Here is a 192975-nt window from a genome sequence, read left to right as displayed (position 1 = left end):
TGTAGCCGCCACCGCCGCCACCTTTGTAGCCGCCGCCGCCGCCACTACCGCCGCGGAAGCCACCGCCTCCACCGCCGCCGAAGCTACGCTTTTTGAAGCCACCGTCGTCTTTCTTAGGCTGAGCTTCGTTCACTACAATTTTGCGTCCCTGAACATCAGTGTCGTTCAGTTGGCTGATTGCAGCCTGGGCTTCTTCTGCATTCTCCATTTCTACAAATGCAAAACCCTTGCTACGGCCAGAGAATTTGTCGGTTAAAATTTTGGCAGAGGTTACAGCGCCAAATTGCTCAAACAGAGCAGCGAGGTCTTCGTTCGTCATGGACCAGGCCAGGTTTCCTACGTAAATGTTCACAAGAAAAAAATTAAAAAACAAAAATCATGAACCAGGATTAGCAACTGAAACCGGGGAAACTGATCGAAGGAAAAGCACCTGGAAGCTCAGAAAGCATGGACTGAATTCACATTAACTCTATAAAGATAGGGGAATTATTGAGAAAAGCGAATGGGCCAAAACAAAAACTTAACGCACCTCCTGCATGTCAACCAGCCTGCGGTAAAACCCGTTTAAGTCCACTAATTGATCGTGTGTACCCCGTTCCACAATTTCTCCTTTCTGCAAAACCAGTATTTCATCGGCATGCCGAACGGTCGATAGCCGGTGAGCGATCACCAGACTGGTGCGGTCCTGCATCAAATGATTAATAGCATCCTGCACCAGGCGTTCACTTTCTGTATCAAGTGAAGAAGTAGCTTCATCTAAAATAAGGATCGGTGGATTTTTTAGTACTGCACGTGCAATGGTTACACGTTGGCGTTCACCGCCACTGAGTTTACTTCCACGATCTCCAATGTTTTCATCATAACCATTTTCTTTTTTGGCAATGAAGTCGTGTGCATTTGCAATTTTTGCAGCAGCTTCAATTTCTTCTTTGCTTGCTTCTGCTTTACTCAACGCAATATTGTTTGCAATGCTGTCATTAAACAAAATAGGTTCCTGTGTTACAATACCCATGAGTTGACGCAGACTGTTGAGTGAATAGTTTTTAATGTTCACACCATCAACTAAAATTTCACCACTTGTTACATCATGAAATCTCGGAACAAGATCAGCCAATGTTGATTTACCCGAACCACTTGAACCGACCAATGCAATTGTTTTTCCTTTTTCTAATTTGAGATTGATGTTGGTAAGAACAGTTGCATCGTTATATGCAAATGAAACATTTTTAAACTCAATACTTTTTTCAAACGAAGAAATTGTAACAGGGTTTGTTACTTCTTCAACTACAACAGGTGCATTGATCACTTCTTCAATACGCTCAATGGCAGCACTGCCTCGTTTGGTATTATAGTAAGCTGCAGAAAGTGATTTTGATGGATTGATGATCTGTGTAAAGAACAGTATATAAGTAATGAAACCCTCTGATGTAAGTCCACCTGCATCACCACCTAATACTAACCGGCCACCGAACCATAACACGGCACTTAATACAAGCACACCCAATACTTCACTTAAAGGTGATGCCATATCTTTCCTGAAATGAATCTTGTTCCGGAGGTGATTGAACTCTTCATTTACTTTATGAAAACGGTTACCCAATAATTTCTCTGCGGTAAATGCTTTGATAACACGAATGCCTCCAAGTGTTTCATCAAGAATTGAAATGACCAAGCCATTTTTTTCACCTGCTTCAGTTGATTGTTTTTTTAAGGAACGACTTACACGTCCAATGATCAATGCCATCACGGGTAAAAAAACTAAAAGAAATAATGATAACTGCGGACTGAGTATTACCATTCCAATTAAATAGAAAAGTATATTCAGTGGTTCTTTGATCAATACTTCTAATGCCATCATAACACTCCATTCAACTTCATTCGCATCGTTACTCATACGTGAGATAAGATCGCCTTTGCGTTGCTCAGTAAAATAGCCAATGGGTAGTTGCAATACTTTATCGTAGAGATCGCCACGCAAGCGGGTGAGTACGCCATTACGCATTGGAGCAAGTATGCGATAGGATAGGTAGAGAAATATATTCTTCAACAGAATAGATGAAATAATGATCAGGCAAATAAAAGCAAGTGCAGCTTCTGTTCCATTTTCCAGTATCAGTTTGCTGATCTGGTACATGAGAAAATCGAGCAGATCAGATGCCGAAAGAATTGACTCGGGTCGTGTTGTTATGAGATCTTCCTGGTTAAACAGGAGTTTCAGAAATGGCGCCAGCATGGCCAGCGATACCATTGAAAATACAATAGAGAGCAGGATACATAAAAAATAAAGGACAATCTTTCCTTTATAATCCCGCAGGTATTTGAAAATGCGTTGAAACTGTTTCATGCGTTAAACGCCGCAAAGTAACTACTTTTACAGCGTTTAAACGTTGTAGATATGTTAGAAGGAAAAAGACAGAAACAGATAGCCGGGGTTATTCATGAGGAAATGTCAGTGATCTTCCAGAAACTGGGTTTATCAATGGTTGATGGCGGGTTGGTTTCCATCTCATCAGTGAAAGTAACACCTGATCTGCTGGAAGCCCGCATTTACCTGAGTGTGTTCCAGGCAAAGGATAATGAGGCGGTGCTGAAAAAAGTAGAAGAAAAAGCTCATGAAATAAAGCGAGAACTGGCGGCGAAAGTAAAACACCAACTGCGCCGTATACCCGAGATCAAATACTTCCTGGATGATACGCTTGACCAGGTATTTAAAATGGAAGAACTCTTTAAAAAGATAGAAGAGGAGAAAAAGAATGAGTGATGAATGATCAGTGATCAGTAAGGCTCCCCCATAATAGTGAGCTGCTGTTCATTATTCACCACTCATTATTCATCATTATTATTTATTTCATTTGAATTTTCTTTTCGCCTGGCGCTATTTCAGATCAAAGAAATCAACGAATGCCATCAACATCATTGCATGGGTAACGGTTACGGCTATGGCTGTTGGTACGGCTGCGTTGGTGGTGGTGCTGAGCATCTTCAATGGATTTGAAGGTTTGGTGAAAACATTATACTCCTCGTTTTATCCTGACGTACGTATTACGGCCGAACAACAAAAGATCATGTTGCTTGATGATGCAACACTTGCAAAAATTCGTGTGTTGACGAACGTTACTGCAGTGAGTATGGTGGTGGAAGAAAATGTGCATCTGCAAAATGGCGATTACCGCACCAATGCTGTCATCAAAGGGGTTGATGAAAATTACAACAAAGCAAGTGGTGTGGCAAACATGATCAGCAATGGTGCATTCGAAACCGGTAGTGTTGAAACACCGGCTTTGGTTCTGGGTGTGGGTATTGAAAATGCATTGAACCTGATGAGCGATCGTGCAATAAATCCTGTTACGGCTTACTTGCCAAAGCGTGGCGTAACTTCTTCCAATCCGTTAGAAGCCATCAGTACAGTGAACTTACAACCAACGGGTTCTTTTTCTATTCAGCAGGATTTTGATAACAAGTATGTCATTACAAACATTGATATACTGAAAGAAATGCTTGGCCTGAAACCAAATGAATACAGCTCAGCAGAAATTAAATTAGCAAACGTAAAGGATGAAGAAGCAACCATTGCAGCATTACAAAAATTGCTGGGAAAGGGTTATTTAGTTGAGAACAGGTATCAGCAAAATCGTTCACTCTTTGCCGTTATGCAACTGGAAAAATGGGCGATCTATGGAATTCTTTCATTGATATTAGTGATCGCAGCTTTTAATATGATCGGTGCATTAACGATGCTGGTGCTGGAGAAAGAACAAGACATACAGATACTGCAGGCAATGGGTGGCGGAAGAAAGTTCATCCAGAAAATATTCCTGACCGAAGGTGTATTGCTTGCATTAACCGGCAGCTTCATTGGAATAATACTCGCACTGATCTTCTCTTACCTGCAGGTTACATTTAAACTTATTCCATTAACAGGTTCTTTCGTGATCGACTACTACCCGGTAAAAATTTTATTCACCGATATTTTACTGGTCATTACCACTGTAATTGTGATTGGCTTGCTGGCTTCCTGGGTCCCTTCGATGAAAGCAGCACGCCAAAAGATTTCGCTGCGGGCACAATAATCAGAGGCATAAAAAAAGCAGATGATTTTCACCATCTGCTTCTATCAATAGAATTTCTGTAAGATTAATAATCGCCTAAGCTTGTTTCACCTAGTTGTGTGAGAGCTTTCGCTAATTGGTCATCGTTGGGAGCAATACCATGCCACTCGTGGCTTCCTTCCATAAAGTCGATGCCTTTACCCATTTCTGTTTTCATCAAATTCACGATGGGCTTGCCTTTGCCAACAAACGTTTTTGCTTTTTCCAAACCGGCAACCATCTGGTCCATATCGTTACCATCTTCGATGATCAGTGTTTCCCAACCAAATGCTTCAAATTTTCCTTTCAGATCGCCAAGGCTCAATACTTTTTTAGTTGGTCCGTCAATTTGCTGACCGTTCCAATCAACAGTAGCAATCAGGTTGTCCATTTTATTATGAGCAGCAAACATGATCGCTTCCCAGTTCTGACCTTCCTGCAATTCACCATCGCCATGCAGGGAATAAACAACAGTATTTTCTTTGTTCATTTTTTTCGTGTAAGCCGCACCGATAGCCACACTTAAACCCTGTCCGAGTGAGCCGGATGCTATACGCACACCAGGCAAGTGCTCATGTGTAGTTGGGTGACCTTGCAAACGACTGTTCAACTTCCGGAAAGTTGCCAGTTCTGCAGCCGGGAAATAACCACTACGTGCCAGCGTCGCATAAAAGATCGGCGATATGTGACCGTTAGAAAGGAAAAACAGGTCCTCACCCGGAGCATCCATGCTAAAGGCGGGCTTGTGTTTCATCACTTTAAAGTAGAGTGCTGTCATGTATTCGGTACAACCTAAAGAGCCACCCGGGTGACCGCTTTGGCAAGCATGTACCATTCTAACAATGTCTCTGCGGAGCTGCGTCGCAATTTCTTTCAGTTCTGGCATAGTTTTTTTGAATTGCGGGCAAAGCTAATAGAAAAATGTTTGCGACCGACTAAACTTTTCAGGCAACTTACGGTCTATAGCAGTTCTGTGGACAAAAGACGGAAAACTACGATGGCATTTAAAATTACCGTTATCGCTTCCTCTTTCGGCTCAGAAAGTATAGATTTGCAACACACTTGAATTAGTCAACTGCATGGATCACCTTCTTATAGGATCGGTTATTTCCTTTTTAATTACTTATTCGGCTATTCCCATCATTATCAGGGTGGCAGAGGCGAAGCATCTCTTCGATGTGCCCGATGACGACCGTAAAGTGCATGTAACCCCGGTTCCTTCGCTTGGCGGTATTGGTATTTTCGCCGGCTTTATTCTTGGTTTTTTAATTGCTGTGCCTGCCGGTTTGGTAGAAGTACAGTATTTCGGGGCAGCTTTCCTGGTGATCTTTTTCCTTGGGTTGAAGGACGATATTGTGGTGCTGACGCCGCTCAAAAAGTTCCTGGGGCAATTATTGGCAGCCTTCATCATTGTGTACAAAGGCAATATTCTCATCGATGGGATGTTTGGTTTTATGGGCTTTGAAAAAATGCCTTTTATCCTGAGTCTTGCATTTACATATCTCACCATCATTGTAATTACCAACTCATTTAATTTGATTGATGGGGTAGATGGCCTTGCAGGATCACTGGGTATGTTCACATCCATCTGTTTTGGTATTTATTTCGTTTTGGCCGATCAGCCATTTTATGCAATGATGGCTTTTGCCATGGCGGGAAGTTTGGGTGCGTTTCTGATCTTCAATATTTCACCAGCTAAAATATTCATGGGCGATACAGGTTCTCTTTTGTTAGGGATCGTAAACTCCATTTTGGTAATCAAATTCATACAGGTAGCCACGTTGCCTACGGCAAAAGTTTATTTGCCTGCAGCACCGGCAATTGGCTTCGCTATCTTGTTTGTTCCATTGTTCGATACACTGCGCATTTTTGCCTATCGTATCTTATCCCGTCGCTCTCCTTTCAGCCCGGACAGAAACCATGTTCATCATCTCTTATTGGCAAAAGGGTTCAGTCATAAAATGGTGACTTTTCTTGCTGTTTCATTTAACCTTGTAATTGCCGGGGCAACCGTTTTGGCAAGAGAGTTGAACATTACATTCTTGTTATTGGGATTGATCAGTGTAGGATTCTCTGTTATCAGCCTGCTTATTTATTCAAACCGCAATAACCGCCGGAAGCTGTTTACAAATGATGCTGCCACAGCACCAAAAGAAACAATGAACGGAGAAACAAAAGTTATTCCTCTGGCAGCGGGTACAGCAGTTGTACCTGAAAAAACAGAAGTAGCCAAACACAAACAGTCTTAATTTCTGCCGCTTCAGTAAATAACAATTCAGTAGGTTTGCAGCTCAATAATTTTTAATTGTATGTCAGAAGAGCTTTCGTTAATCATGGACGATGCTGAAGAGCACATGAATAAAGCCATTCAGCACCTTGAAGTAGAATTGGTAAAGATCCGTGCAGGCAGGGCAAATCCAAATATGCTTGATGGGATTGTAGTTGATTATTACGGTACACCCACACCCATCAACCAGATAGGGAATTTAAGTGTAACCGATGCCCGTACACTTACCATTCAGCCTTGGGAAAAAAATATGTTGCAGCCCATTGAGCGTGCAATCATCAACTCAAATATTGGTCTGGCACCACAGAATGATGGTGTAATCATCCGTTTATTTTTACCACCATTAACCGAAGAACGTCGCAAAGAATTGGTAAAGCGGGTGAATGCCGAAGGCGAACATACAAAAGTAGCTGTGCGTAATATCCGTCGTGATGCTATTGAACAGATCAAGAAACTGCAAAAAGAGGGTTTAAGTGAAGATGCAGCGAAAGATGCAGAGAAAGATGTGCAGGTGTTGACAGATAAATACAGTTTACAGATCGATAAACATCTGGAAGCAAAAGATAAAGAGATCATGTCGGTTTAACCGAACGAAGAATTTAAGTAAAGGGGTGCAAGTGCATCCCTTTTTTATTACCGGTTGGTAAGATAAACACCCGAAAGAATGATCAGCAATCCAACGATCTCCAGTTGACCAATCGTTTCGCCTGCCAGTAATCCCCAGCCAATTGCCACGAACGGAATACCATAAGTAACCATGGTGGAAAATAATGGTCCGGCTCTTTTCATGAGCATATAAAAAAGGATCGATGCAATGGCTGTTCCGAAAACTCCCAACACTACCGAAGCGCCCACTGCTCTTATTACTGCAACATCTGTAAAGTCATGTTTGGCAAAACCGGCCAGCAACAAAACCGTTGTTGCCGGAATAATCAATGAAACAAATGCAATAGCGGCAATATCAAGCGAGCCTACATGTTTTAAATATCGGTTGATAAGATTTACATTCAAGCCATACGAAAGTGTTGCTACGACGATGAGTGAGGCAAGAAACACATCACTGTTGGCGCTGTCTGCTTTCTGTGCCAAAAAAAGCAATAACATTCCACCAAAGCCGATTAACACACCCAGAAGTTTTTTCCAGGGAACCGCTGATTTAAACAGTAACGCACCAATAGTGATCACAAACAAAGGGGTTAATGCATTCAACATGCCAGCCAGCGCACTATCGATCTTTGTTTCTGCCACACAAAAAAGAATGGCCGGTATAAAACTTCCCAGCAAACCCGATACGATCAATAACCCAAGATCTTTTCTTTGCATGCGTTTAAAACTGTTAATAGCAAAAGGAAGTAATACAACACCGCCACTGAACATACGCATGGCTGCTACTTCATAAGCAGATAATTGTTTCAATCCTTCTTTCATGAGGATAAATGAACTGCCCCAAACAAGGCACAGAATAAGAAACAGAAACCAGTTGAAAAGTTTTGGATGCATATAGAAGATGCAAAGGTTCGGAAAAAGAATCATTCGGCCAATTAGGTTTGATGAATGGAGTAGTTGCCAGGGTTGCCAACCTTCTAAAGGTTGGCAACCCTATTCAGTAACAAGTTTTATATTCGTAAAAACGAATCTTATGGCTAAAGTGAAACTCGCCTCCATCAGCACCAAAGCTCCACGCAGTATTGATAAAGAAAAAACGAAGGCCAAAACCGAAAAGATATTGGTAGAGCTCGATGAATTGCAGAACCTCTTAATTGCTGAAGCAAAAAATGCATTGCTTGTAGTAATACAAGGTTTGGATGCAAGTGGAAAAGATGGTGCAATCCGTGATGTGTTTGGCTCATTGAATCCAATGGGTGTTTCGGTAAAATCATTCAAAGCACCAACGGCAGAAGAGTTGAGTCATGATTTTTTATGGCGTGTGCATGAAGCAGCACCAGCCAAGGGGATGATCAGGATTTTTAACCGCAGTCATTACGAAGATGTATTGATCACACGTGTGCATGGCTGGTGCGATGATGCTACTGCACAAAAGCGGATGAAAGCCATTAATGATATGGAAGAGTTACTTGTACAACATAACAATACGCAGATACTGAAATTTTACCTGCATATTTCACCTAAAGAACAACAGGAGCGTTTGCAGGAACGTACACACGACCCACGCAAAATGTGGAAGTACAACGAAAATGATTTTGCAGAAGCCAAACTCTGGAAAAAATACATGGGTTATTATGAAGAGTGTTTCAATACCTGTAACAAAGTGCCGTGGCATATTATTCCAAGTGATCAGAACTGGTATAAGGAATATCTCATTGCATCAAAAGTGTACGATACACTTAAGAAATTGAAGATGCAATATCCGGGTATGAAAAAATAAAGTTTGAGAAAGCAAATATTTTTTTACAGATTTGTAATACCCTCATCAGTAGTCTTCAATTATTTCATCACACAAAAATCAATATTATGGGAATGCTCAAAGAATTTAAAGATTTTGCAATGAAAGGCAATGTTGTGGATCTTGCTGTCGGCGTTATCATTGGTGGCGCATTTGGTGCTATTGTTGGCGCTGTAGTAGATCACATACTTATGCCAATTGTAGGTATTATAACCGGCGGCGTTAATTTCGACACATTGTCCATCAAAGTGGGTGAAGCAGAGTTAAAGTATGGAATGGCGATCTCAGCTGCTGTGAAATTCCTCATTATTGCGTTCTTTCTTTTCCTTGTAATTAAGGCGATCAATAAAATGAAAAAAGCAGAACCACCTGCAGCACCGGCTCCAACACCGGAAGATATTGTTTTACTCCGTGAAATAAGAGATGCATTAAAAAAGTAAGTTGATATAAACGTAACTGCAGCAGAAGTTTTTTTCTGCTGCAGTTTTTTTTAAGGGATGGCTTCATCTTTGCTGATGAAAAAATCAAAACAGAACACTTATGATGAAACTGATATTTTTTTCTGTGGCCATTTTGTATTCGATAACAACAGTTGCTCAGGATGCACAGGTTAAACGCCTGAAAGACGAATCGAACAAAACTATTAAGAAAGAACCTGAACAAAAAGAAGGTTGGACAAAAGGTGGCGTCTTCAATCTGAATCTCAGCCAGGGCGCCAGCCGTAACTGGGCAGCAGGTGCAGAGAAATTTTCTTTCTCCATCAATGCACTGGCCAACACCTTTGCTTATTACAAGCGATACAGGAATGTGTGGGATAACACGTTGAATGTGCAATATGGTATTGTGAATGCAACAAGTATTGGCACAAGAAAAAACGATGACCGTTTCGATCTGCTTTCACGTTATGGTTATCAATTGGGCGATACAGCAAAAAGCAAATGGTACTTATCTGCCTTGGTAAACCTGCGTACACAAATGACGACGGGCTACAATTATACGGTTGATCCCAAACAAAAGAACTCAGCGTTGTTTGCGCCAGCCTACCTGCTCGTTTCGCCGGGTATCCTGTACAAGCCCAATGCAACGTTCGATGTATTTCTGTCGCCGGTTACCTCACGCTGGGTAATTGTGAACGAAGCCAATAAAGACATCCGCCGCCTGTTCAATTTTACCGATACAACTAAGATGGCCATTAACGAGATCGGTGCATTTTTAACAGCCAATCTAAAAAAAGACCTGGCGAAGAATATCAGCCTCGCAAGCCGTCTCGATCTGTTCAGCAACTACAGGAATAATCCTCAGAATATCGACGTGTTCTGGACCAACACATTGGGTTTCAAGGTGAATAAATATATTGGTGTGAGCTATAATTTCGACCTTATTTACGACCACGATACAAAAAATGTAGAAACCGGCGGGTTGATGGGCACACAGCTCAAATCCCTCATGGGTATTGGGTTTACAGCCAATTTTTAATAAGGTTTAGTTCCCTACATTTGCAAGTCCTGTACAAATCGTACGGGACTTGTTCGTTAAAAAAAGAAATACTTTGCAAACAGAATCATACCAGATAAAACTGCCGCAGTTCGAAGGCCCTTTTGATCTCCTGTTGTTTTTTATTGAACGTGATGAGCTGGATATTTATAACATCCCCATTACACGTATCATTAAAGACTTCATGGATTTTATTCATCAAACTGAAAAGCTGAATATAGAACTGAGCAGTGAATTTATTTTGTTCATTTCCACGTTGATGCGCATTAAAGCAAAAATGCTGTTGCCACGCAAAGAAGTGGATGATCAGGGAAATGAAATTGACCCCCGCCAGGAACTGGTTGATAAAATTCTTGAATACAAACGTTTCAAAGAAGCAAGTGTTGAAATGGCGGAAATGGAAGCTATGCGCATGCTCATGGTGAAGCGTGGTAACATTGCAAAAGAACTTTCAAGCATTGGTGAAGAAACAGGTGAAGGCACAGAGATACAAACCATCACCATGTTTAAACTGATGAAAACGTTTGAACGTGTGATGAAGAAACACCACGAACGTTTCAATAAACCGGTGCATACTGTTGTGCAATACAATTACACCATGGAAGGCAGTCGTGAGTACATGCTGGATATGGTGAAGAAAGAAAAGAATATGCCGTTTGAAAAATTGTTTGATGTGGTGGAGAACCGTATTCACGCCATTTTCTTATTTCTTTCGTTGCTTGAACTTTCACAGCAACGTTACATGACATTGTTAGTAGGTGAAGGGAAAAACAATTTTATTGTTGAGTGGAATGAGAACAGGGAAGAAGATGCAGAAGATTCATTTGTGTATCCTACAAATCCTGAAGAAGAGAAATAATTCGTTCAGAATAAGTGAAAGCCTCATCAATTATGGTGAGGCTTTTTTATTTCTAATTTGAAGTATCTTGTTGACAAGATTTCATACAAAACTACATGACAATAAATAGAGACGTTTTTACAACGATGATTGGTTTGTTAGTAATGATATTTTCTTTCGTTGGGTGTAACAATCAACAAACTGAAAGAAATGAAAATGTAATGACTGATAGTACAGTGGACAGCCAAAAAAATATTCGTAGCAAATTAATTAAATCGTCGGGAGAGGTTTCAAAAGTAGACTTCTTTAGTTTGTGTTCTGAAATGGAGTCTTGGATTGGATCAATTCAAGGTGCCGTTAACAAAGACAAGCGATTGCTTGGCTTTAAAAGTTGTAATACAGATAGCCTTTCTTTTGATATTTTAATGCAGTTAAAGAACAGTTCTGGGTATAATGAGCTTTCCATGAAGTTTGAGGAAGCTGAAAGCAATGGCTACAAGGAGTTCAATGTATTTGCATTCTTAATTCCAATGGAGAATAAAGAGAAGTTTGAAAAGGATAATCCACACGGCGATCCAAATATTTATCCTTCAGTTGTAACTGTTTATATTCTTGATGGGAGTAAATGGTATCTAATTTCAAAGAAAACCGTGAATAACCTTAATGAATATGGTCAGTTGCAGTATGAAATTTTGAATTATTCTATTCCAGAAGATGAGAAAGTTAAAGTCAAATAGCTTAAGGCTTGATCTTTATGGGATGTCTCCTGTCGTCGACATGACGATTCGGTTGGTTTGAGTAAATGCAGAGAAACAAAATTATCGGGGTCTCGTCATTTCGACGAAAGGAGAAATCTCTACACTATCATTATGATAAAAATCGGAATAGTGATCAACAAAAAAATCCCATCGCCTAGCAATGGGATTTTTTTTATACAAACGAATTAATTAAGCTTTCACAGTCACCCTCACATCCATCATCTCTCTAACTGTTTTCGCAATACCATTGGCATCAATACCAATTTCTTCATACAACTGTTTTGGCGTACCATGTTCAACCAGTGCATCAGGAATACCCATGATCTTCACTTCAGCAGTGTAATTATGTGCAGCCATAAATTCAAGTACTGCACTGCCAAAACCACCAACTACAGTTCCATCTTCAATGGTTACAACTTTATTGAACTTTGCAAACACTTGGTGCAGCATTTCTTCATCGATCGGTTTTGCAAAACGCATATCATAATGAGCAGGATTAATACCATCGTTCTTTAATTCACGAATAGCACTTGCTGCAAAGTTGCCGGGATGGCCAAATGAAAGGATTGCAATGCCTTCGCCATCTTTTAACTTACGTCCTTTACCAATTTCAATTTCTTTCATTTCATTTCTCCACTCAGGCATTACACCTTCACCTCTTGGATAACGGATAGAAATAGGCAATGTATGTGTATCAAGTTGTGCCGTGTACATCATATTCCGCAGTTCTGCTTCGTTCATAGGAGCTGCCACAATCATGTTAGGTACACAACGCATGTAAGCAATATCATAACAACCGTGATGTGTCGGTCCATCTTCACCAACCAAACCTGCACGATCTAAACAAAATACAACAGGTAGTTTTTGAATAGCTACATCATGAACCACCATATCATATGCACGTTGCATAAATGATGAGTAGATGTTGCAAAACACTTTCATGCCCTGCGTTGCCATACCTGCGCTGAGTGTAACGGCATGCTGTTCGCATATACCTACATCAAATGCACGGTGCGGCATTTTGTCCATCATGAATTTAAGTGAAGAACCGCTTGGCATGGCTGGCGTAATACCAACAATTTTTGCATTCTGTTCTGCCAATTCAACCATAGTATGTCCAAACACATCCTGGTATTTGGGAGGTTGAGGCGTATCGAATTTCTTCTTATGAATTTCGCCGGTTACTTTATCAAACAAACCAGGTGCATGCCATTTGGTTTGATCTTTTTCAGCGAGTTCATATCCTTTTCCTTTCACCGTTACAATGTGTAACAATTTCGGTCCCGGAATATTTTTAAGATCTTTTAATGTGTCAACAAGCTTCGTGATGTTATGTCCATCGATAGGACCAAAATAACGAAGCTGTAATGCTTCAAATAAGTTACTGCTCTTACTTACAAACCCCTTGATGCTATGCTCCAGTTTGCTCGCCATTTCACGGGTAAAGGTTTTACCAACAGGTAATTTGCCCAACGCCTTCCACACATCATCTTTAATACGATTGTAAGTGGGTGAAGTGGTGATATCTGTTAAGTATTCTTTCAACGCACCAACATTCGGGTCGATGCTCATACAGTTATCATTCAAAATGATCAGCACATCACTATCAGCAACACCTGCATGGTTCATAGCTTCAAAAGCTAAACCGGCTGTCATGGCTCCATCACCAATCACTGCAATTGATTTGCGGTTTTCGCCTTTCATTTTTGCAGCCATCGCCATGCCTAATGCGGCCGAAATAGAAGTGGAAGAGTGACCAACGCCAAACGTGTCGTATTCGCTTTCGCTGCGTTTGGGGAAACCGCTAAGCCCATGATATTTCCTGTTGGTATGAAAGTTATCTCTGCGACCGGTCAGGATTTTATGACCATAAGCCTGGTGACCCACATCCCACACCAACTGATCGTAAGGTGTGTTGTAAACATAGTGAAGAGCAGTTGACAATTCCACCACGCCTAAGCTGGCACCAAAATGACCACCATGCACACTCACTACATCAATAATATACTGGCGCAACTCATCACAAACCTGTGGTAACTGATCCATGGGCAGTTTTTTCAAATCGGCCGGAGAATCAATTTTACTGAGCAGGGAACCGGGTTTTATTTCCATACTTTCCTTAAATAATTTGGTAAAGGTAAAAAACTTACAGTCAATCGTACAAGATTGGTTTGTTTAACAACTGTTCCTGTAAAAAGTTGAAAATGCATACAAAACGTTATTCATTATTTCAACCATTTACCCAAATAATACGCCCTTTGTACCTTTAAGGGGGTGAAACCCATATCTTAACGGTTAGATTTGTAAGTACTATGCGCATAGGAATCAGTAAAATGGGAGCTTATTGGTGGTGCCAGGTGGCAGGCTGGGGCGGTAACATGCTCATGAATTTCTTTTTCGCCTGGACCTATAACCGGGAAATCAATGCGTCATTTGTATTGAGGTCGCTCATCATTGCAGCGTTAGGGTTGATCATTACCCATTTTATGCGTTGGGTGATTATACAAACCAACCTGTTGCATAAAACATTTGAGCGACAGGTGGTGTATTTCCTGGTACTTACTCTGGCCTTCTCCATGCTGTACCCGTTCATTTCACTTTCTCTTTTCAACATACTAGGCTTATTTACGCCTGAGCAAAGGGTGTACAGTTTTACAAGATTGCTGGTGGGTTCGGCCATTAATGCGTTCGTAACCTTGTTGGTATGGAACCTGATCTACTTCATCTATCATTACGTTGAAAGTTTCCGTAAACAACAGCTTGATGCATTGAAAATGCAAAGCGTGGTGAAGGAACTGGAGTTGAAAACAATTAAGGCGCACATCAATCCGCATTTCATTTTTAACTCGTTGAACGGTATACGGGCATTGGTTGATGAAAACCCTGCACGTGCAAGAACAGCTATCACGGAGCTGAGTAATATACTTCGAAGCAGTATGCAGGCGGAGAAAATGGAAACGGTGCCGTTTGAAAAAGAATTGGGTATTGTAAAGGATTACCTCGCACTGGAGCAGATGCGGTTTGAAGAACGATTGAAAGTGAATTTTGATATCGATGAAGATACACTGGAACAGCCGGTGCCGCCAATGATGTTGCAAACACTGGTGGAGAATGCGATCAAGCATGGCATCAGCAAAAACATTACAGGTGGTGTTATCAAGATCAGTTCAAAATTTGTGAACGATCATCATGAGTTGGTAATCAGGAATACCGGTAAACTCAATGGTGATTTTAACCCCGATGGTTTTGGTATATCCAGTACACAAAGCCGGTTGAAGCTGATGTTTGGTGAAGATGCTGCTTTTTCCATCAGCGATGTAAACGGAAATGAAGTAGAAGCAAGGGTAAGCATGCCCGCGGGTTTGTAATTAACAACAATAGACTAAATTGTACCTAATAAAATAACGAGCCATGAACAAAAGAGCTATCATTATTGATGATGAACGTTTGGCCAGGAATGAATTGAAGAAATTATTGACCGAGTTTCCGGATATTGAGGTGATCGATGAAGCATCGAATGTAGATGAAGGTTTACAGAAGATAGAAGCTTTGAATCCTGATCTTATTTTTCTCGATATCCAGATGCCGGGTAAAACAGGTTTTGATCTGTTGAGCGAACTTGACCGTACACCCGAAGTGATCTTTACCACTGCTTATGATGAATATGCGTTGCGTGCTTTTGAAGTGAATGCATTGGATTATTTGTTGAAGCCAATTGAACCTAAGCGTTTGGCTGATGCATTACATAAGCTGGATGAAGATGATAAAGAAACAACTGTTGATGGTGAGCCGATTTCGGTTAACCGCAGCATGCTGAGTGAGAACGACCAGGTTTTTGTAAAAGATGGTGAGCGTTGCTGGTTTGTAAAGCTGAGTGATATCCGTTTGTTTGAAAGTGTAGGCAACTATGCGAAAGTGTATTTTGGCCCAAACAAACCACTGATCTTAAAATCACTGAATGCATTGGAGGAGCGTTTGGATGAAAAAATATTCTTCCGTGCAAACCGCAAGCATATTGTGAACCTGCGCATGATCGAAAAAGTTGAACCTTATTTCAATGGAGGGTTGTTACTGGAAATTCATGGTGGCGATAAGATTGAAGTGAGTCGCAGACAGGCCGTGAAGTTTAAAGAAATGATGAGTTTATAAATCGTAAATTTTTTACTGTAATACCTTATCGAATGAAGAAAATTTTTGCAACGTGGTTATTGCTTACAGTAACCACGTTTTTATTTGCACAAACCAAAGTAGATAACATCATCAATGCAAAAGAAGTAGAACGCATTGAACGTGTGCTCGCATCAGATGAAATGAAAGGCCGTCGTGTGTTTTCGCCTGAGATCGATAAAGCTGCTGATTTTATTGCTGCAGAATTTAAAGCTGCCGGTTTGGAAACATGGAACAACAGCGGCACTTATCGCCAGGAGTTTACAATCCTTACTCCACGTTTTAAAGGATTGACCAGCACGTTCGATCAGCAAGCAGTAGACGCAAAGAATGTTATTGTTATAACAACCAGTGCCAGTTTAACCATTAATGAAAAGTCAGGGTATGAAAAAGTAAAACTTGCTGCAGGAGTAAACCTGTTTACAGAAGCACAAAAATATATCCGTTCAGGAAAAAATTATGTTGTTTTAGTTGATACCTCTTACAGCAAGAACTTTGGACGATTGACCGGATTTAAGCGTGGCATGTTTCCCATGAAGAACAATGTTGTATTTATTTTAACCACTGTTGATCCATCAACTTACAGCATTGAAGCGCAGCATGAAATTACTGAACAGAAGTTGTCGAATGTAGTTGGGATTATTCCTGGTAAAAGCAAAAAAGATGAGTATGTGATCTTCTCCGGACACTACGATCATATTGGCATTGGTAAACCGGTTGATGGTGATTCTATTTTTAATGGAGCCAATGATGATGCTGCAGGAACTACCGCCGTTATTATGTTGGCAAAGTATTACAAAGCATTAAACAATAATGAACGCACCATCATCTTTGCTGCATTTACTGCAGAAGAATCGGGTGGTTATGGCGCACAATATTTTTCCAAACAATTTGACCCGTTGAAAGTTGCGGCTATGTTCAACATTGAAATGATCGGTACCGAAAGTAAGTGGGGTAAAAACTCTGCCTACATTACCGGTTATGAAAAAACGGATATGGGAACCATCATGCAGAAGAATCTTGAAGGAACAGGATTTACATTTCATCCCGATCCATACACCGATCAGAATTTATTTTATCGTTCCGATAATGCAACGCTTGCACGTTTAGGTGTTCCTGCGCATACAATCTCCACTTCAAAAATGGATAATGAACCAAACTATCATAAAGTATCTGATGAAGTAGAAACATTGGATATGGATAATATGGCCATGATCATTAAATCCATTGCATTAAGTGCAAGAAGTATTGTGAGCGGAAAAGATTCGCCAACAAGAGTGAAAGTGGAAGAGTTGAGGTAAGGTAATACTAGATTATAAAAAGAAAGTCCGTTGGTAACCAACGGACTTTCTTTTTATAATATTCGTTTAAAAATAATTATGCTTTTACGACAGGAACACTGTGAATTGCAGCAGCCATTTCTTTAATAAGATTTGCATCTTTCTCAAAAGCATTACCAATTACAATCACATCAGCACCAGCTTTACAGTTGCGGTATGCTTTTTCAGGATCAGTTATACCACCACCAATAATGAGAGGAGCTTCAATTTGTTGAGCTACGGCTTGTATCATGCTTTCGCTGATGGGGCGCTTGGCGCCACTGCCTGCATCCATGTACACCACTTTCATACCCAGCATTTCGCCGGCCATTGCAGTGCACATCGCAATTTCATTTTTATCGGAAGGGAGAGGAGCAGCATTGCTGATATAAGAAACCGTTGTGGGCGCACCACCATCAACCACCATATAAGCAGTTGAAATAATTTCAAGTCCGCTTTGTTTCACAAATGGTGCAGAGATCACATGCTGACCGATCAGTAATTCAGGATTACGTCCTGAGATCAATGAAAGATATAACAAACCATCAGCATACTTACTTACCTGTGATGGGCTGCCGGGGAAAAGTATCACCGGAATATCGCAGGCTGCTTTTATCTGCTGTACTACTTCATCGAGTTGATTGGAAATAACCAGACTTCCACCTACAAGAAAATAATCAACACCTGCATCCACAGATAACTTCACCAGCTGCTCAATGGCGGGTGGATTAACTTTATCCGGATCAATTAAAACAGCAAATGATTTTTGTCCTTTCTGTTTTCGCTCCAGTAATTCTTTATAGATGTGTTGCTTCATTCAGTGAAATCCTATTCATGCAAAAATGCAAAAAAATGTCCATCTTTTCCATATTCAGTTCTTTTTATCTGAATGCACAGATATTAGGCTTAAATATGATGTGTGAACTGGTGCATTTTTCTGCGTTTAGATGCCAGCGTTAGTTTCATTTTCGGTTATTCATGCCCTCAAATGCAATGGCAGCAGGCCAAAGGGAAATATTTGGAAACAGCCAAGTTTTTTTTGCTCATTTTTTAAAAGAGGCGGTTGAAAACTCGGTATCCACAGGCAAACACACGTCAGCATTGCGTTTGCAACTGATTTCCACAGTCTGTGCATATCTATGACTTTGGATGTATCGTTTGAAAAAATATTTTCGTATTCTTTCGATTAACGATTTCTTAACCTTACTAACCCAAAACTTACAGATCAAAATGGCCAGCAAAAAGAAACAAGAGCAGGGGCTGAAGTTCAGCCGCCGGTTCACAAAAGAAGGTGTTACACCCTTCGACCTGTTTGAGTACGATTACCGTACTTCTGTGATTCGCAATCCATCTGGAGAAGTTGTGTTTGAGATGAATAATGTGGAGGTGCCGAATCATTGGAGTCAGATCGCAACAGATATTTTGGCGCAAAAGTATTTTCGTAAGGCTGGTGTACCGCAACCTGATGGTTCATTGGGTCGTGAAACATCTTCTAAGCAGGTGGCACATCGTATGGCCAATTGCTGGCGGGTTTGGGGTGAACGTTACGGCTATTTTGCAAGTGAACAGGATGCGCAGATCTTTTACGAAGAGCTGGTGTATAGTATTTTAAACCAGGTGTGCGTACCTAACAGTCCGCAATGGTTTAATTCGGGTTTGTATGAAAGTTATGGCATCAAGGGTAAGCCACAAGGCCACTACTATGTTGATGCGAACGATGGTGAATTAAAGAAATCAACTTCTGCATATGAGCGTCCTCAACCACATGCCTGTTTCATCCTCAGTGTGAGTGATGACCTGGTGAATGAAGGTGGTTTGATGGATCTGTGGGTTCGTGAAGCAAGGATCTTCAAATATGGTTCCGGTGTTGGTACAAACTTTTCTACCATTCGTGGCGAAGGTGAAAAACTCAGCGGTGGTGGTACATCAAGTGGTTTGATGAGCTTCCTGAAAATCGGCGACCGTGCTGCAGGTGCTATTAAAAGCGGAGGTACAACACGCCGTGCTGCTAAAATGGTTTGTCTCGATTTAGATCATCCTGAGATCATGGACTTCATCAATTGGAAAGTTGAAGAAGAAAAGAAAGTAGGTGCATTGATCAATGCAGGTTATGCTTCTGATTACGAAGGGGAAGCTTACCGCACTGTGAGTGGACAAAACTCAAACAACTCTGTACGTATACCAAACGAATTCTTTGAGAAATTAGAGAAAGGTGAAGATTGGGAATTGAAAGCACGTACTGATGGTCGCACCATGAAAAAGATTCCTTCACAGGAAGTATGGAACCAGATCGCTTATGCTGCATGGCGTTGTGCTGATCCGGGTACACAGTACGATACCACAATTAATGAATGGCATACTTCACCAAAAGGCGGACGCATCAATGCATCGAACCCTTGCAGTGAATATATGTTCTTAGATAATACTGCCTGTAACCTTGCATCAGTAAACCTTCGTCGTTTGTTTGATGAAGAAACACAAACCTTCGATGTACAGGGCTTTGAATATGTATGTCGTTTGTGGACAGCAGTATTGGAAATTTCTGTGTTAATGGCACAGTTCCCATCAAAAGATGTTGCACAACTTTCTTACGATTACCGTACACTTGGTTTGGGTTATGCCAACCTTGGTTCTATGCTGATGGTAATGGGTATTCCTTATGACAGTGAAGAAGCACGTGGTATTGCCGGTGCATTAACAGCTATTATGACGGGTATCTCTTACAAAACATCTGCAGAGATGGCTTCATTCCTCGGCGCCTTCCCACGTTACGAAGAGAATGCTGAAGATATGTTGCGTGTAATGCGTAACCACCGTGCAGCTGCTTACGATGCTGAAGAAGCATACGTAGGATTAAGCATTAAGCCATTAGGTATTAAAGCACAATACTGTCCTGATTATTTATTGACAAGTGCCTGCAAAAGCTGGGACGATGCAGTAGAAATGGGAGAGAAATATGGTTACCGTAATGCACAAACAACTGTAATTGCTCCAACAGGAACAATTGGTTTGGTCATGGATTGCGATACAACAGGTGTTGAACCTGATTTCGCTTTGGTGAAATTTAAAAAGCTCAGTGGTGGTGGTTATTTCAAGATCATCAATCAATCTGTACCTGCGGCTTTGAAAAAACTCGGCTATACAGAAAGAGAAAGCGAAGCCATTGTAAAATATGCAGTGGGCTCAGCTTCTTTGAATGGTGCCCCGCATGTAAATCCTCAAAGCCTCAGCGAAAAAGGATTTATTGCTGAAGAGATCAAAAAGATCGAGGCGTCACTTGCAAGTGCATTTGAAATTGGATTTGTGTTCAACAAGTATGCATTGGGCGAAGAGTGTTTGCAACGTCTTGGTTTTACTCCTGATCAATACAATGATTTTGAATGGAGTTTATTGGAAGCATTAGGATTTACTGACGAACAGATTGCTGAAGCAAACGATTATATCTGTGGTACCATGACGGTTGAAGGTGCTCCTTTCTTAAAACTGGAACACTATCCTGTATTTGATTGCGCAAACAGATGCGGTAAAAAAGGTCAACGTTATATTCATCATAGCGGTCACATTAAAATGATGGGTGCTGCACAACCATTCCTGAGTGGTGCTATTTCAAAAACCATCAACCTTCCAAACGAAGCAACAGTTGAAGAAATTGCTGATGCTTATTACGAAAGCTGGAAGCTTGGATTGAAAGCATGTGCATTATACCGTGATGGTTCTAAACTTTCGCAACCGTTAAGTACAAAAGGAAGCGACAAGAAGAAAAAAGATTCAACTGAAACTGCAGCAGAAGAAACAGCTGCAATAGCCGAAAGCAATATTGTTGATATGGCTAAGCTTACAGTAGAAGAACTGCTGGAAGAATTGAACAAACGTGTACAGGCTTCACCAGATACAAAACTGAAACGTCAGCTTGCACGCATTGTTGAACGCAGAACATTACCTGCTAAACGTAGAGGCTTTACACAAAAAGCAAAAATTAACGGGCAGGCACTCTTTTTACGCACAGGTGAATACAACGATGGTACACTAGGAGAGATCTTTGTTGATCTGGCAAAAGAAGGAAGTACATTAAAAGGATTGATGAACAGTTTCGCCATTGCTATTTCTGTTGGTTTACAATATGGTGTTCCGTTAGAAGAGTATGCAGAGAAATTTGTGTTCACCAAGTTTGAACCAAGCGGTATGGTAGATCATCCGAATATTAAATCAACCACTTCAATTGTTGACTTTGTATTCCGTTGCCTGGCTTATGAATATTTAGGACGTACTGATCTCGTTCATGTATTAGATAAACCTGAGATCAACAATACGGGTATGGATGATTGGGATGATGTGCCGACAGGCTTGGAATACGAAAAAAAAACTCCGGAACTAAGTGATGTAAGAGTGGTAGGTTCAGTACCCACCACGCCACAGGTGCAGAAGGCACAACGTGTTGCTGCAAATCCTGTGAAGATGGATAACGGTCTTGATGCAGTGAACATGGCAGCGAAGAGTATGCAAAGCGATGCGCCGGCCTGTAATACTTGCGGACACATCACCATCAGGAGTGGTACCTGTTACAAATGTTTGAATTGTGGTAACAGTATGGGTTGCAGTTAATGCAATCGCTCAACAACAAATCTCAACAGAGGTTCCTATAACAAACGCTCCGGTTCTCCGGAGCGTTTTTATTTTACCGGGGATAGTCAGAAAACTGCGTAATTACCGAAACGGCATTCGTAACAACACAAAGTAAATGTGCTCTTTTGAAACTTTTTTTAAGGGATACTCTTAGTTTGTAAAATTCAATGGCCCGATTTTCGTTATCATATTACCGAAAGGACTATTTTTAAAACGTATTAAATCCGTACCAATGAAAAGAGCAATCGTTTATACTCTATTGCTGTTAAGTGTTTTTTATCTGAGTAGCTGCAGCAGGTCTCTGACGCCTTATGAAGCTGCACATGGATCATTCCGTAAATGTATGCGTGTCAGATAACTCATTATACCCCCCCAAACCGGGGGGATTTTTTTGTCCTTTCCATTCCCCATCTATTGAAAATTAATGGGCATATAACAGGAATCAGCCCGCTGCACAGGCTTGGCATGTAAACTTTATTTACATTGCAGCTCCCGGAAACGGGGTTACTTATACTTACAATTATGAGAAGTTTATTTTGCAGGGCACTGCTCCCTGTGTTTCTTTTTCTTTCAATTACTGCAAAGGCACAATTGGTAAGTGGTCCCATGTTGGGTCCTGTTGAACTACGCACAGCTAAATTGTGGATCGAAGTAAAGCCCGGTAGTGATGTTGTATTATTATACTGGAAAAAGGGAAACATCAACTCTTATAAATCTTTGCAGAGAAAAACGGATCGTAATGAATGGTTTTCGCCACTTGTATTTGATCTTGTTGGGCTGGAGTTGAATTCAACGTACGAATATCAATTCTTCATTAATCAAAAAATGATTGCAAAACCAACAAAAGCAACTGGATCATTCACCACAAAGGAATTATGGCAATGGCGTAAACCTGCGCCCGATTTTTCTTTTTTAACCGGTTCCTGCGCTTACATTAATGAACCTGCTGTTGATCGCCCGGGAAAACCTTATGGCGGCGATTCATCCATCTTTGAAAGTATGGCAAAAGAAAAAGTGGCTTTTATGCTTTGGATGGGCGATAACTGGTACACACGTGAAGTAGACTATTACGACCAATGGGGTTTATGGAACAGAGCCAGTCACGACCGTTCCGTTCCTGTGTTGCAAAACTTTCTGAGATCAACTTCACATTATGCGATGTGGGATGATCATGATTATGGGCCGAACGATATTGGTTCAAACTATATTCTTAAGAAAACTTCACGTGATGTATTCAGCAATTATTGGTTAAATACAAGCTATGGAATGAATGGTGAAGGAATTTACTCAATGATCAGTTATGGCGATGTAGATATTTTTATGATGGATGACCGCTGGTGGAGAAGTGCCGATAACATGAAAGATTCAATTGATGGCAAACCAAATCCTGATAAATTGATGTGGGGTAAACAGCAATTGCAATGGCTGAAGAATTCATTGCTGTTCAGTCGTGCACCATTCAAGATCATTGCAAATGGCAGCCAGGTGTTGAATCCTGTTTCACCATTTGATAAATTACTTGACTGCCCGGTTGAGTATGAAGAGTTGATGAGTTTTTTACAAGTAAATAAAATTCCGGGAGTGTTGTTTATGAGTGGTGATCGTCATCATACAGAAGTGATCAAAGTAAACAGGCAAGGGGCTTATCCTTTGTATGATATAACAGTATCGCCTTTAACAGCTGGCACACACAAGTTTGGTGCAGCTGAAGCCAATAACCCTTACCGTGTTTTTGGAATCGATGAAAAACAGAACTATGGTAAATTTAATTTCAGTGGGGCAAGAGGCCAACGCAAACTCACTGTTGAATTCTTTGGTGTGAAAGCTGATAAGTTGGGTGAATGGAGTGTAACTGAAAATGAATTAAAATATCCACGATAAACATTAATTGAACGAATAAACAGAAGCAAGTATGAATATTTCTTTCCGGTACGATCGAAAAAAAGTGATCCAGGCATTACGTTATCATTTTATTTCTAAAAAAGAAATACGTATACTTATTATATTAGTGAATGTGTTTGCATTGTTTGCAGCAGGCATGTTCTTCTGGAAAAAAATAGCACCCGTTGCATTTCTGCTTAGTTCGTTTTTATGGTTTTCTCTCATGGCTTCATTTTGGTTCATTCTGCCATTTACCGTTTACAGCCGTGCAAAAACATTCAGGGATTCATTTAACCTTACTTTCCTCGATACCTATATGCATATCGAAAACCCAAACGGTAGTAAGGACTGGAGTTATAAGGCGTTCAAGTACTTTATTGAAACACCCAACTTCTTTCATCTTTATATCGATGAACGTTCCTTCTTCCTGATTCCCAAAGATGCTTTTACTGCTGAAGATGGCACCCACAATGCAAGAACATTACTTAGAGAAAAGATAGGGCAGAAAAAATAACCTGTTTGTTCTTCTCCTTGTTTTATGTGACAACTGTAAAATAAAACCCTCTATACTCAGATTGTAGATTCTACTACATAGCAACTAAAGGCTACTACTTAATTTTACAGCGTATTCATTACCTGAGTAAAACCTTTAAAATGAAATCCATATCCCGGTATTTCAAAGGGCTGATATTGCCCTTTATTTTTTTGCTTCATACCTATGTAAGTCATGCTCAATCTCCCGGATTAATTGTTCGTCCTGCAGGTGCTGCAGGTCCGGTTGTTCTCAATCCCAATCAGGATTTTTTTAGTTCTGCAACATCTGGAGGCTTTACTACAAGCGATATTACTCAAAGTGAAATATTGTATAAGATTATTAAACCGGTAATGATTGAACCAACAGGCGACCTTGCTACAGGACCTGATGGTGGTTATTCTGATATTGTAAAAACCGTTGATAACAGCGGCTGTTATATCTACAATGATGGAACAAATCTCTTGTTCCGTTTACGAATTGGCAGTATTGTTAGTGGTGCAAAGGCGTATAATATTTTAATTGATACTGATCTGAAGCTTGGCGCATCGGGTTCTGCTGCTGATCCCAATTATGTGGCTCCAACAAACAGTGGAAATGGTAACCCCGGTTTTGAACTGGAAGTGGCGCTCGAAACAGGTACAAATGGGCGTGTGGCTATTTATAATGTGGATGGTATTGTAAACCCAACTGCAAGCAACACTTATTCTCTTGCAACCAATCAATTGATCTCTGTTGCACTGAGTCGAGAATCAGGTAATGCAGATTATTTCTATGATTTTTTTGTACCCATGTCAGCATTAGGTATCACAGCATCAACACCAATCCGTCTAGTTATTTCAACAAATACAAATCCAGGGTCGGCATTCCAGGGAACACGTTCTGATATTTATGGTTTGAATGATGATAATTTTACAAATACAACAGATGCCTGGGAATTTTTAGGCGAGAATACGCCAAGCTTTACATTGACCGATATCACCTCAGGTGGCTCTGGCCCTTCTGATGCATGTACTCCAGCGCCAGCTGTAAATACAGGTATTGCTTCGGGATCAAACGTGAATATTACCGGCACGTGGACAAGACTTGATGCAACTAAACCTTCAACCGCTACTATCTCAGTTTATAAAAATGCTGTATTGGCCGGCACAACAACTGCAACAAGCGGAAGCCCGTGGACTTATATCATTGCAAGCGTTGCAAGTGGAGATATTATTACTGCAAAAGCACAATCAACCGGCGAGAGTATGTGTTTAACAAGTAACAGTGTAGCGGTAACAAGTTGCTCTCCATCAAATGTTTCAACTAACACAACAACCGTCATTACTTGTATTACGAATAAAGGGATACAAGGAACAAAGCCGGCTAACGCACGAATCAAATTATATACAATTGCAGCGGGTGGCAACCTTGTTTTATTGGCGGATGATGCAACAACAACATTAAAAATTACTTATAACCAAACAACTGATCCTTCAGGTACTATTTGGGAATATAACAGTACAAACAATGGCGGACCAAACGCTGCGTGTACCGGTGGTGCGAATGATATGACATCGTCCAGTTATGCATTCTCGGTAATTGAATCAGGTAAATGCGAATCCGCACCTGCCTTCAGTTGTTTAACACTCACACAAACCGCAGCGCCAACAATTACGCAAACAGTTCTCTATCCGGGCTCAACTATTAGTGGAACAGCAGTAACGGGTGCTACTGTACGTTTATTTGTAAATGGATTTATTGTTGCATCAACAACAGCTTCAGGAAGTGCGTATAGTTTTTCCAGTCAAACATTTCAAACTGGTGATGTAATTACTGTTCGTCAACAGGCAAGCGGACAGTGCATTAGTACAGCAGCAACGTTAACGGCTACCTGTTTTACATCTGCACCAGTTATTACAACAGATATTCAAGGTAATTTAACCGGAGCTGTAACAACAGTTACAGGAACTTCATCCGAACCTGCAGGCACAACTATTCGTGTGTATAATGCATCGAATGTTTTACAAGGTACAACAACCGTTCAGGCGAATGGTACATGGTCTGTAACTGTTGCTGCGTTGGTAAACGGAACAAGCTATTATGCAACGGCACAAAACGGAAGCTGTTCTGTTAGTGCCAACTCTTCGTCTGCAACAGCAAGAGCTGCGACCACTGTTTGCCCCACGATCACCGGATCATACACCGAAGGCCATACATCCGTATCAGGAACCATCACCGGTCCGTTTACGGGTACAGTTTATTTGTACCAGGATGGAGGATTGATTGGCTCGGTGGCACTCTCTGCTCAATCAGCATGGACAGTAACCGTGTCAGCATCTAACCCATTGTATGCAGGCGGAGTATTAACTGTAGGTGCGCAGGCAACAAGCAGCACATTAAACACCACATGTGGTTCTACCACAACTGTTTCCTGTTCTGCTCCAACAACACCGTTGATCAGTCCAACAACATCATCGATCTCCGTTGGGCAAACGGTTACCTATACTGTATCAAATACGCAGTCAGGTGTGTTATATATTGTTGAAGATGCAGGCAGCGGATTAAGTTATGCAACATCAGAATTTGGAAATGGTGGTGCAGAAACAATCACTACACAAACATTCACATCACCAGGTACATACAATATTGAAGTTGTTGCCGATAAGTTATCCGGCTCCGGTTGTTTATCTGTAGCAACGGCGTCAATTACTGTTTCAGGTACGTTGCCTGTTCAGTTGCTGTCGTTCAATGGACGTTTATTGAACGGACAATCACAGTTGAACTGGAGAACAGCTACTGAGATCAACGCAAGTCACTACCTAATTGAAAGAAGTGGCGATGGGATTAATTTCCTTTCCATTGGTTCGGTAAAAGCAACCGGAAATTCAGTTACTGAAACTGCTTATCAATTTGTAGATGCATCTCCACTTGCAGCTTTTAATTACTATCGCTTGAAGATGGTGGATGAAGATGGTAAATCAAGCTACAGTGCAATTATCAAATTGTATAGTAATGCATCAACCAAAGTGATCGCATCACCTAATCCTTTCGACCAGGTAATAAATATACAGGCAACACTTGAAGTAAGCGGAGATGCGTATATCCGTTTATTCGGTCAACATGGAAGGATTGTTTACACTACCATCAGATCGCTGTTTAAAGGGACGAATGCAATTCAGTTAAATAATCTTCCTCAGTTGCCAGCAGGCAATTATATTTTAGAGGTAAGAGCAGGTCAACTTAAAAGCTCCCAACTTCTCCTGAAAAACAAATAAGCAAACGAAGTAATGAAAAATGCCCCCAGATCCCGGGGGCATTTTTGTTGCAATTACTTCCAAAAAAATCTGGATCGAATATTTGGTTTATAAAATAAACTAGTCTATGTTTGTGATCTATTTATAAGAAATGAAAGCATTAACCTTATTCATCAGCCTCATCATCACTCAGCTTGTAGTTGGGCAAACCAGCATCAGTGGTACCGTTATGGACAATAAAAAGAAACCGGTTCCCGGTGCTTCAATTGCCATTAAAGATTCTTACGACGGTGCCACTGCTGACTCGGCCGGTCGTTTTCGCTTTAAAACCACCGATAAAGGAAACCAGATCATCATTATTACAGCCATTGGATTTAAAACGGTAGAGTTGCCGGTTGAACTAAAAGGCGGTGATCTTCAATTGCCGGTTCAGTTAAAAGAAGAAGTAACGGAAATGAGTGCCGTAGTGATCACGGCCGGTGCGTTTGAAGCAAGTGACCGAAAGCGTGTGGCAGCTGTGTTATCATCCATTGATATTGTAACAACAGCCAGTGGTAATGGCGATATTACCGGTGCTTTGAAAACATTACCCGGCGCACAACAGGTGGGAGAGAGTGAAGGTTTGTTTGTTCGGGGTGGTACTGCTGCCGAAACAAAAACATTTATTGATGGAACACTGGTGAACAATTTTTTCTTTAGCAGTGTGCCCGGCATTGCACAACGTGGCCGTTTCTCACCATTTATTTTTAAGGGAACAGTTTTCAGCACAGGTGGTTACAGCGCATTGTATGGCCAGGCATTATCATCGGCATTAATTTTAGAATCAATTGATCTTCCTGAGCAATCATCTGCAACGTTGAATCTTTCTGTTTTGGGTATCGGCGCAGGATTTCAAAAACTCAATAAAGAAAAAACTGCATCATGGGGTGTGAATTATAACTACTCGAATCTTACAGCTGCATTTGCAGTGATCAAACAGCAGCAGGATTATTCAAAAGCGCCCAACTCACATAATATTGATGCAAACTTCCGCATTAAAACATCAAAGAATGGAATGCTGAAGTATTATGGTTTTTATCTCACGAATAGTTTAGGCTTTACACAAAACAGTCTTGATTCAGTTGGTTATAAAGATCGCTTTGGCTTGAGCAATGGTAATATGTATCACAACTTATCGTGGAAAGAAAGTTTAAAGAATAAGTGGAAGTTGCAGGCGGGAGTATCTGTATCAACTAATAAAGATGATATCCGCTTTGGTATGCAGGATGAAGATAAAAATGATGTATTGCTGAGTGGTCTTGAGTTCAAACAATTTGATATAAACAGCAAAGGCTTTTATGCCAATGGGCGTTTGGTATTGGAAAAGAAATTCAGGGCATTGAATGCATTACGTTTTGGAGCTGAGTATAATCATAGTGATGATAAAAGTTTGTTTACAGCTTTTAATGGTTCAAAATTCAGAACACGTTTGATCGAGAATGTTTATTCCTTATTTGCAGAGCAGGATGTTTACTTAACAAATAAACTGGCTGCAAAGTTTGGCGCAAGAGCTGAGTATTCTGCTTTACTTGATAAAACAAATCTTGCCCCTCGTGTATCATTGGCTTACAAACTGGGCAAAGAAAGCCAGGCATCATTAGCGTATGGCATTTTTTATCAGAACCCCGAGTTGCGTTACCAGCCAACGATTGCACCACTTACATTCATGAAGGCAACGCATTATATTGCTCAATACCAGAAAACAACAAATCTTACCACATTCCGTGTGGAAGCATTTTACAAACAGTATGACAACCTGATTAAGACATCAAATATCAATGGTCGTGAACTTGGCAGCAGCAACAATGGTTTTGGTGATGCAAGTGGATTTGAATTATTCTGGAGAGATAAGAAAACTGTAAAGAATCTCGATTACTGGATATCTTATTCATTCCTTGATACCAAACGTGATTTCTTAAACTTCCCAACAGCCATTACGCCAAACTTTGCTGCAAAGCATACAGGATCGTTGGTGCTGAAGAAGTTTGTAACCAAGCTTAAATCGAACCTCAACTTTTCTTACAATTATGCAAGTGGCCGTCCTTATTATAACATTCAATACGATCAAAACACAAGCAAACCTTTCTTTGCTGATAAAGGACGTATCCCTGATTACCACAACGTAAGTTTTTCAGTGAACTACCTGCCTTCGATCGGTAAGAAAGATGCAAAAGCATTCGCCGTATATGTGTTGAGTGTAAGTAATGTTTTTAATATTAAGCAAGTGTATGGTTATAACTATTCGTACAATGGTCAACGGAAAACAGAATTAGTGCCGCCATCACGTATGTTCATTTTCATTGGTGCTTTCATCAGCTTTGGTGTTGACCGTACTGATGATGCTATCAACAATAATTTATAAATCATCATTCATCATTCAACTTTATCAAACATGAGCAATTTTCAACGAATCCCTGATTCAAACGAAGAAAAAGACAAACAACTGTGGGAGATCGCACAAAAACGTGCATCATTCAAACAACATCTGATCACTTATTTGCTGATCAATGCTTTCTTCTGGATCTTATGGGCAATTAATGGAGCAAAGCATTATGGTGGCGGTGTTCCCTGGCCGGTATGGCCAATGCTTGGTTGGGGTATTGGTATTGCATCACATTACTTTGGTGCATACGTTTATCCGAAAAGCAACAGTGTTGAGCGTGAATATGAAAAACTAAAAAACAAACAATAAAATTTTATCATCATTCTAATTATTAGTTATGAAACAAGTACTTCTTGCTGTTCTCTTCGCTCATCTTTTTACTGCTGCCATTGCACAGAGCGAACGTTATACCGGTGCCATGCAAAAAAATATGCAGGCTATGGGCGAAGCAAAAACACCCGATGCGATGCTGGATGTAGTAAATGCATTTGAACGTATTGGCAATGCAGAGAAAAATCAATGGCTTCCGTTTTACTATGCAGCAGTTGCACAGGTGTGGCATGCATTTATGACAAACGATCCAAAACAATTCGATCCATTGGCAGATAAAGCAACTATATTCATCAACAAAGCAGAAGAGTTTGAAAAAAATAATTCGGAGATCGCTTTGGTGAAGGCAATGATTGCAACAGTAAAAATGAGTGCTGATCCCATGACCAGGTATATGCAATACGGTGCCATCATACAGGAGAACACGGCATTGTCGAAGAAGCTTGATCCAACTAATCCACGCCCTTATATGTGGGAAGCGCAAGGTATCAGCCGGACGCCAGAACAATTTGGTGGCGGATGTGCAAAAGCAAAACCAGTGTTTGAAGAAGCAGTAAAACTCTTTGAAACATTCAAGCCTGCATCAGCATTGCATCCAAATTGGGGTAAAGAACAAAACGCACAGGCACACGCAGCGTGTAAATAATGTGTATTAGTCCCGGAGTAAACACTTCGGGACTCCCTTATTTTTGACGTTTAAACAATTATACATGGAGCAACAGGATTTCTCAGCTAAAGACAGCTTGCAGCTCATTGAATCAATGATCAGCAAAGCACAAAACCGTTTTAATGAAAACGGTCATCTGTATTTATTATGGGGATGGGTTGTTCTTGTATGCAGTATTATCAGTTTTATTTCGGTTTATTTCTTTGGCAATTTTAAGAACCTCATGTATGTATGGATGCTCACCATTCCTACTGTTATTTACCAGATGATCTATCTGTCGAGAGTAAAGAAAAGTACAACAGTACGAACTTATACAGATGACATCAATAACTATGTATGGTTGGTATTTGTGATCATGGGTTTTTTGGTGGGTATAATAATTGGACGCAGCGGACAGCCGCAGTTGTTTAACCCGCTTATTCTGATGTTATATGGTATGCCAACATTTTTATCAGGTATTATTTTAAAATTTGTTCCATTGCGTATCGGCGCTATCAGCTGCTGGGTGTTGGCATTGGTCTCTGTTTTTATTCCCTATGAATTTTCATTTCTGTTATTGGCATTGGCAGTAATTACCACCTGGATCGTTCCGGGTTATCTTCTTCGTTCACGCTTTCAAAAACAACATTGATCATGCAGGAAAAACCATTAACGGAACAGGAAAGTTTAATGATCATTCAGCAAATGATCAACCGGGCAAAAAGTGATTTTGTTGATACAGGTATTGGTCCGATACTGTGGGGAGCTGTTATCACTTTCTGTAGTCTCGTCCAATTCTGCATCATTCATTTCAGATGGACGATGCCGTTTGACATTTGGTTATTGGCATTACTGGCTATTATTCCACAGATATTTATTTCGATTCGTGAACGTCGTGAACGTAAAGCAAAAGGTTGGGATGATGATGTGATGGGATATGTTTGGCTTTGTTTTGGTATTGGTGTATTTGTGATCAACTTTATAAATAACGTAGCAGCCGATGCATTTAATCCAATCGTATCTGATTACCGTGAGATCACCGGCAAAGCAGATATTCCTAACTTCTGGACTTACGGCTCTGCCTACCTGCTGTTTGTTTTTGGTTACCCAACGATTGTAACAGGGGCTGCACGAAAGTTCAGACTGATGACCATTGGTGGTATTGTTTGTTGGCTTAGTGCCATCATCAGTGCATTCACCATTACCAAATTTGATTTTTTATTAATGGCTGTATCCGCAGCATTGGCCTGGCTGGTACCCGGTATTATTCTCCGTAAGAAATACCTGCAGGGAAAACAACAACATGTTTAAGGAACTCGATCCCATATTACACTCGCAATTACGGCTCGCCGTTATGAGCCTGCTCATTGGCGTTAAGGAAGCTGAGTTTACCTTCATCAGAGAAAAGACAGGCTCTACTGCGGGCAACCTGAGTGTGCAGATCAGTAAACTGAAAGAAGCCGGATATGTTGATGTGATCAAGCAGTTCAAAGACAATTATCCGCAAACCATCTGCAAAATTACTCCGGTTGGAATAGCTGCTTTTGAGACCTATGTGAAAGCATTGCAAACTTATCTCCCCAAATAATTTTTCCGGTAAATCCAACCTTATCTTTACTTGCGTGTTACTACAGCAGTAAAATTTATGGAATCAGTCATTAAGGTTTCTCATCTCAGTAAGGTTTTCAGCGAAATAACAGCGGTAAGCGATCTTTCTTTTACTGTACAGAAAGGTGATGTGTATGGTTTTCTTGGCCAGAATGGTGCAGGTAAATCAACCACTATCCGTATGTTGCTTACACTCATTACACCTACGAGTGGTTCCATTGAAATTTTTGGTTATGATCTGTACAAACATCGCAAAGAAATTCTGCGTAATACAGGGGCGGTAATTGAACGTCCTGATCTCTACAAATATTTAACGGCATACGAAACATTGCAACTGTTTGCAAAAATGAGCGGCGTAAAACTTACGAAAGCAAACTTTATGGATCAACTCGAACTTGTTGGTCTTGCACAACGTGCCAACAGTAAAGTGCGCACGTTTTCACAAGGTATGAAGCAGCGTTTAGGTATTGCTGTTGCATTGGTGCATGATCCGCAGTTGATCATGTTAGATGAACCAACGAATGGATTAGATCCGCAGGGGATTGCTGATATGCGGAATCTTATTCTGATGCTGCGGGAAAAAATGAACAAGACCATTCTTGTATCATCGCACTTGTTAAGTGAAGTGGAGCAGATCGCTAACCGCATGCTCATTATTGATAAGGGAAAGAAATTGGTGGAAGGGACAGTGGCTGAGTTATTCCATCCCGATGATACGGTGGTATATATTGAAACAAATGATCAGACAGGTTGTGAGCAATTGCTCACACAAACAACTTATGCAGATAAGCTGATGGGTGTTGATATGGGTGGTATAGAATTGAAGCTGCGAAAAGAAGAAGTGCCTGCATTGACAAAATTGTTGGTTGAAAATAACATCAGTGTTTTGGGTATTACAGCAAGGCATTCATTGGAAGATTATTTTTTAAAGATCACAACAGCGAATCAACATGTGGAGCCTTTTAAAAATTGAATTGTTCAAAGTATTCAAACGTCCACGCACTTACATTGCGTTTATTGCGGTGTGGGCCATTGTGTCGCTGATACAGCTGGCCATTTATGTTGATGGTGCCAAGTACATGGATTTTGTGTTAAAAGATGTGAAAGATAATTTTGATGTGATCGGCAATCCGCTCAATGGATATTTTGTTTGCTTTGTCATTTTACAAACATTGCTTATACACGTACCACTGCTTGTGGCATTGGTTAGTGCAGATATGATTGCAGGTGAAGCAAACATGGGCACCCTTAGGTTACTGATCACAAAACCGGTGAGCCGTACAAAACTGTTGATGAGCAAATTCATGGCATCGGCTATTTATGCCATTATTCTTCTTATCTGGATCGCTATACTCGGTTTGTTTTTATCAATGGCCATATTCGGTACCGATGGTTTGATGAATGCAAAAAGTTACGAGATCATTATCCTGAATGGCAATGATATTTTCTGGCGCTATCTATGTGCATTTGGTTATGCAGCAATAGCGCTCATCACAGTTTCATCACTTGGATTTTTCTTTTCCATTTTTGCAGAGAATTCGCTTGGACCAATTGTGGCGACAATGAGTGTGATCATTGTATTTACCATCCTCACCACCTTGGATATCCCGATGTTTCAAAATGTTAAAGATTTTTTCTTTACCTCGCATATGATCGGTTGGAAAGGATTTTTTGAGATGAAAGTAGATGCAGATGGTATGTCTATTCCTGGTACCATTCGAAATTTGCCGGCAGTTTTACGAAGTGCAGGCATCCTTTTGTTACATATTTTCATCTTCACAGGGTCGGCCATCTTTATTTTTAACAGGAAAGATGTGTTGAGTTGATAACATGCAGTGAATGCTTTAACGTTTAATGTAGTAATGAATATGAAGAATCAATTTTATTCGGCCTTGTTGTTCAGTAAGATCGTTCTTACTTCCTGCCTGTTGCTTCCAGTCTTATCAATAACGGCACAAACGCCTGATGAACTTCTCAGGAACGTAAAAGCCAAGATGGACAAAGTGAACGATTATATTGCAACAGGTAAAATGAAGACGGATGTAGTATTTATTAAAGCACCTGTTGCCAATATCAAATCTTATTTCAAGAAACCAAACAAGTTCGCCATTAAGAGAGATGGAGGTGTTTCGTTATTGCCGAAAGGTGGTGTGAGTGTAAACGTAAGTTCGTTATTACTTACCGATAGTTATACAGCCATTGATGCCGGTCAGGGAACTGTTGCCGGTACAGCCGTACGCATCATTAAATTGCTGCCGCTTAGTGAAACAAGCGATGTGGTATTAACTACAATGTATATCGACGAAAAAAATCTCCTCATTCGTAAATCAAGTACTACTACCAAAGAGAATGGCACATATGATATGGAAATGCAGTTCGGTAAATATGCAGAATGGGGTTTACCTGATAAAGTAATCTTCTCGTTTAACACGAAAGATTACAAACTTCCAAAAGGTATTACCCTGGAGTATGATGATGGATCAAAAAAGCCTGAGCTACCAAAAAACAAAAAAGGGAAAGTGGAGATCAGCTATAGTTCTTATGTTATCAACAAGGGTGTAACTGATGCAATGCTGAAATAAAAAAGGCAACGCTTAATGCATTGCCTCTCATACTTTGAATCTTGTATTTTGGTTTTTGAACCTTGTGCCTTTTAAATTTATTCTTCTTCAATCTTCTCATCAACAGCTCTTGCCAGCATAGCCGCACTCATTTTACGCAAAGGGTTTTTGCGTGCATCAGCATAACCGTGTCGGCTTCTGAAAATATCAATAGCCATAAACAATGCTGCTCTTATTGATGACTCATCAGCTTTACCTTTTCCTGCAATGTCAAATGCAGTTCCATGATCGGGACTTGTGCGGATGCCCTGCATCCCTGCTGTATAATTTACTCCTTCACCAATAGCAAGTGATTTAAAAGGGATCAATCCCTGGTCGTGATACATGGCAAGAACTGCATCAAATTTTTCATGCTGTCCACGTGCAAAAAATGCATCTGAACTGTAAGGCCCAAAACAAAATACATCGCTTTGTTTCGCTTCTTTAATGGCTGGTTTAATAATTTCCTCTTCTTCTTTGCCAATCAAACCTTCATCGCCGGCGTGTGGATTTAACCCCAGCACTGCGATCTTTGGTTTATCAATGCCAAAATCTTTTTTCAGCGATTGGTTCATCAACTTCAGTTTACTTACAATTGCTTCTCTTGTTATATGCTGCGCAACTTCAGCCACAGGAATATGTTCGGTTACCAATGCCACTTTAATATTTTCGGCTACCATAAACATCACCACATCATTTGCTTCAAACGCTGCTTTCAAATAAGGTGTGTGACCGGTGTATGGGAAAGCTTCTGACTGTACATTCTTTTTATGAATTGGAGCAGTAACCAATGCATCGATGTTTTTTTCCTTCAAAGCCTTCACAGCTTCGGTCAAAGAAAGGATGGCATAACTTCCACCAACATCTGTTAATTGCCCCGGGGTTATGCTCACTTCATCTTCCCAGCAACTATACACATTCACAGTTTTGGGGCTAAGACGCTGGAAATCCCTTACCGCCTGGTAATTGAAATTGCCATCGCTTACCGATTTTTTATAAAAGTTAATGCTCTTGTTCGATGCAAAAACTACAGGGGTGCAAAGTTCGGTAAGCCTGCTGTCGCTCAGTGCTTTAATAATAATTTCGATGCCAATTCCGTTCAGGTCGCCACAGCTGAAGCCGATAACTGGTTTTTGTTCGGGTTGCGTCATAAAGTAAACTGTATTGCTTACAAATGTAATGGATTGTTTGTTTTGGAAGCCCATTGCTAAGCAGTTGAAAGACAGGAGTTTTTAGGTTGTGAAATTTTTCTCCGTTAAAGTATTGCAGAAATTACGGTCTTTCCATAGGGAAAAAAGTTTGGCCTCTAAGTGGAAATTCATGACCGATTCTTAGGATATGAGTGCCGGCGTTTCTAATTTGTGTCAAAATCGTAATCCCCATGAAAGCAATCTTAATTATTGCAGTGTTTGCAATGTCATTCACTGCAACCAACGCACAATCAACTGGAAAAGGAAACACGCCATCAGGTCAGGCCTTTGGCTATTTCCGGGTTCATCGTCAGGCATCTGATGTTTCCCTTAGCTGGGCGGTTGCAAATCCTTCAACAGTTACTTGTTTTACAATTGAGCGTTCATATGATGGAAGCTGGTTCTTCGAAATCGATGAAGTAGGCTGCTCTTCAACTGAACCCACGTATAAGTACAGAGACACAGGTGCATACCCTGGTTATCTGTTTTATCGTATCGTGGCTCATCGTCAGGATGGTTCTACCGAGAACTCGCCTGTAGAGGAGATACGTATTGTAAGCAAAAAAGGCTAACTATTTGAAAGGCTGTGCAGGTTACAGTGCACAGCCTTTCTTTCTCATTTAAATCCGTTACTTATGAAACAACTTTTACTCAGTTTGTTTCTCTTTCTTGCCCTGACCAACCAAACACTAACAGCACAGCAAATCAAAGCAAGATTTGGTGTAGATGGTGATTTGAGAGCCAATTTTTTCAATAACTTTTTGCAGGTTGGTAATGATGATTGGTTCAGCAACAATGTTATTGTTGGCCCAGGCGTTGGAGAATTTGTTATTGATACTACAGGTGCGGCTGGTATCCTTGCGAGATATATTTCGCAGCCCGCCACCCGAAATTATCCCTTCTTCCGTAACATGCGATACCCACAGTTTCATGTATTGAATGGTATGTTATTGATCGATGGTATATTTATTCGTGACCACCATGGTGATGATTCAACAATCTTTGCCTCAGGTAGTAACAAGAACGGGATGAATCCGAATACATGGACAACACCAGTTGCACAGAGTGTGCCTGATAAGAATGAAATTCTTGACATGTTCATGCATGTGCGCAGGGATGGAGATGGTACAGAAACTAATGACTCGCTCTGGTTGTTTGGCGGTGTATCAATCGAAAACACAACGGGTGATCGTTATTTCGATTTTGAAATGTATCAAACCGATATTTATTACGACAAACCTAATTTGAACTTTAAAGGTTATGGACCCGATGACGGGCATACATCCTGGAAGTTTGATGCTTCGGGTAATATTTTGAGTGCAGGTGATATTATTTTAACTGCTGAATTTGGTACAGGTCTCAGAATGGTTGAAGCACGGATATGGGTGCATAAAGATGCCCTGCTTTTAACACCAACAGCTTTTAATTGGGTGGGTACACCCGGTAATTATGTGTTTGATGGAGCTATTAATGGTGCTACTTATGGTTATGCAGCTATTCAGCCTAAAGCAGGAGGAGTTTTTTATAATGGATTAACAAGTAGAAACAACACATGGGCAGGGCCATTTAAGCTGGTATTGGGTAGCCAGGCCATTGTAGATAATTACACAGCCGATCAGTTTATGGAGTTTTCGGTAAACCTTAGTAAGCTTGGCCTCGATCCTTTGGTTAGGGAAGGCGACGTTTGTGGCTTACCGTTCAGACGAATATTGGTGAAATCAAGAGCATCTACTTCCTTCACGGCAGCATTGAAAGACTTCGTAGGGCCTTTCAGTTTTTTCCGAGCACCAAGTGCAGAGATCGAAACAGATTTCCCTGTTCTTTGTCCGAGTGGTGTTGCTGAAGTTTATGTTACCAATCCATTATCTACATCAGTTTACAATTGGTCAACCATCGGTGGTAATATCGTTGGTCCAACATCAGGCGACCGTATTACTGCAAGCATGGCCGGTACTTATATTGTAAGTCAAACATTAATGGATAGTTGCGGTACCGTTTATGCAACCGATACTGTTACTATTACACAATATGCAGCTTGTGAGGTGCTTGCTGGCAAACCATACAACTTCAATGCAAAACTGCAAGGCAAATCAGGTATGATCAGCTGGAACAGTGACAGTGAAGAAGGTGTTTCTTATTTCCAGGTAGAACGTAGTGCCAATGGTATTGATTACAGTTCTGTTAGTGGCCGTATTTCGCCACGCAGCAGCGGTACTTATTCTGAACTGGATGACCTTGTCAATTTCCGATCTACCGAAGTATTTTACCGGTTAAAATATGTTGGTACGGGTGGACAGGTATTTTATACCAATGCAATACGCTTGTTTATTCGCCGTAACAACGGGTTTGAATTAGTTGTGTCGCCTAACCCGGCTACAAATCTTTTCAGGATAAACTTTACCTCAGACAGAAATCAAACGGCTGAGATCAATGTTACAAACAGCATTGGATCGGTTGTTTACAGAAGTACAGAGCAGGTAAACACAGGTATTAATGAGTGGATGGTAACTGAAGCTTCTAAATGGAGTCCTGGTCAGTATGTAATTCAATGCAAAGTTGGGGATGAAATATTCCGGAAACGTATAGTCGTTGCACATTAAATCAATTCATCAGCCCTCCGGTTAAATCGGGGGGCTTTTTTCTGCTACTTTTGCAGCGTGGAGTACACGCTAAAAAAATCATTAGGTCAGCATTTTTTAAAAGACGAATCAATTTCAAAAAGAATTGTAGAAGCTGTTATGGATGAACATCCGCAGCATCTGGTGGAAGTTGGTCCCGGCGCAGGCGCTATTACCAAATATTTTTTGCAATACCCTGATCTTGATTTCAAGGCAGTGGAACTTGATGCTGAAAAGATCACTTACCTCGAACATACATTTCCGGCTATCAAAGGAAAATTGCTGCATCAAAGTTTTTTGGATGCTGATTGCCCCTTTACGGAACGGTTTATGATAGTAGGTAATTTCCCATACAACATTTCATCACAGATTTTATTTAAAGTGCTGGATTGGAAAGAACAGGTTGATTGTGTGGTTGGGATGTTTCAGAAAGAAGTGGCGCAACGTGTTGCATCCAAACCGGGATCTAAAGCGTATGGGATATTGAGCATTTTAGTGCAGGCTTATTTTGACGTGGAATATTTGTTTGATGTGGAGGAACAGGCGTTCAACCCTCCGCCAAAAGTGAAGAGTGGTGTAATAAAGTTGAAGCCAATCAAAACAATTCCATTGATGCAGAGTGAACAGAAGTTCAAATTGCTTGTTAAAACAGCATTCAATCAACGTAGAAAGATGCTGCGTAACGGGGTGAAGGGTTTGTTTGATCCGGAAGAATTGAAAGATGAATTGTTCAATAAACGTGCTGAACAACTTTCAGTAGATGATTTTGCAGCGCTAACATTCAGGATGAGATAGATCAGCAGATTAGCCATTATAAAAAATTACAATCAACAGCAGAGAATAAAAAAGTGAAAGTTATCATTACAGCCAAGTGTCATGATTACCTGCAGGAAAAACTGCGGGAGGGAGGCTATGAAGTAATTTATGCGCCAACGATTTCATACGAAGAGCTATCTATACAAATTGAAGATGTTGCCGGGCTTGTGGTTTCAACAAGGGTTAAGATTGATGCAGCGTTACTTGAGCATGCAAAAAAAATGATGTGGATCGGAAGGCTCGGCAGCGGATTAGAATTAATTGATGTGCCATTTGCTGAAAGCAAAGGCATCAAGGTATTAAGTAGTCCTGAAGGTAACTGCGATGCAGTTGGTGAGCACACACTTGCCATGCTGTTGAATCTGATGAATAAGATCAGTCACAGTTTTGAAGAGGTAAAACAACACCAATGGCTGCGTGATGAAAACCGTGGAGTCGAATTAAACGGAAAAACTGTTGGCATTATAGGCTTTGGGCATACGGGCCGTGCCTTTGCAAAAAAACTTCGTGGGTTTGATGTAACCATTCTTGCACATGATAAATACCAATATGAATTTGGAGGCGAGCAGGTAAAAGAAGCCTCGCTTGAACAGGTGCTTCGTTACAGCGATGTCATCAGTTTACATCTGCCACTTACCAACGAAACTTATCATTATGCTGACACTGCTTTTTTTGAAGCAGCAAAGCGGCGTCCGTTTTTTTTAAATACATCACGTGGGAAAGTACATGGCACCGTTGCCATAACAGATGCATTGAAAAGAGGATTGATCGCAGGTGCCGGTTTAGATGTGCAGGAGAATGAGAAGCTTCAAACTTATACGGAAAGTGAGCAACAGCAATTTGACTGGCTGGCAGCACAACCAAATGTTATCCTAACGCCACATATTGCGGGCTACACGCATGAAGCTTTTTATAAAATGAGTAAAGTGCTGGCCGATAAATTAGGATTGCTGTAATCAGTTTACAATCGTCACCGGTACATCAATTTTCACTTTATCCCAACCAACACTGATCCTGTTGTTTCCCACAAAGTATTGCAACCGCTCCAATGGCTTTGCAAGGGCTACAGGTTTTACTTTTAATCGAATGATATCATCCTTCGCATCATAATCATCAGTGAGGTGTTGGTCGTAATTCTTATTGAGAATAAAGATCCATTCTGTTTTTGATGGGATGGTGAAAATAGCATACTTCCCCGCCGGTATAGTTTTATTGCCAATGCGAAATGCTTTGCTGATCTCAATATTTGTTGCTGAGTGCGCACCTGTTACCCACACTTCATCAAGCGGCACTACGCCTCCCCAGATAATGCGGCCACGAACACCCGGTGAATAGTAATTGATACGCACATTGGCTGAACCGATCTTGCCAACAGCTGCACATTTGATGCTTTTTTTTGTGGTATCTTTTTTTGCGTTGGGGTTGTAATTGATGTTTTTTTCCTGGGCACCGGCAAAAAAAGCAACAAAGAACAATACAAGTATGACAGCAATTTTTTTCATGACGAAGTTTGCTCAAAAATAGGGAAAGGAGAAGGGTTGTCAACATTTCAGATTTTTAAATTCTTATTGATTTTCAGACTGACTGTTAAAGCTTTCTCATGGGTTTGATTAAAAGCAAACAACTGTTCCCTGTTTCAAAAAAAGGTTCTATTTTTGCTCTTTAACAAAACATGCAACGCTTCAAGCTCAATTGAGGCGTTGTTATTTTTTTGTATAACCGTAAAGACAAGGAGGAACCATGAGCGTTCAATATGTTACAAAAGAAACACTTGAAAGATTGCAGGCTGAGTTGCAACACATGCGTGGTGTAGAACGACCAGCTGCATCAAGAGCAATTGCAGAAGCACGTGAAAAAGGCGATTTGAAAGAGAATGCTGAATATGATGCGGCTAAAGAAGCGCAGGGAATGCTGGAGGCAAAGATCAGCCAGCTTGAGGGCGTGCTTGCCACTGCCCGTGTGCTGGATGAAAGTACCATTGATACAAGTCGTGTTGCTATATTAACCAAAGTGACCATCACCAATTTAGCTACCAAGAAAAAACTTACTTACCAGATCGTAAGTGAACAGGAGGCTGATCTGAAAGCGGGTAAAATATCCGTAACTTCTCCTATCGGCAAAGGATTACTTGGTAAAGAAGTGGGCGAAGTGGCCGAAGTGAAAGTGCCGGCAGGTATTGTAAAATTTAAAGTGGAAGAGATTTTTGTTTAAAGAAACTGCCTGCTGCAAGCTTTGCGTGTTAAGATGAATATTGTTAGCGGATAGCAAATGGCGAGTAGCTGTATTTGTAACTACCTTTAACAGGATGAAATATGGATCATCTTTGCAACGTGTCTTCTTTTATCTTCGTTCAAAATTAGTTGGCGGCATGAGTATTTTTTCAAAGATCATTGCAGGCGAAATACCATCGTATAAAATTGCAGAGAACGACCGATTCTATGCATTTTTAGATATTTTTCCAATGGCCGAGGGGCATACACTGGTGGTTCCAAAAAAAGAAGTAGATAAGATTTTTGATGTGGATGATGCTGATCTGGCAGAACTGTTGCTTTTTGCAAAACCTATTGCCAAAGCAATTGAAGCTTCATTCAACTGTGATCGTGTTGGTATTGCAACTATTGGATTAGAAGTGCCTCATGCACATTTACATTTGGTGCCAATCAACAGCGCAGATGATCTCAATTTTACACGACCAAAACTGAAGTTAACCGAAGAGCAAATGAAAGCTGCTCAACAAAAAATACTGCAACATTTAAACAAGCATTCAGCATGACCCAGGTACAGTACGATCAGTATGGCTATAAACGTAAGAAGGGAAAGAAAGCGCCACGTCCGCAATTGATCACTATTCTTTGTGTTCTTCTTTTTGTATGGGGACTTGGCGAAATTGTGTACTCGTACACCGGTAATACGGCGTTGAACAAAAGTGGTATCGATACATTGTATCCTGCAGTGAACGCATTAATGGTGGTGTTCAGCTTTGTGGCACTCAGCGGCACATGGAGTATGGAAAAATGGGGACCTGTCAGTTTTGTAATTGTGGTAACACTTAAATTATTTGTGGATCTGTTGTTCGGGCATTTTAATCCAATCTATCTACTTGGTTACATCCCTGCTGCAATTTTTCTGTTGGCCCTTAAGAAAATGCGAAGGACAGATTAAATGTTGAGGTTTGATTTATGATGGAGGATTTGTGAACCTTTCTTCTTGGATATTGGTTCTTGTACCTTGTTCCTTTCCTTTATTTGCCTTTTACTCTTCCCGGATTCTGTTTAATAAAATCTTCCCAGCCTTTTACTTTACCAGCTGTTTTCAACAAAGGTTTATTGGTTTGAAAGTGATGACAGAGTGCGACTGACAATGCATCGGTAGCATCAAAGTATTTTGGTTTGGCTTTAAAGCCGAGATAGTGTTGCAGCATTTTCCAAACCTGTTCCTTATCGGCATTTCCATTTCCTGTTACAGCTTGTTTTACTTTCTTAGGCGAATATTCGGTAACTGATAAACCGGCACTCATGGCGGTCGCAATCGCCACGCCTTGGGCTCTTCCTAATTTGAGCATACTCTGTACGTTTTTGCCGAAAAAGGGCGCTTCAATGGCAAAATCTGTGGGCTTATGCGTTTCAATCACCTCTTTTACTTTTTCATGGATGAGTTGTAAACGTATGTACACGTCTTTGTGTTTGGTAAGTTTCAGCACATCCATTTCAATTAAATGCAGTTGCTGCTGGCGTACGCCAATCAAACCATAACCCATGATAACAGTACCGGGATCAATGCCTAAAATGATTTTCGAAAAACTTTGCAAGGAGCAGGTTAATTTTGACCAAAATAAACAGAAACTGAACAGGAAATTCAAAATCTTTATCAATTACTTTCTGGGCCCTATACTTTTTGTGTGGATTAGCATATCCTTATACAACCAAGTGAAGCAACAACCCGACTTACCACGGGCATGGCAGCAGATAAAACAGGCCTTTATTGGCAGTGAAAGCTGGAAGTTGTGGTTGTCTGTTCTACTGATGCCTGTTAATTGGGGATTAGAAACATGGAAATGGTATTTACTGGTGAATAAATTTCAACCCTTATCGTTTCAAAAAGCATTTGAATCTGTGTTGAGTGGATTATCGTTGGCGGTAAATACGCCTAATCGTATTGGTGAATATGGAGGAAGAGTGGTGTACCTGAGGCCTGACTTCAGATTAAAAGGAGTGGCGCTTACGTTGGTTACAAGTGTGGGACAGTTACTGATAACATTAGTTTGCGGCTTTATTGCCTTGCTTATCCTGAAACCACGGTTACACGATGTGCAGCTTGGAGGTACGCATTTATCAGGCATATTGCTGCAGGTATTTACCTGGTCGGTCTTGTTTTTTATCGGCTTAACGGGTTTGTTTTTTTTCAGAATGCAGATGTTGGCTAAAGCTTTTCAGTGGATACCGGGTTTAAAAGAAAAGTTATCGTTTGCAAACGTGCTCGATGGCTTGCGAAACAGAACGTATCTTGTAATATTATTCTATTCTTTTTTGCGTTTTGTTGTTTTTGCCTTGCAGTATGTGTTGATATGGCAGGCGCTGCAGGTTAATATTCCGTGGTGGGAGGGTTTCTGGAGTGTGGCATTGATTTTTTTAATTATGGCAATTGTACCTGGCTTTGCCATTGCTGATGTAGGTATACGTGGTGCGGTTGCACTTAGTATTGTGAGTGTGTTCAGTGCAAACAGTATTGCTGTTCTTGCCGGCACAGCGGGTATCTGGTTATTAAATCTTGTAGTACCGGCGTTGATCGGGAGTTTGTTGTTATTGACGATAAAAATATTTAAGGAACGATGAAGATCATTGCTATTCTATTTGCAGTTCTACTGCTTTCATTTGCACCTGTTTCCACGCAACCTGAAACAAGTGATGAATTTTGTGCCAGTATCCGAAATTTTGCGTGGCAAAACGGCGAATCGATCAATTACCAGGTGTATTATACATTAGCCGGGGTTTATGTGCATGGTGGCCATGCCGATTTTCATATTAACCTGGAGCGATATAACGGAAAGCCCGTTTATCATCTTATTGGCGAAGGAAAAACAACGTCTTTCTTTGATGGGCTTTTTAAGGTGAGAGACAAGTATGAAAGCTTTATTGATACTTCTACATTACAACCCTACAAGTTTGTACGTAATATTTTAGAAGGTGATTTTAAAAAGTTTGAAACAGTTACATTTAATCAGCAAGCCAATACTGCCACATCGCAAGGCGGTACATTCAAAACACCTGATTGTGTGCAGGATGTATTGAGTGCTATCTATTACTCCCGCAATATTGATTTCAATAAATACAAACCCGGCGATCGGATTCCGTTCAATATGTTTATTGATGATAAGACTTATGGTTTGTACATCCGCTATCTTGGTAAAGAAAAAATAAAGACCAAGTATGGTAGGTTCAATGCTATCAAGTTTAAACCTTTGCTGATCGAAGGAACCATTTTTAAAGGCGGTGAGAAGATGACGGTCTGGGTGAGCGACGATGCCAACCGAATTCCCGTTCGCATTGAAAGCCCCATTTCAGTTGGTAGTATAAAAGTGGATATGATGGGCTACAAAAACACACGTCATAAGTTGAATGGATTGATCAGCACAAGATAATTGTAATGCCGTTAGTCGTTAGTGGGGAGTCGTAAAGTCAAATCTCATCCAGCCTGAAGCTTTCTTTCATTCTCACACCTTTCTCAGTTGGTTGCAAACTGCAACATTCGATCTTTGGATCATGTTCAAAGAATAAGATGTAATCGTTTTCTACTGCTTCTTTAAGAAATGATTTCTTTTCATTTAAGGTTGTAAGCGGAAACATATCATAAGCCATTACATACGGAATCGGAATATGTGCGGCAGCCGGTAACAGATCAGCCATGTACACAATGGTCTTGCCATTGTAGTTGATCTGCGGCAACATCATGCTTTCGGTATGTCCATTTACAAAACGCACCGACATGTTTTCATTAAAAACCGAAGAAGATAATTGATGAAACTGCGATTCACCCGGCAGAATAAATTTCAATTGTCCGCTTTCTTCAATCGGCAGAATATTTTCTTTTAAAAAGGAAGCTTTCTCTCGGTCGTTGGGTTTTGTGGCCCATTCCCAATGTTGTTCATTACTCCAGAATGTTGCATTTTTAAAAGCAGGTACTAACTTATCGCCTTCTCGTTTTATAGAACCACCACAATGATCGAAATGCAGATGCGTAAGCAACACATCGGTAATATCATCTTTACTAAAACCATGTTTGGCTAATGACTTGTCCAACGTATCATCGCCATGCAAATAGTAATGACCAAGAAATTTTTCATCCTGCTTGTCGCCAATGCCATTATCTATTAAGATCAACCGGTTGCCATCTTCAATCAACAAACAACGCATGGCCCAGCTGCAGAGATTATTTTCATCAGCAGGGTTCAGTTTATTCCACATTACTTTTGGCACTACACCAAACATAGCACCACCATCTAATTTGAAATAACCGGTTTCGATCGAATAGAGTTTCATATCAGCTTTGTTTGTTCTTTCCTTTGTGTAACCAAGGTATGCAATAGAAACAGCAGACCAAGCACAAAGAAAATGATGAGCACTAAAATGGAATTACGCATGTCTTTTGTGAGACCTTCAATAATGCCGAAAGAGAATAAGCCTATGACAATCGCAAACTTTTCTGTTACATCATAAAAACTAAAGAACGATGCCGTGTCTTTTGTTTGAGGCATCAGCTTGGCATAAGTAGCACGGCTCAATGCCTGTATACCGCCCATTACCAAACCCACAAACGAAGCCACAATATAAAAATGCGTTTCAGTTTGAATATAGTAACCGCCAATACATGCACATACCCACAACAACACTGTAAAGATGAGCACACGTATATTGCCAAACTTTCCGGACAACCTCGACATAAGCAATGCGCCAATAATTGCCACCACCTGCAATAACACTGCAGTAATGATCAATTTTACATTTTCAAGATTCAGGATCTTGATGCCAAAATCAATGGCCACGAGTAATACGGTTTGTACACCCATGCTGTAAAAAAAGAAAGCAGTTAAAAAGCGTTTCAACACCGGCATTTTGATTACCTGTTTCCATACCAGCTGTAATTCATGAAACCCATTCACCAATACATGTTTCTTGAGTTTACGTTCGCTTTTATCGCTGCGGTTTGGTAAACGGCTGAAAGGAATTTGTGCAAAGACAACCCACCAAACACCCACCAGTAAGAAAGTGATCTTTAACGGAAGTGATGGGTCTTCTTTCAGAAATACTACCAATGCAAAGCCAACCATCTGCAATAACACACTGCCGATATAACCCATGGTAAACCCTTTTGCACTGATGCGGTCCATATCTTCTTCCGCAGCAATTTCGGGCAGGTAAGAATTATAAAATACCTGTGAGCCATAAAAACCAATACCGGCAAACATGAAACACACTAAACCAAGCATCACGTTATTCTTATCGAAGAAGAACATGAGTGAACAACTGATTGCACCTAAATAACAAAAGAAGCGCATAAAGTTCTTCTTGTTTCCTTTGTAATCGGCAATAGATGAAAGTATGGGCGATAGTAATGCGATCAGCAAGAAACCTGTTGCCAACACATAATCCTTCAATTCTGTATTCACAAAATTTCTCCCGAACAATTTAATGCCGTCGGGGAAATTTTTGATGCCTGTTACGGCTGCATAGTAAGCAGGAAAGAACGTGGTAGTGATCACAAGATTGTAAACACTGTTGGCCCAATCGTACATGGCCCAGCCGTTCACAATTTTTTTTGAAGCAGTCTGCATACAGATGGTTTTAGTTGGGGCAGAAACACTGCCTGTATGAAAATAGGATAATTAAACGAAATGCTATTTCAGGTAACCCGTCATAAACAAGATGAGCAGGATAATACCCGCAATAATTCTGTACCAGCCAAACAAACGGAAACCATGCTTTTGTAAAAAGCCAATGAAGAATTTAATGGCCAGCATCGCCACAACAAAGGCAACTACGTTACCAATAATAAATGCCTGTGTGTATTGCGTTGAAGAAAGGATCAGATCATAGCCTTTCACCTCAACACCATTTTCATTCCAGTCTTTCAGGAATAATGAATAGCCCGTTGCTGCGGCCATGGTTGGTACGGCTAGAAAGAATGAAAACTCGGCAGCCAACGGTCGTGTAAGTTTTTGCTGCATACCGCCAATGATACTGGCTGCACTGCGACTTACACCCGGTATCATGGCCACACATTGCCACAAGCCAATCATAAATGCTTTACCAAACGAAATTTCTTTTTCTTCACTGATGGTATGTTGCTTAAACACATTATCAATGAACAACAGAATAATACCTCCAACCAATAATGTAATAGAAACCGTTAACGGACTTTCCAGCAAATCATCTATCTGATCACTGAATAAAAAACCCAGCAGCAATGCAGGTATTACTGCAACAATCAGTTTTGCATAAAACTCCCAGCGTTTAAAATCGAAAAACTTTTTCCAATACAACACAACAACACTCAGGATGGCGCCAAGCTGTATTGCAACCGTAAACAGTTTGGTGAAGTTGTCAGGAGGTACATTCATCAACCGCTCAGCAAGGATCATGTGGCCGGTGGAAGAAACAGGAAGATATTCTGTTAAACCTTCCACAATGGCGATGATGATGGATTCAATTGTACTCAAGAGAAGAAATTTGAAAATTTGAAAATGAGATAATTTGAAAATTGAAAACAAAAAAACCGATTTGAGTATTTGAATTGTTCATTTTCAAATTTTCAAATCGGTCAATTTTCAAATTGTATCTTTTTAGTCTTTTGGTTTTTTCATGATGGCATAGATCTCAATGATCAAACCACCAATGATCAACAGCGGAGCCAATGTAATACGACGGAAGCTGTACACTTCATCTTTATTAAACACATTCGGGTCGGCACTTTTGCCACCAATCATCAACAGAAAACCAAGAATGATCACGGCAGCGCCAATGGCCATCCACTTGTAATTCTCTTTGGTAAAAATGGTTGCTATTTTTTTCTGGCTCATAGTCTTGTTTTGAGGGGTGCAATATAAGGAAAAGCTGTAAGTAGCAAGCCGATAGCCGATAGTCTTTAGCCTGTATTGTGGCTATCAACTAAAAACTATCGGCTATCGGCTGTATTAATAAAGTTCGTCAAGTTTCATCCGTAAATACTTCATCACACTGCGGTGCGTGCTGTAAAGCGAAATACCCACACCAATGGCAATAATGGAACCGAAGAGAATGAGGTAGATCTTTGGATCACGAAGCGCCTTCATATCGGGGATATAGCTTTCGGCCCAGGTAATAACCGCCCAAATGGCTGCAATGGCAATGCCCGAACTGATGAGTCCATTGATAATGGCCCTTACATTCATGGGTTTTGCAATAAAGCCACGGGTGGCACCCACCATCTGCATGGTTTTTATGAGAAAACGGTTACTGAACATGGCCAAACGGATAGTTGTATCAATCGATACGATCACAATGGCGCTCAGCAAAATGGCTACGATCAGTAAAACGATCCCCACTTTCTTTGCCCGGTCGTTAAGCGTTGTCACCAGCGCTTCCGGGTACTGCACTTCACTGATCACACCGGGAAAACGGGTCATCAGATCGGCTGTAATCTTATCAAGACTGTCTTTCTGCACATAATCCGACTTGGCATAAAAGTCAACGCTTTCAGGCAAAGGATTTTCGTCGAGGATCTTATCCCAGCTTTCATTGCCGTCCTTATTATAAATTTCCTTCGCCATTTCCTTATTGATGTAGGCCGAAGATTTCACGTAAGGCTGTGCCGCCACATAGCTGGTTAAACTGTCGATCGATTTTTTGTTGGTAGTGCTCAGCCATGCATGAAACTGGATGTTTTCACGCAGGGTGGTACCCACTTTCTGAAAATTTAAGAAGATCCATCCTAAAACACCGAGGATGAAGAGCACCAGTGCCACACCAATGATACTGTAGAGGTAAGATGGTTTGGATCGTTTCATCGATGCTTTGTTCGTCGGTTGTTGCGCCATGCCGTGTTGATTTAATGTAAGTTCGAAAATGAAAAATCCTGCCCTACACAGGATGTGGGCAAATTTAGCAGATTTATCCTGCACAAGCCCCGTAATCCTTAATTTTGTTGCCCTTTAACGAGGGTGTTCTGCACTTATTTTGCACATAGTGTAGAAATGCTGCACGAAGATGATTTTTTAAGTCTTCTTTCACAGCTTTGCTCATCGCCTGTTGTGTCACTCACTTGTACGTTCTGTTTTTCAAATGAGCAAATGAGTGTTGCATTTCATGATGAATAGAAAAAAGAAAGCACAAGCGAGCGTGGCAACAACAGTTAAATAGAATTAGCAACAGTCGATTACAAAATAAAAACTAACCGGAACGGTACATGGAATATAAGTTCAGAGAAATTGAGAAGAAATGGCAACAGCAATGGATCAATACAAATGCCTACAGGGTTTTGAACGTAAGTGAGAAGCCAAAGTTTTATGTGTTGGATATGTTTCCTTACCCAAGTGGTGCAGGGTTACATGTGGGGCATCCGCTGGGTTATATTGCCAGCGATATTTATTCCCGATTCAAACGCCTGAAAGGGTTTAATGTATTGCACCCGATGGGGTACGATGCATTTGGTTTACCTGCCGAGCAGTATGCGATTGAACATGGCGTACACCCGGCCGTTAGTACCGATCAGAACATTAATAATTTCCGCCGCCAGTTAGATAATATCGGTTTTTGTTACGATTGGGATCGTGAAGTGCGTACTTGTGATCCCGGGTATTACAAATGGACACAATGGATCTTCTTACAACTCTTCAATAGTTTTTACAACCGTAAAACAAACAAAGCTGAAAAGATCGATGTGCTGATCGCTTCGTTTGAAACAGAAGGTAATGCCAGCCACCCAATCCCTAATTCCCAATTCCCGATTACTTCGTTTACTGCGGAAGAATGGAAATCATTTGATGAAAAAACGCAACAGGACATCCTCATGCAATATCGCCTTGCTTATTGTGGTTATGGTGAAGTAAACTGGTGCGAAGCGTTGGGCACTGTGTTGGCGAATGATGAAGTTGTGAATGGAGTGAGTGAACGTGGTGGCCACCCTGTTGTGAAAAAGAAATTACGTCAATGGTATTTGCGTATTACTGAATATGCTGATCGTTTACTGGAAGGTTTGGAGCGTATTGAGTTCAGCGAAAGCATGAAGGAAATGCAAACGAACTGGATAGGAAAGAGTAGCGGAGCGGAAATAGAATTTAAAGTCAAAAGTGAAAACGCAAAAGATAAAAGTTTAAGGGTATATACAACCCGCCCTGATACAATTTTTGGTGTTGATTTTATGGTGGTTGCACCCGAGCATGAATTGGTTGATCTGATAAAGTCAAACGATCAGGCAACTGCTGTTGATGAATACATTGCTTATGTAAAAAGTCGCAGTGAGCGTGAACGACAAGCAGAGAAAAAGATCAGTGGTGTGTTTACGGGTGCGTATGCAGTGAATCCGTTTAACGGCAGAGAAATTCCGATCTGGATCTCTGAATATGTATTAGCGGGTTATGGCACAGGTGCTATTATGGCGGTGCCATGTGGCGATGAACGTGATTTCAAATTTGCACAGCATTTTAATATTCCTATCACCAACATTATTGGTAAACATTTCAATGGCGAAGATGCCAACGCAACCAAAGATGCCATACTGGAGAACAGCGGTTTCTTAAACGGCACGCCGATGCGTGAAGCTGCTGAAATTGTAATTGGCAAGTTGGAGGAATCAGGAATTGGCGTTCGAAAAGTGAATTACAGAATGCGTGATGCAGCGTTCAGCCGCCAGCGTTATTGGGGTGAACCATTCCCGATTCAATGGAAGGATGGAACAGCTTATGCATTAAGCGAAACTGAATTGCCATTATTGTTGCCGGAAGTTGACAGTTATTCTCCCGGTCCGGAAGGTGAAGGTCCGTTGGCAAATATTCCCGAGTGGGTGGCGAAAGAATTAGAAACGAATACGATGCCCGGTTATGCAGGCAGCAGCTGGTATTTCTTACGTTACATGGATCCGCATAACGACAAAGCATTTTGTGATCGCAGTGTAAGTGATTACTGGAATCAGGTTGATATTTACATTGGCGGAACAGAACATGCGGTTGGTCATTTGTTGTACAGTCGAATGTGGACGAAGGCTTTGTACGATCTTGGACATATTGGTTATGATGAACCGTTTAAGAAATTGGTGAATCAAGGTATGATACAAGGAAGTTCGAGGTTTGTATATAGATTGAATCCGGAAGGTGATGAAGAACACGTAAATAAAACGAAAGCGAATTATCCAAATCCTATTTTTATATCGTATGGGATTTACGAGAAATATATATCTCAACAGAAAGCGCACCCTCATGAGTTTAAGGCTTTTATTGATAATAAATATCCCGGTTTCATATTCACAGATAAAATGGGAGCTGACCATATAAGTATTTCAAAGTTGCATGTTGATGTAAACTTTGTGGATGGCTATGAATTGGATATGGATGCATTTAAGAAATGGCGCAACCATGAATTTGCAGGGGCTGAATTTATCTTAGAAGAAGGCAAATACATCTGTGGTAGTGAAGTTGAGAAGATGAGTAAAACGAAGTACAACACTGTGAACCCAGATGATCTTGTAGATAAATACGGCGCAGATACGTTCCGCATGTACGAAATGTTCTTAGGCCCTGTTGAGATCAGCAAGCCCTGGGATACGAAGGGTATCGAAGGTGTACATCGCTTCTTGAAAAAACTCTGGCGCTTGTTTTACGATGATCTGAAAGGCCAGGTTTGGAACAACGATAAAGCAACTGATGCCGAGTTGAAAGTATTACACAAGACCATCAAGAAAATTGAAGATGATACAGAACGTTTCAGTTTCAATACCGGTGTAAGTACATTCATGATCGCAGTAAATGAATTGAGTGATCTCAAATGCAACAAGAAAGAAATTCTTGAACAGTTGCTTATTCTCTTAACACCGTATGCACCGCATGTGAGTGAAGAGTTGTGGGCTGCATTAGGCAACAGTGGTTCTATTCTTGATGCAAGCTTCCCGAAATTCGAAGCGAAGTATGTAACCGAATCAACCAAAGATTACCCGGTTGCCATTAATGGTAAAACAAGAACGGAGTTAACATTGGATCTCAGCATAACGCAAGCAGAAGTAGAAGCGATTGTGTTGAACAATGAAACCGTATTGAAATGGCTCGATGGAAAGCAACCAAAGAAGATCATCTACGTGAAGAATAAAATGATCAATGTAGTTATATAATTTGCGGTGGGTCACCGCATCACCCTTAAATTCAAAACAGAATGAAGAAGTTAGTAGTCGTAGTTGCAGCCTTTGTATTTGTCGCTTGTGGCGAAAAAAATCCCAACAACAACGAGCCTTTTGTAAAAGACCGGGCAACTGTAAATCCTGCTGCCGTAAAAGAATATGTTGCAGGGTCTGATACTGCACAGTTTAAAGTACAGCTGTTCGAACAAAAAGAATCACTCAATTATGAGCTGAAGTTTTCATACAAAGATGCAAGCAGTGAAAAGATCTTCACCTTGCCAAACATGGGCATTATGCCAAAGCCTGAATTAAAGAAAGGTGCTGATGATCTTTCCTGCATCATTGGTTTTTATGATGCTGACAGTACATTCATGGAATATCGTTTGGTGAAAGTAGAGAACGGAACATTGTTATACCGCCACCTGAAAGAATACAAGGTAGAAGATCCTAAGAAGTAATACAGTTGATACAACGATAGGGAAGGTTGATGAACGGTTTTTCACCATTCATCAACCTTTCTTCATTTTAACCCGATTAAACTGCAGACTTTCGTATTTTCCAATGATAAAATCATCAAATATGAAGCATTTGTTTTCATTTGTATTCTTAAGCCTTATCAGTGTTGTTTCGTTTGCACAAGGCAACGCTTACTTTCTTTCGAACCCAACCCTTTCACCCGACGGACAAACCATTGTGTTTGCATTTGAAGGTGATCTGTGGAAAGCCAACATCAGCGATGGACATGCAACACGCCTTACAGCGATGCAGGGTTATGAAACGTCGCCACGTATTTCACCTGATGGTAAATGGATCGCATTTACCGGCAGGCAATATGGAAATGCCGATGTGTATCTCATGCCTGTAAATGGTGGTGAAGTAAAGCAAATCACTTTTCATAGCGGCAACGATGATGTTACAAGCTGGAGTTGGGATAGTAAAAGTATATACTTCAACAGCGGTCGTATGGGACAGGTAGCAGGTTTTAAAGTTGCTGCAACAGGAGGCACACCACAACGTGTATTCGGCAGTAATTTTTTTCAGTACGATCATAACCTTGTTGAGCATCCAACAACCGGTGAACTGTTTTTCAATGATACATGGGAAAGTATTAACCAAACACAACGGAAACGTTACAAAGGTCCGTTCAATCCCGATATTCAATCGTACAATCTGAAAACAAAACAACATAAGAAATATACAACCTGGGAAGGAAAAGATTTTGCAGCTACCATCGACAAAGCAGGGAATGTGTTTTATGTTTCTGACGAAGCAAATGGAGAATACAATCTTTACACAATGGATAATGGAAAGAAGAAAGCGCTTACCCGTTTTTCTTCTTCCATCAAAACACCGCAGGTGAATGCCAACGGAGACAAAGTGGTATTTGAAAAAGATTACCAGTTATGGATCTATGATGTAAAAGCAGATAAAGAAAAGAAGCTTGCTATTTCCATCGTTCGCAATCATGTATTGCCAAAAGAAAAAGATTATGAAGTGCGTGGAAATATTTCTGCCTTTGATGTGTCGCCAGATGGAAAGAAGCTGGCGTTCATTTCACGTGGTGAATTATTTGTGAGTGATGTGGATGGAAAATTTATACAGCAGATCAATTGTGGTTCAGCAGAACGTGTGCGTGAAGTAAGATGGATGAGTGATAACAAAACAATGCTCTTTACGCAAACAGCTGATGGTTATACAAATCTCTTTACTATTCGTGCTGATAGCAGCAGTGCAGCAAAACAACTTACATCGGATAAACGAAATAACCGCAGTCTTGTTCAAAATAAAAAGCGAACAATGGCTGTTTATCTCAGCGGTCGTGATGAAGTGCGTTTGCTTGATCTGAAAACATTACAAAGCAAAACCATTGTAAAAGATGAGCTATGGGCTTTCCAGAACAGCGATCCCGGGTTTTCACCCAACGACGAATATGTTGTGTTTACAGCAAGAAGAAATTTTGAAGAAGATATTTTCATTCATCATATTAAAAACAACAAGACAACCAATCTTACCAACACAGGTGTAACGGAGAACAGTCCTGTATGGTCGCCTGATGGAAAATACATCTACTTTGTTTCACAACGTTTAAAACCTTCCTATCCGTTTGGAATGGCGAATGCGAAAGTATATCGTGTTCCATTAGAGAAGTTAGATGAACCTTATCGTTTAGATAAATACAGTGAACTGTTTAAAGAAGAAAAGAAAGATGCGAAAGGTGCAAACGCAGATTCCGGTAAAGTAATTACAGTTGATACTGATCTGTTGATGGAAAGGTTGGAGCAGATCAGTCCATCGTTTGGTGCACAGTATTTAATTAATGTGTATCAGAAAGGCGAGAAGACAACGGTGTTGTATGCAAGCAATCATGGCGAAGGAAGATTTGCAATTTGGAAAACGGTGTTGGAGCCATTTGAGTTGCCAAAAACAGAAAAAATTGCAGGTACCGATAATGCAGGTGGATTTGAAGTGATTGAAGTGAACGATAAGTATTATGCGTTGAGTAACGGTTCAATCGCCAAGGTAAACCTTGATGCAAACCGGATCGATCCGGTGAATATCTCTTACACTTTCCGTCGTAATCTGCAGGAAGAATTCAACCAGATGTTTTACGAAACATGGGCTGGCATGGAAGAAGGTTTTTACGATGAAAACTTTCATGGCCTTGACTGGAAAAAAACAAAGGACTATTACAAACAGTTTTTACCATTTGTAAATAACCGTGCTGATCTGCGCACACTTTTGAATGATCTCTTGGGTGAACTTAACTCATCGCACCAGGGCTTTGGCACATTTGGCGATGATGAGAATATTGCCTTGACCAGTGCAACAATGGAAACAGGCATCATCTTCGAAAATGATGAGCCCTACAAAGTAAAATATATTGCGAAACGTTCTGCAGCTGATCGTAAGAGTATTGATGTAAGACCCGGCGATGTATTGGTGAAAGTGAATGATGAAACAGTTGATGAAAACAAAGATCGGAATGCTTATTTCACTTTGCCATCACGTGACCGTGAATTGAAACTCACATTCAAACGTGGTGCAGAAACAGTGAATGTAAAAATTCATCCGCAGGCAACATTATATAATACTCTCTACGATGAGTGGGTTGATAACAACCAGAAACGTGTAGATGAAAAAAGTAAAGGGCGTATTGCTTATGGTTATATGAAGAATATGGGCACCGGTGAGTTGGATCAGTTCATTACCGACATGACGCAGGAATTGATCAACAAAGATGCACTCATCTTCGATCTGCGGTATAATACCGGCGGTAATGTGCACGATGAAGTGTTGAAATTTTTAAGTCAGCGCTCTTACCTGCAATGGAAATACCGTGAAGGAAAGTTAGCACCTCAATCAAATTTTTCACCGGCAGATAAGCCGATCATCTTGCTCATCAATGAACAATCATTGAGCGATGCAGAAATGACGGCACAAGGCTTTAAAGCGTTGAAGCTGGGCAAGATTATTGGTAACGGCACCTATCGCTGGATCATCTTCACCAGTGGCATTGGCTTGGTTGATGGATCAAATGTGCGCATGCCTGCCTGGGGTTGTTATTCACTCGATGGAAAGGATCTGGAGATGAGTGGTGTGCAACCTGATATTTTACTCATCAATAGTTTTGAAGATAAACTGAACGGTAAAGATCCGCAGTTGGATAAAGCCATTGAAGAAATATTGAAACAAATCAAGGGATGAGTGATGAGTAATGAATCGTGAGTGTGAACTGTAGTTCATCAATCGTCATAAAACAAAAGCTGTGCAACTCTGCACAGCTTTTGTTTTTGGCTAAATCAGTTTATTATTTTCTTTCTCTGCGTCTTCGTGTCTCTGTGGTAATTTTTGTGAACGTAGCGAACAACCCTCTTTTTCTCCTTCCTCTCCTTCCATCCTCTTAGCTCATTCTTTCCTGACAAACCTTATCATCGCACTGCTGTTCTCTGTACTTTCCAGGTTAGCAGTATAACGTACCCCATTTACATAGGCGATCATGTAAGAAGTATTCGGCGGAATGGCACCAAGGTTCTCAGCCACCATCACCAGCTCATTGCTTTCGGTTAGTTCGGTAACAGCAAACTTCACCACATACGGTTTATCACTGAGTTTTACATGCTCAAAAACCAAACGGTTATTCATGAACAATGAAATAGAATCGCCATCGATCTCTGCATTATCATAAAAATGAATTTCAATGGTATCGCCGAGCAATGGCAATTCGGTTGTCAATACTTTTTTTCGTTCAATAAATTTCTCTTTGATCGTTGGTGCTTTAGTAACTGTTGGCTCTTTTACAGGTGGTTTGTTTTCTGTTTTGGTAACGGGTTGTGTTTCCTTAGGAATAGTCGGTTGCGGCTGAACTACTACGGGTTCAGCTTTTGGTTCTTCACGCTTTGGCTGTTCAGTTACAACAACCGGCGGAGGTGTAACCGCTATAACTTCCGGTTGCTTTACTGTTTTATGAATCGTTGCCACACTGTCAATAAAATCAGGATCATTGGCACCCACTGTATAATTATCGATCACATAATTCCATTCATCGGTAAACTGTGGTTGATCCACTTTATCTAAATGCAGATCACCTTTGTTTTTTTGTTCTTCTTTCGTTACCGCTTTTCCATCAAGCATCATCACGCCCCCGCCAGGACAATTAAAATCAGCTTCCATCAGCAACGGCACTGCACCGGGAGAGGTAATGGCAATACGTCCTGTTTTTGCTTCCAGCAATTCATCATCCCACCAGATCACTTCATTTGTTTGTTGATTGAAATAACCTTTCACCGCATAACGACGGTAGTTGTTCGGATTTTCATAATAATAGGATGTGCCGAATAAACTGTCGCCACGTTGAACCAGTTTCAATTCAAGTTTAGCTGGCTTTAAGCCGCTGCCCACTTTGCCCTTCCACACACCGGTGATCATTTGTGCATGGGTGAGCAAGCTAAACAAAAGGGAAACAGCCAGTAAACAGGAGTAATGTTTCTTCATGCGATAGTGCTTAAACGAAATGTTGATGTAAATATTTTTTAACGATGTTAATGTTTCAACAAAAGCAGCAGCATTTTTGTATTAGTTGGAAATTAGCTTATGGCACAGGCAAATATTCAACTGATTGAAGCGCTGCGTGAAACAGCAGCACGACTCCGTAATGGTGCGGCCTATGCATGGGGAAACCATGGCGCCTGCAATTGCGGTAACCTTACTCAGGTTGTTACCAAATTAAGCAAGGAAGAAATATTGGCGTTTGCCCACACGGGCATTGGCGAGTGGACGGAACTTGCAGAAGATTATTGTGGTGTTACGGATGCTCCTGCCGGGTTACTCATCACCAAACTGCAGGAAATTGGGTTAACGCCGAGTGATATTCATAACCTCGAGTATCTTGAAGATAAAGCAGTGTTGCAACGATTGCCCGGTGGTTTCCGATGGCTGAAACGAAATGTACGTGAAGATGTGATCGTGTATTTTGAAACCTATGCAGATTTGTTGGAAGAACATTTAGCAAACAATCTATCTATATCGTTCGATGAGTTGTTTCAAGTGAAGCAACCGGATCTTGTTTCGTAAGGCTCACCTATAAGAACATTGCCCCACATTTTGTTGGGGCTTTTTTATAGAAATATATTTATTCAAGCTTGATGGCATAGTGGTAATTTAGCAATACAAAGAATGACAAACAAATGTCTACGTCACTCATCAATATTCTCGAAAAGAACAAACAGCAGTATTACCCGGTTGTGCCTTTTGATCCTGAAAATGATCGATTGCTGAAAATGGATTTTACTGAAGCCAATAAAGAACTTACGCAAGATGTGATCGAGGATGTTTCAAAATTCAGCAACTATGTTGATGCGCAGTTGAGTAATGCGGGTGCACGTTATGGCATTGGTGGTTATGCAGAGCATCGAAGCGTTTACAGCCGGAGTAAAGTATTTGATTCGCCTGATGGAGGCGAGCCAAGACGCCTGCATTTAGGTGTTGACATTTGGGGTAAAGCAGGGACACCTGTATTTGCACCGCTGGGTGGTATGGTACACAGTTTTAAATTCAATGATCGTTATGGTGATTACGGAGCAACGATCGTGTTATTACACCAGCTGGAGAGCTTTGCATTTTATACCTTGTGGGGTCACTTGAGTTTAAGAGATATAGCGTTGGTAGAAGGACAATACATCAATCGTGAACAGGAGTTTGCACATTTTGGTGAACCTCATGAAAATGGACATTGGCCGCCGCATCTGCATTTTCAGATCATTGAAAATATTGAGCTGCATGAGGGCGATTATCCCGGTGTATGTCGCTTAAGTGATCAGAAATTTTATTTAAAAAATTGTCCCGATCCTGATTTGATCTTACAGATGAATCAGTATTTGTAGCAGGACTATTTGCTTCAACCAAGACGGAAAGGGAAGAAACTGCAGGTAACAATCCCAGATAATAAGATCAGGCCAGCAGCTGCTAATGTTGCCATGCCATTTTCTTTTTGTTTAGCAATCAATAAAACAATTGAAACAAGCAACATAACTGCACCGGCAAGCAGGTTTAATAATCCAATAGTAAATCCTGTATCATAAACGGCTTTCATACTGTTTGCCATGAAACAGAAGAGAATAATAATCACTTCGCTGATAATAAATATCCGTAATGCTTTTTTCATGCCTGTTTATTTTGCTGTTGCTATTAATTCTTTCAACCGCTGTTCTTTTTCATCTCTGTATAAAAGATTCATTGTTTCAAAAGGAATAATACGTCCGTCTTTATGTACAATATGCACACAACTCTTTTTGATGGCACGCACATCAAAATCCCACGCATCAATAAAACGCATAATGATAATACGGAACAGGTTGTCATAATTTAAACCCGGCGCATAGATATCGGGCAAACAGCAGAGTAACTGTTTCATATTTTCATCTACACGATCAACTGAAATGCCTGTGCTGAAGATCTGGATGAGTTGATCTTTCAGTTCTGCATCCTGTTCATATACAATCGTGTTGCGCTTTGTGTTATCCAACAGAATAGCAGGATCTATGTATCTTGTTAACGGCATCACCTGGTTGTTGAGCTTTAATGCATAACCCATCACCAATGCATCGGGGTTACATGGAACCGGCACCAGATCGTTTGACTCAAATATCTTTGTTTGCTCCAGTATTTTTCTTCTTACTTCTGTTAAAGTAATGCGGTCGGTAGCAGGATCAAAATGTTCATTACGTCCGGCAATTTGTGTGGGTTGAAAGGTTACACCTCTGCAGCATTTTTGCTTTAAAGCAAATTCAATGATCTCACCAATTTCATCATCGTTCAAACCTTTTTGTAAGGTAACAACAAAGGTTGTTGATACATTAAACTCGTTGAGATGCTCCAAAGCTTTCATTCGTTCTTCCACAAGATTTTTTCCACGCAAGGTTTCTAATGCTGATGGTTTGAACGAATCCCATTGCAGGTACAATTCAAAATCGGGCATATAAGAAGCTAAACGTTTAGTAAACTCTTTGTCCTTTGCAATGCGGATGCCATTTGTATTCACCATCAGGTGACGGATCGGTTTTGTTTTTGCAATGTCGAGTATTTCAAAAAACTGTGGATGAATCGTTGGTTCGCCTCCACTGATCTGCACTACATCGGGTTCTCCTTCATTTGCTACAACAATATCGAACATGCGTTCTACTTCTTCAAGTGTTCGATGACTACCATAATGTGGACTGCTCATTGCATAACAGGTTGGGCAGGTAAGATTGCATCGGTCAGTGATCTCTACCACACTTACACAACTGTGTTGCTCATGATCGTGGCACAAACCACAATCGTAAGGGCAACCATAATGCGTATTTGTATTTGCTTTTAAGGGTGCTTCAGATGCTTTATTATAATTGCGGATGTTTTTATAATACTCAATATCGTCTGCGATCAGTACTTTATGAAAACCATGATCTGGGCAGGTCTTCAACATATATACATTGCCGTCTTCAAAGATGATCTTTGCATCAACTCTTCGTAAACACTCAGGGCAAAGGCTGATGCTGAAGTCATAATAGGTATAATTTTTTACAGGCATTTGTTATTTGAATTTGTTTGAAAAGTTATAAGTTAGTTTTCATACAGTTTTTGACTCTTGTCAAAAAAACGCATCAGGCTTCAATAATTTCTTAGGTTGTACAAAGTATCGAATATACCATAACATACCTGCCAAAGCTATTAATTGGATGGTAGACAAGGTTTGCCAAACATTGTAATGCGGTTTTATAAAATCGCATGCAAAACGAAACACACAATACCCGATCATAAACAGTTTAAAGCATGCACCCTGTGCAAGTGCAGTGCGTTTGGAAAGGGAGTAGATAAACAACCACAGCAACAGCAGATAACAGATCTCATATAATGTTACCGGATGCCGTTTGATTCCATCGCCAAGATCCATACCCGTAAATAACGATGTTGCAATGCCGTAAGTTTCTTCATACACACCCATGCTGAAACAACCGATGCGGCCTATGATCAAACCTAATAGCATGGGATATGTAAACAGATCACCGCTGGCTTGTTTCTCGCCAATTATTTTTTTTACCAGCTCCACGCCAAATAAGCCACCAAGGAAACCACCTAATACTGTTTTGTTAGCGTAAAAATACAGGAACACGTTTTCTGCTTTTGCAATTTGAGTTGGGTCTTCGAGTCCGCCAATAAGTCTGCTGCCAATCAACGAGCCAAAGATGGCACCAATCATGATCCACATACGGTTTGTTTGAACAATAGAATCGCCTTGCTTTTTACGCAGGAAAAGGAAATAACGAAATGCAACAAAATAGGCAATCACTTCCAGTATGGAATGGAGTAAGATCTTTGATTCACCTATTTCAAAAACAACCGGGAATTGCAATGGGAAAAGTTTTAATGAAGGTGCATTTTATTCTTTTATCCAGAGTGTTTTGTCGGGATAATTTTCCCAGGCTACAAGACCAACGTTGCGTGCAAAATAAAATTTATAGGCACCGGCTTGTTTATTTATTAATGTATCAAGTTGAATAAGCTGAACATTCGAAAATGTTCTTGTTCCAATTACCAGGCTTGAATTGAATCTAGTTATTATCGGCGATTGTAAAGATTCTGATTTTACAAAGCCAGTGTCAGAAAGTGAGGGTGTTCCAAAACCTGTAACACCCATACTTACATAAATATTTGACAGCTTTCCTTTCCCGCTTCCGGTGGGATCTGTTTTTGAAGCATTGATAGTCAGTTTTTGAAAATTGTTGCCCTGCACGTTTGTGCCGCTTACCCAAACATCTGCATTGCAACCACGTCCGCAACCATAACCGCCACCTGTTCTTCCTTCGTAGGATTTAGATCGTTGTACTGCTGCAATTTTGATGGTATCGGCTGTTCCAACAGGATTCTTATAAATGAGTAGTTGATCAGATGTATAAGGAACCCATTGATCAAATTGTGCATCACTGAATGCTGCACAGGTAATGGTTTTGCAAGTACATATCTGGCAAGAGTAATACACAAAAGGTGTAAGCAGCAGTAAGCTTATTTTCAGGAATGCATTTGTTTTTTTCATAGCAGTTAATGAGCGTATAAAATGACCAGTTTATACTGACAATTGCTGCATGAAAACTAAAACTTCATTCTATATCACTTCTCATCTCACCACCAAATAATTAAACATAGCGGTGCCTTGTTGTTGCATAACGCTTACCCAGAAGGGAACAATAGCTTCTGTCATCCGTGCATATTTAATATCCCCCAGATCTAGAATGTTTTCAGGTTTCCAATTAAAGTTATCGGCCAACAAGTGCTTGACGGTATTTTTTGCTTCTGCATCATTACCGCAAATAAATAAGTTGTGATTGGCATCGTTCACCAATGTTGCATTCACCATCAACTTTGCTGTAACTGTATTCAATGCTTTTACCACTTTTGCATCTTCCAGATGTTTTTGTATTTCTTCTCCTAACGACCAGGCGTTACTGTATTCCGGTAATAGCGAAGGTGGCATGCCATTTGAAAAATCGAGAGGATTGGTGACATCAATCACCACCTTGCGGCTGAAATTATGATTGCCAGCCTGCTGCACCGCATCAACAGCTCCGGTTCCATTGAGGCAAAGAAAAATCAATTCTGCAAAAGCTGCCGCATCTTCAAACGTGCCATTTTTTGCTTTGCTTCCGTTTTGTGCGGTCCATGCAATTGCTTTTTCGTTAGTGGCGGTGCGGCTGCCCAACAACACTTCGTGCCCTTTATTGATCAATGCTGTACCTATTGTTTGTCCAACGGCACCGGTGCCAAGTATTCCTATTTTCATGACGATAAATTTTATTGTTTAGTTTTACAGTAAGTTACAACGAGAAATGGCCAATCCCAATTTAAATAGTGATAGAGAAGCATTAAGTGCTGCAGAAAAAGAATTTGAAAACAATATTCGTCCCTCGAATATTGAAGACTTCAGTGGTCAGCAACAGATCATTGAGAACCTGAAGATATTTATCAAAGCGGCGAAGATGCGTGGCGAAGCATTGGATCATGTCTTGTTTCATGGCCCTCCCGGTTTGGGCAAAACAACATTAAGTCGAATTGTGGCAAATGAATTGGGTGTAAACATTAAAGAAACAAGCGGGCCTGTAATAGAAAAGCCCGGTGATCTTGCAGGTTTATTAACTGGCTTAGAAGCAAATGATGTATTGTTTATTGATGAGATCCATCGATTGAGTACCGTGGTAGAAGAATATTTATATGCGGCGATGGAAGATTACCGTATTGATATTATGATCGACAGTGGTCCCAATGCAAGAAGCATCCAACTCAATTTGAACCCATTTACATTGGTAGGTGCAACAACAAGAAGTGGTTTACTGAGTGCGCCTTTGTTATCACGGTTTGCAATTAAATCAAGACTGGAATATTATAATGCAGAAACACTGCAAAAAATTATTCTGCGTGCAGCAGGCATTCTGAATGTGAAGATCACCAGCGATGCATCGAAAGAAATTGCAGGACGCAGCCGTGCCACACCACGTATTGCAAACGGACTCTTACGCCGCATGCGTGATTTTGCAATGGTGTTGGGCAATGGTGTAATTGATCTTGGTGTTACGCAACACGGGTTGAAAGCATTGAATGTGGATGAATATGGGTTGGATGATATGGATAACAAAATTCTGCTTACTATCATTGAGAAATTCAAAGGCGGCCCCGTTGGTATCACCACCATTGCAACAGCTGTTGGTGAAGAATCAGGCACGTTGGAAGAAGTGTATGAACCATTCCTGATTCAGGAAGGTTTTCTGCAACGCACTCCAAGAGGCAGAGAGGTAACAGCAAAAGCGTATGAACATTTAGGAAAGAAACCCCACAGTAGTGGTTTGGGACCAACATTGTTTAGCTGATGGGTGACTACTTCGCCATATCACTGTAATCTTCTGTTTTTTCCTGCAGCACAGGCTCATTTAATTTCACTACATTCTTTTTCGATACCCGTTTGCGCATGAGCATGTTGAGCATCTCTACTGCAAAAGAGAAAGCCATACCGAAGTAAATATAATTTTTCAAATGTAATTCGTGAGCAGCTTCAGCATTCCATCCTTCAATGACTAAGCTTAGACCAATCATTACAAGAAAGGAGAGTGCCAGCATTTTCAATGTTGGATGCTGATGAATAAAACCTGCAATTTTTGGACTGAACAAAAACATCACTGTCATAGCAATTACCACAGCAGCGATCATGATCTCCACATGTTTTGCTGTACCGCCGGCAGTAATGATACTATCGAATGAGAACACTGCATCGATCAAGATGATTTGGCCAATAGCCTGGCCAAACGAAATTCCTTTGGCATTTTTTGGATCCTGGTTCGGGTCTTCGCCTTCCAGCTTTTGATGTATTTCGTGAACCGATTTATAAATCAGAAATAAACCTCCGGCCAGCATCACCAAACTTGCAAGGTCAAATCCTTTGCCTGCAACAGTGAAGACTGCTTTTCCTTTTTGCGTCAGCAACCATCCTAATCCCATCAGCAATAAACTGCGGGAAAGAATACCGGTGATCATCCACAACCGGCGTGCCCGCTTCTGATCTTTGATCGATTTTAAACGGTTGAGAATAATACTTACAAAAATTACATTATCTATACCCAGCACTACTTCCAGCACAACAAGTACAATAAAACTGATAATACTCTCTGACGTAAAAAGATGTTCCATTTTTTAAATTAATCGGCAATTGGCAATTTGCAATGAGCAATTGCCTGTTGAATATTGCCTATTGTTTATTTGTTAATTCGTTGTTTATCTTCTTGGCAATTGCCGGTCCTTCATAAATAAACCCTGTCCATACCTGCACCAACGCAGCACCTGCATTTAATTTTTCGTTTGCATCGGCAGCAGTGAAGATTCCGCCACTTGCCATAACAGGTACCTCGCCTTTTAATTGCTGTGCAATGTACTGTACAATTTCTGTACTGCGTTGCTTCACCGGCAAACCACTGAGGCCACCTGCACCAATGGCCGTTACAACAGAAGCATCGGTTGTAAGTCCTTCACGACTGATGGTTGTATTACTCGCCACCAAACCATCGAGCTGAATTTCTCTTGCAAGATCAATTACATCATCCAACTGCGATTGTGTTAAGTCGGGTGCAATTTTCAGCAGTATCGGTTTTTGTATATGCTCTTCTGCTTTTAGCTTCAAACGTTCAGCTCTCAGCGTTTGAAGATGTGATAAAATTTTATGCAACGAATCTTTCTCCTGCAGTTCACGCAAGCCGGGTGTATTCGGACTGCTCACATTCACCACAAAATAATCGACGTAATCAAATAGTTCATTAAAACAGATCTCATAATCTTTCCATGCATCTTCGTTCGGTGTTACTTTGTTTTTACCGATGTTACCGCCGATGATGAGTGATGAGCGATGAGTGATGAGTGTTGTGCCTTGTGCCTTGTGCCTTGCATCTTGTGTTTGCTTCCATTCCTTCAACCGCTGCGCCACCACTTTCACTCCTTCATTATTAAAACCCATTCGGTTGATAATGGCTTTATCTTTTGGTAAACGGAAGAGGCGTGGTTTATCATTGCCATCCTGTGGTTTGGGTGTAACGGTTCCTATTTCTACAAAACCGAAACCAAGTACTTCCAGCTCCCGCAGGTACTTGGCATTTTTATCAAAACCTGCTGCAAGGCCAACCGGATTTTTAAATTCCAATCCCCATTTTTCAACAGCCAGGTTTTTTGCGGTTGGTTGAAAGCTGGCGGCTAACAGTTTCCTGATGAATCCTATTGAACAGAAGAAATGCAGCGTATTCATTGCGAAATAGTGAACTTTCTCTGCATCAAACAAAAAGAAAAACGAACGAATCAACTTGTACATGGCTGCGAAGATAAACCCCAAAAGCGGATCACAAATTAACAGCAATCATTTGCTGATATTTCTTTTGAAACCTTAACTTTGAACTAGAAAGTTGCATAAACAACTATTTAACGATTGAACCTAAAAATATTACTATGCAGGAAGCATATATCGTAGCGGGTTACCGCACAGCAGTGGGCAAATCAAAACGTGGAGGATTCCGTTTTACACGCCCGGATGATCTGGCAATTGATGTGATCAGGGGTTTGCTGGCAAGTGTACCACAGCTTGATCCGAAGCAGGTAGATGATGTGATTGTAGGAAATGCTGTACCCGAAGCAGAACAAGGGTTACAGGTAGGCCGTATTATTGCTGCCCGTGCCGTTGGTTTTCATGCGCCGGGTATGACTGTGAACCGTTATTGTGCCAGTGGTTTGGAAACGATCGCCATTGCAACGGCCAAGATCAGGATGGGCATGGCCGAATGTATTATTGCCGGCGGTACAGAAAGCATGAGCATGGTGCCAACTGCAGGTTGGAAAACAGTGCCTGCTTATTCCATTGCAAAAGATGAACCCGATTATTATTTGAGCATGGGTTTAACAGCCGAGGCTGTAGCAAAAGAATACAACGTAAACCGTGAAGACCAGGATCTGTTTGCATACAACAGTCATATGAAAGCGAAAGCAGCCATTGAAAATGGTTACTTCAAAGGCGGTATTCTTCCAATAAATGTTGAAGAAGTATCACTCGATGCAAAAGGCAAGAAGCAAACAAAGAATTATGTGATCGATACGGATGAAGGTGTGCGTGCTGATACAAATACTGAATCATTAGCAAAGCTGAAACCGGCATTTGCTGTGAACGGAACTGTTACTGCAGGTAATTCATCACAAACAAGTGATGGTGCTGCGTTTGTAATAGTGATGAGTGAACGATTAGTGAATCAACTGGGATTAAAACCAATTGCACGTTTGGTGAATTGTGTATCTGCCGGTGTGCATCCACGCATTATGGGTATTGGTCCTGTGGAAGCTGTACCGAAAGTTTTGAAGCAGGCCAATATGAATCTGAATGATATTGATCTGTTTGAATTGAACGAAGCCTTTGCATCACAAGCATTGGCAGTTATCCGCACACTTGATCTCAATCCTGATATTGTAAATATCAATGGTGGTGCAATTGCATTAGGTCATCCTTTAGGTTGCACCGGAGCTAAACTCACCATCCAGATCACACAGGATATGAAGCGTCTCAACAAGAAATACGGCATTGTAACGGCTTGTGTGGGTGGCGGTCAGGGAATAGCCGGTATCATCGAAAATATTGCATAAAGCAACCGAAATAGTTAAGTGAAGGCCCCCGTCAACAGCAGGGGCTTTTTCGTGGGATTCTTTCTTTTTAGCCGCCATTAAACTTTTTGTACATTCATAGTCTAAGGTTTCGTAACCCACACATCAAAACCAAATTAACTATGGATCGCAGGGAGTTTCTTACTGCGGGTAAACGATCAGGAACTGCTGTACCCGGCATTTCAAAAACTGAAGCAAGAACGTTCTCTGGCTTAAATGTGTATAACGGTCCGTGGACCAAAAATGAAGTTGTACACCTGCTCAAGCGAACCATGTTTGGTGCAAAGCTTTCCGATATTTCTTATTTCGCCGGTAAAACAATGAATGAAGCGGTTGATGAACTGCTGAATCCAACTGCGGCATTACCTGCACCGCCGGTAAAAGAGTATGATGGAGTAACCGGCGTGACTACTCCCGATAATGATGTGCTGGCAGGTACAACATGGGTGAATAGTGTGAATAATGATGGTACCATTCAAAGTCGCAGAAGAGCATCACTGAAAAAGTGGTGGATGGGTTGCATTATACAGCAAGACCGAAGTATCCGTGAAAAGATGGTACTGTTCTGGCATAATCATTTTGCAACTGAAACGGTGGATGTAGGCAATGCCAATTTTTTATACAAGCATGTTAATCTCCTGAGAACAAAATCATTGGGTAACTTCAAGCAACTGGTGCGTGATATAACACTTGACCCAGCCATGTTGATCTACCTCAATGGAAGATTAAATACAGCTACAGCACCGGATGAAAATTATTCACGTGAGTTGCAGGAGTTGTTTACACTTGGTAAAGAAAATAATCCAAATTACTCGGAAGCAGATGTAAAGGCTGCAGCAAAAGTGCTCACCGGTTGGCGTGTTGATAGTAACGTGAATACATTCCCATCTTATTTCACCTCATCACGTCATGATGCATCAAATAAAAGTTTCTCTTCATTTTACAGCAATACTGTCATTACCGGCAGGACTGGAACGACAGCTGGAGATCTTGAATTAGATGATCTGCTGAATATGATCTTTGCAAAGAACATAGAAGTATCACGCTTCATGGCGAAAAAGCTCTATCGCTTTTTTGTGTATTCAGAAATTGATGCAGCTGCTGAAGCAAACGTAATTGAACCATTAGCACAAATACTTCGAAACAATAACTGGGAAATAAAACCTGCACTGAGTGCATTACTTAAGAGTGAACATTTCTTTGATGCGCTCAACCAGGGAGCCATGCTTAAATCGCCTTTAGAACATGCAGGTGCTATTTGTCGTGAATGGGAAATTATTTTTCCTGATGCAGTAACAGCTTATGCAGATGCATACGGCATGTGGAATTATGTGATGACCGTTGCTGCTAACTATCAACAGAACTTAGGTGATCCGCCGAGTGTTGCAGGTTGGCCTGCTTATTACCAGGTGCCACAGTTCTATGAATTATGGATCAATACCGATACACTTCCCAAGCGAAATCAATTCAGTGATCTCATGATCGGCAATGGTTATTCACGCAATGGAAAGAAGATTGTGATTGATCCTGTTGAATTCACCAAAAAACTTGCAAATCCTGCTGATCCGAATTTGCTGATCAATGAATTATTTGAAATGCTGTTCCGCATTCCCATTTCACAGCAATCGAAAGATCAGTTAAAAAAAGATTTTCTGTTAACAGGACAAGACCAGGATTATTACTGGAGCAATGCATGGAATATTTATATCGGATCACCCACATCAACCAACTACAATATTGTGAATACACGATTACGTGGATTATTTAAATACTGCATGAACCTGGCTGAATACCAACTGATGTAATATCAAAAAAAGGGAAATGAAAAGAAGAGACTTTTTACAAAATACGATACCTGCAGCAGTACTGCCATCCCTGGTTGGTAATTATTCTTTCCGGGTGTTGGGTGATAACCCGGTAATGGCTGCATTGCTCAATACTTATGTAGAAACAGATCGTGTATTGGTCATCATTCAACTCAATGGCGGTAATGATGGATTAAACATGGTGATTCCGTTAGATCAATACAGTAATTATTATAATGCAAGATCAAATATTGCCATTGCACAAAACAAAGTATTAACGCTGTCCGGTACAAATGCAGTAGGTCTTCATCCTTCCATGACGGGTTTACAAACATTATACAACAATGGTAAACTTCGTTTAGTACAGGCCGTTGGTTATCCTAATCCTAACTTTTCTCATTTCCGTGCAACAGATATCTGGATGAGTGCAGCTGATAGTGATGAGCAATTAACTTCGGGCTGGGGTGGCCGTTATCTTAACGATCAATATCCAAACTACCCGGTTGGTTATCCTAACACAACAGTGCCCGATCCGTTGGGTATACAAATTGGTTCGTCTGCATCACTTGCATTCCAGGGACCAAGTGTAAACATGGGCATCAGTATTTCAAGTGCTACTAATTTCTATAATCTCATCAATGGTATACAGGATCCTGTTCCTGCCACACGTGCAGGCGATGCATTGCAATATGTAAGGTTAGTAGCGCAACAGGCCAATCAATATTCAGCACGAATTTCTGCTGCGGCAACAGCCGTGCCAACGCAAGGAAGCTATCCAACCAATAACACATTAGCCGATCAATTGAAAATTGTTGCACGGCTGATCAAAGGCGGATTGAAAACTAGGGTGTACATGGTAAGCATGGGCGGATTCGATACGCATTCGGCACAAACAAATACCGATACATCAACAGGTAATCATGCAACACTTATGCAACGGTTAAGCGATGCAGTGAAAGCTTTCCAGGATGATCTGCAAGGATTAGGTATTGAAGACCGTGTATTAGGTATGACCTTTTCAGAATTTGGACGACGAATAAAATCAAACGCCAGTACAGGAACCGATCATGGAGCTGCTGCACCGATGTTTGTGTTTGGTACAAAGGTAAATCCCGGAGTTTCGGGTGTTAACCCCACAATACCCACCACAGCAACAGTGAATGATAATATTCCCATGCAATTCGATTTCCGCAGTGTGTATTCAAGTATTTTGCAAAACTGGTTTTGTGTTGATAATACAACCCTTCAAACCATTATGCTGCAAAACTTTCAGCAGTTGGGTATTTGTGCAAGCGGAAATTGCAGCACTACAACCGATGTGAATGATCTGCGCAATGCAGGCATCACGCTCATTTCTAATTATCCTAATCCGTTTACGACTTCAACCACCATCAGCTTTACAACCAAAGGTGGTCATACACTGGTTCAGATCATGGATTCGCTTGGAAGGGTTATACAAACACCAGTCGACCGTACTTATGCATCTGGCAAATACCAGGTTACTTTTGAAGGGTATGCATTGCCTGCCGGTGTTTACTACATGCGCTTTCAGAACGGAATGACCCAGCAGGTAAAACCCATGTTAAAAGTTCGGTAAGGCCAGTTTCGCAAACAACTTGTTAAGACGAAATGCATTCTCCGGCTAAGCAAGAAAAAGATTTTTGAAATTTGAAACTTTGTTGCATTTTTGCAACCATGTTTCAAATCATTCGTATTTCACTTTTTATTGTTCTTACGTTGGGCTTAACGCAGGTACAAGCTCAATGTACACTTTCGTTATCTGGGCATGTGAACGATGCTGAAACAAAAGAGCATTTATCTGAAGCTGTTATTTTTATTAAAGAACTTAAGCTATCCCAAACAACAGATAAAGATGGTTTCTTTTCATTTAAAGGATTATGCCCCGGAATATATACTTTAGAAGTTAGTCATGCAGGCTGTATAACAGCAGAAAAGCATATTCATCTGAAAGCCGATCTTGAAACAGATATTGATCTTTCGCATGCAATACAGGAGTTGAGTGAAGTGGTGGTGCAGGGACGTTCATCTGGCAGCACAATCTCATCAAATGAACTGAAAGGAAAAGCATTGGAGGCAACACGTGGTTTGAGTTTAGCCGAATCAATCAAAAAAATAAGCGGGGTGAGTGTGTTGCAAACAGGTTCTAATAATTACAAACCTGTAATTCATGGCCTGCATAGCAACCGTGTACTTATCTTAAATAATGGTGTGCGGCAGGAAGCACAGCAGTGGGGTAATGAACACGCACCTGAAATTGATCCGTTTATTGCAAACCGCATCTCTGTAATAAAAGGAGCATCAGCAATTCGTTATGGCGGCGATGCAATTGCCGGCGTTATTTTGGTTGAACCAAAATTGCTGCGCAATGATCCGGGTATTGGCGGTGAAGTCAGCACATCGTTTTTCAGCAACAACAGAATGGGTGTAGTTTCCGCTATGTTTGAGGGCAACAGTGCACGCAGGCCTGCTTTCAGCTGGCGTCTTCAGGGAACTGTAAAAAGGGGTGGTTATGCACGCACCCCAAACTATTGGTTATCCAATTCTGCCAATGAAGAATATAATTTTTCTGTAACTGCCGGATGGAAAAAGCAAGATCGTGGTGCTGAATTATTCTACTCTCAGTTCAATACAAAGCTTGGCATTTTTGCAGGATCGCATATTGGAAATGTAACTGATTTGTGGAATGCCATTCTTGCAAAAGATCCGCCAGATTATATTAAGAATGTTGGCTTCTCGTATAAAATAGACCGACCCTATCAGGAAATTCAACACCAGTTATTAAAACTGAAATCATGGAAGAATACAGGTGATATCGGCCGTTTAAATTTGATTGTATCGGGTCAATACAATAACCGCATGGAATATGATCAAAAACGATTTGCAAGCAGCAGCGATGTTCCGCAGCTTGATCTTACAATTGGAACAGGTTTAGCAGAACTGGTGTGGGATCATTTCAATACAGGTGATTTTCGCGGCACAATCGGCGGTTCGTTCATGTATCAGAACAACAGTTATGTACGCCGGCTTTTTATTCCTAATTATGAATCATCGAACGCAGGCATTTTTGTAATCGAGAAATGGACAAAGAATAAACTTGACCTTGAAGCAGGTTTGCGTTTCGACCGTAAATCAATTTATAATACAACAGATAATGGTGCTGTAAATGTCTATGCCGACAGGTTTTTTAATAATCTTTCCGGTAATATCGGATTTAACTACAGGTTTACAACATCATTAAGGCTTTTATTTAATGCATCATCAGCATGGCGTGCACCGCAGGTGAATGAGTTGTATGCCGATGGATTACATCATGGCGCAGCCCGTATTGAAAAAGGGAACTCCGGTCTTTCGCCTGAACGTGCTAACAATTTTGCTGCAAACCTTGTATTTAGCAACAGCAAATGGGAAATTGATGCAGGTATCTATTATAAGTTAATTGATGGTTTTATTTTTCTTGAACCAACTTTCCCTCCGGAGTTAACAATACGTGGAGCATTCCCAGCCTTTCGCTATTCACAAACAAATGCACGTTTAAGCGGTTTGGATCTTTCAGCTGCCTATCAATTTGATGCACACGTAGCAGCTTCCGTAAAAGCATCGTTGTTACGTGCATGGGATAAACAAAAAGAACAGTGGTTAATTCAAATGCCATCTGACAGATACGAAGCAGCTGTTGAATATAATTTCGGAAATGCAAGGAAGGTGAATGAAACGTATCTCAGTATCAGCAGTACATGGGTATTGGAGCAAACAAGGGTTCCTTCCACAGGTAATATTGAAGTGCCGGGCAGTTCTGTTAAACAATCAGATTATCTCAATCCGCCACCGGCGTATTTTTTGCTGGCGTTTGAAGCGGGAACAAAATTGAAAATGAAACACAGTAACTGGAGTTTTATTCTGTCTGTCACCAATGTAACGAATAAAGCCTACAGAGATTATATGAATTCTTTCAGGTACTTCAGCGATGAGATGGGCCGTAATATTTCCTTACGTGTGCGCATACCTTTTGATCTGAAACATAAACACAAATCATAAATCAACAACTCAATCAATTATTATGACAATGAAACACATCAAATTTTTTACAGTAGTAATGCTTGGCGGTTTAATTCTGGCAGGTTGCAAGAAGAAAAATAATGAAGAAGAAAATGAAGAGGAATTGATCACTACGGTTAATGTAAAACTTACTGCATCAGGTGGGGCAACACAAACATTTACATGGAAAGATGTTGATGGACCCGGTGGTAATGCTCCGCAAATCAGTAACATTACATTAAGCCCGGGCATCAGTTATGCATGTGAACTGGAGTTTTTAGATGAAAGTAAAACTCCGGCTGAAAATATTACAGATGAAGTGGAAGCGGAAGGAACAGATCACCAGGTATATTATGAAGTAGCAACTGCTGCACTTACGATTAATGGATTAAATACAGATGCAGGTGGTTTGCCGCTGGGTATTACATCGAACTGGATCGCTGCTACCAGCAGCGGAGGAACTGTTAAGATTACATTGAAACATAAGCCAGGGGTAAAAGCAGCAGGAGACCTGGTATCAAAAGGTGAAACAGACGTTGAAGTTAGTTTCCCGGTTGTAATTCAGTAAATGATCTTCACGATAAGTTAAAGCCGCACAAGTTGCGGCTTTTTCATATTCATACACTTGATTACTTTTAAGGTATGAATGCATTATCCATTACCACACCTGCCTTATTATTTCCGGCAATCACCTTGCTGATGCTTGCTTACACCAATCGCTTCCTTGCAATTGCATCGCTGGTTAGAAAACTCCACGATGAATATGTAAAAGTAGAAGATCGCAATCTTCTCCACAAGCAGATCAGCAACCTGCGTACACGAATCAGTCTCATCCGTAATATGCAGGCGCTGGGTGTACTGAGTTTTTTGCTTTGTATCATTTGCATGTACCTTATTTTTCGTGAGTTTGATGCAGCATCAAAATGGGTGTTTGCATTGAGCCTGCTGAGTTTACTTACCTCACTTATTTTCTCATTGTTTGAAATTATCCTCAGCACAAGAGCCATTGATGTTGAACTGAGCGATATGGAACTCGACAAACGAAGTATTTTCAAAACAATTATTGATGGTGATAGTAATTAATTGTCTGAACCGTGATTTGGGTAGATTGATAAGATTCAGAAGATGATGGCGTGTTGAGAATGCTTCTGTGCAAATTCGTGTAATCTGCGAGCAATAAAAAAAACGAATCAATGCTGATTCGTTTCTTCTGATAATTATCGAAACTAAAACTTAACTTTTCTTCTCGTTGAATTTCTTCTCGGTTTCTTTTGCTTTTTCAAAATCAAGGATCACACCGTTAATGCAATATCGCAAACCTGTTGGTGGCGGACCATCTTCAAACACATGACCTAAATGTGCTTTGCAACGGCCACACTGCACCTCCGTACGTTGCATGCCATGCGTATTATCGGGTGTGTAAATGATGGAGCTTTTGCTGATGGGTTCATAAAAGCTGGGCCATCCGCAACCACTATCGAATTTGGTATCACTTTTAAACAACGAGTTACCACAAGCAGCACAGTAGTAGGTTCCTACCTCTTCAAATTTTTCAAACTTACTGGTCCATGGACGCTCAGTACCTTTTTGGCGTGCGATATAATACACATCAGAAGGCAGAATTTTTTTCCATTCTTCTTCACTCAAATTCACTTTGGAAGAATCATTTTTTGAATAAACCGGGTTTTTCTTTGCTTCACTCATAGTATTCTTTTTGTCTTTTGTTTGACTGGTTTGCGCTTCGCAGCTAACAAATGTAAGCTGTGCAAAGGCAAGAATCATCAATAGCTTCATCATGTTCATTTCTGTTTATTTGCTAAAGTTACGAAAGCCTGCAGGCTAACGGATGTCTGTTTAACGACAGTATTTTGATCTTAACAAACTCTTTTATTAAACAAATTGCAATCAAAATAGGTTCAGATTGCAGATTTTTAAATCATGCTGTTTATATTTACAACTTCATCAAGCTTACATTCTGTATATGTTTAATTTGATCTTATTTGGCCCTCCGGGCAGTGGTAAAGGAACTCAGTCAGAGAAATTAATTGCAAAATATGGTCTGAAGCACCTGAGCACCGGCGATTTGCTGCGTAGCGAAATTGCAGGGCAAACGCCGTTGGGTCTTGAAGCAAAAAAGCTGATGGACAAAGGTCAGTTGGTGCCGGATGAAGTAGTGATCGGGATGATCAGCTCGGCATTGGATGCCAATCCGCAAGCCAAAGGTTTTTTGTTTGATGGTTTTCCCCGCACAGTAGCCCAGGCCGAAGCATTGGATAAATTGCTGAAGTTAAAAGGTACACAGATCCATGCGATGATCTCCATGCTGGTGAGCGAAGAAGAACTGGTGAAGCGTTTACTCAACCGTGGTAAAACAAGTGGACGCAGTGATGATACAAATGAAGAGATCATCCGTGCAAGAATTGTAGAGTACCGCACCAAAACATCTGTTGTTGCTGATTACTACAAACAGTTTGATAAACTCGCCGAAATTGAAGGTGAAGGAACGATCGATGAAATTTTCGAATCGTTACAAAAAGAAATTGAAGTACACATGGAGGCATAATGCTTTTAGAGATATTAACTTAACCCCGACAGAAATGCCGGGGTTTTTTATGTGCCGGATTTTTCTTTCTGTCTTTCCGCTTTCTGCGCTTTACATTTGTTTTGGATAAATCACTTTGCATGAAACAACTTTTTTTTATTTTCTTTCTCTTTTTTGCATCTGTTGCTGTTGCACAAAAAACAAAAGAAGAATCTGCCACAGAGAAATTTGTGTTGAAATTGCATGAAACAAAGTTTCGCTGGATGGTGCAGAAAAAACTTGACTCGCTCAATAATCTATTGGACGATCGTATTCAATATGTTCACTCAAACGGATGGGTACAAAACAAGAAAGAAGTAATTGAAGATATACGCTCGGCAAAACTAACGATGAACAATGTTACCGTTTCAGAAGCATCGGCAAGGGTGTATAAAGGTTTTGTGATCGTAAATGGCAAAGGAACTTTTAATGTGTTGATGGAGGGGAAACCGGTTGATATTTACTTACTCTATACTGAGGTTTATGCAAAACGGGCCAATGGATGGTTGCTGGTAAGCCGACATGCAAATAAATTAGTACAATAAGTTCGGGGCATTCTCAGCGGCCTGAACAAAAAGTAATTGATATGAATCTTGAATTAACTGATCAGCTCTTTATCGTTGGTGGTGCAACGAGTGGTTTTGGTAAAGCCATTGCCACTGCATTATTACATGAAGGAGCAAAGGTAATTGTGGTAGCAAGAGGAGAGGAGAAGCTGAACGAACAATATAGGTCAAACCCCAATGCAGAAATTGTTACAGGTGATATTACAGAGCATGAAATAATTGAACAGTTAAAAACAATTGTTGGCGATCGTCAACTGCACGGTATGTTGGTGAATGCAGGTGGCCCTCCTGCAAAAAGAGTCTTGGAAACAACACTGAGCGACTGGGATGATGCTTATCAAAAACTCTTACGTTGGAAAGTAGAATTTACACAGGCGTTTGTTCCAGCTATGATGAAAGCTGGTTACGGACGTATTGTGTATATCGAAAGTTCCAGTGTAAAACAGCCGATTGAAAATTTGGTGCTGAGTACATCCTTACGTTTGGCAGTTGTTGGGTTGGTGAAAACATTGAGCCAGGAAATTGCAAAGAGTGGTGTTACGTTGAATATACTTGGTCCGGGCAGTCATAACACACCTGCTATTGATCGCTTGTATCATAAGAAAAGTGAACAGACTGGTTTACCTTTTGCTGATGTGAAACAGACGGCTATTCAACAAATACCTGTTGGCGCATTAGGCGAAGCCGATGATTTTGCATCGCTTGCCGTTTGGTTGTTGAGTAAGCAAAGCCGGTATGTGACCGGACAAACGATTATGGTTGATGGAGGAGCGGTAAGATCTACGTTGTAAATTTTCCAATTGTATGAAATTAGAACGGAGCCACGCATTTGCGTGGCTCCGTTTAGTTTTAACAACATCCCATGTCGGTGATGCCGCCGCAACAATCATTGTTGCCTGCGCAACATCCGGGATCATTTTGATTTGTGTTCATGATGCTAAGGTTTATATGTGAAAAAAAGAATTAACAACAGCCGCTGCCGGGTGCACAGCAGGCAGGCTTTTGTGCAAATACTGTGATAGAGAAGATGCCGGTGTTTCCTTGTTTGAAATCGGCCAACTCTTGTTCGTTCAAATAATTTTTTAGAATATCATCCGGAATTACAATTGCTTTTTCTTTCTGGATGGTGATATGCTCAAATCCATTTTGTTTGATCAGTTCGAGATACACTTCTTTCTGAATGGCACCTGACACGCAACCTGCATACATCTCTGCATCTTTCCGCAATGCATCAGGAAGATTTCCAACCAACACTACATCTGAAATACTGAAATGGCCACCTGCTTTCAACACTCGAAAAATATCTTTGAACACGCCATCTTTATTCGGCACTAAATTCAACACACAATTACTTACTACTACATCGGCTGTATTTGCAGTAACAGGCATGTGTTCAATATCGCCTTGGCGAAACTCTACATTATTCAATCCTCTTTTTTCTGCATTGGTTCTTGCTTTGTCGATCATTGCCGGAGTAAAATCAATACCGATCACTTTTCCTGTTGGTCCTGTTTCTGCAACAGCAATAAAACAATCGTTGCCTGCACCGCTACCAAGATCGATCACGGTATCACCCGGACGAATTTTTGCAAACTGAGTGGGTAAGCCGCAGCCTAATCCAAGATCAGCATCAGGGTTGTAGCCTTTCAGGTTTGTATAATCATCACTCATGATGTTATATACTTCAGTTGAGCATCCACCTGCACCGCAGCACGACGATTGATTAGTTTCTTTATCCTGCAAAGCAATTTCGCTGTACTTCTGTTTTACAATTTCTTTGAGTTGTGTTTCTGTTGACATGGTCTGTACGTTTATATGTTTAGAATCCTTTTGCATTTTTTATTTGTTTGATCTCTTCTTTTGCAGCTGCAAAATCTTTTTGAAACTGTTCGTTTTTCATTAAGCGTTGAATAAGTTCATAAGCCAGCAAACGACCGCTTTCCGAATCGCTTGGATAATGCACACCGATGATCTCTCTTGAATGTGCCATATCATAAGCATCTTTTAAAAAGAATGATTCAAATTCAGGAATCAAAGCAGCATAGAGATAGGCATTTATATATGAGTTTGTTGCATGTCCGCTGGGATAAGCTGCCCATGGTGTTTCTTCAAGATACTTTAATTCAGGCTCAAGTTTGCCCGGTCTGATGCGGAGAAAATAGTTTTTGTATTTCCAGATAACAAAACTTGCATCTTTCCAAACATTGACGGCTAATGCTGCAGTGACTGGTAACGAATCTGCATTGAACCATGTGCCAATAGATCGACCAATATGAAAAAGATTTCGTTGCATTCTTTCATAATCTGCATCACCAGGTTTTGTTTCGGTGTTATAATAAACCGTTGCATAATATTTTGATGCACGGATATCTTCTTCAGAACGGCGTTGTTGCAGTTGCAGTAAAAAATTCAATTCTGCTCTTGTTTGTGCTGAGCTGTTGGCCGGTGGTGGAGCAATGGAAAATGTTTCTGTTCCTTTTAAATAAAACGGCTTACGTAAACGAAATCCAAATACTTCAGTAACGGAAAGATCGGTTACCTGTTTGTGTGCGGTAGTTAATTCAAAGCGGCGTGCATCTGTTGCTTCCTGTCCAGCTTGTGCTGATGAAGGTAGTTGTTGCAATTTTTGATAGTGACCCCACGCTATTGGAACAGGGCCTTGTTTCGGTTGTGCACTTTGAGCAAAAACAAATTGAGTGATGATGATACTGATAAGGGATAATGATAATGGCTGCATATTGCTATGGTTTAATGATGATAATTAACAGCATTTGGCATTCGCTTCTTTTAGTTTTTCAAAGAGTGAATTAAAATCAGCATTGAATTTTTCAAAAGCTTTCCAGTTGATGCAATAACATGTACGTGGCCCATCGATTTCACCGTTGATCAATCCTGCATTTTTTAATTCTTTCAGGTGCTGACTTACGGTGCTTTGTGCCAGTGGTAATATCTCAACAATCTCACCACAAATACATTGATTGCGTTTTGCCAATACACTCAGGATGGCAATACGGGCAGGGTGACTGATGGCTTTGGCAAATGCTGCCAGGTGTTGCTCTTTTGTACTGAATTCTTCTTTCTTGTGGATGGCCATTTTGTTTATCGTGTTTTTACGATGAATGTGTTCAAATAAAAAGACGATTTGTTCGTCTTTTTTATTCTATATCGCAAATATACGATTAATCTTTTCGGATTTCCAAACAAAAAGCCGGAAAAATTTTTCCGGCTTTTTGTTTTTTGTCATCACAACGAAGGAGGGATCTGTTGGGCTTTAGTACAAATGTTCTGCAGATCCCTCATTCCCCGGGATGACAGTTATAATGAGCTTTATTATCTACCGTCTCCGTCCAGCAAATTACCCAAACCACCCAGCAAGCTTCCTTCCTCTTTACGTGCTCCTCTTCCATAAGAAAGAATACGGCTGGCCAATCTTGAAATAGGTAAGGTTTGGATCCACACTTTGCCGGGACCACGGAGTGTAGCAAAGAATAATCCTTCACCACCAAAAATGGTATTCTTGATACCACCTACAAACTGGATATCAAAATCAACCTGGTGTGTGTATGCTACCACACAACCTGTATCGATCTTCAGTACTTCGCCGGGTTTCAGTTCACGTTCAAACACATGACCACCTGCATGCACAAATGCCAATCCATCGCCTTCCAGTTTCTGCATAATAAAACCTTCGCCGCCAAATAAGCCGGTGCCGAGTTTGCGCTGCAATGCAATGCCAACACTTACACCTTTTGCTGCGCAGAGGAACGCATCTTTCTGACAAACAATCGGTCCGCCTAAGCGCATCAGATCAAGTGGAATAATTTTACCGGGATAAGGTGATGCAAAGCTGACCATCTTTTTTCCCTGCCCGATGTTGGTATAAGCTGTCATGAATAAACTTTCACCGGTGAGTAAACGTTTACCGGCACTAAACAATTTTCCTAATACACCTGTACCCTGGTTAGCGCTACCGTCGCCAAATATGGTTTCCATTTGAATGCCTTCATCCATTAACATAAAACTTCCTGCTTCTGCAATGGCTGTTTCATTTGGGTCAAGTTCAATTTCTACATACTGCATTTCTTCGCCTACAATGCGGTAATCAATTTCGTGTGCTGTTGCCATGATGATAATTTTTTTGTGAAATTACTGGGAAGAGAAATAGGGCGAAAAATTATTTTGTTAAACGCAAAAGAAAAACCCTCTCCGTTTCCGGAGAGGGTTACTAACCTAAAATTTACAATTGACTTTTATCTTAAATCTTCGAAGGAACTGTTTTACGTTGTTGTCCTACCCAAACTTTCTTGCCTTGAATTCTTCTGCCGAGATACATGATGCCAACAAAGATGAAGAAGAAAGGACCAAGGAAACCAAACAACGCTATGTACTTGGTACCATAGAAACGTTCCATTGGTCTTCTTAAACGTTCAGAGATGATATACATACTTGGAACCATCATCAACGTTAAGAAGAACGCAAAGATCAATCCGTAAATGATCGTCCAGCTTAACGGGCCCCAGAATACAACACTGTCACCACCTAAGAAGATCTTTGGATCAAGATGTTGGAACAACGAAACGAAATCGATGTTGAAACCAACAGCCAATGGTAACAAACCAAGCATGGTTGCCAAGGCTGTGAGCAATACAGGAATGATCCTGATCTTACCCGCTTGTATCGCTGCTTCTCTTGTTTTATAACCACGGTGGCGTAGCTCATCAGTAAACTCAATTAAGAGGATACCATTCTTGATCACAATACCTGCAAGACCAATGATACCAACACCCAACATGATCGTTGCAATGGTTTTACCGGTGATGGCATAACCAAGTAACACACCAATCACACTGAAGAAGATCTCTGTTACGACAATAAACGGTTTGCTTAAACTGTTAAACTGCAATACCAGAATAAGGAAGATCAAACCAATTGCAATAACAAGTGCAGAGCCAAGGAATGCATTTGTTTCTGCTTCCTGTTCACTTTGTCCGCTTTGACGAATGGTTACATCTTCCGGAATACGCACTTTGTTTTTAAAGTCATCGATCTTTGTCTTCAGTGCAGCGTTAATAGCAGCTCCCTGTGTAGGGTCAGCAATATTTGATTGCAACTGAATGGTACGCTTCAGATTTTTCCGTTTTACACCACCACTGGTGCTGGTGTAATCGAATTTAGCAACGGCATTAATAGGTACTTGTTTGATCTGTCCTGTATTGAAATCACGGAAGGTGATCTTCATATTCATCAGGTCAATAATGTTGTTACGTTGCATTTCACTGTAACGAAGCTGGATCTTGTATTCATCTTCACCATCTTTCAACTTGCTTACTTCTTTACCAAACAATGCCGTACGTAATTCCATACCAACCTGTGCTGTACTCACACCTTCGATCAATGCCCTTTCACGGTCAACACTAACTGTAATCTCAGGATTATTCAGATCAACATCCATCTGCAGGTTATCAATTCCCTCAACACGGTTTGTATCGAGATAGTTAAATAACTCTGTTGCAACTTTTGCAATATTGTTGAAGTTGTCACCTACCACTTCAATGTTCACCGGAGGATCAGTGGGCGGTCCGCCATCTTCCTGTTCTACACTAATAGCAGCACCGGGAATTCCTTTGATGGTTCTGCGTATTTCATCAATATATACTTTGGTTGATTTGCCATGACGTTTTTCAAATTCCACAAACGATACCTGTATACGACCAAGGTTTGGTTGTATACTACGGTTGTTATCACGTGGGTTGTTTGCACTCACTGCCACATTTGTAATGATACTTTCAACAATGGAACCTTCTTCACCCGGTTTTTCTTTTTCCAGTATTTTATATACTTTCTTTTCAAGCAGGCTGGTGATCGAATCGGTGTACTTCACATCACTACCTACAGGCATCTTCAGATACACATAGATAAAGTTTGGATCACCACTCGGGAAGAATGTGGATGAGTTACCACGTGCAAGCAACAATGCAACAGCGATCGGGAACAATAAGAATAACGAAACAAGCATCCATACTGGTCTCCAACCTTTCAATACCCAACGCAATAATGATTCATAACTGTTCATCAATCTTGGCAATGCTCTTTCCTGGAAGAAGTAAATAGCATCACGCAATAAATAGCGATTCAGAACACTTGCCAATGCCATAAAGAACAGGAAGTTACCTGTGCCATGATTACCCAATACATGATTGATGATGCCTATGATGATGAATGCCCACCAATACCACTTACTGAAGATGTTGCTTTTCTTATCATCATACGCACGGCCTTCGGGCTTCATGAAGCTTACAGCAAACACCGGGTTCATGATAAAGGCAACGATCAACGATGCAGCTAATGTTAAGATCAACATCGTTGGCAAATAGATCATGAACTTACCAATGATCCCTTTCCAGAATAATAGCGGGAAGAATGGTGCAAGTGTTGTAGCCGTACCTGCCAGTACAGGAATAAATACTTCACCGGCTGCTTCTTTTGCACTGCGTATGACCGGTACTTTGCCGTTGTGATAGATACGATGTGTGTTTTCAATTACCACAATGGCATCATCCACAATAATACCCAGCCCGAACAACAATGCAAATAACACAATGAAGTTGAGTGTAACACCTGTACCAACAATGTAATCAGCCAATGGTAAAAAGAGAAAGGCAACAAACACACTCAACGGTACACTCAATGCCACAAAGAAGGCGTTTGTTACACCCATGAAGAACATCAGGATCAATAACACAAGTATGAAACCGATCACAATTGTATTGACCAGTTCATTGAACGATGTTTTTGTCTGCTTACTCTGATCACCTGTGATGGTTACTTTCAGATCTTTTGGTAACAGATCGTTTGCCTGCATATCTGCAACTGTTGCTTTCACATTATCAGCTGCATTGATCAGGTTTTCGCCGCTACGTTTTACAATGTTGAGTGTAATAACATTCTTACCATCCAAACGGGCAAAGCTTTCATTTTCTTTTACCGTGTCTTTAATGGTAGCAATATCTTTTAGGTAAACGGGCGCACCGCTTACACCTTTCACAATAATATTGTTGATATCAAACGCACTGTTGAATTGTCCACGAACACGCACAGTTCGTTTCATGGTACCTATCTCAACCTGGCCGCCTGTGATGTCGTTGTTCTCACGTGCAATAGCGCTTTCAATGTCACTAAATGTAATTCTTGAACTTGCCATTCTGTACGGATCAACATTCACCTGTATTTCACGCTCAGGTGCACCAACAATATCAGCTCTTGTAATTTCTTTCAGTTCTTCAAATCGATCCTGCATTTTATCCGCATACTGTTTCAGCTTAACGGGATCAAAATCGCCACTGATGTTTACGAACATGATGGGCATTTCACTGAAAGCGAATTCCTGCACGTCAGGTTCTGCAGTAAGATCCTGCGGAAGATCTGTTCGTGCTTTATCAACTGCATCTTTTACTTTTTGTTTTGCGAGGTCAACTTTTACATCGGTGTCAAACTCCACAACGATCAGCGAAAAATCCTGTTGTGATGATGATTGTACTTTAATGACCCTTGCGCCACTGATGCTCTTTAGTTGTTTTTCAATTGGTCTTGTTACCAGGTTCTCAATATCGGCAGGTGAATTACCTACATAAATGGTAGCTACTGAAATAGTAGGCACCACAATATCAGGAAACTGTTCTTTGGGCATTGTATTGAACTTGTAAAGTCCATATGCCGTAATTAATATGGTGATGATATAGATGGCCGTGCGATTATCAACACTCCAGCTCGTAGGTTTAAATTCCTTAAACTTTTTGCTGAGCCCTTCTATGAGATTTGATTGCATATAATAAGATTATGTAGTCAGCACTTGTTTTAGTTGATCAGCAATAAAGAATAGCAAATCAAAGATTGATCATTTGATGACGATGCTTTATTACTGATGATGTCTTTTATCCAATGGTTACAACTTGTTTGTCGTAAACAGTTTGGTAACCTTCAGAGATCAGCTGCATACCAGTTTGTAAACCTGCTTTGATCTCGATCTTGTCGCCATAAGATTCACCAACAACAACCGGTTTTTTAACGGCTATACTCCGTCCTTTGCTGTCTTTCTCCACCACATACACATATTTTCCCTTATCATCAGTTTGAATAAGATTAACAGGAATAACCAATGCATTTGGTGCATCATAATCTTTAATTCTTACCGCTGCAATTGAATTCGGACGAACGCCACCACCGGGAATACTTGCTTCAATCGTAAATGTTCTGGTACTTGGGTTAATTGTTTGCGATGAAAGCTTCACTGTAGAGTTGAAGGTTTTGTTCATATCAGGCAGCGTAACAATAACCGGGCTTCCTACACGCACACGGGTCATATAGTTTTCGGGAACTTCCACAACAGCTTTTAAGGTGCTGTTGTTAACAATCCGTATTTGTGGCGATACCCCCATTACTCCTGAGAAGAACTCACCTACTTTTACCAGAACAACATCTGCAATTCCACTTGCAGGAGCATAAACTGTAAACAGTTTAATTTGTTCGTATGCTGTGGCGATCTGGCGTTCCAATGCTTCTACATTGGTTTTGGCAGAGATCAATTGCACTTCGCTTCCAATGTTCTGATCCCATAAATTTTTCTGGCGTTGATAAAGATCTTTTGCTAATGCTAATTGCGTTTCCTGGATTTTTACTTGTTGACGAAGAACTTTATCATCCATCTTCAAAACAAGCTGCCCTTTCTTTACAAACTGTCCTTCTTTGATATAAAGGTCTGTTACAATACCACCTTGTCCGTTTGGTGGTGCGATGTAAGAAATATTATCTGCATCAATTTTTCCCTGCAGATCAATATAGTGAGAGAAATCTTCTGTTACCACAGGTGTAACAGCAATCAGTTTGGCCTTGTCGCTTTTACCGGCAGCAGTATCAAGCTTTGCAATTTCTTCTTCTAAAGCATTGATCTTTGTTGAAAGCGTAACCTGTTCAGTTTTCAGTTTCTCCAGCTCAGCTTTTTTATCGCCAAGTGACCCTTTCTTTTCCTTTGCTCCCTGTCCACAGGCAACAAGAACAACCGCAAACCCGGCGATGATTGTGTATTGAAATATACGTTTCATAATTTGTTGTTTATAGTAATGGTTGATGATTAGTTTAATTGTCCAATGGCTTTAAAATAACTGATGCGTGCTACTACTGCATTATACAAGGCATCAAAGTAGTTACCCTGTGCACGTTGAAATTCAGTATCGGCCTGCAATACTTCAAAGCTGCTGCCTACACCTTGTTCATATTTTTTCTTCGTGGTACTGTAAACCCGTTCAGCCAGTTCAAGATTCTTCTGTTGAGCATCCATGTTGATAATGGCATTACGCAGATTGATCTGCGACGATGTTTTTTCCAGATCAATGGCTCTTTTTACATTCTCCATTGTATTCACTGTTTTATCCAGTGTATATTTTGCCTGCTGAATTTTGTATTTACGTTGAAAGCCATCAAAAATGGGAACGGTCAAGTTCAAACCAATAAGGTTTGAGTTAAACCAAAACCAGTTTTGACCGGTAAAGGCAGAGAAGTTTTTATTCATCTGACCTTGCTGCTGAAACTGGTAGAAGAATGCCAGTGTTGGTGCATAACCAAGCTTTTGACGTTTTACATCAAGCTGCTGTAATTTCTGCACCGTATTCAGTAAACGAACTTCACTGCGGTTGTTGTAATTGAAACTTCCATCATCCAGAATATTTTCTTTTACAGTTTGCGTAGTAAGTTTTTCAGTAAGCACAATTTTATCGCTCTGGTTAAGACCCATGCTGAATTTTAATGCAGCATAGCCTAACTCAATAATGTTCTTTAATTGTGTTTCGCTCGACTTAGTATTATTATAACTTACTGTGGTTTTATCGATATCCAGTTTTTCAATAAAACCATTCTTGAATAATTGTTCCTGGTCACTGAGTAATTTTTGAAAACGTTGCAGACTTTGCTGCAATACGCCCAGCTGCTGTTCGGCAATCAATACCTGGTAGTAAGCTTTTTGTACCTGCTCACGTGTTTTTTCTTCCTGCACTTTAATGTTTTCTTTTGCATATTCAATGGATGTTTTGCGGGCAATCAATCCAACAAATACATCGGGTTGAAACAGCAATTGATTTAAACTTACTCCTGCAGTAATACTCCAGGGTTGTACAAAGCTGAACTCCTGTACAGTAAATTCATTTTTTGGCTGAATGGTATTACCACTTCCATCTTTTACACCTTCCTGGTTAAGTACAGTATAAACATCTGTTTTACCTGCACTGGGAAATAAGATCTTTGGTAAAGTGACATAGTGAGCTACTTGACCACTGCCACTTACCTGTGGTAATGCAGAACCAACAATCTCTTTGTTCTGTGCTTCCTGTTTCAGTGAATCGATGCGTAGGTTTTTAATGTCAGCAACATTGTTTAATGCCAGGTCTACTGCTTCCTTTACCGTTAGCTTATACTCTGTTTGCGCTTGTGTTGATTGGAAACCAAGCAGCAGCAGTGCAAACACGAGCCACTTGTTTCTTGTTGTTTTTTTCATCGCTTGTCTTTAGTTAGTGATTGTCCGCTATCCGCTGGGGAATTGAAAACTTCAGGTGTAATCAGTAATCCGGCGTTAGTCTGGATGTTAAGGTTTACTTTTTTTCTTTTGTTGTTCTTCTTTATATTTCATGATCAGTTTGTGTCCTTTTAGAGTCGCCAAACCGAACACAAAGTGTTCAATTGTTTCTCTTGATACATCTACCAGGTTGTATTTGCCTGGTGCTGATGCAGCCATGGCAAAAGGCACCATCATGGTTTCTACACGATAGCGGCTCATCATATCAACATTAATGGTATCACGGTAGAGCTCTTCTTCAATTCCCCTGCGTATGTTATGCGCCACAACCTGCAACAGGAATTCCTCTTTCATCTTCCTGAATTTTTCAAATGCTTTTGGGTGAAACTTTTCTGCATCGTATAACACCATCGGGTTCAGGTTCGAGAACTGCTCAAGCACACGTTCCAGTGTTAGAAATATTTCATCAACAGCATTCCGTGCATCAACCTGGCACATTTCACATTTGTGTTGGGTAAAATTGACTTCCTCATCCATCACAGCAGTTACCAGTTCATCTTTCTCAGAAAAAAACTGGTAAATGGTTTTCTTGCTCATGCCCAGCTGTGCAGCAATGTCGTCCATTGAAACAGATCGGATGCCGTATCGCAGAAACAGCTCGTGCGCCTTTTTTTGTATTCTTTCTTTTGTCTCCATATTCACAATTCGGACGCAAAACTATGGAAACTTTATTCGTTGCCAAAGTTTCCATCACATTTTTTTTCCATTCGTCACAAAAAATTAATACTGCGGCACCGCAATCGAATGATGTATTTTTGATCAGGTAAATGCAACAACATGTTTAAAACCTTTAATTACAAACGATTATTCCAATACTTTTTGCAAGGCTTACTAGTGTTAGCACCAATTGTGGTAACTGGCTATGCGTTGTTTTGGATCGTGACAAGTATAGACGAACTGATCCCCATTTTTACTTTTACGGATGATGAAGGAAAAGTAATAGTCCGCAATTTCGGGTTGGGATTCGTTATTATAATAGGTGCCATTTGCCTGGTTGGTTACCTGAGTACGTTTTTTATTCAAAGCCGCATCTTTAATTTGTTTGATCATTGGCTGGAGAAAGTACCCGGCATAAAGTTTATTTATACCACGGTAAAAGATTTCTTTGAAGCATTTGCCGGGGAGAAGAAAAAATTCAACAGGCCGGTGCTGGCAAATATTGATGATAACGATGTTTGGCGTGTGGGTTTTTTAACCAGAGAAGATACCGAAGACTTTGGGTTGAAAGATTATGTGGCCGTGTATGTACCCATGAGTTATTCAATTGCAGGTAACGTTTACCTGATACCTTCAAACAGGATAAGATCGCTTGAAGGACATTTAACCGGTACGGAAGCCATGAAGTTTGCGATCAGTGGTGGCGTTACAAAAATGGATGAAGAGATTGAGGAAGAAATATCAAAAGAAGATAAAGCACTCAAGCAATAGTGTTTATGAAGAAGACCTTAATCGTTTTTGTTTTATTGATTATCTCACAGCAATGTTTCTGCTGGGGATTTTTTGGACACCGCAAGATCAATTACCTGGCTGTGTTTCTGTTACCACCTGATATGATCGGGTTTTATAAAACACATATTGATTTTCTTACAGAACATTCAGTTGATCCCGATAAACGCCGCTATGCAATTCCGGAAGAAGGGCCACGGCATTACATAGATATTGATCATTACGGCTCGTATCCTTATTCCAATTTGCCACATAATTATGATAGTGCTGTTGCAAAATTCAGTGCCGATACAATTAATACGTATGGTATTGTTCCATGGTGGGTACAAACCATGTTGTGGCGCTTAACCACTGCATTTAAAGAAAAGAATCAGGCAAAGATTTTAAAACTGAGTGCAGAGATCGGGCATTACATTGCCGATGCACATGTGCCATTGCATGCTTCGCATAATCATAATGGACAATTCACCAATCAAAATGGTATTCATGGTTTTTGGGAAAGTCGTGTGCCGGAATTGTTAGCTGAAAAAGAATTTGATTTCTGGATGGATAAAGCGGAGCATATAAAAAATCCCGGTCAGTATATTTGGAAGCGAGTGTTGGAAAGTGCTGCCGCAGCTGATACAGTGTTGCGTTATGAAAAAGAGTTGACACAAAGTTTCCCTGCTGATCAGAAGTATTCGTTTGAAAACAGAAATGGTATAACGATAAGAACCTATTCCACAGCTTTCACAACAACCTATAATAATAAACTGAATGGAATGGTAGAACGCCGCATGCGCCAAAGCATTTTTGCCGTTGCAAGTTTTTGGTACACAGCATGGGTGAATGCAGGTCAGCCCGATTTGAAAAAACTCAGCAACAAAGAATTTACTGCCGAAGAGTTAAAAGAATTTGAAGAGATGAATAATAACTGGCGCAATGGAAAGATCATGGGACGGGAGCATGATTGATTAAATAAGTCCGGCTCCTAATGCTATCGAAAGAACAATGAGCAACACCGCTACTAATTTTTGGATAAACTCCAATGTTACTTTCTTCAATAGCTTCAATCCAATATAAGAACCAGTGATGCCGCCGGCTACTGCACAAACGATCAACACAATATTTTCTTCAATACCTACTTTGCTAAACCGACTTGCATAAACCGATAGTCTCGTAAAATCAACAAAGGTTGATACAACAACTGCTGTACCGATAAATGTTTCTTTTGATAAACCTGCTTTAATGAGGAAGGTGCTCCTTAATGCACCTTGGTTACCCGATAGTCCACCGAAGAAGCCGCTGAGTATTCCACCAATTGGCAATTTATTTTTATTGAACTGCAAATGTTTAAAATAAGGCAGCAATTCAATAACGGCGAAGGTGAGTAGTAAAAGAGAAACAATAAATTTTACCGGAAACACATCGATAGTTTTATTGCCAATGTCATACGAAAATAACGGCTGCAGATCGGTTATTTGTAAAAGTAGCCATGCGCCAACAAACGCTGCAACTACAGCAGGTACACCAAACCGAAGCAACACCTCTTTATCTGCTTTTGCGCCAACCAGGAAAAGTTTAAAAAGATTGTTGCAGAAATGAACTATGCCTGTTAATGCAATTGCCAATTCAACAGGAAAGAACAACATGAACACAGGTGTAAGAATTGTGCCCAAACCAAAGCCCGAAAAAAAAGTGAGTATGGCAACCAAAAATGCAGCGATGGTAATGATGATAATTTCCATGTGTTATACTAATTACTGTGCAAGGGTTCTTTCATACACTTTATTAATCTGCAAGTAAAGATAAAATAAAGCAACGGGCCCGACTGAAGTGCTGCGAAGCTTTCAAAAACGGCATCGTAAAATATTTGTCATTAATACATACCTGGTTCCCGCTTTCTTATCACTACAGCACAAAGCTGTACATTTGAACGCTCAATCGGGTGATATGTTTGAACTTCTTATCAAAAGTATACAGGATAAAGTGCCATCTTCAGAGGAAGATCTGCATTTGTGTAAAACCTATTTTACACCCAAGAAGCTGCGTCGCAAACAATTCCTCTTACAGGAAGGTGATGTATGCAACCGCATGGCTTTTGTTGAAAAAGGTGCTCTGTATTCTTACACTACCGATGCAAAAGGCGGGCAACGGGTAATGCAGTTTGCTTTTGAAGGGTTTTGGATCTCAGATCTGTATAGTTTTTTTACAAGAGAAGAATCGAAACTCAACATTGAAGCACTGGAAGATTGTGAACTGTTGCTGCTTGATCATGAGCAACACGAAAACCTGTTAAAGAACGTACGCCAGTACGAAACGTATATCCGTATTTTATACCAGAACGCTTATGTGGCATTGCAGCAACGATTGGAAGGAACGATTGGACTTACTGCTGAAGAAAAATATTCGCACCTTGTTGATCAGTACTCCACAATTGTAAATCGTGTGCCGCAACATTTAATTGCTTCTTACTTAGGAATTACTCCCGAAACACTCAGTCGCATCCGCAAGCAGATGGCTTCCCGGTAATTTCTCTTGACATATGTCAAGATTTTTCTTATCAGATGTCAATGCCTTTTCTTATCACATGTCATTGGAGCAAGGCGCTTGCTCACGGTAGTTTTGCAGTATCAAATTCATTGATATGCAAACAAAAAGAACCATCGCAATTATAGGAGCTTCCGGTAACATGGGCTCTGCTATTGCCAAGTCACTTGCAAAGGGGAACGACAGGTTATTGCTATTCAGCAAAGAGCTTGACAAAGTGGATGCATTAAAGGCAGCGATCATAAGTGAATATCCATTAGCAGATGTTGACGGTATGACTTGCCCGATGCATGCAAGCTGGGAGGCTGATATTATTATACTCGCTACACCTTACGAAGCGCAGGCAGAAATTGCTGATTCTATCCGGCAGGTAGCCAACCAAAAAATAGTGATCAGTATTGCAAACCCGCTCAATGCAACATATGATGCACTTCTTACGAATTCTGAAACCAGTGCAGCAGAAGAATTGCAGGCCTTGTTGCCACACGCAAAAGTGGTGAAGGCATTTAATACTACTTACGCTGCAAATTTTGCGCAAACAGTTATCGATGGCAAACAGGCCGATGCATTTATTGCCGGTAACAACGATGCTGCTTTGAAAACAACAGCAGAGTTGGTGAAGACCACCGGTTTCAATCCTATCATAGCAGGTAAACTTTCTGTAAGTCGTACACTCGAAGCAATGCAGTTATTGCTGATACAACTTACCATGAAATATAATTATAACTGGCTCGCAGGTTGGAAGATCCTGCATCAATAAGAAAGCAGAAAACAAGACCCAATAACCAAAAGACAAAAGACAAAAACGTCAATAAACATTAAACAAACAATAAACATGAAAAAAGTAGCAATTATTCTCTCGGTATTCTTTTTAGCAACTGCCTTTACAACTGTTGCTGTGTGGAAAAATGACAAAGCACATTCTCAACTGGCGTTTACAGTTACGCACTTAGGTGTTTCGGATGTATCAGGCACATTCAATGATTTTGATGTGGAAGTAAAATCATCAAAACCGGATTTCAGGGATGCTTCCTTTACGCTCTCAGCAAAAACAGCATCCATTGATACACGTATTGAAATGAGAGATAACCATCTCAAAAGCGCCGACTTTTTTGATGCAGCAAAATATCCTGAGATAGCTTTTAAAAGCACAGGCATTAAAAGCCTTGGTAAGAACAAATACAAACTCAGTGGTGATCTTACATTAAAAGGTATTACCAAACCTGTTGTATTAGATCTTGTGTACAGAGGCATCATTGAAAACCCAATGAGCAAAAAACCAACAGCAGGTTTTCAGTTATCGGGCATTATCAAACGTTCAGACTTTGCATTAGGCACTGGTTTTCCTGCACCAATGATCAGCGATGAAGTAGTCATTAAAGCGGATGGTGAATTTGCACAATAAATAAAACTTAAACACTAAACTAAACACTAGACATGAAACAATTAGTAAGCATCAACATCAGCCAAAAAGGAATTGATCTGGCTATACTCATCACCCGTATTACGGCAGCCGCATTAATGCTGTCGCATGGTTTGCCAAAACTGGGAATGTTGTTCTCAGGTAATGCAGGTCAATTTCCTGCAGTACTTGGTATGAGTGCGGAGATATCTTTAGTATTGACAGTATTTGCAGAAGTAGTTTGTTCAATTTTTATCCTGTTTGGATTAGGAACAAGATTAGCAGTAGTACCGCTGATCATTACCATGCTCGTAGCAGTATTGTATATCCACTCAGCTGATCCGTTTGCAAAACAAGAGCCGGGTATTCAATATCTCATACTGTATGTAATACTCTTTATTACCGGCAGCGGTAAATATTCACTTGATTATTTGTTGCAACGCAAACAATCATCGCTTGCGTGGACGAACAGATAACTAAACTCAATAATTAATAGTACATGAAAATAGCAGTAATAGGCGCAACAGGTTTTGTTGGCTCGGCAATCGTAAATGAATTAAAGCATAGAGGACATCAGATAACAGCTATTGCACGTAATACAGACAAACTTCCTTCCGCAGAAAATGTAACGGCAGTAAAAGCAGATATTAATAAGGAAGAAGAATTGATCAACGCTGTTGAAGGACATGATACTGTGATCAGCTCCTATAATGCAGGATGGACAAATCCAAACCTGTACAACGATTTCCTGGAAGGATCAAAACGCATTCAATCAGCAGTTAAGAAAGCAGGTGTGCAACATTTATTTGTAGTTGGCGGCGGCGGCAGTTTGCATACGGCAACAGGCGAACAGTTTGTTGACCTTCCACAGTTTCCTGCAGAATGGAAACCGGGTGCATTGGCAGCAAGAGATTACCTGAATGTGATCAGAGAAGAGAAAGATTTGAAGTGGACATTTTTAAGTCCGGCATTGGAAATGCACCAGGGAACTTCAGGTGAACGCAAAGGAACTTACAGAAAAGGAAATGATACACCTGTGTTCGATGAAAATAACAGAAGTGTTATTTCAGTAGAGGATATGGCGATTGCCATTGCAGATGAAGTGGAGCTGAAGCAACATATTCAACAACGTTTTACAGTTGCATATTAATCAAGCGATCGTTCATGCAACGGAAACAATTTATAACAACAGTATTAACAGGAGCAGCAGGTATGACAGGCTTGGCAGCGTTCAATCGCTTTACAGATGAGTTGAAAGAAGAAGATCAATTGATGCCGGTGTTGTTCATTGGTCATGGTTCACCCATGAATGGAATTGAGGACAATGAGTTCAGCAGACGATGGGCGAAGATAGCCACTGAAATTCCAACACCCAAAGCAGTGTTAGTTGTATCGGCACATTGGTTTACGAAAGGCACGCACATTACAGCCATGGATTTTCCTGAAACCATTCACGACTTTGGTGGTTTTCCGAAAGCATTGTTTGATGTGCAGTATCCTGCACCCGGTTCGCCTGAATTAGCCAACGAAACAAAAGCGTTGATCCATTCTGCTGATGTTGGGTTGAGCCATGATTGGGGATTGGATCATGGAACCTGGACAATCATTCGTCATATGTATCCCAAAGCAAATACTCCTGTGCTGCAATTAAGTATTGATTATACAAAAGGGCCGCAATACCATTATGATCTTGCAAAAGAGTTGTACAGTTTACGTAAGAAAGGTGTGCTGATCATTGGCAGTGGCAACATGGTACATAATTTACGCATGGTTGCATGGGATAAATTGGATGCTCCTGCCTATGGTTTTGATTGGGCTTTGCAAATGAATAATACATTTAAAGAGTTGATTGGAAATAAAACACACGATAAACTGATCAATTATTCATTGCTTGGGAAGGAAGCGCAACTTTCTATTCCAACTCCCGAACATTACCTGCCCCTGTTATATACGTTGGGTTTGCAAAACAGTAAGGAAGATGTTTCGTTCTTTAACGATAAAGCAGTAGGCGGATCGTTAACGATGACATCGGTTAAAATAGGTTAATGATGATGATAAAGTTTAATGAAAAAGAGTCGCATTACTGCGACTCTTTGTTTTGGTAGCCTCGTCAGGAATCGAACCTGAATCTGGAGCTTCGGAAACTCTTATACTATCCATTGTACTACGAGGCCAAAAATTAAAATCCAGGAAACAAGGCCCTAAAACAAGAAGTAATCACGCCTGTTTTTCTTTTGGATTTTCCTATTTGATCAACCCACCGGCATTACCTGCAAATATTTTTACGGCAATGGCCAGCAATATTACGCCAAAAAATTTTCGCACAGCAAGTAAACCTGCAGGGCCTAACAATTTCTCGATCCACTTTAAAGATTTGAGGACAAAGAATACTAATATCAGGTTTAAAAGGATGGCTACAAGTATTACAAGATCGGAATAGTTGGCACCCAGCGACATAATGGTGGTGAGCGTACCGCTTCCTGCAATAATGGGGAAAGCGATGGGAACCACCGTTCCGCTTTTTGCATTTTTATCGCTTTTGAAAAATTCGTGACCCAATACCATTTCCAAACCCAATACAAAGATCACAATGGAGCCGGCCACAGCAAACGAACGACGATCAACGCCCAGCATCTGCAAAAACGATTCGCCCACAAATAAAAACAGGATCATTAATGCACCGGAGATGAGTGTGGCTTTGAATTCACGGATGGCACCCATCTTATCCTTCATCGCAATCAGCAACGGAATTGATCCGATGATATCAATTACGGCAAATAAAGTGAATGAAACAGTAAGCAGCTGGCTGAGGCTGAAGTCGAAATTCATGATGATTGTTTCGGCAAAGATAACTTTTCTTTTGAGCCTGCATTTATGCAACGATTAAGCCGTTGAGCAACCCTTGAAGAATGCAGGCGACTCACATCAAAAATGGATTACTTAAAGCTTCTTGGCTTGTGTTGCTCCGATGTACTTTGAACATTATGTAAAACCTGATGTTCAAACTGATCATCCTGCAAGTACAATTTTACAACACAACCATATTGCAGTTTAAATACATTGAATGAATCGATCAATGCAGTATTGGTAAGATGGGAGAGAATACTCCGTAACACACCACCATGAGAAACAATAGCCGCCCTTTCTTTTTTCTCCGCAATCTTTTGAAAAATGGTGGTGGTGCGTGCAAACAGATCGAGATAGCTTTCACCGCCGGGTATCCGCACATTTACAAAGTCATTCATCCATGGCATTACAATTTCTTGAGGAATATCATCCCACTTGCGAAGCTCCCATTCGCCGCAGTTGATCTCTTTCAAATCGTCATGAAAAGAAATGTTGTGGGAAGGAAATAGATGTTGTGCCAATTTACTGCATCGTTGTAACGGACTTGCATAAACCGATTTTATACTTGTAGGTAAATATTCTTTGATCATTGCAGCTTCTTCATAAAAACTTTCTGTTACATCAAGATCGGCTTGTCCGTAACAAGTTCCTTTTTCAACCGCAGGTGTGGTATGACGTATAAGATAGATTTCTGTACTCATAGTTTTTCTCTTCGATAAGACTGTGTTACAAAACGGTGTACTCAATTTTCCAATAAGCCAGCAAGCCCAGGTAAAATAAAACTTCCGTTACCTGCTGCGTAGCGCCTAAACAATCGCCTGTATAGCCACCGATCCATTTATGAAAATATCTTCTTAGAAAAAATGTGCTAAGTAAAGGAAGAATGAGTGCATATAAAATGTCTGCACGCTGAAAAAGTAATAGTGGTGCTAATCCGAATACGATTGCAGGAAAAATTTCTTTTACTGAGATTGATTTAGCTAATGGTTTTGCTTTTGCATCGTCATTCTCCCGAACGTATTGACTTGTTGCAACAACTAATACCGCACACAAACGGGAGAAGCTATGTGCCGCCAGTAATACCATCCACATCTGGCTAAACGGAACTGAACTTAATGATGTATACTTCAGCAACAAGATCAAAATCATACCTATTGCACCATACGCACCAACCCGACTGTCCTTCATAATGTCGAGAATCTTTTGTTTGGTCCATCCTCCGCCAAATGCATCACATACATCCGCAAAGCCATCTTCATGAAAAGCACCTGTCGTTAATACACCTGCTATCATTGATAATAAAATGGCAATCGGTGCACCGAGAAAAAATTCGGTTCCTACATATACCAATGCACAAATGCCTCCAACGATCCAGCCGATGAAAGGGAAATAACGGGTTGCTTTGTTGAGATATTCTGCATCATGTGTTACCCATTTCGGACAAGGGATCCTTGTATAAAACATTAATGCTGTGAAGAAAATTTCAACTTGCTTTTTCAATAGTTATCAATTTTAGAACCGAAGATGTTATCGGCAGTTTTCTTGCTGTGAAAACGGGTGTTGATGATGAGTTCATCGGCACCTGCCTCTTCAGCTGTTGTTTTTAATTGGGCAATGAGTTGAAGGATCTGATCCATGGTTCCGTTTACCACTGTTTCAAATGGTGTAACAGTGTACTCCATGCCGGATTGTTGAATAACAGTAATGGCTTTATCAACAATACTGTATTGCGGATCAACGATATTAACCGGTACAACCTGGATGCCGGCATTCATTATTTTTTCCATATTTATTCTTTTCCGGATACTCCGGCACTTTCAAAACTAGCCATTTCATTTAAAAACTGAACAGCGCTTTGTAATAAAGGTATTGCCAATGCTGCACCTGTGCCTTCACCCAAGCGCATGCCCAATTGTAAAACAGGTTTAACTTTTAGATGCTCCAGCATTTTACGGTGGCCGTTTTCATCAGAACAATGTGCAAATACACAATAATCAGTGATCGTTTGATTGTATTGCTTTGCAACCTGTAAAGCGGCGGTTGCAATAAAGCCATCCACTACAATAATCATCTTCAGTTCTGCTGCTTTGTGATAAGCGCCAACCATCATGGCAATTTCAAATCCACCAATCCTGCAAAGTAATTGATGCGGAGTGATATCATAACGGTTGAGTTCATGCAAACGACTAACATCTTCTAATGTGTCAAGTTTGCGTTGAAGTTGTTCATCGGTTGAACCTGTTCCTCTGCCCACACATTCGCTTAATGGCAGATTCAACAAATGATGCATGATAAGTGATGCAGAAGATGTGTTGCCAATGCCCATTTCGCCCAAGCCGATGGTATTGCAACCTTTATCAAATATTTCCTGCACAATGCTGCTGCCTTTTTCAATAGCTGCATTTACCTCATCAATACTCATTGCATTGGTTGCGCTGTAATCGGCAGTGCTGTGGTTGATCTTCGCATGTACAATTGGTAATACAGAATCGAAATCAAAATTTACACCTGCATCAACAACAGTTAAACCGATGTTGTGTTGCCTGGTAAGCACATTGATCGCAGCACCACCGTTCACAAAATTCAAAACCATTTGTGCAGTTACTGCTTGCGGATAAGGATTTACTTTTCCTGTTGCTGCTATACCATGATCGCCTGCAAACACAACAATATGTGGCTTACTTATAACAGGTGATAAGCTGTTTTGAATTGTGCCGATTTTCAATGCCAGTTCTTCCAGCATACCCAATGCACCAGGCGGTTTGGTTTTATTATTGATTTTTTGCCGTAGTTGTTCCTCGAGTGTCATGTGTTATTTGTTTGTAAAAGAAGATCACAAAACCAGAAACCTTTTGTACCCACATCTTTAATAGGAGTGGGGTGATCGCTGGTTTTGATCTCTAATGCTTGGTAGGTTTTTTCACCGGTTACAATTTGTATTGGAGTTTTAAAAACGGGGCCTTTAAAACAAAACGAATGAAACTCGCCATTCTCTCCACAAGCGTCAACAGTTGATGGGAGTTCGTTAATAAACTGCTGATCAATGGTTCGGCCAACCCAGCTTTCATCTAGGTAACCATCGTTGATGCAACAGAGCACAGATTGAAATCCCTTTGCTACAAAATCATTGATCATCCATTGTGTATCGGTTTTCCAGATCGGGAATACACAATGCATATCGAGTTCTTTCATTTTGCTTTCACGATAAGCACGGAGGTCTTCTAAAAACAGATCACCATACAACACATGGTTGATGCCTTCTGCTTTTGCCTGCTGCAAAATACGTTTCATCTGTTGTTCATATTCAGCATTGCTTGCTTCATACACATATGCTTTCAAAAGTGGGATGCCGACAGATGCAGCTTGTGCTTCGATCAACTCTTCCCTTACACCATGCATCGATAAGCGTTTGTAATTGCCATTAAATGTGCTGAGCAAAAACTTTACGTCATACACGCCTTCCTGCAGTACTTTATGCAATGCATAACTGCTGTCTTTTCCTCCGCTCCAACAAAAAATAGATGAGATCATGTGATGAGTGATAAATAATGAATGATGAGTTCTGAGTGGTAAATGGCCAGTGTTTTTCTATACGCTATTCACCACTCACTACTTACTTTATTTTGACAGCAATTCCGCTAACCATCAATACTGCTTCATTTGCTTTTGCTGCAATGTATTGGTTCGCCCATCCCTGCAGATCGGTGAACTTGCGACCGATCTCTGTATCGGCATGCACACCCATGCCAATTTCATTGCTGATGATGATAAACGTGCCCGGCTTTGTACACAAGGCATCAATTTCTTTTTTCAGCAAGGCAAGTGATGCTTCCACATCGTTCTTTGTATCAACAAAAAAATTGGTGAGCCAAAGCGTTACGCAATCAATGAGACAAATGCGATTGGTAATTGGCAACGCACTTACGTTGCGTTGCTCTTCCATATTGGTCCAGCGTTCATCCCGATCATTTTGATGACGCTTCACCCGTTTTTCAAAATCATCGTCCCATACTTTGGCAGTAGCTACATAAATAGGACTGTCACTTAATGATAAAGCCAACTCCTGAGCATACTTACTCTTGCCACTTCTTGCACCACCTGTTATAAAAATGATCATGCTGTCTGTTTTTTAAATCCATACGGACAATGTCGGCATCCGCTCTTACAACAATATCCTCTGCGTAAATGATGCCATGCAGTGAACACAAAGTTTGTATTTTCCATATAGTAGTCGATACCCTCGATCAATTGTTTTGCAGGAGGAATATCTTTTGCACTGTTATTATTAAATGCTTTTTCAACCGTCATTTCAGCAACATAAGCATCGATCTTTTCTTTTGTTGCTTCGTGCAAACATTGAGGGCACATGCAATTGATAACAGGGTCGGGAGTAAATAATGGAGGATAGCGATTGCACCAGCAGCTATTGCCGTTATCTTCGGTACTGCATCCGAATACAATACCACACCTGCTGCATGTTTTTTCTTTACTCATCTTATCGGTTACTGTATAGATCTTTCTGTTCTACAAATAAAGTATACCTGCTTTTTAATTGCTGCAGACAGCTGCGGCATAAACAATCGGCATATTGTTTTGTGATGAATGCTTCTTCTTCCACACTTAAGTCAATGCCATAACATTGGCAATTGGTAACATCACCCACTTTGCATTCAAAGCCCTCACCACAACGTGGACAGTTTTTCTGTTCGTGTTTACACATGCGCTGGCCTGTTTGAGAAGTGAGAGAATTTTGTTTGCAGATGTTTGGGTACACGAAACAACGAAGGATGGAATAACGCAGCTAGTAATTCAATACCATCAACCAATGTTGAAGCAGATGGTTGTGTGAACAGATCGTAGTCACAAATGAATACGGCGTTGTTCTTAACCGCTTCCAGTTGTTGCCATTCCGGTTTTTCAGCTAAGAGATGCAGTTCTTCTTTGCTGCGTTGCACATGAAAACCGCAGGGAGCAATCACTAATATTTCCGGGTTATATCTTACAATTTTTTCCCATGAAGTAACAATACTGTCGCCACCGGGATTACTGAGCATATCAATTCCACCCGCCTGCGCTACCTGGAACGGGATCCAATGACCACAATTATAGACAGGTGCTATCCATTCCATCAACAACACACGCTTCAAAGGCATTTGATGACGACGTAGTTTATCAAGAATATGCGTTGTTCTTTTTTGCAAACCTGCCAGGTAATGATAAGCAGCAGATTCATGACCCAACGCTGTTGCAATCGTTACAGCTGTATAGTATACATCGTCAAGCGTTTGCGGTGTTAATGCAATAATTGTTGGTTGTTTTTCAAGGTTTGCAACGGCCGCTGCTGTACAGGCAGTATCGATCTGGCATACTTCACATACATCCTGTGTGAAAATTACATCGGGTTGTATGTTTTGCAATACAACTTCATCAACATAATATAAACTCTTGCCTTGTGATTTGCTGGCAGAAAATATTTTATCGATCTCTTCGCTGCTGTAGTTTTTTCCTTCCATTACGCAACGCACTACTTTTTGTTTTTCTTTCAAAGCCGTAGCGGGACATTCAAACGTAACGCCATGTAGCAAATTTTGCAAACCCATGTCGTAGATCATTTGCGTAGCAGCAGGTAAAAAGGAGCATGCTTTCATGATGAATTGAATAAGGTTAAATGGTTAATGGTTATGCTAACTGCAAGAAACTGTTTTTTGATTTCATCCATTCAAAAGCACCAAACATAATACTGCTGTAAAGCAACGTGCCGATCAAAAAGTTTTTCATGTAAGGCGCACCTTGTGCATAACATTTGATTAAACTTGCAAAGCTGTGATCCATCGTTTGTCCTGTTGTAATATCAGTACAGCCAAACAGGAATACACCAAAATCAACAATCAACCAGTAAACTAATGTTGACCCAATACCGGTTAGCAAAACAGATGTTACTGAAACTTTTTTGATGAATAATCTTCCAAGTAATACAATTGCCACAAAACCACCATACACCCAATACCAGCTTCCATACATGATGCCGTACTGTCCATTGTAAACGAAGATATTTATAATGAGATCACTTGCAAGTAATGTGAACAATGGGAAACCAAACGCTTTCCAGCTTTTACTAAAGTAAGCTGCACCAAACAAGCCCATGGCGCCAATTGGTGTAAAATTACTCAATGGCCCAAGCTGTGCTGCATTGGGAATACGTAAGGCCGCCACTGCAATCATAATAATTGCCAGGATTGCAAATCGGGGATTAATTTTTTGTGCAGACATAGTTGAAGAGTTATGAATGATGAGTAATGAGTGTATTCAATTAATCACTCATTACTCATCACTGATTATTAAAGATTAAAGCGAATTCCTCCCATAAAATTGGCACCGGGGGTACTGTAACCCAGCACTTCCACATAATCTGTATTCAACAGATTTTTACCATCGGCAAATACAACAAGTTTGTTTTTAAAAAAGCTGTATTCTGCATGAACGCCCCACAGCAAGTAGCTATCGAGGTTTACCTGTGTTGAAGGCCATGTTCCGAAATCCATATCGGTACGCTTACCATAGTTGTAAACATTTGTACTTACAAAAAATGAAGGGGTAACCTGGTAACCGATCGTTGCACCAAATGAATGTTTTGGGCGACGCAGCAAATTAAAGTAGCTGGTATCTTTTCCACCTGCGGCTTTAGTAGTTACTTCTCCATCGAGGAAGCTGTAGTAAGCGGTTAATTTTAATTTTTTATTGAACTGAATGGTTGGCTCCAATTCAAAACCATAGTCATCCTGCTTATCATAGTTCTCGTATTTCGATGTATAGATGATGACATCTTTGTTATGACGGTTGAAGTAAACGGCACGTACACTTATTTTATCGTTCAATAAAGAACTTTGCACACCTGCTTCAAATGTTTGTGAATGTTCAGGCTTCAGTTCAGGATTTGCACCCCATGCACCATACAATGCACTAATGCCCGGCGCACGAAATGCGGTAGCGTAATTCACAAACAGCTTTGTGTTTTCATTCAACACATAAGATGGGTTGATGCTGTAAGTAAAGTTGTTACCATACTTTGAATGTTTGTTATAACGTGCACCTGCTTCAAGGTAAAAGTTGCCCAGATTTTGGAGGAATACACTCAGGTAAGGACTATTGATGTGAACGTTTGAATCAAGATTCTTCTGGTAACGGTTATCAACACCTGCCAGCAATTTTACTTTCGGTGCAATTTGATAGTAAGCAAACAGGTCAATAATTTTATTGGTGCCTTTGTAAGAGGAAGGTCCCCATGCTTCGCTGTTATAGGTGCGATCCATTTCATCGTAACTGAAGTATGCACGACCACCGGCTTTTTCTGTTTTTACTTCAACAGCAGAACCCGCTGTAAACAAAGATGAGGTATAGTTATTAGCAGCATCAGAAAACGAACCGTCATCGTAACCGCCCTGAAAATAACTGTAACGTGTAAATGGTTGTAAGCGGATATTTTTTGTTACCGGCGCATCTACACTAAAATTAAGCGCATTGTTCAGGAAACCATCTTTATCAAAATTGCCAGTACCGGTTTTGTCAACTGCTTCTGAAATACCTTTTGATTCGTTGTGTGAGTACGAGAAATTGTAGTTTACTTTTTCAGCGGTACCACGCACACCTGCTGTGAATTTATATGTATCAAAAGAACCTGCTGCAGCAGTTCCATATAGCTGTGCGGGTTTTGATGCACCACGTTTTGAGATGATATTGATAACACCGGCCACAGCATCGGAACCATAGTTGGTAGACTGTGCACCTTTTACAATTTCAATACGTTCGATCTGGTCGATGGGAAGTAAGCGCAGATCAAATGCACCTGAGAAGGATGGATCATTTACAGGAATACCATCAATTAAAATGACAGTATAACCATTGCCTGCACCACGCATAAAAATACTTTTGTCTTTACCGGGATTACTGGTAGCACCATTAACTACAATGCCGGCCTGTTCGGTTAAAAGCTGTGCAAGATCTTTCCCTGAACTCTGTTCAATAGTTTTACGATTGATGACAGTAGTGACCTTTCCTGTTTCAAGCAGTTTCTGGTTTACCTTGTTGGCGGTAATCACTACTTCATTCAATGATTTTACTGTACTGTCCTGTGCATTTAGTTGACTGCTGATAAATAATCCGGCAGCCACTACAAATAAATTCTTTTTCATGAGTTGAAAAAAGGGTTTGTTGTGACTGCTTTCAGAAAAAGAAATAGAAAATATAAAAGCTAACGAGCCGTTACATCTCCTGCCTTTCACCCGAAAGCAAATGATTGTTAATCTGTACCGGCAGGTCTTCTGGCTCGTTCGCTGCTGAACACCTTCCCGTTGATGTGGCAAACACCTTTCAACAACAGTGGTATGTAGAATCAGCAGAATTAGTGATGAATAATAAGTGCAGAACTGCTTTACTCATTATTCATTACTGATTACTCATTAGTAGAACTTACAGCTACGGGGATAGCGCCGGATTTACACCGGACTTCCCTTTTAATTCCGGCTATGAACGCCGGAAACCGCTACAGGAGCAAAAGTAGGGGAGCAGCTGTGCAGTTGCAAATTTGTTTCTGTTGAATTGTTCACATGGCATCTGAATAAATAAGTAGACAGATATAAATTGAAGCGCTTTCTCTTCGCATGAATTTAACAATTGACATATACGCCCACAAATGATGCTTCGTTAATACTGCAACCTGCCGATCTCTCTCTATTCGAAAGTTTCCAAACAGTGCTTATCAGAAACATTGATCGTTACCACTTAAACCAATGTTTATGATTCGTTTCATCAGCAAGTGTATTGTTGTTCTAATCAGTATGTGTACGCAGGTTCAGGCGCAAATCAAACAACCAAAGTATGAAGTTGGAGCCGGTGTAGGCGCTTTTGTTTATCAAGGTGATCTTGCACCCAGCCGTTTGGGTTCCTGGAAAACCACCAGACCCGGATTGGTATTGCATGGGTCTCGCCTGTTGAACCGTACAATGGCGTTGCGTTTACAATTGTCTATTGCATCATTGCATGGTGACGATGCGAAGTACAACAACCCTGCATATCGTCAACAACGAAATTTTAATTTCCGCACTTCATTAATTGAACTCTCGCCGCAACTTGTATGGAGCCCGCTGGGTTGGAGCGATGCGGGGAAACAACTATCGCCATATTTGTTTGGCGGTGCTGCAATAAGTTTGGTGCGGATCAGAAGAGATGCAAGTGCTTTCAATGCTGTTTATTTTGAAGCCGAACCGGAATTGTTTACGCAATTAGCAACCGATCTTTCTGCAAGCACACCCCGGCTTTTACCGGCAGTGCCCGTTGGTGCAGGTATGCGTTATTCCATTTCTCCATCATTGCTGTTAAATGCGGAAGCATCGTATCGTTTTTTGTTTACGGATTATTTAGATGGGTTCAGTCGTGCAGCCAACCCCGATCGAAAGGATCATTATTACAATATTTCTGTTGGATTGATTTATCGCTTCGGTCGTAAAAACAGTTGGGATTGCCCGCCTGTGCGGTAACCTTACAGCGAGTTTCTTTCAGACGAGTGTTTTTATAAAGCAAATAATGGAGTTGAGAAGAACCTATTAAATATTCTGAATAGTTATTCTTCTTTTCTCTTTTAGTGCTTTAAAATGCGATGGCGTTAAACCAGTTGCCTTTTTAAATTGTGTTGATAAATGTGCAGCACTGCTGTAATGCAGTTTGTAAGCTATTTCTGCAAAAGTATCTTCTCCAAAAATGATCAGCTCTTTTATCCGTTCAATTTTTAATGCGATCACATATTGTTCAATGGTAGTAGCCTCTACTTCAGAGAAAAAATTAGCCAGGTAGGTGTAACTGTAATGTAATTTTTTACTGAGTAATTCAGATAATTTAATATCCGGTTTCTCATCGGAATTATAAACATAGTCTACGATCTCTTTCCTGATCTTTTCAATTAACACCCCACTTTTCTTTTCCAGCAATTCCAATCCAACTGCTTTTATTTTACTGTTCAGTTTCACTTTGTCTTCATCAGTAACATCTTCTCTCGTTTCAATTTCGCCTAATTCTACTTTTATGGGCGATAAGTCAAGATCTTCCAATGCTTCCCGCACAACAACCTTGCAGCTTTCGCAGGCCATGTTTCTTATATAAATCTTCATACTTTATTTGGTTTCGTTGATGGCCTTGCTGTTAAGGACTTGTTTGATTTGCACAATTTTACCTTTAAAGGTATCGTTTTACAAACTGGCATTGGCAACAAATGTTTACATGTGGATGAGTGCCTGAGTAACAGTGCATTGCTGACAGTTGTGGAATTGTAATATTGGAAAGTGTGCATTTAATGATGATCATTCGTCTTGAAACTGATGAACATCAGTGGAAGAAAATCGTTGATAAAAGTAACTCCTGATAATTTTGCGCCTCAATCAGCGCATATGTTATTACTCACAAAGATCTTCGATTTTGAAACGGCGCATGCCATTGATGGTTATAACGGCATGTGTAAAAATATTCACGGACATTCGTATGAACTGCATGTAACGGTTGGTTCGTTGGTAAATGAAAATGCATATTTACCTGCTCCCGGTTTTCTGCTCGACTTTAAAGACCTTAAGCAAATTGTACAAAAAGCAGTGGTGGATCTTTTCGATCATAAACTGGTTTTATCGCACAGTTATATTGCGAAACATCCTGAAGTAACCGAGCAGGAAAATCTTGTTGCATGGGATGCGGAACCCACCGCTGAAAATTTATTGCTCTTTATTAAGCGTGCTGTACAGGATGAGTTGCCCGATGATATGAAACTCGTTGAACTGCGTTTGTACGAAACAAAAAATTCTTATGCTACCTGGCGTGAAGAAGCAGAAGTTTACCAGGGAGATATTTGGTAAGATGAGTTGGGATTGAACTGCTTAGTTTATGGATGCAACTACCTTATCTGTTGGTATCTCTCCAATTTCATACTATGAAATAAAATTCAGTTACTTCTTTTTATATCCCTGAAAAACAGAAATCCCTGCATAATAATTCCTTCCCGCTGCTACGTTGTAAAAACGGTTAGCTGCTGCATTAATGTCATTTCCTAAACTGTAGGTTTCATTAAAAAGATTATCAGCACCAACAAATACTTCAGCACGCAGTTTTCCAAAGTAGATTTGTTTGTAACCAAGTCTTGCACCCAACAAATGAAAATCGCCGCCATAAAATGTATTGGCATCATTCAAAGGCGTTTTCTCATTGTAATTATAAGTAACGTTGAGATAAATACCGGGCTTCAGTGTTATATCAACTCCGGCCGCAACAATATGTGTTGGTACACTTGGTAATTGTTTGCCGCTGAAATCGTTTGTGAGTTGTTTAAAATCTTTGTACGTAAAATCATTGTAGGTATAACTCAACCAAACATTCGCTGTTGAAAGAAAATCTGTTTCGCTATCTGCAATGGCATAACGGGCAAATGTTTCCACACCACGTTGCCTTGTACTACCTGCATTCACAAAAAAGTCGGCACCGCCTCCATCTCTGCGTTGCACAATGGTATTACTGAGGTTAAAGAGAAATCCATTTACATCTATAAACAGTTTGCGTTTGTAGTTGAAACGGATACCGGCTTCGTAGTTCCAGCCTTCTTCTGCATTAAGGTTGGTAGAGATTACACCTGTTGAAGGCAAAACCTCTGCAGAAGTGGGGGCAGAGAATCCTTTGGCAACAGATGCATACACGGACAATTCTTCTCTGATCTTTTTCAATACAGAAAGCCGTGGTGCAATTTCATTATCATACGTTCTGCGTTGCGGACTCAAGGGGAATTTATTCAATCTAATGATCTCGATCTTATTCTGGTTAATGCTTGCACCTGCAGTAATGATCCAGCCTTGTGGTAATTTCCAATCGGCTTGTGCAAATACATTCCATAAGAATGGATTCACTTCGTCTTCTGTTTGCAGACTATCGCTTGTGCCGTTTACATTTTTATAAACACGAATGTTATACCAGCCTCGTTGCAGTTCGGCACCGGCAACAAATTTTAATTCACCCATTACATTACGTGGAGTAAAAGCAAAAACTGTTCTTCCTCCGGCATGTGGTTCGCTGCGGCGTTCGAAGTTGCGAACAGTTGGATTCGCAAACTGTGAGTAAGCACCATATAAAGATGTCGTATTCTTAAATGTTTCCGTGATCTGGAAATCATGACTCAATCCTGCAAAGAATGTTTCCTGGTTCACACTTGCATTGGCTTGTGCGCTGGAAGGAGTAGGACCCACTCTTGGTCTTGCCTGTCTTGGATTGTTAGCAAACTCAACAGCAGTTAATCCGCCGGGCGTTTGGTAGGAAAGATCAGCATACATCACGTAAGTGCGGATGCTTTGTTTTTCGTTCAGTGCAAAACGGCTGTCCCAGCTAAACACCGAGCGGTCGAGTTTTGTCCAGTCACGATAACCGTCACTGTGTAATCGATTATAGCTGATGGTTTGTTGCGTGGCACCTTCGCCAATATGAACAACCGCATTTACATTACTCAAACCAAAACTGCCACCCGTATAATCAATACCCACCCCTACAGGTTGATTGTTGCCATTTGTTTTCAATAACACAGCACCACCGCTACCACCACCATACAAACTGCCGGATGGTCCTTTTAATACTTCAACCGAGTTGATATTATAAAAACCCAACAGGTTTAAATAAGTGGAACCGCCAGGTTCGGTAAACGGAATATCGTTGAGGTAAACTTTTACATTGCGCACACCAAAGGGCGAACGCAGTGAACTGCCACGAATATTTAAACGGTAGCTGCCGGGACTGCGTTCTTCCATGCGTACACCGGGTGCAGCATTCAAAGCAGGAACAATGGATGCATTACTGAAACGGTTCAATTGTTTTTGGCCCACATAACTGATAGCTGCAGGAACATCCATAAGCTTACGGTTCTGTTCAAACGCTGTAATAACGACTTCGCCTAATTCTTTGGAACTGGAGTCGGGTTGTGACTGTGCAAATGAGAAAAGTGCAACTACTGTTGCAAGCAGGGTTAGTGATTGGTTCTTCATCGCCCTAAAATTACAGACATTCCGGGTTTGCCTTTCATGTTTTTTTTAAAAGAATGAGTTGAAAGAAAAACTATCTTCATCGCTAGAAGAAAAAGCATGAAAACTTCAACCAACAAACTCAACCTGTTTTCCTTCACTATGATCGTAGTGGGTCTGGTGATCGGTATGGGTATTTTCCGTACAGCAGCTACGAGTGCAAAAGATGCCATTGATCCATCGGTTTATTTCAGTGCCTGGCTTATTGGTGGTTTGGTGGCTTTGTGTGGTGCCTTAACGTATGCAGAGATCGGCAGCCGTTTTCCCGTAACAGGTGGTTACTACAAAGTGTTTGCACAAGCCTATCACCCCAGTATTGCCTTTGCAATTAACTGTTTGATCTTAGTTAGTAACGCAGCAAGTTTAAGTGGTGTGGCATTGATCGGCAGCGGGTATCTGTTAAAACTATTTCCCGGTGAATGGACAGATATACATAAAGCATTGGTGAGTTGTGTGGCCATCGCTGTTTTTTATTTAATTAATCTGCGTGGATTAAAATTGAGTTCCATGGCGCAGAATATTTTAATGATCATCAAGATCGGGATGATATTGGTATTGATCGCTGCTTTATTCTTTCCCGATAAATATGCAGTGCAGGAAACAACCACTGCCGTAACAACATTCAGCAACATGGATTGGATCAAAAGTCTTGGCGTGAGTTTGATCGCAGTTTCCTTTACTTATGGCGGTTACCAGCAAACCATCAACTTCGGAAATGAAGTGCAGAATCCAACGAAAAATATTCCACGTGGTATCTTCATGGGTATTGCTATCATCATTGGTTTGTATTTACTCGTGAACATGAGTTATTACAACCTGGTAGGCTTTCAACAAATGAAAGGCGAACGTGAAATTGCATACGTAGTGATCGATAAAATATTCGGATCAACAGGTGCTACTGTTTTCTCTGCCTTTTTATTTTTGGGTGTATTGGCTTATGTAAACGGATTGCTCATGAGCAATCCACGGGTGATGTATGCAATGGGCGATGATGGAAGTTTGCCGAAAGTGTTTGCGAAGCAAAATGAAAAAACAAATGTGCTCACATTTTCACTAACGGTGTTTGCTGCCATTTGCATTATCATCTTATTCTTTGCACAGGAGTTTGAAAAGATATTGGCCTTCACTATTTTTCTTGATTGCTTCGGGATGGTGTTGAGCAGTGCTACCATATTCTGGTTCCGCAGAAAGACAAAGCATTTAGATGGTACAGGTATTTATAAAATGAAACTGTTTCCGTTGATGCCACTCATCTTTATTGCCGCTTATTTATTTGTAGGTACAAGTATTGCTATTGCTGATCCTTCTGCAGCCTTAACCGGGCTGGGAATATTAGCGGCTTTTATCGTGATCTATTTTATTTTTCACCGAAAAAAATAATCTTATGCTGCAGAAACTCCGCACCGTTATTTATCATACCAATGATCTTGCCGCTGCAAAAAACTGGTACACTTCGCTTACAGGTAAAGAGCCTTATTTTGATGAAGTGTTTTATGTAGGCTTTGATATCAATGGGTTTGAATTAGGACTTGATCCTGATATGAGTAAAACACAAACAGGCAATCACAGTACAGCTTATTGGGCTGTTGACGATATGCAAGCAGCTGTAGAAAAAGCAGTGTCACTGGGTGCAACCATTATCGACCCTGCACACAATGTTGGTGGCGCAATAGAAGTAGCAATTGTAGAAGATCCATTCGGTAATCATATTGGATTTATAACCGGCGCATAATATTTATATGGACATTTCATATATCCTCAACGAACTGGGTGAAGACCGTGAGCATTATTTCAATGCCATTGCACCACCCATTATTCAGACAAGTAATTTTCGTTTTAATAAAGTAGATGAATTGCGTGCTGCATTTGCAGATGAGATGAGTACTTATCTCTACAGTCGTGGTTTAAACCCAACGGTTGATATCCTACGCAAAAAGCTAGCTGCATTGGATGGAGCGGAAGATTGTCTTGTGTTCAACAATGGAGCAGCAGCCATCTTTGCAGGTGTGCTTGCGAATGTAAAAGCCGGCGATCATATTGTAAGTGTAAACAAGCCCTACACCTGGGTGCAAAGGTTGTTCGATGTAATCCTTCCACGTTTTGGTGTTAGTACCACGTATGTTGATGGAAGAGATGCGCATGATTATTTCAACGCAACTAATCCAAACACTAGCTTTTATTATCTCGAAAGCCCTAACAGTTGGGATTTTGCCCTACAGGATATACCTGCTATTGCTGCTTATGCAAAAGAGCATAACATCATCACTTTAATTGATAATAGTTATTGCACGCCGCTTTATCAAAAACCGATTGAGATGGGTATTGATCTGGCCATGCAAACGGCCACCAAGTATATCGGCGGGCATAGTGATACATTGGGCGGCGTGTTAAGTGGCACACATGCCATGATGAAAAAGATCTTCGACAGTGAGTACCTCAATATCGGCAGCGGCATTCAACCTTTTAACGCCTGGCTGTTGATACGTGGGTTACGTACCCTGCCAACAAGACTGGAACGCATTAACCGTACAACACAAGATGTGGTTGCTTTTGTAAAAGCGCACCCGGCAGTAAAACGCATCCTTTATCCGTTTGATGAGAGTTTCCCGCAGTACCAACTGGCTAAGCAACAAATGAAAGAGGCGCCGGGGTTATTTTCTTTTTATGTAGGTGCAGAAAACAGGCAGCAGATTGTAACTTTTTGCGAAAGTCTGCAACATATACAGATGGCAGTAAGCTGGGGTGGGCATGAGAGTTTGCTGTTGCCGAAATGCGCCGGGTTGCAGGATCATGAATTTGACGCTGCTAATCCAGAGCACCAAATGATGCGGTTGTATGTGGGTTTGGAAGATGCAAACTACCTGATTACTGACCTGAATCAGGCATTTGAACAGTCAGGGTTAAAATGAAGGCTTTAATTTAGGGCCGAAAATCAGAATAAGCAGTTTCCCGCTTGTCAAAAAAGAATAAATTCGTGCCCCAAATGTCATTATATTGTCACTATAGTTATTTATGAAAAAATTTATCCTGCTTACTCTCTTATCATCCCTGTTGCTCGCCGTAACACAAATTCAGGCCCAGGAAAAATGGGATCTTCGCCGTTGCGTTGAATATGCAGTGGCCAATAACCTTAACATTAAACAGGCTGATGTGCAGGCAAAGATCAGCCAGCTTACACTAAATCAAAGTAAGCTGCAAAGGTGGCCCAGCGCTAATTTTCAGAACAGTAATGGTTTCCAGTTTGGCCGGTCCATCGACCCCGCAACCAACGGGTTTACAAATCAACAAATCACTTTTTCACAATTTGGCCTCTCAAGCAGTGTAACCTTATTCAATTTCAATTCACAGAAAAATACCATACTGGGTAATGAACTTGAAGCAAAAGCACAGGAAGCAACTGTTGAGCGCTGGAAGAACGATATTTCATTGAATGTTGCAGGGGCTTATTTGCAGGCACTGCTTTCAAGAGAGCAGGTAAATATCACCAGCGTACAGATTAACCAAACAAAAGAGCAGTTACTCAATACAAGAAAATTAGTTGATGCCGGAAGTTTACCTGAATTGAATGCAGCAGAACTTGAAGCACAATTAGCGAGGGACAGCAGTACTTATATTGCTGCAGTTACCGCTTATCAAACCAATTTACTTAATCTGAAGATCTGGATGAATCTGGATCCGGCGATTGCCATCGAATTGGATACACCACCGGTTGACAAAATACCTGTTGAAACATTTGCTGAATTACAGCCTGAGCCGGTTTATCAACTTGCACTCGCCAATATGCCCTTGCAAAGGGTAAATAAGCTTCGTTTGCAATCACTGGAGAAATTTCAAAAGGCTGCAAGAGGAAATATGTACCCGAGTATTGGTGCATTTGCAAATGTGAATTCGGCTTATTCCAGTGCGTTAAAGAATCTTCCAAAAGGGGCGAATATTCCTGTTACCATTCCAATTGGATTTACCTCATTAGGTTCTGCTCAGAATCCTGATGTATTTACACAAACATTTATTCCTTCGGGTTCGCAAAAAGCAGATTTTGTTCGTCAACTCGATTTCAACTTCCGGCAGTCAGTGGGAATCAGTTTAACGGTTCCGATCTTTAATGGCGGACAGGCACGCACTGCATGGCAGCGTAGTAAACTGAATTATCAAAGCCAGCAATTGCAGGTAAACAACGATAACCAAACATTGAAGCAAAACATTTATCAGGCTTATAATGATGCAACTGCTGCTTTTCAACGCTACCAGGCATCTATAAAAAGTGTTCAAACAGCAGAGTATTCTTACGAACTTTCAAGAAAGCGATACGATGCGGGTTTGTTACGTTCTATTGACCTGATAACTAATCAAAACAATTTATTCAGGGCAAGGCTTGAAAAAATTTCTAACCAGTTCGACTATGTTTTTCGCATGAAAGTACTGGAGTTTTATAAAGGTCTTGGCTTAAGATTATAAGCACTTATCTAATCAACAAAGGAACAACAACTGAATATGAATAAGAAAATCTGGTGGATCATTGGTATCCTCTTGGTGGTAGCAGCGACCCTTATCATCCTGAAGAAAAAAGAAGTGATCGGTAAAAAGGAAGCAACGAGAGTGGCTACTGAAAAGATCACGAAGCGAACCATTATTGAAACAGTAAACGCAAGCGGTAAAGTGTATCCTGAAGATGAGCGAAAGGTAAGCTCCGATGTAAGCGGTGAGGTAGTGGATATGTATGTGGAAGAAGGTGACAGTGTACGAAAGGGTCAGGTGCTGGCAAAGGTTTTTGCCGATGTATTGACTTCAGACAGAGACCGGGCTGCATCTATTGTTAACCAGCAGCAGGCACAGGTGGGAAATACCGAAGCATCGCTCCGTTCGTTTGAAGCAAGGTTGAACCAGGCAAAACTTGCATACGACCGACAGAAAAAATTATTTGATGAAAAGGTGATCTCACGTCAGGAGTTTGAACAGGCTGAAAGTGCTTATTTAACTGCAAGAGCTGATCTTGATGCTGCCAAACAAACTATTCGCAGTGGTAAAGCAAGTGTGCAAAGTGCCCAGGCAAGTTTAACGGCAGCTAATAAAAATCTTTCCCGTACAACGGTTGTTGCTCCAATGGATGGTATTGTTTCTTTATTGGCCGTAAAAAAAGGCGAACGTGTAGCTGGTAACAGTTTCAGCTTAGGTACAGAAATCATGCGTGTTGCAGATATGAGCAGGATTGAAGTGCGTGTTGATGTTGGTGAAAATGACATTCCGAAAGTAAAAATCGGTGACAGTGCTATTGTGGAAGTAGATGCTTATAACGATCGCAAATTCAAAGGTGTGGTTACGCAGATATCAAGCAGCAGCACATCGGCTCAGGCAACCGGCGCTGCAGCTGCATCAGGTGATGTAACAAACTATAAAGTGTATATCCGTATTGATCCTTCTTCTTATGCTGATCTCATCGATCCGGCTAAAGGAAAGAATCTTCCGTTCCGTCCGGGTATGAGCGCAAGTGCTGATATTATGACCACTACACAGGTGAATGTATTAGCCGTACCAATTCTTGCAGTTACCACCCGTGATAAGAATGAACAGGGATCGAAAGCAAAAGCAAAAGAGGAAGCAGATAAGAAGAAAGCACAGGGACAGGAAGTGCCAACGAACAATGCTGTGATGACAGATGAGATGGAAGAAGTGGTGTTTATTGTGCAGAAAGACGGAACTGTAAAGAAAGTCGCCATCCGCACAAATATCCAGGATAACGAATACATTGAAGTGATGAGTGGATTGAAAGAAGGTGACGAAGTAGTGAGTGCACCTTATAATACCATCAGTAAAACATTAAAAGATGGTATGAAAGTAACAGTGGTGCCAAAGGATAAAGTGTACGACGAAAAATAAATCGTAAAAAAAGAATAGCAAAATCCCGCCATCAGGCGGGATTCTTTTATTTTAGATGTTCTGAAACTAATTGTTTGAAACAGGAAGAACTTAATCAGCAGTTTGCAATTATCGGGAGTGGCAGTTTTGCCACTGCTCTTGCGAAGATCCTTAATGGTAACGGGGTGCGCCTGAATTGGTGTGTGCGGAATCAAAACATTATTGATCAGATAAAAAAGCATGGGCATAACCCAAGCTATCTCCGATCTGCAACGTTTAATACCTCTTTACTCACGTTAACGACAAATCTGACGGAAACAATTGAACAATCAGATTACCTGATACTTGCCATTCCTTCCGCTTACACAGAAGAAGTGCTCGATAAATTACCCAAAGATATTTTTGAAGGGAAGCAGATCATTTCAGCCATAAAAGGCATTATGCCTAACCGTAATATTCTGCTCAACGATTACCTGAAGAATGATTTTGGTTTTGATCCGAAGGATTATTACACGATCATGGGTCCCTGTCATGCAGAAGAAGTGGCATCGGAGAAATTATCTTACCTCACGTTTACCGGTCTTGATCAAACTACTACACAGTGGATCGCAGATCAATTCCGTAATCATTATATAAATACCGTAATCAATGATGATGTGTATGGTGTGCAGTTTGCTGCCATCTTAAAAAATATTTATGCATTGGGCAGTGGTATTGCACATGGGCTTGAGTATGGTGATAATTTCCTGAGTGTGCTTATTGCAAATGCTGCCGATGAAATGGCAGGCTTTTTACGCAAAGTGGGTATCCGTAATATGGAAGTGGGTGTGCACAAAGAGCCCATTCCCGGAGTGCAGCTGATGAAAACATCGTTACGAAAATCGGCCAACTATGCAGCGAGTGTGTATATGGGCGATCTGCTGGTAACCTGTTATTCATTGTACAGTCGTAACCGTACGTTTGGAAACATGATCGGCAAAGGGTTTAGTGTAAAAGCTGCCCAGCTTGAAATGAATATGGTGGCAGAAGGTTATAACGCCAGCAAATGTTTTTATCTCATCAATAAAGAACTGGGCGCTGATATGCCCATTGCCACAGCTATCTATAAAATTTTGTGGGAGGATGTGCAGCCGGCTGAAGCGTTTGAACAGTTAGAACAGGTGTTGATTTAACTGTGTGCCCAAATGAAAGTTGTCTAGACAGTTTTCGTGCTCTTCCTTAATTTTCAGCCTTGGGCTTAATAAATCATTCTTAGAATCAGATGCTTTTCGTTTTTACTAAGCTATATCAAGAATATAAACGGGTTAATACATGGGACCCGGATGAGAGAATTGTGCTTTATGTGACTTTTGTAATGCAGTGTTTGTTTTTTTCATTATTTATTCCAATATGGGAGCTTATCAGGACTTATACGAATAATGATAGCAGGCCTATTCAACTACTTATTATAATACTCTTTTCAATTCTAATTTTTACGGTAGGTCGGAAGTTTATTCATCGGAAACTATTTAAAGAAAAGAAAATGCTACAATTTGTTGAGCAATATAAGAGTTATCGTATTAGCCGATTTTTACTCTATCTATTGTCAGTGGCACTACCGTTATTTCTATTATTGATGGGACCAACAATAGCTATTTGTTTAACAGGGGGTGAGATTTTTGGGACTAGAGTTACGGAGCTAATTCATTAAGAGATGGATTCTGTTAAATTTTTTTCCGGAAGGAATGAGCACACGAACATGTTGTAACTTTATACAAACAAAAAACAATGCCTTTCTCTTTCACAGGTTTTGGTCCCTGGGCACTTCTGCTGATGTTGGCAGTTGGTATTGTGCAGCACATTGTGAGCAACAGGCGTGCAAAAACGTCTTCGGATTAACTGTTTTCTAATCTTACCGGAATCATTTCTTCTTTTTTAATTTCTATCTGCATTCCAACTGCGGCTTTGTGATAGTGCAGAATAGCAGCGATCATGGCCAAATGGCTCACATCATTGTAATTAAACCAATAATGAATGCTTAGCTGATAAGCATGGCAAAGCAAGGCAACAAACCCCCATGCAGTTGCATAGAAAATATGTTTTAATGCCGGGTCTTTTGTTTTGCTGTAAACATATAATTCAAAAGAAAAAACAACCGCCAGTAATCCATACATGGCATGCATGATCACAAATGTGAAGCGGAGTGTGATCAATGAAAGTATCATGAACGTAAGTATCTCCGCATAATTAAACCAGGAAAAAAACTGCCCGATATTTTTATTCATCAAAGGGCGGCTATGAATAATTGTAGCCCGTTCAAACACAGCCACTGCTGCCATACCAATGTACCAACCGGGAATTTTTCCATACATGCCGGTTTTATACAATAAAGCATGACCTATCACTCCACCAATAATTGTAGAGATGCCCATCAGCAAAAAGAACAACTTCATTAAACGATGAGGAACAGTTTGTGTTAATCCTTTTACCTGAAGATTACGGTAAGCATAAAAGCAGGCCGCAGCAATAAAGAGATTTGTAAGAACCGTAAATGGCTCCAATATCTTTATGCCAAACAAATGCCAGTAAGGCATGTTTGTAAAATCAATAGTAGGCTCGAGCATGAGGTGCAATTTTGGTGGCAGCAACCCGAAAACGCTTGCATTCTAATTTACAAAAAAGACTTGAAAATGTAAAGCAGGTTTTTAGAAGAACAGGTCGGAAGCGATACTGTCGGCAAAGAGTTTTCCTTCCTTCGTAAGAATGAGATGATTGTTTGTAATCATCAGCAAACCTTTGCTTGCATAAGAAGCAGCTTCTGTTTGCAGTTGAGCTGATTTGTCGCTGCCAAATTTTTGGCTGATATAGTTAAGATCGCAACCTTCCATAAGCCGTAAGCCGGTCATGATGTATTCATTCAGCTGTTGGGTTGCCGTTAGTTCTTCCTTTTCAAATGAAATTGTTTCCTGTTTCAGCAATTGTATATAAAGTTGATTGTTGGCCACATTCCATTGCCTGCTGCTGCCGTTAAATGAATGGGCCGATGGCCCCAAACCCAGGTAATGCACGCCCTTCCAATAACTGCTGTTGTGTTTACTACGATAACCGGGTTTTGCAAAATTGGAAATTTCATAATGTTCAAATCCTGCCTGTTGCAGATGATCCATCAACAGTAAAAACTGGCGGCTTTGTTGTTCCGGATCAACATCCTGTTTTTGATGCTGACGTATCTGTTTATCCAGCGGAGTTTTTTCTTCAACCGTTAATGCATAACAGGAAATGTGATTGATGTTTTGCTGCAACACCCAGTTTAGATTATACAGCCATTTCTCATCGGATAATCCGGGAGTACCATAAATAAGATCAACTGTGAAAGTATCGAAGCCGGCTGCTCTTGCTTTTGCTATTACTTGTTTTGCCTCATCGGCAGTATGCGCCCGGTCCATCCAGCGCAAATCTTCTTCAAACAACGATTGAATACCGATGCTGAGACGATTAATGCCGAGTTGTTTCCAACCTTTCAACTTTTCATCATTTACATCATCTGGGTTTGCTTCTAAGGTGATCTCAGCGTATGGGTCAATGCAAAAATGCTGATGCAATTGTTGCATGATCTGTTCTAACTCGTCGATCTGCAGAATGCTGGGTGTGCCTCCTCCGAAGTAAATTGTTTCAATAGTCTGGCCTTGCAGATAGCCGGCTTTTGCCTGTAATTCGATCTCTTTCAATAAAGCAGCAACAAAATCGTTCTTATAATGCAGACTTGTACTGAAATGAAAATTACAGTAATTACATGCCTGCCTGCAAAACGGTATATGAATGTAAATGCCAGCCATTGATTTTACTGTAATGTGATTTTATTTTCCGGCAGATAAACCTGCCTGCAAAACGGAATATGAATATAAATACCTGCCATCCTCAAACTGATACCTTAATTTCGAAACTGCAAAACTAACCGTTCGTGCTTCAAATCCGTTCAGCATTTTACAAAGCCATTTTTCTTGCAGCCTGTTGCTGGTTTTTTGTGTTGCCTGCACATGCGCAAAAAAAATATCAATTGCTTTATCGTTTTGCTGATACGGTTGACGTTTCTTCATCTATTGGGTTAGTAAAAGAATTTGATGATAAGGGAGCATGCAGCCAATACATTTTTGAATTGCCCAAACTGTTACAGAAGAAAGGATATATCACCGCTTCGGTTGATTCGGTACAAATGGATTCAACAAAAGCGGAAGTATTGCTATTCCTTGGCCAAACATACCGTTGGGCATTACTCAATACATCAGCCGTGCCACAGGATCTGTTGAATGCTGCCGGTTACCGTGATAAAAATTTCAAACAGCAACCTCTCGATTTTGCAGCTGTGCAATTATTGCAAACAAGGTTGCTTGATAAACTGGAGAACACGGGTTATCCTTTTGCTAATGTATATCTTGATAGTTTCAATCTGCAACAGGAAGGCATCACCGCAATATTGAAAATTGATAAAGGTCCGTTGTATAAGATCGACAGCATTCGTGTGTATGGCGACGTGAAGATCAGTAACCGTTTCCTGCAACGTTATCTTGAGATACAGGATGCCTCGATTTACCAAAAACAGAAACTGCTCAACATCAGTCCACGTTTATTGCAACTGCCGTATCTCCTCGAAGAACAAAAATGGAACATGAGTTTTTTAGGCACAGGTTCTATTGTAAATCTTTATTTGAAAGAAAGAAAGAGCAGCCAGATCAATGGTATCATAGGTTTCCTTCCATCAAATGATCAGTTAGGTGGTAGCAAATTATTAGTAACGGGTGATTTTAATTTGAACCTGAAGAATGGATTTGGTTTAGGTGAAGCATTAACCATCGTGTTTCAACAGATACAGGTGCAATCGCCACGTTTGCAAATGGGCTACCTGCAACCGTTTCTATTCGGTTCACCATTTGGTGTGGATGTTTCGTTTGATGGTTTGAAGAAAGACAGCAGCTTTCTGAATATCAACTTACAGCTGGGCGTGCAATATGCATTTGGCGGAAACAGGAGTGGTAAAATATTCTACCAACAATCCATCTCCAACCTGCTTACAGTTGATACAAATGCAATCCGCATCAGCAAACGATTGCCTGATCAGATCGATCAAACAACTTCAAATATTGGTTTAGAATACGAGTGGTTTACTACCGATTACCGTTTCAATCCACGTAAAGGATTTGATATGAAGTTTACCGGTTCGGCAGGTATTCGAAAGATCAGACCCAACAATAATATATCCTCGTTGAAAAATCCAAATGATCCGGGCTTCAATTATCAATCGCTTTATGATTCAGTTGGAACTAGAGCATATACGTTTCGCTTGCGGGCAAGTGTTGCTAATTATTTAAAAGCCGGTAAGAATGCAGCCTTTAAAACAGCGATCAATGCAGGGATGATCCAAAGCCCCCGCATTTTCCGGAACGAGTTGTATCAATTGGGTGGTTTCCGTTTGTTACGTGGGTTTGATGAAGAAAGCATTTTTGCATCAGCTTACGCTGTGGCAACAGCTGAGTACCGCATTCTTATCGGCCTCAACAGTTATATCTATGCATTTGCCGATGGGGGATTGGTGCGTAACAACAGCCAGTTTGCCAATACCAGTAACAGTTTTATCGGTTCAGGTTTGGGTATGGCGTTTGAAACAAAGGCGGGCATTTTCAATATTGCTTTTGCAGCAGGTAAAAGAGATGATTCACCTTTAAACCTGCGACAAAGTAAAATTCACTTTGGTTATGTGAATTTTTTCTGATGGTTGAAGATCGCTTGATTATTTTTGCAACCAACCCATGCGCTTACTTTTACTCTTATTTCTTTTATCGGTTCAATTTACTGTTGCAGCACAGGATACTTCTGTTGTGCAGCAGAAGCCTGACAGTGTTTCTGTGAGTGCGCAGCTGCCAGTTGCAGAAGATACCCTTCAGCAAGTGCAAACAGTACCGCTGGTTTCATTTGATTCTTCTTACAAAACTATTCTTGCAAAAAGCAGGTTGAATCTTTTTGCAAAGCCACAGTTCCAGATCGAAAAAGAAAAGCAGGTTGAAAACAGGGATTGGCTGTTTTACTATATTCTGGGTATTGCATTATTGTTTGGGTTGCTGCGTATCACTTACCTGCGTTATTTCAATGATATGTTCCGGGTGTTCTTCCGCACATCTTTACGTGTGAACCAGATCAGGGAACAGTTAGTACAATCGGGTCTGCAGTCGTTATTGTTCAATTTGTTTTTTGCCGTGGCAGCCGGCACATATGTGTACCTGCTCATCAGTTATTTTGATGTATCGGTTAAGCTGCCCGACCTGTTTATTCCGCTGGTTACAACCGCAACCATTGCCCTGATGTACCTTGGCAAGTATGTTTTTCTACAAGTGAGCGGCTGGTTGTTTGGTATGAAGAATGCTGCAGAAACCTATTCGTTTATTGTTTTCCTGATCAATAAGATTGTTGGGATCATCCTGCTTCCTTTCCTGTTTGTGATTGCTTTTGCTGAAAAAGAATTGGCCGGCATTGCCATTACTATTTCATTGGTTGTGATTGTGGGACTGTTTCTTTACCGTTTTCTGCGGGCTTACCGCCCGGTGCAGGCCGAAATAAAGGTGGGCAGGTTCCATTTTTTCATTTTTTTCCTGGCTTTTGAGATTGCCCCCCTGCTGGTTATCTATAAGCTTATCCTTGGTTTTTTATAAACAATTGTACTTACCTTTGCAGAAATTTTCCTTTTCCACGTATGGAAAAACACGGTATGAAGCCCACTAAAGAGAAAGCGATCAAAAATATCCTGATAACGCAGCCAAGGCCTGAATCCGATAAGTCGCCATACTATGAGCTTGCCAGGAAATACAACTTACAGTTGTCCTTTCAGCCTTTTATACGTATTGAAGGAATCCCTTCTAAAGAATTCAGAAAACAAAAGATCGATATAACAGCCTATTCTGCTGTTATTTTCACCAGCCGGAATTCCATTGATCATTTTTTCCGCACCTGCGAAGAAATGAGGATATCAGTTTCGCAGGAAACAAAATATTTCTGCATTACTGAAGCTGTGGCTTTATACCTCCAGAAGTTTATCCTTTACCGGAAACGTAAAGTTTTTTATGGTGCTGATGGCACCAATAAAAGTTTGTTTGATGTGGTGAACAAACATAAGAGCAACGAAAAGTTTTTATACCCCTGCAGTGAAAACCTCGATAACGAGATCACGAGCTGGCTCCGTAATCATAACTGTGAATTTGCAACACCTATCCTCTATAAAACGGTAAGCAATGATGTAAAAGACCTGATCACTACAGGCGACTTTGACATCATTTGTTTTTTTACACCAAGTGGTGTAAAAAGCCTCATTGAGAATTTACCGAAGTACAAACAAAACGGAACATTTATCGGCGCATTTGGTGCCAATACCTTTAAAGCGGTTGAAGAAGCCGGTCTGCAATTACAGATTAAAGCACCCGATCCGCAGGCACCTAGTATGGTGTCGGCTTTGGATAAGTTTCTGGCGCAGGCAAACAAGTAATTCTCTTTTTCTTAAATTTCCCCTGACACCCTGCTATACAGGGTTAATATAGGCAGTATATACGCTCTATATAGCTAGTATGCCCTTTCCGGCATAAATGAACAAATATGGCTAAATGCGGCAAAAACGGCCGTTTGATTTTCTTTCCCTTTTATGTGTTTGTAATCTTGTTGTGTCGTTGCAACTGACGGGTTTTAAAGGGGTGTACCCTGAACACTTTTCATTTTTTGATTATTAAAACAGAATCCGATGGCACAACAAAAAGGCATCCTTCCATTGAAGGGTACGATCGGGAACATCAATTTTTACAAGACAAAGGACGGCTACCTGGCACGTGAAAAAACAAGCGTGAACAAGGAGCGTATTGCAAACGATCCGGCATTTGCCCGCACCCGTGAAAACGGTGCAGAATTTGGCAGGGCCGGTTCAGCGGGCAAGGTGTTGCGTACAGCGCTCCGTTCGTTATTACTTAACACAGCTGACAGCCGCATGCTTTCACGACTGACACGTGAGATGATGAAGGTGATACAGGCGGACGCCATTAATGAACGTGGACTCCGTAACGTGATTGACGGGGAAGCTGCATTGCTGGAAGGGTTTGAGTTTAACGCCAACAGCAAATTGGGTACTTCACTTTTTGCACCTTTCAGCACCAACATCAACCGGGTAAGCGGTGAACTGAGTGTGAGCATCCCGGCATTTGTTCCAACAAACATGGTGGCTGCACCGAGCGGTGCCACGCATTTCAAACTGGTTTCTGCAGGTGTGGAAATTGATTTTGAAAACAAGACCTATGTTGTTGCGATTGCAGACAGCGGTTCTTTGCCGATTAACTCCACAGCAACTGCTGTGCTGAACATCAGCCACCAGGTGACTGCGAACAGCACGAAGCCACTGTTTCTTGTATTGGGTATTGAGTTTTACCAGGAGGTGAATGGCAGCCAGTACAGTTTGAAGAATGGGGCGTTTAATGCATTGAGCCTTGTTAAGGTGAGTGGCAGTTGAGGCGATGTATGATTTAGGATGTAGGATTTATGATGGATAAAAATCCAAAAGACAAAATCCAAAAAGCAAAATCCAAAAGCCAAGGAAAGGCACAAGGAACAAGGGACAAGGTGCAAGGAAGAAAATCCAAGAGCCAAAATCCAAAGGCCAAGGAAAGGCACAAGGGACAAGGTTCAAGGGACAAGGAAGAAAATCCAAATCCCAATAGCCAAAATCCAAAGGACAAGGAAAGGCACAAGGGACAAGGTGCAAGGAAGAAAATCCAAGAGCCAAAATCCAAAGGCCAAGGAAAGGTACAAGGGACAAGGTTCAAGGAAGAAAATCCAATGTCCAAAGAACAAAAGCCAAGGAAGAAAAACCAATGGGCAATGGACAATTGGCAATGGGCAAGGAAGAAAAGCCGATAGCCGGTAGTCATTAGTTGGTAGTAAAACAAGGGCAGTCGATTCTTTCTCTGACGGAGCCTAATCCAACATTGGATTCAGCAATGATTTATTGCGTTAAAAAAATAACTCCTGAGCGGATGAGGAATTGTATTGCCCTTTGTTTTATAAACATCATTTTTTCAAATCACAAATTCAAAACATGAAAAAGATTTTGAAACGTGCAAGGCGACGTACGCCAAAGTTTTTTAAACAGGTGCGAAATATTGGTGTGGCACTGGCGGGTGTGAGTGCAGCAATACTTGCAGCACCTGTGGCATTGCCTGCGGTGTTGATCAAAGTTGCCGGTTACTTGGCAGTAGCGGGTGCGGTTGCAGGGAGTGTGAGCCAGACGGCTGTAACGAATGAACGCAACTAATGCAGCATCCGTCGTTTTTGAAAACAGGCACGGCCGGCGGAACGATCACGATTCTTTTTGCCAACATCAACGCTGATGATTTGGTGAAGACAGCGATCCTTGCTGCTGTTGGTGCGGCAGTGAGTTTGATTGTGAGTTTTGTGTTGAAGAAGATGTTTGGGAGGAAGAAATAGTTACGCTGGTTAGAGAGCCCCGATTTATTTCGGGGCTTTTTTTAGAGGATACGAGAAGCAGAGATTGTTCGCTTTGCTCACAAGAGGTTGCTCACTGATTGCACTGATGAACACAGATTGTTGCGGCGCTGCGCTTGCAGTATCTTTTGTCACTTTTTGCTCCCGAAGATGCTTCGCTCATCGGGACAGGTTGTCCAAAAAGTAACCAAAAAGGACCCCGAAAACCAATATATCCCGACGCGGCGGCCGGGATCTTCGACAGCCTGGTTTTCGGATAAGGCCCTGATTTAGCAACAATACTACTGTAGCATCTCCTATTTAACTCAATTGTACAACTTATGTGCAACTCTTTAATTAATTGCAACCAGCTTTTGCTTTGATTTTATAATTGGAGAGAATCTCTGATGAGGTCTTCCAGGATGCCGATGCAACGGTTTCTATTGATGGTGATGCATCAGGATTTGATGAGGGTAGAAGCTAATGCCTGTGCGTGTACACTTATCACTTTTTTTTTATTAAACAGGGCAGGTGTTGCGGTATGGAGAATTGGCGTTGTGAATTGTTTACTACCAGATATTGGGTAACATTTTATCGGCCATGAGTAAGAGGCCCCAGGTGTTGGAGTGGGTGATGCCGTTGAATGCATCATCGTAATACTGTGCTGCCTGCACGGAAAATTCGACCATTGCATCTTCGTGTGTGAAATAGGCTTCTGTAATTGTTAACAGTGTTTGCGGGAGTTGGTTTGCAACAGGTAGTTCGATTTCGAAACGAAAGGGTGTGCACTGACATGGTGATGGCACATTGTACCCAAATGACAATGAAGAGAGGGATAATAATTGGCCTGCATATGCGGCATTGATGTATTGGAACATGCATGAAAGATGATCGGTACCTGGACTTTCGTGCTGTTCCCAAGGGATGATGATTTCATACAGAACAGCAGGGTGCATTTCGAGATATTCTTCAATGAGTGCGCAATTGTAGTTTTTCAGATCGGTGAGGTTGATTGTTTTCATTGGTAAAAATTTTATTGGTGAATCTGATTTTTTAGCTGTGAATTAGTGATGGCGTTCGATACCGTTTATCGTTTTTATGTTTGGAGGAAATCTTTGATGAGTTCTTCATCGATGCCGGTGAAGAGGGAGAATTCTTTGATGGTGACGAATTCGTCTTTTGATTTGCCGAGGGCGGTGCGGATCTTATTTAAAAGCGTGCGGGCTGTGCGGCCACGACGGCCGGTGATATTCTCTACGTCTTTTGGATAGAGTACGACACGGGCGGGGATTTGGTGGGGTACTGTTTTCATGGTTTTTGCATTTACAACAGAGGAAAAAATATTGTTTGAATGCCAGTACTAAACTATTCAATCTGACCAATAAGCACAATGGGTGTTTAAACCCTTGCCTGTCTTTTATAATCGGCTATTTTTCGCTGCGAAATGGAGAAAACCTGCACTGCAAGAGGAGAAAAACATCCGAAAGGGATGATGAAAACGGACAAAGCGTATGATGAAAGTGGGATTGTGCGGTATGGGTGAAACCGCGTGCTTTGTGGTTCACCAAATCAATATTTTATGAACCATTTTATTTCACTACAGGAAGCCATTGACATGACCAGTTTGTACAGACAGGAGTCGGAAAATATTCTTAAGCCTGCTTACCAGAATCAAAACATTCTTGCCCGTTCGGAAGCTTTTGACCGGGCAGCTTTTGATACGTTACTGGCAAAGAATGGTTGTGCGGGCTTACGCATTTATTATGGCATGGATACGCAATTAAAAGTACATGCCATTATTGTGCCTACTGATGCCAACGGCAATGATATTCTGCCATCGCAAACATTGACATCGACAGAAGATGGGGATGATATTGCAGAACGTGGTATCAGGTGCCCGGATATCTGTCCGACGGAATCGCCTTTAAACAGTTAAGCTATCATTATGGATTTTGAAGCACATGCACTTTTTAGTTTGACGGCAGGAGCAGGAGCAATTATTGGCTGGGTCAGAATTAAAAAAACTGACCCGGCCTATTTGCCTTTTACGCTATTGCTAACTGCGGGTTTTGTTACAGAAGTCATCAGCACTATCGTAACGAACAAGCATTATTCGAATGCGCCTGTTGTTAATGTTTTTACACTTGTGGAGGCATGTCTTGTGACCCATCTTTTCTATAAGCTTGATTTATTCAAAAAAAGAATGTGGCCTTTGTTACTCCAGTTATTTTTTGTTTTGTGCTGGTTGACCGAATGTTTTTTTTACCGTAACCTCGGTAGTTTTTGTTCTTATTTTATCATTGGGTATTCGACGATACTTGTTTTTCTTTCGATTAACCTTTTACATACCGTGCTTTTTCAAACATCAGCGAAGCTGTACCGGAACCCGGTGTTTTTAATCAGCATGGGATTGATTATTTATTTTACTTATTCCATCATTGTAGAACTGTTCTGGTTTTACGGATTAAATAACAGCGAATTTTTCAGGAAAAAAATCTACACTGTGTTCAGCTATATCAACCTATTTACCAACATCCTTTTTATACTGGCAACATTATGGATACCACTGAAACGAGAATATATACTGCGTTCCTCATTGGCAGTATAGTGATCGGGGCATTGTTCCTGTATTTTGCGGTGAGCATGATCCGCAAACACCGAAGACATTTTGATCTTTTGCGGCGGTATTATTTACAAGAATCGAGAATACTGGAAAATGACCGTTCGAGGATTGCAAGAGACCTGCATGATGATTTAGGGCCACTGGTTTCGGTTGCACACCTGCTGATCAGAAATTGCAGAGGTGCGAATGAAGAAGAGCGTGAATACCTTGCAAAAGCAGAAGAATCGATGCAGGAGTTAACCAGACGTTTTCGAGATACGGCCAACGGGTTAGCATCGGCTGTATTAAACGATAAGGGGCTGCAACCAGCCATTGAACAGTTCCTGAGTAAATGCAGAACAGCATGTGACATTCAGTTTTTGCTAACCTATAAATTAAAGCAGGAACCTGATAAGGAATTAGGCCTACATATTTACCGGTTGGTGCAGGAGTTATTGCATAATGCCATTAAACATTCGAAAGCGATGACAGTTGAATTGCGGATTCTTGAACGGAAGGGAATCATTCATTTGTTTTATACTGATGACGGCATTGGATTGGCCAAGAATAAACATGCAGATGGAACGGGGATAAAAAATATGAGGAGCAGGGCGAGTGTGTTAAACGGAGTAATGGAAGTGGGTTGCGGAAAGAATAAAGGGACAGAGATATATTTTGCATTACCTATAAATCAACGTTATGAGTGAACCTATAAAAATTGTGCTGGCCGATGATCATTCGCTTTTCAGGGAAGGTATTTTACTGGTGTTGAAAAAAGAAAAGAGCATTGTGATTGCCGGCGAAGCCGCTGATGGCGACGCACTTTTACAATTGATTGATGAAGTGGAACCGGATGTTGTGATCACTGATATTGCCATGCCTTTAAAAAACGGGATAGCTGTAACCAAGATTGTTAAGCAGCAAAGACCCAAGGTTGGTATTCTTGCACTGACGATGTTTGATGAAGAGCATCTTCTTGTTGATATGATGGATGCGGGAGCGAATGGTTACCTGTTAAAGAGCAGTAAGAAGGAGGAGTTGCTGACTGCCATTCAGTCGGCAAAGGATGGGGGCACATATTTCTGTGAGCAGACGAGTACGCAACTCAGTAAAATGATTGCTGCAACAAAGGCGGGACAGAGAAAGGAAGCAATTGAGTTTTCAGAAACTGAGCTAACTGTTATGAAGCTATTGTGTGAGCAGTATGCTACAAAGGAGATTGCAGACCGGACTAAGCTTACGATCAGCACGGTTGAAAAAACAAGAACAAGGATTATTGAAAAAACAGGTTCAGTGAATATTATAGGCGTGGTGATCTTTGCCATAAGGCATGGTTATTTTAAGCCCTGATATTTTCATAGGATGCAGTCAATAAGAGGAGACTTGTATGCATCATTATGAAACGATTTGAAAAAATATTTATCAGCAAAGATGAGCTTATTGTCTTTTCTGATTTAAAGGTTGTGCTCAGCAAGCAAACAGGTTTTGTATTAACGATGCGGCAACTTGTAAAAATGACGGGCATGAACCGAACGAAGCTTTCAACCGGTTTTCTAACATTATATGGTTGCAGTATTAAGCAATATCAACTGCAACAACGAATACAACTTGCAAAACGAAAACTGGTAATAACAAATCTTCCCGTTAAAGCCATTGCAAAAGATTGCGGCTTTACCTCTGAAAAAAACTTCTTTGCTTATTTCAAACAAAAGACGGGGATGCCTCCCGGCATGTACCGTAAACGCTATACAAGGACTGCATAAACTTTCTCTACTGTAATTTCTATACTTCTTGCTGCGGTTTCAATACCTCTTTGATTTGTATCCTGTTTTTTGATTGCAGAATTTTAACATGCGTTATTAAGGAACCGTCAACTATTAAATTTTGCACGGATGAAAATTGTTCACCATAGAGTAATTATCGGCAATTTGTTGATTTTACTTTATTGCTATACAGCTATCAGCAAGCTTATAAACTATGAAGTTTTTAAAGCTCATTTAAGAAGGTCTCCTCTTATTGACCAGGGAGCAGACACGATTGCATGGTTGTTGCCAGCAACCGAGTTGATTGTTGTGCTGCTCCTGTTTTTTGAACTGACAAGAAAAGCAGGTTTATATGCTTCGCTTTTATTGCTTGTATTGTTTACCCTGTATTTATTGTATATGGTTTTGTTTGTTGCTGATTTGCCCTGCAGCTGTGGTGGTGTGCTGAACAAGATGAGCTGGAAGGAACACTTGTTTTTTAATGCTGGGTTTTTTGTTATTAATCTTATTGCTATTGGAAGATTTCAGTTATATGAACTTCTCAACTTTCTACGTAGGCAGGGTATGCCGAAAACCTGAAACAGAGTAGGCGATCATTTTTAAATTTTAGTTTATGAAAAAGTATTTTCTGAGTATGAGTGCAGTTGTTATTGCTGTGGTGCTTGTTGCATTTACACAACAACCTCAAAAAGCAGGGTTTGATGAACTTTATTTCCAGTATTCGGAAGATGACATCAGTAATAGTAACCTGATAAACCCGAGCAACTGGGACCTGATCAGTTTGCCAGCCACAGGCTGTGATGAAGGAGAAATTCCTTGTGTTGTAAAAATTGAAGGGCTTACTGATTATGGCTCAGGCTATTCTAACGGGGTAGTTGATGAAGTTGATTTTGCCCATTATCTTGATCTGCAAGGTGAAACCAACGCACAGGCTTATGTAACAGGAGAAAATATGGAAGCGAGTAAGGATTAAGTATATCAGAATACAAAAAAGTAAAACCGGTTGTAGAAACAGCCGGTTTTTTCTTGTGACATAGCCATTGCTTACCGTGGATTCTGAACCATCCCCGTTAGCTCAATTACTGTTTCAGGAATTGGTAATGCAAAACGGAGATCGTTGGGCGGTAACAGGTATGTATTGCTACCGAGTATTCTTGTTAATGAAATTGATGCGCCTTGTTTATTCAGGCGTTTGATATCTATCCAACGAATGCTGCGCATGAGTAATTCTTTGCGACGCTCCAACAGAATTTTTTCAATTGCTTCTTCTTTTGTTGCCGCTGTGTATGGGATGAAGGTTCCTGTTTTCCAGCGTTTGATGAGTAATGTATTGAGTGTGTTCATTGCTTCCATTGCATTGTTCTTTCTTGCTTCACACTCTGCTTTCATGAGATACAATTCATCTACTGCAAAGCCATTGAACAAATTAATTACTCCAGAGTAACTACCCCGGAAACCATAGGTGCCATTGTTGTTGTTACGAAAGAAGATCGTTTTCCTTAAATCATTTGCATGGTAAGAACGATACAGATTTGAATCGATCTTCGCTCTTGCATTATTTAATATTGAACCGCTTGCAGTATAGCAATCGTATAAAACTTCGGGATTTGAAAAACGTGGATCAAATGGATAAGTTGTTGAAGCGTTGAGCTGGTTGTAATCTTTAATGTTGTTTTTTATTGAGAGTGCCCAATCGGAGTAATAAAGACAACTATCATAATTACCCATGAATAAATAGGTACGTGCAACCAAGGCCAATGCTGCCGGTTTGCATGGACGTAGCAAATGCAATGCTGTTTCCGGAAGCATGGCTGCTGCTTGTTTTGCATCTTTCAACACCTGCTCGTAAGATTGTTTTACCGATGAACGAACAGATGGCGAATTGAATTCAGGATGGAGCCGCAGGGGCATTCCTAAATCGGTTGAAGCTGTTACAGGATCATAAGCAGGTGACCAGATGGCCAGACCTTGTAAAAAGGAATTGGCCCTGATAAAGTATGCATGACCCAAACATGCATTGCGTTCTTCCAATGTACCGGCGGAAAGCGGAATGTTTGGCATTTCATTAATTATAAGATTTGCCTTGTACACATTCGCAAAAAGATTGGACCAATCGTTGGTGCCTGTTACAAAAAGGAAGTCTTTTTCCCAGATGTATGTGCGCTGATCGGGAATGGTTGCCAAGGCTGCCCAATCGGATTGGGTGAGGTAATAATCATCGGCGCTTTTTTCGGCAGCACCGGGGTTGAACTGGTTTACACGGGTGTATTGATCCAAGAGGCCCTGGAGATCCTGGACGGTAGAGGGAATGACGAGTTTTTGGTTTGATTTTTTATCAAGAAACTTTTTGCATGACAGCAATGTGATGCAGGCCAGAACAAGTAATATGTATTTCATGTTTTGATTTTTAGTTTGGTTAAGGAATCCACAAGTTGAAACAGATTGCTTCGCCAGCTCGCAATGACTAAGGCTACGAATTGTATTGTGCGCTGCGCTTACAATGGTGGGGGCCACAGATAAACGCAGATGAACACAGATGAAGAGCCATGAATTGCACGGACGAACATGAATTAGAAATTGATGTTTAGGCCGAAGGCGATATTTTGTGCTGGTGGTAACTCGGCATAGTCGGGATCGAGGTTGTGATTGTTGGCTTTCCAGATGATGGCGATGTTGTTGAATGTGCTGTAAAAGCGGATAGACGATACCGGTAGTTTTTTGATGAGTGCTTTATTGAGTTCGTAACTGCATTGGATATATTGGAGGCGAATGTGATCGCCTTTGGTTGCCAATACTGCGGAGCCTGTATAAAACTGATCTCTACCAGATGCAACGGGGTATTGCATGGAAGGAATATTTGTAAGCAATTCATCACCGGGTTTCTGCCAACGTTTATCAAAATCGGCGTGACCTTTTAATTGGTTGTATAAAGAACCGTAATCGATTGACTGACGCATGAACCAGTATTTGAGTTTGTACGTGATGCGAACAGAGAGTGAAAACGATTTATATGAAACGGTGTTACCCATTGAACCAAAGAAGAGTGGTGTTGCCGAACCAACGTGCAGCAAATCGTTTACTGATAATGCAGGTCCGTTGAGTTGATTATAATCGGTAGATAGCTGACCCTGTAAGAAACCCTGCGGATCACCTGTTGCTGACAGCCCGCCCCATTGGTATGCAAACAGGGAATACAACGGATAACCATTTAATGCACGGCCGGAACTACCTGCATAAGAAGATGCCTGTTTTGTATTGGCATAGTATTCAGTGACCTTGCTTTTGGTTGTATTGAAAATAAAGTTGGTTGACCATTTTATTTTCCTGTTGATGTTGAGTGTATTGATTGCAATATCCCAACCGTGGTTATTCATCTCCCCTACATTTTTTACAATGAGGGTGCCGATGCCCAATGTTTGATCGACCGGAACGGACTGGTATAAATCGGTTGCCCGTTTGTGATAAAATTCAATGCTGCCGTTGATGCGGTTAGCAGCCATTGCAACATCGAGCCCGATGTTTAACTGCCCTATTTTTTCCCAACGGAGATCGGGGTTATAGTAGTTGTTTACCGTTGTTATTTGTGTGAGCGTATACGGATTGATACCAGAATAGAGCAGCGTGGTGGCTGCAGATTTCGACTGATCGAGGTTGCCACTGAAACCCCATGTTGCACGGAGTTTTAATTGTGATATGTATTTGAGCTTATAAAATGATTCGGCAGCAATATCCCAAGCTGCACCCACTGACCAAAGGGGATTCCATTTATCGTTGGTGTTTAAACCAAAGAGATTGGATGCATCTTTTCGTGCGCTGAGTGAAACCGTGTACTTGTTGTTGTATGTATAAGCAGCGTTGGTATAGAATGAAAGGAAGCGGTGGTTGAATGAAGAGAAGTCGCTACCACCTGGAATGAGCGCTGCAACACCAGTAATAAAACGAGGGTACGGATTTACCAAATCAATATTGGATACGGTTAAGAGATCGGGTTTATAGCCATAGATGCGGGTAGAGAAGCCATCGGTTATCTTTTCGCTGAGCTGTGCCCCTGCAATTGCATTGATGTTGTGTTTGTTAAATTCTTTATTGATGTTGAGCTGTGCACGAAGATCCTGCGCCAGCATATCATTTGACATGCTGTTTAGTATTGCACCCAGCGGTATTTTGTATGTAACAGCTCCTGTGCTTCGGTTGAGTTGAGTGAATGTATTGATGAGGTCTCTTGTGAAATAACTTTCCTGTGTTAGGATATTTTCTGATTCGGTTTGTTGTAACTCGTAGCGATAACGAAGATCGATGTTGAGCCAAGGAGTGAATTTATAACGAAGACCTGCCACCGCTGAAAGATCGTGCAGAGCAGATGTAACGTTATTGTGTTTGTAATCGGTTAAGGGATAGTAGTTCCAATCTAACAGTTTACCCGCACCGACTGTATCGGTAAAGAGCAACCGATAATCGTTATAGAAGGGCAAGGCATTACCTGCATCATCGGTAAAGCGTGTGTAAGGCGGGAGATTACCGATGGATGTATTGATGGTGCCCCATGCAGGACGACCATTGTGATAATTGCTTTTTGTATAAGCAGCACTTAATGAGAGTTCCAGTTTTTTAGAAGCACGGTATGTGTTTTCCCAACGGGTGGTGAGGCGTTTGTTTTGTGCATGGAGATTGTCTTTGTTATCATCAACTCCAATGGACAACGACCAGGCATAGTTTGGTGCGCCTCCTTTTAGTGAAAGCGAAATTTGTTTGTTGATGCCCTGCGTGTACATGTGTTGCAGGAATTCATTCCGCAGATCGTAATTGCGGAGCTGATCAATTTGCTGTTGTGCCTGTTGTTGTGTGATGGCACCTTTACGGGCAAGGAAAAGGATTTCAAAAACGGGGGTGAAAGGCGGCCGCACCAAACTATTGGTATCGGAAAAACGAAACCGGTTTGCAAAGAGCATTTGTTCCATGTCGATAAAACCGGATGTGCTGATAAGCGGGAGTTTTTCCAATGCCGGTTTTGCCGTGAGCGACATGTTTGTATTGAGTTCGATCTTTAAGGGCTGGTTGAAGCGGCCTTTTTTTGTTGTTATAACGATGACGCCGTTGGATGCTTTGGCGCCCCAGATAGAAGCTGCTGCTGCATCTTTTAAGACCGTGATAGTTTCGACATCGTTGGGATTGAGGTTATCAATACTGCCTTCGTAAGGAAAGTTATCGACAACGATCAACGGATTATTGACGGCGGAAAAACTAGTTACTCCACGGATAACAGGTTGCCTGTTAGAACTGATGCGCTGCGGCTGGGTTGTGTATCCGTTGGTGATATACTCCAGCCTTTCGGTAATGCTTTTGCCCACCTGCTCATTATAAAGTTTGTTATCGATAAGGGTGAAGGAACCAGTAGCCCTTTCTTTGGGAATGTCCTGGAAGCCGGTGCTTACAACCACTTCGGCAAGGGCTGTGAATTTTCGTTTGAGCATGATGATTAGTAAGCCCCGCTCGTTGTTAGGAACTGTTTCGGGAGTAAAGCCTGTGGCGGTTACGAGCAGTGTATCGTTTACCCTTGTTGCTGCGATGGTAAAGGAGCCATCATTAGCTGTTACAACTGTTTGATTGGTTCGTTTGAGTGTAACAGATGCAGCAGGGATGGGCTGGCCTTCTTCGTTTATTACTGTGCCTTTGATGCTGATGGGCTGGCACATAGAGAAGAGGGGGAGGAGAAACAAGATGAAGAGAAGTTTTGGTTGCATGATTTTTAGTTTGTTGTTAGGTTAAGAGTTAGGGGTTATGGGTTACGGGTGGTGGGGGGTGAGCTGGTAGCCGGTAGTCCGTAGTCGTTAGCCCGGAGTTTTTAGCGGTGCAGATAGTTTAGAGGGTGGATCAGTTTTTTGAGGAAGGGAAATGGTTTTGCCACGGAGGATTTTTTTGATGTTGGAGGCGGTGACATCTTTGCTGCGGGTGATGGCGATGAGTTTGTTGTTGTATATCCACACATAATGCGGTATCTTATTATGGGGGAAGCTGTTTTTTAAAAGGCTGTCGTTATTGATGACGGGAAAGCTGAACGACATGCCAGTGGCCTGTTTACGGCGGACGAAAAAGGCGGTGATCTTTTCTTTTGTATCACGGGTGCCATAGCTGCTGACAAGGCGAATGCTGATACGATTGCCAAACTGTGTTTGCAGACTATCGAGCTTGGGAAATGCCTTTGCACAGGAGCTGCACCAGGTGGCAAAGAAATCTAAAATGATGAGCTGGTTTTTTTGTGCGGGGATGGCAGATGTAATGCTATCGTGTAACTGAGTGCCGACGGCAGGCTGTGCGATGGAAACGAAGGGGCAAAGCAATGCCAGGCAAAGAATGAAGTGTTTCATTTTTGCAAAAAGGTTTTTGATGTTTGCTCCCTCTCTTGAACTACGTTCGTTCCTTTTCAGGAACCCCTTAAAGGGGAGAATAAAACAAAAGCAAACGGGTGATTAAATACCCGGGAAGTTTGTAAGACGGGAAGATTTTAATAAGTACCAATAAATGTATTAACCATGATCCTGAGGTTTACAGGTAAACTTGGTTAATAGCAAATACATGCCTTTGTGATGGTTGCGAACTTTCATAGCAAAAAAATTAACCTATATGAAAGTCTCCTAAGAAGGCGCAGCAAATAGAAAGGGATGCGGCAACAACTTACGGTATCAGAAGCCGAGCAAAGGCTGGACCACACGCAAGCAGCACCTGCACCCCTTTGTATAGGGAATGCAGGCATCACACTTAGCGTCTCGTGGTCTTAAAACTTGCTCTTTTTCTGATACGAGACTTTAAATGGATGCTTCAAATTAGTAATGAAGAATCCCAAAATTAATACTTCTATCCTCTTTTAGTAAGAGTACTAAGGCAAGATAAGAATAATTTCTAAATATTCGATATACCCCAATTTAAAATTTTGCTAATGGCTTCACTTTTCCACTACAAAATTACTGATGACAGTCGAAGCCAGATTTTCAAGAGAAGCGAAATTATTTGGATTACGTGTTAAACAACTACGTAAGGACGATGAATTAAGCCAGGCACAACTCGGGCAATTGATTTTGCTTACACAATCTCAAGTTAGTTTAATTGAAAAGGGGGCATCAAATTTTGAGTTTAATACATTAATAAAAATTGGTAACGGACTCAATGTGACGCTTGCTGCTCTTTTTGATTATGAAAATGGGATGCGCTTTAGAAAGCTATCAAAGAAGTATGATTTAGAACGTCGGATTAAAACAGAAAAGGAAAAATTTGGAAAGCGATTGCTGGATTTAATACAATGGCGTTCTACAAAACAAGACGATTTAGCTGTTATATCTAATATTGATGCTGCTGATTTAAGTAGATTTATCAACGGTGAACACAACATGGAACTTTTCAATATTATAAAAATTGCTGAAGGACTTAAGGTGAGTTTAATTGATTTGTTTTTTTATAATGGCCCTCTTCCAAAAAATGCTGACTTCAAGGGCCTGACTACTGGGAAAAGGAGTTGATAGTAAATTTCCGGCTAAACGTTTAATCCGCTTTTTTTTATACGGTTGCTTTGTTGGAAGGTTTATTATTCTTTTACCTTCATTTGCAAAAATTATTTACAATCTAAATATTTATACAATGGCTTATCCAGAACGTAAACCGATATATGATGCTTATAAAGAAATTGTAAAGGAAATAATTGATACGAAACAATATGAAGAATATGCTGAAGCAGAAATTAATGCATTAAATCAAGCCCTTTTGGAAACTTTTAAATCAATAAAACAGCAACTATTTGTAAGCAAGAAATGGGAGAAGTCTTCTAAATGAAATTACCCTATCTGCACAGTGCTGTGGTTGCTGAGGCTGTAATAAAGGCTTGATGATCTTGTGAAATGGGAAATTCTGTTATTGCGTTATCAAGATTGAGAACATATGTCCCTCCGCAACATTCTTTAAGATGTTTGCCCTTTGCATAATATGCATGTAAATGAGCAGAATTTTCTTTAGGCAAATCAGCGCAACAATGTTCTGATAACTGAGTGCAAGCAATTCTTGTTTTTACCTTACTTTTCTTTACAGCATTTATTACTTCTGGCCTTGGGTTGGAAAACCTTCGTCTGCCTATAGAAAAAACAACCGTTGATGGTTGGGTTGCAGCAATAAGTTCGTTTGTAAAATTAACAACATTTCCCTCTTCGATTTTTCCACCATGGTGGGGGAAAACAAGTGAAGCAGCCTTTATTGTTTTCCCGTTATAAGTGATTTCATCTAAGCTTATTTGATCAATGTCCCCGCTAAGAAAGACCAAGGGTACATCTTGATAAATAACAAGAAAGGAAGAGGAAATTGAATTGGATGTTATTTTCCTATTTTTCCTGTCAGTATTCCCAACTCCTTTTCCTACTAGATATTTTGAAGGACCCATTGGTGTTATGGAAATACTTCCTGCATTAATAGGAGGCAATTCGTCATGAATTGAAACTTCAAAAGTGATTTTTTGAGTACGACTCTTGTCATGAAGTATAGTGATTAAGTCGTTCCAAAGTTTACTGGCTTTTGAGCCATCTGAATTAAGATATACTTCACGTACGCTAATTTCATCACTTGAAAGAAGGCTCAGCAGACCCCCGATGTGGTCTTGATCAGCGTGGGAAAGGTATACTCTTTTAATCTCGGTAATATTTCTGTCTTGTAAAAACTGTAACAGCCCTGCCCCATGAGAACCACAATCTATTACTATAGTTTCACTATTATCATGTATCACAGTGGCATTACCATGCCCTACATCAATTATTGAAATATCCCGACTCATTTTTTAATGATTTCCCAGTTTTGAAAATATAATTCATAAGGATCTTCTGCATCTATATTTACCTGCGCATAAAGGCGCAAATCTGGTTCCGATATTTCTTGAATTTCATGGGGAAGTTCTAACATCTTTAAATTAATAACCATGTTTCTGTTCCAAGAAGGAAGTATAGCCATCGCTACCGTTTTATTGCCAGCATCGTCTCTTATAACATCATCAAAACGAACCAAAGTCTTCCATGTTTTACGTGTTTGTGAAAGATTACCTTTGAATTCGGCGACACATAACTCTAAAGCTTTAACAAGTGTGTCAGGGTTGAATTGTTCAGGAGTTAATACTACTGGAATATTTCTTTTAAAGGGTCTTATTTCATGATAAGATGCCATTTCATATTTTGTTACAAGAACAGACGGGATGTGTCTATCATAACATTTAGATATAAAATTTGCGCCGTTCATTGGAAAATAACTCGAGCTCTTCTTTAAATGATGATCCGATACAACGGCATCTTGATTACCAATTGTCAGTAAAAAAGTTTCTATGTTATCAACACGGTCATTTTGCAACACGGTTTCTACTTCAATCTCTTCTACGGTTAGACCATAGCTTTCACGACTATCTGTATCATCATCAATGACGTGAATTTTATTGATTTCTCTATCTAATAATACAACTGACATTTTATTTTCCGATTATAGGTAGTTCAACAATTAAATCCGCTCCTCCAAGTACGCCATGACGATTTGCTCTTACCGAGCCCCCTAAATCCATAACAGCATCCCGAACTATAGTCAAACCCAGACCCGTGCCGTTTGGATTAGTAGTCTGCCCTGGTAACCAGATGTCTTTTAAGGCAATACCTTCGATTCCTGTACCATTGTCAGAAACGGTCAGCACCAAAACATCTTCCTGAATTTCTGTTTTAATAAGCATCGCACGTTCTGATGGATTAGCATTTTCAATTGCGACCAGGCTATTGTTAAGTAAGTTTGTAAAAATTGATTCTAGTGCAGCTTCGCTTCCTCTAAGATACGGCGTTCCTTTCGCTAGTTCCGTTCTCAGTTTGATGTCTCTGCCATTTAAAAATGGAGTAAATGTTTCAAGAGTATTTTTAATTATATCATGTACTTCGACTCGTGTAATTCGCCTTTTCTCATTGGAAAGTAATTTTAATGTTGCAGTTCCTAAGACAGCTAATGAGTTAATTGCACGCCGAATAAGACCTATCGGTTTGGATAGTTGGTTTTCTTCAAGCCTCCCCACCAAAAATTTTTTAGATCGCCTTTCAATTGCATCGATATTAAGTTTTATAACTTTAATAGGATTACCATTTGACTCATGGGAAAATGTAGCAGCAGTAATACCAGCAGTACTAAGTGTTCTATATAGTTGTACCTCGGCTTTTAATGTATTTACTTGGCTCTGAACTGCCTTGTCATATGATTCAAAAGCTTTTACAAGTTGAACTCTGTCGTTTGTTCGTAGCTTATTAATCTGTTCCTTTACTTTCTCCTTAGAATTAGTGGATTCTGAAGCTGTTTGTTCACGGCTTTTAGCTCGTTTCTTCTCAGCGATCTCAAGTCTTTTTTTTGCCATCCACTCTAAAGCGTCTTGACAAAAATTTTTTATTTCATGAAATACGTCATCTTCAATAAACCCAGACCTATCAGTTTTTTGCTTCAATAACCCTTTGGAGTCCCTAATTCTCGTTACTCCTATTGAAGTGTTGGTTGAAGGCCTCTCTTCAGGGCTTCTGGCACGTGATAAGTTCATGTCAAGCCAATCATTTCCTTGATTGCCATAAGGATTAACTCTTAACCCATTCTCGTAAACATGAACACCTCCAAATTCATTTAGCCATTCTTTAACTTCTCCCAATGATGTTGATCTTGTTGAAAAAGAGGTGCTATTTAAAATAAAGGCCCACAGATCAAAAGTAGTAACAGGGCAATTATACTTTTTATTTTTTCGCTTTACTGTAATTTCCTTGTGCGTTGCCTTGAAAAGTACTTTGCCTTTATAATCCAAAATTTCCGCTGATGCATTTCCATCTTTGTCTAATACTGCAGATAAGTGATAATCTGCATCGTCGAAATATCTTTTTGTAACAAGTTTTTCCAGCTCTTTAAACTCTGGCGCCTTTAAAACTGGTTTAAAAGCATCTGGGTCGTCATCAAAGGGGTCTGCAAGTAAAATCAAACCTCTTGCAACTTTTTTAATGTCTCTTTCTGTTACTTTGTTTTTTAGATGTTTTATGGATACAGTTGTGCTAGAAGATTTACTTGGTGATACTTTTGAGCTGTTTATCCGTATAATAACATCATCGACAAGTTTGGCACTATCAAATTTATTCCAGTCAATTTTAATAGCAAATTTCTGTTTGGTTTTATTTAATTTATTGCTAACTTTTAAAGGTACCGATTCTAATTCCACTGCTGTTCCCATACGGAGTGCTGCTAGTCTTCCTAAACCTTTACTACCTGCGGGTATCCTGTTTAATCTAGTTCGCTTTGAAAAGGATTTTTCAGATTGCCCCAATACCAAATAACTATTCTTAATTGCACTCCCATCCATACCATCACCATCATCTTCTATTGTTACGGTACCACCTTCTGCACTAACATTACTTAAAGTCACTGTACAGGTAGTCGCATCGGCATCATAAGAGTTTTTTACTAATTCAAGAATACTTTGATCGATACTTGGATTGAGTTCTTCGCCCAGACGCTTTATTATCTGAGTTGAAAAACGAATACTAGCATTTTGGAACGCACTTGTGCTCATAGAGGAATGTTTGAAACAACTTTTACTGTTAGGTGTCTACACCTGATTTGTGAATCTATCCAATCATCAATAGATTTAGTTTTTAAAATTTTCAAGATTCTTCTGCAGGTTGCAATACCCCCTTTTTTAGGTTGAAGTACTATAAGATGATTATCTACATAGACCTGTTCAGGAATAGTAACCAGTGTGGCAATTGCCCGATGGTTATCGCCAAATCTTGATGTACGTTTTATGACAACGAAAGGCGATTGTATAGCTTTGCCTTTATGCTTTCGTGTCAAATCGGTATAATTACATTCGGTCCAGCCTTCTAAGCCCTTACTGATGAGATAAGGCCTTTTAATTCCTTTGTGTGGGTCCCGATTGTCTACAACCGTCCCAACACTAACATTAAATAGGTCCGATAGCTTTGATTCATTAATAGTTGTTGTGATCCAAGGAGAAATTGTCTCTTCACAAGGCTGCTCCTTTTTCTTTAAAAAAACTGAAAAAACGTCTACATCTGCATAGTTGTCAAATTGCCCAAAAAGCTTAATACCTGTAACTACACAATGATTGCTGATATGTGCACGCCACTTTTCATATCGGCTACCACTTCTAAGTACGTCAGGAAGGATTGCAATTATTTCAGTGCCGGGATTTACATTTTTTGATATTACATCAATAAATAAAGCCGCTGCTGACACCTTTCCAGATGCCCAGTCAATATCAAAAGGGGAATCGATTTGGTTAAACGGAGGGTTGGTGATAACGTGTGTTGCATTTTGGTAAAACGTATTTGACTTTAAGCCATCTGCAACTAAAATTTTTTTTGAGTAGTCGCTGTTTCTTGAATTTAATAATAGGTCTGAAATCTCTAATCTTAGTTTTGAAGCTTCAATAAATTCCTTGTGAATATCCGTTCCAAATACTTCCAATGATATATTCTTCTTAGACAACTTACCAGAGAAATGATTTTTTACAGAAATCAATAAGTTCGAAGCCCCACAAGCGGGATCATAAAAATTTACATTTTCTCCGAAACTCAAATTATACGATTTTAACACAGAAGAGCCTAATTCTGTATCTGTAAAAAAAGCTCCACTTGCTCGCCTTTCTTCAAGAGATACCAGACTCCTAAGCTCCTTACTCGCAAGTCCATTTACAGAGCTAATAGCCAATTTTTTCCATGGATTTTCGATTTTACCAGGGTATTCTTCAATTAACTTTCTAAGTGATGCAATAAATGGCTGATAATTTCTCATTTATACTTTGTAAAAATTGTTTGGTGCGAAATAATCTTGCTATAGTGTTTATTTTCCTTCCGTCGACCTTTTCAGATCTGCCATCATTTCATCTTTCATTTTCAACATTCGATCGTTCAATGCTATCTTTTCCTCGTCTAGCTGCGCAGTTTTTTCTACAGGATCAAGACTAGAATAATGTTGCTAGAAGTGAATTATTTATAGAAACGGAGTAATTAAATGAATTCGCAAACACATTCACCGACTGCTCTTTATCAAAATTCCGTATTATCACAACCCTATTTTTAATGCAGCAGTACCATCAATCCTTTCTTTTTAGCTCAAGCAAGGATATTTGTTGCTGGTTCCTATCAACGCCCCATTTCTAAGGCAGTACACCCTGCTTAAGGTCGAGTATTTCATCCTGATAACCGTCGGGACGTTTACGTTGCGGCTTTCGAGTACTTTACGATCAGTTTGGAACCTTGTTTCATATGGAAAGTTTTAATTTTTAATGAAAAGGAAATTACAAAAAATATCCGGCAATTTAACTGTAAAATATTATACAGCAATAAGTAAAATACAGGCTAACTATGTAAGAAACATATAATTTTTGATGTAGTGCGCCCGCAGGAAAGGAACATTAGATTACATAAATGGGGTTTCATTTTAACTTTCGAAAAAAGTACCGATTATACGCATTGCACTAACCTTACTTATTTTCCCTATTGCCTTTAGTAAATTTCTTAGACCGACAAACATGTAGCAACCGAGGTGCGCTGGCCGCAGTTCAGATTCCGCCTGCAACAATTGCAGCAGTTGTAAATGGGTGCAGTGGTGGTGGCACTTGCGGGGTTTGTAAGAAAAGTGCAGCTCCGAAGAACCGGAGTTATTCTTCGCCAAATACTATTAAGCCTTCTTCTTCATCGCAATGCATTGCAAAGACCAAGAAAGGAACGTGGTGCAGCCGGAATTCAAGATCGGGAGGTTATTGCTGGCAGCATGGGGGGGGTAGAGAATACTATACATCCTTGCAATCAACTTCTCAGTGTTCTGACCATTGAATAACTCAAAAGTATTTAGGATATTAGAGAAAAGTAAAAGGCCACCAATTGGTGGCCTTTTAAGAAATTAACCTGCTATCTTAATCATTATAAAACTGAACAGCGGAATAACAGGGATACACAGCAAAGCTACAAAAAGTACATTCAATCATCAAAAGAACCCAATAAAAAAATGTTATGAAAAGGGGTTGGAATCGGGAGGTGTAAAAAGTATTCTTGCTGTTGCTATCTCCTGCAAAATTTTTTCAATTATTGTTGTAAGAACATTGCTGCCGAATGTTGCATTTCAAAATGAATTATCTTAACTCTCCATGACACTCTATCAATTTAACAGGCTGGATGAATTGGAACAGCTGGAAGCTGTTTGGGAGCATGGTGCATTGGTGGCTGAGCGGGTTGATGAGGTAAACCGTTACAAGCTGTACCAGATCGATGCTTTTTATGTGGAAGTGGAATGGCACAAGGAGTATAATGTGCGAAGGGCATTTTATTCTTTTGCGAGTACCAATGCAGAGAAGATGAAGACTTATTTGGATAAGATAGATATTTCAACAATAAAGTAGTGCCACAGAGGGCACGAATGAACACCGATAATGAGCCACGAATTTCACGAATCAGCACGATTGGGAATGAACGTAATGATCGACTGACTATGAATGTTAGTTGTGGTGTTAAAAGTCATGGAATATATTTCTAACCGCCGGGGTCGGCTAAGGCCAGACCCCGGGCTGATATAAAATGATATGGATTGAAGAGTAGTAGCGATTGTGCAGCAACCTGCTGCACAATTGTTTTGTTGTTTTGGTGGGCCATGAATCAGCTTGAGAATCTGGCGCAAGCTTATTTTTTTTATTAAACTATATTTGATAACAACCAACAAATAAGAGCTGCATATGCTGAGGCGAAAATGTATAATGGTTTTATATTTCAGCAGAACCATTCTTGCTGCTTTTATGTTTTTCATAATCATTAACTCAGGCCATGCCCAGGAAAGTAATAAGCGACTAATCATTGGTACCTGGAGCTTTAAGAAAATGGAGTTATTACGGGTATTTGATGATTCTGTAGCTATGAAAGAACAGGGGGTGGGGGGAATGGTAACCTTTCTGGATTCGGTAACAGTAGTTTCAAAAAAAGAAACAGCTAAAGGCATAGAAATCAAAGACAGTGGAACATACAGGATTAGTGCTGACGGGAGAATACTAAGCCAGCATGATACAAAAGCTGAGATCGTGAAATTGACTGAACGGGAACTTATATTTAGAGTAGAGGGTGTTTTTATTCTTTATTTTGAACGGAGAGATGTAAAGTTTAAATGATTATAAATGACAGTTTGCCAATATGACTGGCCTGTACAAGCTATATTTAACCAGGGTGGCTGTTGTGTTATTTCCCAAAAAACTTAATTCCAGCTGCAATAACGACGTTGCTGTATTTTAATTTCGGGTCATATTCGAATCCGTCAAGCTTAAAACTTCTCTTGCCAATGAGCAATTGATTAGTGCCGGCTTTCATAAAAAGAATGGTACCATTTCCTCTATTCTTATTTGTGATCAGTACATCCAACCCAATACCTGCCTGTACGCCCAGGCCAAATTGCGAGCCTCCAACTGATTGGTTATTGCTCACTACCTCCGTAATATTTCCAGGGTTACTGTTTCTTCTGTAAGGAGTATTGTAAGAGATGTTAATTTCACGCAAACCGAAACCTACGTAAGGATACAGGTTTATCCTTTTATCTTTTATTAAGTCGTAACCAAACTCAAATTGCGTGATATGGTTATAACCCGTTTTTATTTCGCTGCTGTCTTTTTTTGCTTTTTTGGTAAGGCTTACCATGCCGAAATTGATTTCAAATATTCTGCGTTTTCGTTTGCGTGACATACCAATTCCAAAACCAACCATATTCCCACTGAATGCCGGGAAGCCAGATAAGGCATTGTCGGCATTAAATTTTGAAAAATCGGCCGATGAAACAGATGTATAAATTACAAAAGCATTATAATGATCGGACTGAAGTGTTAACCGGGAAAGTTTGTTTTGAAGATTTTTATAGTTGCTGTCATTTATTAAAGCATTACGGTTTGCCTGATACATTTGCTGTAATTGCACACGATAATATTCAACTGAATCGATTTTCTCTTCCCTGAATTGCGCAGAACATAATGAACAGGTAAGAAAAGTAATTAATGTAAAAATACTTTTTTTCATGCAGCAGTGGTTTGAGTTAAAAATATAAAATATCTTCATTCTATTCATCGGCAAACAGGATGAATAGTTTATTTATCAGTTATTGCATTTAACTACACAGTTATAATGCAGTTTGTAACAGATGTTGACACCCGTAACTAATTAAGTCCTGACACTTATGCGAAACTTTTTTTTATTCTTTGTTATACTCTTTCTTTCAGGAGCAGCAACACAAAACGATGATGAACAGGCCATGCAGCTGGAGATAAAAGAATATGCACTGGCAAACGTTGACACGCTGGTGGATATTGGTTGCCAGGATGGTGCGTTTTCAAGAGAAATTGCACGGGCTTATCCAAACCTTTATTTGATACTCGAAGACTTGGAGAACTATAAGCTTTGCACAAAAGGCGGCACCAATTGCATGACCGTTAATACAAAAAAACAGGTAACAAAGAAATTTAAGAACAGTAAGAAATATCCAAACCTGGCGGGCAGGTATAAATTCATAGCCGGTAAAATTGATTCAATTCCTTTGCCATCGGATTCTTATAACAGGGTTTTATGCCGAAGAACAGTACATGAATTTGTTCAACAGAAGAAAATGATTTCGGAACTAAAGCGAATACTCAGCAGCGACGGTATTTTAACGATTGTTGAAGCAGAACCCGGTTACGCAAACCAGGTTGATATATTTTGCAATAAAAGATACCTGACGAAGAATGAGGTTATTGAACTATTCAAAGACTTTCAACTGGATAGTTTTAAAACCATACAGTATGGGATATACAACATGAATGTTTACAATTTCAAGAAACAGAGCCGGTAACAAAGTATTGGGTTGTATACAGAGCTGAAAAATGAAGTATCTTAATGCTACTTGACACTTTATCAATTTAACAGGCCGGAAGAAATGAAATTGTGCAAAAGAAAATAAAAGAGGGCAACTAGCTATGAAACAACTTCTGACCAGCATCATACTTCTTGTTTTGTTATTTTCCTGCAATCCAAGACCAGAGAAAGCCAACCTGCCCGGGATAATAGATTCATTAGCTGTTCCGGTTGATTCGGCAACTAGCTATTTCCCATTTCCCACATATACTAAAGAACAAGTAAAAGAGAACAAAAGGAGGTTGGATCAATTTGTAATGGGATGGTATTCTACCATGCTATTTGGATTACATGAACCAGTGATCTATAACTACAAGGGAGATAATGAGATTTACCGCTTTACCTTGCTACGAAGTTTTGAACACCCGCTAACCGTGAGATTGCAGAGAGATGGCGAAACCATTAAACTTTTTTCTAAATTGGCGGATGGGGCTGGAGGATATGAACCCGGACAAATTTTTTGGGATACAACTTTTCATGTTAATCATGTGCAATATGACACATTAACCACACTCATAGCGAGAGCTGATTTTTGGAATATGCCGATTGAAATTTATGATGGCGGATTGGATGGTGCAGAATGGATACTGGAAGGAGTTAAGGATGGTAAGTATCACTGGGCTCACAGATGGTCGCCTGCCGGTGACCGGCATACAAATTTCAAAGCTGTTTGCGAATACGTTTTATCTATTTCAAAAACTCCGATGAATACGAGGAGAAGATAGAATGGCACAAAAAGTATAATGTGCGCAGGGCGTTTTATTCTTTTGTGAGTACCAATGCAGAGAGGATGAAACCTTATTTAGAGAAGATAGATCTGAAAGGTATATTGAAAGATGGTAACAATTTTTAAAACGTTAGCACGAAATGATTAGATTTCAATTTTTTATTTATACACTGCTAAGCTTCGCCGCATGCGCACAAGTTAATAACAAGAAGGGTATTTGGAAAAGTGAATACCGGTTGTTATCTTTTTCTGTAGACAGCCCCTGGCAACAACTTCCCTCGCTCGATACTAAGGACCAAGTTATAAGCGGTGTCATCGATGTATCAGACGGGACTTCTTACACGATAAAAATAACAGATGATGTTCCTAAAACAACAGTTTCAGACAGTCAATATTATGCGGGGGCCAGAAAGATGATGTTAGATGCCAACCAAGCAAACAGGGTGCTCCGGGAATTTGACACAGTTTTTCATTCCATGCCTGCTCATAGAACCGATTATATGATGCGTACTAACAGATGGGGATTGATGAAGCAGGTAAATTATATTATAAGGAACGAAAAAGAGTTTATTTCTGTTCAGATTCTTTATCCTTTTATTGACAATAAGCCTGAAACGCAAATACCGGCTTCGGTACTTGCGTTTGACAAATTAGTTTTATTGAATGGAAAATAACGATTAAAATATTGAGTATTGCATACGAATAGAAACAGTTCTCTTTGAGGTATGAATAAAAAAATAATTATCCTGATAATAATCGTTTCAGGCGTTGGGTTATGCTACTATTTTTTTACGCATTATCCTGTTGGCACATTTAAATATTCTACTTTAAATGCTAAAGAACCTACAATTAAGATCAGTTGCAGTGAAAGTTTAGGAACATTTCAGGAACCCGTTTACAATATGGATGTTTCGGTGGAACAAAATGGAACTGTGTACAGAAAGCGCTATAAAACAAGTGATCATCTTATTTTCTTTAGTTTATTACGAAAAAATGATCGTGAGTTTTTAATTGTGAATGATCATTGGAAAGGATATTACAAATGTGAAAATGGTACCTGCAGTGATTTTTTCAACCTTGAGGACAGATCTTATTCTGTTAATAACGCTACTAATGATACTTTATATTACTATAACTACCGTGACAGCCTGAAGACAGATACCATCTGCTACATTGAATTCAAAAACTTTAAATTCAGAAAACTAAAATAGGAGCCATGTATTTTGGAAATTGAATCTAAGCTACAAGTGGTTACAATGATGAAATCCGACAAATCAATACATGCTATTTGTATTGCTTCTATCAAGCGAAGTACAATGAAGCCTTACAACTTTAAGTGGACAAAGTTTTATGAGTCCAATTCAGAGTTTCCCTATTCGGGCCTTGAAATTAACCTAGTAGAAAGCGAACTCTATATTTGTTCCACCGTTATTGACCAGGATAACTTCAGTATATTGACAACAAGAAGACTTATAACAAAACAGAACGGTCTGTTAAGTGTTTTAAATATTCAAGGGGCTATAGATAAACAGTATGGAGACTTTAAAGTTAATAAAGAGATAATTTATACGTTTGGATGTGTCAGATCAGAAAGTGGCGATGAATTAAACTATTTCATTGAAACGGGAAAGGCATCGATGGTTATGATTTATGGCGTACGGACATTGATTGGCATGACCAGAACGTACACGAGTTGACTATTTCAAACATTTACCAGTTACCGGGAGATAATTTATCTTCCCTTTATCTGAACTGCTTAGACATGGAAGAAAAAAATGATGAATATATACTGGAAGGACTTTTAGACGTGAAGGCTGAAAGGGGGTGGATGTATAAAGCATTTACGGTATCGTCGTTGCTATTCATTTTATGTTTAAGTTTTGACCTGTTGTATGATGTGGATGGTGGCCGCATGAGAAGAACCAGTTGGGATTTCTTTTTAATGTTGGTGGGTTTGCCGGTAATTGGGATGCTCTTTCATTTAGCCCACAAAAAGATTGGCTGGATCGTGAATGTGTTTTACTACGTTGTTGTATCGTTATTATTTTCTTATATTTTTTACGAGGAGTTTATTACACGGGATATTTTTCAGAATGGCGTAATGCTGTGGCGGGTCATTTTGTTTTTGGGATTCTCATTATTGTCGGTTGTATTGCTTTTCTCAAAGGAAATGAGAACGTATTTCAGGGTAAGTGATGTATTAGTAATTGTTTTGTCTATCATATCAATTATAGGTGGCGTGTTGCTGCTTTCTACTGCGTGATTGAAAGGTTATAAATACGTTCACTAAAACAAAATAAAGCGACAAACGATTATGGGAGAACAAGAAGAAAAATACGGGATCGATATTGAACATGCTCACCCAAGAGCTACTGAACTTATCCCTGAAGATTTTTTTTGGAGTTGTATTGACGAGCTTGCTCCCTTTGGTTCAGACGAAGGAGACATGGCTTTAGCAGAATACAGAGACTGGCGAAAAGAAAACCCGCAAACAGCAACGCTGGATTGTTTGCAATGGGTGATTGAAAGTGTGGGAGAGATGGCGTTTGCTGACTACAACCCAAAGATAACAGACAGGAGTTTGATAAAGACCCAGATACAGGACGATGATTTTGATGACCTGCAATATATTTATACGCTAGACAATTCTGTTATTGCAACAGGTTTTGCCCAACTGGTTGATGAAGGGATTATTGATCAGCAAAACAAACCGATCATTCAACTTGCAATAGACAGGCAAAAGCTATGGGCTGAACTCTCCGAGGAATGGGAACATTCAACAGCGTATATTAAAAACCTGAACGTATTGGAAAGAGCATTACAGCAAGCGTAATGAAGAGGCTTGTCAGCATGCATGAAACGTTCACTCAGACATGAAATTTATGAGCCACTTTAAACTGCCACTACAATCATGAGGACGACACTTAGCATTATTTTTTTCTTTTTCTTTTGTACTGCCTATACGCAACCTCCTTTAAAAAGCAGGCAAATAGATTCTATTGTACTTCGTATTAACACATCAAACCTTCCGGTACTTGCAGACACATTAGTGCAAAATGATCCTGAGATGGGTTTTAAGATGACCACCTTTACCACGGTGATTATTCAGGAGGGAAAATTATTGAAGTACGTAAATCTTGTAAACAGATCCATGAAAATTGACGGTGGAACAAAACAAATTACCTCTTCAAATGCATTTTACTACGAAGACAATAAGTTGATAAAAATTGAGGAATATTTTATTGAAAACAACAAGAAAAAAACTGCAGACTGGTATTATGCCGACGAAAAACCTTTATACCACACGGTGCAATCAGCAAAGGCGGCGGACAGGGCGGTGCAGTTGCTGATGATATCGAATGGAATTAAACAGCAGGTTATTAAATAGCAGGCGAACCAAGAATGTGTTTATAAATCCCGGGGTCGGCAGAGGCCAGACCCCGGGCAGACATAGGCGTTTTTTGTATTGTGTATCTCCACCATCGGGCCTAGTGCATCTGTTGTTGCTATTGCGAATGTGGATGCTTTCTGATCCATTTCCAGATTATGCTATATAAGGGATACAGCTGCCATAACAAGTATTCTTCACTGTTATTAATGGTTATACAGTAAGGAATCTTTTGTGTTTCTTTTAATGGTTGCCCACGTTTGCCGATCTTGGGAGTATGCCGCCACTCGAAGAAACCGGAGGAGAGTGCCAATACACGTCCATGCAGTGCACCTTCACGGTACATCGATTCTCTTCCTTTTTCATTGACCAGGATGTTTTCGCCTTTGGCATTGAGCCAGGTGAAATTTTTACATGCTGCTTTTAATTCATCGGCATCGTGTATTGATTCGGCTATGTATTCCCAATGCATGAGTTGTATGTCAATGTTTTTTTCGTTTTGGATTGAGACAATGACTGGCCAGTCTCGATAATCGAATCGGCTCTGTACGGGGCGATTTAGAAAAAGAAGGTTTTTGATTTCTTTTTCGATGGCTACGAGGCGGATGTATTCTGAGCGGGTGACCCGGCAGTTGTTGTAGTAACACACAGGGTAAAGGGCAAGGGGGAGAACAGGGCACAAGGGCGACGAGCCAAGAATAGGCCACGAATGGACATAAATAGATAAAGAGCGTGATGGTATGTAAATAGAAAACAAACAGCGGGTGCAACAAGAAAGATCATTGGTTTTAATATGACGAGGAACATGAGTTAGCCAGATTAACAGACTCAGGCTTTGTAAATGATATGGCTTGCTGCTCCAGATGCGACTGAAGCTATTATAAACAGAAAATATAAAACAACACTTGTTCGTAACCGTTATATCGACCTACTTATTCCGTGCAAAGAACTAATAATATTTTACCAATGATTGAAGTAGTAAGTGTTTCCATGTAGAAAAAATATTCTAGTTAACGCTAAACTACACAGTTATAAAAAAAATCGACACACATATATAAAAAAAAAGATAATGTTTTGAGGTTGAGGTTTAACGTACTAATATAGCAATTCCAAAAACAACTTTACCTAACCATCTGCATTGTATGAGTAAGCTTCCTTTATTGCTATTCCTGCTTTTCATTTATCAAGTTACTAATTCACAACCTAGAAAGCACGGGAATCCTGGGTCTCTATTTTACTATACAGCGGTAAGTATTACAACCAGTAGTTTTAATGATGCGGATAGCAGTTTGGAAAAAATACAATTGTCTGCCATGGATAGTCTCTGGCCGAAGGCTTATAACGCTATGCCGGGATTGTTAGAATTGAGTAAACAAAAAAGCAGCTTACCCGGATTTTCTTCAAGCAGTTTCACGGATAATATCTACAGCATCGATGGTACATTAACCGGTAACCGGTTTGTTGATTTGGGGACATCGACTTTGTCTTTTGGTAAAGGTTCAAATGTGAATCTTCACTTGTTTAATAACGGGAATGTGTGGTTGGGAAATGGAACGCCCACAGACGCCGGATATAAATTGGACGTTAATGGATCAATAAAAACTAATAATGTTTTAAGTATCGTTAACGGTAGCGCCCAAATGGACTTAAAGCACGAAGGTGGCTATAGCTTCCTGTATAACAGGACAGCTGCGGACTTTGTTATCGGTACAAACAACGTGGAAAGATTAAGAATACATTCTGGTGGGAATATATTAATAGGAACTACTGTAGATGCGGGTTATAAATTTGATCTAAATGGTAAAATGCGCATACAGCACCAGGATGGTCTTACTTTTCAGTCAAGTGTAAATAATCAAAACTTTCTATCGGGTATAAATAATGGAGGAGAGCATTATATTAATTTCTCTTTTCATAGCTCTAATTCTTTTGCCTCAAGAATAGTTTCAAAAGCATCTGGAGAAAATGGAGGTAGTAATGGGATTGAATTTTGGGTAAATGGTTCCGGAGGTGATGGATATACCGTAACTGCTGCCGATAGAGTTATGAACGTTGCAGGCACACATGTAAACATAACAAAGCGTTTGCAATCAGGTTATATTTATTTGGATGGTGCAGACATGGGTGCCGAAAAGAAGATATATGTTAAAAGCGACATGCCAAGTGCCGGAGCTTCAAATTTAAGCATCAGTGCCGGTGATGCAACGAATGCGGATAGAGGAGGCGGAAACCTGATTTTATCAACTGGTGCAGGAGCCACAACAGGCCCTTCGGGGATTATTCAATTTTTTACTGCAAACACGGGAGGTGCGGGTACAAATACAAAAAGCGAGGTTGCGAGAATTACCGGAGGAGGAGCTTTATTGTTGGGAACAACAACTGACGACGGTGTAAACAAACTCCAGGTAAACGGACGGGTAAAATTTAGTGGGTTAACAAACGACAACGCTCAGCAAAAAGTGATTGTAAGCGACGCTACAGGAAACTTATTTTTAAGAGATGCCTCAACTATTGGAAGTGCGGGAAATATTTATACGACCAATGGAAGTTTAGCAGGAAACCGTTTTGTGGATTTGAGTACAGCATCAACTCTTTCATTTGGGAAAGGCACAGCCAGTTATTTGCATTTATTCAACAATGGAAATATTTCAATTGGTAGCGCAAACCCGGTTGATAATGGCTACAAACTTGAAGTGAACGGCGTATTCCGGACAACGTCGGTTCCAAGATTTGATGGTGGGGGATTGATTTTAAACAGAAACGGTTCTGAGGCTTATATTAATTTTCAAAAAGACGGAGCCCAGCTTGCACAAATTCGAATGTCGGCAACAGGCCAATTGAAGTTTACAGATGGGGGCGGGGGTACGGTGAGCAATTTGTTTTCTCAAAACTTGGTTCAGTTAGCCGGCTCCGGAGAAACAATTGCAAAAGTAAATACGAGCGGTGGCGCAAGCATAGCAGCACTAAGTGTAAATTATGGGGTAGGGTATACACCCAATGGTAATTTTTATCCGCTTATTGTAAGGCAAACAGCTCCTACTATTGAAATGGTGGATGGGTTTGGTACAGGAATATCGTTTATACATCATGATTTGACCAATGTAAATAACCAGGTGGCAGGAATTTTAACCGAACGAATTGGTAATGATGCGGCTGCTCATTTGAAGTTTTTTACTGCAAACGGATCCACTATAGTTGAACGTTTACGCATTACAAATACGGGGAATCTTCTGGTAGGCACAACTACCGATGATGGGGTTAATAAATTACAGGTGAGCGGCCGTGTAAAATTTACCGGATTAACTAACGATAACACACAAACGAAACTGCTTGTAAGCGATGCATCGGGAAATGTATTTTTACGTGATGCTTCTACCATATCAGGAGGAGGTAGCAGTAACTGGCAATTAAGTGGAAATATTCTTTTTAATAACAACGGAGGTTTTGTAGGGATAGGTACAAGTAACCCTCAATCGGCACTAGCCGTTAACGGAACCATTACTACCCAAAAAATAAAGGTCACACTGTCAGGATGGCCTGATTATGTTTTTGCACCGGATTATAAATTACCGTCGCTTCGAGAGGTGGAAGCCTTTATACAAAAGAACCGACACTTACCGGGTATAGTGCCTGCTGCAGAGGTGGAAAAGAATGGACTGGATTTGGGAGAGAACCAGGCTGCGTTATTACAGAAAGTAGAAGAGCTGACACTTTATATGATTGAAATGAATAAAAGAGTGGAGCAGCTTGAAAAAGAAAACGAAGCATTAAAGAAAAAGGCTAACAGCAGAAAAAAATAGTTTACATGCCCAAACTAAACCAACCGCTGCTGGTGCTGCTTTTCCTGTTTTTTCTTACCGAACTGCGTGCACAAACGCCTACAAAAATGTTGCGGGATTCTACAGTAAAAACAATAAAACATAAAGCAGGCAGCGCCGGACAACTACTGAAAAAAGCACCTGCTATCATCAATGAAAAGCCAGGCGAAGGGATGGGGATGTTGATAGCCCCGGAACGAAAATTATTTGATTCTTTGTTGCAGCAAGCGAAGCAGACAGTAGGTACCCTGTTAGGTAAGCAACAACTTTTCAGCCCCGGAAAAAAGTTGATTGATATCGGGCGCATCAATTTAGCGGCCACTTATAATTACCTGTGGGACTCAACCGGAGTGACCACCGGAACCCTGCAGAGTCTTCACTCTACTTTTGCTTATGATGTTGATGTGCAGGTTTCTATTTTACAAATGCCTTTTGATGCGGCGCTCCAGGGGAATAATGGTTTCTATAAACTACAACATAGCCCATTTAACCAGTTTCCACAATTCAATTTTAATCACCGGGCATATGTAGAGAAGATACAAAAGCTTGTATCAGAAAAAGTGAAACCGGAAGCTGTGCTTACTAATGTGTTGAACAGGATTAACAGTATAAAAGCAAAATATGAAGCTTCCCTTTTAACTGAAATCAATCAATTAAAAAAAGAATTTGCAACGGGATTTAATGATGTGATTGAGTTGCCTGCCGATATCAGCAACCTATCGGTGAGTGATCTTTCGGTGTTAAAAAACTCAATTTTTTCTGAAAAGGTTCTGCAGGATTATCAAAAAGGTGCAGCGATTTATCAGCAAACACTCCAGGGGAATCATTCAACAGGGGCGGCCAGTGATTCGATCGTAAATAGAGCTAAAACGATGGTTGCAAAATTTGAAACATTGAATCGTATTTATGAAAAAATCATTCAAACAAAAACGAAGTTTGACAGTAACCCTGTTGTAAAAGAGCTCAGAAATAACCTTCCTTTCAGTAAAGATAATTACAAACAGTTTCTAAAGAAGCCGGGTAATCTTATAGATGTTGTAAAGAACCATACGACCATGAGCGGATTGCAGCGCTTGTTTTTAAACATAACAAAACTGGACCTCGGTGCAAACCCGATTGCCAGTGATGGTTTAAATACACAGTCGTTGATGAACATGGGTATCAATACTTCGCTGACAAGCAAAAAAACATCTCTTGGTTTTATTTCCGGCAATGGTGGCATGAACAAAAATGCATGGGCGCAAAACGGGTTGAGCAGTTTTACAGGAACAGAGTTTTCAAATCTTACCGGGTTTAAAATTGGTTCATCAGCAGACGGTCCTTTTCAACAAACACTGTCTTTGAATTTTTTCAGCTTCAATGCATCGCAGGATCTGTTCTCTACTGATCCTTCTCAAATTAATGCAAACTATATCTCTTCACCTGCGAGACGTGATGCAGTGCTTCACTGGAAATCGAACTACCAGTTTAAAACTGATCACCAGTTATCAGTAGAATTATCAAAATCGCTTGGTTCCTACAGAAACAACTTTAATGCTGATTCGATTGCTGTGAAAGAAAATGCATTTGGTGATGTTTTCAGCGGAGCCGGACAGGCGAACTATGCGGGATCAATTGAGTATAGTGGAACAGTTTATAAAACTCAATTGGGAGTGGTGCTGAAAAAAGCAGGATTGGGATATCATAATCCCGGTAATATGTTTGTGCGTAAGGGAGAAACCACAGGGAGTATTCAGTTAAGTCGGAAATTTCTTAAACAAAAATTAAGCATCCAGTACAAGACGGAATTCAGGTATCAGCCACTTAACCCTTTGAAAAATGTGATCTACCGCAATTATCATCAGTCGTTACGGGCAGGCTACAGGATTAATCGTAATAGCCGTTTTGGATTGACGGTGCGCACGCAGCACTATGCGTTTGACAATAAGATGAGCGGTAGTGTACAAAAAGGAAAGACCATCAATCTCCAGGGTGATGGCAGCTACCAATTAAAAATAGGAAGGAACAAAGTAATTAATCATGCAACAATCAGCAAGCAATCATTTGCATTGCCGGGACTTGATGGGCAACTCTATTCCAGTAATACATGGCTCGGGGTTCATTCATCATCGATGGTGATCAATAAGAACCTTCTGACTTTATCATTGGTTGCTAATAAATCAGATAAATCGGAATATTTATTTAATACCAGTTTCTTTCATTCCGAAATACTATATGGGTATAACACAGGAAGCGCCATCAGGTTAAGCAGTGGAATTGGTTTTTACATCAATGAAGGATGGAATCAACAGGCCGGGGTACGTCAACAGATCAGCGGGACATTATTTGAAAAAGTTGACATTGAACTTGACATTAACTGGAAGCAGGCAGTAAGAACCATACGTTCTGAACTTGCAAACCAGCTTTTTATTCAATCGTCGGTTTATTACAGGTTTTAAAAAATGATCATGCGAAAAATCAGTTTCATTTTATTCTTATTCCTTCAGTTTGCTCTTGCGGCTTCTGCTCAATTGCAGTTTGTATTTGTACCGGAATTACACGGGAGGAGTGTGGATGGATTAGGTTCTTTCCAATTGCAAAACTTAAGCGGTCAAGTGTTGAAAGGGAAGCTGTTCATTACCGTTAGAGAGAATACGAGGAATACTTCTGTTGTACAGGTGATGACGCCGGTAATTACTATTACACAAGGTGTATCGGGCTTGCCAAAAGCTGTGTTTCATAACAGTTCTTTTCAGTTTTCTCCCGGCAGTTATGGTGCAATTGCCTCCCAAACACGGAATTTTCCAACAGGGGAGTATAGTTTTTGTTTTCGCTTTGTTCCGGAGAATAAGAATTTAGATGAGTATGAAAATTGTTTCGATGGAACGATCCAACCATTAGTACCATTAACGCTGCTTTCGCCCGGCTTAAAAGATACGATCTGTATAAGGCGGCCTGTACTTAGCTGGCAACCACCTTTGCCTTATAGCCAACAAATGCGCTTTCGGTTGATCCTTACAGAGAAGACTGCAGGTGAATCGGTAGAAAGCCTTTTAAAGAACAGGCCCTTATTGTTGCTGGATCATATTTCTGCTACAACGATTACTTATCCCTCAGCCAATCCTGAATTAAAAGAGGGAAAAACTTACTGCTGGCAGGTGATTGCTTATGAGCAGGGATTAATTGTATCAAGGTCGGAAATATGGGAGTTTACAGTAAAGTGTAATGAAACACCGAAGCCAACCTTTAATGATAGTTATCGTGAGTTAAAATTTCTTTCAAATGGCAACTATTATATCGCCAACCGCTCTATACGGTTTGCTTTTAAAAATGATTATAACATTAAAAAACTGCAATACAGTATAACAGAGATTGAGCACGGTGGTAAGCCAATTAAGTCTTTACCGGAGATCGCTTTAAAGCAGGGGCTGAATCTTATTGATATTGATTTGACAGATATGGATTTAAAAGAAGGGAAGTATTATGTACTGAAGGTTTTCCCTTTTAATGAACCGCCAATAGAAATCCGTTTCGTTTATAGAGATTTTGATGATACTGTTAATTGATGAATGATGTTAAGAAGAACGATTATTTTATTTTTTGGGATAATGATCTGCGCTGTATTGTATTCATGCAAAGACAAAGAAGCGGCAGCTTCCATAATCACAGAACAGCATGATGTACAGATCCATTACCCCGGAATTGGAATGATCTATATTGATAAAGGGGACTGCACAAAATTGCTGAGAAGCGATTCTGTTTCGGCAACAACATTTGTTTGTTACAGGATCGGGGTGCTTGACAGTGTGCAAACCAAGAATGGCAACGCCAGCTATGAAGAAGAGAAGAGTGTTTATTACCAATACAATATGGAACATGACTGGAAGGCATTGTATCAAGGAGATTCATTAAGCCCAGTGTTTTTTCATGTAACGAACAGAAAGCAGAAGAACAGGTTTGAAGGGGTGCTTGTATTTGAAACGCCTACTGGAAAAAATCCCGATACGCTTATTTATAATGACACATATGGTGTATGGGGTAAACAACTAATTGTATTAAACAGATAATTCAATATTAAGTAAAGGCTCATGCAGATCGAACGTAAAAGAAAAGTTATTGCGACATTCTTCCTTCTTGTTTTATCGGTGGAACTATTTGTGCCAGCTGTCAGCTTTGCATTAACGAACGGACCGGCGCAACCGGAGATGCAAAAATTTGAAGCTGCCGGTGCAACAGAAATGGTTGATCTTTTCTCGGGTGATATGAAGTATAATATCCCCTTGCTGGATGTGGGGGGCTATCCTGTAAATATTTCCTACAATTCAGGAACAGGTATGGAAGATGAAGCCAGTTGGGTAGGTGCCGGATGGACACTTAATCCCGGTGCTGTTAACCGGACTATGCGTGGTTTACCGGATGATTTTAACGGAGACCTTGTGACGAAAGAATATTCGAGAAAGCCTTTTGAAAAAATTGGCGGTCAGGTTGTTTTGAAGCCATCATTATTTGCCTGGGAAACAGGGGGGATTAATGCCTCTGTTAAATTAAATGTTTACAAAGACAATTACTATGGTATTGGGGCATCCTTTGGCGCTGGATTGGATTTTAATCTTGCTAAAGAATCGAAGACCAGTTTAACAGCAGGATTGGGATTGGATGTTAACTCTGATGTTCGTAACGGTGTAGATGTAAGTCCGTCGATGTCTTTAGGAATTGATCATGATTTTAAAAAGGAAAATTTCGGTTTATCACTTTCAGGTGGGTTTGATTATAATTCAAGAAGTGGGTTGAAAAACATTTCTCTCGGGGCCACTTTTTCTACAATGCCATCATCAAGTTTAACAAGAGACATAAAAAGAAATTCATTCAGTTCGTCTGCTGTAAATTATTTCGGACAATCCTACACACCAGCGATAAAAAACAATACAACCAATTCCTCTTTTACATTAAATTTTGATTTCGGTCCAACTGTTTTTGGTGGCTATATTGGACTTGGAGGAGCAGGATATGGCTATAAAGAAAAAATAAGTGAACCCGTTGCGTTGGCACCTGCCTTTGGTTATATGCACTATTTAAAAGGCCGGAGAAATGAAGACGCTCTTTTAGATTTTAACCGTGAGAAAGACGGGGTTTTTTTAACCAGCAACCCCGCTATTGCCACACCGGTTGCCACCAATGATTTTTTCGTTGCCTCCGGTCAGACTGGGAGCCAGCAATTCAGAGCACATTTAGGAACAGGGTTTGTAAGTTTCGACAAGAAGTACTCGAATGTTAATACTGCAAATACAGATATTGGTGTAACAATTGGTGTGATTAATGCTTTTAAAGGGGGCGGGCGAGTGAATTACAGTTCAGGAAGATCGGCCACAAAAAAGTGGACGTCAAATAACATCTTTCTTGAGCATGCCGAACCTGCTTTTTCAAATAGCCCTGCGGAGGAAGGCGTTTATTTTAAACAGGTGGGAGAGAAAACCATTTCGGACAATAATTTTTACAATACATTTCTAAATACAACACTCTCACAGGTTAAGCTAAACCGGGCAAGCAGTTCGAAAAATCTTACTACACGGAACGGAACAGAAGCAACCTCATTAATTAAAAAGACAAATAAGGAAAAGCGTGTTTACGGTTTTCAATATCTCACACAAGCACAGGCAAAGAAATATGCGCTGGATAAAAAGATAAATGGTGTTGAGCGAGACGATGCTTCACATGATTATCGCCGGAGCCATCATATGTCGGAAGTGACTGTCACTGATAATGAAGGGAAGCGAATGGTTTACGGTATTCCTGTTTATAACCGCAAACAAGAAGAAGTTACATTTTCAATAAAGGAACCAACCAATAAAGAAGAAGCACGTAGAACCGGTTTGGTTAGTTATTCGGCAGCCGATGCCAGTTTTGCAAACCGTAACGGCCGGGACTGGATGTACTCGAGGGAGAAAATACCCGCTTATGCAACTTCATTTTTATTGACAGGTATTTTATCTCCTGATTATGTTGATGTAAAAGCTGACGGTATCACGGACGATGATTTAGGCACTGCTGTTAAATTCAAATACAAAGAGATTACCAGCAGGAATAATTTATACAAATGGCGTGCTCCTTACCAGCAGGACATGGCCAATTATAATGAGGGTTTTTTAAGTGACCCTAAAGATGATAAGGCCAGTTATGTATATGGGGAGAAGGAAATCTGGTATCTCGATGCGATTGAAAGCAAAACAATGGTAGCAGTTTTTTTACGTAGTGGCAGGCGTGATGCTTATGGCGTGGCTGGAGAAAACGGGGGGCGGGGAGGTATTCAGTTGGAAAAACTTGATACGATCAAGCTTTATTCGAAGGCTGATTTGATTAAGAATGGCGTAAATGCCATTCCTGTAAAAACAGTCGTATTTGAATATGATTATTCGTTGTTTCCCGGCATACCAAATAATGCGGTGAACACCGGAAAGCTTACGCTAAAGAAAATCTATTTCACGTTCGGGAAGAATCAACGTGGGAAGCTGAATCCGTACGAATTTTCCTATGATGAAACACTCGTAAATGCTGCTAATATTATTGGGTTACCGGCAATTCCATTAACGAATGCAGAGAACTCAGATGATTATCTTGAACGGCAGTCGGATCGTTGGGGCGTTTATAAAAAAAGTTATTATAACCGTCTTGTAAACGGGAATCCTGTTTTGAATAATTCAGAATTTCCCTATGTGCCACAGGTAAGTGAAAGCAATCCATATGTACGGGCGCTTGCTGATAAGCTGGCTTCCAAATGGCAATTAAAAAAAATCATCACTCCGTCAAGTGGTATTATTGAAGTGGAGTACGAGGCTGATGATTATGCTTATGTGCAGAACAGAAGGGCGATGCAGATGTGTTTTGTGAAAGAGGTTGTGGCAACTGATGATAAAGGATTGATCAGCGCTTCACAGATCAAGGTGGAACTTCCAAAAAGTATAACTACAACAAACGCAACGGAGGCAAAAAAGGAATTTATCCGGTTATACATGACGGAGGCTGATGGGAAACCGATGGGAAAAATGTTTTATAAATTTTTGTGTGATGTAGATAATAAAAATCATTATGAATATGTGCATGGGTATGCGGAAATAGATTGGACCAATACAACAGCTATTGGTAATACTGCAACCATTGGTTTGAAGAAAGTTGACGGTTATAATCCCATTGCGAAAGCAGCGTGGCAAATGTTAAGAACTGATTTGCCACAATTCGCCTATGATAATTATGACAACTCAGGTGCAAATGGTTTTAGTGGTGACTTTGCTGCAGCGATCAAATCAATGGTTTCTGCTATTGTAGGGGTTGGTGAGTTATTCAGGTCATTCGATAAACGTGCGGAAAACAGAAAGTTTGCTAAAAATGTAGACCTGAATGCGAGTATGGTGCGCCTCTTTCAACCTGATCTGAAGAAAATAGGTGGAGGTAGCCGGGTAAAGAAAATCCAGATCTCTGATGACTGGGAAGCAATGTCGAATACAGATGGTGCAAAAACATCGAAGTATGGACAAACTTATACATATACGACAACTGACAACCAAGGTAAGACGATATCATCAGGAGTTGCGTCTTATGAGCCCCAAATAGGAAATGAAGAGAACCCGTTTCATGAACCCATAAGCTTTACAGAAACTGTTCATTGGAGTAAGGATCGATATCATTTTATTGAGAAGCCTTTTTGCGAAACCTTTTTCCCATCAGCTTCAGTTGGCTATAGTAAAGTAAAAGTGACTTCATTTGGTAACGATTTTACCGGGAGTGGGGAAGTACCGTCGGAGAAACAACATACCGGTTACATTATCCATGAATTCTTTACCGCAAAAGACTTCCCTACAAAAGTTGATTACCTCCCTCTGGAACAGAAGGCCTATGAGAACAGCCTGATCATGAAATTATTCAGTACAAGGTCAGTTAAAAAACTATCGGCATCGCAGGGTTTTAAGATCGAGTTGAATGATATGCATGGGAAACCTCAAAGTGTAAAAGTATTTGATAAGGCAGGGAGCATGTTGTCTTCTACTGAATATCACTATAATATCGTAGATGAAGACGCTGCGGAAAAAGAATTAAGGAACGAAGTGCCTGTCTTAAATGCAGACGGTACTTATTCAACACAGACGATTGCCACCGATATTGATTTTGTAACAGATGTAAGAGAAAGTCTGAGTACAACAACAGGGGGAAGCAGAGGTGCTTACGTAGGATCGGCTCTGTTCGGACTGATCCCTGGCACATATGCCGGCATGGCGTATAGCCAAAATTCCTCTTTTGATTTATTTAATTCAATTGCCTGTGTAAAGGTCATCAACCGTTTTGGTATTGTAAGTAAGGTGGTGACAACGCAAAATGGCTCCACCATTGTAGCAGAAAATCTGTTATGGGATGGTGAGACAGGAGAAGTGCTTGTAACCAAAACGCAAAATGAATTTGACCAGTACACCTATGCATTTAATTACCCGGCGCATATGGTGGCTGAATATGAAGGAATGGGAAGCGCTTATAAAAATCTTGGTATCACCTTTACAAACTTTGTTACCGGAACAGATGGGAAAATTGCTCTCACCTCTCTATCGGCAGCTGATCAACAAAAATATCTGTTCCCGGGAGACGAGCTTGTGTATATAAGCGGGTTGGGGGAGTTAAAAGGCTGGATCATTAAATCGATAGATGGAAGCTACCGGTTAATTGATAAGAACGGAAATTTTATACAAGCCACCGGTTCCTGGTTATTACTTCGCTCTGGCCGACGAAATCTGTTAACAGCCGGAGTAGGGTCAGTGATCAGCATGAAAAACCCAATGCAGAATGGACGTATTGAACTGGATGTGGATGAAAAAATTCTTGACTCAAAAGCTGTGTTATATAAAGATGAGTGGGGAATACCAGTTTCCAATATGAACACCGAGGAGCAGCCACTTGCCAGTGGTAAATGGGGCTTAAAATGGGAGTATTGGTTGGCATTTTCAAGATCCCTTTTTGAAATAAATAACGCAACAGGCAAACGCTATCTATTTTCTTTCGTCAATGATCAGGTAACAGTTGGCGACATCATCAGAGTGGGAATTCAAAAAGGCTATTTTGCCAGTGGCAGCAACCCATTGCTTGACTTTTTCAATCCCTGTATTGGTGGAACAATCCCTTCTGTCGATAATATCTATTACTACCTTGGGACCAAAAGAGAATTAAGCCCTGCCGGTTCAGGTTATATGATCCTTGGTGATGATAAAGGTTTTTTTGCAACTTCACAACAGCAAAAAATATCTGAGATCTCATTTGTTGGATTTAATGCCGGAGTAATGAATTTCCTCAATAACGGTTCAGGTCAACCGAAGAGAGACTTATTTGGATTCGGTATAGGATCATGTACGACATCTGCTTCTTACAAAATTGCAAATTGTAATGTAGAAGAGGGGACAACGCAGGAAGAAGGTTCTGCAAATACTTCTGAAGGTATTGATAGCATTATTTATCCGGAACCGGAACCACCTGTTTCCGTTTACACAACCACTTGTAGATTTAAGCTGAATATTTCAGGGTTACTATTGAGTGATGCACCTATTGTCGAAAGTTGCGTTTCACCAATTGACAGGGTCTTTAATCCTTATTACAAAGGTGTATTAGGTAACTGGCGTCCGCTAATGAATTATGTCTACACGGTGAACAGGGAACAAAAGCCAGGTAACCCGGCCCAGACAGGTGGAACCGATATTCGTAATTCGGGAGCTTATGTCAGCTATGCCCCATTCTGGCAATGGCCGACAGGTAGTAGGTTAGAGCGGAGCTTCACTGATGCGGTTAACCTTCCTTTGAGTGATGCGAGGTCGAGATGGATATGGAGTAGTAAATCAATACATTTTGATCAGAAGGGTAATGAAGTAGAAAATGTGGATGCTTTAAACCGCTTTGGATCGGCCCTGTTTGGTTACCGTGAATCTGTTGCTATCGCTGTTGGTGCAAACGCACGACGGAATGAAATTGCTTTTGATGGGTTTGAAGATTATGATTTTGAACTGGAGAATAATCTTAACCAATATGTATGTCCGCCTAAACGTCATCTTGATTTTGGATTTACCAAACAAGGTATCAACTGGGTTAGTAGTGCCGGGTCGATCGTGAGTAACCTATCACATACAGGTAAGCACAGTTATGCCATTTCTTCCTCCGTTAACCTTATCAAAAATGCAGGACTGGCTGCTCCTTCCACAGCAGCACTTCTTGGCTTTGATAATATTGGGCGTTACCTGCTTAAATCAAATGAGCTTGCCAATGGATTTGCACCGGTTGCAGGTAAGAAATATTTGTTCAGCATGTGGGTGAAAGACAACTCACCAAATGAAAATACTATACAGGGACTGACGATAAAATTCAATAATATAACTAAGGATATCAGTGCATTAACTGTACCTGTAGTTGAAGGTTGGAAGAGACTGGAATTAAGTTTCACTGCCAGCAGTCAGTTTCAACTTGAACTGATTCCATCAGGCACAATTTACCTGGATGATATCAGGATACTGCCCAATGATGCACAGATGAACAGTTATGTTTTTGACAATCGCACACTTCGTTTGATGGCACAACTGGATGAAAACAATTTCGCCACAATTTATGAATATGATGAAGAAGGTACGCCTGTTCGTGTGAAGAAAGAAACTGAACGTGGCATTATGACGATCAAGGAAAGCAGGCAATCATTGCGAAAACGAAATTGATAACAAGAACTTATTTATTGAACTGATTTATGATACTAATGAGAAAGAAAACAGTGCTTCTTTTTGGAGTATTCGTGCTAACTACTGCTATTGTTGTTTTTGCGCAACATCGGGGTTGGTTTCATTTTACTGTAGACGAAACAAAGCTTGATGCAAAGGAAGAGTTTAAAAAAGTTATGACGGTGTTGAATAGTCCTGATTCGGTTATGCATATATCAGGTACTATGCGAGTATATGATCAGGAGAACAAAAATAAACTGCAGGAACAAAGTAGCTTTTTGGTTGAGAAAACGAATCAGTCATTCTATAGTCGGTTAGGTTATGTGCAGACAATCGGTGTAGACAGTTTTTTGATTGAGATTGATACGGTAAATCAATTGATCGGATTATCAAGGGCCGATGTAAGTATGTATCATAAAAGGCTCAGCAATGCAATTGCAATTGATCAATTTTTAGAGGATTCAGCTGTGTTTAAAATGGAATTATCTGTTCGTGAAATCAATCAAACTGATCGAGCAATTACGATTAAAAACCCATTGACTCCTGAGATTAAATTGTCGACCATTTACTATGATGCAAATACTTATCGTATAAAAAAAGCCGAAACAGATTGGTGGAAAAGCGGGATGCCTGAACCGGAAAAAAAGGATGAGCAGAAAACCTGGCATTCTGAAGTAAGTTATATCTATAGCCGAATGCTTACTGTTTCAGCAGTTGAAAAAATGAAGGCAGTTGTTGAATTTGCAAATGGGGTTGTTTCAGTAAAGCCGGCCTATAAAAATTATCAGTTAACGACATCGTTCTAATTGAAGCAAATAAATATGAGTAAGAGATTATTCCATATGGCAATGAAAAAAAATATCCTGCTATTGCTGTTATCAGTTCAGTTTTTTTGGGCAAAAGCAGCTGATGAATCTTATGTTCAGTCAATGACCGGTGCGATCAAAGCAAATGATTCCTGTACAGTTATTGATGATAAATTTCTGAACCTGCCATTGAACCAATGGAATCTTATTAATAATTTATCTGTCAACAATTATATTACGTTTGAACTAAGACAAGACACCAATATTTATTATTACAATAAATCCTTTACCTGTACCCTTAATCTCTCCATTAAATATTACAGCAGCAGAGACCAGCAAACCCCTACTGAGATCAATAATATTTCTTTAGCAGTGAAGTATGATACTGCTTCCGGTAAAGCTTATGCCATTTACGACCGGTATGCTTTTAAAAATGCATACAAAGTAACAGTAGTTGTAAACTCTATTTCTTCTCAGGAATGGGGAGCAAACCTCCCAGCCGTTTTTCGTATAACGAACCAGATCTCTGTTCAGCGGAAATATCCGTTTACGCCAATTGTGAATGCTCCATTGGGTCTTTCGTTATCTGAATCAGGTTCTTCAACCTCTCAGCAGGGAGGTGAAATGTTTTCGACACTAAGTATTGACCCCGAGCCGCCATCTAATAACCGGTTAATCATTAACTGGGATCCCAGTGATTTTACCGGTTACCCAAATGGGTTTGCTATACCTGAAGAATATGATTTCGAGTGGACGCATGTTGACGCACTTGATGAACGAGCGGGAGCATTCAGTAATAATACAATCACGTCTTCACAGGTAGAGGACCTGATGCGATTTGACAATTCGAGGGTTACCATAACAGGATCTTCTTATACGATCAATCTTGCATACCCCGATGGATTTATCGTTGTGCGGGTAAGAGGAGTGTGGACAGACCCTGTGACAAAAATGAGACGAACTACAAATTGGCAGTACTTAAATGAGACGGGGGCGGTTGCATTCACCGGAATTGCTCTTCATGAACAAACATTAAACTGGCAATATAATGTCAGTTACGCAGAAGAAGGAAAGCGCAAAGAGGTGATGTCCTATTTTGACGGTTCTTTCAGAAACAGACAGTCGGTAACCATTAATAACAGTGATAACGTTGCTGTGGTTGCTGAAAATGTTTATGATCAGATGGGTCGGCCCACTTTGTCAATTTTACCGGCACCGGTTAATTCGAATATTCTTCAATACTATAAAGCAATTAATCAGAACAGTGCAGGAGCCCCTTATAGTTATACAGATATTAACCTTCCAAGTGCAAATAACTGTAATATAAATGCCAGCCCACTTAATACGGGCAGTATGGGAGCGGCGCAGTATTATTCACCTCAAAATGCTTTTTTTCAGCAAAACGGCCAAAACATTTATTCATTTGGGTATATCCCAAATGCAGAAGGGAAACCATTTGCGTTAACGCAATATAAGTCGGATAATACGGGACGCATTCAATTGCAAGGTGGTGTAGGTCCAACCTTTCAACCGGGTGTGGCTGATGCAAACGGGCAATCCCATGAAACACAGTATTATTATGGTAAGCCCATGCAGAGTGAGCTGTACAGGATTTTTGGTGCAGAAGTTGGCAATGCTTCGCATTACCTGAAAAACCTTGTAATTGATCCAAACGGCCAGGTAAGTGTGAGCTATGTTGATGCTGCAGGAAAAACGATTGCAACTGCGTTGGCAGGTATAGCGCCCGGAAATACCGACCCCTTGGCTTCCTCAACCGCACCGGGTGCGGAACAAACCAAAACCGATGTTTTGATGAAACCGGCAGATTTCCAGGCAGATGCAGGTTCGTATATTAAAGAAGCAACCGCTTCATTTTTACCTCCTGTAAAGGGGGCTAATTATACTATTCAGTATGCCGTTGACCCTGTTTCGTTTGGACCCTGGAACGCCCTTGTTCAGGGACAACAATTTTGCAGCAATTGCTATTACAGTATTGAAGTACTGGTGAAAGATGATTGCGGTACCACAGTTGGAACGGCAAGCAGTACAGCATTTCAGGCCAATGATGTGGTTTGTGGTAACACAACAGCATTTACAGGTTCTTTATCTTTTTTTGTTGCACGAATTGGCGAGTATCACATCAGTTACAAGCTGAAGTTGAGTGAAGATGTGATCCGTTACCAAACGGATTATTATATCAAGAATAACCGTGACCTGAAGGATATCCAGCATTTTTTTGAAAAGGAATTGCTTACTGCTGAATTAGCAGGTTGTTTTACTGATTGCGAGGCGTGTAAAAATCTGCCGACGCTTGCCGTGTTCACGCAAAAAGTGAAAGATCAGATTCAACAAATCAGGGATGAAAAATACCCGGTTTCATTGTACCCCGATTTTGATATTAATTCAACTGCCATCAATCAATGGATCACGAATCAATATAACAGCATTGTTGCTAATTGTGTTACAATCAACCAAAACTGTACGCCATCACCCTGTGAGGAAAAGCTGGAAATGATCAAACATGATGTAAGACCCGGAGGGCAGTATGCTACTTTTTCTACGGATGCAAATGGGGTTCACAGTTACCTGGAAGGAGCAATCAATGTATTGCGGTTTTATAATCTCAATCTGCCCGATAACCAGGAGATTTATAACATCAGTTTTATTGATGATAATGGTTTTACTGTTTACATTCGTAACTTATCTGTATCGGAATTTATTGCGGCCTATCTTAAGCATCCTGAATGGGCAGACGCCTTTTCCAAAAAACATATTGAATACTGCAGCTATGAATGGTGTAAGGATGCAGGGCAAACCAACCGTGATTACAGCAATGAGGCCAGCTACATATTTGATGAAAAACTAAAGAAAGAGATCAGCACCGGGCAGCAAGCCGTAAACGCCGGTTATTTTGTTAACCCGGCAAGTGGGGGAAGCACAGATTATTTATGGCTGTCGAATGCAGATAAGTTCTTCAATGGTGGTAAAGGCACGGGTTACAAAACTCAATTGCAGACCGACCTGACAAATCTTTCAACAATCATGAAAATGAATGTGAAGGATTTGAATGGTAACAATCTACCTGCTAAAAACATTTCCCAACTGGTAGACTGGATTCTTTACTGCCGACCCACCAATGATAATGCAACACAGCAGGACCTGATCAACTCCTGGACTTGTACACCTGATGTAGCCTGCCGTTCGCTTACGATGGAGTGGGAACTGTATCGCAACTACTATTTGCAAATCAAAAGTAAATATGTGCGGTTGGCAAAACAGGCAACCAACCCAGCCTGTTTGGATTGTTTTATCGGAAACGACCCATTGGCAGCGAATATTTGTGAAGATCCCGGTGTGCTGACTGATTATACTGTTGCGGGAACAGGGAATGAGAAGTGGGTAGAATATAAAAACGGAACTGTTCCGTTTAAAGGGAATTACAGTATTAAACTGTTGTATACCGTTGGTGCCAACGTTCATACCTATACGCTTACAACGAAAAAAGGCGATGTTAAAATAAACACACCCAAACCTGTTTTGCAGAATGGTACAGAGGATCCGAATCCTTCTTTTACAATTGTATCGGTAAAATGTTTGAGCGGTGCAAGCCAGGCTGCATGCAACAGTTCTTCGGGCGGCAGTGTTACCTGTCCGACCTCATCGCAATTTTCCTATGTATATGATTTACTTTATGACAATTGTCCTTCTGGCTCTTGCGGTTCATATTACGATGATGTGCAAGACCGCTCCGATGATATCTATTATGTACATACGTCTGGGCCTGTTGCTGTGCCAGTTACATTAACGGTTGATATCTATGAAGTATCGTTAGATCCTAATTATTCGAGCAGTTATAACTGTCCAACAAGAACCATTCAAACATTGCAGGGGACTTTCCAAGTAACCATACCGGCAGGGTCAGACAGAGCACTGCTGGGTAATCAAACAGTCAACTATTCGCTGAATCTGCAAACAGGATGCTATAACAGTTTTAGCAATTATTACATCTATACCGTAAGAACGAATGCGATAACTTGTCAGTCATCATGCCCTCCATCTTCCGCTTTTCAAATGAACTATGGGGAAGCAACAACAAGTTATTTTTCTTGCCCGGGAAGTCAGAATTTGGATCAATACATTACCCGAACCCCGGTTTATTTAACTCATGTCAATGGACCGGTTCAAACAAATCTGACATTCAATGTTTTACGAACCATTTTTTATCCAAATGGAACTTCCTATCAGGAGACCAGTTCAATTGTATTACCGGCAGGACAAAGCAGTGTTTACGTTGGTGATAATACGTATGAATTTGTTGATTTAAACGGAAATTGCATAGAAGATAGAGGTGAAAATATCAGGTCCCGTTATATTGTTAACACTTCTTCTCTGAGCTGCAGCGGTTCAACTCCCACTATAACCCCACCTTCTTCCTGCCCATCAGACCCACTTTACTTGCTTTACGGCAGTAAGCAGCGCATATTTAATGAGTATGTTGATATGGATAGCTACATCCAATGCAACAATGCCAACCTTCCACAAACACAGGCAGAAATTGATGCACTGAAAGCGGCAGGCACTGCACGTTTACGACAGATTGCTCTCGATGATTTACCTAACCTGAAAACAGAATGGGAAAACAGGTTAAAGTCAGTAAGAGATGAAGAATTCCCAAGCTACAAAACAACGGAGTTTGATGCTGTTATTGAAAACCTGGTGAATCAGCTTGGTATTGTTGCCCAAAAACATATTGAAACAGCACCCGAGACTAATATCCGTGCTGCCAGCACTTTGCCTGCTGGCGTTACAGCAAATAATGGCTATAACAATTTTGAACAGGTGTTTACTGCCATCATTGGCACAACGCTGGTGCAGCAAGGCTTTGGTGCGCATTTGCTGGACCAGCCTTACCCGCATGACCGTACGCCGGTTATGTTGAACTCAACCATTGGTGAAATTTCTGCCAGCACCCGTACCGCTATTACTACTCTTAAAAACCGCTGGATTGCGGCAGGCGGCCCGGGTACTTTCTACGATTACCTGAAAAATGAACTGAAGGATGACTTTGTATTGACCCAGGCAGAGCTTACCGATCTTGAAACAAGAGCGGCCGGAACCTGCCGGTATACCAGGGAATACATTACGTTGCCAACAGCTTTCTCACCTGTACCCGCCAACAACAGTGGCTATACAGCGTGGGTTACCTGTGGTACTGTAACAGGTTTGCGCAACAATTTCCAGGCAACGTATCCAAACGTAACAGCCGGTACAAAACTCTACCGGAAACTGTTTGCGAACTATATGAACTCGAAACTTGGTTATACATTAACCGTTGATGATTATGAAGAGTTCCTCAATGTAACTTGTGCAGCCAACAGCAATGCTGTGTTGTACAACCGGGCAGCTTCACCGCTTATTACTGCCGAACTTGACATTATTTGCATGGATGGCGTTTTACGTAATGTATTCAACAATGCAGGCCAGCAATTCGAATGGTATATTACTGAAGAACGTACGAAATTCCGCAACGGGTATATTTCAAAATGTTTATCAGCCAATGCATCTGCCAAGCTGCAGGGCAAGCAGTATGAATATCATTACACACTTTATTATTACGACCAGAGCGGTAACCTGGTAAAAACCATACCACCGGAAGGTGTTGCGTTATTATCTGATGATGAGATAGCACTGGTGGAAGAATTCAAAGATTTTGTAACGCCTTCCTGTTCACCATCGGCGGTGAATCCTGATACACAGGGTAATGCCAATGCTACATTTACTGCATTCAGTACCAGTGTTGCAAGTAACACTACCCGGTCGGCAGAGATGTGGTTGTACAATGGCACAGCGGGGAACAGCACCCGCCACGTACGCATTGTTACTCCCGACAAAAAATATTTCTACCAGGCCGCCATTCATGAAGGCAAGCTGTGGGTGGAGATGTATAGTCTGCAGGAAAGTGGGGTAACCGGTGAGGTTGAAATAGTATTATCGAACCAGGCTGTGGCACCCATCACTTCTTCGTTAGGAGTACAAAGCTGGAGTCATGTGTTTATTCAGTCGGCCAATGGCCTGGCGAATGGTGAGCTGCAGCTTTATCTGGATGGGCGTAAACTGATCAATCTTACAGGAACAGCAGCAAGCCCGTATCCGTTCGAGTGGGAAATTGAAGCGAATACAGGCAGCTATACATTGCCCGGTCAATTACTTGCCGACCTCAAACATTTCCGCATTTATAATCGAGTGGCCTCCGATGCGGAAGTGCTGGCCAATTATTATAATTCCTGCCTGGCACCTGTGAACGGGCTTGCTGTACGTACACCACTTCAATACTGGGGCCGGTTTAATGTTCCTGCACCCGGCACCGCTACGACCACAGGCCCGGGCAGTACCGATGAATATGTGAACCGTTTTATTGTGCCCGATCATACACTGGCTACTACCTATTTCTACAACAGCCTCAACCAGGTAGTGAAACAAAATACTCCGGATGCAGGTACCAGCGAATTCTGGTACGACCGTTTGGGACGGTTAGTGTTTTCACAAAATGCAGAACAGAAATCGCCGCTTGTGGTGAATGCAGAAAACCCAAACAACCGTTTCAGCTATACTAAATATGATCCGCTTGGCCGCATTATCCGTGTGGGTGAAAAAACAGGAGCACCTGCGCTTACAGAAGACAATATAAGAGATAATGCGTTTGTTGACGGCTGGTATAATTCTGGTACCGACCGGCAGGTAACTGTTACAGCTTACGACGAACAACCGGTATGGACACCAACACAGTTGCAATACGGCCAAACTAACCTGCGGAAACGGGTGGTGGCAACAACCATCATTCCCGCCAGCTTCCAGGCAAATGACCTGGCCAATGCCTTGCTGAATAGCCGGCAGGCAGCCAGTTATTACAGCTATGATATCATCGGGAATGTGTACACACTTGTGCAGGAAAATAAAGCATTGGCCGCAGCAGAACCTGCGGGTGGTGGTTTTAAAGAAATCAAGTATGAGTATGACCTGGTGAGTGGTAAGGTGAACAAAGTATTGTACCAGGATGGGAAGTGGGACCAGTTCTATTACCAGTACCGTTACGATGCAGAGAACCGTTTGATCAAAGCGTACAGCAGCCGCATCAATTACAGCAGTGTAAGCGATTGGGTAACCGAAGCCGGGTACACCTATTACCTGCATGGCCCGCTTGCCCGTATGGAACTGGGCAATAAAAAAGTACAGGGGGTTGATTATGCCTATACGCTACAGGGATGGTTAAAAGGTGTAAACGGTGTGCGGCTTTCGCCTGAAGGAGATGGAGGGGACATGAGTAAAGATGGCTTGCCGGGTAGTAATAGTGTATACGACAGCCATGCCCGTGATGCTTACGCCTTTAGCCTTGGTTATTATACAGGAGATTATAGTCCGATTGGAGGCAGCAATGCCAAGGCATTTAACGTGCAGTACACGGCCCCGGGTTTTGACCCAACCGGTGGGGTACGTACCCTTGAAACAGGAAAATCCTTGTATAACGGCAATATCAGCTATGCTACTTATGCCATGAAGCCGCTTGAAAGCGGAAGCACGGTGGGCTATACTTACCGTTACGATCAATTGAACCGTTTAACCGGTATGCGCCGCAATACTATTGCGGGTACCGGTACAGGTTGGAATAATAGCGGCATTATCGATGCTTATAAAGAAGAAATTGCATACGATGCGAATGGCAATATTAAAACCTACCTGCGTAATGGTGCCGGCAGCCAACCCGTAATGGATATCCTTAATTACGATTATAATTATAACAGCAAAAATAAGCTGGTGAATAATAAACTGCGCAGGGTAAGAGATGATAATACGGCTGCTGCTAATTATACAGAAGATATTGACGACCAAACCAACCCCGATAATTACCAGTATGACCGTATTGGTAACCTGGTGGCTGATGATGCTGAAAACCTGGACCGTATCAACTGGACAGTATATGGTAAAATTGCCAGTATCCGTAAAACAAACAGAAGCATCAGCTATAGCTACGATGCAGGAGGCAACCGTATCGGTAAAACGATAGGTATTGATAACGGACCTGTAACAACTACCATTTATGTACGGGATGCACAGGGAAATGTGCTGGGTGTGTATGAACATGAAAATAATAATACCAGTGGTATTACTTACGCCTGGCGGGAGCAGCATCTTTATGGCAGCAGCCGTTTGGGTATGTTTACACCGGGTGTTGAGTACAATGATGCGAACGCTGTTTATAACCCTGTAGGTACCGATCCAGTAAATAATGGTGTGGAAGGTTTGCGTGCTTATGAATTAAGTAACCATTTGGGCAATGTAATGGTAACAATCAGCGACCATAAGATTGCTGTACCTGTAACAGGTAATGGTTCGTTGACTGATTATTTTGTGGCGGAGGTGTTGAGTGCGAATGATTATTATCCTTTTGGTATGCAGATGCCGGGAAGAAAATTTGTTAGTGGAGCTTACAGGTATGGATTTAATGGGAAGGAGAATGATGATGAGGTGAAGGGAGAAGGAAATTTTCAAGATTATGGGTTGAGATTTTATGATTCAAGACTGGGTCGATTCTTAAGTTTTGATCCATTGGCAGCATCTTATCCATTTTATACACCATATCAATTTGCTGGAAACATGCCGATAAAGTTTATTGATTTAGATGGCGGAGAGCCTAAAGACCCTGGAAAAAGCGTTGGTGAAAAACAAACTGGTACTAATGCTGGTAATGATGTAGCTGATACATGGACATGGTCCGGTTCAAAATGGGAAAGAGGGGTAACAAATTCTGAAGTTATAGTTACAGGCCGAAGCAATAAACGTAAAACAGAAACGACCTCGTCATCTCAGACCCCAACCATTCAATATGCCGAGATAAATGATATACTTCTAGATCGAACAACTTCAAGTTTGCAAAAACTAGAGAGGTTAAAAGCAACTGAATTTAAATACTCTTTTAAAATGGGGGATGGTACGATAGGCACAAGAATAAATAGTAATTATGTAGACGATATTAGAAATGGCTACAATATAGATGGTAAAATTCTGAGAAAGCAATTAATAAAAGGAATAACTGAAGCATTATCTGATGTGTTTACATTTATTGATGCTGGTAATTTGGCATTGAGTCAAGAAAATGGAGAACTTTCTGTACCTTATATTGGAGGGGTAACAGAAATGTATGTACATAATTATGTTTTAGATATTGATAAGACTCATTTTGATGCAGCTTTCAAGCAAGGTTACCTTCATACAGCAAGAATTATGGCTTCCGGTGTTGGTACCAGAAGTGGTTTAATCGGTGTTTATACTAGCAAGGAAGTTATGTACTCAATCTTAGCAAATGGAGGGTTAGATTTTAGAATACATAAAGTCACATCATTTGTGGGCAATGATAAGTATCCAGATAACCCGATTAATCCTGAAACAGGTAAAAAATTTGATTTTTTTATCTTAATTCCTGCAAAGAATAGCGGACGTAATACAAATTTTGGCGTTCTTCCTATTAAATAATATTTAGGTATGTGCAAATTTTTGTTTTTGTTTATTGGCTGGTGTTTATTTTTACAATGTAATACAGATACCATCGATAAGTATGATATACGAAACTTCAAATTAGTTGATACTTCAAGTTCAGATACCTCTAAATTAAGAGATATCGAGGAGTATGTTAGTATAAGTGACACATCTTTAAAAATGTTTAAATATTACTGGCCTAATGGCAAATTGCAGTCAACAAGTTTTTTTTATAATGGGTTGAAAGAGGGTAAATGGGAATCCTTTTTTAATGATGGCCAAAAATTTTACATCTTTAATTTTGTAGCAGGAAAGCAAGAAGGGTTTCAAGAAATTTACCATACAAATGGTGTTTTGTCTTCTAAGGAAGAATTCCGAAATGGAATTAAAATAGGAGATGGCGATTATTTTGATTCTTCGGGGAATTTAATTAAGTTCAGATAAGACTTGCACACATGATATTATTAATATTTTGGGGGACTGTTTTACTAGTAATTACAATTAGAGTTTATATAAAATTGAGGCCGCCTGCTTTTTTAAAAAAGGGCGGAAAGGGAAAAATTGATTTTAAAAGTTATAGTAATAAACTAGAAGTAAAACTGGCAAATTGCGAGATAAAAACTAATAAATACACTGAAGAAGTTTCTCGCCCCTTATCAAGGATTTCGATGCTTGATGGGTTGTATCAGGGCGAAAGAAATTTGACGCTTATTGAGAAAACTGTAACAGTTTTTATTTATACACATACTAAACCAGATGGATCTAAAGTAAAATTCTATAGTCCTCCTATATATAAGGATGAGTCTGTTATAGAAAGATATTTGTATGAGGATGTAAGCGTGATCATTTATATAGAGGACTCGGCAAATTATTATTTCGACATTTCATTTCTTATATAAATTATTCCCAGCTATCCGAAGTGTGCCGAACAAGTAAAGTTATTAGCGGTAGAAGGTGAGTAATGAGTAAAAACATTAAAACTGTCGGTGGTGCAGACGATAAATGTCTGCATTGATAATTTGCAACTACAGGTAAACTATATAGCAGTACAGAAGCAAAAATCAACAATAATTCATTAATTAGGTATTGGGAGTTAATTGCAACCGAGTTATTGTACTGATATGAACTTTATCCTGAGCAAATGTTTACCAATATGAAATGAGTTGAAGACTAAAGCTAGAAGGGAAAAATGAAATTAAAATTATAACGATCAACGTTTAGATTAAATAGTACCATGAAAAAAATAATCCTTTTACAGTTTTTTTGTTTGAGTATCGGTGTTATCAAGGCCCAATGGACAACGAGTGGAACTAATATTTATAATTCCAACACTGGTAATGTAGGTATTGGAATAACAAACCCGCAATACCGGCTTCATTTATTTGACAATTCTTCTAACCAGTCGCCAAGTCTTGTACTGGATGGGCAAAACGGGATGCAGGCGGGTTTTTGGTTGCGGAATTTAAACACGAACGGGAAAACGTATTCGTTGTATTCGAATGCGGATGGCAATTTAATTTTCGGTGACGAGAATAATTTCAAAGCCAGAATGATCATTAACAATAACGGAGATATCAGTATACACCGGAATTTAAGTGTTGGTTATCTTGAAACAGGGCTAACCGCCGATATCCATCTGAATGGGTGGTTATATTCTCAAAAAGGCGTTGTGGCCAATGCCGGAACACATAATTGGGGAGTTTTACATTACCAGCTGCATAGCCAAAACAAGAACCGGTTTTCCATAGGCCTTAATACCGAGGAGACAGGCAATAACCAAGGTGCAAATTTTTCTATCTGGCGATATAATGATGATGGTAGCTTTTTATCTCACGCTTTAACTATTACAAGGGTCAATGGGAATGTTGGGATTGGCACAAATACTCCTACGGAAAAACTCCAGATCGGTGACCGATTTGCGATACATGACGGTGGTTGGAAAGCGATTTTGTATAACAGTACCTGGAACGAAAGTTTAGGTTTTAACACCAGAAATACAAACGGGTCAGCTTCTGCGCTTTATTTCACCGATGGAGGTAATGTATTTTTTCAAACTGCCCCAAGTGGTAATGCAGGAACCATATTGAATGATGCTGTTCAGTCTTTGGTTGTTTATAACTCAGGTCAAATCGGAATTGGCACAAATCATGCCTTAACTTCTTTGGGAGATGCCTCTACTAAATTGTTTATTGCAGGAGGAGTGCGTGCCCGAAAAATAAAAGTAGACCAGGCAAACTGGGCAGATTTTGTTTTTGATAACGACTACAAGCTGCCTACGCTTGCAGAAGTGGAAAATTATATTCGTACACACAAACACCTGAAAGGAGTTCCTACTGAGAAGGAAGTTGTAAAAGAAGGACTTGACCTTGGTCAAACGCAAGCTGTGTTGTTACAAAAGATTGAAGAGTTGACGTTGTATATTATTGAACAGAATAAAAAGATTGAACAGCTTGAAAAGTTGCGGAAGGAAGTGGAGGAATTAAAACAAATCCTGACTTCAAAATAACTTTTAAATTGATACGCCAGCATTTTAATAAGCTTCTACATGTAGAAATCAGAAAAATTCTGTCAAATAAAATAACTCCAATGAAAATGCAGCTAAAAATCTTCATTACTTTTTTATTATCAACCTGTCTTGCCCATGTTGGTGTTGCAGGTCGCTGAGTATTGTACAAGTTGAGAGTAGCACTACCGTTCGCCGTCGTTGTGTGTTTTCACCAACGACACATGCACCAATGCACTACTACTCCCGCCAATGTGTAAGAAAACCAAAATCATCTATCTCGGTTTCATAATACCTGACCGATGAATAATAATATTCTTCAGGATACTTGCATAGCCCAGCCTCAACCGGATTATAATGTATGTAGGTTTCTTTTTGCAGATATACTTCCTCACTGTACAAATCAATACTCAACGAATTCCGTTCCCAGAATTGATCCATCCGGTCTTTAGCATTTTTCCCGCACGTGTCTCCTTAAAGTTCTCAGGCGATGTCTGGCGCAGCCGACTCGCCGCATGTGTAACAGCTATGATCATGTTTAGAAACAGTTTGCTAATCTAAAGCAACAAGGACGATTTCAAAATAATTTCATTTGCTTTTTTTCTGCGTAAACAAAGTAGGTTTGCAGTTGAATCAACAGCAATCATCTTCTATGGCATATAGCAATCGCCTTGCTAAAGAAAGCAGCCCTTATTTATTACAGCATGCGCATAATCCTGTGGATTGGTTTCCATGGGGAGATGAAGCATTGAAAAAAGCTGTTGAAGAAGATAAGCCGGTGTTGGTAAGCATTGGTTATTCGTCTTGTCATTGGTGCCATGTAATGGAACGTGAGAGTTTTGAAGATGAAGCAACTGCTGATATCATGAACAGGCTTTTCGTCAATATAAAAATTGACCGTGAAGAACGTCCCGATCTTGATCATATTTACATGGATGCAGTACAGGCAATGACTGGCAGCGGTGGCTGGCCGCTCAATGTTTTTCTAACACCTGATCTCAAACCTTTTTACGGAGGCACTTATTATCCACCGGTTAAAGCATTCAACCGCAGTTCGTGGAAGGAGGTTTTGTATGGAGTTGCGAATGCCTTTAAAGAAAAGAGAGAAGAAATAGAACAGCAGGCAGCAGAGCTTGTACAACATTTGCAAAACGCCAATTCGTTCGGCACACAAAACGTATTGAAGTTTGATTTGCCGGCAGAAGAATTGTTTCCACAGAAGCAAGCTGAATTAATGTTTGATGCTATTATGAAAACAGCCGACCGTAGTTGGGGTGGCTTTGGCAATGCACCCAAATTTCCACAAACATTTACGATTGCTTATTTGCTGCAGTATTATCATTTCACAGGTAATAAGGAAGCACTAGAGCAAGCCTGTCTTAGTCTTGATAAAATGATTGAAGGTGGAATCTATGATCATGTGGGTGGTGGCTTTGCACGGTATAGCACAGACGCAGAATGGCTGGCACCTCATTTTGAAAAAATGCTTTACGATAATGCTTTACTCGTGACTGTTATGAGCGAAGCATATCAGCTTACGAAACAACTATTGTACAAGCGTGCAATTGAAGAAACACTGGTATTTATCGAAAGGGAAATGACATCAGCAGAAAATGGATTTTATTCTGCATTGGATGCCGATAGTGAAGGGGTGGAAGGAAAGTATTACACCTGGCAAAAACAGGAAGTGGATGAACTGTTGAAACAAGATGCGGAACTATTCTGCAGGTTTTATGATATTACTGAACATGGCAATTGGGAGGAAGTAAATATTCCACGCATCAAACAAAAAGCAGTTGAATTCTGTAGAGAAAATGGTTTGGATGTAGAAACATTTGAAACAAAAATGAAAGCCTGTCTTGGTTCGCTTCTTCAAACAAGAGAAAAGAGAACCAGGCCATTGCTTGATGATAAGATACTTCTTAGCTGGAATGCATTAATGAACTGTGCTTACAGCAGCGCTTTTGCAGCCACAGGAAAAGAGGAGTACAGGCAAAAAGCCATCCATAATATGCAGTTTCTGTTGAAGGCATTTCAACATGACGAAGGTTTGCGACATGTTTATAAGAACGGAACGGCTAAGTTTCCTGCTTTTCTGGACGATTATGCTTATTTCATCAAAGCGCTTCTGATGTTACAGGAAATAACATCCGATACAAGCTATCTGCTCAAAGCAAAAGACTTGATGACTTCAGCTATCGATCTGTTTGGGGAAGAAGAAACAGGTTATTTCTTTTTTACAGCCGACAATCAACCGGATATAGTGCTGCGTAAAAAGGAGATCTATGACGGGGCTACCCCTTCAGGTAATGCAGTGATGGCGGTTAACCTTCAGCAGCTGGGTATTATTTTCAATAAACCGGAATGGACAGAACGGAGCACCAAAATGCTGATTGGTTTGCAGGATGTAATGGTGCGTTACCCCGGTTCTTTTGGGGTTTGGGCGGGTCTTTTACAGAACCGGATCAATGGATTCCGGGAGCTGGCGATCGTAGGAGAGGGGCATGAAACAAAAAGAGATGAAGTTTTAGGCTGGTACAGGCCCAATTTAATTTTGCAGTCTTCCACAAAAAGTAATAGTAGTTTCCCGCTATTATTGAATAGGGACTCACCCGGTGGCAACACACTTTTATACCTATGTAAGGAATATGCCTGCCTCCAACCAACCGCTGAAACACAGGAAATACGGGCTCTTTTGGCTTCTGTCACCGGGTAAAACAATAAAAATATTGATTCCCCGTTATCGATGACGAGCTGTAAAAACATTTTGAATAATTAAAAATTAATTACTAGCATTGCGATAAGTTTTAAGGTGAATCCTGAAAAGGACGTCTTAAATTTGTCCAATACCTTAATCAAGAAAATTAAATTCTTAACAAATGAAGAACCAACTGTTAAGTTGCCTAACAATCGCCGCCTTATCCGTACTAGCAGTTAGCTGCGGTAAATCGAAGTCTTCTTCGAAATCAGCAAACAACGGTCAACTTGTTGGTGCATCCTACAATGCCAAACAGAACAACAACACACATCTTGGAATGGTGATGATTCCTCAGGGTACCTTTCACATGGGACCAAGTGATGAGGACATTAACTATGCGTACACTGCACGTAACCGCCAGGTATCAATCAGCGGTTTCTGGATGGATGCAACTGAAGTTACCAACAGCGAATACAAGCAGTTTGTGTTCTATGTAAGGGATTCCATTGCGGCAACTGTGTTAAACTACATCGATCCGAAGACAAATTCCATCGACTGGAAAAAAGCTGCCGGTATCTGGAAAGAGAAGAATGTATATGAGAAACTCGGCCAGATGATGATGGCACCGGATGATCGCATTTTCGGTAAAATGGAAATCGACCCTGACAAACTCATTTACCAGGAAGAGTATGTAGACTACAAAGCAGCTGCTTACCGCAAACCAAACGAACCCCGTTCAAAATTCATTATCAAGAATCCCGTTAAAGTATATCCCGATACATTGGTATGGGTGCGTGATTTCTCTTATAGTTATAATGAGCCAATGAGCCAGCGTTATTTTGCTCACCCGGCTTTTGCTAACTATCCTGTAGTTGGTACAACCTGGAAACAAGCAAATGCATTTTGTAACTGGCGTACACGTCACCTCAATGATTTCAACGATAAGAAAGGCTATGCAACAGAATCAAGCTATCGCTTACCTTCTGAAGCAGAGTGGGAATATGCAGCCCGTGGCGGACGTTCACAATCAATGTTCCCCTGGGGTAACTATTATCTCCGCAACCGTAAAGGATGTTTAATGGCCAACTTTAAACCAGGCCGTGGTAACTACCCTGAAGACGGTGGTTTCTATACTGTACGTGCTGATGCTTATTGGCCAAACGACTTCGGTCTTTACAATATGGCCGGTAATGTGGCAGAGTGGACAGGCTCTCTTTATTATGAAGGAGCTTACAACTTTGCACATGACATGAACCCCGATATCCGTTATAATGCAAAGGACAGTGATCCTCCCCGCATGAAACGCAAAGTGGTTCGTGGCGGTAGCTGGCAGAGTGTAGGTTACTTCCTGCAAACAAGTACCCGTAACTATGAGTATCAGGATACAGCAAAATCATACATCGGCTTCCGTTGTGTGATCAACCTGCCACCAATGATGCGCAAACGTTAATCATCACTATTGAAATTTATAATCCTAATATTTACCTTTTAGTCCAAAAACCTACGTTTTTTGAGCTGATCACAAACCATCATTTACCTTTTTTAAAACCAACTTTTATGGCAGTCTCTAAATCAACCGAAAAAATCACGAACATTATCGTTTCCGCAGGTGCAGCAGTTGTAATCTTCGGAGCGTGGGCCAAGATCCTCCACCTTTCATTTGCAGATATGATGCTTACAGTAGGTCTCCTGACCGAAGCAGGTATCTTCTTAGTATACGCTTACTTAGCCTCACAAGGTTATGGTATGCACGACGATCATAAAGCAGCTGTTCCGGCAGGAACGCCGGCACTTGCCTCATTAGATAAGATGATGAGCGATGCAGACATTACACCGGCAAACCTCCGCAGCCTTGGTGAAAATTTCCAAAAGCTCAACAATACGGTTGGTGGTATTAAAGATGTAAGCGATGTGGTTTCTTCAACCGGCCAGTTAAGCGCATCTTCAAAAGAAGCTGCTAAAGTATTGGATGGTATGAAAGATGCTTATCAGCAAGCTGCTTCAACCGTTTCTTCTTTCAATCTTGCTGCAGAAGGTACTAAAGCATACCATGAGCAGGTACAGGTTATGACGAAGAATCTCGGTTCTTTAAATACAATCTATGAATTGGAATTACAGGATACCAATAATCACCTGAAAGCAATGAACAAATTCTATGGTAACCTTACACAGGCTTCTGAAGCAATGTTGGGTAGCGTAGATGATGCCAAGAAAGCGCAAGAGCAAATTGGTTCTTTAGCAAGAAACCTTGGCACTTTGAATAACATCTATGGTAACATGATCAATGCAATGCAGGGACGTTAATACGAATCAACAGAAGAGCAACCAAAACTATTTCCTGATTTAAAACCAAAATCCGAAAAAGATGGCACTACCTAAAGAGCCCCGGCAGAAGATGATCAACCTGATGTACCTGGTGTTAACAGCACTGTTGGCACTCAACGTATCAGCAGAGATCATCAATGCATTTAAAGTAGTTGACAATAGTCTTACCACTACAAATACAGTCGTTAACCGTTCTACAGAAACGATCATGGAATCGTTTAAAATAAAGCTCGAATCACCTGAATCAAAGGTTAAAGCTGCAGAGTGGATGCCTAAAGCACAAGAAGCAGTTAGGTTAACAAAAGAAGTTTCAGACTATATTGACCAGCTGAAAATGAAAATTAAAGTTGAAGCAGGATACGATCCGAAAGATCCTGAATCAAAATTCAAAGAAGATAATGTTGATATTGCTACCCGTATTATGGACAAGCAGGGTGAGGGTGAAAAATTGCGCAATAAGCTGATCGAGTACAAAAAGAAAATGCTTGCGATTGATGGAGAAGTAGGTAAAATGTTTGAAAAAAACATCCCTGTAGATACTGAAATCCCAAAAGCAAGCGGTCCGAAATTAGCAAAACGTACATGGGCTTACGCTTATTTCCACATGACCCCTACTGTTGCGGCATTAACCATGCTCAGCAAATTTCAAAACGACGTAAAAACAACAGAAAGTCGTTTTGTAAATGAGTTTCATAACCGTGTAGGCCAGGTGGTAGTTCGTTTTGATGCGTTTGAGCCGATTGTTGGTTCTAACACAACTTACCTTTTCCCCGGCCAGGAAATGGAAATTACTGCAGGTTTAGCTGCTTTCAGTAAGAGTAAATTGCCTACTGTTTCTATTGCAGGTGCCCCTGTTGAATTGAATGAAAAGGGAATGGCTGTAAGAAAATACAAAGTAGGAAGTACCAGTGGTTCTGTGAAAGTAGTTGTGAACTATACTGATCAGGATGGTAATCCTGCAAAAAAGGAAGTTGACCTTAACTATACTGTAGGTACTGCAACCGGCGCTTTTGTAAGTGCTGAAAAAGTAAAAGTATTATACATCGGTTTAGATAATGAACTCGCTGTAAGTGGCGGTAACGTAGGTGATGAAAAAGTAACGGTTGGTATTAACAATGGCTCATTGAGCAAAATTGGTCCCGGTCGTTATATTGCCAAGCCAACAACTCCGGGTAAAGCCGTTGTTACAGTTAATTCTGATGGCAAGCCTAGCAGCTTTGAATTCAGAGTGAAAACAGTTCCCGATCCAACCCCAATGGTTGGTGCCAGCAAAGGTGGCCGTATTCCTGCCAATGTATTTAAAGCACAAAGAGGTATCAGGGCTGAACTTGAAAACTTCGTGTTTGAAGGTGTAAGCTTTACTGTTACCGGGTATACATTCTATGCTACAGGTAATGGTTTCCCAGATGCAGGGGTAAAGCCAGGTATTCGTGGAAATACATTTGATGCCGTGCAGGACCTGATGAACCGTTGCAAACCAGGCACAACAGTTGTACTTGATGAAATAAAAGCAGTAGGACCTGGAGGTAACACAAGACCTTTGCCTCCTATATCGTTTGTATTATATTAAACAAAAGATTATGAAATTGAAAACCCTTACAGTTGGTTTGTTGTTCGCTTCCCTGATGATTTCGGGAGTTGTTTCTGCGCAGCAGCGGAAGAAAACAACACGTAAAACAACAACAACGCCACCCGCACAAACTTCAGGTTATGGCTCATCAGGGTATGGCACTACGCCTGCTCAACAGCAGCCAACTCAGCAGAATTCTGCCTATGGTAATAATAACCAACAGCAACCTACTAACCAGCCACAGGCGAATATTCCGATTGTGGTGGTGAAGTCAACTGGTAATGCTGCTTTGGATACAATCAAACCATCACTTCGTAATGATGCGTCAATTGAGCGTAACCTCATTAAAGATCGTCAGCCATTAGCATATGAGCATATTCGTGAAGATGATGCGGTTTATCGCCAACGTGTATGGAGAGAAATCGACACTCGTGAAAAAATGAACCTGCCTTTCCGCTACTCAGCTGATGAGGATAATGGTAATCAACGCTTCATTTCAATTATTCTGAAAGCGATCAGAGACAGAGAAATAACAGCTTTCGATCCGCTTGATGATCGTTTCACTACGCCATTAACGCCGCAGGCTGTAATGGAATCATTTTCAGGTGGTGTTGATACTGTTCCTGTTTATGATCTGCAGGGAAATATCGAACGCTACGAGGTTCGTACAAAAGAAGTTGATCCTGACAGCATCTATCAATTCAGAGTAAAAGAAGAGTGGGTATTCGATAAAGAATCATCAAGAATGTTTGTAAGAATTCTTGGAATTTGCCCGGTAAAACCGATTTACACATCAACCGGTCAGTTTATTGATATGTCACCTTTGTTCTGGATTTATTATCCCGATGCACGTGGTGTACTCTCAAGATTCGAAGCATTTAACGGTAAAAACTTTGGTGCACGTATGACGTGGGAAGAACTGTTTGAAAACCGTATGTTCAGCAGTTATATCACTAAAACAACCATGGATAATCCATATGACCGTCGTTTGAAAGACTTTATCAAAGACCCGATCCTTCGTTTACTTGAAGGTGAAAATATCAAGGATAAAATCTTCAACTACGAGCAGGATCTGTGGTCGTACTAAGCACTTAAATACTATTTATAGAAAACCGCCCTCGAGGCGGTTTTTTTTATGTAGCTGATCAAAATAAAAAAATTGAATAGCAAGGATTTAGACCCCAAAATTGCTGTTGACCAACACCGAAAAAATACTGAGAAATTTGAAAAATACCCGCTTTGAGGTATTGCTTTTATAGTAAGTGTTTGTATCTTCGTTACGGTTTTTCATAGGATATTGGATTTTAAAGACGGGGCTGGATTTCTATCCTGGCCCCATTTTTTTGTCCTAATCTTTTTCAAGCTGCTTTAATGCCTGTTGCAGCAAAACAGCTTTGCTTTCACCAACAATTGCTGCAATATCTTTCAGCGAAGCATTACGGATATTATTAACCGATTTAAACTCTTTCATCAGTATTTCAATTGTTGCTTCCCCAATGCCTTTAATTTCATCGAGCTGTGTTTTAAATGCGCCTTTACTACGTTTATCTCTATGGAATGTTATGCCAAAGCGATGCACTTCATCCCTGATCATTCGTATTAATCGTAATGATTCACTGCTGTAGCCAAGCTTTAATGATTCTTTATCGCCGGGGAAAAATATTTCTTCAACATTTTTAGCAAGACCTACCACAGTCATTTTATTTTCCAGCTTCAGTTCTTTAATGCTTTCCATTGCAGAGGAGAGTTGTCCTTTACCGCCATCAATGATTACCAGCTGTGGCAATGGTTTATCTTCTTCAATCAAACGTTTGTACCTGCGCATTACCACTTCTTTCATTGATGCAAAGTCGTTGATGCCTTGAACAGTTTTGATATTAAACTTGCGGTAATCTTGTTTGCTTGGTTCACCATTCTTAAAACAAACCATTGCTGCTACAGGGTATGCGCCCTGGAAGTTTGAGTTATCAAAACATTCAATATGCAGCGGTAACTGTGTTAAATGAAGATCATTTTTTAACTGTTCAACAATCTTCAGATTATTTTCTTTTCGTTTATCTGTTAACTGTAATGCTTTTTTTCGTTTGTATTCTTCAAAGAAAATGGCTGCGTTTTTTTGTGATAGTTCCAGCAACTTTTTCTTTTCACCTGCTTTTGGCACGGTAATCTTTAACTCTTCATCCAGCAATTCTATTTCAACAGGAACAATTAATTCAGGTGAGAGACTTTCAAATTTGTTGCGGATATAACTTACAGCAAATTCGAGTATTTCTTTTTCATTTTCACCAAGCCTGCTTTCGAGCTGCAGGTTTTCTGTTTGAATGATGCTTCCATTCTGCATCATCATGTAGTTGAGAAATGCTTTTTCTTCCTGTACAACAATGGAGATCACATCAGCATCACCAAGCCTTGGGTTCACTACAGTTGAAGTGGCACGGTAACTTTCTAAATGTTCAATTTTTTTCCGGTTGATCTCGGCTTTCTCAAAATTCAGATCAACAGCAAATTGTTTCATTTCCTCTTTCAGATGTCGGATAACAGGCGATAAATTACCTTTCAGAATATTCTTTACCTGTTCAAGATCTTCTTTGTAATCTTCCATTGATTGCAATCCTTCACATGGCCCTTTGCAATTACCCAGATGATATTCAAGGCATACTTTAAATTTCCCCTTCCTGATATTTGCTTCACTAAGATTTAATTTGCAATTACGGATGGGTATATGCTGACGTATAAAATCAATAAGGTCCCTTACTTTTGCAACTGAGGTAAAAGGGCCGAGATAAGTTGAGCCATCAACTATCTTTCTACGTGTAAGAAACACTCTCGGGAAAGCTTCGTTCTTAATGACAATAAAAGGATAGCTCTTGTCATCTTTCAGATCAATATTAAAAACCGGTTGAAACTGTTTAATGAGTGAATTTTCAAGAAAGAATGCATCCTGCTCAGAATTTACAACCGTGAACTCAATACTATGTATACGGCGGACAAGCTCCTGAGTTTTGTATGATTGAAGTGTTTTTGTAAAGTAGGAGGATACACGTTTACGCAGGTGCTTTGCTTTACCTACATACAACAGTTTTTTATCCGCATCGTAATATTTGTAAATGCCGGGTTGTGCAGGAATGCCGGGTAGTACTTTTTTTAATTCAATTTCGGTCATAATTAATTGTCTGCACGATCGTCCCAGATCACTTTTTCTGTAACAATATTTTCTGGTTCATTTTTCTTTGCACGGGCTGTAATTAAAACAAAGCTTTTATTATGTTTCCAGAGAAGTTGCTGCGTAAACACAGAGTCGCCTTTTGTTTCATGGCGAACCAAATAGAGTTGGCTGATCATTTCCTTTTCAGGATTTACATAAACATCAACTCTTGATACAGGTAACTGATCGTTTTCAGTTTCGTAAGTGATCGTTACTGTTTCAATGGTAGCATCAGCAAATGAGGTTTCTTTGAAGTTGTTTTCGAAGTTCTTTTTATCGAGTTCCTTTATCAGGAACGGTTGTATAATTGTTCTTACCTGTTCTTTGCTGATGAATTGCGAATCGGTAAAAATGCTGTCTTCTTTTACCACTACTTTTAAAAAGGCGAAAGGGACAGAATCAATATACTTTAATTGCCCTTTCAGATAGGAAGAAACATCAATATAATCTTTTGGCTCTTTCTTTTGGTTTTTACAGCTGTTGAATGTAAGCATGGCAGTAACCGAAACTGCAGCAAGGAGAAAACGTATCATGCTGTAAAAATATCGAAAACTATATTCGGAAAGATGCGAAAGGCGGTTTCAACTCAAATCATTTGAGTGTTTTAACGATACCAATGCGGAAACCATAATCAACCAAATGTTCTTTGATGGGGTATCCTTCCTGCGAATTTGAAAACAACTGGTAACGCAGCTGCGGGCCGGCCTGGAGTTGTATATCCTTTACATTCCAACGGAGAAATGTTTCAAGTGCAGTATTCAGGTTAAGATTACTTAAGAGATCCGGCGCCTTGATGTATTTTTCAAAATTGCTTGTTAACAGGTATCCGGAAGCGGAGAGCAAATAGGTTGGCTGAATATTCGTTGCCAGGTTCCATTGCAATTTACGTTTGCCTGCAAGGCGGAATTCAAAGCCGATTGGAATTGATAACTGGTAAGTTTCATTTGCAACCTCATCGCTTTTAGAAAGACCGCTATTGTTTTGGCTGCTCAATGAAGTTACCCGTTGGATTACGCCATTATTGTTATTCAAAATAACGGTGGCTACCTGTGGGCTTGATCTGAAAAGCTCAACGTTATACCGAGTGTAGTTCAGTTGAATTCCTGTTCTGAAGTTTATATTTTTTGACAGTGGCAACAGAACAGCTGTCCCAAATTCTACACCTAAAGAAGGACTATGTTTCGCTACTTTTTCAGGGTCTTGTTGTAAAAGATTGCCAAATGTGAGCTTGTTATCGTTATAAAGCACACGGTAACTGGCTGAAGATGCTATGTAAAACTGTAATTGTCTTTTTGGCTTAGGCACTGTGATCACCGGAACATCCAGATTAGCATTCAGAACTTCCTCATTCGGCTCAGGCTCGATGCTGACTGGCGACTCGCCTGGTATGATATTGATGGAGTTTTCCTCAACAGCATCAGGAAGAACGGGTGCTGAAGGCTTGAGAGAAACTGGATCTAACGTAACGGTTGCTTTTGTTAAGGTGGGTATTTCTTCTTCTGCTGACATTAAAGCAGCTGTTTCAGAAGACTGAACATTTGATTCGTTAGCCGGAGTTTCAATTGCTTCGGTGGTAATTGTTTCGGGGAACTCAGTTGAAATCTGGTTAACACGAATGGCTGCGGTAATAGGAATAACTTTCGCTGTATTGCTTTTTGTTTCGGCGGTTACTGCAGGAAGTTCCTGATCGTCAATAAAGTTTGTAACGAAAGAGGATTTGGTTTCTTTTGGTGTTTGCTCATCAGAAATTGAAATAGCAAAACCTAACAAAAGAGCAGCACTTAAACCAAGGGATTTGAAATTGAAGAGATTGTTTTTTGGGCGAATTCGTTTCTGAATGTTTTCCCATGATTGCTGCGACGGGTACATTCTGTACTCGTCTGCTTTGTCCTTCAGCATTCGTTCAAAAGATTCGTCCTGGTACATAAAGCGCTCCATAATCAGTTTTTGGTTTGGTTCTACGGATTATTAAAACCGAGCATGGGCTGCTGCCACCCATTCACCCTGTTTCTGCGGCCGGAAAATGATTTTTTTCTGTACTAAAATCTGTTCCAGCATCGCTTTGGCTCTTGTGTATTGCGATCGGCTTGTGCTTTCTTCAATATCCAGCATCGTTGAAATTTCACGATGCGAGTACCCGTCTATAGCAAACAGGTTCAAGACCGTTCGGTAACCAATGGGCAACATACGGATGCACTCAATTACCTGTTTGGCCTGGATGATCGAAGGAACACTGTCTTCTCTTACCTGCAACGTGTGTGCCTGGCTGATATCCACACTGTCATTAAACTTCTTGTGTTTCTTTAAGTGATTAATGCAAGTGTGAACGATGATGCGCCTGATCCAACCTTCAAAAGAGCCTTTGTTTTGAAACTGATGAATTTGTGTGAATACTCTGATAAAACCTTCCTGCAACATATCCTCCGCATCTTCCCGGTTACGGGCAAAACGGTAACAAACAGCCAACATTTTAGGACTATACTTACTGTATAATTCCTGCTGTGCAGCGGGTTGATTTTTCAGACATGCTTGTAAGAGTGCTTCCTCAGTCATTCACAGATGGGTTTGCAACCCTGAATTTAGACAAATTATTTGGAAATACTGCTGCTTTCCTGTCAAAAAAAACAGAGAAGCAGCAGTAGTTTAAAACAGATGGTTAATGTTTCCTTTGCCTGATCCTTTTTGGGTTGTACCAAAGCCAAAACCCTGTGATGGTAAGGATCAGGAGACTTACACCCATGATTGTGGTGTAGGAGAGCTTGAATAATCCGCCGTTACTTTTGAATAGATTATCAAGAATGGTTCCGTCGTGAAGATGCTCAATGAAATCGGCTCGTCTCCGTTCGAAATGCAGCATGCTTCCTGTTGTGCAATCAAGCTGAATAGCCAGGTAATTTTCACTGAATACAAACTTCACCATTCCTTTCGATGGCCTTATGTCGATACGTTCAACAGTTGGCTTATTTACAGCATGAGTACTGTCAGCGTATATTTTAAAAGCAATAGACTGGAGTGAGTCGACCGAAAGCCAATCTTTAGAATCAGTACTTACACCTTTCTGTGAATCAGCCAGGAGGTAACCATTGCTGTTTTTCTTCCAGCCAAGTAACAAGCCTGTTATGGCAATGAAGAAGAAAAAAACGAATAGCCCGGATGCAATCCAACGATGAATCTTTCTATACCACCTTGTTCGTTTTACAATTGTTTGGGACATTGTTAATTGATTTAAAAATCGACTCTTGCAGCAATAATGAAATTTCTGCCCGGTGCAGAAAATCCCGAAGCAAAATATCGATAGTTACGGTCGAAGATATTTTCTATTGCAAACTGTAAGGTAACAGCTTTAAGATTGTAAGAGGTACGCAGGTTAACTGTTACCCAACCAGGCATGCCATCTGCAGTTGCATATTGAGCATTGTCTTCTCCATCTGCGTTGTACTGATCAAGTTTTTTCCAGCCATTGTACAAAGCAAACACTTCTGCCATTATTTTTTCTTTTTGATAGCTGATACTTGTTTTACCAAACACAGGTGGAATATGGTCAAGTGGCTTCGATGAAACTTTTTTACTCACCAATGCATAACTGCCATTGCTTTGTTTCTCATATACCGATGAGTTTTTTGAACCGTCTGTTTCGAAACGCCCCCTTGTAAAATTGATCTGGCTGCTGAAGGTGATATACTTTGCAATGGTGGCATATACAGCACCAGATACACCATACAAATACGCTTTGTTTGCATTTGTATTTGCAAGCACCTGGCTTAATACACCGTTATACACAACAGAGTCCTGTCCATTTAAACGGAAGGGTGCTTTTACTAATGCATTACGGAACCAGGTATAAAAAGTACTTACTTCAATACGAAAGTTCTTTCCGAAATTTTGACTGATGCCTAAATCAATATTATAAGTGCGTTCCGGTTTAATGTCAGGGTTCGGAACAACTAGTTGTCTGATCGCAGGACTTGTTGCTGATTCGAAAATTTTTGCAAGATCATCTACATTGGGCGCACGGAAACCACTGGCAATATTTGCACTCAACTTTGAACCGGCAACCGGCAAATATACCAGGCCTATATTGCCGGTAATTGTTGTGTTGTTTTGATTGATCTCGGTAAAAGGCAGATTGAAAAATGAGTTGTCAGCAATGGTTGAATGAAGACGAATCGTTTGTACACGCAAACCATCATTCAGCACCCACTTTTTATTTTTGAATTTGAAAACATGTTGAGCAAACAGACCAGCATTCACCTGCGTGTTATCTCCATTGGGATATCGAGTATCCAACTTTGTTGATGCGCCGGTATTGATGTTTACTCTTGATGCAGTTGATTTGAGTGTATTGAACTGTCCGTCTGCACCCAATGTCAATTCATTGCCGCCCCAGATTTTACGTGTATCTAAAACAAAGCCCGCTACCTGCACATTTTCCACTCTTCCATCTAAACGATCGTAACGACGATAATCTCTTGTGTAACGACTTTCTTCGATAGCCTGGTAGTTTACATTAAGATTAATATTATCGAACCAACCTGTTTTGCCAATACTTAATTCATAAGAGGTAAGTAAACGTTCCTGTGGCCCATAATACCATTCTGCGTAACGCAATGTACCGTTGCGTTTATCCTGCAAACGATCATAACGGGGCACGTTCGTGGTGTTGGAATATTGTACGTTCAACATGTGCGATACTTTCTCTGATTGTTTGAACAACAGTTTCTGCAACATATCCCATTGCTTGTAGCCGGAAAATTTCTGCACTTGGGGATCAGGATTTTTGACAACTGAATCAATACCATTGATGCGTGTCATAAAAGAATCTCTGCGACCGAATGTTGGATAATCATCAGGATAATTCTTTCCCATTTTCACGTCACCAAAATCACTGTAAGTGTATGATTGCAGCCAGGCGATTTTTTTCCAACCAAGATTTACATCTGCATGAATTGTTTTTTCACTGTTGGCAGAGCTGTAACGTGCAAAGCCACTTGCTTTCACTAACATTTTTTTACTATCAGTTGCAAGCACAGGCGCTTTTGTACGAAAATGGACAACACCGCCCAAAGCATCGCTGCCATAAATAGTTGATGCAGGTCCGTATAACACTTCCATACTGCTCAGCATGTTCTGATCAACTGAAATGGCATTCTGCAAATGACCTGCACGATAGATCAGATTGTTCAATCGTACTCCATCAACTACCAGTAATACACGGCTTGCTTCAAAGCCACGAATAATCGGGCTGCTGCCACCTTGCTGACTTTTTTGTACAAATACATTTCCAGTATTGATCAACAGATCACCTGTGTTCTGTGCGTTAACCCTGCTGATGTATTTTGAACTGATGACATCAATGCGCTGTGCAATGTTTAATTTTTTTTCAGGAAACTTGCTGGCACTGATCACCACTTCTGATAATTCTTTTGATGCACTATCGCTTACTGTTTCCTGTGCGTGTACCCACGAGCAGGCCATACCTGCCAGAAAAGCAAATACTATTTTTCTCATTCTTTTGGTTTTATAAAACATAAATACCAATTACCTGACAACAAGATTGCGTGAAGCATCTTAGTTGCAGGTTCATGTTCAAAGTCTGTTCATGAAAATATATTTATACAGATCGTGGCGGCGGAGTAAGAAAGCCCAGGAAAGGGGGGTGATAAAATGATTGCCGGAACAGGTTTTTTGGTATGCCTGTTCCGGCATTATATGAAAAAACGTTAGCTGCTTCAACCGGTAGTGCCAATGCAGAGAGTAACTGTACTGTTTGTTTTGATTGCTTCGATTGTTGTTCCGATTGTTGACGGATCATTCGCTTCAACTCTTTCTCTTTTGCATCATACAATCCTGTAAGAACAAGATCATCCCCATCAACTACTATCTTCTTTACATCAAACATTTCAGTACCAAGTACACATTCTTTTTGTGGTTTCACCCATTGAACGATGGCTGCTTTTACACGTACGCTGGTGAGTTGCTGTTTTTCCAGTTTCTCCAGCATCTCGTGTTGTACATGAAGTTGTTTTAGTTGTAACACAACAGGTGATAACATAGGCAAACTGAAGCCAATGAGTAAACAGATTGCTGTTATCGTTCTGATGAATTGCATTATTGATCGATCAATACATCACCGGTCATTTCTTTTGGCACCGGCAAGCCCATCATTGTAAGAATGGATGGTGCAA

171 protein-coding genes, 1 tRNA gene and 1 riboswitch are annotated in these 192975 nt (G+C 40.5%); of the genes, 104 read left to right on the top strand and 68 right to left on the bottom strand.

Going from position 1 to position 192975, the window contains the following annotated elements:
• The coding region (locus VK159_RS22720; RefSeq protein ID WP_324232470.1) for an RNA-binding protein at window positions 1-319 on the bottom strand (319 nt) is incomplete at its 3' end.
• Window positions 320-520: 201 nt separating this feature from the next.
• Window positions 521-2344 (bottom strand): ABC transporter ATP-binding protein, encoded by a 1824-nt coding sequence (locus VK159_RS22715; RefSeq protein WP_324232469.1) that lies wholly within the window; start codon window positions 2342-2344, stop codon window positions 521-523.
• 51 nt (window positions 2345-2395) lie between these two features.
• Here VK159_RS22715 and rbfA point away from each other — a divergent pair, with 51 nt between their 5' ends.
• Window positions 2396-2761, top strand: a complete 366-nt coding sequence (rbfA, locus tag VK159_RS22710; RefSeq protein ID WP_324232468.1) for a 30S ribosome-binding factor RbfA — start codon at window positions 2396-2398, stop codon at window positions 2759-2761.
• Between the two features lie 91 nt (window positions 2762-2852).
• Window positions 2853-4070: an FtsX-like permease family protein gene (locus VK159_RS22705; RefSeq protein WP_324232467.1), complete on the top strand. Its 1218-nt coding sequence runs from the start codon at window positions 2853-2855 to the stop codon at window positions 4068-4070.
• Window positions 4071-4134: 64 nt separating this feature from the next.
• Here VK159_RS22705 and VK159_RS22700 read toward each other — a convergent pair whose 3' ends face one another.
• Window positions 4135-4974, bottom strand: coding sequence for a transketolase (locus VK159_RS22700; protein ID WP_324232466.1), 840 nt, complete (start codon window positions 4972-4974; stop codon window positions 4135-4137).
• 193 nt (window positions 4975-5167) lie between these two features.
• Between VK159_RS22700 and VK159_RS22695 the strand changes: the two genes are divergently transcribed.
• Both VK159_RS22695 and frr read left to right on the top strand, forming a co-directional pair.
• Entirely contained in the window at window positions 5168-6337 is a 1170-nt protein-coding gene (locus tag VK159_RS22695; protein WP_324232465.1) for an MraY family glycosyltransferase, read from the top strand.
• Between the two features lie 60 nt (window positions 6338-6397).
• Window positions 6398-6961 (top strand): ribosome recycling factor, encoded by a 564-nt coding sequence (gene frr, locus VK159_RS22690; RefSeq protein ID WP_324232464.1) that lies wholly within the window; start codon window positions 6398-6400, stop codon window positions 6959-6961.
• A gap of 47 nt (window positions 6962-7008) precedes the next feature.
• Here the strand turns inward: frr and VK159_RS22685 are convergent, their stop codons facing one another.
• Window positions 7009-7875 carry a DMT family transporter gene (locus VK159_RS22685; RefSeq protein ID WP_324232463.1) on the bottom strand — a complete coding sequence of 289 codons (867 nt, stop codon included), beginning with the start codon at window positions 7873-7875 and terminating at the stop codon, window positions 7009-7011.
• Window positions 7876-8014: 139 nt separating this feature from the next.
• Here VK159_RS22685 and VK159_RS22680 point away from each other — a divergent pair, with 139 nt between their 5' ends.
• The 5 genes from VK159_RS22680 to VK159_RS22660 all read left to right on the top strand — a co-directional run bounded on the left by VK159_RS22680 (window position 8015) and on the right by VK159_RS22660 (window position 11848).
• On the top strand, window positions 8015-8761 hold the full coding sequence (locus tag VK159_RS22680; RefSeq protein ID WP_324232462.1) for a PPK2 family polyphosphate kinase: 747 nt from the start codon (window positions 8015-8017) through the stop codon (window positions 8759-8761).
• A gap of 86 nt (window positions 8762-8847) precedes the next feature.
• Window positions 8848-9219 (top strand): large-conductance mechanosensitive channel protein MscL, encoded by a 372-nt coding sequence (gene mscL / locus VK159_RS22675; RefSeq protein ID WP_324232461.1) that lies wholly within the window; start codon window positions 8848-8850, stop codon window positions 9217-9219.
• 100 nt (window positions 9220-9319) lie between these two features.
• A complete protein-coding gene (locus VK159_RS22670; RefSeq protein WP_324232460.1) occupies window positions 9320-10255 on the top strand; it encodes a DUF3078 domain-containing protein in 936 nt (311 codons plus the stop codon).
• A 73-nt stretch (window positions 10256-10328) separates the two neighbouring features.
• Entirely contained in the window at window positions 10329-11132 is an 804-nt protein-coding gene (locus VK159_RS22665; RefSeq protein ID WP_324232459.1) for a segregation and condensation protein A, read from the top strand.
• Between the two features lie 95 nt (window positions 11133-11227).
• On the top strand, window positions 11228-11848 hold the full coding sequence (locus VK159_RS22660) for a hypothetical protein (RefSeq protein ID WP_324232458.1): 621 nt from the start codon (window positions 11228-11230) through the stop codon (window positions 11846-11848).
• 210 nt (window positions 11849-12058) lie between these two features.
• Here VK159_RS22660 and dxs read toward each other — a convergent pair whose 3' ends face one another.
• Window positions 12059-13981 (bottom strand): 1-deoxy-D-xylulose-5-phosphate synthase, encoded by a 1923-nt coding sequence (dxs, locus tag VK159_RS22655; protein ID WP_324232457.1) that lies wholly within the window; start codon window positions 13979-13981, stop codon window positions 12059-12061.
• Between the two features lie 200 nt (window positions 13982-14181).
• Here dxs and VK159_RS22650 point away from each other — a divergent pair, with 200 nt between their 5' ends.
• From VK159_RS22650 to VK159_RS22640, 3 genes are read left to right on the top strand one after another with little or no spacing between them, the layout of a single operon-like run.
• On the top strand, window positions 14182-15237 hold the full coding sequence (locus VK159_RS22650) for a sensor histidine kinase (RefSeq protein WP_324232456.1): 1056 nt from the start codon (window positions 14182-14184) through the stop codon (window positions 15235-15237).
• A gap of 43 nt (window positions 15238-15280) precedes the next feature.
• Window positions 15281-16018 carry a LytR/AlgR family response regulator transcription factor gene (locus VK159_RS22645; RefSeq protein ID WP_182802318.1) on the top strand — a complete coding sequence of 246 codons (738 nt, stop codon included), beginning with the start codon at window positions 15281-15283 and terminating at the stop codon, window positions 16016-16018.
• A 32-nt stretch (window positions 16019-16050) separates the two neighbouring features.
• On the top strand, window positions 16051-17337 hold the full coding sequence (locus VK159_RS22640; RefSeq protein WP_324232455.1) for a M28 family peptidase: 1287 nt from the start codon (window positions 16051-16053) through the stop codon (window positions 17335-17337).
• A gap of 76 nt (window positions 17338-17413) precedes the next feature.
• Here VK159_RS22640 and VK159_RS22635 read toward each other — a convergent pair whose 3' ends face one another.
• Window positions 17414-18172 (bottom strand): geranylgeranylglyceryl/heptaprenylglyceryl phosphate synthase, encoded by a 759-nt coding sequence (locus VK159_RS22635; protein ID WP_324232454.1) that lies wholly within the window; start codon window positions 18170-18172, stop codon window positions 17414-17416.
• A 413-nt stretch (window positions 18173-18585) separates the two neighbouring features.
• Here VK159_RS22635 and VK159_RS22630 point away from each other — a divergent pair, with 413 nt between their 5' ends.
• From VK159_RS22630 to VK159_RS22570, 13 genes are all read left to right on the top strand, one after another.
• Entirely contained in the window at window positions 18586-21957 is a 3372-nt protein-coding gene (locus VK159_RS22630) for a vitamin B12-dependent ribonucleotide reductase (protein WP_324232453.1), read from the top strand.
• A 543-nt stretch (window positions 21958-22500) separates the two neighbouring features.
• A complete protein-coding gene (locus VK159_RS22625; protein ID WP_324232452.1) occupies window positions 22501-23859 on the top strand; it encodes an alkaline phosphatase D family protein in 1359 nt (452 codons plus the stop codon).
• A 31-nt stretch (window positions 23860-23890) separates the two neighbouring features.
• The gene (locus tag VK159_RS22620) at window positions 23891-24373 is read left to right on the top strand and encodes a YcxB family protein (RefSeq protein ID WP_324232451.1); all 483 of its coding nucleotides are present in this window, start codon (window positions 23891-23893) and stop codon (window positions 24371-24373) included.
• 140 nt (window positions 24374-24513) lie between these two features.
• On the top strand, window positions 24514-27648 hold the full coding sequence (locus tag VK159_RS22615) for a T9SS type A sorting domain-containing protein (protein WP_324232450.1): 3135 nt from the start codon (window positions 24514-24516) through the stop codon (window positions 27646-27648).
• A gap of 130 nt (window positions 27649-27778) precedes the next feature.
• Complete coding sequence (locus VK159_RS22610; RefSeq protein ID WP_324232449.1) at window positions 27779-30028, top strand: TonB-dependent receptor; 2250 nt, start codon at window positions 27779-27781, stop codon at window positions 30026-30028.
• 30 nt (window positions 30029-30058) lie between these two features.
• Entirely contained in the window at window positions 30059-30358 is a 300-nt protein-coding gene (locus tag VK159_RS22605) for a 2TM domain-containing protein (RefSeq protein ID WP_324232448.1), read from the top strand.
• A gap of 28 nt (window positions 30359-30386) precedes the next feature.
• On the top strand, window positions 30387-31025 hold the full coding sequence (locus VK159_RS22600) for a hypothetical protein (RefSeq protein ID WP_324232447.1): 639 nt from the start codon (window positions 30387-30389) through the stop codon (window positions 31023-31025).
• 64 nt (window positions 31026-31089) lie between these two features.
• On the top strand, window positions 31090-31677 hold the full coding sequence (locus VK159_RS22595) for a hypothetical protein (protein WP_324232446.1): 588 nt from the start codon (window positions 31090-31092) through the stop codon (window positions 31675-31677).
• 2 nt (window positions 31678-31679) lie between these two features.
• Window positions 31680-32336: a hypothetical protein gene (locus VK159_RS22590; protein ID WP_324232445.1), complete on the top strand. Its 657-nt coding sequence runs from the start codon at window positions 31680-31682 to the stop codon at window positions 32334-32336.
• Entirely contained in the window at window positions 32329-32613 is a 285-nt protein-coding gene (locus VK159_RS22585; protein WP_324232444.1) for a transcriptional regulator, read from the top strand. The genes VK159_RS22590 and VK159_RS22585 overlap by 8 nt, the downstream gene beginning before the upstream one ends.
• 57 nt (window positions 32614-32670) lie before the next feature.
• Window positions 32671-33606, top strand: coding sequence for an ABC transporter ATP-binding protein (locus tag VK159_RS22580; RefSeq protein ID WP_324232443.1), 936 nt, complete (start codon window positions 32671-32673; stop codon window positions 33604-33606).
• Window positions 33584-34459 carry an ABC transporter permease gene (locus VK159_RS22575; protein WP_324232442.1) on the top strand — a complete coding sequence of 292 codons (876 nt, stop codon included), beginning with the start codon at window positions 33584-33586 and terminating at the stop codon, window positions 34457-34459. Before VK159_RS22580 ends, VK159_RS22575 begins: the two co-directional genes overlap by 23 nt.
• Window positions 34460-34501: 42 nt before the next feature.
• Complete coding sequence (locus tag VK159_RS22570) at window positions 34502-35215, top strand: hypothetical protein (protein WP_324232441.1); 714 nt, start codon at window positions 34502-34504, stop codon at window positions 35213-35215.
• Between the two features lie 77 nt (window positions 35216-35292).
• Here the strand turns inward: VK159_RS22570 and pdxA are convergent, their stop codons facing one another.
• Window positions 35293-36438, bottom strand: a complete 1146-nt coding sequence (gene pdxA, locus VK159_RS22565) for a 4-hydroxythreonine-4-phosphate dehydrogenase PdxA (RefSeq protein ID WP_324232440.1) — start codon at window positions 36436-36438, stop codon at window positions 35293-35295.
• A 176-nt stretch (window positions 36439-36614) separates the two neighbouring features.
• On the opposite strand from pdxA, the gene VK159_RS22560 reads away from it, so the two are divergent.
• The 4 genes from VK159_RS22560 to VK159_RS22545 all read left to right on the top strand — a co-directional run bounded on the left by VK159_RS22560 (window position 36615) and on the right by VK159_RS22545 (window position 40813).
• Window positions 36615-36995: a hypothetical protein gene (locus tag VK159_RS22560; RefSeq protein ID WP_324232439.1), complete on the top strand. Its 381-nt coding sequence runs from the start codon at window positions 36615-36617 to the stop codon at window positions 36993-36995.
• Window positions 36996-37058: 63 nt separating this feature from the next.
• A complete protein-coding gene (locus tag VK159_RS22555; RefSeq protein WP_324232438.1) occupies window positions 37059-39023 on the top strand; it encodes a T9SS type A sorting domain-containing protein in 1965 nt (654 codons plus the stop codon).
• Between the two features lie 57 nt (window positions 39024-39080).
• The gene (gene rsmA, locus VK159_RS22550; protein WP_324232437.1) at window positions 39081-39836 is read left to right on the top strand and encodes a 16S rRNA (adenine(1518)-N(6)/adenine(1519)-N(6))-dimethyltransferase RsmA; all 756 of its coding nucleotides are present in this window, start codon (window positions 39081-39083) and stop codon (window positions 39834-39836) included.
• Between the two features lie 53 nt (window positions 39837-39889).
• Window positions 39890-40813 (top strand): NAD(P)-dependent oxidoreductase, encoded by a 924-nt coding sequence (locus VK159_RS22545; protein ID WP_324232436.1) that lies wholly within the window; start codon window positions 39890-39892, stop codon window positions 40811-40813.
• Here VK159_RS22545 and VK159_RS22540 read toward each other — a convergent pair whose 3' ends face one another.
• Window positions 40814-41359, bottom strand: coding sequence for a DUF2911 domain-containing protein (locus tag VK159_RS22540; RefSeq protein ID WP_324232435.1), 546 nt, complete (start codon window positions 41357-41359; stop codon window positions 40814-40816).
• Window positions 41360-41597: 238 nt separating this feature from the next.
• Between VK159_RS22540 and greA the strand changes: the two genes are divergently transcribed.
• The 3 genes from greA (at window position 41598) to VK159_RS22525 (ending at window position 43019) form a co-directional block, all read left to right on the top strand.
• Window positions 41598-42068 (top strand): transcription elongation factor GreA, encoded by a 471-nt coding sequence (greA, locus tag VK159_RS22535; protein ID WP_324232434.1) that lies wholly within the window; start codon window positions 41598-41600, stop codon window positions 42066-42068.
• Window positions 42069-42225: 157 nt separating this feature from the next.
• Complete coding sequence (locus VK159_RS22530; protein ID WP_324232433.1) at window positions 42226-42630, top strand: HIT family protein; 405 nt, start codon at window positions 42226-42228, stop codon at window positions 42628-42630.
• Window positions 42627-43019, top strand: a complete 393-nt coding sequence (locus VK159_RS22525) for a hypothetical protein (RefSeq protein ID WP_324232432.1) — start codon at window positions 42627-42629, stop codon at window positions 43017-43019. Before VK159_RS22530 ends, VK159_RS22525 begins: the two co-directional genes overlap by 4 nt.
• A gap of 79 nt (window positions 43020-43098) precedes the next feature.
• On the opposite strand, the gene ruvC is transcribed toward VK159_RS22525, so the two are convergent.
• Complete coding sequence (gene ruvC, locus VK159_RS22520) at window positions 43099-43665, bottom strand: crossover junction endodeoxyribonuclease RuvC (RefSeq protein WP_324232431.1); 567 nt, start codon at window positions 43663-43665, stop codon at window positions 43099-43101.
• Between the two features lie 118 nt (window positions 43666-43783).
• Between ruvC and VK159_RS22515 the strand changes: the two genes are divergently transcribed.
• Window positions 43784-44689, top strand: a complete 906-nt coding sequence (locus VK159_RS22515) for a lysylphosphatidylglycerol synthase domain-containing protein (RefSeq protein WP_324232430.1) — start codon at window positions 43784-43786, stop codon at window positions 44687-44689.
• Window positions 44686-45495, top strand: a complete 810-nt coding sequence (locus VK159_RS22510; RefSeq protein WP_324232429.1) for a DUF3108 domain-containing protein — start codon at window positions 44686-44688, stop codon at window positions 45493-45495. The genes VK159_RS22515 and VK159_RS22510 overlap by 4 nt, the downstream gene beginning before the upstream one ends.
• Before the next feature lie 37 nt (window positions 45496-45532).
• On the opposite strand, the gene VK159_RS22505 is transcribed toward VK159_RS22510, so the two are convergent.
• The 5 genes from VK159_RS22505 to VK159_RS22485 all read right to left on the bottom strand — a co-directional run bounded on the left by VK159_RS22505 (window position 45533) and on the right by VK159_RS22485 (window position 49926).
• On the bottom strand, window positions 45533-46393 hold the full coding sequence (locus VK159_RS22505; protein WP_324232428.1) for an MBL fold metallo-hydrolase: 861 nt from the start codon (window positions 46391-46393) through the stop codon (window positions 45533-45535).
• Window positions 46390-47685 (bottom strand): MFS transporter, encoded by a 1296-nt coding sequence (locus VK159_RS22500; protein WP_324232427.1) that lies wholly within the window; start codon window positions 47683-47685, stop codon window positions 46390-46392. The genes VK159_RS22505 and VK159_RS22500 overlap by 4 nt, the downstream gene beginning before the upstream one ends.
• A gap of 63 nt (window positions 47686-47748) precedes the next feature.
• The gene (locus VK159_RS22495) at window positions 47749-48570 is read right to left on the bottom strand and encodes an undecaprenyl-diphosphate phosphatase (protein ID WP_324232426.1); all 822 of its coding nucleotides are present in this window, start codon (window positions 48568-48570) and stop codon (window positions 47749-47751) included.
• A gap of 123 nt (window positions 48571-48693) precedes the next feature.
• Window positions 48694-48930, bottom strand: a complete 237-nt coding sequence (locus tag VK159_RS22490) for a DUF3098 domain-containing protein (RefSeq protein ID WP_182802286.1) — start codon at window positions 48928-48930, stop codon at window positions 48694-48696.
• A gap of 114 nt (window positions 48931-49044) precedes the next feature.
• Window positions 49045-49926, bottom strand: coding sequence for a cell division protein FtsX (locus VK159_RS22485; protein WP_324232425.1), 882 nt, complete (start codon window positions 49924-49926; stop codon window positions 49045-49047).
• Window positions 49927-50294: 368 nt separating this feature from the next.
• Between VK159_RS22485 and VK159_RS22480 the strand changes: the two genes are divergently transcribed.
• From VK159_RS22480 to VK159_RS22470, 3 genes are all read left to right on the top strand, one after another.
• Window positions 50295-53207: a leucine--tRNA ligase gene (locus VK159_RS22480; protein ID WP_324232424.1), complete on the top strand. Its 2913-nt coding sequence runs from the start codon at window positions 50295-50297 to the stop codon at window positions 53205-53207.
• Between the two features lie 41 nt (window positions 53208-53248).
• Window positions 53249-53671, top strand: coding sequence for a hypothetical protein (locus VK159_RS22475; RefSeq protein ID WP_324232423.1), 423 nt, complete (start codon window positions 53249-53251; stop codon window positions 53669-53671).
• Between the two features lie 121 nt (window positions 53672-53792).
• Entirely contained in the window at window positions 53793-56918 is a 3126-nt protein-coding gene (locus VK159_RS22470) for a S41 family peptidase (protein WP_324232422.1), read from the top strand.
• A 201-nt stretch (window positions 56919-57119) separates the two neighbouring features.
• Here VK159_RS22470 and VK159_RS22465 read toward each other — a convergent pair whose 3' ends face one another.
• Window positions 57120-58205, bottom strand: a complete 1086-nt coding sequence (locus VK159_RS22465) for a hypothetical protein (protein ID WP_324232421.1) — start codon at window positions 58203-58205, stop codon at window positions 57120-57122.
• Window positions 58206-58304: 99 nt separating this feature from the next.
• Here VK159_RS22465 and VK159_RS22460 point away from each other — a divergent pair, with 99 nt between their 5' ends.
• Complete coding sequence (locus VK159_RS22460) at window positions 58305-58784, top strand: hypothetical protein (RefSeq protein ID WP_324232420.1); 480 nt, start codon at window positions 58305-58307, stop codon at window positions 58782-58784.
• A gap of 113 nt (window positions 58785-58897) precedes the next feature.
• Window positions 58898-59593: a peptidoglycan DD-metalloendopeptidase family protein gene (locus VK159_RS22455; RefSeq protein WP_324232419.1), complete on the top strand. Its 696-nt coding sequence runs from the start codon at window positions 58898-58900 to the stop codon at window positions 59591-59593.
• Window positions 59594-59607: 14 nt separating this feature from the next.
• Here the strand turns inward: VK159_RS22455 and VK159_RS22450 are convergent, their stop codons facing one another.
• The 5 genes from VK159_RS22450 to VK159_RS22430 all read right to left on the bottom strand — a co-directional run bounded on the left by VK159_RS22450 (window position 59608) and on the right by VK159_RS22430 (window position 63525).
• Window positions 59608-59874: a hypothetical protein gene (locus VK159_RS22450; RefSeq protein ID WP_324232418.1), complete on the bottom strand. Its 267-nt coding sequence runs from the start codon at window positions 59872-59874 to the stop codon at window positions 59608-59610.
• A gap of 6 nt (window positions 59875-59880) precedes the next feature.
• Window positions 59881-61278, bottom strand: coding sequence for a radical SAM protein (locus VK159_RS22445; protein ID WP_324232417.1), 1398 nt, complete (start codon window positions 61276-61278; stop codon window positions 59881-59883).
• A gap of 60 nt (window positions 61279-61338) precedes the next feature.
• On the bottom strand, window positions 61339-62100 hold the full coding sequence (locus VK159_RS22440; protein WP_324232416.1) for a prolipoprotein diacylglyceryl transferase: 762 nt from the start codon (window positions 62098-62100) through the stop codon (window positions 61339-61341).
• A gap of 27 nt (window positions 62101-62127) precedes the next feature.
• Window positions 62128-62781, bottom strand: a complete 654-nt coding sequence (locus VK159_RS22435; RefSeq protein ID WP_324232415.1) for a hypothetical protein — start codon at window positions 62779-62781, stop codon at window positions 62128-62130.
• An 81-nt stretch (window positions 62782-62862) separates the two neighbouring features.
• Entirely contained in the window at window positions 62863-63525 is a 663-nt protein-coding gene (locus tag VK159_RS22430) for an NADPH-dependent F420 reductase (RefSeq protein WP_324232414.1), read from the bottom strand.
• Window positions 63526-63571: 46 nt separating this feature from the next.
• On the opposite strand from VK159_RS22430, the gene ruvB reads away from it, so the two are divergent.
• Window positions 63572-64606, top strand: a complete 1035-nt coding sequence (gene ruvB / locus VK159_RS22425; protein ID WP_324232413.1) for a Holliday junction branch migration DNA helicase RuvB — start codon at window positions 63572-63574, stop codon at window positions 64604-64606.
• Between the two features lie 7 nt (window positions 64607-64613).
• Here ruvB and VK159_RS22420 read toward each other — a convergent pair whose 3' ends face one another.
• Window positions 64614-65420 (bottom strand): TerC family protein, encoded by an 807-nt coding sequence (locus tag VK159_RS22420; RefSeq protein ID WP_324232412.1) that lies wholly within the window; start codon window positions 65418-65420, stop codon window positions 64614-64616.
• Window positions 65421-65478: 58 nt separating this feature from the next.
• Window positions 65479-66585, bottom strand: coding sequence for a quinone-dependent dihydroorotate dehydrogenase (locus tag VK159_RS22415; protein ID WP_324232411.1), 1107 nt, complete (start codon window positions 66583-66585; stop codon window positions 65479-65481).
• 134 nt (window positions 66586-66719) lie between these two features.
• Here VK159_RS22415 and VK159_RS22410 point away from each other — a divergent pair, with 134 nt between their 5' ends.
• The 6 genes from VK159_RS22410 to VK159_RS22385 all read left to right on the top strand — a co-directional run bounded on the left by VK159_RS22410 (window position 66720) and on the right by VK159_RS22385 (window position 74860).
• The gene (locus VK159_RS22410; protein ID WP_324232410.1) at window positions 66720-67898 is read left to right on the top strand and encodes an acetyl-CoA C-acyltransferase; all 1179 of its coding nucleotides are present in this window, start codon (window positions 66720-66722) and stop codon (window positions 67896-67898) included.
• Window positions 67899-68038: 140 nt separating this feature from the next.
• Window positions 68039-69721, top strand: coding sequence for a DUF1800 domain-containing protein (locus VK159_RS22405; RefSeq protein WP_324232409.1), 1683 nt, complete (start codon window positions 68039-68041; stop codon window positions 69719-69721).
• A gap of 16 nt (window positions 69722-69737) precedes the next feature.
• A complete protein-coding gene (locus tag VK159_RS22400) occupies window positions 69738-71318 on the top strand; it encodes a DUF1501 domain-containing protein (RefSeq protein WP_324232408.1) in 1581 nt (526 codons plus the stop codon).
• 98 nt (window positions 71319-71416) lie between these two features.
• Window positions 71417-73777, top strand: coding sequence for a TonB-dependent receptor (locus VK159_RS22395; protein WP_324232407.1), 2361 nt, complete (start codon window positions 71417-71419; stop codon window positions 73775-73777).
• A gap of 28 nt (window positions 73778-73805) precedes the next feature.
• Window positions 73806-74345: a hypothetical protein gene (locus VK159_RS22390; RefSeq protein WP_324232406.1), complete on the top strand. Its 540-nt coding sequence runs from the start codon at window positions 73806-73808 to the stop codon at window positions 74343-74345.
• 74 nt (window positions 74346-74419) lie between these two features.
• Window positions 74420-74860, top strand: coding sequence for a DUF2721 domain-containing protein (locus VK159_RS22385; protein ID WP_324232405.1), 441 nt, complete (start codon window positions 74420-74422; stop codon window positions 74858-74860).
• A 150-nt stretch (window positions 74861-75010) separates the two neighbouring features.
• Here VK159_RS22385 and msrB read toward each other — a convergent pair whose 3' ends face one another.
• Window positions 75011-75574: a peptide-methionine (R)-S-oxide reductase MsrB gene (msrB, locus tag VK159_RS22380; RefSeq protein ID WP_324232404.1), complete on the bottom strand. Its 564-nt coding sequence runs from the start codon at window positions 75572-75574 to the stop codon at window positions 75011-75013.
• A gap of 184 nt (window positions 75575-75758) precedes the next feature.
• Between msrB and VK159_RS22375 the strand changes: the two genes are divergently transcribed.
• The 3 genes from VK159_RS22375 to VK159_RS22365 all read left to right on the top strand — a co-directional run bounded on the left by VK159_RS22375 (window position 75759) and on the right by VK159_RS22365 (window position 77715).
• Complete coding sequence (locus VK159_RS22375) at window positions 75759-76340, top strand: adenylate kinase (protein ID WP_324232403.1); 582 nt, start codon at window positions 75759-75761, stop codon at window positions 76338-76340.
• 119 nt (window positions 76341-76459) lie between these two features.
• Window positions 76460-76903 carry a nuclear transport factor 2 family protein gene (locus VK159_RS22370; protein WP_324232402.1) on the top strand — a complete coding sequence of 148 codons (444 nt, stop codon included), beginning with the start codon at window positions 76460-76462 and terminating at the stop codon, window positions 76901-76903.
• Between the two features lie 41 nt (window positions 76904-76944).
• Window positions 76945-77715: an SDR family oxidoreductase gene (locus tag VK159_RS22365; RefSeq protein ID WP_324232401.1), complete on the top strand. Its 771-nt coding sequence runs from the start codon at window positions 76945-76947 to the stop codon at window positions 77713-77715.
• 172 nt (window positions 77716-77887) lie between these two features.
• On the opposite strand, the gene VK159_RS22360 is transcribed toward VK159_RS22365, so the two are convergent.
• From VK159_RS22360 to VK159_RS22325, 8 genes are all read right to left on the bottom strand, one after another.
• Complete coding sequence (locus VK159_RS22360) at window positions 77888-78724, bottom strand: arsenite methyltransferase (protein ID WP_324232400.1); 837 nt, start codon at window positions 78722-78724, stop codon at window positions 77888-77890.
• Between the two features lie 19 nt (window positions 78725-78743).
• The gene (locus VK159_RS22355) at window positions 78744-79661 is read right to left on the bottom strand and encodes a phosphatase PAP2 family protein (protein ID WP_324232399.1); all 918 of its coding nucleotides are present in this window, start codon (window positions 79659-79661) and stop codon (window positions 78744-78746) included.
• Between the two features lie 24 nt (window positions 79662-79685).
• On the bottom strand, window positions 79686-80018 hold the full coding sequence (locus VK159_RS22350) for a metalloregulator ArsR/SmtB family transcription factor (protein WP_324232398.1): 333 nt from the start codon (window positions 80016-80018) through the stop codon (window positions 79686-79688).
• A 236-nt stretch (window positions 80019-80254) separates the two neighbouring features.
• Entirely contained in the window at window positions 80255-81049 is a 795-nt protein-coding gene (locus VK159_RS22345; protein WP_324232397.1) for a TIGR00266 family protein, read from the bottom strand.
• 130 nt (window positions 81050-81179) lie between these two features.
• The gene (locus tag VK159_RS22340; RefSeq protein ID WP_324232396.1) at window positions 81180-84749 is read right to left on the bottom strand and encodes an efflux RND transporter permease subunit; all 3570 of its coding nucleotides are present in this window, start codon (window positions 84747-84749) and stop codon (window positions 81180-81182) included.
• 106 nt (window positions 84750-84855) lie between these two features.
• Complete coding sequence (locus VK159_RS22335) at window positions 84856-86022, bottom strand: efflux RND transporter periplasmic adaptor subunit (RefSeq protein ID WP_324232395.1); 1167 nt, start codon at window positions 86020-86022, stop codon at window positions 84856-84858.
• Between the two features lie 29 nt (window positions 86023-86051).
• Entirely contained in the window at window positions 86052-87467 is a 1416-nt protein-coding gene (locus tag VK159_RS22330; RefSeq protein WP_324232394.1) for a TolC family protein, read from the bottom strand.
• 87 nt (window positions 87468-87554) lie between these two features.
• On the bottom strand, window positions 87555-88181 hold the full coding sequence (locus VK159_RS22325) for a TetR/AcrR family transcriptional regulator (protein ID WP_324232393.1): 627 nt from the start codon (window positions 88179-88181) through the stop codon (window positions 87555-87557).
• A 141-nt stretch (window positions 88182-88322) separates the two neighbouring features.
• Here VK159_RS22325 and VK159_RS22320 point away from each other — a divergent pair, with 141 nt between their 5' ends.
• Both VK159_RS22320 and VK159_RS22315 read left to right on the top strand, forming a co-directional pair.
• Window positions 88323-88973 (top strand): DUF502 domain-containing protein, encoded by a 651-nt coding sequence (locus tag VK159_RS22320; RefSeq protein ID WP_324232392.1) that lies wholly within the window; start codon window positions 88323-88325, stop codon window positions 88971-88973.
• 5 nt (window positions 88974-88978) lie between these two features.
• A complete protein-coding gene (locus VK159_RS22315) occupies window positions 88979-89944 on the top strand; it encodes a zinc dependent phospholipase C family protein (protein WP_324232391.1) in 966 nt (321 codons plus the stop codon).
• Here VK159_RS22315 and VK159_RS22310 read toward each other — a convergent pair whose 3' ends face one another.
• Window positions 89945-90718 carry a sulfite exporter TauE/SafE family protein gene (locus VK159_RS22310; RefSeq protein WP_324232390.1) on the bottom strand — a complete coding sequence of 258 codons (774 nt, stop codon included), beginning with the start codon at window positions 90716-90718 and terminating at the stop codon, window positions 89945-89947.
• Window positions 90719-90923: 205 nt separating this feature from the next.
• Between VK159_RS22310 and VK159_RS22305 the strand changes: the two genes are divergently transcribed.
• From VK159_RS22305 to ygiD, 6 genes are all read left to right on the top strand, one after another.
• Window positions 90924-91502 (top strand): Crp/Fnr family transcriptional regulator, encoded by a 579-nt coding sequence (locus tag VK159_RS22305; RefSeq protein WP_324232389.1) that lies wholly within the window; start codon window positions 90924-90926, stop codon window positions 91500-91502.
• A 115-nt stretch (window positions 91503-91617) separates the two neighbouring features.
• A complete protein-coding gene (locus VK159_RS22300) occupies window positions 91618-92280 on the top strand; it encodes an NADPH-dependent F420 reductase (RefSeq protein ID WP_324232388.1) in 663 nt (220 codons plus the stop codon).
• 75 nt (window positions 92281-92355) lie between these two features.
• Complete coding sequence (locus tag VK159_RS22295) at window positions 92356-92925, top strand: YceI family protein (protein ID WP_324232387.1); 570 nt, start codon at window positions 92356-92358, stop codon at window positions 92923-92925.
• A 32-nt stretch (window positions 92926-92957) separates the two neighbouring features.
• On the top strand, window positions 92958-93398 hold the full coding sequence (locus tag VK159_RS22290; RefSeq protein ID WP_324232386.1) for a DoxX family protein: 441 nt from the start codon (window positions 92958-92960) through the stop codon (window positions 93396-93398).
• A 23-nt stretch (window positions 93399-93421) separates the two neighbouring features.
• On the top strand, window positions 93422-94072 hold the full coding sequence (locus VK159_RS22285; RefSeq protein WP_324232385.1) for an NAD(P)-dependent oxidoreductase: 651 nt from the start codon (window positions 93422-93424) through the stop codon (window positions 94070-94072).
• A 14-nt stretch (window positions 94073-94086) separates the two neighbouring features.
• Window positions 94087-94968 (top strand): 4,5-DOPA dioxygenase extradiol, encoded by an 882-nt coding sequence (gene ygiD, locus VK159_RS22280; RefSeq protein WP_324232384.1) that lies wholly within the window; start codon window positions 94087-94089, stop codon window positions 94966-94968.
• Window positions 94969-95021: 53 nt separating this feature from the next.
• On the opposite strand, the gene VK159_RS22275 is transcribed toward ygiD, so the two are convergent.
• The 13 genes from VK159_RS22275 to VK159_RS22215 all read right to left on the bottom strand — a co-directional run bounded on the left by VK159_RS22275 (window position 95022) and on the right by VK159_RS22215 (window position 103958).
• Window positions 95022-95096, bottom strand: a tRNA-Arg gene (locus VK159_RS22275).
• Window positions 95097-95166: 70 nt separating this feature from the next.
• Window positions 95167-95751, bottom strand: a complete 585-nt coding sequence (locus VK159_RS22270) for a MarC family protein (RefSeq protein ID WP_182802240.1) — start codon at window positions 95749-95751, stop codon at window positions 95167-95169.
• Window positions 95752-95858: 107 nt separating this feature from the next.
• Window positions 95859-96470, bottom strand: a complete 612-nt coding sequence (gene cobC, locus VK159_RS22265; RefSeq protein ID WP_324232383.1) for an alpha-ribazole phosphatase — start codon at window positions 96468-96470, stop codon at window positions 95859-95861.
• Window positions 96471-96495: 25 nt separating this feature from the next.
• Window positions 96496-97269: an adenosylcobinamide-GDP ribazoletransferase gene (locus VK159_RS22260; RefSeq protein ID WP_324232382.1), complete on the bottom strand. Its 774-nt coding sequence runs from the start codon at window positions 97267-97269 to the stop codon at window positions 96496-96498.
• Window positions 97266-97556: a thiamine-binding protein gene (locus VK159_RS22255; protein ID WP_324232381.1), complete on the bottom strand. Its 291-nt coding sequence runs from the start codon at window positions 97554-97556 to the stop codon at window positions 97266-97268. The genes VK159_RS22260 and VK159_RS22255 overlap by 4 nt, the downstream gene beginning before the upstream one ends.
• 2 nt (window positions 97557-97558) lie before the next feature.
• Complete coding sequence (gene cobT, locus VK159_RS22250; protein ID WP_324232380.1) at window positions 97559-98578, bottom strand: nicotinate-nucleotide--dimethylbenzimidazole phosphoribosyltransferase; 1020 nt, start codon at window positions 98576-98578, stop codon at window positions 97559-97561.
• Window positions 98575-99300 (bottom strand): diphthine--ammonia ligase, encoded by a 726-nt coding sequence (locus tag VK159_RS22245; RefSeq protein ID WP_324232379.1) that lies wholly within the window; start codon window positions 99298-99300, stop codon window positions 98575-98577. Before VK159_RS22245 ends, cobT begins: the two co-directional genes overlap by 4 nt.
• Window positions 99301-99382: 82 nt before the next feature.
• Window positions 99383-99886, bottom strand: a complete 504-nt coding sequence (locus VK159_RS22240; RefSeq protein ID WP_324232378.1) for a bifunctional adenosylcobinamide kinase/adenosylcobinamide-phosphate guanylyltransferase — start codon at window positions 99884-99886, stop codon at window positions 99383-99385.
• Window positions 99883-100263, bottom strand: a complete 381-nt coding sequence (locus VK159_RS22235; RefSeq protein WP_324232377.1) for a DUF5522 domain-containing protein — start codon at window positions 100261-100263, stop codon at window positions 99883-99885. Before VK159_RS22235 ends, VK159_RS22240 begins: the two co-directional genes overlap by 4 nt.
• Window position 100264: 1 nt before the next feature.
• On the bottom strand, window positions 100265-100489 hold the full coding sequence (locus tag VK159_RS22230; RefSeq protein WP_324232376.1) for a cysteine-rich CWC family protein: 225 nt from the start codon (window positions 100487-100489) through the stop codon (window positions 100265-100267).
• Window positions 100482-101417, bottom strand: coding sequence for an ABC transporter substrate-binding protein (locus tag VK159_RS22225; protein ID WP_324232375.1), 936 nt, complete (start codon window positions 101415-101417; stop codon window positions 100482-100484). Before VK159_RS22225 ends, VK159_RS22230 begins: the two co-directional genes overlap by 8 nt.
• A gap of 31 nt (window positions 101418-101448) precedes the next feature.
• Window positions 101449-102039 (bottom strand): DUF6580 family putative transport protein, encoded by a 591-nt coding sequence (locus VK159_RS22220; RefSeq protein WP_324232374.1) that lies wholly within the window; start codon window positions 102037-102039, stop codon window positions 101449-101451.
• 68 nt (window positions 102040-102107) lie between these two features.
• Window positions 102108-103958, bottom strand: a complete 1851-nt coding sequence (locus VK159_RS22215; protein WP_324232373.1) for a TonB-dependent receptor plug domain-containing protein — start codon at window positions 103956-103958, stop codon at window positions 102108-102110.
• Between the two features lie 102 nt (window positions 103959-104060).
• Window positions 104061-104325: riboswitch (cobalamin riboswitch) on the bottom strand.
• Window positions 104326-104561: 236 nt separating this feature from the next.
• On the opposite strand from VK159_RS22215, the gene VK159_RS22210 reads away from it, so the two are divergent.
• Window positions 104562-105302, top strand: a complete 741-nt coding sequence (locus tag VK159_RS22210; protein ID WP_324232372.1) for a DUF6089 family protein — start codon at window positions 104562-104564, stop codon at window positions 105300-105302.
• A 66-nt stretch (window positions 105303-105368) separates the two neighbouring features.
• On the opposite strand, the gene VK159_RS22205 is transcribed toward VK159_RS22210, so the two are convergent.
• Window positions 105369-105929, bottom strand: coding sequence for an AraC family transcriptional regulator (locus VK159_RS22205; RefSeq protein WP_324232371.1), 561 nt, complete (start codon window positions 105927-105929; stop codon window positions 105369-105371).
• A gap of 207 nt (window positions 105930-106136) precedes the next feature.
• Between VK159_RS22205 and VK159_RS22200 the strand changes: the two genes are divergently transcribed.
• Window positions 106137-106661: a 6-carboxytetrahydropterin synthase gene (locus tag VK159_RS22200; protein WP_324232370.1), complete on the top strand. Its 525-nt coding sequence runs from the start codon at window positions 106137-106139 to the stop codon at window positions 106659-106661.
• Window positions 106662-106751: 90 nt separating this feature from the next.
• Here the strand turns inward: VK159_RS22200 and VK159_RS22195 are convergent, their stop codons facing one another.
• On the bottom strand, window positions 106752-108821 hold the full coding sequence (locus VK159_RS22195) for a TonB-dependent receptor family protein (protein WP_324232369.1): 2070 nt from the start codon (window positions 108819-108821) through the stop codon (window positions 106752-106754).
• Between the two features lie 96 nt (window positions 108822-108917).
• Here VK159_RS22195 and VK159_RS22190 point away from each other — a divergent pair, with 96 nt between their 5' ends.
• From VK159_RS22190 to VK159_RS22165, 6 genes are all read left to right on the top strand, one after another.
• Entirely contained in the window at window positions 108918-110237 is a 1320-nt protein-coding gene (locus VK159_RS22190; RefSeq protein WP_324232368.1) for an APC family permease, read from the top strand.
• A 4-nt stretch (window positions 110238-110241) separates the two neighbouring features.
• The gene (locus tag VK159_RS22185) at window positions 110242-110589 is read left to right on the top strand and encodes a VOC family protein (protein WP_324232367.1); all 348 of its coding nucleotides are present in this window, start codon (window positions 110242-110244) and stop codon (window positions 110587-110589) included.
• A gap of 7 nt (window positions 110590-110596) precedes the next feature.
• The gene (locus VK159_RS22180; RefSeq protein ID WP_324232366.1) at window positions 110597-111766 is read left to right on the top strand and encodes an aminotransferase class I/II-fold pyridoxal phosphate-dependent enzyme; all 1170 of its coding nucleotides are present in this window, start codon (window positions 110597-110599) and stop codon (window positions 111764-111766) included.
• Between the two features lie 103 nt (window positions 111767-111869).
• Complete coding sequence (locus VK159_RS22175) at window positions 111870-113312, top strand: TolC family protein (protein ID WP_324232365.1); 1443 nt, start codon at window positions 111870-111872, stop codon at window positions 113310-113312.
• Between the two features lie 36 nt (window positions 113313-113348).
• Window positions 113349-114731 (top strand): efflux RND transporter periplasmic adaptor subunit, encoded by a 1383-nt coding sequence (locus VK159_RS22170; protein WP_324232364.1) that lies wholly within the window; start codon window positions 113349-113351, stop codon window positions 114729-114731.
• Window positions 114732-114805: 74 nt separating this feature from the next.
• Window positions 114806-115882, top strand: coding sequence for an NAD(P)H-dependent glycerol-3-phosphate dehydrogenase (locus tag VK159_RS22165; protein WP_324232363.1), 1077 nt, complete (start codon window positions 114806-114808; stop codon window positions 115880-115882).
• A 702-nt stretch (window positions 115883-116584) separates the two neighbouring features.
• Here the strand turns inward: VK159_RS22165 and VK159_RS22160 are convergent.
• Both VK159_RS22160 and hemW read right to left on the bottom strand, forming a co-directional pair.
• A complete protein-coding gene (locus VK159_RS22160) occupies window positions 116585-117313 on the bottom strand; it encodes a DUF6962 family protein (protein ID WP_324232362.1) in 729 nt (242 codons plus the stop codon).
• Between the two features lie 81 nt (window positions 117314-117394).
• The gene (hemW, locus tag VK159_RS22155) at window positions 117395-118525 is read right to left on the bottom strand and encodes a radical SAM family heme chaperone HemW (RefSeq protein ID WP_324232361.1); all 1131 of its coding nucleotides are present in this window, start codon (window positions 118523-118525) and stop codon (window positions 117395-117397) included.
• Window positions 118526-118650: 125 nt separating this feature from the next.
• On the opposite strand from hemW, the gene VK159_RS22150 reads away from it, so the two are divergent.
• From VK159_RS22150 to VK159_RS22120, 7 genes are all read left to right on the top strand, one after another.
• On the top strand, window positions 118651-120456 hold the full coding sequence (locus tag VK159_RS22150; RefSeq protein WP_324232360.1) for a hypothetical protein: 1806 nt from the start codon (window positions 118651-118653) through the stop codon (window positions 120454-120456).
• 37 nt (window positions 120457-120493) lie between these two features.
• On the top strand, window positions 120494-121390 hold the full coding sequence (locus tag VK159_RS22145) for a DUF4271 domain-containing protein (RefSeq protein WP_324232359.1): 897 nt from the start codon (window positions 120494-120496) through the stop codon (window positions 121388-121390).
• 56 nt (window positions 121391-121446) lie between these two features.
• Complete coding sequence (locus VK159_RS22140) at window positions 121447-122217, top strand: uroporphyrinogen-III synthase (RefSeq protein WP_324232358.1); 771 nt, start codon at window positions 121447-121449, stop codon at window positions 122215-122217.
• Between the two features lie 249 nt (window positions 122218-122466).
• Window positions 122467-123222, top strand: coding sequence for a hypothetical protein (locus VK159_RS22135; protein WP_324232357.1), 756 nt, complete (start codon window positions 122467-122469; stop codon window positions 123220-123222).
• 29 nt (window positions 123223-123251) lie between these two features.
• Entirely contained in the window at window positions 123252-123629 is a 378-nt protein-coding gene (locus VK159_RS22130) for a hypothetical protein (protein ID WP_324232356.1), read from the top strand.
• 178 nt (window positions 123630-123807) lie between these two features.
• The gene (locus VK159_RS22125) at window positions 123808-124023 is read left to right on the top strand and encodes a hypothetical protein (RefSeq protein ID WP_324232355.1); all 216 of its coding nucleotides are present in this window, start codon (window positions 123808-123810) and stop codon (window positions 124021-124023) included.
• Entirely contained in the window at window positions 124023-124196 is a 174-nt protein-coding gene (locus tag VK159_RS22120; protein WP_324232354.1) for a hypothetical protein, read from the top strand. The genes VK159_RS22125 and VK159_RS22120 overlap by 1 nt, the downstream gene beginning before the upstream one ends.
• A gap of 566 nt (window positions 124197-124762) precedes the next feature.
• Here the strand turns inward: VK159_RS22120 and VK159_RS22115 are convergent.
• Both VK159_RS22115 and VK159_RS22110 read right to left on the bottom strand, forming a co-directional pair.
• Window positions 124763-125215 carry a hypothetical protein gene (locus tag VK159_RS22115; RefSeq protein WP_324232353.1) on the bottom strand — a complete coding sequence of 151 codons (453 nt, stop codon included), beginning with the start codon at window positions 125213-125215 and terminating at the stop codon, window positions 124763-124765.
• A 74-nt stretch (window positions 125216-125289) separates the two neighbouring features.
• Complete coding sequence (locus tag VK159_RS22110; RefSeq protein WP_324232352.1) at window positions 125290-125505, bottom strand: hypothetical protein; 216 nt, start codon at window positions 125503-125505, stop codon at window positions 125290-125292.
• 267 nt (window positions 125506-125772) lie between these two features.
• Between VK159_RS22110 and VK159_RS22105 the strand changes: the two genes are divergently transcribed.
• From VK159_RS22105 to VK159_RS22085, 6 genes are all read left to right on the top strand, one after another.
• Window positions 125773-126129 carry a hypothetical protein gene (locus VK159_RS22105; RefSeq protein ID WP_324232351.1) on the top strand — a complete coding sequence of 119 codons (357 nt, stop codon included), beginning with the start codon at window positions 125773-125775 and terminating at the stop codon, window positions 126127-126129.
• 620 nt (window positions 126130-126749) lie between these two features.
• Complete coding sequence (locus VK159_RS22100) at window positions 126750-127502, top strand: sensor histidine kinase (protein ID WP_324232350.1); 753 nt, start codon at window positions 126750-126752, stop codon at window positions 127500-127502.
• On the top strand, window positions 127495-128145 hold the full coding sequence (locus VK159_RS22095) for a response regulator transcription factor (protein WP_324232349.1): 651 nt from the start codon (window positions 127495-127497) through the stop codon (window positions 128143-128145). The genes VK159_RS22100 and VK159_RS22095 overlap by 8 nt, the downstream gene beginning before the upstream one ends.
• A gap of 47 nt (window positions 128146-128192) precedes the next feature.
• On the top strand, window positions 128193-128558 hold the full coding sequence (locus VK159_RS22090) for an AraC family transcriptional regulator (protein ID WP_324232348.1): 366 nt from the start codon (window positions 128193-128195) through the stop codon (window positions 128556-128558).
• Between the two features lie 129 nt (window positions 128559-128687).
• Window positions 128688-129137 carry a MauE/DoxX family redox-associated membrane protein gene (locus VK159_RS23725; RefSeq protein WP_414672836.1) on the top strand — a complete coding sequence of 150 codons (450 nt, stop codon included), beginning with the start codon at window positions 128688-128690 and terminating at the stop codon, window positions 129135-129137.
• A gap of 34 nt (window positions 129138-129171) precedes the next feature.
• Entirely contained in the window at window positions 129172-129531 is a 360-nt protein-coding gene (locus tag VK159_RS22085; RefSeq protein ID WP_324232347.1) for a hypothetical protein, read from the top strand.
• Between the two features lie 71 nt (window positions 129532-129602).
• Here VK159_RS22085 and VK159_RS22080 read toward each other — a convergent pair whose 3' ends face one another.
• The 3 genes from VK159_RS22080 to VK159_RS22070 form a co-directional block, all read right to left on the bottom strand.
• The gene (locus VK159_RS22080; protein ID WP_324232346.1) at window positions 129603-130955 is read right to left on the bottom strand and encodes a RagB/SusD family nutrient uptake outer membrane protein; all 1353 of its coding nucleotides are present in this window, start codon (window positions 130953-130955) and stop codon (window positions 129603-129605) included.
• A gap of 173 nt (window positions 130956-131128) precedes the next feature.
• Window positions 131129-134299, bottom strand: a complete 3171-nt coding sequence (locus tag VK159_RS22075; RefSeq protein ID WP_324232345.1) for a SusC/RagA family TonB-linked outer membrane protein — start codon at window positions 134297-134299, stop codon at window positions 131129-131131.
• 87 nt (window positions 134300-134386) lie between these two features.
• The gene (locus VK159_RS22070) at window positions 134387-134923 is read right to left on the bottom strand and encodes a thioredoxin-like domain-containing protein (protein WP_324232344.1); all 537 of its coding nucleotides are present in this window, start codon (window positions 134921-134923) and stop codon (window positions 134387-134389) included.
• A 600-nt stretch (window positions 134924-135523) separates the two neighbouring features.
• On the opposite strand from VK159_RS22070, the gene VK159_RS22065 reads away from it, so the two are divergent.
• Both VK159_RS22065 and VK159_RS22060 read left to right on the top strand, forming a co-directional pair.
• Window positions 135524-136069, top strand: coding sequence for a helix-turn-helix transcriptional regulator (locus VK159_RS22065; RefSeq protein WP_324232343.1), 546 nt, complete (start codon window positions 135524-135526; stop codon window positions 136067-136069).
• A gap of 118 nt (window positions 136070-136187) precedes the next feature.
• The gene (locus tag VK159_RS22060; protein ID WP_324232342.1) at window positions 136188-136379 is read left to right on the top strand and encodes a hypothetical protein; all 192 of its coding nucleotides are present in this window, start codon (window positions 136188-136190) and stop codon (window positions 136377-136379) included.
• Between the two features lie 7 nt (window positions 136380-136386).
• Here VK159_RS22060 and VK159_RS22055 read toward each other — a convergent pair whose 3' ends face one another.
• The 4 genes from VK159_RS22055 to VK159_RS22040 are packed head-to-tail and all read right to left on the bottom strand — an operon-like array spanning window position 136387 to window position 141389.
• On the bottom strand, window positions 136387-137364 hold the full coding sequence (locus VK159_RS22055) for a ComEC/Rec2 family competence protein (protein WP_324232341.1): 978 nt from the start codon (window positions 137362-137364) through the stop codon (window positions 136387-136389).
• Window positions 137361-138041 (bottom strand): hypothetical protein, encoded by a 681-nt coding sequence (locus VK159_RS22050; RefSeq protein ID WP_324232340.1) that lies wholly within the window; start codon window positions 138039-138041, stop codon window positions 137361-137363. The genes VK159_RS22055 and VK159_RS22050 overlap by 4 nt, the downstream gene beginning before the upstream one ends.
• Before the next feature lies 1 nt (window position 138042).
• A complete protein-coding gene (locus VK159_RS22045) occupies window positions 138043-140145 on the bottom strand; it encodes a sensor histidine kinase (protein WP_324232339.1) in 2103 nt (700 codons plus the stop codon).
• A complete protein-coding gene (locus tag VK159_RS22040; protein WP_324232338.1) occupies window positions 140142-141389 on the bottom strand; it encodes an N-6 DNA methylase in 1248 nt (415 codons plus the stop codon). The genes VK159_RS22045 and VK159_RS22040 overlap by 4 nt, the downstream gene beginning before the upstream one ends.
• A 1354-nt stretch (window positions 141390-142743) precedes the next feature.
• Between VK159_RS22040 and VK159_RS22035 the strand changes: the two genes are divergently transcribed.
• Both VK159_RS22035 and VK159_RS22030 read left to right on the top strand, forming a co-directional pair.
• Window positions 142744-142995 carry a hypothetical protein gene (locus VK159_RS22035; protein WP_324232337.1) on the top strand — a complete coding sequence of 84 codons (252 nt, stop codon included), beginning with the start codon at window positions 142744-142746 and terminating at the stop codon, window positions 142993-142995.
• 351 nt (window positions 142996-143346) lie between these two features.
• Entirely contained in the window at window positions 143347-143751 is a 405-nt protein-coding gene (locus VK159_RS22030; RefSeq protein ID WP_324232336.1) for a hypothetical protein, read from the top strand.
• 67 nt (window positions 143752-143818) lie between these two features.
• Here VK159_RS22030 and VK159_RS22025 read toward each other — a convergent pair whose 3' ends face one another.
• Window positions 143819-144643, bottom strand: a complete 825-nt coding sequence (locus VK159_RS22025; protein ID WP_324232335.1) for a hypothetical protein — start codon at window positions 144641-144643, stop codon at window positions 143819-143821.
• Window positions 144644-144800: 157 nt separating this feature from the next.
• Here VK159_RS22025 and VK159_RS22020 point away from each other — a divergent pair, with 157 nt between their 5' ends.
• The 7 genes from VK159_RS22020 (at window position 144801) to VK159_RS21990 (ending at window position 149628) form a co-directional block, all read left to right on the top strand.
• Window positions 144801-145451: a class I SAM-dependent methyltransferase gene (locus tag VK159_RS22020; RefSeq protein ID WP_324232334.1), complete on the top strand. Its 651-nt coding sequence runs from the start codon at window positions 144801-144803 to the stop codon at window positions 145449-145451.
• Window positions 145452-145575: 124 nt separating this feature from the next.
• Window positions 145576-146238 carry a hypothetical protein gene (locus VK159_RS22015; RefSeq protein WP_324232333.1) on the top strand — a complete coding sequence of 221 codons (663 nt, stop codon included), beginning with the start codon at window positions 145576-145578 and terminating at the stop codon, window positions 146236-146238.
• 142 nt (window positions 146239-146380) lie between these two features.
• Window positions 146381-146914: a hypothetical protein gene (locus VK159_RS22010; RefSeq protein ID WP_324232332.1), complete on the top strand. Its 534-nt coding sequence runs from the start codon at window positions 146381-146383 to the stop codon at window positions 146912-146914.
• 51 nt (window positions 146915-146965) lie between these two features.
• A complete protein-coding gene (locus VK159_RS22005; RefSeq protein WP_324232331.1) occupies window positions 146966-147451 on the top strand; it encodes a hypothetical protein in 486 nt (161 codons plus the stop codon).
• 551 nt (window positions 147452-148002) lie between these two features.
• On the top strand, window positions 148003-148503 hold the full coding sequence (locus VK159_RS22000) for a hypothetical protein (RefSeq protein WP_324232330.1): 501 nt from the start codon (window positions 148003-148005) through the stop codon (window positions 148501-148503).
• Window positions 148504-148554: 51 nt separating this feature from the next.
• Complete coding sequence (locus VK159_RS21995) at window positions 148555-149073, top strand: hypothetical protein (RefSeq protein ID WP_324232329.1); 519 nt, start codon at window positions 148555-148557, stop codon at window positions 149071-149073.
• Window positions 149074-149151: 78 nt separating this feature from the next.
• Window positions 149152-149628 (top strand): hypothetical protein, encoded by a 477-nt coding sequence (locus VK159_RS21990; protein ID WP_324232328.1) that lies wholly within the window; start codon window positions 149152-149154, stop codon window positions 149626-149628.
• Between the two features lie 118 nt (window positions 149629-149746).
• Here the strand turns inward: VK159_RS21990 and VK159_RS21985 are convergent, their stop codons facing one another.
• On the bottom strand, window positions 149747-150277 hold the full coding sequence (locus VK159_RS21985) for an SOS response-associated peptidase family protein (protein WP_324232327.1): 531 nt from the start codon (window positions 150275-150277) through the stop codon (window positions 149747-149749).
• A 664-nt stretch (window positions 150278-150941) separates the two neighbouring features.
• Between VK159_RS21985 and VK159_RS21980 the strand changes: the two genes are divergently transcribed.
• The 10 genes from VK159_RS21980 to VK159_RS21935 all read left to right on the top strand — a co-directional run bounded on the left by VK159_RS21980 (window position 150942) and on the right by VK159_RS21935 (window position 176995).
• Complete coding sequence (locus tag VK159_RS21980) at window positions 150942-153428, top strand: hypothetical protein (protein ID WP_324232326.1); 2487 nt, start codon at window positions 150942-150944, stop codon at window positions 153426-153428.
• 5 nt (window positions 153429-153433) lie between these two features.
• A complete protein-coding gene (locus VK159_RS21975) occupies window positions 153434-155884 on the top strand; it encodes a hypothetical protein (RefSeq protein ID WP_324232325.1) in 2451 nt (816 codons plus the stop codon).
• Window positions 155885-155893: 9 nt separating this feature from the next.
• Entirely contained in the window at window positions 155894-156991 is a 1098-nt protein-coding gene (locus VK159_RS21970) for a hypothetical protein (protein ID WP_324232324.1), read from the top strand.
• Window positions 156992-157033: 42 nt separating this feature from the next.
• Window positions 157034-157492: a hypothetical protein gene (locus VK159_RS21965; protein ID WP_324232323.1), complete on the top strand. Its 459-nt coding sequence runs from the start codon at window positions 157034-157036 to the stop codon at window positions 157490-157492.
• Window positions 157493-157513: 21 nt separating this feature from the next.
• Entirely contained in the window at window positions 157514-164152 is a 6639-nt protein-coding gene (locus VK159_RS21960) for a hypothetical protein (RefSeq protein ID WP_324232322.1), read from the top strand.
• 38 nt (window positions 164153-164190) lie between these two features.
• On the top strand, window positions 164191-164958 hold the full coding sequence (locus tag VK159_RS21955) for a hypothetical protein (protein ID WP_324232321.1): 768 nt from the start codon (window positions 164191-164193) through the stop codon (window positions 164956-164958).
• A gap of 15 nt (window positions 164959-164973) precedes the next feature.
• Window positions 164974-174486 (top strand): RHS repeat-associated core domain-containing protein, encoded by a 9513-nt coding sequence (locus VK159_RS21950; protein ID WP_324232320.1) that lies wholly within the window; start codon window positions 164974-164976, stop codon window positions 174484-174486.
• Window positions 174487-174513: 27 nt separating this feature from the next.
• Window positions 174514-174933: a hypothetical protein gene (locus tag VK159_RS21945; protein ID WP_324232319.1), complete on the top strand. Its 420-nt coding sequence runs from the start codon at window positions 174514-174516 to the stop codon at window positions 174931-174933.
• 11 nt (window positions 174934-174944) lie between these two features.
• Window positions 174945-175388, top strand: a complete 444-nt coding sequence (locus tag VK159_RS21940) for a hypothetical protein (protein WP_324232318.1) — start codon at window positions 174945-174947, stop codon at window positions 175386-175388.
• Between the two features lie 650 nt (window positions 175389-176038).
• Window positions 176039-176995 carry a hypothetical protein gene (locus VK159_RS21935; RefSeq protein WP_324232317.1) on the top strand — a complete coding sequence of 319 codons (957 nt, stop codon included), beginning with the start codon at window positions 176039-176041 and terminating at the stop codon, window positions 176993-176995.
• 237 nt (window positions 176996-177232) lie between these two features.
• Here VK159_RS21935 and VK159_RS21930 read toward each other — a convergent pair whose 3' ends face one another.
• The gene (locus tag VK159_RS21930) at window positions 177233-177433 is read right to left on the bottom strand and encodes a hypothetical protein (protein ID WP_324232316.1); all 201 of its coding nucleotides are present in this window, start codon (window positions 177431-177433) and stop codon (window positions 177233-177235) included.
• A gap of 211 nt (window positions 177434-177644) precedes the next feature.
• Here VK159_RS21930 and VK159_RS21925 point away from each other — a divergent pair, with 211 nt between their 5' ends.
• The 5 genes from VK159_RS21925 to gldN all read left to right on the top strand — a co-directional run bounded on the left by VK159_RS21925 (window position 177645) and on the right by gldN (window position 184672).
• Complete coding sequence (locus VK159_RS21925; RefSeq protein ID WP_324232315.1) at window positions 177645-179708, top strand: thioredoxin domain-containing protein; 2064 nt, start codon at window positions 177645-177647, stop codon at window positions 179706-179708.
• 163 nt (window positions 179709-179871) lie between these two features.
• Entirely contained in the window at window positions 179872-181140 is a 1269-nt protein-coding gene (locus VK159_RS21920; RefSeq protein WP_182802212.1) for an SUMF1/EgtB/PvdO family nonheme iron enzyme, read from the top strand.
• 107 nt (window positions 181141-181247) lie between these two features.
• A complete protein-coding gene (gene gldL, locus VK159_RS21915) occupies window positions 181248-181994 on the top strand; it encodes a gliding motility protein GldL (protein ID WP_324232314.1) in 747 nt (248 codons plus the stop codon).
• Between the two features lie 61 nt (window positions 181995-182055).
• The gene (gene gldM / locus VK159_RS21910; protein WP_324232313.1) at window positions 182056-183585 is read left to right on the top strand and encodes a gliding motility protein GldM; all 1530 of its coding nucleotides are present in this window, start codon (window positions 182056-182058) and stop codon (window positions 183583-183585) included.
• Window positions 183586-183595: 10 nt separating this feature from the next.
• On the top strand, window positions 183596-184672 hold the full coding sequence (gene gldN, locus VK159_RS21905) for a gliding motility protein GldN (protein WP_324232312.1): 1077 nt from the start codon (window positions 183596-183598) through the stop codon (window positions 184670-184672).
• A 261-nt stretch (window positions 184673-184933) separates the two neighbouring features.
• On the opposite strand, the gene uvrC is transcribed toward gldN, so the two are convergent.
• From uvrC to VK159_RS21870, 7 genes are all read right to left on the bottom strand, one after another.
• Window positions 184934-186748, bottom strand: coding sequence for an excinuclease ABC subunit UvrC (gene uvrC, locus VK159_RS21900; protein WP_324232311.1), 1815 nt, complete (start codon window positions 186746-186748; stop codon window positions 184934-184936).
• Window positions 186749-186750: 2 nt separating this feature from the next.
• Window positions 186751-187323, bottom strand: a complete 573-nt coding sequence (locus VK159_RS21895) for a hypothetical protein (RefSeq protein ID WP_324232310.1) — start codon at window positions 187321-187323, stop codon at window positions 186751-186753.
• A gap of 58 nt (window positions 187324-187381) precedes the next feature.
• Complete coding sequence (locus VK159_RS21890) at window positions 187382-188728, bottom strand: outer membrane beta-barrel protein (protein WP_324232309.1); 1347 nt, start codon at window positions 188726-188728, stop codon at window positions 187382-187384.
• A gap of 30 nt (window positions 188729-188758) precedes the next feature.
• Window positions 188759-189343: a sigma-70 family RNA polymerase sigma factor gene (locus tag VK159_RS21885; RefSeq protein WP_324232308.1), complete on the bottom strand. Its 585-nt coding sequence runs from the start codon at window positions 189341-189343 to the stop codon at window positions 188759-188761.
• 103 nt (window positions 189344-189446) lie between these two features.
• On the bottom strand, window positions 189447-190004 hold the full coding sequence (locus VK159_RS21880) for a PepSY-associated TM helix domain-containing protein (protein ID WP_324232307.1): 558 nt from the start codon (window positions 190002-190004) through the stop codon (window positions 189447-189449).
• 11 nt (window positions 190005-190015) lie between these two features.
• Complete coding sequence (locus tag VK159_RS21875) at window positions 190016-192298, bottom strand: TonB-dependent receptor (protein WP_324232306.1); 2283 nt, start codon at window positions 192296-192298, stop codon at window positions 190016-190018.
• Between the two features lie 103 nt (window positions 192299-192401).
• Window positions 192402-192899, bottom strand: coding sequence for a hypothetical protein (locus VK159_RS21870; RefSeq protein WP_324232305.1), 498 nt, complete (start codon window positions 192897-192899; stop codon window positions 192402-192404).
• Between the last annotated feature and the right edge of the window lie 76 nt (window positions 192900-192975).

The sequence above is a fragment of the Lacibacter sp. genome (assembly GCF_035299325.1).
GTDB lineage: Bacteria > Bacteroidota > Bacteroidia > Chitinophagales > Chitinophagaceae > Lacibacter.
The sequence above is the reverse complement of the archived record's forward strand: the minus strand, read 5'-3'. Positions and strand labels throughout refer to the sequence as shown.

What these genes read in the sequence shown, in the direction of transcription:
- VK159_RS22715 (WP_324232469.1), bottom strand. Translation starts at nt 2,344, where the DNA reads ATGAAACAGTTTCAACGCATTTTCAAATACCTGCGGGATTATAAAGGA.
- rbfA (WP_324232468.1), top strand. Translation starts at nt 2,396, where the DNA reads ATGTTAGAAGGAAAAAGACAGAAACAGATAGCCGGGGTTATTCATGAG.
- VK159_RS22700 (WP_324232466.1), bottom strand. Translation starts at nt 4,974, where the DNA reads ATGCCAGAACTGAAAGAAATTGCGACGCAGCTCCGCAGAGACATTGTT.
- VK159_RS22695 (WP_324232465.1), top strand. Translation starts at nt 5,168, where the DNA reads ATGGATCACCTTCTTATAGGATCGGTTATTTCCTTTTTAATTACTTAT.
- frr (WP_324232464.1), top strand. Translation starts at nt 6,398, where the DNA reads ATGTCAGAAGAGCTTTCGTTAATCATGGACGATGCTGAAGAGCACATG.
- VK159_RS22685 (WP_324232463.1), bottom strand. Translation starts at nt 7,875, where the DNA reads ATGCATCCAAAACTTTTCAACTGGTTTCTGTTTCTTATTCTGTGCCTT.
- VK159_RS22680 (WP_324232462.1), top strand. Translation starts at nt 8,015, where the DNA reads ATGGCTAAAGTGAAACTCGCCTCCATCAGCACCAAAGCTCCACGCAGT.
- mscL (WP_324232461.1), top strand. Translation starts at nt 8,848, where the DNA reads ATGGGAATGCTCAAAGAATTTAAAGATTTTGCAATGAAAGGCAATGTT.
- VK159_RS22670 (WP_324232460.1), top strand. Translation starts at nt 9,320, where the DNA reads ATGATGAAACTGATATTTTTTTCTGTGGCCATTTTGTATTCGATAACA.
- VK159_RS22660 (WP_324232458.1), top strand. Translation starts at nt 11,228, where the DNA reads ATGACAATAAATAGAGACGTTTTTACAACGATGATTGGTTTGTTAGTA.
- dxs (WP_324232457.1), bottom strand. Translation starts at nt 13,981, where the DNA reads ATGGAAATAAAACCCGGTTCCCTGCTCAGTAAAATTGATTCTCCGGCC.
- VK159_RS22650 (WP_324232456.1), top strand. Translation starts at nt 14,182, where the DNA reads ATGCGCATAGGAATCAGTAAAATGGGAGCTTATTGGTGGTGCCAGGTG.
- VK159_RS22645 (WP_182802318.1), top strand. Translation starts at nt 15,281, where the DNA reads ATGAACAAAAGAGCTATCATTATTGATGATGAACGTTTGGCCAGGAAT.
- VK159_RS22640 (WP_324232455.1), top strand. Translation starts at nt 16,051, where the DNA reads ATGAAGAAAATTTTTGCAACGTGGTTATTGCTTACAGTAACCACGTTT.
- VK159_RS22635 (WP_324232454.1), bottom strand. Translation starts at nt 18,172, where the DNA reads ATGAAGCAACACATCTATAAAGAATTACTGGAGCGAAAACAGAAAGGA.
- VK159_RS22630 (WP_324232453.1), top strand. Translation starts at nt 18,586, where the DNA reads ATGGCCAGCAAAAAGAAACAAGAGCAGGGGCTGAAGTTCAGCCGCCGG.
- VK159_RS22625 (WP_324232452.1), top strand. Translation starts at nt 22,501, where the DNA reads ATGAGAAGTTTATTTTGCAGGGCACTGCTCCCTGTGTTTCTTTTTCTT.
- VK159_RS22620 (WP_324232451.1), top strand. Translation starts at nt 23,891, where the DNA reads ATGAATATTTCTTTCCGGTACGATCGAAAAAAAGTGATCCAGGCATTA.
- VK159_RS22615 (WP_324232450.1), top strand. Translation starts at nt 24,514, where the DNA reads ATGAAATCCATATCCCGGTATTTCAAAGGGCTGATATTGCCCTTTATT.
- VK159_RS22610 (WP_324232449.1), top strand. Translation starts at nt 27,779, where the DNA reads ATGAAAGCATTAACCTTATTCATCAGCCTCATCATCACTCAGCTTGTA.
- VK159_RS22605 (WP_324232448.1), top strand. Translation starts at nt 30,059, where the DNA reads ATGAGCAATTTTCAACGAATCCCTGATTCAAACGAAGAAAAAGACAAA.
- VK159_RS22600 (WP_324232447.1), top strand. Translation starts at nt 30,387, where the DNA reads ATGAAACAAGTACTTCTTGCTGTTCTCTTCGCTCATCTTTTTACTGCT.
- VK159_RS22595 (WP_324232446.1), top strand. Translation starts at nt 31,090, where the DNA reads ATGGAGCAACAGGATTTCTCAGCTAAAGACAGCTTGCAGCTCATTGAA.
- VK159_RS22590 (WP_324232445.1), top strand. Translation starts at nt 31,680, where the DNA reads ATGCAGGAAAAACCATTAACGGAACAGGAAAGTTTAATGATCATTCAG.
- VK159_RS22585 (WP_324232444.1), top strand. Translation starts at nt 32,329, where the DNA reads ATGTTTAAGGAACTCGATCCCATATTACACTCGCAATTACGGCTCGCC.
- VK159_RS22580 (WP_324232443.1), top strand. Translation starts at nt 32,671, where the DNA reads ATGGAATCAGTCATTAAGGTTTCTCATCTCAGTAAGGTTTTCAGCGAA.
- VK159_RS22575 (WP_324232442.1), top strand. Translation starts at nt 33,584, where the DNA reads ATGTGGAGCCTTTTAAAAATTGAATTGTTCAAAGTATTCAAACGTCCA.
- VK159_RS22570 (WP_324232441.1), top strand. Translation starts at nt 34,502, where the DNA reads ATGAAGAATCAATTTTATTCGGCCTTGTTGTTCAGTAAGATCGTTCTT.
- pdxA (WP_324232440.1), bottom strand. Translation starts at nt 36,438, where the DNA reads ATGGGCTTCCAAAACAAACAATCCATTACATTTGTAAGCAATACAGTT.
- VK159_RS22560 (WP_324232439.1), top strand. Translation starts at nt 36,615, where the DNA reads ATGAAAGCAATCTTAATTATTGCAGTGTTTGCAATGTCATTCACTGCA.
- VK159_RS22555 (WP_324232438.1), top strand. Translation starts at nt 37,059, where the DNA reads ATGAAACAACTTTTACTCAGTTTGTTTCTCTTTCTTGCCCTGACCAAC.
- VK159_RS22540 (WP_324232435.1), bottom strand. Translation starts at nt 41,359, where the DNA reads ATGAAAAAAATTGCTGTCATACTTGTATTGTTCTTTGTTGCTTTTTTT.
- greA (WP_324232434.1), top strand. Translation starts at nt 41,598, where the DNA reads ATGAGCGTTCAATATGTTACAAAAGAAACACTTGAAAGATTGCAGGCT.
- VK159_RS22530 (WP_324232433.1), top strand. Translation starts at nt 42,226, where the DNA reads ATGAGTATTTTTTCAAAGATCATTGCAGGCGAAATACCATCGTATAAA.
- VK159_RS22525 (WP_324232432.1), top strand. Translation starts at nt 42,627, where the DNA reads ATGACCCAGGTACAGTACGATCAGTATGGCTATAAACGTAAGAAGGGA.
- VK159_RS22510 (WP_324232429.1), top strand. Translation starts at nt 44,686, where the DNA reads ATGAAGATCATTGCTATTCTATTTGCAGTTCTACTGCTTTCATTTGCA.
- VK159_RS22505 (WP_324232428.1), bottom strand. Translation starts at nt 46,393, where the DNA reads ATGAAACTCTATTCGATCGAAACCGGTTATTTCAAATTAGATGGTGGT.
- VK159_RS22500 (WP_324232427.1), bottom strand. Translation starts at nt 47,685, where the DNA reads ATGCAGACTGCTTCAAAAAAAATTGTGAACGGCTGGGCCATGTACGAT.
- VK159_RS22490 (WP_182802286.1), bottom strand. Translation starts at nt 48,930, where the DNA reads ATGAGCCAGAAAAAAATAGCAACCATTTTTACCAAAGAGAATTACAAG.
- VK159_RS22485 (WP_324232425.1), bottom strand. Translation starts at nt 49,926, where the DNA reads ATGGCGCAACAACCGACGAACAAAGCATCGATGAAACGATCCAAACCA.
- VK159_RS22480 (WP_324232424.1), top strand. Translation starts at nt 50,295, where the DNA reads ATGGAATATAAGTTCAGAGAAATTGAGAAGAAATGGCAACAGCAATGG.
- VK159_RS22475 (WP_324232423.1), top strand. Translation starts at nt 53,249, where the DNA reads ATGAAGAAGTTAGTAGTCGTAGTTGCAGCCTTTGTATTTGTCGCTTGT.
- VK159_RS22470 (WP_324232422.1), top strand. Translation starts at nt 53,793, where the DNA reads ATGAAGCATTTGTTTTCATTTGTATTCTTAAGCCTTATCAGTGTTGTT.
- VK159_RS22465 (WP_324232421.1), bottom strand. Translation starts at nt 58,205, where the DNA reads ATGAAGAAACATTACTCCTGTTTACTGGCTGTTTCCCTTTTGTTTAGC.
- VK159_RS22460 (WP_324232420.1), top strand. Translation starts at nt 58,305, where the DNA reads ATGGCACAGGCAAATATTCAACTGATTGAAGCGCTGCGTGAAACAGCA.
- VK159_RS22455 (WP_324232419.1), top strand. Translation starts at nt 58,898, where the DNA reads ATGTCTACGTCACTCATCAATATTCTCGAAAAGAACAAACAGCAGTAT.
- VK159_RS22450 (WP_324232418.1), bottom strand. Translation starts at nt 59,874, where the DNA reads ATGAAAAAAGCATTACGGATATTTATTATCAGCGAAGTGATTATTATT.
- VK159_RS22445 (WP_324232417.1), bottom strand. Translation starts at nt 61,278, where the DNA reads ATGCCTGTAAAAAATTATACCTATTATGACTTCAGCATCAGCCTTTGC.
- VK159_RS22435 (WP_324232415.1), bottom strand. Translation starts at nt 62,781, where the DNA reads ATGAAAAAAACAAATGCATTCCTGAAAATAAGCTTACTGCTGCTTACA.
- VK159_RS22430 (WP_324232414.1), bottom strand. Translation starts at nt 63,525, where the DNA reads ATGAAAATAGGAATACTTGGCACCGGTGCCGTTGGACAAACAATAGGT.
- ruvB (WP_324232413.1), top strand. Translation starts at nt 63,572, where the DNA reads ATGGCCAATCCCAATTTAAATAGTGATAGAGAAGCATTAAGTGCTGCA.
- VK159_RS22420 (WP_324232412.1), bottom strand. Translation starts at nt 65,420, where the DNA reads ATGGAACATCTTTTTACGTCAGAGAGTATTATCAGTTTTATTGTACTT.
- VK159_RS22415 (WP_324232411.1), bottom strand. Translation starts at nt 66,585, where the DNA reads ATGTACAAGTTGATTCGTTCGTTTTTCTTTTTGTTTGATGCAGAGAAA.
- VK159_RS22410 (WP_324232410.1), top strand. Translation starts at nt 66,720, where the DNA reads ATGCAGGAAGCATATATCGTAGCGGGTTACCGCACAGCAGTGGGCAAA.
- VK159_RS22405 (WP_324232409.1), top strand. Translation starts at nt 68,039, where the DNA reads ATGGATCGCAGGGAGTTTCTTACTGCGGGTAAACGATCAGGAACTGCT.
- VK159_RS22400 (WP_324232408.1), top strand. Translation starts at nt 69,738, where the DNA reads ATGAAAAGAAGAGACTTTTTACAAAATACGATACCTGCAGCAGTACTG.
- VK159_RS22395 (WP_324232407.1), top strand. Translation starts at nt 71,417, where the DNA reads ATGTTTCAAATCATTCGTATTTCACTTTTTATTGTTCTTACGTTGGGC.
- VK159_RS22390 (WP_324232406.1), top strand. Translation starts at nt 73,806, where the DNA reads ATGAAACACATCAAATTTTTTACAGTAGTAATGCTTGGCGGTTTAATT.
- VK159_RS22385 (WP_324232405.1), top strand. Translation starts at nt 74,420, where the DNA reads ATGAATGCATTATCCATTACCACACCTGCCTTATTATTTCCGGCAATC.
- msrB (WP_324232404.1), bottom strand. Translation starts at nt 75,574, where the DNA reads ATGATGAAGCTATTGATGATTCTTGCCTTTGCACAGCTTACATTTGTT.
- VK159_RS22375 (WP_324232403.1), top strand. Translation starts at nt 75,759, where the DNA reads ATGTTTAATTTGATCTTATTTGGCCCTCCGGGCAGTGGTAAAGGAACT.
- VK159_RS22370 (WP_324232402.1), top strand. Translation starts at nt 76,460, where the DNA reads ATGAAACAACTTTTTTTTATTTTCTTTCTCTTTTTTGCATCTGTTGCT.
- VK159_RS22365 (WP_324232401.1), top strand. Translation starts at nt 76,945, where the DNA reads ATGAATCTTGAATTAACTGATCAGCTCTTTATCGTTGGTGGTGCAACG.
- VK159_RS22360 (WP_324232400.1), bottom strand. Translation starts at nt 78,724, where the DNA reads ATGTCAACAGAAACACAACTCAAAGAAATTGTAAAACAGAAGTACAGC.
- VK159_RS22355 (WP_324232399.1), bottom strand. Translation starts at nt 79,661, where the DNA reads ATGCAGCCATTATCATTATCCCTTATCAGTATCATCATCACTCAATTT.
- VK159_RS22350 (WP_324232398.1), bottom strand. Translation starts at nt 80,018, where the DNA reads ATGGCCATCCACAAGAAAGAAGAATTCAGTACAAAAGAGCAACACCTG.
- VK159_RS22345 (WP_324232397.1), bottom strand. Translation starts at nt 81,049, where the DNA reads ATGGCAACAGCACACGAAATTGATTACCGCATTGTAGGCGAAGAAATG.
- VK159_RS22340 (WP_324232396.1), bottom strand. Translation starts at nt 84,749, where the DNA reads ATGCAATCAAATCTCATAGAAGGGCTCAGCAAAAAGTTTAAGGAATTT.
- VK159_RS22335 (WP_324232395.1), bottom strand. Translation starts at nt 86,022, where the DNA reads ATGAAACGTATATTTCAATACACAATCATCGCCGGGTTTGCGGTTGTT.
- VK159_RS22330 (WP_324232394.1), bottom strand. Translation starts at nt 87,467, where the DNA reads ATGAAAAAAACAACAAGAAACAAGTGGCTCGTGTTTGCACTGCTGCTG.
- VK159_RS22325 (WP_324232393.1), bottom strand. Translation starts at nt 88,181, where the DNA reads ATGGAGACAAAAGAAAGAATACAAAAAAAGGCGCACGAGCTGTTTCTG.
- VK159_RS22320 (WP_324232392.1), top strand. Translation starts at nt 88,323, where the DNA reads ATGTTTAAAACCTTTAATTACAAACGATTATTCCAATACTTTTTGCAA.
- VK159_RS22315 (WP_324232391.1), top strand. Translation starts at nt 88,979, where the DNA reads ATGAAGAAGACCTTAATCGTTTTTGTTTTATTGATTATCTCACAGCAA.
- VK159_RS22310 (WP_324232390.1), bottom strand. Translation starts at nt 90,718, where the DNA reads ATGGAAATTATCATCATTACCATCGCTGCATTTTTGGTTGCCATACTC.
- VK159_RS22305 (WP_324232389.1), top strand. Translation starts at nt 90,924, where the DNA reads ATGTTTGAACTTCTTATCAAAAGTATACAGGATAAAGTGCCATCTTCA.
- VK159_RS22300 (WP_324232388.1), top strand. Translation starts at nt 91,618, where the DNA reads ATGCAAACAAAAAGAACCATCGCAATTATAGGAGCTTCCGGTAACATG.
- VK159_RS22295 (WP_324232387.1), top strand. Translation starts at nt 92,356, where the DNA reads ATGAAAAAAGTAGCAATTATTCTCTCGGTATTCTTTTTAGCAACTGCC.
- VK159_RS22290 (WP_324232386.1), top strand. Translation starts at nt 92,958, where the DNA reads ATGAAACAATTAGTAAGCATCAACATCAGCCAAAAAGGAATTGATCTG.
- VK159_RS22285 (WP_324232385.1), top strand. Translation starts at nt 93,422, where the DNA reads ATGAAAATAGCAGTAATAGGCGCAACAGGTTTTGTTGGCTCGGCAATC.
- ygiD (WP_324232384.1), top strand. Translation starts at nt 94,087, where the DNA reads ATGCAACGGAAACAATTTATAACAACAGTATTAACAGGAGCAGCAGGT.
- VK159_RS22270 (WP_182802240.1), bottom strand. Translation starts at nt 95,751, where the DNA reads ATGAATTTCGACTTCAGCCTCAGCCAGCTGCTTACTGTTTCATTCACT.
- cobC (WP_324232383.1), bottom strand. Translation starts at nt 96,470, where the DNA reads ATGAGTACAGAAATCTATCTTATACGTCATACCACACCTGCGGTTGAA.
- VK159_RS22255 (WP_324232381.1), bottom strand. Translation starts at nt 97,556, where the DNA reads ATGGAAAAAATAATGAATGCCGGCATCCAGGTTGTACCGGTTAATATC.
- cobT (WP_324232380.1), bottom strand. Translation starts at nt 98,578, where the DNA reads ATGACACTCGAGGAACAACTACGGCAAAAAATCAATAATAAAACCAAA.
- VK159_RS22245 (WP_324232379.1), bottom strand. Translation starts at nt 99,300, where the DNA reads ATGATCTCATCTATTTTTTGTTGGAGCGGAGGAAAAGACAGCAGTTAT.
- VK159_RS22240 (WP_324232378.1), bottom strand. Translation starts at nt 99,886, where the DNA reads ATGATCATTTTTATAACAGGTGGTGCAAGAAGTGGCAAGAGTAAGTAT.
- VK159_RS22235 (WP_324232377.1), bottom strand. Translation starts at nt 100,263, where the DNA reads ATGAGTAAAGAAAAAACATGCAGCAGGTGTGGTATTGTATTCGGATGC.
- VK159_RS22230 (WP_324232376.1), bottom strand. Translation starts at nt 100,489, where the DNA reads ATGTGTAAACACGAACAGAAAAACTGTCCACGTTGTGGTGAGGGCTTT.
- VK159_RS22225 (WP_324232375.1), bottom strand. Translation starts at nt 101,417, where the DNA reads ATGAAAGCATGCTCCTTTTTACCTGCTGCTACGCAAATGATCTACGAC.
- VK159_RS22220 (WP_324232374.1), bottom strand. Translation starts at nt 102,039, where the DNA reads ATGTCTGCACAAAAAATTAATCCCCGATTTGCAATCCTGGCAATTATT.
- VK159_RS22215 (WP_324232373.1), bottom strand. Translation starts at nt 103,958, where the DNA reads ATGAAAAAGAATTTATTTGTAGTGGCTGCCGGATTATTTATCAGCAGT.
- VK159_RS22210 (WP_324232372.1), top strand. Translation starts at nt 104,562, where the DNA reads ATGATTCGTTTCATCAGCAAGTGTATTGTTGTTCTAATCAGTATGTGT.
- VK159_RS22205 (WP_324232371.1), bottom strand. Translation starts at nt 105,929, where the DNA reads ATGAAGATTTATATAAGAAACATGGCCTGCGAAAGCTGCAAGGTTGTT.
- VK159_RS22200 (WP_324232370.1), top strand. Translation starts at nt 106,137, where the DNA reads ATGAACATCAGTGGAAGAAAATCGTTGATAAAAGTAACTCCTGATAAT.
- VK159_RS22195 (WP_324232369.1), bottom strand. Translation starts at nt 108,821, where the DNA reads ATGAAGAACCAATCACTAACCCTGCTTGCAACAGTAGTTGCACTTTTC.
- VK159_RS22190 (WP_324232368.1), top strand. Translation starts at nt 108,918, where the DNA reads ATGAAAACTTCAACCAACAAACTCAACCTGTTTTCCTTCACTATGATC.
- VK159_RS22185 (WP_324232367.1), top strand. Translation starts at nt 110,242, where the DNA reads ATGCTGCAGAAACTCCGCACCGTTATTTATCATACCAATGATCTTGCC.
- VK159_RS22180 (WP_324232366.1), top strand. Translation starts at nt 110,597, where the DNA reads ATGGACATTTCATATATCCTCAACGAACTGGGTGAAGACCGTGAGCAT.
- VK159_RS22175 (WP_324232365.1), top strand. Translation starts at nt 111,870, where the DNA reads ATGAAAAAATTTATCCTGCTTACTCTCTTATCATCCCTGTTGCTCGCC.
- VK159_RS22170 (WP_324232364.1), top strand. Translation starts at nt 113,349, where the DNA reads ATGAATAAGAAAATCTGGTGGATCATTGGTATCCTCTTGGTGGTAGCA.
- VK159_RS22160 (WP_324232362.1), bottom strand. Translation starts at nt 117,313, where the DNA reads ATGCTCGAGCCTACTATTGATTTTACAAACATGCCTTACTGGCATTTG.
- hemW (WP_324232361.1), bottom strand. Translation starts at nt 118,525, where the DNA reads ATGGCTGGCATTTACATTCATATACCGTTTTGCAGGCAGGCATGTAAT.
- VK159_RS22145 (WP_324232359.1), top strand. Translation starts at nt 120,494, where the DNA reads ATGCGCTTACTTTTACTCTTATTTCTTTTATCGGTTCAATTTACTGTT.
- VK159_RS22140 (WP_324232358.1), top strand. Translation starts at nt 121,447, where the DNA reads ATGAAGCCCACTAAAGAGAAAGCGATCAAAAATATCCTGATAACGCAG.
- VK159_RS22135 (WP_324232357.1), top strand. Translation starts at nt 122,467, where the DNA reads ATGGCACAACAAAAAGGCATCCTTCCATTGAAGGGTACGATCGGGAAC.
- VK159_RS22130 (WP_324232356.1), top strand. Translation starts at nt 123,252, where the DNA reads ATGATGGATAAAAATCCAAAAGACAAAATCCAAAAAGCAAAATCCAAA.
- VK159_RS22125 (WP_324232355.1), top strand. Translation starts at nt 123,808, where the DNA reads ATGAAAAAGATTTTGAAACGTGCAAGGCGACGTACGCCAAAGTTTTTT.
- VK159_RS22120 (WP_324232354.1), top strand. Translation starts at nt 124,023, where the DNA reads ATGCAGCATCCGTCGTTTTTGAAAACAGGCACGGCCGGCGGAACGATC.
- VK159_RS22115 (WP_324232353.1), bottom strand. Translation starts at nt 125,215, where the DNA reads ATGAAAACAATCAACCTCACCGATCTGAAAAACTACAATTGCGCACTC.
- VK159_RS22110 (WP_324232352.1), bottom strand. Translation starts at nt 125,505, where the DNA reads ATGAAAACAGTACCCCACCAAATCCCCGCCCGTGTCGTACTCTATCCA.
- VK159_RS22105 (WP_324232351.1), top strand. Translation starts at nt 125,773, where the DNA reads ATGAACCATTTTATTTCACTACAGGAAGCCATTGACATGACCAGTTTG.
- VK159_RS22100 (WP_324232350.1), top strand. Translation starts at nt 126,750, where the DNA reads ATGGATACCACTGAAACGAGAATATATACTGCGTTCCTCATTGGCAGT.
- VK159_RS22095 (WP_324232349.1), top strand. Translation starts at nt 127,495, where the DNA reads ATGAGTGAACCTATAAAAATTGTGCTGGCCGATGATCATTCGCTTTTC.
- VK159_RS22090 (WP_324232348.1), top strand. Translation starts at nt 128,193, where the DNA reads ATGAAACGATTTGAAAAAATATTTATCAGCAAAGATGAGCTTATTGTC.
- VK159_RS23725 (WP_414672836.1), top strand. Translation starts at nt 128,688, where the DNA reads ATGAAAATTGTTCACCATAGAGTAATTATCGGCAATTTGTTGATTTTA.
- VK159_RS22085 (WP_324232347.1), top strand. Translation starts at nt 129,172, where the DNA reads ATGAAAAAGTATTTTCTGAGTATGAGTGCAGTTGTTATTGCTGTGGTG.
- VK159_RS22080 (WP_324232346.1), bottom strand. Translation starts at nt 130,955, where the DNA reads ATGAAATACATATTACTTGTTCTGGCCTGCATCACATTGCTGTCATGC.
- VK159_RS22075 (WP_324232345.1), bottom strand. Translation starts at nt 134,299, where the DNA reads ATGCAACCAAAACTTCTCTTCATCTTGTTTCTCCTCCCCCTCTTCTCT.
- VK159_RS22070 (WP_324232344.1), bottom strand. Translation starts at nt 134,923, where the DNA reads ATGAAACACTTCATTCTTTGCCTGGCATTGCTTTGCCCCTTCGTTTCC.
- VK159_RS22065 (WP_324232343.1), top strand. Translation starts at nt 135,524, where the DNA reads ATGACAGTCGAAGCCAGATTTTCAAGAGAAGCGAAATTATTTGGATTA.
- VK159_RS22060 (WP_324232342.1), top strand. Translation starts at nt 136,188, where the DNA reads ATGGCTTATCCAGAACGTAAACCGATATATGATGCTTATAAAGAAATT.
- VK159_RS22055 (WP_324232341.1), bottom strand. Translation starts at nt 137,364, where the DNA reads ATGAGTCGGGATATTTCAATAATTGATGTAGGGCATGGTAATGCCACT.
- VK159_RS22050 (WP_324232340.1), bottom strand. Translation starts at nt 138,041, where the DNA reads ATGTCAGTTGTATTATTAGATAGAGAAATCAATAAAATTCACGTCATT.
- VK159_RS22045 (WP_324232339.1), bottom strand. Translation starts at nt 140,145, where the DNA reads ATGAGCACAAGTGCGTTCCAAAATGCTAGTATTCGTTTTTCAACTCAG.
- VK159_RS22040 (WP_324232338.1), bottom strand. Translation starts at nt 141,389, where the DNA reads ATGAGAAATTATCAGCCATTTATTGCATCACTTAGAAAGTTAATTGAA.
- VK159_RS22035 (WP_324232337.1), top strand. Translation starts at nt 142,744, where the DNA reads ATGACACTCTATCAATTTAACAGGCTGGATGAATTGGAACAGCTGGAA.
- VK159_RS22030 (WP_324232336.1), top strand. Translation starts at nt 143,347, where the DNA reads ATGGTTTTATATTTCAGCAGAACCATTCTTGCTGCTTTTATGTTTTTC.
- VK159_RS22025 (WP_324232335.1), bottom strand. Translation starts at nt 144,643, where the DNA reads ATGAAAAAAAGTATTTTTACATTAATTACTTTTCTTACCTGTTCATTA.
- VK159_RS22020 (WP_324232334.1), top strand. Translation starts at nt 144,801, where the DNA reads ATGCGAAACTTTTTTTTATTCTTTGTTATACTCTTTCTTTCAGGAGCA.
- VK159_RS22015 (WP_324232333.1), top strand. Translation starts at nt 145,576, where the DNA reads ATGAAACAACTTCTGACCAGCATCATACTTCTTGTTTTGTTATTTTCC.
- VK159_RS22010 (WP_324232332.1), top strand. Translation starts at nt 146,381, where the DNA reads ATGATTAGATTTCAATTTTTTATTTATACACTGCTAAGCTTCGCCGCA.
- VK159_RS22005 (WP_324232331.1), top strand. Translation starts at nt 146,966, where the DNA reads ATGAATAAAAAAATAATTATCCTGATAATAATCGTTTCAGGCGTTGGG.
- VK159_RS22000 (WP_324232330.1), top strand. Translation starts at nt 148,003, where the DNA reads ATGGAAGAAAAAAATGATGAATATATACTGGAAGGACTTTTAGACGTG.
- VK159_RS21995 (WP_324232329.1), top strand. Translation starts at nt 148,555, where the DNA reads ATGGGAGAACAAGAAGAAAAATACGGGATCGATATTGAACATGCTCAC.
- VK159_RS21990 (WP_324232328.1), top strand. Translation starts at nt 149,152, where the DNA reads ATGAGGACGACACTTAGCATTATTTTTTTCTTTTTCTTTTGTACTGCC.
- VK159_RS21980 (WP_324232326.1), top strand. Translation starts at nt 150,942, where the DNA reads ATGGATAGTCTCTGGCCGAAGGCTTATAACGCTATGCCGGGATTGTTA.
- VK159_RS21975 (WP_324232325.1), top strand. Translation starts at nt 153,434, where the DNA reads ATGCCCAAACTAAACCAACCGCTGCTGGTGCTGCTTTTCCTGTTTTTT.
- VK159_RS21970 (WP_324232324.1), top strand. Translation starts at nt 155,894, where the DNA reads ATGCGAAAAATCAGTTTCATTTTATTCTTATTCCTTCAGTTTGCTCTT.
- VK159_RS21965 (WP_324232323.1), top strand. Translation starts at nt 157,034, where the DNA reads ATGATCTGCGCTGTATTGTATTCATGCAAAGACAAAGAAGCGGCAGCT.
- VK159_RS21960 (WP_324232322.1), top strand. Translation starts at nt 157,514, where the DNA reads ATGCAGATCGAACGTAAAAGAAAAGTTATTGCGACATTCTTCCTTCTT.
- VK159_RS21955 (WP_324232321.1), top strand. Translation starts at nt 164,191, where the DNA reads ATGAGAAAGAAAACAGTGCTTCTTTTTGGAGTATTCGTGCTAACTACT.
- VK159_RS21950 (WP_324232320.1), top strand. Translation starts at nt 164,974, where the DNA reads ATGAGTAAGAGATTATTCCATATGGCAATGAAAAAAAATATCCTGCTA.
- VK159_RS21940 (WP_324232318.1), top strand. Translation starts at nt 174,945, where the DNA reads ATGATATTATTAATATTTTGGGGGACTGTTTTACTAGTAATTACAATT.
- VK159_RS21935 (WP_324232317.1), top strand. Translation starts at nt 176,039, where the DNA reads ATGATCATTAACAATAACGGAGATATCAGTATACACCGGAATTTAAGT.
- VK159_RS21930 (WP_324232316.1), bottom strand. Translation starts at nt 177,433, where the DNA reads ATGGATCAATTCTGGGAACGGAATTCGTTGAGTATTGATTTGTACAGT.
- VK159_RS21925 (WP_324232315.1), top strand. Translation starts at nt 177,645, where the DNA reads ATGGCATATAGCAATCGCCTTGCTAAAGAAAGCAGCCCTTATTTATTA.
- VK159_RS21920 (WP_182802212.1), top strand. Translation starts at nt 179,872, where the DNA reads ATGAAGAACCAACTGTTAAGTTGCCTAACAATCGCCGCCTTATCCGTA.
- gldL (WP_324232314.1), top strand. Translation starts at nt 181,248, where the DNA reads ATGGCAGTCTCTAAATCAACCGAAAAAATCACGAACATTATCGTTTCC.
- gldM (WP_324232313.1), top strand. Translation starts at nt 182,056, where the DNA reads ATGGCACTACCTAAAGAGCCCCGGCAGAAGATGATCAACCTGATGTAC.
- gldN (WP_324232312.1), top strand. Translation starts at nt 183,596, where the DNA reads ATGAAATTGAAAACCCTTACAGTTGGTTTGTTGTTCGCTTCCCTGATG.
- uvrC (WP_324232311.1), bottom strand. Translation starts at nt 186,748, where the DNA reads ATGACCGAAATTGAATTAAAAAAAGTACTACCCGGCATTCCTGCACAA.
- VK159_RS21895 (WP_324232310.1), bottom strand. Translation starts at nt 187,323, where the DNA reads ATGATACGTTTTCTCCTTGCTGCAGTTTCGGTTACTGCCATGCTTACA.
- VK159_RS21890 (WP_324232309.1), bottom strand. Translation starts at nt 188,728, where the DNA reads ATGGAGCGCTTTATGTACCAGGACGAATCTTTTGAACGAATGCTGAAG.
- VK159_RS21885 (WP_324232308.1), bottom strand. Translation starts at nt 189,343, where the DNA reads ATGACTGAGGAAGCACTCTTACAAGCATGTCTGAAAAATCAACCCGCT.
- VK159_RS21880 (WP_324232307.1), bottom strand. Translation starts at nt 190,004, where the DNA reads ATGTCCCAAACAATTGTAAAACGAACAAGGTGGTATAGAAAGATTCAT.
- VK159_RS21875 (WP_324232306.1), bottom strand. Translation starts at nt 192,298, where the DNA reads ATGAGAAAAATAGTATTTGCTTTTCTGGCAGGTATGGCCTGCTCGTGG.
- VK159_RS21870 (WP_324232305.1), bottom strand. Translation starts at nt 192,899, where the DNA reads ATGCAATTCATCAGAACGATAACAGCAATCTGTTTACTCATTGGCTTC.